The organism is Caldalkalibacillus salinus (assembly GCF_016745835.1).
GTDB classification, from domain to species: domain Bacteria; phylum Bacillota; class Bacilli; order Caldalkalibacillales; family JCM-10596; genus Caldalkalibacillus_A; species Caldalkalibacillus_A salinus.
Genome location: NZ_JAERVL010000012.1, coordinates 57,672 through 264,477 on the forward strand (window position 1 = coordinate 57,672; position 206,806 = coordinate 264,477).

Below are 206,806 nucleotides of genomic sequence, written 5' to 3' on the forward strand. Positions count from 1 at the left end.
AGTGTAACATCTACATCCATTTTTCTGGCTTCATTCGGAACGTAATCCAAATCACATTCTGGATCAGGGTTATCATAGTTAATCGTTGGTGGCACGATTTGATCCCGTATCGCTAGTGCACATGCCACAGTTTCTACCCCGCCAGCTGCACCTAATAAGTGACCGGTCATACTTTTAGTTGAGCTAATGGCTAACTTAGAAGCATGATCGCCAAACGCCTGCTTGATCGCTTGCGTTTCAAACTTATCGTTATATTCTGTAGATGTCCCATGAGCGTTAATGTAATCCACATCTTGTGGCTCAAGGTTGGCATCTCTAATCGCTTCATTCATTGACCTGGTGGCTCCTTCACCTTCAGGCGCTGGGCTTGTCAGGTGATACGCATCTCCACTCATGCCGTATCCGACCACTTCAGCGATAATATTAGCGCCTCGTGCTAGTGCATGGTCTAAAGACTCGAGCACAAGCACACCTGCCCCTTCTCCCATCACAAATCCGTCGCGTTCTGCGTCGAAAGGACGGCTCGCTTTTTCAGGCTCATCGTTTCTAGTGGACATTGCTCTTGCTGAGTTAAATCCTGCTAAAGCTGTGGGACGAATCGTGGCCTCAGTTCCACCAGCCAGCATAGCATCAGCGTGTCCACGCTTAATGATGTGAAACGCATCACCAATCGCGTGTGTCCCAGTCGCGCAGGCACTGATAGAAGCACTATTGGGCCCTTTTGCCCCTGTCATAATGGAGATTAAGCCAGAAGCCATATTCGCAATCATCATGGGTATAAAAAAGGGACTGACACGGCGAGGACCTTTTTCTAATAGGACCTTATGTTGTTCTTCCCACGTCTGAAGTCCACCGATACCAGAACCCACGTAGACACCAATGCGATGTTCATTTTCTTCGTTTATTGTTAAATTAGCATGTTTCAACGCATTTTTTGCGGCTGCCACACCAAACTGAGAGAAACGATCTGCTCTTCTTGCCTCTCGTTTGTCCATATAGTCTCCTGGGTTAAAATCCTTTACTTCAGCGGCGATCTGAGTCTGAAAATCACTTGCATCAAAAGATTCTATTTTCGAGACGCCAGATTGACCCTCAAGTAAGTGGTTCCAAAATGTTTCCGTTTCTTGACCTAGGGATGTTATAACCCCACATCCTGTGATCACCACTCTATTTTCCATTGCATCTCACCTCTATATCAAACAGATATGTATTCCTGTTTATTTCCTCTTACTCAATGTTGCTTAATCTATACAGGGAGCGTCCCTCAACAAATATTGATATTTCAGTTGGTGAAACAAAGGCGATACTTTGAAGGAAGTCCCGTTAAAGATAACGGGACTTTATCTGTAGATTAACCATTATTGTTGAGATTCTATGTAGGAGACAACCTCACCTACTTTTGAGATCTTCTCCGCCTCTTCATCAGAGATTTCTAGATCAAACTCGTCTTCTAACTCCATAACAAGCTCTACTACATCTAAAGAGTCAGCACCTAAGTCATCCTTGAAGGAAGCTTCTGGGGTTACATCTGCCTCGTCCACATCTAGTCGTTCAACAATAATCTTCTTTACGCGTTCTAATGTATCTGCCATTGCTTGCTCACCTCCTCTCACAGATTATAATAAATATTTAAGCCTAGTACAATCTTTCGTCTTTGATTTTTTGTCGACAGAAAGAATCGACAACGTCATGAATCTACGGCATGACCATTCCACCGTCAACATGAAGTGTTTGCCCTGTCATGTAGGCCGCATCGTCAGATACGAGGAAACGGACCACTTTAGCAACTTCTTCAGGCTGACCTAATCGATTTAACGGAATTTGTGACATTAAACCCTCTCGTACGTCGTCACCGAGCTCTGCTGTCATGTCTGTTTCGATAAACCCTGGTGCAACCGCATTAACGGTAATGTTGCGGGATGAGAATTCACGAGCCACCGTTTTGGTTAATCCGATCACGCCTGCTTTCGCCGCAACGTAGTTTGCTTGGCCAGGGTTTCCTAACACGCCGACAACGGATGAGATGTTGACAATTCGCCCTGAACGTTGTTTCATCATTTGTCTGGAAACACCTTTAATACAGTTGTAAACCCCTTTTAGATTCACGTCTAGGACATCGTCCCACTCGTCATCTTTCATTCTCATGAGTAGGTTATCCTTGGTAATACCCGCGTTATTAATGAGGATATCGAGTTGTCCAAAATGATCGACAACCTTCTTGACCATCGCTTTAACGGTGTCCCCATCTGCAACGTTAGCTTGTACGGTAATCGCTTTTTGCCCTAGTTTTTCTACTTCCGCAGCCAATTCCTGCGCTGCAGCTTCGCTTCCTGCGTAGTTAATGGCTACATCTGCTCCTGATTTTGCAAGTTCAAGTGTGATGGCACGTCCGATCCCTCTCGCTCCTCCTGTAATGAGAGCGACTTGTCCTTTAAGGTTCATTACAGATCCTCCTATGCTCCTTTTAGTTTTGCGCGCCTCGGTGGTAACACTCCTTCGCAACTCGAGCTTTGCTCAAAGGTTGCTGCGGAGGATACCACCATGCGCTTGAGTGTGATTCAGTGTAGGGTTATTTACCTTGATTGCTAGTGAGTGATAAGTGCTATAGCTCCATTATGGCTTTTTCTATTTATTTATTTTAGTTTTTCAAGGGTATGTACAAGGCTTTCTTGGTCAGATACGGTATGTATGGTCACGTCACGATCAATTTTTTTGATGAGACCAGATAGGACTTGTCCGGGTCCTATTTCAACAAATGTATCGACACCTTGTTCAATCATCCACTGTACAGAGTCTTCCCATAAAACGGGTGAGAAAACCTGCTCGACTAAGGCATGCTCTAGATCGTCACCTAACATGGCTGGTCTTGCGTCTACATTGGTCACGACTGGAACTTTGGCCGTGTTGATCGTGATTTTCTCAAGTTCATGCGCGAGTTTGCTGGCCGCTGGCTTCATTAAGTCTGAGTGGAAAGGACCACTGACAACTAGCGGAATGACACGACGAATGCCTGCTTCTTTTAGCTGTTTACTCGCTTGATCGACGCCTTCCTTTGTTCCAGAGATCACGATTTGTTTTGGCGAGTTCATATTGGCCATTTGAACGGCGTTGCCAGCGAGTGTGATTTCTTCACAGATGTTACCGATTGTTTCACGGTCTCCGCCCATCACAGCAGCCATAGCACCTTGACCTGCCGGGACGGCTTCGTCCATGAATGTTCCGCGTTTGTGAACAGTGGCTACACCGTCCGCAAATGACATGGCTTCTGCTGCGATGAGTGCAGAGTATTCTCCCAAGCTGTGCCCAGCGACAAAGTCTGGTCGTGGGGCTTGTTGTTTGAATACTTCGTAGTAGGCGATACTCGTTGTGAGTATGGCTGGCTGTGTATGGTATGTGAGTTTCAATTCTTCCTCTGGTCCTTCAAAGCATAAGCGTGATAAATCATAGCCCAAAGCCTCATCCGCTTCTTCAAAAACACGCTTCACCTCGGGAAAAGCGTCGGACATGGCTTTTCCCATGCCCACTTGTTGTGCGCCTTGGCCAGGAAAAACGTATGCGATCTTACCCATTCGTTACACCCTTTCATGCTATTTGATATCTATCTTTAGATGGCTACGATGAGTATGGATCTGTGGACTTTAGTCTAAGTTCCATCTCATCGCACTGCCACCCCAAGTGAGTCCGCCACCAAAACCGACAAAGACGAGGATATCTCCTTTTTTCACCCGCTTTTCTCGTACCGCTTCATCTAGTGCAACGGGGATAGAGGCGGAAGACATGTTACCGTACTTATCTAAGTTCACGACAACACGGTCCTCTGGTAGTTTTAATCTTTTTCTCGCTGCATCTATGATTCTGAGATTAGCTTGGTGCGGGACGAGCAAAGAGACTTCTTCTTTGTTTAATCCCGCTTTTTCTATGACGGCGTCAGACACCTGCTCCATGACACGAACCGCAAACTTAAAGACTTCATTGCCGTTCATTTTAATATACTGGAGTCGGTTATCCATGTTTTCAGGTGACATAGGATGTCTAGAACCGCCTCCTGGTTGGCAGAGTAAAGACCCGCCGCTACCATCAGCGCCTAATTCAAAGGATAGGAAGCCGTAGCCTTCTTCTGTTGGACCGACGACAACGGCACCAGCGCCATCACCAAAGAGGACACACGTGTTACGGTCTTCCCAGTCTACAATTTTTGATAGGCTCTCAACACCAACGACTAAAACATGCTTATAAAATCCGTTTTGAATGAATTGTGTGGCTGTTGTAACGCCGTATAAAAACCCAGAGCATGCTGCTGATAGATCGTAAGCTGCAGCAGAGTGAGCCCCTAATCTATCCTGTAAAATACAAGCGGTTGATGGAAAGAACATATCTGGTGTTACAGTGGCCACGATAATAAGGTCTAGGTCATCAGCCGTGATACCTGCCCGTTCCATCGCCTTAATACTGGCTTCGTACGCCATGTCTGAAGATGCGATTTCATCGGCAGCGATACGACGTTCTCTGATACCTGTACGAGTGACAATCCATTCATCATTAGTATCCACCATCTTTTCCAAGTCGAAGTTCGTTAACACTTTTTCAGGAAGATATGAACCCGTTCCCAATACCCCAACTGACGGCTTCGTCATTATTCATCACTCTCTTTCTGTACTTCACTACGAATAGATTCAAGTACATCTTCTTTTATAAACTTTCTAGCTTGGCCGACTGCATTTTTGATCGCGATCTCATTCGAAGATCCGTGTGCTTTGATACATCCACCGTTTAAGCCGAGAAGAGGTGCGCCCCCATACTCGGTATAATCCATGGTTTTCTTTATTCTTTTTAAACTTGGCTTGAGTACTAATGTTGCCAGTTTATTAGGCAAACTTGCCGTGAGTTCTTTTTTTAACATGGTAAATATAGCACTACCCGCGCCTTCTGCCGTTTTGAGCAAGACGTTACCAGAGAATCCGTCACAAACCACCACGTCTGCCACAGCAAAGGGCACATCACGCGCTTCAACGTTACCAATGAACTGAAGTTCGTTATCATCCTTCAGCAGAGAGAAGGTTTGTTTGGTCAACTCGTTGCCCTTCGCTTCTTCTGTGCCAACATTAAGCAGTGCTACAGACGGGTTGGTTAAACCCATCACATTTTCAGCGTAGATTTTACCCATCTTGGCGTATTGATGGAGATGAGAAGCTTTAGCTTCTACATTCGCCCCCACATCTAATACGAGACAATGATGACCGTGCACAGTTGGGAAATATGTCGCCAAAGCCGGTCTTTCGATGCCCTTTAGGCGACCAGTGACTAAAAGACCAGCCGTCATGTAAGCACCCGTATTTCCGGCTGAAATACAGGCGAGCGCTTCTTGGTCTTTGACCATTTTGGCCGCTTTCACTAGCGACGAATCTTTCTTTTTCCTCACGGCGCGTACAGGCTCTTCGTCCGTTTCAATGACTTCATCAGCGTTAACGATGCTTAAACGTTCATGTGCTTGAGGCAGATGCTGCTTAACTTTATCTTCTTGACCGACTAATAGTATCTCTATATCGTCAAATGCTTCTAAGGCTAAAAGCGCCCCTTCTACCATCGCTTTAGGTGCGTGATCTCCACCCATAGCATCAAGTGCAATTTTCAAGGTTGTCACTCCTTAACTCATGTAGTTTGCGAATCTTTACGGTAGATATTAAACCTACCCGAAAACACCAATTCATTTCCGATAAAGGAGTCGATCTTCACCTTCGTACGATCATCGCTACGTTCCATCACTTGGGCTTTAGCGACGACACGCTCACCTACTCTAACAGATCGCAAAAACTTAATTTCAGCGGAAGAGGTCAGGGCCAGTTCATCGTTGATGACAGCAACTGCAAGTGAGTTAGCCTGTGCAAACAAGTGATGGCCCCTTGCGATTTTATTCCTTGTAAAAACATGCTCATCACGTATATCTAAAATAGAAATAGCACTATCATCAAGTTGCAGGTCGATAATTTCTCCTATGACTTCGTCGGCCATCAGAGATTTTACTTCATCATAATTTTGTTCTGCAACATATTTGATCCTTTCACGTAATTCTGGAATCGACTTTTCTAAACGATCTAGTCGAATAGTTTGAACGCTCACATTAAACTGATGAGCAAGTTCTTCATCAGTCATAAAAGGATTTTGCTTTAACGTTTCAACCAGCTGGTTTTGCCTATCGCTTTTGGATAATTTTGCCAAGCGTTGTCACCTCTCCACCCTTAAAAACCCACCGTTCAGTTAGAACATATATTTTTAGCACCCACCTATAAGCTTAGCCTATGTAGAATGAGTAGCTTTTAGTACTTGGTACTAATAGTAGTATATAGTAGTCTCTCTATGTTGGCAATCCTTTTTTAGTCTAAATGCTCACTCTCAAGCGCGCCTTCCCTCTTGAGATACTGAATAAGTTGAGGATATTCCTTTTGTTCCCAGAATGCGTCGTGTTGTACAAGCTTAGCCGCATCATCCCTGGCCACCTCTAACGTACGGTAGTCATGGATCATATCTGCAACCTTGAATTCAGGTAGTCCGCTTTGTTTGGTCCCAAAGAAGTCACCTGGTCCCCTTAGTTCCAGGTCTTTCTGCGCTAATTCAAATCCATCAGACGTTTCTCTCATGATATTCATCCGTTCCATGCCAACCTCAGTTTTAGGATCAGCTACTAATATACAATAAGATTGGTGCTCACCACGTCCCACTCTTCCTCGTAGTTGGTGCAGCTGTGATAGACCAAAACGTTCAGCATCCTGTATGACCATCAGTGTAGCATTAGGCACATTCACACCTACCTCTACGACCGTAGTAGAAACTACGAGCTGTACTTCTTGGTTGGCGAACGCCTTCATCATTTCTTCTTTTTCATCTGATGTCATTTGTCCGTGCAGAAGGCCAATGTTGTATTGTGGTAGACATTCTTTCAACTTCGCATGCATGTCGATCGCATTTTGAACGTCAAGTTTATCCGATTCTTCTATGAGGGGGCAAATGACATACGCTTGTCTGCCTTGTCCTAATTCTTTATCTATAAATTGAACCACACGATCAAACATACTCTCTCTGACCCAATACGTTTCGATCTTTTTTCGACCGGCTGGAAGTTCGTCAATGACGGATACATCCATATCACCGAAGGCCGTGATTGCAAGTGTTCGGGGAATAGGTGTGGCCGTCATAAATAAAACATCCGGGGCAAATCCCTTCTGTCTTAGCTTCCTTCTCTGACCGACACCGAATCTATGTTGCTCGTCTATGACAACAAGACCCAGGCGGTTAAAATGAACGTTGTCTTGGATCAGGGCGTGGGTACCAATCACGAGATCGATGAGCCCCATTTGAAGGCCGGCGTAAATTTCTCGTTTTTCCTTGGTCTTCGTGCTGCCAGTTAAGAGCGCAATTTGGAGATCCGTCCCTTCGAAAAATGACTTTAGAGACATGTAGTGTTGCTCTGCTAAAATTTCTGTTGGAACCATCAAAGCCCCTTGATGGCCTGCGGTGATAGACCCGTATAAGGCTAAAGCTGCCACGGCGGTCTTTCCTGACCCTACATCACCTTGTAGCAAACGATTCATTGCTCGATCTGAACGCATATCGCTTAGAATATCCTCTAACGCGCTTTGTTGTGCACCCGTCAGCGTAAAAGGAAGGGTGTTGATATGAGCTTGTAATAGCTCGTCATTAATAACCTGAGTCATACCAGGCTGTTGATCCCTCTGAATTCTTTTGTATGTATGTAATTTCAATTGAAACAAGAAAAATTCTTCATAGACCATTCGGCGCTTCGCACTTTTAAACAAGTCTAGGGAGTCTGGAAAATGTAAATGCTCTATAGCTTCTGATCTCCCCATAAGTTTATAGCGTTGAATTAAAGGCTCAGGCAAAATTTCAGGTATGTTCCTCCCATATTCATCATAAGCACGCCGGATCATCTTTTGTAAAAATGAGGAACTGACTTGACTGTTAACAGAATAGACAGGGACTAGGCTCTCCTCTTTATTTTCAGGTAGGGACGGTTGCTTAAAAGAATAAGTCTGGACTGTTAATTGCATTCTGTTTTTATCTAGCTTCCCTGTTAGCGTCACACTTTTACCAACCGTAAACTGCTTTTTGGCAAAATGGCGATTAAACATAACGGCTGTGACGAGATAGCGTTCATCTACTAACACGCGCACGCTGAGCCTAGACTTTTTGCGACCATAAAAACGGAGGTGAGGCTCACTGTGGACCTTACCAACAATGGTCACCTTCTCGTCATGGGCGGCGTCTGCTAAATCCTTGACACTACGATCTTCATGCTTAAACGGAAAGTACATGAGTAGATCTTCAATTGTTTCAATACCTAATTGGGAGAGGTCGCTTGCGCGTTCCTCTCCCACTCCATTAATCTGTTGTACTGATACATTTAAATTGTTATGATTTTGACTCACTTTTTGTCGGCTGCCCACCAAAGACTTTTGCTTCTAATTCTTTGCCTGTTGGGGTTGCAGCCAGCCCTCCTAGTGCAGTTTCTTTTAACGTATGTGGCATGGTTTTACCGATACGATACATAGCATCAATGACTTCATCTGCCGGTATGGCAAATGTAATGTCTGCTAAAGCCATATCGGCTGCTACCATGGCAATCGAAGCCCCGATCGCGTTACGTTTCACACATGGGACCTCCACGAGACCTGCGACTGGGTCACAAACTAAACCTAGCATATTCTGTAATGCAATGGCAACAGCTTGAGCAGATTGAGAAGGCGTACCACCTGCTATCTCAACAATGGCTGCCGCAGCCATGGCTGATGCTGACCCGGTCTCAGCTTGGCAGCCCCCTGTCGCACCTGCGATGAAGGCATTGTTGGCCACGACGTAACCTATGGCACCTGAGGCGAATAAAAAGCGTATCTGATCTTCCTTGGAAGCGTTTAGTTTTTGAGCCACACTAAACAGTGTACCAGGTACGATACCTGCAGCCCCTGCTGTAGGTGTCGCGCAAATAGTCCCCATCGCTGCATTGACTTCGTTCGTTGACATGGCTTTGCTGACAGCATCCAAAACGGTCTCCCCAGATAGAAAGTCCCCTTTTTGGATATAAGCTTGAAGTTTTTTTCCTGCGCCCCCTGTTAAACCGCTGTGAGAGCGTATATCTTCGGTGATCCCTCTCTGAACGGCTTTTTCCATGACGTCGTACGCTTTCTCCATCTGCTCCCAAATCTCATCTATAGTCTTTCCACTGATCTCTACTTCCTGAGCTAACATGACGTCCGATATTTTCTTATTTTCTTGTTCTGCAATGGATATTAATTCTGCTACAGTTTTAAAATTAGCCACACTGGACCCCTCCCCTATGCTTGTAATCGTGTCACCGTCAGAATATAAGGGATCTGTTGTATTTCATCTAGTAATGCTTGTGGTATTTGCTGATCGGTTTCTATCGCCATCAGCGCTTCAGACCCTTTTGATTTTCTAGCCACCTCCATGTGACCGATGTTTAACTCGTACTTACTGAGCACATTAGACACACCGGCAATCATACCGTGACGATCTTCATGCAACACGAGCAAAGCTGGATGATGACCTGACAACCGTAGATGAAACCCGTTCATAGAGATAATTTCTATATTACCACCGCCAATGGAGATGCCAACAATCTCCACTTCACCAAACTCATCCGCTAGCTTTACTTTGGCCGTGTTGGGATGCTCTGTTTCCTCTTCACTAATTAATGTCGTCACATCCACGCCTTGTTCCTTGGCTAACGCTTTGGACTCGATGATCCCCTCGTCATGAGTATCAAGATCGAGTATTCCTCCGATAAGAGCAATTTCTGTCCCATGTCCTTTATACGTTTGAGCAAAGGAGCCATAAAACGTGATTTCAGCCGTTTCAGGATGTCGCCCAAATATATTACGGGCGATCTTTCCTATACGAGCTGCACCAGCCGTATGCGAACTTGATGGTCCAATCATAATTGGGCCAATAATATCAAAGACGGTACGATACTTCACTCTCCTCACCACCTGTTTTCTATTGTCTTTCCTGTATGAACACGATTATAAAAATGTCTGCTAAGAACATTTTAACATAACAAACATTCCTATTGCGCGATATAGGAATGTTTGTATCTGTCTATATTATGATATGCACGTGTTAGACGAAAAGACTTGTGGTAAATGTCTATCAAGCACGCGCATGATGTAGTGGTCGTAGGGTCTAAAATTGACCCTTGGTTGATCTACTCAACAGCGAGTATAAACGGATAAAGGGGTTGATCTCCCTTATGTATTTCGACCTCTATCTCTTCATAAGCCTGTTCTATGTCTTCCGCTAGGGTTTCCGCTTCCTCTTCTGTCACATCCTCACCGTAAATCAGGGTCAATATTTCGCTTTCTTCATCGCATAATTGAGCAATCAGCTTTCTCAATGTTTCGTCACGATCTTTGTCAGTGGCGACGATCTTGCCATTATATAGGCCCATAAAGTCGTCTTTGGATATATGTACACCATCGATTTCAGTATCCCTGACAGCATATGTGACCTGCCCCGCTTTGACGTGATCTTTGGCTTGGTTCATCGCTTCACGGTTTTCTTCTAATGATAATGTTGGATTATAAGATAATAAGGACGCCATACCTTGAGGCACATTTTTCGTAGGGATCACCACTACTGGGACATCAATAAGTTCGCCAGCTTGTTCTGCGGCCAAGATGATATTGCTATTGTTAGGTAATATCATGATTTTTTGGGCATTCATCTGTTTTGCTGCGTTCACAAAATCTTCAGTGCTCGGATTCATGGTTTGTCCACCCTGAATGACAACGTCAGCACCTAAGCTTGTAAAAATATCTTCAATACCTTGGCCCATCGCCACTGTGATGAGGCCATATTCCTTCTGCTCTGTCTCTTCATTTTCCACTGTCGTAGCTTGGCCTTGTTTAGAGCTACCCTCTTTATCTTTGATTGCTATAAATTGCTCTCTCATATTTTCGATCTTAATATTCGTTAAATCTCCGAATCGTTGGGCTAACTCCATTACTTTATATAGCTCTTCGGCATGAATATGTACTTTAACAAGCTCGTCATCAGAAATCACGAGTAATGAATCGCCAAATTGAGTCAACTGTTGACGAAATTGTTGCTCGTTAAACAGCGGGGCACGTTCAGGACTTAAGCGCACCATGAATTCTGTACAGTAGCCAAACTCAATATCTTCTACCGATAAGACACCAGACTGCATCATCTCCGCTACTTCATCGCGCACATGCTCTTCCTTGTTCTCGTTGATCGCTTCACGATCCTCAACATCATCTTCATGATGTTCAGGTAAACTTTCTCCCTTTAATACTGCAAGGAAGCCTTCATACACATACACTAAACCTTGCCCACCTGAGTCAACGACACCTACCTGCTTCAATACGGGTAATAAATCAGGCGTGCGCTGTAATGAAGCTTTGGCTTCTTCTAGTACTTGCGCCATGACTTCTGTGATATCATCCGTCTGTCTAGCCGCTTTGTCTGCTTTTTCGGCTGCATCTTTGGATACGGTTAGAATCGTTCCTTCAACTGGCTTCATCACGGCTTTATAAGCTGTTTCTACCCCGTGACGCAGCGCTTTGGCAAAAAGCTTTGAATCTATGGCATCTTCCTCTTCTATCGCCTTGCCAAACCCGCGAAAAAGCTGAGATAGGATGACACCTGAGTTACCTCTGGCACCCATAAGAAGCCCTCTTGATAGCGCTTTCGCAACTTGAGAAATGTCTTGGGCACTCACTTTATTCATCTCGTTCACCCCAGAAGTGAACGACAGGTTCATATTAGTCCCCGTATCCCCGTCTGGGACTGGGAAAACGTTAAGTGAGTCCACTGTTTTAACATGTTTTGTTAGGTTCTTTGCTCCCTCTTGAATCATGCGAGCAAATAAAATGCCGTCTATTTTGTCATGTTTCACCTATGATCCTCCTAACTCCTTCGACTACTCCGACACCAACCGCGTTATGGGTTGGTGATTCGTACCCCTTGTACAAATATATTCACAGTAGACACCTGCAAACCTAGCGTTTGCTCAAGTGTATATTTGACTTTAGATTGAACGTTATGAGCCACTTCAGATATCTTCGTGCCATAACTCACAATAATGTACATGTCTACATGAATACCTTCTTCATCCTCTCGAACGACGACGCCTTTACTTAAATTGTCGCGCCCAAGCAACTCCGTGATACCGTCCTTTAGCTGCTTACGTGAGGCCATTCCAACAAGACCATAGCAATCCAATGCAGCTCCTCCGGCCAACGTTTCAATGACTTCTACTGAAACATCTATCTGTCCCAGCTGTGTCGAAATCTCAACTGTCATGATTCCAGCCCCCTTACGAGAGAATTGAGTGATTCTGTTTCATTTTACTACAACATCCCTCTTTTTAAAAGTTTATCTCTCCGCTACGAATTCCATTCCGTTTCTTGACCAAAAAAATGGGGATGATAAAGGCCGTATACCGTTCTGTCTCATTGCATTTTAAAAATTGATATGCTAATATATACAAGTGTTTTCTTTAACAGCTGACGAAGGTTTGAATGGACTGATAGATGTCTATTCTGTAGAGGAGGTGTAACGATGGCGCGCAAATGTTACGTAACTGGAAAAACAGGTAAGACTGGAAATAAACGAAGTCACGCTCTTAACCAAACAAAGCGTAAATGGGGCGTAAACGTTCAGAAGGTTCGTATCCTAGTAGATGGAAAGCCAAAACGTGTTTATGTCAGTACTAGAGCACTTAAATCTGGTAAGGTACAACGCGTTTAATGTTTCGACATGCACTCATAAAAATGAGCGTATGGCTCTTTTCGCCATGACGCTCATTTTTTTATGTCCAGTCTTTACAAAACAATAGACTGTTAAGGAAATCTCAACAGTCTGATGAACAATAAAGTCTTATGTTGAAAGGACTACTTATCTTTACGAAATACACCCAAAACCATCCTGACCACATTTCCGATAAACCTCGGTAGTTTAATGGTGTAAAATTTCATACCATACCCCTCCTTTAGGCAAAGAAAGCCTCCTTCGGCCACTGACCTATGACCATTATATTCCGCCTTTACCTAACGGTTCATAAGTCGTGTTCACGACACTCTTTACCACTATAGATATGTCCTAATTTAAAAGTTAGAACATCATCTTATCCGCGAATGTCATGAATCGCTTGTGCACGATCGGGTTGGTTGAAGACGGCCGAACCAGCGACAAGGACATTGGCCCCTGCATTTCGGCATAACTCAGCCGTTTCAGGTGTCACCCCTCCATCGACTTCAATGTTGATGTGGTGTAAACCTTTTTCTTGTATCCATGCGTGGCAAGTTTTAATTTTTTCTAGTACGGAGGGGATAAAGCTTTGACCACCAAAACCAGGGTTCACAGTCATAAATAATATGAGATCTAGATCTGGTATGATATCCCTGATCATGTCGACCGGTGTGGCCGGGTTTAACACGACACCTGCTTTCGCACCGTGATCCTTAATTTGATGGATCGTCCGATGCAGATGAGGTGAAGCCTCCTGATGAACGGATATGATATCTGCACCACTCTGGGCAAAATCCGGTATATATCTTTCAGGTTGTTCAATCATTAAGTGCACATCAAGCGGAAGGGATGTGTGCGGACGTATCGCCTCTACGATTAACGGTCCTATGGTGATATTCGGGACAAAGTGACCGTCCATGACATCAACATGAATCCAATCTGCCCCTCCTCGTTCGACGTCTTTTATCTCGTTGCCTAGTTGTGCAAAGTCTGCTGATAGTATAGATGGCGCGATGATAGTCATGCGTTTAAAACCCCCTACGATATTTTTCATCTTGAATCTTTTCTAAAAACTGTATGTAATGCTGATACCGGTGTTGGGCGATATGACCGTCCTCCACTGCCTGCTTAACCGCACACTTAGGTTCTTTTTGGTGTAGGCATTCTCTAAATTTGCACTGCGGGCGATACGGCTCAAAATCGATAAAATACTCCGTGAGCGTCTCAGGTTCTATCCCCGTAAAATCTAACTGACTAAAACCCGGGGTATCTGCCACGAATCCACCTTTGGGCAATGGGATTAACTCCACGTGTCGGGTAGTGTGCTTCCCTCTTCCTAAACGATTCGATATTTCCCTCGTTTCTAGTTCTAATTGAGGATCAATCGCGTTTAACAGGGAAGATTTCCCCACACCGGATTGTCCAGCAAAAACGGTCGTTTTTCCAGATAGATATTCAGTCAGGTGCTCTATGCCGTTCTGTGTTGTCGCACTGGTCATGAAAAAGGGATAGCCCAGATCTTGATATGCTTTTATCTCTGGATATTGATGCTCAGGATGGTCTGCCAAATCCACTTTAGTTAAACAGATGACGGGCGTGATTCGGGCCTGCTCAATATGTACAAGAAACTTGTCTAGTAGTATGGCGCTGAAGGCTGGTTCGTTGACAGAGAAGACGAGTAACGCTTGATCCACATTAGCCACAGGCGGACGGTTGAGTTCATTTTTACGCGCATGAACCTCCGTTACAGTGCCTTCCTCATTTTGCCCGGGATCAAATTGGACATAATCCCCTACTAAAGGCGATATTTTTCTCTTCTTGAATACACCTCTGGCTCGGCACTGCCAAACACGCTTCGTTTCATCTTCTTGTACATAGTAGTATCCACTTAATGCTTTAATAATTTGGCCCTTTGGCATGGCTTACTCCTCCTGCTCGTACGTCACAGTCTTGGGTCCCTCGTGAATTTGACCATTTTTATATACGGTGATGGTCCCGTCCTGCATAGGTGAGACTTTTAAGTTCAGTGAGTATCTCTGACTTTCTTCGATTTGCTCATCGATCACTTTCTCTTCTTCTCTATTGGCATCTGAGACGTAAATTTCGATATTTGCCACTTCGTTCTCTTCCAACGTGATCTCAATGTCTTCCGTCACATTTCGCTGGGCATCCTTCTTCCCCTTACTAACCCAAATGGTAATAGGGGTACCCGGCTCAACCTCTTGTTGCGGATCAATAGGATGCTGACGGTAAACGACGCCTTTATTGTAATCCGAATAGTCTCTCTCTATAGCATCAAGTTCTAAATTATATCTTAAGAGTGTCGCTTCAGCCGCTTGCTCCGATAAGCCCACAAGGTTAGGCATATTCACAACGGATTTACCAGAACTGACAACTAACCTTACCGTGGTTTCTTCGGGGACGACCCACTCGTTTGCTTCTGGTTGTTGACTGATCACCATTCCTTCAGACAGTTCGGGATGTTTCTCATACTCAACTTCAATGGCTTTAAAATCTCTCAATAACCCTCTCACTGTTTGTTCGTGCATATATTGAAAGCTACCCATACGTTCCTTTTGCTGGCCTAAACTGATGGTTAGCCGTATATGACTGTTTTCCTTAGCAGTTCCTCCACCTACAGGGGACTGTGTAATCACGTGTCCTTCTTCAACCTCATCATGAAAGACCGTTCTTTTATCGATTTGAAATCCTTGTTTTTCTAATATTTCACGTGCTTCTTCCTCTGAAAGATGTGTGACATCCTCCACTTCTATCTCTTTGACATACAGTAACTCTAAAACATAGCCGGTGCCTTTTACCACTCCGAAACCTAGTAAGCTCACAACGACAAACGATATGAGCAGCTTAACCCATAGTGGGCGCTTTGTGTCTGACTCATCCTCTTCATCGTCCTCATGAAGGGACTCATGGTCATCATTTGATTGAAGAACATCTTGGTTTTCAGAGTCGTTCGAGCTTTTCCATCCATCTTCTTGTTGAACTGATGATGCATCGTCATGGCCCTGTTGGCCTTCGAGCATGTCTTCATGAATAACTGGCATCACTTTAGTGGCTTCCTCATCATCAGCATCATCCGTTAAGTCGATCTTCTGTTCATTTAGTCTCTCAGGGCTCAAAGCTGTCTCTAGCGTTTCAATCAATTCCCGAGCAGAGGCGTATCGTTTCAAGGGATCTCTAGCTAATGCACGTAAAATGATATTTTCTACACTTTGAGGGATACTAGGGTTAAGATGACGTGGATCCTGAAATTTATCCTGTAAATGCTTCAAAGCGACAGTTATTGGAGAATCACCGGAGAAAGGGAGCTCTCCTGTTACCATTTCGTATAACACAACACCTAGAGAGTAGATGTCTGATTTTTCCCCTGTAATGCCACCCTTGGCTTGTTCGGGTGAGAAATAATGAACGGACCCAACGACTGAACCTGTATGTGTAATCGTAGACGACGACACGGCTCTGGCAATCCCAAAATCTGTGACTTTAATTTTTTTATCTCTGTTAATCAAAATATTGTGAGGTTTAATATCACGGTGGATAATTTGATTGTGATGCGCATGCTCCAACGCTTCAGCAATCTGTTTTGTAATTGAAACAGCGTCTTCACTAGGCAAGGGGCCATGTTCTTTTATATACTCTTTTAATGTCCACCCTTCAACTAATTCCATGACAATGTAATGGACGTCCTCCTCCACCCCTACGTCATAGATACTCACGATGTTAGGATGAGAGAGACTAGCAGCTGCTTGAGCTTCTCGACGAAAGCGGTTCACAAAGTCATCATCAATGGCGTACTGTGGTCGTAATATTTTCAGAGCAACGATTCGATTGAGCAGTTCATCTTTCGCTTTGTAAACGATGGCCATCCCTCCACCACCGACGCGATCTAAAACTTCATAACGACCTACAATCTTTTTCCCTATCAACGAGATTCACCTCACTTTCGTCCGTCTTCATCAATCTTATGTAGCAAGATCAGCGTGATGTTATCATCGCCTCCAGCGTCTAGGGCATACTGAAGGAGTACAGCTGCCTTCTCATCTGCTGTAGGGTACTGATCTAGGATGTCTTTCATTTGTTCTTCTTCTATCATATTCGTGAGGCCATCGGAGCAAAGCAGGATATGTTCGTGATCGAGATAAAAAAGGGTGCGAATATCTGCTTTGACATCTTCATCCGTCCCTAACGCCCTTGTGATCACGTTACGTTGAGGATGAATTTCTGCTTGTTCTTCTGAAATCTGGCCTGTACGGACTAACTCATTGACGAGTGAATGATCCTCGGTTACTTTTTCTAATTGTTGATCATGATAGCGATAGACACGGCTATCCCCTACATGGGCCACGATGTAATACTCTTTAAAGCAAAGTGTGACAGCTAATGTTGTTCCCATACCGTAATGAGACTCATGTTGTTGGGCATAATCAAAGATGGATTGATTGGCCCCCCTTATTTGATGGAGGAGCCAATCCTCCCAATCTTGATTACTTTTGTCGAGATCGACTTCATCAAATGCTTTCCTCAGATGATCGACGGCCATTTGGCTGGCAACATCCCCCGCTTGATGACCTCCCATGCCATCTGCGACGATGGCCATTAAAGCGTCATCTCCACGCTTGATCACTTCTCCACTGTCTTCGTTCACTTGTCGATAGTGACCAACATGCGTCAAAACCGCTACTTCCACTCAGGTCACCTCGTCTCCTCTTTTCGTTCTTGTGCCCGTAGCTGTCCACATGCGGCTGCAATATCACTACCATGCTCACGTCTGATCGTACATGTCACGCCGCGCTTTTCTAAAGTGTCTCTAAACCTGAAGATATCGTCTTTCGGTGTGCGGACATAATCCCTTTCAGGCACGTAGTTCACCGGTATTAAGTTGACATAACAGTTAATATCTTTGATTAGTCGGGCCAACTCTTCGGCATGTTCGACTTGGTCATTCACGCCGCCAAACAGTCCGTATTCAAACGTAATACGTCTGCCTGTTTTATCAATATAATACTTCACAGCCTCCATTAATTCATCTAACGGGTAAGCACGATTAATCGGCATTAATCTCGAACGTATATCTGTATTTGGCGCATGTAAGGAAATGGCCAAGTTGATCTGTAAATTTTCATTGGCAAAGTCGTATATTTTTGGTATGATCCCGCTTGTCGATACGGTAATATGACGGGCACCAATATTAAGTCCTTTATCATGGTTAATGGTTTTGAGGAACCCTAACATAGGATCAAAGTTCTCAAACGGCTCCCCTATGCCCATGATGACCACGTGGGAAGCTCTTTCTCCTGTAGGGTCTAATGCTTTTTGTGCTTCTAACACTTGGGCGACAATCTCACCTGCTGTAAGGTTTCGTTTCAACCCCCCTAATGTAGACGCACAAAACGTACACCCGATGCGACATCCCACTTGGGTCGTCACACATACACTGTTGCCATACTGATGTCTCATAATGACAGTTTCGATGGAGTAACCATCACGTAAACCAAAGAGAAACTTGATGGTCCCGTCTTCTGATTCTTGCTTTAACGCTTCATCTAACGCGTGCATCGTAAAGGAACGCTCTAATTTCTCTCGTAACCCTTTGGATAAGTTGGACATGTCTTCAAAACGACTGACGCGCTTGACGTACAGCCAATCAAAGATTTGCGATGCTCTAAACTTAGGTTCGCCAACTGAGACCACCCAGTTTTGTAGCTCTTCAAATGTGAGATCGTAAATTAGGGGTGGGTCAAACTCGGGCTTTAAAGGATTTATTTTTTTCTGCTGTGTTTGATTTTCATGTGTCACTGTCTGTACTGTACTCATATTAATCACCAAAATTTCTTTGTAGTTTAATCATATAGAATCCGTCCGAACCAAAATGTTGCGGTAAAATTTGTCTCTCACTATCAGGCACGATATGAAAATCTGTATGATCCGCTAGAAAGTGACCAATCACAGACTGATTCTCTTCCTTCTCAATCGTACAAGTACTGTAAACAAGATGGCCCCCGGGCTTGAGTAATGGAGATACTTTTTTCAGCAGCTCGAGCTGCACCTTAGAAATCTGAGCAATATCCGATTCGGTTTTGCTCCACTTTAAGTCTGGCTTGCGACGTATCACACCAAAACCGGAGCAAGGTGCATCGAGAAGGATACGGTCAAACGATTCCTGAGTTTGGTCTTGAAGCAAACGTGCGTCTGCAGTCAGCGTGTCAACGATAGAGGTGCCCAAACGTTGGGCGTTCTCACGGACAAGCTTTTCCTTATGTGGATGAAGATCTACGGCTAAAATTTGGCCTTCATCCCTCATATACTCAGCCAGATGTGTCGTCTTCCCGCCTGGGGCGGCACAGGCGTCCAATACCCTCATGCCTGGTTGCGGATCCAGCAAATGAGGGATCAGCATCGAGCTTTCATCTTGGATCGTGAAATATCCTTCAGAGAATAAGGAAGACTGCGTCACATTCCCACCTTCTAACACAATGACACCCTCATCGACTATGGTGGATGGCTGTACTTTATACCCTTCTGTTTCTAGCTTGGTCATCACGTCTTCCCGCGTCGCTTTGAGTTGATTCACGCGCAGCGTCATGCGTGGGGGTCTATTGTTTGCCTCACATATGAGACGGGTATCCTCGTATCCATACTGTTCATCCCAGCGATCAACGAGCCAAGTAGGGTGTGAGGTCTGTATCGCTAAACGTTCCACCTTATTCGTCAGTGTATCTAATGAAGGGCGTTCAGATCGTAAATAAGCACGCAGAACCCCATTGACCATACCAGAAATCCCTCTATGTCCTTTTATTTTGGCAATCTCAACCGCTTCATGCACAATGGCACGATCCGGAACTCGATCGAGGAAGTGAATCTGATATACACTAAGTCGTAGTAATTGCTTAACCCAGGGGTCTAATTTATTTAATGGTTTTTTCAACAATGGCTGTAAATAAAAATCAATGATGCGTAGATGTTGTAATGTGCCATATACAATTTCAGTCATCAGATGCTTGTCACGCTTATCCATATCAGGCTGTCCCTGTAATAAGCGATTAAGCATTAAGTTGCTGTAAGCGCCGCCCTGTTCAATTTGCTCCAATGCTTTCAGCGCTAAGGTGCGCGTTAAGTGCTTTTTAGAAACCATAATTTCTCCTTACCCGCCAAAGGTCATGCCGACTCTCCAATGGTTACCCGAACCGTGTAGAAAGTCTGATACTGACATACGTTTTTTACCTGCTGGCTGAATCTCTTTTAATGTTAATCCTGTGCCATCACCACATACCACTTTAAGACTGTCAGCGTCTAGCTGATAAATGGTCCCCGGTGATGGGTCTAGGTGTTTGTCATTCGTTATCTCTGCCACCCATACCTTCACGACGTCGCCTTCCATTGTTGTGAAGGACCCTGGAAAGGGCCGCATCCCACGAATGTGGTTATAAATATCTTTCCCGCTTTTGGTCCAATCTATCTGTTCATCTTCCCGTTGGATATTAGGGGCATAGCTGACAAGATCAGGTTCTTGTGGGGTTGGTTGTATACGTCCTTCAATCAATGCTGGCAATGTGTCCACTAAAAGCTCGGCGCCCAAATGACTGAGCTTATTAAACATGGAAGCCACATCATCTTCATCTTCAATCGGGATTGATTTTTGACTGATGATATCCCCTGCGTCTAGTGCTTTGACCATATACATGATCGTTACACCTGTCTCGCGCTCACCATTAATAATGGCATGATGAATGGGCGCACCACCACGATATTTGGGTAATAACGAGGCATGTACATTCATACATCCAAGATGAGGTAAGCTCAATACCTCTTCAGGAAGTAATTGACCAAACGCCGCCGTGACAATAAGGTCAGGAGCCCATGACTGAAGCTTCTTTAATTCATCTGAACCCTTTAGCTTCTGGGGTTGGAGAACAGGGAGACCGTGCGCTAAGGCTGTTTCTTTGACTGGCGGAGGGGTTAAAACCTTTTTTCTCCCCTTCGGCCTGTCCGGCTGAGTAACGACACCGACAATGTCATATTCACTGTCTATCAACGCTTCTAATGATGGTACGGCAAAATCAGGTGTTCCCATAAACACTATTTTCATTCTAGAGCCCTCCTACCTTTACTCTTCCTTCTCGTAGTACTGCTCCACATGGTCTGTGAAAAGCACGCCGTTTAAATGATCAATTTCGTGCTGTAAGGCTCGCGCAAGGAGGTCTTCACCTTCAATCTCAAACGTTTCACCGTGACGGTTCAGTGCTCGTACTTTACATTTTTGCGCTCGGCGAACATCACCTAATAAGCCTGGAAAACTCAAACATCCCTCTGGACCTAACTGTTCACCTGACTTGGAGACGATGACAGGGTTAATCAGTTCAATCAGTCCGTTGTCATCTCCAACATCAATGACAGTCACTCTTTTGGGAATCCCCACTTGAGGTGCAGCTAATCCTACACCATCCGCGTCATACATCGTTTCAGCCATGTCATCTAACAGTTTAATGATGTTTTTATTAATGTTCTTGACTTCTATCGTTTTTTCACGAAGGATAGGGTCTGGGTGTTTAACAATCATACGAATACCCACTGTTATCACTCCTACATTAGAATTTGTGGATTACGATCCACTTGAAGTATGAGGTCATTTTTATTTATATGTATGTCATTACGTTCAATCAGTTGTGTTAACAAACCTCCCAATTGAGGTTCATCCCTATATTTTATCATGCATTGGTATCGATATCTATCTTTGATCCTTGGAATCGGCGAGGCTACAGGTCCCAAAACGATTGTATTTGGTGATACCTGCTGTTTCACCCATTGTACCGATTGTTCACACACTTTCACAAGGTATGGTAAGTCGGGATGTGAAAAGGTGATTAATGTGAGGAAGTAATAGGGTGGATAGCCCCTCTGTCTTCTGTTTTTCATTTCTAATTGGTAAAATGTGTTGTAATCATGCTTTGACGCTGTTTCGATACTGTAGTGATCAGGTGTATAAGATTGGACGACTACTTTTCCCGGAAGCTCATGGCGGCCCGCACGTCCACTCACTTGGGTTAAAAGTTGAAAGGTTTTCTCTGCGGCACGAAAATCGGGCAAATGCAGAAGAGCATCAGCTGCGATGACACCCACAAGCGTCACACGCTCAAAATCTAGGCCCTTGGCAATCATTTGCGTGCCCAGAAGACAATCCGCTTTCTGCTCTCTAAAAGCTTGAAGGTGTTGTTCATGGGCCCCTTTTTTCTGAGTTGTATCCACATCCATACGAATCACACGTATCCCCGGAAAATGCTTGTATAGTTCCTCCTCCACTTTTTGAGTACCCGTACCGAAGAAGCGAATATGCTCACTCTCACATTGTGGACAGACGCTCAATTGACGCTCTTCATAGCCGCAATAATGACAGCGGTGTGCCCCATCTCTTTTATGGAACGTCAAAGAAATATCACAATGGGGACATTCTGCTACATACCCACAGTCTCGACACATGACAAACGTGTTATAGCCTCTCCGATTGAGGAACAGCACCATCTGTTCCCTCCGCTCAAGGCACGCGTTAATTTTCTCATATAACGGACGGCTGAACATGGTACGATTGCCTGCTTTTAATTCTTGCCGCATGTCCACCACTTCAACTTCGGGCAGTTGACTGCCTTGAATTCTCTGGTGTAAGGAAATAAGTTGATAGACCCCTTTTTGAGCCCGGGCAAAGCTTTCCAAGGTTGGCGTCGCACTCCCTAAAACAACAGGGACTTGGTGATACTGTGCACGAAAGATCGCCACGTCCCTAGCATGGTACTTCGGTGATTCTTCCTGCTTGTAAGAACTTTCATGCTCTTCGTCGATAATGATGAGACCCAGGTTTTGAAAAGGGGCAAAGAGAGCAGACCTTGCTCCGATGGCCACCTTCACTTGCCCGTCTCTGATTCTTCTCCATTCATCGTAACGTTCACCTGAGGACAAGCGGCTATGCAAGACCGCGACTTGTTCGCCAAAACGCCCCTTAAAGCGCTCAACCATTTGCGGTGTTAAAGATATTTCGGGTACGAGCACGATGGCCTCTTTTCCCTGTTCTAAGATATAAGCTATAGATTGTAAATATAATTCCGTCTTACCACTCCCGGTTACCCCGTGAACCAAGAACGTTCGGGACTCCTGGCGATCGACCTGCGCTGTGATTTGTTGTAACGCTTGTTGCTGTTCTTCCGTTAGGGGTAAAGGGGATGAACGTTCAAAGTGATGGGCCGCATAAGGATCTCTCCGTTTCTCTTTTTTCACCCGTTGGACGAGCCCCTTCTCTTCTAAAGCCTTCACGGTGGAGAGTGTCGTATCACAAGCAGCAAGGAGGTCAGATAGTAACCATGCCTGTTGCCTTTCAGCCAAGGTTGTTAAGACTTTTCTTTGTTTAACCGCTTTAGCATGCAGCTTCTCAAGATGATGCCCGACTTCCTGTTCAGGGACACATAACTTAACAAACGTTTGAACACGTTGGGTGACCTTATCAGCCACTTCATATGTGGTTTGCCGCTTCCCGTTCTGATACGTCACTTTTCGTTTTGTTTTCGCTTTGAGGACAGCGGGAATCATGGCTTCCATAGCAGAAACGAGTAAACAAGTGTACTCCCTTTTCATCCAATGTCCTAGCTCAATCAATTCTTCTGTCAAAGGAGGTTTTTCGTCGAGAACTTGTTCAACGGATTTAAGACGGTGCTGAGGTTCCTCATGCACGTCCTTTATATTAAGCACATAGCCTTGGACTTTCCTCGGACCGAAGGGGACCACCACTCTGGCCCCTTTTTGAAGTTGGTCGCTAAGCGCAGGGGGAATCAAGTAATCGAAAGTGCGGTCAACGTCTTGTGCAGCCACATTGACTAGCACTTCCGCCATTGGGTAACGGCTATGATCTTCTGTTTTAATTGCACACATGTCTTTCAACCTCCCTTAGCGCCGAATGAAATCGAGCGCATCACAAATAAGCATACATTCAACGCTTGCCTTCTTGCTCAGCGATGTGACCGAGTATGTTATGCGCTAGAACTGCCTTGGACCTGAGTGACCACGTTTCCTTTGTCCCAGATCGGTGTAGAACCGCTGCGATATTCGTATCTGTGCCGAAGCCAGCTCCCTGTTGGGTGACATCATTGACGACGATGTAATCGAGGTTCTTTTTCTCTAATTTCTGTGAGGCGTGTTCTTCAATGTTTGTGGTTTCAGCAGCAAATCCGACTAAAATTTGGTCTGTTTTTCTTGCACCTAATGTTTTTAAAATGTCCTTCGTCTTGGTTAGCTGTAGGGTCATCGTCTCTCCAGCCTTTTTGATTTTTTGCTCTGCTACTTCAGCAGGTTGATAATCAACAACTGCCGCTGCTTTTATGACGACATCAACCTGTTCAAAACGCGAGGACACCGCCTCATACATCTCTTGCGTCGATGTCACATTGATGACTTCGACTTGAGGAGGTGGTGTTAACGATACAGGCCCGCTAACAAGCGTGACTTTTGCTCCGGCTTCGGCTGCTGCTTGGGCTAAGGCATAGCCCATTTTTCCTGAGGAGTAATTTGAAATATATCGAACAGGGTCAAGGTTTTCCCTTGTAGGCCCTGCGGTCACAAGAACCTTTTTTTCTCCCCACCATCGTCTTGTAGTCTCATGTCCTCTTGAAAAGTAAGCTTCCACCTCTTGGATGAGGTCATTTGGTTCAGGCAAACGTCCCTTACCCACATAGCCACAGGCGAGCAAGCCTTCGCCCGGGGCGATCAGTTTTACTCCTCTGTTACGGATGGTGTTCATATTGTCTTGGACAGCCGGATGATCATACATATGACCATTCATGGCGGGGGCCATCCATACTGGCGCCTGTGTTGCTAATAACGTTGTTGAGAGCATATCATCAGCTTGGCCGTTTGCTAGCTTAGCAATGACGTTAGCCGTTGCAGGTGCGACTAGGAATAGATCAGCATGGTCAGCAAGGTCTATATGGGATACAACAGAAGGATCTGCTTCTTCAAATGTATCGGTATACACATGATGCCGAGATAAAGCTTGGAACGTTAAGGGTTGTACGAATTTAGTTGCTGACTCCGTCATGATCACCCTGACATCTGCACCCTTTTGTTTGAGCTGACTACATACCGTCGCTGCCTTGTAAGCTGCAATCCCGCCTGATACACCTAACACGATCAGTTTTCCCTCTACACTCATGGTTCTTCCTTCCCTTCGTCCCGTTTCTGGCTTATGTAGCTGAAATGTTGAGTTAGTGACATTTTTCTTGTTTTCGACTTTCTTGGGCTTTATCATTGATAGACTAATGTATACACAGGATCAAGCATCTAGTGGCAGCGGATAACACTCAATTGTTAAAAAAATAACAACCTTTAGGAGGTTGTTATTCCGCTTCAGTTACTTCATCCACCTTTTTTTCAGTTACGTTGTCACCAACTTCAATAGCGCCCTCTAGTATTTCTTCCAATGATACACCGACCAATTTGTTCGATTGCGGGTCTTCTATATGTGTATCGTTTCTTTCTCTTAATTCACGCGCGCGTCTGGCCGCTAGTGCAACGAGCTTGTATTTTGAATCAACTCTTTGTAATAAATCATCAATAGATGGATATAGCATGTCATCATCCTCCTTCATGCGAGATACGCTTCATCTCCCGATTATTATATCATGTTTTTGTATTGATTGACCCTGGATTTGCAGTGTTCTGCCGTAATAATGGCCTTAATACGATCACAAGCTAAGTCAACTTCATCATTAACCACAGCATAATCGTAGTGTTCAATCATACCGATCTCTTCCTTGGCCACAGATAAACGGTTCTTTAGTGATTCGTCCGTTTCTGTCCCTCTCGTTGTAATTCGGTTCTTCAGCTCTTCCATACTTGGCGGTGCGAGGAAGATAAATACGCCTTCAGGGAATTTTTCTTTTACTTTTAGCGCACCCTGTACTTCAATTTCTAGGAAAACGTCATTCCCCTTGTCTAGTTGCTCTTCAACATAGGCTCTTGGTGTACCATAGTAATTATTCACATATTCTGCCCATTCTAAAAGCTCATTCTGTTCAATCATCCGTTCAAATTCTGCTTTCGTTTTGAAAAAATAATTAACCCCATCAACTTCTCCCTCTCTAGGTGCCCGGGTCGTAGCCGAAACAGAATACACGAAATTCTGCGATTGACTTCTTAAAGCCGAGCAGACTGTGCCTTTTCCTACGCCAGAAGGTCCAGAAAGTACAATGAGTAAACCTCTACCTTTGTCCACAATGATCCTCCTTATGATTCATCCGATAAATCATCTTTGGAATTTAAACGCTGAGCGACCGTTTCTGGTTGAACGGCGGATAAAATAACATGGTCACTATCAGTAATAATAACCGCTCTCGTTCTTCTACCATATGTCGCGTCAATCAACATATTACGGTCACGAGCCGTTTGTATCACTCTCTTAATGGGAGATGATTCTGGGCTTACGATCGATACGATGCGTTGTGCGCTCACGATATTCCCGAAACCGATATTGATAAGTTTCATAATATTTTCATTGACCTCCTGAATATAATTTAAACAAGTTTATTCCACATTCTGTACTTGTTCTCTCAGCTTTTCTAGTTCACTTTTTAATTCTACTACACTTTGACTGATGTCAATGTCATTCGCTTTTGAACCAATCGTGTTCATTTCTCTGTTCATTTCCTGTATGAGAAAATCAAGCTTCCGCCCAACAGGCTCCGTCTGCTCTAAGTTATGTAGAAATTGATCATAATGACTTTCCAGCCGTGTGATCTCTTCGGAGATGTCCGCTTTTTCTGCGAATAGAGCCACCTCTGTTAGCAGTCTCGATTGATCAGCGTCAATGGCGTCCGGCAACCATTCTTTTACACGACCTTCTAGTTTCTTGGCGTACTGATCCTTCACGTTAGGCGCTTGTACTTTTATCTGTTCTAAGAGCCCCTGCATTTTACTGATTCGCATTTGTAGATCCTTGGTTAACGCTTTACCCTCCAATGTTCGCATTTTGACAAGTTCATCGGTCGCTTGATCCACCGCTTGTAATAGCACGTTGCGATAAGTGTATTCATCATCGGAAAGCTCTTCTTCAATTTGAAAGAGATCTTGAATACCAAGCATATCCTGAACGGATACTTCCCCCTCAATGTCTAATCGATCCCTCATCTCTTTGACCGAAAGACAGTAGGCTTTTGCTAACTCCCAATCGACCTTTAATGACTTTTTAACGAGAGATTCGGTATTGAAGGTCATGTACACATCGATTCTTCCACGTTGCACTTTCTGTTGTATTCTTTTTTTAATGTTATCTTCTAAGAACATTAAATGACGTGGAAGACGAACAGCTATCTCACAAAAACGGTGGTTGACTGCACGAATTTCAACCGATAGCTTGATGTCATTCCACGACGATTCATATCTTCCGTATCCAGTCATACTTTTAAGCAATAAAAATCACATCCACTCGTCTATTTTAATCAATTTTTCTAGGTGATACAAGGGGAGAAAAGCGTACATGCAATATACAAGGTCTCTTTTACCCGTTTTCGCCAGTGCTTAAACCTATGTTTACAAAATAATGAAACCCATCCCTTTATAATCGGTTGCATTAGTCATTGTTTTGTCACCGTTAACATATCAAATAAAAAAACAAAGCACAACAGCGTCGCACTTTGTTTCTCTCTTTTTTATCTCTTTTTCTGAATATTTACGTCGCTTTTTTCACAAGGGGTTTCTTTTGTCGAAAGCGTCGGACTCTTCCGTTACCAAATCTGAAGAAATAGCCACCTTCTCTTGACTTGAGGATTTGAAACCCGAGTAGGTGCATGACCGTTACATAGTATGCCAAAGATTTTCACCTCCTCATTTCATACCTATGGGAGATGATGAATGTCCTATGACAATTTTAGTTAATTTATATTTATTACATATCGCCCTCACATTAGAACATACTAGGGAATGAAGTTTTGAATGTAAAGGGGTATTCTTATGAACAAAAAATACGTCAGCATTTTGACGCTGGTTTGTTTTGCTATATCGTCCTTGGTTCATCCTGTTGTTCATGCAGAAAACGAAGGACAACGGAAGCATGAAAGGATTGAGTTACCAGATTCGGTGAAAGATATTTCTCGATCGAATACGTATCCTAATCCTGATATTGATCCCGAATACGTTGAGCCTAGTCCGGCAACAGAAGAATTGCTGGAAACATGCCAATATCACATTGATAATCCTAACCTCATCCGTTTACTGAACGAATCAACGATCAAAAATTCTAGGTTTGCACTAGGTTTCCGGGCCAATATCTATTTAGGAAATTGGGCACTTAATTACGAGTCAAACGAGACGACTGTTAACTGGGAGTATAAGGAAGCCAATGTCAACATGTTAGACAACCGGGGCGGTAATTCAACAGCCGAATTAACTTATGCTCAAGAAGAAAACTTCATCGCTAACGGTGGACTCACAACAAATGTCCTTGCCGAAGACGACGTGAAAAAGTTAATGATCGGGGCTGCTAAGCGGAATACCGGCCTTAACTTAGCCTTCAAAAGTCAAATTGGTAAAGGGACTAAGCATGATATTCTCATGAAAGTTCCTGTGGGCAAAAAAGGCGCTCTACACGCCCATGTTCCCGCTGCGAGCGAACGAGGTGTGATTACTTATGGAGAAGTTTATCTCGACATTAAGGGTTCAGAAAAAAAGCTTATTATTAAAAATGTGACCCAAAAAGGGGTTGGGGCATGGATTCCCGTACAGGACAAACTTTCATTTAAATACATGCTGTCAAATTAAAATGCTTGCTGTACCCCTATATGAACAACAATACAAAGCACCCTCAGGCTACCCTTACGTTGCATCTTTTGTGAATGATGCGTGCAAGGTTATGCCTCTAAAGGGTGCTTTGGTTGTGTTTTTAAACGATGACTAACGACGCTCTTTTTTACTGTTGAATACGTGTGTAAAAGCGAGTGCGACAGAAGGCAGTGCGGCAAAGAAGAGAACAAAAATCCATTCTTGAACACTGAGTGATACTGTACGGAAGATCGGTTGCAACGCCTCGAGATACATAACCCCTAACAACATTAAAGTTGAGGTCAGCACGGCTAAGATGAGCCACTTATTTTCAAAGGGATTACGGTGAAAGATGGATTTCTCGCTTCGACAGTCAAATACGTGTATTAACTGCGACATGACAAGGGTGGCAAACGCAATCGTTTGAGCTCTAATGAGATCGTCAGGGTGGTTCTGTAGCGTCAACCAGAATGCTGCTAAAGTAGCTAAACCGATGAGCAAACCTCTTGAACAAATTTTCCACCCTAACCCTCTTGCAAATATACTTTCTTTTCGTTCTCGTGGCGGAATGGACATGACATTTTTTTCAGAAGGGTCCACCCCTAAAGCCATGGCTGGTAGCCCATCTGTGACAAGGTTAACCCACAGGATTTGGATAGGCACGAGCGGAAGGGGCATACCTGCGAGCATAGCGAAGAACATCACTAGAATCTCCCCAACGTTAGAGGCTAGCATGTAACGGATAAACTTACGGATGTTTTCATAGATGTTACGCCCTTCTTCAATCGCTGCTTTAATCGTTGAAAAGTTATCATCACTCAGAATAAGTGATGAAGCTTCTTTGGATACGTCTGTCCCTGTAATCCCCATTGCAATACCAATATCTGATGCTTTTATGGCAGGAGCATCATTCACTCCGTCACCCGTCATAGCCACAACATGTCCCTTCTTCTGTAGCGCTTTGACAATGCGTAATTTATGTTCAGGTGATACGCGCGCATAGACTGTGACGTCCTCTACAATATCCTCAAATGCCTGCTGTCCCATATTCTCCAGCTCAGTGCCATTGATAGACATACTGCCTTGTTGTCTGATCCCTAATTGCTGCGCAATGGCTTCCGCTGTTTTCTGATGGTCACCTGTAATCATCACTGTTTTTATCCCTGCTTGTTTACACTCTGATATGGCTTGTTTCACTTCTTCTCTCGGAGGATCGATCATACCGAACAATCCGACAAAGACTAAGTGTTGTTCGGCTTGAAATTCATTCTGTAACTCATGTGGGCCGGCATCTCTGTAAGCAATGGCCAAATTTCTCAAGGCCATTCCGGCTAATCGATCATTCGCTTTTATAATGTGTTGACGAATATGATCCGTTAGCGGTGTCTTCCTTCCGTTCCATATCACATGGGTACACCGCTCTAGTAGAACATCTGGGGCACCCTTTGTGACCACTTTTCTGTGACCGTCGGAAGTGGTTACGTATACTGTCATCATTTTTCTGGCCGAATCAAAAGGAAACTCTTCTAACCGTTGATACGTTTGATTTAGTTTATTTTTCCAAATACCCGCCTTAGCGCCAGCGACCATTAAGGCACCCTCTGTCGGATCACCTGTAATATCCCAGTATGTCTTTTTCTTTTTCAACAAGCCGCCATCCACTTCAGCCTCTTCAGATAATGTGGCATTGTTACATAGGACCCCAAATTCAAGCATTTGGGATACCAGGGACTGTTGAGCATGCGTCAATGTATGCCCGCCTTCTTTATAAAATTTTCCTTTCGGTTCATAGCCTGAACCTGTGACTTCGATGAGCTGATTATTGAGCCACATCGTCGTGACGGTCATTTTATTTTGGGTCAGCGTCCCCGTTTTATCGGAACAGATCACGGAGGCACACCCCAAGGTTTCAACAGAAGGCAGTTTTCGTACGATGGCTTTTCTCTTAATCATTCGCTGAACACCGAGTGCGAGGGCAATGGTCACGACGGCAGGTAATCCCTCTGGAATAGCTGCAACGGCCAAACTCACGCCGGCCAAAAACATTTTATACGCATCGTGCCCGTGCCATATACCTGTAAAAACCACGATCGCTGTTAATATAAGCGCGACGGTGATTAAGACTTTTCCCAGTTGCTCTAGACGGTGTTGAAGCGGTGTCTGTATAGACTCTGTTGTTTGAATCAACTCCGCAATCTGTCCCATTTGCGAGTCCATCCCTGTGGCGACAACAATGCCTTGTCCCGATCCCCGCGTCACCAATGTGCCCATAAAAGCCATATTATACTGATCGCCTAAACTGACATTCTCATCTCGAATGACTTGCACTGCCTCTTTGTACACGGGGACTGATTCTCCCGTCAGTGCAGACTCCTCAATGTTGACACCCTTTGTTTCAAAGAGGCGTAAATCTGCTGGGATGCGATCTCCCGCCTCAAAATAAATGATATCTCCTGGTACAAGCTCAGAAGCGGGAATCTCCTCAAGCTTACCTTCTCGTATGACATGGGCCGTGGGCGCAGTCAGCTCTTTGAGTGCGATGAGCGATTTTTCAGCTCTATATTCCTGAACAAAGCCTAATATCGCATTAAGAACAACAATAGCAATGATCGTAATGGCATCCGTATACTCGCCTAGTAAACCTGACACGAGCGTGGCTGCTAATAAGACCAGGACCATAAAATCTTTGAACTGATTTAATAAAATGGCAAATGCCGAGATTTGACTTTGGTCCTGTAGCTGATTTGGCCCAACACGACGCAGTCTTTGTTTTGCTTCCTTCCAATCTAATCCCTGCTGCATATTTGTCTGTAACGTGGCTTCAACCGCTTTTTCGTCTTGTGTGTACCATTTCACCTCATTCACCCCAATGCTTGTTTTCTTGTCCTACTTCACTTTATTCAGGGAATCGGACAAACATGAGTGAAACTTTTCCCTCTTACTTGTCATGATCATGACCGTGGTGATACGATAGATGTACTGTAAAGAGGTGAATGCTATGTCATTTGACGGAATGGTCGTTCATGCGATCACACAGGAAATTCAATCAGCTTGCTTACAAGGGCGTATTGCTAAAATATATCAACCGTATGAGAGAGACCTCATTATTCATATACGAGCTCACGGTCGAAACCACAGATTACTCATTTCAGCTAATCCTTCGTATCCTAGAATGCATCTCACAGAAGAAACATTCATTAACCCGAAGGAAGCCCCGATGTTTTGTATGCTTTTACGTAAGCATCTTGAAGGTGCTGTGATTGAAGATATCTCACAAGTCGATAATGAACGTATGATTGAAATAACGGTACGCGGGAAGGACGAATTAGGAGATACGGCCAAAAAACGCTTAGTGGTTGAACTTATGGGTCGACATAGTAACATTATTTTAGTAGACCCTGAACGAAACATGATTTTAGATAGTATTCATCATGTGACGCCTGCTATTAGCCAATACCGCGTTGTATTACCCGGGCAATCTTACGTCTATCCTCCAGAACAGAACAAGTTAAACCCGTTCTTAGCTAGCGAAGACACGCTTTTGAAGAAGATTAATTTTAACCAAGGTAAGATTGACCAGCAAATCGTCAACACATTTAGCGGTGTCAGTCCACTTTTCGGGCAAGAAGTGTTGCACCGTGCCGGGCTACCGAACAGAGAGTCCGTTGCTCACTCCTTTTTTCAACTGATTGATCTTATTAAACAACACGACCTTCAGCCTGCTATGATGACGGCGAAGAACAAAGAATATTTTTATCTTTTTCCACTTGAACATTTACCTTCAGCACAAGTGAAATCGTACGCATCAGTCAGCAAGCTGCTTGAGGCTTTTTATCACGGGAAAGCGGAACGTGACCAAGTGAAACAACGCGCTAATGATTTAATTAAATTTGTTCAAAATGAGCGTAAGAAGAACCAAAAAAAAATAAAAAAGTTTCAACAAACGCAAAAGGACAGTGAAAAGGCAGAACAACATCAGTTGTTTGGTGAACTCCTTACAGCCTACATGCACCAAGTGAAGCGTGGGGACACGTCTGTTGAAGTGGTCAACTATTACGCTGAAGATGGCGAGATGGTCAGTATCCCACTTGATCCTGAAAAGACGCCTAATGAGAACGCTCAGCGTTACTTTAAAGCTTATAACAAAGCGAAACGCTCTATAGAAATGACGGAACAACAAATTGTCGCGGCGGAAAAGGAAATAGCCTATTTCGATGTGCTCTTACAACAGTTAGAGCATGCTTCACCGCAAGATATCGAGGATATACGTGAGGAATTGATAGAGGGCGGCTATATTAAAAAACGCCAATGGCATAAAAAGAAAAAGAAAGATGACAAGCCCCTGATTGACCAGTATGTTTCATCTGAAGGTACGACTATATACGTTGGAAAAAATAACAAACAGAATGAGTATCTCACAAACCGATTGGCACGTTCTTCCGATACGTGGCTACACACGAAGGACATCCCCGGCTCTCACGTCGTAATCCGAGGAACAGATTTTTCAGAGGAAACGCTCCTGGAAGCGGCTGAAATTGCAGCGTACTTCAGTAAAGCACGTCGATCGAGTCAAGTTCCCGTCGATTATACTTTGATCAAGCACGTACGTAAACCGAGTGGAGCCAAGCCGGGATACGTCACTTACGACAACCAACAAACGGTGTATGTCACACCGAAGGATGAGACAGTTCAACAATTAAAGTTTAGAAAATAGCGTTTCCATGTCACACCAGAATACGTACGCTTCAATATGGTTAGCTCATCCGAGCAGATACAAATGAGAGCTAGGGTCACACCCTAGCTCTTCTTCATTCCTCCGCTTCATCTAGACGCCAAACGTGTATCTGCTTACTTCTTCCTAGTGCATACCACATCTCATTTCCGCATATTATTATGATTTCCTCTCGCATCAGGTCATGAACGGTCTTAAGTCTTAATCCGTCTTTATTCTAAACGAAGGACGATTTACGATCTATAATAAAAGGAAAAAGATAACACTTATGTATGATCAGCCGCATGTGAAAACTATACAAAAACTTATAAATTCTATGCTGTTATCAAAGGATGTGAGTGTATGCATACGATGTGGAAAGGGTCCATCAGTTTTGGGCTTGTGCACATTCCCATAAAGTTATACTCTGCAACAGAATCCAAAGATGTGAAGTTAAGATATCTCCATGCAGAATGCCATACCCCCGTGAAATATGAAAAGAAATGTCCTGTGTGTGAAGAGGAAGTGCAACAACAAGAAATCTCTCGGGGTTACGAGTATGAGAAAGGTAAATTCGTCGTACTCGAGAAAGATGATTTTGACCAAGTGACACCTGAAACAAACAAATCCATTGAGATCATTGACTTCGTTGATTTAAAGGACATAGACCCTATTTACTTTAACCGCTCATACTTTGTAGGACCCAGTGAAAACGGGGAAAAAGCCTACGCTTTGTTAAAGGAAGCGATGGAGCAGTCAGGTAAGATCGGTGTAGCAAAAATAACGATTCGTTCTAAACAGCATTTGGCCGTCGTCCGCATTTATGATAAAGGGATGGTTCTAGAGACGATCTTCTATCCGGATGAGGTTCGCAATGTCGATCATGTCCCTGATATCCCTGAGAACGTAGATCTTGATGATAAGGAACTCAACATGGCTAAACAGTTGGTTGAGCAATTAACTACTGACTTTGAACCGGACAAATATACAGATGATTACCGTGAAAATCTGATGGAGCTCATCCAAGCGAAAATTACAGGAGACGAAATCAAAGTGGCTAAAGAGGTGCCAGAAACGGATATCGTTAACCTTATGGATGCCCTACAAGCAAGTATTGATGAAACGGAACCGAAAAAGAAAGGGACAACAAAAAAAGGCGAAACTAAAAAAAGCGAAGCTAAAAAAGGCGGAACGAAGAAAGCGACGGGTAAAAAGACGGCGTCTAAAAAGAAGTCAGGATAGAAATAGCTCCGCCAGTCTCGTATATGACGCCTGTTTTTCTTTTTCATCGTAAATATTGGTCAAAACCATGAGCTCATCAACTTGATGTTCCTCTGCCAGCAGGAGCAGTGAATCTTTGACCTTCTCCGGTCCACCTATAATCATACGACCTCGGTTTTGTTTGATTTTCTGGTGATCGCGTGAAGACAGTGGTACGGCTCTAGCTTCTTCTAGACTGGGGATATGTGTGTTAAGCCCTTTTTCAGTTCGAAGTAACCAAACGTCTTGACTGAGTGCTAAAGTTTCGGCATGTTCATCATCCGCACCGCAAATCACAAACACAGCCGTCAAAGCTTTGGGCTCAGCCATATACATAGATCGAAATGACGCTCTATAGGTCCAATGAGCTGCTTTCCCCCGGTCGGGACTAATGAAGTGACCATATACGTACCCAACACCATGGTGTGCTGCGAGCTGGGCACTGTTTTCACCTAATCCCAGTGAAAATATTGACGGTGCCGTCACGGTTCGTGGTGTGGCATATACACCATCCACATCCTTACCTTGAACATATCGCGTTAAGGTGTCTAGTTTTTGAGGATACGTTTGTAATTGTGGCTCTTTGTCATTTGCTAAAGCTCGGCGGACACGTTCAACACCGCCAGGAGAACGACCCACACCACCATCAATACGACCTGGAAAAAGGGATTCAAGCTGTAACAGTTGGGTGGCGACCTTTAAAGGACTATACTGGGGTAAAAGAATTCCGCCGGACCCTACATGAATCGTTTCCGTAAGACTTGCGGACACAGCCATCATAACTTCCGGGGAACTTGAAGACAATCCACTTGTACCGTGATGTTCCGCAAACCAATAACGTTTGAAGCCTAATTGTTCAGCATATTTTACTTGCGCTATCGTATCCCTCGCCACATCCTCTGCCGACTTCCCCGTGGGGGTTGCCATTTGATCTAGAATACTGATTTGTATATCTTTCACTTCATGTTCACTCCTCTGACGCTCCCAATCACTCCTCTGTCCCTCCAGAGCCCGTGTCTCTTTAGATGTAGCTTAATATCAGTGGTAGAGCTAACAAACTCCCCCCGACCAACAGCATAATAAAGATACTAGCAAATTTTTTTCCATGATGCCACAGCATTCTGGCATAGCGGTACGTATAGTAAATGGCATACACTGCGAGCGCATAATTAAAAATAGGTAATGACGTCATCTCATTGACCTCCCTGACTCGGGCTAAGTTGTTTACCAAACCTCATCAGCTCAACATCAAAATTAACATTGACATCGTATTGAGGAAAATGATCCTCCCAACTGTAGTTCATATAACCTTCCCAAGTTTTAAATTTCTGTCTTACGATCCTCGTCCATTCAAATGCATCGGCTTGGAAATCCTCTTGTGTCTTCTTTACGATCTGCTTCGCACTTTCGTTCAATTGGTTTTCTATCGCTCTAATCAGAAGGTTTTTGTTCTCTATATTGTTGACATAATCGATCTGACTAGGAACCGCAAGCAATTCAATGTTAACCGGTACAGTGACATTGATCACTTCTTGATCCAATTGTATGTCAATGATTGTAGGCTCCTTCTTCATCAACCTCGTAACGATATGATATTTTTTATTCTTTGGGTCATTAAAATCTGATAGTAGGTTGTCCGCTTTTGTATCGGGCCTTAATAATAAGCTTAATCTTGTTTCAATGCCTGTCAGCTTGCTGACCATCTTGCCATTCTTAAAAACGGCTGAGCCTAATATCTGCACAGGGTTGCTCCCGTATTTTGATAACTCCCCTGCTGCCAGATCATCCGCTTGGTCTACGGGCTTAGGTTCAAACTGACTCGCTGTGGCATATACAGCAAGAAAAAGGGAGGGATTTTCACCTAAGCTATCAAAATAACGATATAAAGTCGCCTGGGGTAGTAATCCTGTATCCATATAACGGCTGACCATTAACTCATAGAATTTATGCGGACGACGCTCTAATTCAGGATTATTTTCGCGGATGAAAGTTGCCGCTCGTTCCCTAGAAACGATCATATTGATGTTGCGTCGGATTTGTCTGTCCCGTAATGTGGCTTGTACGATAGACGTAAACGCTTCCGAACGGGCCAGCTCTTCACTAATGACAATGGTCTTTAAGTGAGACAAGCGGACATCCTTCATAATCGCCGTGTTGACCAAATCTTTGGCCGAAAGTAAGTCTGGTGCGTTAAGGGTGATAATCTCACTCGGTTCATTAGGTTTTCCTTGCGTCAGCACTGAAGATACTTCACGCGGGTTGGCAATCTCATATGTGACATCAATACTGTCTCCTTCCCCTTTGTCCAGACCTACCGTGACCGGAAAGGCGTTTTGTTCAATTTCGGCTTTATCCCAGCACCCCGTTAAACTAAACAGCATGACAACGGTTAAGATAACACTCTTTTTCATACTGCATGTCTTCCTTTCATCTTAGAAAGTAGCCATAAACCAAAAGGTAATAAAAGGATCATCAACCAATTGAGCTGATATAATAGGCTATCACGTAATATATAAATTATCTCTAGCACAGATTCGGGGAGAATGCCTATGAATACGAAAATCACCGCCAGGGGAAACACCATCGGTCTCATATCATCCAACTTCAGTGTCTTAGCAAAAATGTAGACGGTGGTGTACAAGTAAATGGCTAATCGCACGATAAAAGCGATGGCCCAAAACCCGATAAAAAGCGCTTCCATATTAGTAAAGATAGGCCCCAAATCAACGACCCTTGTCAACTGCTGAAAGGGATAAGGGATCGTCTCTACAGAAGGATAATTGTACATGGCCACATATACAGCTAAGTAGAAGACAAGCTCTACGAGAACGACGCCTAAACCAATCAATGTGGCTTGCTTATATTGACCGACCTTTCGTACAAAAGGCAGAAAAATAGCTAAAATTAATACTTCACCAAACAAAAAACTATAACGAATCCCCCCTTCTGTTATCTCACCCACTCCCATCCCTTGCCAGGGAAAGAGATGATCCCAGCGTAGATCTTGCCATATAAATAAAATGAGCACCACAAACGCGAGTGTCATATACGGGACCACTAGCCATGCTGTCCGTGCCACACTTTCAAACCCACGAGTAGCGACAAACCATATACAAACAAAAACGATCAAAAAGACGACGTTAATGGGCGTAGTCGGAAAATACATTGAATTGAGGATATTAACGAAACTCCGACTATAGAGGACGGTGGTCACAAACATGAAAGTAAACAGAAGAAAACTAATGACAAACCCCATATACTGACCTGTTAGCTTGAAGACTAAATCAAAAACATCTACGCTTTCGGAAGCGATCAAAAGTCTAAATAAGCAGAGAAAAGATAAGAAGACCACAATAACTGATACGATTGGAATCAACCATGTCGCCGTAGCTCCTAAGGGAAACATTGCTACAGGCGTCATGTCTGCCACTTTAAGACCAATAGTGATAAGGATCAGTGCACAAAACTCACGTACCCCAACAATATCTTCTTGATGTCTCATCGTCTTGATCCTCCCTTCTGATGACGTACTGGATCTTGAGGGTGAATATTAAACGGTCTGAGCCACTGCTTCCACACTGGCGGTCTCAGTATCAGATCCTTTGAGGAGCGGTAGTGTGGCGCCATGGGAGACACAAATGGCACACCAAAAGATTGAGTAGATACGAGATAGGCCACACAAACAGTAATGCCAAGCGCCATACCTAATAAACCCATAAACCCTGCTAAAGCAATAAAGCCAAACCTTGCAATCCTTACCGCAAAATTAAAGCTGTTGGAAGGTATCGTGAACGAGGCTAAGCTAGCAAACCCAACAACTACAATCACAATCGGGCTGACCATCCCAGCTTCAATGGCGGCGAGACTAATAATGAGTGCCCCAATCAATGTCACGACTATACCCATCTTAGTTGGCATGCGGATACCCGCTTCTCTGATAATATCAAAAGTAACCTCTACTAAGAGCACTTCAAATAAAACTGGAAAAGGCACGTTTTCCCTCGTTCCCCCCATGGTTAGCAGGAGGTCTGTTGGCACCATCTCAACATGATAATTTAATACAGCTACAAACATGGCAGGGAGAAACAAAGCAGCAAAGAAAGCAATGAGTCTAATGATTCGCATCTGATTACCGAAGGCCCATCGCTGGTATTGATCTTCAGCCGTATGAAAGAAGGACCAAAATGTCACGGGAACAACCAGACATACTGGAGAACTGTCCATTAACAGGACGACATGACCTTCCTGAAGAAAGGAGGCCGCTCTGTCTGGGCGTTCCGTGTACAAAACAGTGGGTACAAGTGAATAAGGTTTATCTTCAATATATTGTTCTAACATTGATAAATTTTGTACGTGTTCAGCCGGAATGTCTTTTATTTTTTCTCTCACTTCTTTAAGGAGACCTGGCCTAACAAGTCCATCTATATACATCAATGATACTTCTGATTGAGTTTGACCTAAACGCATCGTATCTGTTACTAAATGTGAATGTTTTAATTGCTTTCTAATCAAAGAGCCATTCATTTCTCTTGACTCTACAAACGATTCACGTGGTCCTTTAATAACGATTTCCATTTCGGGCTCTGTCACACTTCTATGTTTAAAACCTACAGTGGGTACAGCGTAAGCTTTATTTTTACCTTCAAACAAGATGATCGTATGGCCTTGAAGTAATCGATGAATAACCTCTTCCAGTGTGTCATGGGACGTGTACTCTAATATTGTTGGTGTGGCTTCTATGCTCTCTTCACCCCACAGACCATCTTGAAGCTTTTGATCAGTGGATAAAGGTTTGATCACTTTGTCGTCAATGACGTTCTCATTGATTAGTCCTCTAATATAGATCACCACAAAAGTTTTTCCTTTATGAGGTACGCGGATTTTTCTTTCAATCAAATCTTGATTCGTAGGAGAGGAGAAAGCTTCCCTCAAGCCGATTATGTTTTGATCAAGTGTTGTGCCGATGTGTCTTGGCTGTCTTGACATGTTGTTTCACACTCCGTCTTTTTAAACCCTTGGTTCATTTATTACGGGTAGTTTTTCCTTTTTATTTCCAACTATTCGTTTTATTTACAATCAGTAGATTAAGTCAGGCTAACCACTTCCTTCAGTGTAATCACATGCGGTCAAAGAATAGGGTTGGGTTACCCACACATATATCACACCGTAAGAAACACATACTAGGAATGATTGTATATATTAGTTATCTGGAGGCGTCACAATGAAATTTTCCCCTATCACGCCATTTGAGCCTATCAGTACAGACGAATGGCCCTCAGGAGAACAATGGGTCAGTCAGGTCAAGTGGGATGGTGTCCGTATTCTCGTCTATTATGATGGTAAAGAGGTCAATATCTTTAACAGAAGACACAACAATCGTATCCTGCAATATCCTGAATTAGCCGATGTCCACGCCTATTGCAACGGGGGATCATTCATCTTAGACGGTGAGGTCATCGCATTAGATGAAGGTAAGCCCTCATTCCACAAGGTGATGAAAAGAGATCGTATACGTAAAAGTGACCGTGTCGCTTTAGCCCAAAAAGAAGTTCCGATCACCTATATGATATTCGACATCCTCTACTACAATGGTGAATGGATTACAAATAAGCCATTAGAGGAAAGACAACACATATTAACTGACATCATCACTGTGTCTGACACCGTGCAAGTGGTCAAGAACCATTCTCACCCCGAGGACCTATATCAAGTGGTGACAAAACATGATTTAGAAGGCATTGTGATGAAAGATATGCGAGGAACCTATACTATCGGAGGAAAAGATAAACGGTGGCAAAAAAGAAAGGTTTTTAAGGACCTTGTTGCTGTGGTTGGTGGTGTCACGTTCCGTTCAAAACAGGTTAACGCGTTACTTTTAGGTCTTTATGATGAACAAGAAAGATTACAGTATATTGGCCACGCCGGAACAGGGAAACTGACACAGCATGACTGGAAAAATATCACGAAAACAGCTGAAGCGTTACAGATAGAGACTCAACCGTTTGTAAATACACCAGAACGAAGCAAAGATGCCATGTGGGTTCAACCTGAACTCACAGTTAAAATTAATTTTATTGAATGGACAAAATCTCATACACTGAGACAACCAAGTATTCAATCGATCGTGAAAGCAGACCCCAAATCTTGCACCTTTGAACAAAATTAATCAAGTCCTCGTGTATAACCGCGTTTTATTTGACGAAACCTATACTTGAATGTGGGGGTTTTATATGACATTTAAAGAGTATTGGGAAGAGATTTACGATACAAACGATAAATTTAATCAGCTTATCGGTTTATTTTGGCAAGAGTATGCGCATATGGGAACTTGGCAATTTTGGGTTGTGGCTGGGTTATTTTTAGCCCCGCTGGTCCTGTTATATTTTACTGTAGACCGTAGACGAATATTTGAAATCTTTTTCTTTGGCTATACCGTTCATATATTTTGGGGCTATACAGATATTTTTCTCGGGAGATCAAACTACTTTATACACACCTACTTTTTAGCGCCTATGCTCCCCTTTGCCTTAAATATGACTGCATCGTTCCTTCCCGTTAGTTTTCTTCTTCTCTATCAATATTGTACCAATCATAACAAAAATTTTTACATATACGCCGCTATATTGAGTGCTGTGTTTTCTTTTCTTTTGGTCACCATTGAAGTCCAATTAGGATTAGCGGAGTTAAGAAAAGGAATCCGTATGTATCACATTTTCATCATCGACATTATTATTGTTTATTTCGCTTACGGGTTCACTCGATTGTGTGTCAAGTTAAGAAACCAAGCAATGGAATGACGTGTCATGGTACCCTATGTTAATCACTCATTCTAAATATGAATAACAGAGTTGAGAAATAACGAAGCTTACATAGGATGTGAAAGTATGGGGAGTCAGGCTCAAGATCAAAAAAAGGTTAAAATCGATGGACAGACAGTGTCTTTGACGAGTCTTTCCAAGCCTCTATGGCCCAAAGCAGACATAAAAAAAGCCCGCTATATTCAATACTTACATGATGTGGCCCCAGCCATGCTCCCTTTTTTGAGCAACAGACTATTGACCGTCATTCGTTATCCCCATGGTGTAGAAGATGAATCCTTTTACCAAAAAAACTGCCCTGATTATGCCCCTGATTTTGTGCAAACACAAGTGGCCGAAGATATTGAGTACATCGTTTGTTCTGATCTCCCTTCTCTTATTTGGTTAGGCAACCAATTGGCTTTTGAATTTCACATTCCTTTTCAAACCATCAAATCGAAAGGGCCGTCAGAAATCGTGTTTGACCTTGATCCACCTTCTAGAGACAAGTTCTCGCTTGCGATTGAAGCTGCACTGATGATTAAGGACATTATTGATCGTTTAAAACTGATTTCATATGTTAAAACATCAGGGAATAAAGGACTGCAAATCTATCTGCCCCTACCTGAAAATACATACTCATATGAAGATACACGTCGCTTCACACAATTCGTAGCTAAGTATCTGGTAAAAAAAGAGCCTGACTGGTTTACAACGGAGCGTCTAAAAGTGAACAGAGGCCAGAAACTGTACGTCGATTATCTGCAACATGCGGAAGGTAAAACCATTGTCGCCCCCTATTCTGCTAGAGGTAACGAAGAGGCCTTAGTGGCTACCCCCATTCATTGGCATGAAGTCACCAAAGACCTCTCACCAACAGATTACCCAATGACAGTGATAAAAGAACGATTAGCCAAAGGCTGTCCCTTTAAAAATTTCTTCAAGGATAAGGAGAAACAAAACTTTCAACCTGTTTTAGATTGGTTGACGGAGCAAGGATTATAAAATTTTAAAGTGACTGTAGGCTTTCATTTCTTCAACGGTTTCAACCTCAAACCCCAAATTCTGTAGCATCTTAAGGTTAAACATTTCAATCATAAAAAAGGTTAACCTATTTAGCCAATAGGTTAACCTCATGATTCATAGCTTCACTTTTTACTCATGACCCTAGTTTCATTTTGCGGAACGTATCATACAATGTATGAACACTCTCAAAAGCATATTTTCGAAAGACGATCTGGTTCTGACTCAATATTAATAGGCAAGGGACACTTTTGACCTTCCATTCCTTGGCTAATTGAGGTGCTTGGTTCAAATTAATTCGCAGAATTTCTAGGGAGGGCATGGTGTTCTCAACAATCTCTAGCATTTTGGTTGCTACTTTACACGTCCCGCACAAAGGCGTATACACATAGACCGCTTTTCGCTCGCGGTTAAACCGTAATAAGCCTTCAAGTTCTTCAGGACTCAGTTCCTTCATTTATATCACCTACTCTTTATCACCGTTGTATAAGAACCTGTTGATATCTAGTACTGTGTGTGATATCATTGTAAAAATTTATTAATAAACAGAAGTTGATGATATGACGTTCAACATGACAGACGTTCTATCGAGTAAGAATGAGCTAGAATCTTTCTTACAATTGTTAGCCGACTATGATATGAAATCTGTAAGGTGTTTATGATATTAATATCGAACAAAAAAGATGGAGGTGTCTTTTATGCAACGTCATGTGACACTCTTGGCATTATACAACCACCCTATTACAAGAAAATATGTGAGTCGTTCGGGCATGGCCCATGCCATATCAGTTGCTTATCACGCCTACCATTTAGCTATAGAAAAAGGCATTGACCCTGACCTAGCAACTAAAGCGGGGTTTCTACACGATATAGGTCACTATACTTGGTATAAAGTTGATGGTGATTGGGATTATCACGCGTACCAAAACCATGATATCCACCCTATCAAAGGGGCCGAACGTGCCCATAAACTACTCATTCGATTGGGCGAAGATCGCCAAAAGGCCAAGGAAGTATCTCTTGCTATTTTACTTCATACCGACTCCATTTTACCAGAGGGACAATTTAATTATACCCCTCTTCAAAGTATCGTTCATATGGCGGATGAAAAGGACAAGGAACCTCATCACCTCCACCATTATCGCCAAATAGAGGCACACAAGGAACGGCAGTTGATCAGCCGACTAGATGAGTGGGTTGGGGCAAAGATGACTGTGAATACAGTCGGGCGTTTGTCATCCGTGTAAACTGTGTGATTCAAAATAAAACCAAGCTCCTCATTTTATTGTGGAGCTTGGTTTTTTAAAGCTTTTAACCCAGACCGTTGTTCTCTTTTTTGGCTTGGGACAGTAGGTCTCTTTTTAATTCCCAGAGTGGTTCAGATAGATCAACATGGTACACATGAGGATTGACCAACCTTCTAATCTCTGGAGAAAATCTTTGTTTCTGCTCCTTGGTGTAAGCCTGAATATCGTCTAGGCTTGGTAAGTCGTAAACGAGCTTTCCTTCCTTGAAGATAGGGACGAGTAACTCCTGTGCCTCAAAGTTATGGACCTTTTTCTTCTTCCACGTGTTAACGGGGTCAAAGGCGATAAAATCTTTGTCTGGAATTTGTTCTTCTTCTAACATCACAAGGTCAACTAAAGCTTTCTTCGTATTCTTATCGTAGAACCTCACCACTTTCTTATAAGCGGGGGTCGTTACTTTCTCGGGATTTTCACTCACTTTTATTTTAGGTTGTAGGACGCCTTCCTCTTCTTCAGCTACGAGCTTGTAAACGCCACCTAAGGCAGGGCTATCCTTTGATGTAATTAAATTGGTTCCTACTCCCCAAGCATCAATTTTTGCCCCCTGACCTTTTAGTTCCCTAATGAGATACTCATCTAAGTCGCTTGAAGCCACAATGATCGCTTCAGGAAAACCTGCCTCATCTAACTGTTTGCGAGCCTCCTTAGACATGTATGCAAGGTCACCACTATCTAACCTGATACCGTAGTGGGTGAATTTATCTCCTAGTGTCTCCTTCATTTTACGAAATGTTTCAATCGCATGAGGAACACCCGATCCTAACGTATCATACGTATCGACCAATAGAATACAGTTATCTGGATACGTCTCAGCAAAAACATCGAACGCTTCTTTTTCAGTCGGATAACTTTGAACAAAGGCGTGGGAGTGAGTCCCCTTGACAGGAATACCGAATTTCTTCCCCGCTAATACATTAGATGTGGCCTGAACTCCGCCAATATAAGCGGCCCTAGAACCGTATAAACCTGCATCAGGTCCTTGGGCACGTCGAAGACCAAATTCCATGACCATGCCATCATCTGCAGACTCAACCACCCGTGAGGCTTTTGTCGCGATCAAAGTCTGATGATTGACGATATTGAGTAATGCCGTTTCTATCAGTTGAGCCTCGAAAATACTCGTTTTGACTCTTACTATAGGCTCATGGGGAAACACAACGGTCCCTTCAGGTACAGCATAGATTTCACCCGTGAACTTAAAGTCACGTAACAGATTTATAAACGCTTTTTCGTACCCACAGGAGTCATGTAAATATTGCAGATCTTCCTCAGTGAATGATAACGATTGTATGTATTCGACCACTTGCTCTAAACCGGCACTAATCGCATATCCGCTCTTACCAGGTGTCTTACGGAAAAATAAATCAAACACAACGTCCTGATGCATCTTTTCATTTCGGTAATAGGCATACATCATATTAATCTGATAGTAGTCCGTCAACATCGTTAAGTTCTGTTTCATTATCTGCACCTTCTTCTATTCATTATAAAAACCAAAATAATTATACAATATTACCAGTATACGACGAAAATGATTTACCTTCAAACCAAAGCACCTAATAGATTGAGTCGTATAACCACCTTTGATATACTTACAAGATATAAACGCTTGTTTTCATAATTGTCAACCTATTGATGAAAGGAGTTAACCGCAATGACATTAGACCCGCAGATAAAAGAAGCATTGGACTCATTTAAAACGCTTGATCAGAAAATTACATATTTTGAAGAGTTATTAGGTGTTGTCAGTTGGGACTTGCAAATAGACGCCCCAAAGAAAGGCAGACAACAACGCTCCAACGCTATAGGTGCTTTATCGACTGAAGTTTTTGAATTATCTATGTCCGATGAAATGGGCGCTTGTTTAGACACTTTATCCTCTCCAGAAGCACAAGATCAACTCGATGAAGTGACCCGAGCGACCGTTCGGGTACGTAAAAGAGAGTATGATAAATCTAAGCGTATCCCCGCTGACCTATACAAAGAGTTTGTCATACTGACTTCTAACGCACACGACATCTGGGAGGAAGCAAGAAAGACAAATAACTTTGAACACTATCGCCCTACACTAGAAAAAATAGTGGACATCACTCGCCAGTTCGCTGACATTTACGGCTATGATACGCACCCTTATAATGCTTTACTGGATAACTACGAGCCCGGTCTCACCGTTGAAACCCTTGATCCATTATTCAAAGACCTGCGTGAAAAAACGATTCAACTCTTAGATCGTATACAGCAGTCCCCTCACCAGCCACGAAAAGAAATATTTGAACAGTCCTTCGATATTGAAAAACAAAAAGCATTTAACCTTTTCGTGCTACCCCAACTGGGATATGACATGGATGCTGGGATGATGGCGGAGAGTGCTCATCCCTTCGCTACCGGATTAAATACGAATGATGTCCGTATTACCACACGTTACCTAGAGAACAATATGCGCAGTGCTATTTTCGGTACGATTCACGAGTGTGGACACGCACTATATGAACAAGGCATTGACTCAGAGTATGAAGGCACTGCTCTCCGTGAGGGTACATCTATGGGCATTCATGAATCACAATCACGCTTCTTAGAAAATATGGTAGGTAGAAGCCAGGCGTTCTGGTCATATTTTTATAACGACCTAAAAACATACTTCCCTCAACAGTTTGAAGACGTTTCCCTTGAGGACTTCAGTCGTGCGATCAACACCGTAGAACCTTCGCTCATCAGAGTTGAGGCTGATGAACTGACCTATAACCTACACATTATGATTCGCTACGAGATCGAAAAAGGACTCCTCAGCGGTGACATTGAGGTCAAAGACTTACCTCAAGTATGGAATGAGAAAATGGAAGAGTATCTCGGCGTCGTTCCTCCTAATGACGCAGATGGTGTCCTACAGGACGTACATTGGTCGTTCGGAGGATTCGGGTATTTTCCTTCTTATGCTTTAGGCAACCTGTATGCCGCACAGTTCATGAATCAAATGAAGCAAGATATCCCGAATCTAAATGATGTTATTGAAAAAGGGGCGTTCCACACCATTCGTGAATGGCTCAAAAAACACATTCATACTCATGGTAAATTATACACCCCTAACGAACTGGTCCAACGCGTGACAGGTGAGGAACTGAATGCCAAATATCTAACCGACTACTTTGAAGAAAAGTACGCGGATGTGTATCGTTTAAACCAGTGATGATATAAAGGATCGTAGATATCATTCATACCCTAACATCCCATCATGTCGCATGTCTGAGTTCATCTAGCTTTTATCATGGGTGGACACAGGTTCTAGTAGGATAAAGGAGTAGAAGAAAAAAGCACCTGTTTTCATATTAGGTGCTTTTTTTGATAGATTAAAATTCATGTCTTGTAAAGTAGCGGAGTAATGCGTCTCGTGTGGCGGTATAGATAAAAGGACGACGTGACGAGATGATGTCTGCTAATCGTTGTTCTTGTTTTGTCTGTGCTCGCTGTTGATACACGTCAATATACTCCCCTAAAGGAAGATTCTGTTGTAAAATGTTTTGAAAGAATTGAGGTAACAAAAAGGCGTGAGAGACACACGATACGATCCGTTGACGATGGTCCATGACGGTACTCCAGCATAATAATTCATATTTCTGGTGTTCATTATATCTATATCCCGCTTCAATTCCAATACTGAGTTGACTTGCGGGATTGAATACTAAAGCTTGTCTCGCACGTTCAACAGACCCCGTCTTCGTCTCTATAGAACTGAGGGGTTGCTCAGATACGCCACTGTCAACTGCCGTTGGGACGACGACAACATCTAGCTCTAGATCCTTAGCAACCTCTTGCACATATCCTTGCTTATCTGGCGATGATGATCCTAAAGCAATATGAACACTCATAACGGCTCCTCCTTTTTGCAGTGTTAAAACTATATACGAATAAACAATACGAGCGGTAATGAAACATTTGAACGTGTCTCCTGAACGTATTCGTCCTTAATACTTACTCTTATATATGTTAAAGCATTTTAGATCCGTTATAAATCTTTAAGCATAAAAAAGTTAGACTACCGAATGATGTAGTCTAACTTCTCTTGCTGTTCTTTTTTAGCACGATGAAATGTATTCAACTTGGGGTTGCTTACTAGATGCTTTTATGCACTGAAAGGGTTCCACGAGGACAACGCTTGCTTGTCCTCAGCCGATAAAGATCCTTCTTTCTCCGCTATAGCTAAAAGTGTGTGATAATCTGTCAATGTACGATAGGGTACATCCTCTCGTTCGAACGCTTCTAGTGCTTGATCAAAGTTGTAGCTAAAGATCGCCACTACTCCCTCAACAACGAGACCAGCATGCCGACATGCTTTGACCGCTTGGAGAGAACTTTTACCCGTTGAAATCAGATCCTCTATGACGATGACTCGTTGTCCCTCAACGACCTTCCCCTCGATTTGTGTCTGTTTGCCATGCCCTTTTGCACTTGAGCGGACATACAACATAGGCGATCCTAGTTGTTCGGATACCCATGCTGCGTGCGGGATGCCTGCCGTTGCTGTCCCTGCTACAACGTCTACTGGTCCAAAGTGATCGCGAATGGTCTTCGCTAATCCGTCTGCAATTCTTTTACGAACGTGAGGGTAGGACATCGTTAATCGATTATCACAATAAATAGGTGATCGGATGCCGGAGCTCCAGATGAACGGGTCTTGTGGTCTCAACTCAACGGCACCAATCGAAAGTAATACCTGTGCTATCTCTTCTCTCATATGAACGCCTCCTGACAGTCTTCTTTGTCGCTTTATTTATGACCTATTTTGATATGTCACTCGTCATGGTCACGATTATTTATACTATTTCAGCGTAGATATCCTCTAAAGCTTTGATAGGGTCTGTCGCTTGCGTCACTGCTCGACCTATCACCATAAAATCCGTCCCTAAAGTTTTCGCTTGACGAGGTGTTGTCACACGTACTTGGTCCCCTCTGCTCACAGAAGCCGGTCTGATACCTGGTGTCACTGTGATGAATGAAGGACCACATGCCGCTTTGATAGATTGGACCTCAAGTGGTGAACTGACAACACCGTCTAAGCCATGTTGGTGTGCCAATGTAGCATAATGAGTCACTGCCTCCTCTATTGTAAGAGGAATGCCAATCTCTTCTCTTAACACTACCTCACTCGTACTTGTCAGCTGTGTGACCCCGATGAGTAAGGGGGAATGTTGCGACGAATGCGCTGAAGTCGCCTCTGCAATACCTTCTCTCGCAGCCTCCAACATCGCCGAACCTCCACTACAGTGGACATTAAACATATCGACACCGAGTGAGGTGATACTCCGAGCAGCCCCTTTCACAGTGTTAGGGATATCGTGTAGTTTGAGATCAAGAAAGATAGGAAAACCCTTTTCTTTAATCTTCGCTATAATAGTGGGTCCTGCTGCGTAATACAGCTCCATTCCTACTTTAAACCATGGCTTACTAAATGTATGATTGTTATCGATGAAGTGAACAAAAGATATGGCTTGATCTGCATCTTGAAAGTCTAGCGCGATCATGATGCTGGGATCGTTCGTTGCATTCATGCTCATCTACAGCACCTCCATTCGCTCACTACGCCATGCTTGGCCCTGCAATTCTCCGATATGTGTCACACCATAAGCGTCTAGTTTCTTGGGCAGTTCTCTTATGAGCGTTGGACAGATAAGCGGATCGACAAAGTTGGCCGTACCGACCCCTACAGCGGATGCCCCTGCGAGGAAAAATTCGATCACATCATCTGCCGATTGAATCCCCCCCATGCCAACGATCGGAATGGAGACCCGTTGGCTCACTTCATAGATCATCCTCAAAGCCACAGGTTTAATAGCAGGTCCTGATAGGCCGCCTGATCGATTGGCCAGAATGGGTGCCTTTGTTTTGAGGTCAATGCGCATGCCAAGAAGCGTATTGATCATGCTTAATCCGTCTGCCCCCGCTTCCTCCACCGCTAAGGCCATCTCAACAATATCCGCTACGTTTGGCGAAAGCTTGACGTACAGAGGTTTCTGGGACACTGCCTTGACCTTTCGCACCAATTCAGAGGCAATCACTGGGTCTGTTCCAAACGTGATCCCGCCACACTTAACGTTAGGGCAAGAGATATTCAATTCGATGGCGGCAACATTGGGCGCTTGACTTAACCGAGCTGCGACGGTCACATAGTCTTCTTCAGTACTCCCCGCTACATTTGCAAAAATAGGGACATCGTACTGATCGAGCCAAGGCAGCTCTTCCAGTAGCACCTTATTTAGTCCCGGGTTTTGTAACCCAATGGCGTTTAGCATGCCTGCATGGGTCTCCGCTACCCTTGGCGTTGGATTTCCAAAGCGTGGTTCTAGTGTCGTCGCTTTGATCGCAATCGCCCCCAATTCGCTCAAAGCGTAAAATTGGCTGTACTCCCTACCAAAGCCAAAACAACCTGAGGCGGGTATGATCGGGTTTTTGAGCACCAAGTCACCAAGTGTCACTTGTAACCTTTCATGCTCAGCACCACGATATTGGGCTTTATCCTCCGTCGTGTCCTTGTTTATGTTCATGTCATTCCGACTCATAGTATAACCTCCCCCACACGAAACACAGGACCATCCGTACATACTTTACGGTAGTCATAAGGCTGTTCACTAGGCGTTTGACACACACAAGCGAAGCAGGCACCGATGCCGCATCCCATACGTTCCTCTAATGATAGAAAGGCGTTGCTGTGGTCTAGAAACCGTTCTTCCAATGCCTTTAACATGGGGGTGGGGCCACAAGCAAATAGGCTATCCCACTGCTCAAGTGGCCAACGATCGATCACATTAGTGACGAATCCTTGCGTCCCCAAGGAACCATCCACCGTCGTCACATGCGTTTCACCTAGTGTCTCAAAGGAATGGACTAGGAAACTATGGTTTTTGGTCTGGTAACCGAGGACGTGTGTCACCTTACACCCTTGTTGGACTAATGTCTGAGATAAATAATATAACGGTGGGACACCGACACCGCCTCCGACGATCAAGACGTTATCACCTGATGTAAGGTGACTCGTCTCAAAACCTTGGCCTAAAGGCCCTAATACATCCACTATCTCTCCCACTTTTTGCTTAGCCAGCCTACGCGTCCCTTCTCCTTCAACACGGTAGATGATGCTCATTGTCATCTGCTCTAAATCAATATCACTGATACTAATCGGTCGACGTAGTAAGGGCATAGCCATCCCTTTTTCTGAAACACGCACATGCACAAATTGACCTGGTGAAGCATGTGTAACAAGTTCGCCTTTGAGGACCAGGAGGCAGATATCATTCGCCAACTCCTCGTGACGAATAACGGTCATGTCCTCTTTAATCATCAACGGTGAACGCTCGGGTGTGAGCTGTTTAGCTTTAGACATATAAGGGGGCCTCCCTTTCTTTAAAAACAGGCATCGGTTGAGATGTAAACGTCATTGATTCTAAAACGTTAAGCATCGCTTCGGCCGTATCTAATGAAGTAAAAACAACGACACCGTTCTCGACCGCTTCACGCCGGATACGGAAGCCGTCTCTGGCGGGTTGTTTGCCTTTGGTCAGTGTGTTCAGAATGTAGCTCACTTTACCTGCTCTTATTTCGTCTAATAGGTTCGGCGTCCCTTCGCTCAGCTTCTTCACCTTTCTGGTGTGTACTTGATTCTCATTTAGGTAGGCGGCCGTCCCTGATGTGGACATGATGTCAAAGCCTAGCGCTTTAAAGCGTTGAGCCAGCGTTAACGCATCTTCTTTATCCTTGTCTGCAACGGTGACGAGTACAGAACCGTGCTGTGGCAGTTTCATTCCGGCCGCTACTAAACCTTTGTACAGCGCTTTTTCTAGGGAGACGTCCCGTCCCATCACTTCACCCGTAGACTTCATTTCTGGCCCTAGGGTTATGTCGACTCTCCTTAACTTGGCAAAAGAAAAGACCGGAACTTTGACTGAAACAGTATCAGGTTCGGGCGCGTAGCCTGCCTCGTAGCCGAGTGAAACGATCGTTTCACCTAATACAATCTTGGTGGCCACGTTGGCCATAGGGATGCCTGTAATCTTACTTAGGAAAGGCACCGTTCTCGACGCTCGAGGGTTCACTTCAATGACGTAGACTGTACCCTGATAGATTACGAATTGGATATTTAAAAGACCTTTTATTTCGAGTCCTAAGGCGATCTTAGTCGTTGTATCGATAATTTGACGCTTGATATCCTCACTCATGGTTTGAGGTGGGTAAACGGCGATGGAGTCACCCGAGTGGACGCCTGCTCGTTCAATATGCTCCATAATCCCAGGTATAAGGACGTCTTTACCATCACATATGGCGTCCACTTCAATCTCTTTGCCTAGCATGTAGCGATCGATAAGCACGGGGTGTTTGGGATTGACCTTCACCGCTTTTGCCATGTAGTTAAGTAATTCATCACGGTTATAGACAATTTCCATCGCACGTCCGCCTAACACGTAGGAGGGTCTGACGAGTACTGGGAACCCTAGTTCATCAGCCGTATGGACGGCCTCCTCAACAGAGGTAACCGTCTGTCCTGGTGGTTGTGGTATGGCGAGTTCATGCATTAAACGCTCAAACTTTTCCCTATCCTCCGCTGCATCAATGTGTTCTTTGTCTGTCCCGATGATACGTACCCCTGCTCGCTGGAGTCCTTCTGTCAGATTAATGGCCGTCTGTCCCCCAAATTGGACGATCACCCCTTCTGGTCTTTCCTGTTCAATGACATTAAGCACATCCTCTATATATAGCGGTTCAAAATACAGTTTGTCGGACGTATTAAAGTCCGTAGAAACCGTCTCAGGGTTATTATTAATGATAATGGCTTCATAGCCCGCTTCTTTTATGGCCCATACCGCATGCACCGTGGCGTAATCAAACTCCACGCCTTGGCCAATCCGAATTGGCCCTGAGCCGAGGACCATAATTTTCTCCTTAGATGTGGACGTCACCTCATTTTCGACTTCATAGCTTGAGTAGTAGTAAGGGGTGGCCGAATCAAACTCTGCTGCACACGTATCTACCATTTTATAAACAGGCGTTATGCCTCCTTGTTGACGAAACGCTCGTACCTCTTCCGTCTCTGTATCCCACAGCTCTGCAATTTTCTGGTCCGTGAATCCATACTTTTTGGCATCATGCAGGGAGTCTAGTTGGAAACGACGGTGTTGCAGATGCTGTTCAATGCTCACAATGTGTTCAAGCTTGTGTAAGAAAAAGCGGTCAATCCGGGTCCAGGACCAGATATCCTCAACAGAATGCCCTCTACGTAACGCTTCTGTGACGATGAAAATTCGCTCATCATCCGCTTCTACACTACGCTCACGTAACGTAACATCATCCGTTTGGCTTAATTCGTCTAACTCTAAATGGTATGCCCCCAGTTCGAGTGAACGAACCGCTTTTAATAGTGATTCTTCCAACGTTCGGCCGATGGACATGACTTCCCCCGTCGCTTTCATTTGTGTGCCTAACGTACGATTCGCCGATTGGAATTTATCAAAAGGCCAACGTGGAATCTTTGTCACGACATAATCGAGTGCAGGTTCAAAGCTGGCATACGTCTTTTGAGTCACAGGGTTGATTAACTCATCGAGATGATAACCCACGGCAATTTTGGCTGCGATTTTGGCAATTGGATAGCCTGTAGCCTTGGACGCCAAAGCAGAGGAGCGACTGACTCTCGGATTCACTTCGATGACGTAGTATTGGTACGTGTCAGGATCTAAAGCAAATTGAACGTTACAACCCCCTTCAATCCCAAGCGCTCGTATTATTCTTAAAGCTGAACTTCTCAGCATTTGAACTTCTCTATCCGATAGTGTTTGAGTGGGGGCAAAGACGATGCTGTCTCCCGTATGAACCCCTACTGGGTCAAAATTCTCCATGTTACACACCACGATACAAGTGTCATTGGCATCTCGCATAACTTCATATTCCACTTCTTTGAAGCCGGCGATACTTTTTTCGATGAGACACTGGTGTGCCGGTGATTGCTTCAAACCGTTACTGACAATGTCGATGAGCTTTTCTTCGTTTGACGCGATGCCACCCCCTGTGCCGCCAAGGGTGTACGCCGGGCGGACGATCACCGGATAACCGACTTGCTTTGCGAACGTTAGAGCTTCTTCCACCGTATGGATAATCTCACTGTCTGGGACAGGTTCGTTTAGGGCGTTCATCAGGGAACGGAACTGATCACGGTCTTCCGCTTTTTGTATGGCAGAGAGGTCCGTTCCTAACAGGCGCACATTCTCCTCTTCTAAAATTCCTGAATTGGCTAATTCTACAGCCATGTTCAGCCCTGTTTGTCCGCCTAACGTGGGTAGGACACCATCTGGCTTTTCTTGACGGATAATACGAGAAACAAACGAGAGCGTAATCGGTTCAATATAAACCTTGTCGGCCATATTCGTATCCGTCATGATCGTAGCAGGATTACTGTTGATGAGAATCACTTCGTATCCTTCTTCTTTCAATGCTTGACATGCCTGTGTTCCGGCGTAATCAAATTCTGCCGCCTGTCCAATGACAATCGGACCTGAACCGATGACTAATATTTTTTGTAACTCATGAGATCGTGGCATAATCTTTCTCTCCCTTCGACACTTGGAAGTTTGGTGTATAGTGACTTGTTTTTCTATTCTGATGCTCCTCTATCATCGCTAAAAACTGGTCAAAATGCGCTTGACTATCAAACGGACCTGGCGACGCTTCCGGATGGTATTGGACGGAAAAAGCGGGTGCTTCCTTATGCTTGAGTCCTTCTACAGTGCCATCGTTCACCGCTAACTGTGTCACTTCTAAAGGCGTTTGCTTCAGAGAGTCACGTGCAACAGCATAACCGTGATTTTGCGAGGTCATCATAATTTTATTCGTCTGTAAGTCCTTGACGGGATGATTGGCCCCGCGGTGACCGAAGGTGAGCTTGTGCGTATCTGCACCGCAAGCGAGCGCAAACAACTGATGGCCTAGGCATATACCGAACAGTGGGACCTGACCCACTAACGCTCGAACCGTTTCAACCGCCTGTGGGACATGTTTCGGGTTACCAGGACCATTTGATAACAACACGCCGTCCGGGCGTAGCTTAAGAATATCTTCAGCGTGTGTATCATAAGGCACGACACGTACGTCACAGTGACGATCAGTCAACTCCCGTAAAATACCAGCCTTACACCCATAATCAATAAGCACGATGCGATCTTTTGTCCCCGGACAATGAAACGCGTTTTTCGTAGATACCTGAGCGACTTGATCTGTTGTTAGAGAGGTGGATCTAATCTGCTCAAGGTATTGCGGTATATCCTTCCTCTCAATGCCTGTTGCCATCATACCTTTCATTGCTCCGTGCTTCCTGATAATCTTGGTCAGTTGTCGCGTATCGACATCATATAATCCAGGGATTCCTCGTGAAGCGAGCAATTCGGAAAGTGATCCCTCTGACCGCCAATTACTCGGCTGCTGTGCTTGTTCTTTGACGATAAGACCGTGGATGGCAGGGTCTAAAGATTCAAAGTCGTCACGATTGACACCGTAGTTCCCCATCAATGGATAGGTCATGGTCACGATTTGGCCACAGTATGAAGGATCGGATAGCACCTCCTGATAACCTGACATACTTGTGTTAAATACAACCTCACCAAACGCTTTTTTTTCTGCACCAAAGGACTTACCTTCAAGAATGTGACCGTCCTCTAAGATAACAAATCCGGTTTTAGTCATGGTTGACCACTCCCTCCTGACTTTGCTGTTCAATTCCTCTTTCAGTCGACCATACCACTTGCCCGTTAACGATGGTCATCGTTGGCCAGCCTTGACACGTCCAGTTCGTAAACGGTGTATTTTGACCCTTTGAAGCAAAGTCTCTCGGATTGATTGACTGTTCTAGCTCTAGGTCCACGATCGTGATATCGGCGATGGCCCCTTCTCGCAGTGTGCCCCTGGCTAGGTTGAAGCGCTCAGCCGGCACACGTGTTAACTTATCGATGAGTGCTTTTAAGGTTAATAGGCCTTTTTGAACGAGGTGCGTGTATAGTAATGGAAAGGCTGTCTCTAGGCCTACAATGCCAAATGGTGCGCGTTCCATGCCCATCTCTTTTTCCTCTTGTGCGTGGGGCGCATGATCTGTGGCGATAAAATCGATCGTACCGTCCAGTAGTCCCTCTATGAGGGCTTGGCGATCCTCCTCCGAGCGAAGGGGAGGGTTCATTTTGAAGTTGGGGTCTAAGCCAGGAATATCGTTCTCCGAAAGCAACAAGTGGTGTGGGGTCACTTCAGCTGTAACTGGGATGCCGTTATGCTTCGCTTCACGTACAAGTCGGACGGATTCTTTGGTGCTGATATGACAGACGTGGTAATGTACGCCCGTCTGTTCTGCTAGGAGGATATCTCGGGCGATATGCACGGCCTCACATTCAGAAGGTATCCCCCTTAGCCCGTGGGTTTGTGCATATGCGCCGTCATGAACGCACCCACCTTGGATCAGTGAGTTATCTTCACAATGCGCAACAACAGGCAGGCCTAGCTTGGCCGCTTGACTCATCGCTTCTTTCATTTTCCCTGCTGATTGTACGCCCACACCGTCATCCGATACGGCTACAATACCTACGCGTTGCATCGCTTCAAAGTCGCATAACGTTTCCCCGAGTTGGCGTTGAGTGATGGCTCCTATGGGGAGGACATTCACGGCTCCTACTCGTTTGGCTTGATCGTGAATAGACTGGATTTGTTCAGCGGCATCTAAGACTGGCTTTGTATTAGGCATACAAGCAATGGTGGTAAAGCCGCCCTTCGCTGCCGCTCTTGTTCCCGACTCTATGGTTTCTTTATGTTCAAAACCTGGTTCTCGAAGGTGTACATGCATGTCAATAAAACCTGGTAATACCCATTTACCTTCACAGTCAATGACCTGATGATGGTCTTCAGGAAATCCCTTTCCCAGCTTGTGTACCCTGTCACCTTTCAACAACACGTCTATTTGAATTCCTTTCCCCTGGTGGTTCATCACCCAACCATTCTTCAATAATAATCCCATGTGTATCCCCTCCACTGTGTATGTGTATTGTTTATATTTGATAGTCACCCTTGTCTCCTTTGCTTATAGGCAAAGTGATGATTTTTAAGATGCTCATTGTTCAATAAGCACCTTTCTTTAGAAGAGTAAACGGATAGTCAGCCTTATACCTTGACAATGCGTTTGCTGTGCTCTTCTGCTGACGGGGTTGAGGTGCACGCCCGCTCTAATACGGCCATCCTCACTGCTACACCGTTTGTGACTTGCTTAAAGATGCGCGAGCGAGGCGATTCGACTAGTGCTGAGGCAATCTCCACGTCCCGATTAAATGGGGCGGGATGCATAATGATCGCATGAGATTGCATACGATTCGCTCGTTGTACGGTCAGACCGTATTGCTGATGGTATTGTTCTTGACCTAATGACCACGTTTGGCTGTGGCGCTCAAACTGGATACGAAGCATCATGACGACATCCGCTGCTTGGATAGCTTCATCCACTGTCACACACTGGCATCGCGAGAGAATCTCCTCTTCAGGCTTAAGATTTGGTGGTCCAGCGAGCAGGACGTGCGCCCCCAGCTTCTGGAGTGCAAATACGTTAGAGCGCAAGACGCGACTATGTGTTAAGTCTCCGATAATGGCCACTTTAAGGCCTCGCAAATGGCCAAACTCCTGTTTCATCGTGAGTAAATCGAGTAACGCTTGTGTAGGGTGTTCTTCATGGCCCACCCCTGCGTTGATGAGTCGCATGTCCATGCCTTTGCTCACTTCTTGTAAAATGCCGTTTTGGGCGTGTCTTATTACAGCTGCCTGAACACCCATCGCTTCTAACGTTTTTAATGTGTCACGAAACGTCTCCCCTTTTTGGGTGCTAGAGACGTTTTCTTGAAAGTGAAGCACCTGAGCCCCTAAATTCTTGGTAGCAACTTCAAAGGAAAAGCGGGTTCTAGTGCTATTTTCAAAAAATAAATGAGCGACGTAGGTGTGACTGAGTAGATGTTGTACATCATCTGGATACTCCTGCATCTCTTGTGCTCTGGTTAATAACCTGTCAATGTCTCCTGCGTCTACATCCCTTAACCCCAATAAACTCCTCATCTGTTACGCCTCCTTTATAAAAAAATGCACCTTACGACTGTGCGTAAGGTGCATAAGTATCCACATTTATCAATGCGTGCTACAAAGTGGTATGAGGGTATACGAGTCCTGTATACCCCCAAGTAAGCCCATCCATCTGGCTAAGCTGTAGCAGGGCATGACAAATTTAGAATCACCTTACCAGTCTCTCTGTACTGTGTTTAAAGGTTCTTTTATATTTGGTACTTCTCTATGATGCTTGGTCCTGTATTGTTTCCTCAAACATGGGCTTATCTCCGTAAGCCAATTCATGTCCAGGAAGTACGAGATTAAGAAAGATACCGACAATGGTGGCCAGTGCCATACTCGGCACTTCAATATGCTCACCTATATTAATAAACGCGCCACCGATACCTAGTACAAGAATGACGGATGAGATCACCAGGTTACGTTTCTCACCGAAATCAATGTTATTTTCTATCATCATGCGTAATCCGGATGATGCAATGACACCGAATAACAGAATGGACACACCACCCATCACACTTGCCGGGATGGTACCTATTAAGGCACTGACCTTGGGGCTGAAGCCAAACAAGATTGCTAGTACGGCTGCGCCCCCCACAACAAAGATACTAAATATCCTCGTGATAGCGAGTACCCCAATATTCTCGCCATACGTCGTATTCGGAGGACCTCCAATGCAGGAGGCGATAATTGTGGCCACACCGTCACCCATAATGGAGCGGTGAAGACCCGGTTTTTCTAAAAGATTACGATCCATGACTTTACTTAGTACCATTTGGTCTCCTATATGCTCTGCTAAGGTCACAAAAGCCACAGGCACAATGACGAATAGGGCGAGAAGTGACACATTCGGGGTATACGTCACAAATGGGATGAGCATCTGCTCTGGCATGCCAACCCAATTCGCATCTAAGATCGGCTGGAAGTCGATAATACCCATTATTGTAGCGAAAACATAACCACCAACAATACCGATAAGAATAGGAATAAGGGCAAAAAATCCTTTAAAAAAGATCGCTGCAATAATGGTAACGGCAAGTGTGACAAGGGCCACAAGGGCATAAGTCGGTTCATATACAATTGGGTCAACCGTCTGGTCATACATGGCCATTTCAATTGCTACACTAGCTAAGCCTAAACCGATGACAATGATGACGGGGCCAACGACGACAGGTGGAAGAACACGTCTTAACCAACGGGTACCAAAAGCCATCACGAGTAAGGATACAATGCCGTAGACCAAACCCGCGACAAAGCTCCCGAACATAACGGCTTCCGGTCCTTCTGCTGTCATCACCGCCGTAATCGGGGCGATAAAAGCAAAGGAAGATCCCAAGTAGGCTGGAATTTTGCCTCCGGTGATAATCAAGTAGGCGAGTGTACCCAAACCGCTGGACATCAGGGCTACAGACGCATCTAAGCCTACTAAGAACGGCACTAAAATGGTGGCACCAAACATGGCAAATAAGTGTTGCATACTTAAAACTAGCCAGTTTGCAGGTTGAGGTACATCTCGAACGTCTAATACATTACGTTGTTTTTTCACTTCCCTCTCCCCCTCTTTGTTGTAATTTGACGGCGTCATCTCCGTCAACTTCTTGAAGTCCAACGGCAATAATCTCGTCTTTTGACGTCGGAACATTTTTACCGACATAGTCTGGTCTAATCGGAAGTTCCCGATGACCTCGGTCAACTAACACCGCAAGTTGAATTGACTGAGGACGCCCATGATCGATTAAAGCGTCTAAACCTGCCCTGACGGTACGTCCTGTATATAGGACGTCATCGACTAGGACAACTGTTTTACCATTGATATCAACGGGGAGCTGAGTCCCTTTCAAGACAGGATCTTCATTGTCATTCTTATATGACAAGTCATCTCTATAAAGGGTAATGTCTAACTCACCGACGGGAACTTCTACCGATTCAATATCTTTAATACGGGCCGCGAGTCGATCGGCCAAGTAAATGCCCCTCGTTTTTATCCCCACTAACACACAGTTTTGAACCCCTTTATTGCGTTCAATAATTTCATGTGCAATCCGCGTTAATGCTCTACGGATCGCGTCATGATCTAACAACGTTCGTGTCTTAACCATCCCCATCATCCTTTCTAAAAACTAAAATCAGACACAAAAAAACTTCTTGCCAGGAGGACAAGAAGTGAGCGTTTGCGTTTGGTACTCATTCATATAAAAGTGGTGTCGTCACGTCATCCTGATCGTCGTGTTGGACGATGAGTACTTAAGAGACTTGATCCTAGGGTTGTTTCCAACTCTAGATTCTAATCCTTAGTCAGACGATGCACGTGTTGTTGTATGAGAAAGGCAGTCTTGACCATAGCCACTCACAGGTAGCAAGATCATCTACATCTCATACACCACTTTTTCCGCTTCCCTTGTCAGCCTCTCTGGACTGCTTTTAAAAGGTTCCCTGTATTTTATTATCTGTTGTAGTATGACAGAGACCTATAGAAAAGTCAACCTCCATTTATGAGCTAAAGATTGACCAACGTGTTCTCAATCTATGCAACGCCTTTACCTTTACGATGCTAATTGAATTAATGTGATTGGCGTTGTTTTTCACTCAGATAAATTTGCCCGCCTTCATCAATGGTCATAAGAAACACATCTTCAACTTTTTGTAATCCTCTTTGTTGGATTTGCTCCTTTAACCAGTTTGTACCCCCATACTTTTTTAAATTATAATGCACGATTGCCCCATCCTGAATTAACACACTAGGATAGCCTTGTGGTGTTGCTTCCAGTTGCAGGTCATTAAACGATGGGGTTTGATATTTACTTTTCTTAATAAAGCTAATTTGCCCATTAGATTCTAGTACAGCATAATCCAGTTCGATCAAGTCCACCTGGTTTAATCGGAGATCCATCAGAAGTGATTCCACCGTAATTTTTGTTTTTCTCAGTTGGTTTTCGAGAATTCTACCCTTTTCAACCAGTATAATCGGTTCGTCTTCAATGACTCTGCGAAAGCGTGGGGTTTTCAAGGCCACGTATGATAAAACAAGGTGTAGGGTAGAGATGAGCGCTGCTGCACCGACAGGTCCAGCTAAGGGGAGGTCCCCACTCGATAATGGCTCCCCTAGTACATCCCCAATAATCACACCAAATAGAAAATCCAAAGGATGTAATGTCCCAATGGACCGTTGTCCCAATACTTTGAGGATGATAAACATGTATATATAAACAATAAACGCTCGAATAAGAAAGCCGTGCAGCGCGAGTTCTTCAGAGCCATACCAAAAATCCAACACTCATCTCCCCTTTCTGTTATCGCTTATAGCCCTTTCTGCACAGTCAGGACTAACCTTTAGGTCTAAAAATGAGTGCAGCGATAAAGGAGAATACAATGGCGGAAGAAATACCAGCACTCGTGACCTCAAAAATGCCTGTAATAATTCCTACAATGCCGTTCTGTTCCGCCTCTGCCATGGCGCCGTGCACCAATGAGTTACCGAAGCTTGTGATAGGGACTGTCGCCCCTGCCCCTGCAAAATCTATTAAGCGTTCATACAACCCAAATCCGTCAAGTAAAGCGCCACTAACGACTAAGGCGCTCATCGTATGAGCTGGCGTTAACTTAAGCACATCTAACATCACTTGACCGATCATACAAATGAATCCTCCGACGACAAATGCCCAGAAAAAACTTGCTAGCATACCATTCCATCCTTTTATGATTTAATCTTACTCCTCATCGAACTCATACTCATGTACAAATAGTGCCATGAGAAATTGTGAGCATACCTCTAATATTTGCTTGATAAAAGCCATGTTTTAGGCCTCCAATGATTATAGTTTTGGCTAAACTTCATCACGTATCAATATTAAATTGAACTTTAAATCATGTTTTTATGCACCTTCATGTACAAGACCATTTGCATTACAAAATTGCTATCGTGTATATTAAAAACATAATGATAACTAACAAAACATACCAATATAGGAAAGTAGTGATCTGTATGAATGCGATACAGTTTGATCTCAATCTTCCAAAGTATACCTTAGCAAAGGCACTGGGACGGTACTTCCCATCTCTGTTCTGGCATTCTCAATTATCCTGTGTGAAATTGAAGAAACAGGAAGATTTGCCACTCCGTCATCCAGACTGGGTCAAAATTGAAGTGACCTATAGTGGCATTTGTGGCAGCGATATGAACCTTATTTTCTTAAACGATAGTCCAACGACTTCTCCTTACGCCTCCTTTCCTTTTACCATTGGTCATGAAATTGTGGGAAAAGTCATAGAAATGGGAGAAAATGTGAAAGATATACATATAGGGGATCGAGTGGTGGTCGATCCTGTACTTTCATGTGAATCTAGAGGATTCCATGAATTGTGCCCTGCCTGTCAGCGTGGGGATTACAGTCTGTGTGAAAATATGACCAACGGTGACATAAGCCCCGGTCTTTTAATCGGAACGTGTAAAGATACCGGAGGAGGTTGGAGTTCGCACTTAAATACCCATAAAAGCCAAGTGTTTAAGTTACCCCAAGAGGTTGATGATCAGAATGGTGTCATGATTGAACCTTTTAGCTGTGCCTTACATGCTGTGATGAGAAATAAGCCTAAGAAAGATGATACGATTCTGATTATCGGTGCGGGGGTCATTGGCTTATGCACCGTCGCAGCCATCCGCGCCCTCGGTTATGACAACCACGTTATTATTTTGGCCAAACACGGATTTCAAGCTTCACTCGCCCGACATTATGGAGCAGATAACGTCATCATGTTAACTAAAGGGAATCACTATTATGAAGACGTATCTGAAGCGCTACAAGCGCAACTGTTAAAACCAGTGTTCGGCCCTCCTGTGGTCCAAGGTGGAGCGGATATCGTCATTGAATGTGTCGGCAGAAAAAGTAGTGTTAATGACGCCCTAAGATTAACTAAGAGTGGAGGAAAAGTTATTTTACTCGGCTTGGCCGGGATTTTAAAGGATATTGATTGGACAACCGTGTGGCTAAATGAATTAGAGGTAAAGGGTAGCTTCGCGTACAGTACAGAAATGTACGAAGGTCAACCCACACGGACACTCGCCGTGGCCATCGATCTTATCAAAAAAGGAAAAGTTAACTTGGCCCCTTTCATTACCCATCGTTTTCCTTTACATCAATATAAGGAAGCCTTTACTGTTGCTTCAACAAAAAGAAAAGGTGACGCTATTAAAATTGTATTTGAACCTAATGCCAAGTGAAGGAGGAAGTACTTTGAGGAACTTTAGCATTGTAGGGGATACCAAAACAGATTTCACTGCATTTTTTCGTCAAGGATTGGAGAAAACATTTACCACTCATGGATATGAGTATTATGAAACCCCAGTAGACGATATACGGGTGGTGTTTAACTTTATCGACCGTGACCGTGTTCGTCCTTTTAGACGACAAGCCCAGGCGACTTTCGTCGTCTCCGTTTTAGAAGAACATCTAAGAGGACCTATTGACCGTATTGATGTCCTCAAGCTCGCTTATCCTTATCTCGTCCGTTCATTATCTAACCATTTTATTCTGATCGTGCACGACGCAGAAAATGAACGCTCAACAGTGTCATTTATTACACCTGAACAGGGCTGCTACCAAGTTACATATCATGAGGATGAAGAGGAACAGTTCTTCCAAAAAGTTTATGAACGTCTAGAACCGCTAGCCACCTCAAGACTCGTGATTGATAACATTTTCAATACCGATATCCCTGAGGCGCTTTCTCATGGAGATGAAGTCACGGCCCAACTCAGTCGTTCTGGTCGTCGATTAGATGAAATGAACCTGCTTCCAGCACCATTTCCTCTAGAGGAATATGTGACACCGCGTGACTTGCGACATATCAAAAAGCTATACGGACTAGGTGGATTGAGCTACGGCAACCTTAGTGCGAGAAAAGACGAGGCGCGGTTTTGGATGAGTGCAAGTGGTGTGAATAAAGCTGATATGAAAGTCGTCGGACAAGACATGCTCCTCATCAATGGGTATGATCATGACAACAACGCCATGAAGATTAGCGTTCCTCAAGATGTACAACCTAAACGTGCTTCCGTTGATGCCATTGAACACTGGATGATCTACACAGAGCACCCTGATGTCGGTGCCATTGTACACATCCACGCCTGGATGGACGGCGTTCAAGCGACGCAAATCAACTATCCATGCGGGACCCTTGAATTAGCTGAAACTGTGGCTGAACTTGTAAGGCAGTCAGACGACCCGTCTAGAGCTGTGATCGGTCTAAAAAATCACGGCCTGACCATTACTGGTAGAAGCCTAGACGATATATTTGACCGTATTGAAGGTCGCATTTTACCACAGGTACCGATGTCTTAGTTTTTGCCTGACTTGTTTTTATGCAAACTAAAAGAAACGAATGCCTTCTCCACCGAGAAACATTGTTCTATAGTGGCTAGAAGGCATTCGTTCTGTTTTTATGGTTTATTTGTTGATACGTTTATAGATTTTAGGCACCGTTATCTAACAACCAAGCAAAAGATAAAAGTGAACTTAATGTCGGCTTGTTCTAGCTCAATGATCCTCAATGATCTGTTACTTCCAAAACAACAGCATGACAGATACTTGGAATGGATTCTTTTTGTTGGTAGGACAGAGGTGACAGCAACGCTCCTGTCGCCGCTACCAGCACCCTTCGTAGCTCTCCAGCTTGCATGCGTTTCAGGATGTGCCCGTACGTCACAGTAGCGGAACATGCACACCCACTTCCACCGGCCAGCACATTCGGGTCATCTCCATACATCAGTAATCCACAATCCTGATACACATGATCAGGCACTTTAAATCCCGCTTTAGAGAAGAGGTCATTTGCCAGATCGAATCCAACACGACCTAAATCACCCGTGACGATCAGGTCGTAATCGTCAAAGGAGCGTTTAAAGTCTCTAAAATGCCCTGTAATCGTATCCACAGCGGCTGGGGCCATCGCGCCGCCCATGTTGAACGGATCACTCACACCCATATCGACCACTTTCCCGATCGTTGCGCCTGTGACTCGTATATTAGACGTTTTAGAAGCTTTATTCGCTGGCTGTAGAATAGCCGAACCCGCACCCGTCACTGTCCACTGTGCTGTCGGTGGCTTCTGTCCGCCATACTCGGTGGGATAACGAAATTGTTTTTCTGCCGAAGAGTTGTGGCTCGCTGTTCCACACATAACAGTTTCAGCGGCCCCACTGTCCACTAACTGCGCGGCCAATGCTAACCCTTCCATTGAAGTGGAACACGCGCCAAATATACCTAGAAAAGGGATAGATAACGTCCTGGCAGCAAAACTACTGGTGATTAGTTGCGCCATCAGATCCCCGCCCAGGAAGAATTGTACATCCTCTTTTTGGACGCTCGCTTTCTCCATCGCTGTCTGGCAAGCATCCTCTAACAGACGTTTTTCTGCTTTTTCCCAACTATCCTCTCCTAGTCGAGGGTCATCATGTACGAAATCAAAGTCCTGTCCTAGAGGGCCTTTACCTTCATAAGGACCGACTACGGCAGCTGACGCTGTGATGGCGGGCTTTGTTGAGAAGGACCAACTTTGTTCTCCTTTTAACATGTTAAGAGCCCCCTAACCTCATGATTATTTCTCGTACTAATGCGACAACAAAAGCGGCAACCGTGCCATAAACGATAACAGGGCCCGCAATTCTAAACATGTTATTGCCAACCCCTAGCACAAAGCCTTCACTCTTATGCTCAATAGCGGCAGAGGACATACTATTAGCAAATCCAGTGACGGGGACCGCAGTTCCAGCACCGGCCCATTGCGCAATGTGATCATATACACCGAATCCTGTCAAAAGCACCCCGATAAAGATCATCGTTGCAACGGTAGGGTCGCCGGCCGATTTCTCTGTAAAGTCAAAGAAGGCCATGTAAAAAAAGGTAAATGCCTGCCCAATCGTACAGATGAACCCACCGACTAGAAAAGCTAATATTAAATTTCTAAGTAAAGGTTTCTTAGGTTCTTTGCCTTTCATAAACGTTTGATATTCTTGCTGAGGTTGAGTGAGCTTATTTTGCTTTTTTGACATGTTCCAACACTCCTATGTTCTGAGCAGCATTTCGTTGTTAGTGTATCCATTTCTGCTCAGAACATGAGCAACACTCACCGTTGCACAAATAAAACTACCGATCTAAGCCTTTGCGTGAACGACTGAAGCATTGATAGGAAACTAAACCATTAGCCAACCTGCGACAGCTCCCACTATGACGACAGACCAAGCAGGAAGCTTCCAAAAGCTGAGCATAGCAAATAGGATCACAGCCAACACAAAATCAATGGGGCGTAATATCGTACTCGTCCAGATCGGGTCGTAAAGTGCCGCCAGTAAAATGCCAACAACTGCTGCGTTAACCCCTTTTAATGCTGCTCTAACCCCTTTTATTTGTTGTAATTTCCCCCAAAAAGGGAGCGTTCCGATCAATAAAAGAAAGCCAGGTAAAAAAATTGCACTTGTGGCTAGTAATGCCAGAGGCCATCCCCCCATGACGGCACCTAAATAAGAAGCAAAAGTAAACAATGGACCCGGTACAGCTTGTGCGGCACCATAACCAGCAAGAAAGGCCTCACTACTTACCCACCCCAACGGCACCATCTCTCTTTCCAGTAATGGTAGAACGACATGTCCTCCCCCAAATACAAGCGCGCCCGCCCGATAAAAGCTGTCAAATATCCCAAGGATATCGGCGTTATCTCTTACGAGAGGTAGGAGTAATAACAAGGTCGTGAATATAAGTAAACAAATGGTACCCGTTGTTTTAGAAATAGGGATATTGACATCGGATGGCTCTCCCTCGGTCTGTTTTCTCCATAAGACAAAACCAACGATCCCGGCAAGGATAATCGCGACAACTTGCGACCAAACTTGAACAAATAGGAGCGTGAATGCCATCGCTAATATGGCGATCGTGGCACGTGATGCATCTGACGCTAGTTTTTTTCCCATTCCTAGCAAGGCGTGGGCCACAATGGCGACAGCCACTACCTTCAAGCCTTGTATATAGCCTTGGTCTAACAAGTCTGTCCCTTGTAAAAAGCCAACAAAAAGCACCAATAACAATATAGAAGGAAAAGTAAAACCGACAAAAGACACAAAGCCTCCGAGTAAGCCTCCACGTACAACACCGATACCAAATCCTACCTGACTACTCGCAGGACCTGGTAAAAACTGACACAAGGCCACTAAATTTGCGTATTGCTCCTCTGTTAACCATTTCCTTTTTTTTATGTATTCCTCGTAAAAATAACCTAGGTGTGCCACTGGCCCTCCAAAACTCGTTAAACCGAGACGAAGCGAGACTAAGAATATTTCCAACCACGTTTTCAGCATGTTCCCCCACTCCTTTACTGACAGTTCCAATACCATGGTTATTTTACTATGCAAAATGGCACATCGACAATAAAATTTACACCCATTGGACAAGTAAAGGTAGATGATCTGATGCCTCAGAACGTCGGTTAATAACCTCAGCGTGGGTGACTTCGACATGTTTACTGACAAAGATGTAATCAATGCGCATCCGAGGCTCATGGGATGGAAAAGTGCCAGAATGCGTGTCTTTACGAAAAAAAGACAACCACCCGCCCTGAGACTTGCCATGAGCCTGTATCCAAGCATCATTGAACTGATCGGTGACCATAGACCACAGTCTCGAGGACGGCTTCATATTAAAGTCGCCCATCAGGACAACCGTTTTACCATTATGCTCTGATTGCGTGGCTTTTTCTAATAAGAAAGACAGCTGCTTTTTCCTCAAGAGTGGGTTCAAACTGATATGGGTCACAAAGATATCAAGCGGTTTGTCCCCCTTTTGTATGGTTGCTTCAAGCACAGAACGTCCTTCTGCTCTAAAAAAATCAGGCGCGAGCACATGTGCTTCTGCCTTATTTATGGGATAACGAGAAAGTAACGCATTCCCGTATTCCCGTCGCTGATGATGTCCTTTTTGAGGTATCGATATTGAGGGGGCAAAAAAGTGATACATCCCTAATTTTTTGGCCAACCACGCTGCTTGGTCATCATGCATACTTCTTTCGGAATACATTCGGTCTACTTCATTTAAACCCACCACATCAGCCTCTACAGATGAAATAATAGACGCAATTCTTTCTAACTGATACTCTTGGTCTGTCCCACGTCCATGACGTATGTTATAAGTTAAAATTCTCATGTATCACATCACGATCCTCGCTTTTGCATATTCTTTTCCTCTTGTCTTTCATAATTTATTTATTTCTGTAAACCATAAAAAATATTTAACCTTACCGTGTAAAGGGAGGAGTTTCCTTGAAGAAGAAAGTGCTTTTTATATTAGTTGACTCACTTATGCCACAATTGCTTGAGCACGCACTTGACAAGCGACTCGTTCCTGGGTTTGAGTTTCTCACGCAGCATGGCACCTATTCAAATGATGTTGTTACCGTTTTTCCAACGATGACAGCGTCCATTGATACGTCTATGATTACAGGGGTTTACCCTCATGAGCACGGTGTACCTGGTTTGGTTTGGTATGACTCTGAAAAGAAAAAAATAATTAATTATATTAACGGGGCTAAGTGTGTCGCCAAAATCGGAATAAAGGATTGTGCTAAAAATGTGGTGTTTGATCTTAACGAGGATCATATGAGCAAAAATGTGGAGACCATATTTGAAGCGCTAGCGACCGAAGGGCTTTCTAGTGGTAGTATTAATTTAGTTGCTCACCGCGGGACATCGACCCATCAAGTCAAATTACCTACGCTCGTTAAATCGCTCGGCTGTCTTAAGGGGGATTCTACCGTACCTGGTCCGAATATCATGACTTTAGGACAACTCGTGTACCCTGAGACACTACAATCGTATGTCAAACAATCATCTTCTGCCAGTCCACTTCAACGGTACGGTGTGAATGACACTTTCGCCACAGAAGTCTGCAAAAAGCTGATTCAAGAAGATCAATTACCCGATTTTACCATGTTGTACCTTCCTGATCATGACCATCAAGTACATATCAAAGGCCCTCAGCATGCTGAACATTCTCTCGTGAAGGTCGATCAATATATTCAACAAATTTTATCTGCGTTCGGCTCTTGGGAAAAAGCACGAGAACAAGTGACTTTCATCATTACCAGCGATCACGGACAAACTTTCGTCGGCAAACAAAACGTTTACAATATAGATTTAGACAAGGTATTGAATCGGTTAAATATTCCCCCGCTAGGTTCGCCTGTTGATGAAACACATCAGCTCGTCGTTTGTAACAATGAAAGAATGGCTTATCTGTATCCTTTAAAGCAAGATGTAGAACAAAAGGTGATCGACACACTCAAAGAAGAGAGTCGAATTGATATCCTCGCATGGAAAGAGAAGGATACTGTTCATATACTACAACCCGGTAGTGAAAGACGATTACAATATAAGATGAACGGGCCTCAAACGGATACGTACGGTCAAAAATGGGAACTAAAAGGTGATCTAAAGATATTGGATTTGGACGTTACGGATGATGGGAAGATCAATTACGGAGATTATCCAGATGTTTGTTCAAGACTATATGGCGCTCTATTCTCTCAAGATTGCCCACTGATGGTCGTTACGTCTCGCCCGGGCTATGAATTTAAGTCAAGATATTTCCCTACACATAATGGCGGTGGAAGTCATGGTTCATTACATCTCAATGATTCCACTATACCGTTCATCGTCAGCGAAAAATTGGAAAAGAAACAGCTTCCTAAAAGACTAGTGGAGTTTAAGTCTTTTTTCCTTGATATGCTCCACCGAAAAGTACACCACAAATAGGTGTACTTTTTTTCGTGGTAACACTTGACAATTTATTTATTGTAAGTTATTATTAGTTGAACATAAAAAATTAAACCATTTCATACGATTGAAGATTTTGTTGATTCACACCTTATCAAGGCGTTATCATCACTCGATTCGTTGATGGTATCCCTTGATAATGTGTGAATTTTTATTTACGATGAGTAAATTGGATTAACGCGTTAAATATTAAATTTTTTTTGGAGGTTTGTAACATGCAAACAGGTACAGTTAAATGGTTTAATGCTGAAAAAGGCTTCGGTTTCATCGAACAAGAAGGTGGAAGTGACGTATTCGTACACTTTTCTGCTATCAACGGTGAAGGTTTCAAAACATTAGAAGAAGGACAACGCGTTGAATTCAGTATTGTTGAAGGTAACCGTGGACCACAAGCAGAAAACGTTGTTAAGCTATAAATAACATTTTTGCTAAGTTAAAAAAGCAGCCCTTAGTGGGTTGCTTTTTTTTGTGTGGTTGTTTTGTCCACACTTTCAAAAATTCCTCTTGTTCCTGATGCCTTGCCATGCCTAGGCTGGCCCATCTCAATTTTATCGAGGTCTTTAGGCATAATCCAACGTGAATAGGAAAAGATAAGCTTACACTGTTGGATAAAGGAGGTTAATCATGAAGCAGAAGTTAATTATCTTACTATGTGTGTCTCTTATAGCGGTTACTACGATGGGGGCATCTGGATTTGCGCAAACAAACACTAATACAAATACAAACACGAACACTGAAAATATGCGCATGAACGATACCACCACGAATCCGCATATGAGAGACAATGCACCCATGAATACTTATGATAATACGACCACAACCACTAGAGCTGATGATGATGATACAGACTGGGGTTGGTTAGGTTTAGTTGGGTTGGCTGGTCTGTTAGCATTTAGAAAACGTGACAACGACCAGAACAAATAACCCTGTTAAAGTAGAAACATCCCCCAATAGTTGGGGGATGTTTATGTTTTATGGGGCATTTAACCCTTAATATTAAAGCTCATGGGTCCACACGTTCCTATAACTCAATGTAAAAGGAATGCTCTGGGTGCTTATGGATCGTTTCAAAGTTGGGGTCCCTACTCAGTTCATCGTCTAAATTTTGTGGCGAAAACCAGAGACCTTTTACCTCAAACTCATAATCTGCCCCGTAGTAATAGCAGAGCCATATGAGTTTAGAACAATATATCGTATCCCACGTCTCAGTCATGTCTTTAGAAGGCGTAAAAGAAAATTTTGGTTTGTTAATCCCCTTCTCTAAATTTTCCTGATACGCTTTATGATACTCTAATCCCCATTGCACTGCTTGTTCCCCCATTTCTGGATCCACCGGCCTGAAGTGAGCATAGCGCTCACGCCCATCGAAAAATGTTGAGACAGGGTCTATGCTAATACTCTCAGTTCTGCTTACAGACTCGAGTATACGCTCCTGATTTATCACCAATGCGGAATGACCGATATAACCTGATGGTATACCACTCGCATTGTCACTCGCCACGAGAATATCACCCGCTCTAAAATCCTGTCTTCCTAGCTCAGAAGGCCTCGTATGACTAGTCACTCGTATCACGTAACGTTCTTGCACATATTGTGAACGTCCATAATCGTGAACTTCTCCTGAAAGCATTAAAAAATGAGACCCCTTAGGAAAATGTCGTTTATTAAGTATAAATGTCTGTCTATTCACAACTGTGGTTAAATATTGATTATCTAAGTAGATGTGAATATGCATGTGGGCCAAAGGCTGGTTAACCCTAAGCATGATACGATCCTGCCCATCAAAAACTGAGAAATAACGCGTCGTCTTCCGCATTTACCTCCCCTCCTCCGATATCACAGTATATGCGCTCAATCGGAAGAAGTGTGTTCACTTAAAGCATAGAGAAAAGGATCACATCAACACTACTTCATTAATTATGCTAAATGCACATAAAAACCAAGACCTTTAACGTAAGGGATCAAGTGATCCTATTGTTGAACCACTATATTTTAAATGCGCTCATTGTAGTTGTGACGCATGAATTGCTATTTTGTTATAATTGGTAAAACTAATGATGGGAAGATGGAAGGACGTGATCATTTGCAACCCAACCGAAAGCCGAACCTGCTGGTATCTGAAAAATCCCCGTATCTGCTCCAACATGCTTATAATCCCGTCAACTGGTTTCAATGGGGAAAAGAAGCTTTTACGAAAGCAAAAAATGAAGACAAACCCATATTCCTGTCTATCGGTTACTCCACTTGTCATTGGTGTCATGTCATGGAACGCGAGTCTTTCGAAGATGAAGAAGTAGCGAAAATGCTTAATGAGCACTTCATCTCAATTAAGGTTGACAAGGAAGAAAGACCTGATATTGACCATATTTATATGACGGTATGTCAAGCCCTTACGGGTCAAGGCGGGTGGCCGTTGACGGTGTTTCTCACACCTGAACAAAAGCCCTTCTATGCTGGGACCTATTTTCCCAGGCAAAGTATGTATGGACGCCCTGGCTTAGTCGAGCTTTTAGACCATATCCAGCAATTATGGGATACGGAGAGAGAGAAAATTAACGCGACGAGTGATAAAATTACACGAGCCATACAGGAGCCAAATACTCAATCGTTTCAACAGAAACTATCCACAGATGTACTAGAGGATGCCGCCGACCAATTGGAGGACATGTACGATGAAACACATGGTGGATTCGGTCAAGCGCCTAAATTCCCCTCACCTCATCAGTATTTATTCCTGCTACGAGAGTGGAAGAGAACAGGGAACGGTACGTATTTAAAAATGGTTGAACGATCTCTTATGTCCATGCATCGTGGCGGCATTTACGACCATATTGGCTACGGTTTTGCCCGTTACTCTGTTGATCGTTATTGGCTGGTCCCTCACTTTGAAAAAATGCTATACGATAACGCTTTGCTTGCTTATACTTATTTGGACACTTTTCAAGCGACAAAAGACTCTTATTTTGCTAGCATTGCCGAGGAAATATTTGATTATGTTCACCGTGAGATGACCTCGTCCGAGGGTGGATTTTATTCAGCACAAGACGCTGATTCAGAAGGTGAAGAAGGAAAGTTCTACGTTTGGAACCCTCTAGAGATTAATGACATTCTCGGTGACCAGCTAGGATCGCTATTTTGTGACTATTATGATGTGACAAACGAAGGGAACTTTGAAGGTAAAAATATCTTGAATCTGATTGAGAGCCCAAGTCACGCGTCTTTCGCTCAACGTAAGGGCATGTCACCGGAGGAGCTGACGCTTAAGCTGAAGGAAGCCAGAGAACATTTATTCACTTATCGCCAAGGGCGTGTCCCCCCACATAAAGATGATAAAATCCTCACTTCATGGAATGGATTGATGATTGCTGCTTTAGCTAAAGGTGGCGCCGTGCTCCAAAGTGAAGTATTTATTGATCGTGCCGAACAAGCCTTATCCTTCATTGAAGATCACTTAATTGATCATAATGGAAGACTATTAGCGAGATACCGTGACGGGGAAGGTAATCTGAAAGCGTACATTGACGATTTCGCTTTTTTAATCTTTGCTTTGCATGAGTTGTACTTTGCCACCGGTCAAGTCATCTATGTTGAAAAAGCACAACACTATCTCAAAAGTGCTGTTAAATTGTTCTGGGACGAAAAAGAGGGTGGGTTCTTCTTCTACGGCCGTGACGCGGAACAACTTTTAACCAAACCGAAAGAACAGTATGATGCAGCCATACCGTCAGGGAATTCTGTGATGGCACTGAACTTGGTGCGTCAATTCCATCTCACAGGGGACCCCGTAGTTAGAAAGTATATGGACGAACAATTGGCCCTATATACCGACAGCGTTTATCATTACCCTGCCGGTTATACATTCTACCTTTGCGCCTTACAAATGGTGCTCAGCGGACCTGAAGAAATAGTACTGGTGGAAGGAGAGAATAAGGAACATTATCAAGAGGCACTGACCTCTATCACTCAATCGTTTAGCCCCTTTTCTGTCTTGGTTCAAAAGACTAAAGCTAAAAAAGCTTCCTTAGACCAATTGACGGAGATGCACAAAGATAAATTGAGCATGGATAACAAAGTCACCCTTTATCTTTGTCAAAATTTCAGTTGTCAGACACCTATTGTATCGGTTGAAAATATACAGAAAAACTTTGATCACACTTAGTAGTGTGAATTATAACCAGAAATAATAAGCAGATATCAGTTCAAAACGCCTGGTTGGATCATAAACCAGGCGTTTCGTTTTTGAACTATGTGAAATTTGGATTCAAGTGGAGTAAATGAGTACGAGTGTGAGCTCCCCTTCCACCCATGATAAAAGCGAGATGAACTCAGAAATGCGATATGAAGAGATGTGCTGGAGAGTTTATCTACCGCTTTTATGAAGGTCTTCTTTCCCTAATAGGGGTTCTCTGGTTACTTGTATACCTTTGAACCTTCCTGGACAAACGCTTTTGCTTTCTCTTTCATGCCTTCCTCGATCACTTGCTCTTCGCTCATCCCTTTTTCACTTGCGAGTGCTCTAATATCATGAGAGATCCGCATTGAACAAAATTTGGGCCCACACATGGAACAGAAATGTGCTGTTTTAGCCCCTTCTGATGGCAGCGTTTCGTCATGATACTCCCGTGCTCGCTCAGGATCCAACGACAGATTAAACTGATCCTTCCACCTGAATTCAAAACGCGCCTTGGAAACAGCATCATCCCTTTTTTGAGCATGTGGGTGACCCTTCGCAAGATCTGCTGCATGCGCCGCAATTTTATAAGTGATGACCCCTTCACGTACATCATCTTTGTTCGGTAAACCTAGATGCTCTTTCGGTGTCACATAACATAGCATGGCTGTACCGTACCATCCGATCATTGCAGCCCCAATAGCTGAAGTGATATGATCATATCCCGGCGCAATATCCGTTGTAAGAGGACCTAAGGTATAGAAGGGCGCTTCTTTACAAATCTCTAACTGCTTATCCATATTCTCTTTAATCAAGTGCATGGGCACATGACCAGGCCCCTCAATCATCACTTGTACGTCATGTTTCCAAGCGATGTCCGTTAACTCACCTAGCACCTCCAGCTCTGCAAATTGGGCCTCATCATTCGCATCCGCGATTGATCCTGGACGAAGCCCATCTCCTAACGAGATCGAAATATCGTACTGCTTCAATATTTCGCAAATGTCTTCAAAATGCGTGTACAGAAAGCTCTCCTCATGGTGTGCCAAACACCATTGCGCCATGATGGACCCGCCACGGGATACTATTCCTGTCGTACGCTCGGCTGTTAGCGGTATATGGCGTAGTAAAACACCAGCATGAATGGTGAAATAATCGACACCTTGTTCGGCCTGCTCAATTAAAGTATCACGATAAACCGCCCACGTTAAATCTTCAGCGACGCCATTCACCTTTTCCAAAGCCTGATATATGGGCACTGTTCCTACTGGTACAGGAGAATTGCGTATAATCCATTCCCGTGTGGTGTGAATATGCTTACCTGTAGATAAGTCCATAATGGTGTCTGTCCCCCATCGAGTGGCCCATGTCATCTTTTCAACTTCTTCCTCTATTGAGGAATGAACAGCGGAAGTGCCAATATTGGCATTAATCTTAACATGAAAATGGCGACCGATAATCATGGGTTCACTTTCAGGATGATTGACATTAGCGGGGATAATGGCTCGGCCACGGGCCACCTCCTGACGGACAAAGTCGGGATCCATTCCTTCTCTTATAGCGATAAACTCCATCTCTGGGGTGATGATGCCCTTTTTAGCGTAGTGCATTTGAGTCACATTATGTCCTGGTTTTGCCCTCAAAGACTTTTGCTTCGTTATAGGGAACCTTTCTATGTTTGGGGATGCCATTTGGTGGGGGATTAATCCATCGTCTTCAGGTTTCAAGTTTCGACCTTCATAAAATTCAACATCTCCGCGTTCGATGATCCACGTGTGACGATGGGCTGGTAATCCTTGACGAATATCAAGGTCGACGTCGGGGTCTATATACACCCCACTCGTGTCGTAAACGCGTATAGGTTCATTCTCTACCACTTCACCTGTTGTTTCTCTCGTAGGCGTCAGTTGAATCTCTCTCATGGGCACTTTAATATCTGGTCTCGAACCCACTTTATAAACCTTTTTACTGTTTTCAAACTGTGACCTAAATGTCATGGTTAATGGATCTTGGCTTGTCAAAACAAACGCTCCTTCCCCACTCCAGTCTCTACTAGAACCACCTGAAATCCCAATACTTTGCGTAAGGTAAGGCTAAGCCTGTGTCACTTAAAAGCCTCATAAGACTAATTTAAAGCATTAAAAAACGGGTCCTAAGAATAGGAACCCGATCGGTTTTAATTGGAAACTGAAATTCACGCCAAGTCTTCATGCTGTTACATGTGTACGAATAGATGTTCATTAATGTATAACGATGATTGGCTTGTGAATGGCCCAACTACTTCCCTACGCTGGTACTAACCAGATCAGGTTCTAAGGGTCGAAGAATTTAGAACGCACTCTTCTCTCAGTCCAAGCTACAGGACTCCCCTAGTAGAGTATGAAGTTTTATATTTTAATGATGCTCATGGTTAATATTACCAAACATGACGAGATGGGTCAACCTTTATACGCAACCCCACCTATCAACATACATTTTAAATATAGAGTCACGTTTGGGTTTGATCTTCTTCAGGGCTTTGAGTGTCGTTTCCATTCTTGCTCTTCCAATGGACCTCAACCTCGGTTACACGATGAGGATTCGTTTTGAGTTCTTTGATCATTCTGGTTCCTCTACGTGCTCTTGTGTGTTGAGTCAGCTCATCAAGTTTTAATCTCTTAACGGTTTGTCTGTGAGTATGCATTTTGACAGTCTCAAAATCACGTATATCATGAAACAGTATACCGTCAACCACTTCATCATCTTTAAGGTTAATGCCCTTCACACCGCCTGCTTTAACCCCCATCACACTCACTTCTTCCTCTTCAAACCACAGGGCAAAGCTCTGTTGTGTGATCAGTAAGAGCTCATGATGCCCTTGGGTACGATACACTCGTACGACTTCATCCTCACCTTTTAGCTTTATACCCACAATAGGTTTGGAGTAACGTTGCACTTTATACTCTGATAGTTTGGAACGTTTGACCATGCCTTGCTTCGTTATGAAGAGGAGCATGTCATCCGTTTGATCAAAATCTTCTACACTGTAGGCGGACAATATACGATCATCTTTATCTATCGGGATTAAATTAGAGATATGTTGCCCCATTTCTTTCCACTTGATATCTGGTAGCTCGTGGACAGGTAGGTATAGATAATGCCCTTTTGACGTAAATAGTAATAACGTATGCGTCGTATTTGATGTGAGTAAATGGCATAATTCATCCTCATCCTTCATCCCGACCTCATCTTCATTGGAGGCGGCATACGACCTCATGCTCGTGCGCTTCACATAGCCGTCACGCGTGACGGTAACCATCACATCTTCGGATGGCACCATCACTTCTAGGCTAACCTTGAGCTCTTCTATTTCCGCCTGAACCTCCGTCATCCTAGCATCTCCGTACGTATCTCTTATCTCTTCTAATTCTTTTTTAATGACTTGTACCAACTTCTTCTCACTGGCAAGGATCGCTTCGAGCTTCTTAATCTTCTTCTCTAGCTCTTTAGCTTCCTTCTGCAACTGTGTCACATCTGTGTTCGTTAAGCGGTATAACTGTAAGCTCACAATGGCTTCCGCTTGAGGTTCTGTGAATCCAAAAGAGGAAATGAGATTACGCTTAGCATCCCCTTTATCCTTAGATGCACGAATTTTAGCTATCACATCATCTAATATGGAAAGGGCGTGTATTAGGCCTTCGACAATATGGGCGCGATCCTTTGCTTTACGTAATTCGTACTGACAACGATACGTCACCACTTCTTTTTGATGCGTCACATAAGCCTCCAATAAGCCTTTGAGGTTCATAAGTTGTGGCGTTTTATTGGATATAGCCACCATGTTAAAGTTATACGTGATTTGTAGGTCGGTATTTTTATATAAGTAATTGAGTATCCCTTCTGCATCAGCGTCCTTCTTCAAATCGATGACGATTCGTAAGCCAGTACGATCTGTTTCGTCCCTCACTTCAGCAATGCCTTCTACTTTTTTATCTATTCTAAGTTCGTCAATCTTACGCACGAGATTAGCTTTGACTACCTCATACGGGATTTCCGTGATGACGATCTGTTCCCGTCCCCCACGCATGACGTCAAAGCTCGATTTTGCTCTGACGACCACTTTTCCTTTACCCGTCTCGTAAGCTTGCTTGATTCCGTCAATCCCTTGAACAATCCCGCCTGTTGGGAAGTCTGGGCCTTTTAACACTGTCATTAACTCATCAACGGATACCTCGGACTGTTCGAGGTACATGATCACCGCATCAATGACTTCAATTAAGTTGTGTGGCGGTATATCAGTGGCATACCCAGACGATATACCGGTTGAACCGTTCACAAGTAAATGCGGAAATCTAGACGGCAATACGGTAGGTTCTTGATCGGAATCATCAAAGTTCGGTGCAAAAGTCACTGTTTGTTTGTCTATGTCTCTTAAGAGTTCAGATGCTAGGGGCGATAGACGCGCTTCTGTATATCTCATCGCCGCTTGTGGGTCCCCGTCAATGCTACCATTATTGCCGTGCATTTCTACGAGTCGTTTACGTACTTTCCACTCTTGTGACATACGCACGAGTGCATCGTACACTGACGTATCGCCGTGTGGATGGTAATTCCCGATCACAGTTCCGACCGTTTTAGCGGATTTACGAAACGGTTTGTCCGCTGTGTTCCCTTCCTGGTGCATGGCGTACAAGATGCGACGTTGTACCGGCTTTAATCCGTCTCTCGCATCAGGTAAAGCACGCTCCTGAATGATATATTTAGAGTATCGACCGAAGCGGTCCCCCATGACTTCTTCAAAGGGTAAATCTAAGATTTTATCGATCAGTGCCAATCTCATTATCCTCCTTTAGAAGAACGTCTTGACCTTCATTATCTTCTAATGTGAAGGCAACGTTACGTTCAATCCATTTCCTTCTTGGCTCAACCTTATCGCCCATAAGCACTGACACTCTTCGTTCAGCACGTGCAGCGTCATCCACCGTCACACGAATGAGTGCTCTGGATTCTGGATTCATGGTTGTCTCCCACAATTGGTCTGCGTTCATCTCACCTAGACCTTTATAGCGCTGTATGGTATACCCTTTTCCGACTTTCTTAATCGCCTTTTTCATTTCATCTTCATCCCACGCGTATTCCACTTTCGCCTTCTTACCTGTCCCTTTACTAATTTTATATAGAGGGGGTAAAGCGATGTAAACTTTATTCGCTTCAACGAGTGGTCGCATGTAACGATAGAAGAAGGTGAGCAGGAGTACTTGTATATGCGCACCGTCTGTATCCGCATCTGTCATAATGATGACCTTATCATAATTGCAATCTTCTAAATTAAAATCTGAACCAACACCAGCACCAATCGTGTAAATAATGGTCCGGATTTCTTCGTTTTTCATGATATCTTCTAGCTTCGCTTTTTCTGTGTTAACGACCTTGCCTCGTAGTGGGAGGATCGCTTGGAAGGTACGGTCTCGCCCTTGCTTGGCTGATCCCCCAGCGGAGTCCCCCTCTACCAAGAACAGTTCATTGCGGTCCGGATTTTTGGATTGTGCGGGGGTCAACTTCCCACTGAGCATCGCTTCTTTTCGTTTACTCTTCTTGCCCGTTCTTGCTTCTTCTCTCGCTTTTCGAGCAGCCTCTCTCGCTTGAGCCGATTTGATCGATTTTCGAACGAGCATGGTGGCGGTGTCCGGGTTTTCTTCTAGGAATGTGGCCAAACGTTCAGCCACAAACGTATCCACCGCAGATCTCGCTTCCGGCGTCCCGAGTTTCCCTTTTGTTTGCCCCTCGAATTGTAATTTTTCCTCTGGGATACGAACTGAGATAATCGCTGTTAACCCCTCGCGGACATCGGCGCCCTCTAAATTCTTGTCTTTTTCCTTAAGCAACCCGGTCTTTCGAGCATACTCGTTCATCACCCGAGTCATCGCCGTCTTGTAACCTGCTTCGTGTGTCCCTCCATCTTTTGTCCGAACGTGGTTTACGAAGGATAATATTTGCTCAGAATAGCCGTCATTAAACTGCATAGCGATCTCTATCGGAATGTCTTGCTGCTCTCCCATAAAAGTCATGACAGGGTGGAACGACGTCTTCTCTTCATTTAAGTACTCTACAAAAGCCTCTATACCACTCTCGTAGTGGAAGGTTTCCTGTTGTTCCTTTCCCTCTCTTAAATCTTGGACTTCGATCGTCAGTCCTCTCAATAGAAAGGCAGCCTCTCGAGCACGCTCAGCTAAAATATCATAGTTAAAGCCCGTTGTTGAAAATACTGTGCTGTCTGGTTTGAAATGAACAATGGTGCCAGTTTTACGTGTGTTACCTGTCTCTTCGAGGTCCGTTACCGGTTTTCCTCCGTTTTCAAATCTCTGGCGATACGTTTTCCCTTGTCTGTGAATCGTCACTTCTACCCATTCGGAAAGCGCATTAACCACGGAAGCCCCTACGCCATGCAGTCCACCCGAGGTTTTATAACCGCCTTGTCCAAACTTACCTCCCGCATGAAGCACGGTGAAAATGACCTCAGGTGTCGGTCGCCCGGAGGCGTGCATACCAGTCGGCATACCTCGTCCAACGTCTTTTACACTCACACTGCCATCCTTATGTATCGTTAAGGTAATGAGCTCACCATGTCCTGCTAACGCCTCATCTACAGCGTTGTCCATTATTTCAAAAACAAGATGGTGTAACCCTCTTGAATCAGTACTTCCTATGTACATTCCGGGTCTCTTTCGAACGGCGTCCAACCCTTCTAATACCTGAATCGATTCTTCATTGTATTCATAAGATAATTGATCGGTCAAGGACGTCTTCCCCCCTTCTTTTAGTACCGTTACGAACATACGTTTTTATATATTTTACACGCTCGTATGAAAATAAACAAGCGCTTGTCCATAACGGAACGAAAAGCCTTGAGAACACAACGTTTCAAGGCTTTTCGCTTCAGTCCTATGTTAGCTTTATTTCTGTTTCAGCGCAACACCCAGTACGTTCGGACCTGCATGTGTTCCGATTGTACTTCCTAACTTATAGTAGTGCACTTCTTCAAACGTGTCTAGGTCTAAAACGTTCGCTACTTCTTTTCTGGCGTCATCCTCATTTGTATAACCGTGAACGATAAAAGCGATATCAGTTTCATAGTCTGACAAGGAGCCAATATACTCCCCTAACTGACGCAAGCCTCGTTTTCTGCCTCTAGACTTGTCGAGCATGTTCACTTTTCCATTATCGACGGTGACAATCGGCTTAATATTGAGAATACCCCCGATCATGGCTTGAGCTGACGATATACGACCACCTTTTTTAAGGTTTTCTAATGTATCGAGTAAAGCCAAAATTTTGATTTGAGCTTTATGATCCTCTATCCATTGAACGACTTCTTTGGCCGTTTTGCCTTCTGATAACATCTTATCCGCTCTTTTTAGCATGTATAACACGACCACCGATACATTCGCGGAATCAACAAGGTGGATTTTTTCTTTTTCTTGCTCATCTTCAATCATATCTCTAGCGATGGTTGTACTTTGGTATGTACCACTTAGTTCGGATGAGATCGACAGACTGATGACTTCTTTATCCTCATCTATGTATTTCTTAAAAACATCGTGAAATGCTTGTGGAGACGGCTGACTTGTCTTGGGTAAGGCTTCTGACTCAGACATTCTTTCATAAAATTGTTCTTTGTTCAAGTCCACACCATCGAGGTATACGTCGTCCCCAAAATATATATTGAGTGGAACAACTTCTACGTGGTGCTGTAAATCAAGCCCGTTATCTACTTCAAAATCGCTTCCACTGTCTAAGACAAACACAACATTGCTCATAGTATGATGCCTCCTTCTTATTACGATTCATACCATCTTATCTAGAAACGATGGACAGCCCCTAAAAGACGATGCTCTCTTCCTGTATTATATCTTACTTTTATAAAAAAGGTAGTCCTTCTTTAAAGTCATATACGCTTTGTTAATAAGCGTGCACCATTTTATCTATAAGCATGCCTCTTTTACCACCTAGCATGTCACACAGAGATTCAATTTAAAGAATGACGCTACAAACGATATATTAAAATTCGCCAGTTAGGTCTAGACGCTATCGTATCAAGAAAAAAGCTACCCTTTACAGAGGACGATGTAAGGGTAGCTTGGATTTTCATCCAAATCTCACTTTATTTGCACGAGGCCATTTTCATACGACTAAACTAAAGAGACATTCTAAGGATTTCAGCAACGTCTTCTTTCTCTAATTTCTTAAAGCTGCCGATTGGACCAAAGTGAGTCGCTTTCTGAGCCATATCTTCTATATGCTGATCATCGATATCGTAATCAGCTAAGCGTACAGGGGCACCAATCTTGTTAAAGAATTCTCTCGTCGCTTGAATACCAGCCAGGGCCACTTCTTCATCTGATTGACCACTAGGGTCAACTCCCCAAACCTCAGTAGCAAAACGGATGAAGCGGTCGATATTTTCTTTATACACATATTTCATCCAGTTAGGGAAAATGATCGCTAATCCACCCGCATGGGGGATATCGTAAATAGCACTCACAGCATGCTCAATACCGTGGCTTGCCCAATCCGTTTCAACTCCCTGAGCTAATTGGCCATTCAACGCCATCGTACCACAGTACATAATATTGGCTCTCGCTTCGTAATTTTTAGGCTGCTCAAGCACGACTGGCGCATTGTCAATGACCGTTTTTAATATAGACTCAGCGTATCGAGATTGAAGGGGTATATTCTCCGTGTGTGAAAAATACTGCTCAAACACATGGGACATCATGTCTACCATCCCATACACCGTTTGGTCTTCCGGGACGGAGAATGTGTTTGTCGGATCTAAGATAGAAAAGGCTGGAAAAGTCGTACCTGCCCCTCGCTTCTCTTGCTTCTCCCAGTGTGTGACCACACTACCACGGTTCATTTCAGACCCAGTCGCCGCCAACGTGAGAATAACGCCGAGTGGTAACGCAGCTTCAGCAACAGCTTTACGATCGTAAAAGTCCCATACGTCTCCATCGTATTTGGCCCCTACAGCAACACCTTTAGCAGCATCAACCACACTGCCTCCGCCCACTGCGAGAACGAGGTCAATGGACTCTTGCTTACATAGATCGATCCCCTTCTGGACAGTCGTCAGTCTCGGATTAGGTTCTACCCCGGCTAGCTCAAACACCTGGCAGTCTGCCCCTTGTAATCGTTGTATAACATCATCGTACAAGCCAAAAGATTTAATACTGCCTCCGCCATAGACAAGGAGCACCTTTGTCCCGTATTCATGTACTTTATCTGCTAATTTTTCGATTTGGCCTTTTCCGAATAGAATCTCAGTAGGGTTCCTAAACTCAAAATTATTCACGTGTAGACCTCCTTATGGTAGTCAATATGTACTTAGCCCCATAAACCTAAAGTTCAAAGGTAACTTTATTGTATCAAAGCGACAACGTGTTTTAAAGTTTTGTGCACCTGAGGCAGGAGCAGCGTATGATTTCCAGGCATGTTTCTGCCTGATTAACACACCCTAAGCTTAAGCATATGTAAGCATACAAGAAAGCGAGGATTGCTGATGAAGATGCCAAAGGATGAAAAAGCGATCATTGCCGGGTTCAGAACGATGGAACAAGCTGAAAAAGCAAAGCAGGAGTTAAGTCAGCTTGGGGTTATTGACCAACGTGTTGACCGCATGAGTCTCTATACCGTCACCGAGTTTGAAAAAAGACCAGAGAATCCGATAACGGGAGATTATCCCGGATTAGCTAACGCCACATTTGATCAGGAGATGGGGCGTGATCAAAGTGTCTTAGCAAATGTACAACCTAGCGCTTCAGGATTAAGCGATGGTAACCCCTCAGATGTAGGTTTAGATGTTGTCTTATCGGCTGTTGTATCTGAGAAAAATTTTCACAGGGCGCAAGAAATTGTCAGAGAGTGTGGCGGACAATTCTAACAAAAAAACGATGCGCAATCTCCACTAAGGTGGGTTTGCCGCATCTTTTTTATATTCATGTCTTTCTATTAATGAACTGGGAAAAAGATCATTTGTAAGGCAAAGATAACACCAAAGGCGTACACGAGTGGATGCACCTGTCTCCATTTGCCGCTCGTGATTTTGAGAATGGGATAAATGATAAATCCTAGGGCAATCCCTGTTGCGATACTAGAGGTCAATGGCATCGCAATCATAATCGTAAAGGCAGGAAAGGCTTCATCAAATTGATCCCATGAAATTTTCGAAACACTTTCCATCATAAAGCTACCAACAATAATAAGCACGGGTGCTGTAATAGCGGGTAAAGCGGCAATCGCTTCAATCATCGGTGATAAAAACATAGCCAACAACAGCAAACCTGCCGTTGTCACTGCGGTCAATCCCGTGCGTCCTCCTACTGCGACCCCTGATGAAGACTCAATATACGCTGAGGTGGGGCTCGTTCCTAAACCAGCACCTACGGTGGTCCCTACCGCATCAGCCATGAGTGCATGCTTCGCTTTCGGAAATTCGCCCGTATCCTTAAGTAAACCTGCCTGCTCCGCCACCCCTATCATCGTCCCAGTAGTATCAAATAAAGTCACAAGTAAGAAGGCAAAGATGACCGCGTATAACCCATGTTGCCAGACCCCAGCAAAGTCTAGATCAAAGAAAACTGGAGCAGAAGGCATTGAAAAGAGGCCATTGAATGTCAATAATCCCTGGACATAACCAATAAGGGCAGTGACGAGCATCCCAATGAAAAGGGCCGCCTTTACTTTGAGCGTCATGAGTATCAATGTGATTATAAGGCCAATGATGGCTAACATCGTACCAGGGTCATGTATATCTCCTGGAGCCACAACCGTCGCCTCATCTGGTTGAATGAGGCCCGCTGTCCGTAATCCTATAAAGGCGATAAATAATCCGATACCTGATGTAATACCATACTTCAGTGCGCCCGGTATGGCTTTAATGAGATGTTCTCTAAATGATGTTAGACTGAGCAAAATGAAGAGTACGCCGGCGCAGAAGACAGCTGCGAAAACCGTCTGATATGTTAGCCCATAAGTACCAACCACACTAGCAAAATAGGCATTCAACCCCATACCTGGTGCGATGGCAATAGGATAATTAGCGAATAAGGCCATATAAAGTGTCCCCACCGCAGCAGAGATAATGGTGGCCATAAAGACTTGTTCAAAGGGTACGCCCGCTTGGGATAAGATGGCTGGGTTGACAATCACAATGTACACCATGGTTAAGAATGTTGTCATACCTGCGACTGTTTCAGTTTTGAGACTTGTTCCTCTTTCTTCTAAACGAAAGATCTTGTCTAGCATGTTTTATCCCCCTAAATATAATCATCAATTAACGAACATTAAACTCACAGTTTTATATATTATTCGTTTTTTATGCGTAGTGCAAGGGGGTGCCTGTAAAAAGCACCAACATATTAGAATTTATACGGCAAATGTTATATAATAGCAGATGAAATCCAGATAAGTTGTCCACCTATATTTTAGGCTAGGCACTCATTCTTTTATGCTTAAATAAATCATTTAGAGTGTAGATACAATATGTCGTGGACAAAAAAGGAGCGGAAGCCTATGTACCATCGAACCCAAACTAGACCAGTCCGAGTTGGGAATCTGACTATCGGTGGAAACGATCAAGTCGTGATTCAAAGCATGACAACAACCAAAACACACGATGTAGAAGCCACAGTGGCTGAAATCCATCGTTTAGAGGAAGCAGGCTGTCAGATTGTCCGTGTGGCCTGTCCTGACATGCGAGCTGCTGAAGCCATTCCAGAAATAAAGAAGCACATTAACCTGCCTTTAGTTGCTGATATTCATTTTGATTACAAGCTCGCCTTGAAGGCAATTGAAGGCGGTATTGATAAAATTAGAATTAATCCAGGTAACATTGGAAGGAAAGAAAAAGTAGAAGCTGTCGTTAAGGCAGCAAAGGAAAAAGGTATCCCGATTCGAATCGGTGTTAACGCAGGATCATTAGAAAAACGTATACTTGACAAATACGGTTACCCAACGGCAGACGGCATGGTTGAAAGTGCACTATACCATATTAGCATCCTTGAAGAACTAGACTTTCATGATATTATCGTTTCGCTGAAAGCGTCGGACGTTAACCTTGCGATAGAAGCGTACCGCAAAGCGGCTGAAGCGTTTAACTATCCCCTTCACCTCGGCATTACTGAATCGGGTACTTTATTTGCCGGTACGGTCAAAAGCTCTGCAGGGCTCGGTGCGATCTTGTCTATGGGCATCGGTTCAACGCTCCGTGTTTCGTTGAGTGCGGACCCCGTTGAAGAGGTCAAAGTGGGCAGAGAATTATTAAAATCTTTCGGGCTCGCTTCTAACGCAGCGACTTTAATCTCTTGTCCAACGTGTGGAAGAATCGAAATTGATTTAATTTCTATCGCCAACGATGTTGAGGAGTATATTTCTAAAATTAAAGCCCCAATCAAAGTGGCCGTTCTGGGCTGTGCTGTTAATGGTCCCGGTGAGGCAAGAGAGGCGGATATTGGAATTGCAGGTGCACGGGGAGAAGGACTTTTATTCCGTCATGGAGAAATTATTAGAAAGGTTCCTGAAGAAACCATGGTTGAGGAACTGAAAAAAGAAGTCGACAAATTAGCAGCAGAACATGAAGCTAAAATGCAGACAGAAAACTCGTAGGGGGAAAGCGAATGTTTTTTTCGAAAAAGGGGGGCTTTCACTGCCTCGTACTTTACCTTAATAGTGATGAACCACACCCATTACAGATTGTCATGCCTGATGAGGTAGCCAACGATGTGATTTCCACCATGAAAAAGCTTGAAAAGTCTTCACTTAACGACCACAAATTTATTGGCAACTTGGGCCCGTTCAGCATTATTCAAGACATACAGGGCTTTCAAAAAATTGAAATTCACAATGACACATTGACCTGGAGTGAACCCATGCTTTATACGGATTTTGCCAAAAAATTGGGTGATCGACTCCAAGCATTAGTTAATGACGATACGGACGAAGTTGAAGAGGATCTCATTTATTTTGTTGGTGAATTCACAATGATGCAAGATAACGGTTTTGTTGCCCCGTTTTAGGGGCCTACACTAGGACACCTTATGGTTTAGAATGAGGGTCCTAGTGTTTTCATTTTAGATTCTATGGCCTTTCTTGTTATTGGAGAGCATACCTTTCATTATAAAATCTTCCAATTATAAAATAGGATGTTGATACGTTTGTTGTAAATGGCGTAATTGTAAACACTTTAAGGCGGTTGTACCAAGTTCTTCTACGAGCGTGTAATTTGCCCATGCACCGACGATCGCGCCTAGCCCAGGGATCATTTGTAATAGCTTCCTAAACTCAATACTCTGCTTATACTCTAGATAAAACCCTTCCCAATCAAAGGTATCCCATGAATCCCATTCATTAAATTCGACCTGATTTTCCCATGTTTTTAACCTTTGCCAGACCTCTCTCTTGACCTCAATCCCTGAGAAAGGTAGTAAAAAAATGTTCAACGTGTACAGTCGTTCTTCAAAATTCTCTAAGCGGTAACCAAATAGGGTCATTAATTCCTGTAATAGTCTTAGCTTTATCGATATTAACGCTGGGAAATCAATACCGGAAGATATGATTCCGCCAAAACCCGTCCCGGCCCCTTCGATTGAGGCTAAACGCTGATATTTCTGTATAATCGGACGAGCCTTTTCTGTTCGCTCCCGAAGGTCTCTTTCATCTGAAATAAGCGGGGCTGATATGGCACGGGATGGTAAAAGATTAAGGCCCTGCAAAAAACTTTTAACAGCTTTCTCAAGCGCTTGAGCGAAGGCTCTGTGTATTTTTCTAGGAACAAGACCATCTAGCTTTTCCTGCAAAGATTTGGACATTTGTTGCCATTCCGTTGTGTCATATAATTCTCGTTCAAACTTCATCAACTGCATTTGTACGACTCGATCATACGTTTCCATACAGACGCTGTACTCCTTTTTTATTTATTATTGTGTTCCCTTGGACAAGTTCATTGGTTTGCTTTTTACTGTTTTCATGTATAATGTAATTTGGGTGATATGATGAATAAGAAAACGGTACGTCACATACTAGACACACTAGAGGATATGTATCCCGATGCGGATTGTGAACTAAATCATGATAACGCTTTTGAATTACTCATCAGTGTGGTCCTTTCTGCACAATCGACAGATAAAAAAGTAAACGAAGTGACCAAAAGTTTATTCCAAAAGTACAAAACGCCACAGGACTATCTTTTCGTCCCTTTAGAGGAACTTGAAAACGATATTCGCTATATTGGATTGTATAGGAGTAAGGCCAAGAACATTCAAAAGCTGTGTCGTTCCTTATTAGACAAGCATGACGGGGAAGTGCCTCCCTCCCATGAAGCGTTGACCGAGCTTGCTGGTGTGGGGCGTAAAACGGCCAATGTGGTTGTGTCTAATGCTTTTGATATACCGGCCATTGCTGTAGACACTCACGTGGAAAGAGTCTCTAAAAGGCTAGGGATTTGTCGTTGGAAAGACTCTGTCCTTGAAGTAGAAAAAACTTTAATGAAGAAAGTGCCACGTGAAGAATGGACACAAACCCACCATCGTTTAATCTTTTTCGGGCGATACCATTGTAAAGCTCAAAAACCTCAGTGCCCTGAATGTCCACTCCTGGACATTTGTCGGGAAGGTCAGAAACGAATGAAAAGGGAAGGCGGTTTTTAAAAAGGCGATCCCCTCTGGTCTCTGGGGAACGCCTTTATTTTTCACTATTTTTTATTTTACGATTTCGTTTACCCTCTTTTTTCCGCTGTTATCTTACTATTTTAGGACTAACCGTCCGTCCATTTTTTAATAACTTTTTATTTTTCAAGCCAATTATAGAAAGTAAACGCTTCTTCTGGTGTTGATTCGTTCATACGTGGTGTCAATTCTTGTTGTTGACGAAACTTCCGACTATGCTCTTTTACTTGTTCTGGGGTCTTAACCCCTTTTTTCCGCCATTCCATAAGGATGCGATCAATGTAACGAAAAGAAAGCTTATTCGCAATCACCGCTTCTCGTAGAGCTAAAAAAATGATTTGAGGTTCATGCTTATCATCATCAAGCCATAACCCAATCGTCTCACATTCTATCGGTGAAAGTGGACGTCCAAATTCCTGCTCAAATCGATGAAAAATCTCTCCCTCTAGCTTCTTTTGATCTTCAAGCGCCTCGTGATCCACCGGCCAATGCATGGTCTCTGACGTTGATGCCACTTCGTCCTCCATCACACTATCGGGTGTATCTGTCAGGACATTAATGAGCCTTTCCCACAATGGTTGTAATGAATAACTCTCGATTAAGTATCCTTGCTCGTCCACGCTTGATTCGATATTAATGATCTTATCCTTACGTAATCTGTTCAGCATGCTTGTCAATTGCTCCGTGGTACACGTCATTCTTTCCTCTAACTGGTCCAAGCTTGGGAAAGGAACCCCCTCAGTTCGGAAAGCGTGAATATGAATAAGCAGCAAGAGCTCAGCATCTGTAATAGATAGTTTCTTGTAGTGTTGTAAAAGGACATAAGGAATCGAGGCACTTCCCTTACTCATCCACGCAGCCCATTGTTGTATTGACATTGAGCCTCTCTCCTTTCTATCCGTATACATCACACTTTGACGTGTTATGCCTTTAACTTGTTATGGGTATAGGCGGTTTAACAGACGAGGGAACGGAATCGTCTCTCGAACGTGCTCTGTTCCTGTCATCCATGCCACTGTCCGTTCTAAACCTAAACCAAAGCCAGAATGAGGTACAGACCCATACTTTCTTAAGTCTAAATACCACTGATAGGCCTCTTCTGACAACTCATGCTCCTTGAAACGTTCTTCTAACAGGGCTGGATCATCTATACGCTGACTTCCGCCGATGATTTCGCCGTACCCTTCTGGCGCAATGAGGTCCGCACATAGTACAACATCTTCACGTTCAGGATCAGGCTTCATATAGAACGCCTTGATCTCAGTCGGGTAATGAGTGATGAACACAGGCTTGTCAAAGTGTTCCGCGATCGCTGTTTCATCTGGGGCACCAAAATCTTCTCCCCACTTAATCTCATGTCCCTTTTCCTGTAAAAGTTCAATGGCATCATCATAAGTGATACGGGGGAATGGTGCCTGCACATTTTCTAATTTTGTGAGGTCACGTTCAAGCACTTCTAACTCTTGGCGACAATTATTTAAAACGGCTTGGGTGACATAAGTGACGAAGTTTTCCTGTATCTCTAAGTTCTCCTCATGATCGACAAAGGCCATCTCAGGCTCAATCATCCAAAATTCGATAAGATGACGTCTCGTCTTTGACTTCTCCGCACGGAATGTGGGACCAAAAGAGAACACTTTACCGAGTGCCATAGCTGCCGCTTCCATATACAATTGACCACTTTGAGAAAGATACGCGTCTTCATCAAAGTATTTGGTATGGAATAAGTTCGTCGTGCCCTCTGCCGATGTTGGCGTGAGAATCGGTGGGTCCACTTTGACAAATCCATTTTGATGGAAGAACTCATACATCGCATTGATAATTTCTGATCTAATACGCAAAATGGCATGCTGCCTCTTAGACCGTATCCACAGATGACGATGGTCCATCAAAAATTCTGTCCCGTGTTCCTTTGGGGTGATCGGATAATCCTCAGCCGTATGTATCACAGAGACGTCCTCTACCGTTAGCTCATAACCACTCGGTGCACGGTCGTCTGCCTGTACCGTTCCTGTGACGTATAAGGAACTCTCCTGTGTGAGTTCTTTGGCTACATCCCAAACGTTCTCCTCCACTTCTTTTTTTAACATGACGCCTTGAATAAAGCCTGTCCCGTCACGTAATTGTAGAAATTGTATTTTACCGCTAGAACGTTTATTCGTTAACCAGACCCCAATCGTGACTTTTTCTCCAACGTGTTTGCCTACTTCAGAAATCGTTACCTTCAAGATATTCCCTCCAACTACAGTTTATAAGCTATATTGATTATCTTCTCGGGTTAGAATCACTTTGACTATTATACTACGTTCTTACCTCTGAATAAAGCACGGTGTTTATCCAGCATTTACAATAGCATCTCTCCATGTTCATTATATAAATAAATGAGGACAAATGCCAAGTGACATTAAAAAAAGAGCCACCACACAATCAGGTGTGGTGTGCTCTGCTCTCTCTGTTATTATTTTTATTTCTAAAATACGCTTAGGGTTCTTGGCATACTCATAGGTCTGTTTTTGGATGTTTTCGTACAGGCTTCAGTCGTTTGCTTCTTTTAGGATACGTGTGCGCGATATTTCGTGAGTAATTGACGGAAGCGGTCCCCATTCATTCGCTCCTCTTCGAGCAGAAGACCGTAACACTCTTGGAAAACGAGGTCATATGATTGCAGTAATTCCTTCGTCTGTTCTAATAAAGTGTCTAAGATACGGTTCGCTTCTTCATGCACCCATTCTTTCTTGAGGTGCTGCATCGATACGATCCCTAACGATGAAAGGCCTGCATCAATCATATGATGAACATAATTCATAGCCTGGTCAAAATCGTTTTTAGACCCTGTACTCCGCTCTCCGTAGTATATCTCCTCTGTCACAGCACCAGCCAGACAGATCATAATCTGCTCTTCCATATACGTTTTAGTATAGAGGAACTGTTCTTTGGGCGGAGATTGGCGCACATAACCTAAGGCGCCGCCACGAGGCACAAGCACCACTTGCGATACTGAATGTGGGCGTAGGACTTCAGAAACAATGGCGTGCCCTAGCTCATGGTAAGCCACTCGTTTCTTTTCTTCTGCCGTAGACTCTTTGTCCGTCTGTTCACCCATCATCACTTTTTCAATCGCTTTAGAGATATGCTCTCGTGTAATCTCATTGCCTCTATCTCTGAAGGCGTATATTGCGGCCTCATTAGCTACACTCTCTAGCTGTGCGCCAGAAAAACCGAAGGTCTCTAAGGCGATATCCGCTAGTGTAATGCCCTCTTCTAACGGTTTTTCGGTAAAGTGGATGGAGAGGATATGCTCCCTGGCTGTTTTATCCGGAAGATCTACAGTAATGTGTCGGTCAAAACGGCCCGGTCGAAGCAGGGCAGAATCGAGCATATCTTTACGGTTGGTTGCGGCCATAATGAGTATCCTCGGGTGCTCAGACGTACTCATGCCGTCCATCTCGGTTAGCAGCTGATTAAGAGTTTGGTCATACTCCTTTTGCTGTTTCCCTTCCCGCTTTCCACCGATGGCATCGATCTCATCAATGAAAATAATCCCTCGATCTAGATTTTTCTCTTCTGCCATCTGTTTGACTTCCTTAAATAAATCTCTAATCCGACTGGCGCCGACACCGACATACATTTCAACAAATTCACTACCCGATGCGGCTACGAACGCAGCTTCAGCATAATTGGCCGCTGCTTTTGCCATTAGTGTTTTCCCCGTCCCCGGCGGACCTGTTAAAAGAATACCTTTTAGTGGTCGAATCCCGTAACGACTTGCTTCATCATCCTTCTTAAGAAAATCAATCGTTTCCATCAACTCCGTCTTCGGTCTCTCTTGACCTCCGATATCTTCAAACGATACTTTGGGAGTAGCCACGGCGTGTGACACCTTTTTCTTATTGCCTCCACCAGCCATCATTTGCTGACGCTGGATCAAGAAGTACACGATACCTATGATAACGGCTAAAAATAAAAATGGACCAACGTTGTAACCCATGAACACTAAAAATATAAAAACGACAGGTACTGCACCTGCTAGCCATTCTTTTGCCATCATTTAATCACCTGCCTTCATTGCCCATTTCGGTTAGTGGATAAGCGATATAAACTTCTTCGCCATCGTGTAGCTCAAAATATAGAAAAATAAACGCTTCGTTCATATTTAAATCTGCCTCATGATAATCACCTGCAGATAATCCTTGCTTAATGGTGTCCTGTAACTCTGTATACCTTTGGTGTTGTATCGCTTCAATAAAAGAAGGTGAGTGCGTTAACCACCAAGGATGTTGGTTGCTCTGAGTGACATCAACCTTAACTTCGACTCCCTTACCTGGGTGTTGTTGCTGAAGATATGACTGTAAATCGAGATAAACGTGCCCGAAATCTGGTCTATCTTCAAACTGCACTGTGACAACCACTTGCTCTCCGCCTTGGTCAACATTCTGGATGGTAACCCCTTCTTTTTCATCAGCCCAATCCATTAGCGGTTTTTCCATTCCGTAAAACTGATATAAGTAAAAACCACCAAAAAGGATGAAAGTGGTGACCAGCATGGACAGTAAGACTGATTTTTTATTCCAGTTTTGCACTTCTTAATCACCCTCTATCTATAAACCATTATCACAACATTCGTATCCAGGTTAAAAATAATGTCATGTATATCGATAGTATATCATACCATCCATACTTCTGGCTTTAGAAGAGGTTTCCAGTATATATCTCAAAAGGTATGTGGATCATATAAAATAAACAAAAGAACACGCAGAAGGTGCGTGTTCATCCGTTCACAATAGTTAGCATGCTGAATGAGTCACAATTAATTAGAAAGGGTATAACTGTTCTGATACTCTCCATCTTGCATCGTGTAGTAAATATACTGCAGTTGACCGTCTGTGTTATAGGCCACAATCTCCCATAAGAAAGTATGTCTGTAAGCGGGCGAAACACGTAAAATTTCTGATAAACCACGTTCTACCTCAGCAAGGGCCATCACATCTTCTGAATCCCGAATATCATTGAAGGAGATGCGATGAACCTCAACATCTTCATTCAAGAATACGTATTCCTTTTCTCCATCTTTCTTTTCAACCGTGAGAACGTTATAGCTTTGGCTCCCGTGGAACCGATGTGTGTCGATCACGGTTAAGTCAGATTCATGCTCCTGGACCCATTGTTCTGCTGAGACAAGTGATTCGTTTTTATCTTTCTGAACTGTGACATAAAGCTGTACGGCCTGCCATAAAACAAAAAGCATACATAAACCTAAAATAATAACCCATTTTTTCATATTAAAAAGTGAATGTCACCTCTTCTAGTGCTTCGCCGTTTTTTTGTAATCCAAATGTCAATGACGCTAAATCGAGTTCATTAACCTGTTCTGTTATCTGTAGAACATATATAATATCATAATCCTTTAACTGTGCGGAAGCAAACGCTTGATTTTTTCCTTGTAAATGAGATGAGAAATAGGGCGCAATTTCCTCTTCAAGTAATGCCAATGTCCCAATGATATGTACGGCCCAACCGTTCTCAGTTAATTGCCACTCTGCGCGGTCATATCCTTGCTCCGTAATCATATCGTTCAATAAACGGATATGTTCAGAGGGGAGTGTAAATGTAAATACGGACTCATCCAATGATTCGGTGTGTTCATCGTATTTTAACATGACCCCGTCCGATACACGCTCGACTTCGAACGTATCTTCTTCATTTATTTTACCTGACATTTCCCACTTGTCTGGGTTAACATAGGCGCCCGTTAACTGAATGTTAGTCCCCTCAACACCATAAGTTGTTTCGAACGTCTTTGTTTGCTCTTGATCTTCATTCCAGTGTTGATCTAACTGCACCACAAGCTGTTGCAGGGCTGCATGCTCATCCGCAATATAACTCAAGTCCTCAAACACTGCGGACCATTGCTCGTATAAGTCTTCGTAGGCCTCGTGCTCTTGCTCTGATGTTTGTTGTTTGCAACCACTAAAGGCAAGTATAATCATGGTTGTACAGACCACTGACAGGATGACTTTGACGTATGTGTTCATTGTGCAATCCCTCCTTACTTATATATATCGGAGGGACAATGGTTACATGCCTTAATCCTCTATGTCCTGAAAAAAATGTTAGACATAGCGCCTGGCCTTTACGCTTATACTATGTTTACCGCTCGTAAAGGGGGGTTTATGATGCACTGGAAAGAAGAGCAACGTCAAGTGTCACCACTTGACCAACCGGAATATTGGTTAGATTTTCGCTCAACGCATTTATGGTTTGGACCACATTCCCCAGTCTATAAGGATGAAAAAAGGGAGTGTGAGTACCTGCACATCTTCTTTCCCACAAATTGATCTAAATCCCCTGCCTACCGCTCCTCAACCTGTATGTGTTTACTCATGCAGGTTGTTTTTCTTATCCATCCGCTTTTTCACTAAAAAGTTGGATTATTTTTTCTCTAAGAGGGCAAAGACACGGTTAGCTTCACTTATGATTTTTTCTTCATCAAGATACACACATTGACCATCCTTGACCACACGATTCCCCTGAACATAAACGTCCTTCACATCATGCCCACCGGCCGCGTAGACAATATGCGAGACAGGTTCATGAGCAGGTTGTAAATGAGCCTGTTGAGCGTTAATCACGATAAAGTCAGCTTCCATTCCTGACTCTAAAGACCCTATGCTGTCATTAAAAACGGCTTCAGCTCCCCATTTTGTGCCCATCTGTAACGCCGTATGAGCGGGAATGGCCGTAGGATCACGTTGAACACCCTTGTGAATGAGGGCAGCTAGGCGCGCCTCTTGGAACATGTCTAAATTATTATTAGACGCTGCACTGTCCGTACCCATGGACAATTTAAGTCCTTTATCCAATAAAGTCTGTGCCCGCGCGACACCTGAGCCTAATTTGAGATTGCTGGCAGGATTATGGGATATTTTTACGTCATAACGACTGAGCGTCTCGATTTCCTCTTTCTCAAGATGAACGGCATGAGCCACCAGTGTGGGGCGTTCAAAGACACCAATATCTTCTAAATGAGCCACCGGTCTTTTACCGTAGTCTTGGACGTTTTGTTCCACTTCTTTTTCCGTTTCTGACATATGGATATGAATAGGCAGGTCTAATTCAGTGGCCTTGTCAACTATACGGCTAATGAAGTCTGGCGGGCAGGTGTAAGGCGCATGAGGTGACATCATGGTTGTGATGCGTCCGTTTGCCTGGTGATGCCAGCGTTTAGCGAAAGATGATGCTTCCTCAAGTTTAGCGGTGCGCTCTTGCTCAGATCCTAGTCCGATCATACCTCTTGTGAGTACACCGCGTATGCCTGCACTTTCTACCATCTCTGCTACTGTATCCATATGGTCATACATATCGACAAAACAGGTCGTGCCAGACTTTAGCATCTCGACGATGGCGAGTCCCGTCCCCCAGCGAACCGTTTCAGACGTGAATTGCCCTTCTAATGGCCACATTTTCTGTTCTAACCATTCTTGTAGGGGGAGGTCATCCGCGTAGCCTCTAAGGATTGACATGGCAGCATGCCCATGTGTATTAACCCACCCTGGCATGACCCAATTGCCTTGTAGGTCGATGACGTCATCATAGTGGTCTTCACTCAGCGGTGTCTTTTCACCAATGTCGATAATGTTCTGGTCCTCGATAACCATATAGCCGTTCTCATACCAGTCATGAGTCTCATTCGCGGTGATGATCACACCATTTTTAAATAATGTTTTCATGTATCGTCCACCCTTTTACGTTTATTTATTTATATCAACATTTTACCCCTTTCTGTCATATGTGGAAAGTCCTTTACTCATCCTCAAGGATATATACTTTGTAATCATCTCGGTAAGTCACGACTAGTAAATGTCCGTGTTTTTTTAAGGGATAGACGTCCATCCATGATTCTTCAAGACGCTCAACAACGTCTTGATGCAGGTAGAACTTTGGCCGATGAAAAATAACGGCAATATGAGGATCAACCTCCGCTATAAAATCGGCGTGTGACGATTGATTACTGCCAAAATCACTTACCTTCAATATTTGTGAGTGCAGGTCAAATTGTTCGACCAGCTCCAGTTCCACCGCCTCAGATACGTCGCTGGTAAATAATAGATGCGTTGTCCCTACTTCGAGTTGAAAAACCAAGGAGTTGTCCTGAGGGGCCCCGGACAATTGTTCACTAGGATGCAAGACGTGCATGCTTGTATGTTCATTCCAGGTTACTTTATCATCTCGAGTTAACGGATGATGCTCAGTATGCTCAGCCCAGTCAAACGTATTGGTAAAAGACTCGAGTGCGTAGGGATAATAGACGTGATCAATCTGATACCGCTCTATCACCTCTTTTAAATTCCCAGCGTGTTCGTCTGAATCATTGGTGATAATGAGTTCATCTACAGTGAATATATCCTGTTTTTCTATATACTTAAACAGTTGGCGCTTAGAGGACGCACTGCCTGTATCAATCAGTATTGTTCGTTTATCTTCGAGCTGTACTAAGGTTGCTTCACCATTGGTAAGCTGAATAAAGTGGACCTGCGTCCCGTCCTTCGGGATTTTTTGCACATTGTTGGGAATATATGGGTTGTCACGTACGTGATCGATTTGTCCCGCTGTAAAAGCCCCAATGAATAGCACTAAGCATATAGACATGATGACTTTCAACGCCTTTAACCTCATGACACTCATCCCAATCGTTGTAAAATTTCAGTAGCGATACTGTCCTTAGATACCACTTTCAGATCAATATCGGGCAAGCTCCGTGTAAAGGCACGCCCATAATGGGTCTCGATCAATCGACGGTCAAAGACCACCACGACTCCTTCATCTGTCTCTTTACGGATTAACCGGCCAAACCCCTGTTTGAAACGCAGAACGGCCTGAGGTAATGCTAAATCTTTAAACGGACTATACCCGTCTGCTTTAAGTTGTTCACCTTTTGCTTCCTCATAAGGCGAGCCTGGGGGGGTGAATGGCAGCTTCACAATAACCAAACATGAAAGATCCTCCCCTGGAATGTCGATGCCCTCCCAGAAACTATACGTCCCAAACAATACGGCTTGTTGCTCTCTCTGGAAGTTCTTCGTTAGTTTCGTACGACTGCCTGAATCGACACCTTGAGCGTAAAGAAAAATCCCCAAATCCTGTAAGGGCTCTTTGGTCAGTCGGTGTGTTAACTGTAACAAGCGATAGGATGTAAATAGGACGAGCATTCTCCCCTTACTGACACTAGCCATCTCAATTAAGGATTGAGCGAGATCTTGTGCAAATGCCTTTTCCTCACCGTACACATGTTTACGAATGTCATTGGGCACCACGAGGTTTACTTGATCTCGGTATGAAAATGGTGATGGGATGACAGCCGTATCACACACCTCGTGTTGCAGTCCGAGCTGATGTATCATGTAGTCGAAGGACTGATTGACTTGTAATGTGGCGGACGTGAGTACAACGCTTTGTTTCTTAGAAAAAAACAGCTCCCAAAGCACTTGATCAACATGCAACGGACGCACATGACATTCTAAAAAATAACGATTGCCATGGCGATCATACTGTACCCAATGGACCTCTTCTGTTGGCGTTGCCTCTAAGAAAAAAGCATAGACCTGTCTGATGTCATGCTCAAGTTGTTCTGTAGTGGATTGCCACGTTCTCACGATTTGTTTCTGTTGGTGTGTCATATCTTGTTTTTCCAACGTATTTACCATACGGGCATGCCCTTGCAGGGCTTTATCCAAGATGTCGACACACTGGGTGATCTGCTGAAGGATCTGGACCCAAGCTTCTCCTTCTTCATTTTGGTGTTGGATACGTACGACTTTCTGGTGATGATCTTGCGTGACTTTACCTTTGTACGAGACAAAATGCTGGAGCTGATCAAAAAAGTAATCAATGTGCTCTTTGAGTTCATGAAGTGTAAACAGGATGTCATCCAACTGTTTAGATAGGGTGCTTCCGTCAAGCAAAAGCTGAAATATGTCATATAATTGGTCGCTTAAGCTTTTCTTCTCCTGAGCCGCCAAACGTTGAAAAATACTGTGAATGTTCGCATAAGCGATCCTTTGACCGAACTGCTCTGTGGCCACATGATGAAAATGGTGGGCCTCGTCAATAAGTGCATATCGGTAAGCGGGCAAGCCCTGACCATACACCTGGTCTGTCAGCAGCAAGGCATGGTTTGTGATAACTAAGTCTGCTTGCTGCGCCCGTTCTCTCGCCTTGTAATAGAAACATCGCTTATACCACGGGCAATCTTTTTGAAAACAATTGTGACCTTCACTTTTGACTGATTCCCAAAAATCCTTGCCCCCAGATGACAGATTTAATTCTTCAACATCACCCGTTTCCGTTTCAGTCAACCATACTAGCAGCTGCATTTTAGTCAGGTCATGGTCGTAATTTTTTTCAACCGGATACAACAACGCCTGCTCGAATTTATTCAAACATAAATAATGGTGCTTGCCCTTCATCACGGTTGCTTTAAATGAAAAGGGCAACGCTTTTTGTAAGACAGGCAGTTCCTTGTGCATGATCTGCTCCTGTAATGGAATCGTGTGGGTGCTGACGATCACTTTTTGATCCGTTTTTTTCGCTTGCAAAATACTGGCCCCAAGGTAACTCAAGGTTTTTCCTGTACCCGTACCTGCTTCAAACAATCCGTGCTTCCCTTCCCGAAAGCAGTCATAAATATCTTCATATAATCTTAATTGCCCTTCTCTAGGTCGATACCCTGGCACTTTAGGACCCACTAGAAGATCGAAACTCGTGGCATCAAGGTCTGGTATCGGCTCTTCTTCAAGTGTCTGTTCGTCCGCTATGGGTCTCAATGCGATTTGCCTATGTATATCGTAAGCGTCATCCTGAGCGTTAAGACGCGTTAATCTTTCACTTTCAATGTGACGTAGTAAGGACCCAATATCTGAATGTAGCGTTTGAGAAAGAGGCACCATTCTCTGTACAGTAACGAGTGGTAGCGCCCACATCTTCTCGCATAATGATAAAAAGAGCTGAGCTGTTGCTAATGCATCGCTGTCAGCTTGGTGTGGAGCCTCGTGGGCCATATCAAGTTGCGTTGATAATTGTGATAGTTTATAACCTTCTTGCTTGGGTAACAGGATCCGAGACAGCTCTACGGTATCGATAATGCCACCCTCGAACTTTAAGTATCCGTTTGCGTCTAAGATATGCTGCAGGACGGATAAGTCGAAATGCACGTTGTGTGCCACAAGTATAGCTTGGTCTAATCTCTTGAGAATGTCAGGTAACACTTCCTCTAAGGTCGGTGCTGACTGCACATCGTCATAGGAGATGCCTGTTAATTTTTTAATAAAAGGAGGAATCGGGATGGTGGGACGGATAAAGGATGAAAATTGATCGGTCATCCGCCCTTCTTCAATGGTTACCATACCGACCTGAATGACTTGGTCCCCTTCCTGAACGCGATTCCCTGTAGTTTCAAAATCAATTACGACGTATTTTTGCTGCAATAGAAATTCCAATGTACCTTCACCTCATATGCACTACAATACAGGAATTTCAATAAAAAATCACTAGTGTGATTGTAGGACACCGTCTGAAACTGTTTGTAATGCTTCCTCAAGATCCCCATCGGCTAGGCTTTTTAAAGACTGAACGAGGGGATGCCCTGGTTTGACCTGCACCAAACGGTCGATGTTACGATGGGCTGCCTCCCATTCTTTCCAGAACAACAACATCCACGTATAAGAGATCTGAAGTTCTATATAGTCTGGGAATAAGCTAAGGGCTTTTATAAAGGTTTCTCGGCTCTTATCTTGTTGTTGAGATAAACCGTAATTCCAAGCTAATCCGAACCATGCTTCTCGATCTTGCAGGTGTGCTTTATACTTCAATAACCGATCATAACATTGAGCTGCCATTTGATGTAGCGCTTTTTCTTCAAAGTATGCAGCCATATCCTTCAGCAGAGACGGATGTTCTTCCACTTGCAAAGCTTCAAACCAATAGGCGATCCCTGCTTCTTGATCTCCCTTTTTCATATAAACCTTTCCTAACATGTACGGCATTTTCCAGTCGTGTTGAAACGTTTGATATCCTTTGGTATAAAGATCAATACAGTCGTCATATTTGCCTAGCTGATAAAGTGTCGTACCATAATTATGGAAGTAGACGTAAATCCACTCCGGTTTTAATTGATTAACTTGCATTTTCTCAAAATAGCGGAGTGCTTTCTCATAATTTTCTTGACTCCCTTCAAGACAGGCTAAGGCGTGTACAGCCAGATGATAGAGCTCGACTTTTGACGTTGTATCTACAAGAAACTGAAGATAATACTTTGCTTTAGACGTTTCATTTATAGCCAAATAAGCATGCCCTAAGTACAGCTTAGCCATCTCAAAATCTGGTTGGGTCTGCACCGTTTTTTCTAAGTACGGGACTGCATGTTCAAACATTAAGAGGTCATATAGTGCTTTACCTTTTGTCCACTCTGCAGAATCATTCGTTTCGGTCAATGTATCTTTCGGTAAATAAAAGGATTGATAGGCGTGCTTAGCTTCCTCGACATCTATTGCGGGTTTAGGACTCATCGATGATGACTGTCCTTGTTTCTCATCCCCTGACTGTATTAGGTCTAAGTACTGTCCTAGCTTTTCCTCAAACTTCAACCACTCTTCTACAATTTCTTCACTGGTTTTCTTAAGTGCTTCTAACTCTTGTTGTCGTTCATCTTCACTGATAATCCCTTGATTCGTTTGTTTCTTCAGTTCTGAAAGCTTTTGATTTAACTGGTCGAATACTTGTTGCACACTCATGAAGACACCCTCTTCACTCATATTTATCCTGTTAGTATTGTTTACCCAAAAGGATAAAATCATGAAAAAAAGCCAACGCATGAAACGTTGACTTTAAAACGTACTCATATGAAGGTTGACCTTAAACGGTGGGTATGGTGCCATGAACTTCTTGATTCATTAATTGTGCAATCCGATTATCTTTATCCATGATGGCGACTTTTGAACGGAACTGATTCAATTCTTTTTCCTCTACCATCGCATAGGAAATAACAATTACCGTGTCACCAGGTTGAACCAGTCTTGCTGCAGCGCCATTGAGACATATCACACCTGATCCCCTTTCGCCAGGAATGACGTACGTTTCCAGGCGTGCACCATTATTATTGTTGACAACCTGCACTTTTTCCTGGGGCAAAATATCCACCTGGTCTAATAGGTCTTGATCAATGGTAATACTACCGACATAGTTCAGATTCGCTTCTGTCACAGTTGCTTTGTGTAGCTTTGCTTTCATCATGTGTCTAAACACGAAAAGAAACCTCCTTTCCTACGACCTCCACAATCATGTTGTCAATGAGTCGTGTTCCCCCTATACGAACGGCAAGTGCCACAATCACATCCGTGTCAATATAAGAGATATCTTCGAGGCTCGGATAGCGATAAATATGAATATAATCTATATCGGCGGATGGTGCCTGACTTACCACGTCCTGTGCCTCATCTAATAAAGTTTTAACGTCTCGTTCTCCCTCGAGCATCAATGTCTTAACCCGTTGAAGCGCTTCAAATAGCACAACCGCTTCTTGTCTGTCTTTTTCTTTTAAGTACACGTTTCTTGAACTCATAGCCAAGCCGTCGTCCTCTCGAAATGTGGGACATGTGACGATGTGTACTGGAAAATTGAGATCCTGGACCATTTGTTGGATGACCGCCACTTGTTGGGCGTCTTTTTGCCCAAAGTAAGCCGTATCCGGTTGGATAATATGAAAAAGCTTAGAAACAACGGTACCCACACCATCAAAATGTCCAGGTCTAGAAGCCCCGCATAATCGTTCTGTGATCTCTTGAATCTTCACTGTCGTTTTGGGTTTAGTGGGATACATCTCCTCTACAGAAGGTGCAAAAATATAGTCCACACCCACCCGATCTGCTTGCTCAACATCACGCTCTAAGTCACGGGGATACTGCTCGTAGTCCTCTTCGGGTCCAAATTGCAACGGATTAATAAAAATACTCATGACGACCACATCAGCGTTTTGCTTAGCTTCACATGCTAAACTAAGATGACCGTCGTGCAGGTAGCCCATGGTAGGAACAAATCCAATCCTGCTCCCCTTCAATTGCTTGATTTCTTCATATTTCGTTCGCCATTCTTCTATCGTATAAATGACTTGTGTCACTGTTCATTTGCTCCTTTTCCACCATATAACTGCGTGATCACATCTTTATTAATTGAAAAAGAGTGCTCGCTTGTGGGAAACTGTCTCGTTTTGACTTCTTGAATATATTCAGACACAGCGTCTTGGATTTGATTCCCGACCTGTGCGTATTGTTTAACAAATTTTGGGTTCACGCTGCTTTGGTACTGTACAATATCGTGAAACACGAGGACTTGACCGTCACAATGTAGGCCTGCACCAATCCCTATCGTTGGAATCGTCAATTGGGCTGATAGTTTTTCCGCTAAGTCAGCCGGTACACACTCCAACACGAGTGCGAACACGCCTGCTTCTTGTAAGGCTAAGGCATCTTCAATCATTTTTGCTGCGGTTTGCGTGTCCTTGCCTTGAACCTTATAACCGCCTAACTGATTCACGGACTGAGGCGTCAGGCCTAAATGCCCCATCACAGGTACGCCAGCAGAGACAAGCCGACGAATCGTCTCTTGATGTTCAGCTCCACCTTCCAATTTCACGGCGGTGGCCCCGCCTTCTTGCATCAGTCTTTGACAAGCGTCAAGCGTTCTGTCAAACGATCCATGATAGGTCAAAAACGGCAAGTCCGTGACGAGCAACGCCCGATCATTTCCTCTTGAAACCGCTTTCGTATGATGAAGCATGTCATTAATGGTGACCGGAATAGTAGACTCGTATCCTAAAACCACCATGCCTAAGGAATCGCCCACGAGAATTACGTCAATGCCTGCTTCATCCACTAATTTAGAAGTAGGATAATCGTAAGCCGTGATCATTGAAATCGGCTCACCATTACGTTTCATGTCTTCTAACACTTTCGTCGTTACTTTTTTCATCCATTTAACCTCCTTTTAACTGGAGGGGTCGCATAAAAAAACCTCCTGCTGAATGATGGCAGAAGGCGCCTTTAGACATACGTCTCGCAATATGTCCTCACGATCCCTCTGTCCCTGTCCAAAGTTTGGTTCAAGGCAGAATCACTGTTCGCAAGTGCAAATCATGACTTGATGAAATGATGACTTGCAATGTAAAAGTTTTTTAGATGCAGTCAGCATCATGTCAAGCATCAGATGTTCAAGTACAGTTCCAAACATGGATACCGCCTTTATGCTTCATATTATATCAGACCTCACAGGGTGGTGTCTCTATATCTGCTGAATAAATTCGATGGATCATCCCACTCGCATCCTCAAGTAATAAAACACCGTCTTCATTGATGCCACGAGCGATACCCGCCACTTGACCTTCCCTGGTGCGAGCGGTGATTTGCTTGCCTATTGTACTCGTATACGTCTCCCATAACGTTTTAATAGGAGAGAAACCATGCGCCATATAAAGATCAAGTAAAACTTCCCACTCTTTCAGTATGTTGAGTACCAGAGACTTACGGTTAATCTCTTCTCCAGTATCGACCTTAAGCGAGGTGGCAATATGCTGTAGCTCTTCTGGAAAGTCAGACGCGGATTGATTCACGTTCATTCCAACCCCGACAATGACGTAGTTTAAGCGATCCGTCTCTGCGTTCAACTCAGTCAATATGCCTGCTAGCTTTTTTCCTTGTAGGAGAAGATCGTTTGGCCACTTAATCTGACATTCCTTACCTGTCGTATTTTTAATCCCCTTCAGTACGGCTACTGAAGAAAGTAACGTCACCTGTGACACAGAAGAAAGAGGGATATCCAGCCTCAGGATCACGCTCATCCATACCCCGCTTTGGGCGGGGGAGTGCCATTTACGGTTCAAGCGCCCTTTGCCCTGCGTTTGGTGTTCGGCTAATACAACAGTTCCTGAAGGGGCGCCTTCACGTGCTTTTTCATGAGCCACTAGTTGCGTTGAAGTCACCTCGTCATAGTGATACAAGTGATGCCCCATTGTTTCTGTCTTAAGATAAGGCACAAGGTTAGAGGCTGTGAGCGAAGTTGGCGTTTGTAAAAGCTGATAGCCTTGCTTTCTTACAGCTTGAATGTGATATCCATCTTTACGAAGCTCTTCGATATGTTTCCAAATGGCTGTTCTCGATATCTCTAGCTGATGACTCAGCTCCTCTCCAGACACAAACGTGCCTTTTCGCTCCTGTAAAATTGACACTAGTTTTCTACGGCTCTCATTCATGTGCATCCCTCTTTTCTGTTCGCAGTTGACGTTTAATCTCGTCAAGTAAAGCATCTTTTTCGTTAGGCAAAACCCTGTTTAACACTTTTTCTAGTGCATCTTCCAACATGCACTGTATCCAAGGCCCGGCAGGTTTATTAATGGCTTGTACAACGTCATGACCATCAATCGCCAAATCCTTTTTTCTATGTATAGGAAGCGCTTTATGCCGATGCTTGACACGGTCCCCAAGACGGTGGTCCCACTCCCCTAATTCAAGTAATTGATTTAATTTTAACAAACGGACAATGGCAGGCACACCTAGCTCAAGCAACGCTTTATGAGGTATGTGGTTCACATCTTGTAAGCCCGGCTGATCACAGGCCAATTCATATTCCGTTGTTAAGATCTGCTTGGTGTGCTTGTCCATATTGCTCTTTTTCAGAAAATCCAAAATGATGGGCTTAGGTTGTGGTGTTAACCGAAAGAGCAGTAACCACCGCTCCGTTTCATCAAGATCCGTTAGAGGATAGTGAAAAAGCTGTTGATAGCCCGTTTCAAACGTTGAAAAAGGTGCGATGTCTTCAAATACACGTAAGTCTTGTAGATAGCTCAACCCCTTCGTAACGTGGGGCGAGCGGAAGCATTTCATCCACTCATTGACCTTACGCTCAAAGGAGACATACTGTAAACCTTGAACTGTCCCCTGCATCGCGAGTAACGTTTGCTCTTCTATATCAAACCCGAGCTGACAGCTAAATCTGACCGCTCGTAATATGCGTAAAGCATCCTCTTCAAACCGTTGAAGTGGGTTACCGACAGCACGAATAACACAGTTAGAGAGATCCTCTTGGCCCTGAAAATAATCCATGATGTTGTATTGCTCATCCATGGCCATAGCGTTTATAGTAAAATCCCTCCGCAGAAGATCCTCACGTAGATCGGAAACAAAGCGCACAGCATCAGGTCTGCGGTGGTCTTGATATCCCGATTCTGTCCGATAAGTCGTCACTTCGAACATCTCTTCCTCTAACAGGACGGTCACGGTACCATGCTGTAAGCCTGTAGGAATCGTACGTGAAAACAAGGTCATCACTAATTCCGGAGGGGCGGATGTGCATATATCAATGTCGTTGATCTTACGTTGTAGTAAAAAATCTCGAACACAGCCACCAACGAAAAAAGCTTCATACCCATTGTCTTTGATCGTTTGGAGTATCTTACCTCCAACGTTAAATAATGGTGCAGAGCTTGGCATAAACATCCCTCTCTTCTTCTTCAAACGCAACCGTGTCTATCCACCCATGCACATAAGAAAACCCTTTTGGCATATAATATGAACACCGGAAAGGAGGAGACAACGTGAGAGTGCTCATCGGCATGTTAGTGTTCATCTCGAGGCTCATGTACGCCAAAAAACGCAGTAACACGAACCGTACTTAATCAGTGCTTTCTTCTTCAGCTACCAATTGGTAGTACAAATCTTCATAAATACGTAACATGCGTTTAGCGCAAAACGTTTCGTTTGCCCGTCTCACACATTCGTCAGAGAATGTTTGGTACAAGTCCGGATTTTTCAGTAATGACATAGCTGACGATGCCATTTGTTCAACATCACCGATCGGGTGTACAAAACCTGAAGTACCATGGTCAACAACCTCTGGTAGCCCCCCTGCATTTGAGGCCACAACTGGGATCCCACAAGCCATGGCTTCCAATGCGACTAACCCAAAGCTTTCCTGCTCTGAAGGTAGGAGCATGACATCCATTTGTGACAGAATCTCTGAGGCATCCTCTTGTTTTCCAAGAAAGATGACCTTTTCCTGTAGACCATTGTCTTGTACCCATTGCATGACTTTTGGGAAGTCTGGACCTTCACCTATAAACACCATTTTTGACGGAATCTGCTCCACAATCTGTTTGAACACCTTGACAACATCTAGTGTTCTTTTTACGGGTCTGAAATTTGACATATGAACGATGAGCTTTTCGTCGTGTGGGGCATATTTATTTCTGAAGCGCTTGGAGGCCCGCTTATAGTACACCCTCTTGTCCACAAAGTTATATACTTTATGGATATGCCTATCTATATTTAATAACGTTTTGGTTTGCTCCACTAGACTGCCTGAAACCGCAGTCACGGCATCCGATTGTTCTATGCCAAAGCGAATCATTTCCTTCAACGATTCATCATAGCCCAACACCGTAATATCTGTTCCGTGTAAAGTTGTTACAACCTTGATCGGATGGTGAATCATCTGTTTCGCTAAATAAGCGCATATGGCATGCGGTATCGCATAATGCACGTGTAATATATCCAGTTTTTCTCGATTGGCCACCTGCGCCATTCTGTTCGCTAAGGTGAGGTCGTATGGTGGATACTTGAACACGGAATAATGATTCACATCCACCTCATGAAAAAAGAGGTTGGGATGATACTCCCCTAATCTGAACGGCATACTTGAGGTTATAAAGTGCACCTCATGCCCATGCTCTAGGAGTAACTTACCGAGTTCCGTTGCTATGACACCAGATCCCCCAAGAGTGGGATAGCAAGTGATTCCTACTTTTAATTGACGTTGCTGTGCTTGGTCATGCTTCATGACTAGTGCTCCTTTTCTCATTCAAACGATGGTAATAGTAGAGGTTCTTCGACCATAAATCCTTCCGCATAGGCCACATTTTTCATCTTGCCAAACCATTGATCGCGTCCTAGGACCACATCAATAAACCCTGTATTTAAACGGGTTTCAACCTGACCTTCTTGTGGTGAGAACTGTGTTTGATAAGCCATAAGAGACGCTCTCTTTTGATTCACGTGAGAAGATATGTCTATCAGTACGTCCGGCTTAACCGTGCCGTTAATGATATATTTAAAAACTTGTTTCACTTTATGAGCCTCGTCCTTCTCATCTCCGTATTGGTAGCGGCGAATCCCCGCATTAAAAACGGCCTCTTTTACGCGTCTAGCCGCTTCTCCATGATCGGGGTGACGATCCTCCTCATACGGTACATAAACATAAGTGGGCTTATACTGTCGTATGACTTGCGCAATCGTGCCGATGATATCTTCTTGGTTCATATGTAAACCTCGGTCCGAAAATTTGAGGTTGATTCTCTCTTGGACGCCCAATATCTGTGCGGCTTGTTGTGCTTCATGTTGCCGCTCTGTGACGGTTCCATTTGAGGACAGTTCAGCTAATGTAAGGTCGCAAATACCCACACGAAACCCTTGGCTTGTATGTTTCGCAATGCTCCCACTCATACCAATTTCAACATCGTCAGGGTGCGCACCAAAACATAGGAGGTCTAAAGTAGACATCTAACCCTCTCCCCTCTCATTTGTCATTAAGCTAATTTTCAATTGAGCCATTCGTTACTCTGAGCGATTCACCACACGTCTAAAATCGATGTCCCCCTGCTCTAGAGATTTGACTAATACCTCAGCAGTGGCCATATTGGTGGCTAGAGGGACCCCATAAACATCACACAAACGCAGTAATGCTATAATGTCAGGTTCATGAGGCTGGGCCGTTAACGGATCACGGAAAAAGAGCACCACATCCATCTTATTTTCAGCAATCAGGGAACCAATTTGCTGATCTCCCCCTAGAGGGCCAGACATTAACCGGTTGACATCTAAGTCTGTGTTTTCCATGATCCTTTTACCCGTCGTTCCTGTCGCAAACAGCTGATGGTCGTTAAGAATGGGCTCATACGCAATCGTAAACTGAATCATGTCCTCTTTTTTCTTATCATGTGCGATTAAAGCAATATTCATATTGAGCGCTCCTTATCTTAATCCATAATTTTATCTAATCCATAGACAAGGCCATGTAATGTCATCACTTTGTTGATGGCTAATTGGACACCCGGCATGAAGGAGGTACGATTTATAGAATCATGGCGAATGGTTAGGCTCTGTCCCTCTCCACCGAACATGACTTGCTGGTGAGCGACGAGGCCAGGAAGACGGACACTATGTATGGGAAATCCTTGATAGAACGCGCCGCGTGCTCCGTCCAGTTCTTCTTTTTCCTCTGGGTGACCCTGTTTGTGTTCCTCTCTTACTTCACCGATTAATTCTGCTGTTTTTATCGCTGTTCCCGAAGGGGCGTCCAGCTTTTGGTCATGATGCATTTCAATAATTTCAACGTCTGACATGTACTTAGCCGCTTGTTGGGCAAATTTCATCATCAAAATGGCGCCGATGGCAAAGTTAGGTGCGATAATGGCCCCAACGTTTCGCTCCTTACTAAGCTTGTCCAGCTCTTCAATATCCTCGGGAGACAACCCTGTGGTCCCCACCACAGGGCGAACACCGAGTTGGATCGCAGTGATCATATGCTCTTTCACAACGGCCGGCGTCGTAAGATCAACGAGTACGTCTACCTCATTCTCAGACAGTGCCTGCTCCAAATCATGATAAAATGGCGCACCGATTGGGCCAATACCAATCGTTTCTCCAACGTCACCGCCTGATAATTTAGAATCCACCCCAGCCACAAATGCTAGGTTCTCGTCTTGGTGAATCATCTTGACAGCTTCAGATCCCATTTTTCCTTTTGCGCCTGCTACGACTACTTTAATGGACATTGTTATTATTTTCACTCCTATTAATAAAGTATTCTTTTGCTTTCGGGTATTTAGGGTCTAATTCAAGAAGTTTCTTTATTTGTCTCTCTGCTTGGTCCACTTGATTCAAAAACATGTGTATCGAAGCAATGCCCCAACGTAAATCGAGGTTAGCAGGGTCCATATCTAGAATATTGTATAAATCGGTCAAATCTCTTTCTGACACAGTCCCCTGAGCTAATTTTTCTTTTGCTACTTGCACATGCTTCTGAATGTGCAGATTGATATATTGTAACTGATACGTTTCGCATGTATCAAACAATTTAATCGCTTTGTTAATCGCATCAATCGCTTGGTCTACTTGCTGATTACGAGCATAAGTGATCGATAATTTATAATATAACGAATGATTTTTTGGATTACAATGGATGGCCCTTTGAAAACATTCAATCGCACGCTTATAATCTTGCTGAAAAATAGCCGTGTATGCCTCATGTACATACTTATTCTCAATTCCCATCAGTTGGTCCACCCCCATAAAGGTTCACTACAATATATGAAGGGTTTGACCAAGATGAAACGACTGGTATACATTTATAAATGGTTCTGTTAGTATAAATTTTACCACTACTCAGGAACGGACGCTATCATCTTGCTTTTGCTCGGAGGTCGAATGATGAAAATCAAATTTAAAAATGTGCTTATGATTATCCTTGGAAGTGCGATATTCGCCTTCGGTATCAATTATTTTAACATTGCAAACCGTTTAGTTGATGGCGGCTTTACGGGTATCACCTTGGTATTAAAATACTTATTTCATTTTGATCCGGCCATCACCAACTTTGTTTTAAACGTCCCGTTGTTATTAATCGGGTGGAAAGTGCTCGGCCGGAACGTCTTTATCTATACCATCATTGGGATCGTTGCCGTTTCTGTCTTCTTGTGGGTCTTCAGGGACTTACAGTTATTCTTAGGGGAAGACCTACTCTTAGCGGCGCTGTACGCTGGTGTATCTGGCGGTATCGGTCTGGGGCTCGTCTTTCGCTACGGGGGCACTACGGGTGGGGTTGACATCATCGCCCGTCTTGCCCTAAAGTACTTCGGATGGAGTATCGGAAAGACAATGTTCGCCTTTGATGTGACCGTTATAACCGTTTCTCTTATCTATCTCGACCATAAGCTAGCGATGTATACCATCATTGCTGTATTTGTCGGTGCACGTGTCATCGACTTTATGTTGGAGGGCGCCTACGCCGCTAAAGCGATCATGATTGTATCAGATGCTGCACCAGAGATTTCAGCCAAGATTACCAAGGAAATGGATCGTGGCGCAACGTTATTAAAAGGCCGTGGAGGTTACACAGGAAACGACCGAGAGGTGTTATATTGCGTGGTTAGCCGTGGTGAATTGATGCGCTTAAAAAACTTAGTGGGGAGCGTCGACCCTTACGCGTTCGTTGCTGTTAGTGATGTCCATGACGTTCTCGGTGAAGGTTTTACACATGATGAACAGAAGAGACCTTTACGTGAAGAATGAAATATAAAGATGTTGGGACGTGCTTCCGGCCGCTCTTACTCAGGCCTTCTTTTTATATTGTAGAGCCAAAAAAAAAAGAGCTGTATGCCAGTGGCATCCACAGCTCTTTTTGCTTTGAAATTCGAGCTCGTTAATCGTTTTGTTGCATGTATATAAAGACGAGTCGCACAAGTTCTAGAACGGCCGCTGCTGCTGCTGCAACGTACGTAAGCGCTGCTGCGTCCAATACTTTTCGAGTCGATCTCTCTTCCTCGTTACGAATAAAGCCTTGTGATACAACTAAATCCATCGCTCGAGAACTTGCATTGAATTCAACAGGTAACGTGATCACCTGGAATAGTACAGCCGCTGTATACAATACAATGCCTACGAGAAGAAGTTGGCTGAAAAATCCTCCACCGTACCCGAGGAAGATTCCAGCTAAGATTAACGGGAAGGCTGCCTTTGATCCGAAATTGGCGACAGGAACTAAGGCGTGTCTAAAGCGTAAGAAGGCATACGCTTCCTTATCTTGAATCGCATGGCCTACCTCGTGCGCTGCAACTGCTGTTCCTGCTAGACTCGTCCCGCGATAAATTTCCGAGGATAGTCGAACAACTTTGCCAGAGGGATCGTAATGGTCTGTCAACTGACCCTTGACTTCTTCTACGCCAATATGTTGCAAGCCATTGGTATCTAATATTCTTCTAGCCACTTCTGCCCCAGTCATACCAGAGGATGAAGAGATTTGGGAGTATTTTTTGTAAGCTGAACGCACTTTGTACTGTGCGTACACCGCAAACAGGATTGCCGGCACCAATGTGAGTAGAAATATCATGCACATCTCTCCTTTAGTCTACATAAATGGAATGACACAATAGTTGGAAGTCTTGTTTTCATGACTCATACCCATTGGCTTCCTTAACTTTATTATAATGAAATTAGTCAAATTTAGTCAATATTTATCATGACTCCCATCACTTTGGAAAGTCTTTTTCTCTTCCATTTCACCTTTATATTTTCTCCAGGCAACGTAACTTAAAACAGAGCAAATAACAGATCCAATAAGCAACAATACAAGCACTAATGATTCAAGTCCACCTTCTTTGTTTTGAAAGAAAGCCTCTTTTACATGACTCATCATCCCCTCTAAGAAAGAAAGTGTATGATCTTTATTTTGCCACCGTTCTGATCTGTCACTCGTGAGAAACGTCACCTCAGAATCGAGTTGTTCTACAACACCGACATCATGGCTAATGACCAAAGCAGGACGAACGATTTCAAACTGGGTGGCTAAGGTATTCACTTTCTGATAAAAGGTGTCTCTGTTATCTTGGGCTAATGCGTCCTTCAACTCTTCAATTGTTTGCACGACCATGGGATAAAAAGAAAGCCACAGAGGTTGCTTCTGGTGAGAAACGGCATCAAACGTTAAACGCAATCTTAATAAGTTCTGATTAATTTCTTCCGTGCGTGGCTCAAGTCTCGTTAAGGCTTGTTTCGCTTGGATGATGGTATTAGTGAGGATATCAACCTGTTCCACTCTATTCACATATTGGCCCATATCAATGTTAATAAAGGCGCGCTCAAGCTGCTCCAATACTTGTTTCGCTGCTCCATACTCTTTCTTTTCTGCGAGTGCTTGCGCCTCTTTAATATATGTATTAAGTTGTTGCCATTCTTCGGCTAATTGAGCGCCTTCTGGGGATTCAGCTGACAGGTGACGCATGTTATTCGTATCATTGGTGATTTCATTTGCTCGCACTGATGCTGTTTCAAATGGCGTGAAAACGTCGGTTGAAGGCGTCATGATCAAGATGAGCATAACCAAAAACCCACAACCGATGGTTTGATTGAAAAAAGCTTTCATTTCCGTCCCCTCCTCCATTCTATATTATGGAGGACAGGACAAGTTTAGACCTAGAAATCTAAGTCTAGTCGTTTAACCCTTTTGTGTACCACGAACCTATACGCTAAGTATAAACTACACAAGCTCAAGGAAACCGTAAAGAAGGCAATGGTCGGTAAATACACGTGTAAGCGCTCATTAACGGTTGGGAATGTCCCCAGCGAGTAATCGACGAGATCATTAAGTAAAGTCCACGCACCCGTCCAGACAAGGTGCTTAAATTTGAATCTAAAGTAAGGTGTATACAGAACAGCTTGGATGGCCATTCCTATATGAGAAAAAATGAGCATGTAGTGTTGCCAATACATCGGTGCCCCTAATGCTGCTCCCCACACAATCATGACCGTGGCCCATATACCATATTTCACTAATGTGACAGTCGCAAGTGCTTCTAGCAAAGGCCACCGTTTTTTTAAAAGAAAAGCCAGTAAGACTAATGTAAAAAATAGACTTGCAGTGGGACTATCAGGTACAAAAGGGAGTAGGTGCAGATCAGTCTGTAAGAGCTGATTTTTATACCAGTAATATCCGTATATTGTGCCAAAGAGGTTAACGACAAATAATAGCCATAGTGTCCCTCTTTGGCCTAACCACCTTATGAACCATTGCCATATGGACATGTTCTTGCCCCCCTTATTTCTTTTGTCGAAAAGTTCATTCTCTGTTGTTTCTATGGTTGCTTTGTGATTCGGCGAAACCTACTTTCACCATCCGGGCTTTGACGCTATCGTTATCACTTTGTCGGAACGCACTTAAAAAAAGCTGACTTGTCTCCTAGAGCCCAAGTCAGCTTTTGTCAGACAATACTATTCTTCTTCAGCCAAGGAAGCCAGCCACTCCGCAAGTAATTCAAGTTCTTCGTCGGAACCTTCAAACATGCCAGCTGGCATCGTACCAATACCGTTTAAGGCGATATCTTGTATCTCCTCTACGGTATAATCTTCACCTGCGTTATATATCGCTGGCCCTGAAACACCAAGGCCATCAAGTTGTTCCCCGTGACAGTCGATACATGATTGCGAGGCGTATACTTGATAACCGTCTGATTGTGTATCAATCTCAACTTCTGGCTGATTCTTCGCAGCGTATTGCTCATTCTGAGACCAGTCATGGTCTTCCGCTGCCGCATACGTTAAGTAAAAAATAGAAAATATCGCAAGTAACATTAACCCTGTCGCCACCGGGCGGCGTGTCGGGCGTCTTTCTGGCCCGCGATCTAACCAAGGCGCAAGCATCAGTGCGCCAAATGCGAGACCCGGAACAACAACGGTCCCTAAGACAGTGTAAGGCCCTGATAAATAAGAATACTTCAATAATTGGAACAGGAACAAGAAGTACCAGTCCGGTACGGGATAGTAACCTGTATCCGTTGGGTCCGCCATAATTTCCAGCGGCGGCTCATGTGCCACGGTTAGAACTAAGAAAGCGACCAAAACAACAGCGCCAACCATCCATTCACGCAATAGGAAGTTTGGCCAGAACGCTTCCGTTTTCCCTGGAAACTCAGAATAGTCTTTCGGTATATTTGGGACACGACGGTCAGGTACCCTAGAGTCCCCTACATATTTCACATCTTTATTGTTGTGGTTTGCCATGATTTACCCCCCTTGCAGATGGAGAAGGACTCCATTTTATAGTGGTCCAGAAATCCCTTGTTTACGGATCATTACAAAGTGAGCGCCCATAAGCGCCAGTAACGCGCCAGGTAAAAAGAAAACGTGTATCGCAAAGAAACGTGTCAGCGTTTGTGCACCTATCACATCACCGCCGGATAAGAACGTAGCCGCATAGTCTCCAACAAATGGTACACTTGCTGCAATCTCCAAACCAACCTTAGTTGCAAAGTATGCCTTCTGGTCCCAAGGTAATAGATAACCTGTGAAACCTAGACCGAGCATCACCATAAAAATGAGAACCCCTACGACCCAGTTTAATTCACGCGGCTTTTTATAGGCACCTTGGAAAAAGACTCTTAAGGTATGTAAGAACATCATCACGATCACGAGACTGGCTCCCCAGTGATGCATTCCACGAACGATCTGCCCGTAAGCGACATCATTCTGGAGATATTTCACAGATTCCCAAGCATTCATGATATCGGGTACATAATACATCGTTAAGAACATACCAGATAAAATTTGAATCACAGTGATAAAGAAAGTCAGACCACCAAAACAGTACACGAACGCAGAGAAGTGATGAGCAGGGTTAACATGCTCTGGAACTTCATGGTCCGCAATATCTCGCCACATAGGGGTGATATCTAGTCTCTCGTCTACCCAATCATATATTTTTGTTAGCATGCCCTATACCCCCCCTCTTTGTACAGGTTGACCTAAATAAAGTTTTCCGTCGTCTCCCACTTCATACTCATAAGTGTCTAAAGGTCTTGTTGGTGGTGTACCTGGTACGTTGACACCATCTCTTTCATATAGACCATTGTGGCACGGGCAGAAGTAACGGTTTGGTTCGTTTTCATTACCTTCCCACATGACCGCACAGCCTAAATGAGTACAGATAGGAGATAGTGCCAATACTTCCCCATCTTCATTCACACTAATCCAAGCTGTTTGATCAACATCATACTCTGTCCACCCGTCGTTCACACGAAGCTGGAACTCACGTCGAGTAGGTTCAGAGCCGAATTCAGATATGTCACCCACTGCGACCATATCCTTTTCTTGGCCCACTTGTAATAGTGGATCGATGGCGAACCTCAACATAGGTGCGACCGTTCCAGCAACCAAGAATCCTCCAACACCCATTAGCGTGTAGTTAAGGAATTGTCTCCGAGATACACCTTGGTCCTTGTCGCTCATTATTCTCTAACCTCCCTACACATCTAAGATCAGTCCATCTAGGACAATTACATATACTATATACTAGGACAATTTACATAATAGCCTATGCCATATAACACGTCAAGAAATTGACAAAATCAGTTTTTTAATAGAATCTTCCTCTAGTCTAACCTTTTTGCCAAATTTCAATAAGCATAGTCACAGTTTTTTTGGTCATACGACTGACCTCTTGAGGAAACAAATCAAGACTCTCGGGTGCTGAGTCTAATACAAGTATAGCGCTATCAACCTCCGTTTGTCTTTCAATCCATTCAGTATTTTGTGTCAAAAAAACAACATTTTTGAACCCCTGTTGTTTAAGGTAGCTATGCCATGCATTTATCCTTTGGTAGAGAGTAGCGAAGGATTCGTCTGAAATCGTTGTCATCGCTGGTAGTAAGAGGACTCGCCCCTTCAGCTGTTCTTCCATCTTGTTCGCGACTCCTGTCACGAAAGCGGATGTCGTTACGGCACTTTCAATTTCATCCCCGAGTTCAATATCAACTAACGGTATGAGCGCTGTATCCACGAATGCCTTGGCTTGTACATATTGATCAATTGTGGCCACTTCCCATTTCAAGACTAGTCACCCTTTCATTTGGTATGATCTCTTATGAGACGCTATCATTTCATCCTATCACTCATCTGGGTTTAGCACGACAATCATAATAAAAAACCCGACCGTCAAGATCGGGCTTCATATTTTTTATTATAGAGAATTGGGGTACAAAACTCAATCACTGTCCTTCATCAGATTTGACCAGCGTGCACTCAATTCTAGGAATGTATCCTTATCTTTGTTTTCTAAGGCGCGATTAATATCGTTATATAATGTCTTTTTTTGGTAAGTTTCCAGGGCTTCGTCTAAGACCATTTCAGCGAGTAAGCTATACCAGCTATTCGTGCTAGTACTCCCCGTTTCTCCGGGAGGAACTTCACGCACAGCCGCATATTTAGGACAAGATTCTGAATTTTTAAATGAGAGCTTCATTAATATTTGTTCGTTCGGGTTGAGACGTATGTCGTGAAACGCACGCTCCACATCCGTTGTTGTAAAGGCATTTTTACTGAATTTAAATGAGACATCGTTTTGACATTTGGTCGACATGAATATCGAGCGCTTTGAGGTTATAAACTCATCAACAAAACGAACATGTTTGAGAAGCTGATCGTCCGACTTTAGATAGGTTAGAAGCCATGCGCACTCTCGCTTCTGAAGTTCAAAGGTATCTAAGAACCAATTGAGGAAAGCCCTCTTATCTTCTGTGGAGATCACGTGATTCATGCCACCCCTCCTTTACTAACTATCTTATTCTCTTTTCTCAAAAAATTCCCTTCTTTTCTTTCAACTCCTTTGTCATTTTAAAGATTTAGTCTTTTGACCCTATCGCTCAACCGTATGTATGTCTCACCTGTCCCTGACTTTGCTTGCTGAAACAAACCGAGATAAACGGCCATACCCAAAAAGCGTTGTTCAAATAATGTGTGGATATCATCGAAATAAAACGGCGTTAACCAAGCCTCGACAACCTTAAATAATGCGTGTGTATGAACCCATTGATGCTTTGACATTTCCCGCGACAATGTTAATAAAAACGGTATCGATGGTAAGGGACGCTTATATAACTTCAGCCAACTCTTGATTATGTCAGCTTGCGTTGTGGTGGACCATGCATCATTCGACAACACCTCTTCTCCCTTTGGTGTAAGGCCAATCCCTGTGTCCCATTCTGCAATCCACCCTTTTGCGAAGCAATAATCATAAATGAGGGCAAATCGGGCAGGGTAGGCAGGAAAACGTCGACCGTAACCAAAGCGCCACTTTCGATCCTTTAAGACAGCTTCCTGAACATGTAATGTCTTGAAGAGTTGTTGTTGTTCACGCTGATACATCACACCTTCAACCGTTGTGACAACCGTACGTTGCTTCTGTATATAATCTAAGAATATTTGCACGTCGTGTATCATCGCATCCCCTTCATCTATGATATGCCAATCATGAACAGGTGCATCCAGTAATAATGGGGTTTGATTAGTGGTATGCGCTTGTGTCGCCCAATATTCTATCATGCGCTTTCGCATATAACGTTGCAGATCTTCAGGTATCTCAAGCAGGGTTTGTCGTTGGGTAGTGACTGGAAAAAGCATGCCTCTCATCAGAAGCTTTGTCACCCATTTACGAGGGGATTCCTCTTGAGAAAATAGTGTCGCTATATACGCTCCCTTGGCTAGAGCATCATCGATATGAAAAGAGGGTGTTGGTTGAAACAGAAGGTACGTGTAAAACCTTAGAACCACTTCATCTATTCCTTCTGTAACCAACTGAAATCGGCTCTCATTTAAAATTTCATAATGTATCGATTGGACTAGTTCTAGCTTAGAATTATGATTACATTCACATTCATAAAACCGGGCTATTTTGTTCAATTCTTGTATATCTCGATAGAGCAAGTGTTCTGATAGATTCATAAATAAAACACCCCATCTATAGTTCTTGGCTATAGTATGAGGTGTTTTTCCCTGTTTTATACGTTCTGTCGGCATTTAAACACTCGTATCTCTTTGTATGAGCTCCTCAATCTCCCATTGATCGGGATCTAGTTTTAGAGATTGTCGCCATAAGCGGATGGCTTCCTCTAACTTGCCTTCGTCACGTAACAGATATCCGTACTGATTAAGGACTTCTATATTTTCTGGATCTAGCTCATAAGCTTGCTCATAGCTCTGTTGTGCTTCTTGGAAGGCTTCCATCTCTTCGTACACTTTCGCTAGGCGTAAATGCAATCCACTATTTCCTGGAGCATGTTCCATCATACGTTGTAAGTATGCCACGGCCGTTTCCCAATCTTCCTCGTTTTCAGCCATATCGATGAGTTGTTCTAGACTTGGCTGATGGACATCATCTAACGATAGTGCTTTTAGAAAGCTCTCTTTGGCCTCAGCCCAGTGTTGGTCCTTTAGTTGAGCTTGTCCTTTCAAGTAATATAGATATGGATTGGTTTGATCGTACTTGATCCCTTCTTGTATATAATTTAATGCATCTTGACTTTCCCCTGTTTTAACCAATGCTTCAACGAGCAGAGGGTACACAGACGTATAATGCGGATCGAGTTCTAATACCCGTTTGAATTTATCTATGGCCAAGCGCCACTCTTCCAAGTGATACGCCACAAAACCGTAGCCAAAGACCAGATCCACGTTTTCTTTTTCACTCGTCACGGCTTTTTTATAGTAATCTAACGCTCGTTCAAACTCCCCTATATGCGCGTAACAGTCCGCTAATTTAGAGTAGGTGGACATCACATGTCCTTTTTCATAGCTTGTAATGGCCAGGCCATACTTTTCTTGGGCATAGAAAACTTCTCCCATGGCCGTATGCAAAACAGGTTCGTCAGAATAGTGTTGTAATGCCCTTTTAATCTTATCTTCTGCCACCTCATCAAGGCCTTCCATCAGATATAATTCAGCCGATAAGAGCACAGCACGTATGTAATCCTCACCCTCTTCTGGACTCACCTCAGAGAGGAGTGCAATCGCATCATCTTCTTGTGCATTTTCCATATAGCACTCCGCTAGAAACAGCGTCAGTTCCGTTTCGTTAGGATAAAGATAAATGAGGTCCTGTGTCAATGATATCGCTTGGTCCACAAACCCCAACTGGAAGTACTGTTGAGCAACATTAAATTTGACATCATCCGTAATGCGAGGATCACGAAGCCCCTTTTCAATGAGTGCCAGCCCATCCTCGATATGCCCTGCTTGTATTTGATCAAATCCTTTTTCGATCTGTTCCATGTTTTGCTCTCCTAACAATGAAATGTGAAAAAGACTTCCTATATACTCTATCGCATAGAAAGTCTCTTTAGCTACTATTATATAATCTTATACCCGTGTAAGCCAACTCATACTTATCACAACGCAAAAAATACCAAAAACTGAGATGAAAATGTACAGAGACATTGAGTGTTGTGAACTTTCATGAGGTAAGGCGTACACAAGGGGGTTATTTAAGCTCGCCACCATGTCAAAATTCATACTCGTTCCCTCATGTGGATGACTCACTGTTTCTTCTAAAATAATGGTGTTCATGGCCCATTCCTCTTCAATTTGTTCCATTTCTACCGGTTGGTCAATGGCGACCTCCGTTTGAGGAATAAACATGGTTGCGATTAGGACCATTAATAACAACATCATAGTGAGACCCGCTAGGGACATGGCCTTCTTCGTTTTTCTTGAGTAAGTTGAGGTCACTTCTGTTGAAGGATTTGCCCATCGATTATCCTCTCTTATACGGGCCATGACTTGTTGATTCATTTTAGAGGCACTAGAAGTCATGGACACTTGCGATGCGTGAGAGGACGCTACATCGTCTTGTAGCCACTCCTCTCCTTTCATCCACATCCCATAATCCTCCATACAAGACTCACAAGATGCCAGATGATGATGAATCTTGATGCGTGTATACTCTTCTATTTGATTTTCATGGTAGCTTTTCACTAACGAGCGAACTTCTGTACACCTCATAAATTAAGTCACCCTTTTTTTCCCTCCAGCGCAGCAGGATCAGCAAAGTAGGACTCTAGTTCACTTTTAATATTGGCCCTTCCTCGAAACAAAAGTGATTTGACAGAGCTGACCGAGGCGCCAAGGATGTGAGAAATTTGTTTATAGTCCATTTGCTCATATTCTCTCAAAATTAAGGCAGAGCGTTGCTTTTCAGGTAAATTATTGATCGCTTGTCGAACAAGGTGTTCACGCTCATGGCGTAAAACCTCCTGTTCGGGTAATTTGTCAAGGGAAGCTTTTGGTGTTTGTAGGCTATCTTCTATGTATACTTCTTTATGTTTGCTTTTGCGTAACTCGCTTAAAACCGTATTACGTGCAATAGTATACAACCAGGTAGAAAACGTGGCCTCTACATCTCTAAAAGATTGTAAATTCTTATAGGCTTTAAAGAAAGTCTCCTGACACAAATCTTCGGCTAAAGATTCATAACGATACGGTTTAAGCATGTGCATGATGAAGGAGAATATCTTCCTCTCATAGCGTTCAATTAGAACAGTGTAAAGGTCTACTCTCCCATCTTTAATCTCACGAATAAGCTGAGAATCATTCATGATTTTAATTTCCCCCCTACAACACTGCACCCCTTCTGTCCAATATCTCTATCTTTTTAGACGCAGCGATGCAATAAAAGTTTCGATAAAAGTGTACAGATCGTTCCCCAGTAAGATTGTCGTCAACTGTAAATCGTTCGTCAATGTTGACATACTATTCGAATAACGCCATTCTTTTTTGTCCATCATTTCATAAAAAATGGATATTAAGGCTCTATGTAAAATCTATGCCCTTAACGTTAAGTAATCACACTTTTTTGGGACGCCGTTTCTATCATAACACACTGTTAATAGATTTGTTAGCAAAAAACAAGATAACATTGAAAGAATAATCATCATGTTAATGAACGAGGGACGATCAATCATCATTAAGCATTCTCACACAGCGTCTTTACAATCAAAAAAAAACCGCAGTTTGCTCGCCCTATGTAAGGGCTTACAAAGTGCGGCACGACATTCGTCGTTGATCCAGTTTATGGATAGGAGTGGAGAGAAACCATACTGTAACTCTATTATAACTTTTCGGGCTAAAATGTCAACGGATATTTTCAAAAAATTTTAAGTGTTGTGGCATATGTGAGGACAGAAGGACGGGAAGGTTATACTCCTTCCCCTTCTGCTGCTCATTTTGACCACAATTTTCATTCATAAATCCTAACTGTTCATCTACGGAAAAATTTTAATTAAAAAAATGTTCCATCGCTCATACTCTCAGCTCAGACTATACTGTAGACTTGGTTAAGGTGACGTCAATGCCTAACTTCTTCAGCTCTGAGAAAAAGGTCGGACAAGTTTTAGACACACAAGCTGGATCAAGGATTTGAATATCAGGCACTTTGAGGCCCAAAAGTGCAAATACCATGGCGTTGCGATGGTCGTCATGTGGATCGAGCTTCGCCCCATGTAGATCTCCAGGATACACTGTAAACCCGTCTGTATTTTCTTCAACATTTAATCCCATGTTCGCTAGCGCCTGACATATAACGGCAATACGATCGGACTCATGTTTGCGAATATGAGCAACGTTGGTTACCGTTATAGGCTTATCAGCAAACGGCGCTAAGGCTCCTACAGTCAAAGCTTGGTCAGACATGGGCTTCATATCCACTTCAAACCCACCTCTCAGTTGCTTTGGCCCTGTAACTTCTAGATAAGTGTCATGCTTAACCGTTTGACAGCCCATGCGTTGTAACACGTCAATAAACTTTGCGTCTGGTTGATGTGAATGGTAACCCACATTTTCTATTCTGACCGTCCCTTGGGTGAGCGCAGCAACACTCAAAAAGTAACAGGCTGTAGATGCATCCGCCTCTAATACGGTATCTCGTGCTTCGTACCCTGTCGGATGAACCGTAAAGGTCGTATAATCCTCATCGTGTTGGATATGTGCGCCAAAAGCGCGCATCAGCTGCAAAGTAATACCGATGTATGCCGGTTGTACCAAGCCACCGATCACGTTGATGGTTACCTTATCTCGGGCGCAAGCACTAGCGATGAGAAGGCCACTTAAAAACTGGCTGGACACATTCCCTGGTACTTGGACCGTTCCACCACTTAGCCCCGTTCCTTTTACGACTAAAGGCAGCCCCTCCGATTCGGACAGAGATGTGATATCCGCACCTAAGCTTTTCAAACCATCAATCAAGGGACGTAGAGGTCTTTTTCTTAATTGTTCAATCCCGTCTACTGTCCACTGCCCAGAGGATTTCACTGCTAAAGCGCCTGGGAGAAAACGTGCAATGGTACCTGCTGCACCGATAAATAATTCCCCCTTATCGGTGGGCCACTCTCCACCGGTCCCTTGTATGGTGACTTCATCCCCATCCACATCAATGCTGACGCCTAGACGACGCAGGGCATCAATGCACCAATAGGAGTCATCACTTCGTAGAATTCCTTTTAGTTTGGAAGTACCCGTTGCAAGGGCAGCGATAATAAGCGCGCGATTGGTATAGCTTTTAGAACCCGGTACAGTGATACGTCCCGAAATAGGATCTGCAACGGGTGTGACTTGGGCCATCGTATAAGAACGGTCGAGTGCCCATTCGGATCGTGAAGTTACGTGCATGGTATCCCCCCTTCTCCTATCGTCTTGTATCAATGATTAGTCTCGTTCGTATACAGCGTAACGGGCACGTTGAATAACCTGTTTCGCCGCCTGAAGGTCTTTCTCGTGTCTAAAGGCAAGACGAAGGACCCCCATAATATCCTCACGCGTTTCCAATATCTCTAAGTTTGTAATACTAATGTCTTCTTCTCCTAAAAGCGTTGTTATTTCCCCGATGACGCCAGGATGGTCCGGTATGTCCACATACAGATCATAAAAAGCAGGAATCGCCCCTCTTTTGCGTTCGGGTAGCCCATCTCTCACTGTTTTGGCATGCGCGTAAAAAGACTCGATGTCAGCCACATCATTCTGCTCTAACATATTAATAAGCTCGTCCATGTAATGTTGCCAATCTTTCATCTGTCTTAAGATGGGCTCACGATTACTTATCGTGATATCTCGCCACATACGTGGGTTACTAGACGCTATACGTGTAATATCTTTAAACCCACCCGCTGCCAGTCTGAAATACCATGGATTATGAGTGTTGTACTGTTGAACATGCTCCACCAGCGCCGAGGCGATCACATGAGGAAAATGGCTGATAGCGGCCACTACCTCATCGTGCTCCTGAGGACTCATTTGCACGAGTTTCGCCTTTGTAGCTGTAAGTAACGCCCGCAATTCATCCACTTTTGCTTGAGGGGAATCTTCACTTGGCGTGAGGACATAATAAGCGTTCTCGAACAAGCGGTCATGCGCCGCTTCAACACCCGACTTATGGGAGCCTGCCATCGGATGTCCGCCAATGAAATGACCTCTCGTTTGGGACGTATACTTCTCACTTCTTTGTACCACTTCTGTCTTGGTGCTCCCGACGTCCGTTATAATGGCCCCTTCTTTTAAGAGCGGTGAGGTCATGATCTCTTCAAGCAACTCACAAAGGACCTGAACGGGTGTACAGATTACAATGATGTCCGCTCCTGCTATACTTTCCTGTACACTTGTGGTTCCCTCATCGACAACGCCAAGTGTGGAGGCGAGACGTATTTGCGAATGATGATGATCATAGCCTTTGATATACAGCTCGTCACCATACTCTTTTTTGAGCGCAAGTGCGAGTGAGCCTCCTATTAACCCTGTACCTATTACCGTTACTTGTTTCTGTTTCATGATGCTCCTTCCGTGATTGTCTCTTTCAATACGTTGATAATTTTTTCATTTTGCTCTTGAGAACCTACCGTTATTCTAATAGACGTCGGAAACCCTAACGCTTCACCAGAACGAACGATAATGCCCTGTTTCAATAGTGCTTCAAATACCTCATTCCCGCTTCGTTTCGTATCCACAAGTACAAAGTTTCCTTGTGACGGATAATAGGATAATCCCATATCTTCAAAAGCGCGATAGAATTGCTGTAGTCCCTCTAAGTTTCTGTCATAGCATTCTTTAACATAATCCTGATCTTCAAGTCCTGCTAAGGCTGCTGCTTGAGCAAAGCGGTTGGCATTAAATGGGGCTCTGACTCTGTTTAAAAGGTCAACAACACTCGCCTGTCCAATCCCATAACCGATTCGTAAACTAGCTAAGCCGTAGATCTTAGAAAAAGTCCGCATGACAAATAGATTAGGAAAACGATCGATAAGCTTCGTAGAATCTGGGTAGTCTTCCGCGCTTGCATACTCGCAGTAAGCTTCATCTAGTACAACAAGAATATCACTGGAAATAGACTCTAAAAAGGCCACAATGCGATCTTCGCTCACGTAAGTCCCAGAAGGATTGTTAGGGTTACAAATCCATATTACCTTGGTTTGATCGTTCACTTTACCCTTCATCGTTTCGAGGTCATGGACGCCATCCTTCAACGGTACTTCAATCACTTCTGCCCCTTCAATTACAGCGTTCGTTTTATAGATAGGAAACGTCGGCGTCGCCATGATCGTATTCGCATTGGCATCTAAATAAACTCTCGTAATAAAAGAGATGATTTCATCAGAACCGTTACCAAACACAATTTGATCTTCGTTAACATCATAAAAGCGAGCCAGACCTTGTCTTAAGTTATAGCTTGCCCCATCTGGGTAAAGAGCCATATTTGCGGCCTCTTTTTGTAGAGCCTCTTTCACCTGTGGTGAAGCACCAAAAGGATTCTCATTAGAAGCGAGTTTGATAATTTCGTCTAGACCATACTCACGCTTCACTTCTTCAATTGGCTTTCCCGGTTTATACACCGGTAAATGAGGTATTTGTTCTTTTGCTTGCATCTTTTTCCACCATTCCTTCCCCTGAACAATATCTTGTAGACAAATGTGTACACTGTTGCTATTAAACCTAAGTTGTATGTTACAAACTATTTGTCTACTATATTACTCTGAAAAAAGATCTTGTACAAATGTTTTTATACCTTCTAATGCGACTTTCTTACGTTCAGGGTCAACGAGGTCTGCTTCTTTTTCTGTGATGGTCCGGATCAACGCACTTCCCATAATAATACCGGGTGCTAATGTACGCAGATATTGAACGTGTTCTTTCTTAGAGACACCAAAACCAACGGCCACAGGTGCCTTAGCATATTGCTGAACTTCTTTGATAAATGGTTCAATATCCTTATTAAAAGAGTCGCGTACGCCCGTGACACCTAGGGAAGAGATACAGTACACAAATCCATTCGCTTCTGAAACGATCTGCTGTAACCGTTGCTGTGACGTCGGTGCAACGAGTGAGATCAAAGGAAAGGTGTCATGTTGCGTCAATGATCGGAGTTGACCAGATTCTTCGTAGGGCAGGTCTGGCACGAGCACACCATTGGCACCTGACTCTTGTGCATCCCGAACAAACGCTTCTAATCCGTATTGGAGGATCGGATTATAGTAGCAAAAGACGACGATCGGAATCGAAACCCCTTGTTGACGCATATCTGCTATCAATTCAAGACCTTTACGGAAGGTCATGCCTGCTTGTATAGCCTTTTCTGAAGCATGCTGAATAACTGGACCATCCGCTAAGGGATCGGAGTAAGGAAAACCTAGCTCTAACACATCTGCTCCAGCCGATTGTAAAGTCAGAGCGATATCAATGCTTAACTGATAAGACGGGTACCCTGCTGTAATAAACGGAATGAACGCTGGATGCCCCTTTGACTCTTTTTCCTTTATGGCCTCACTGATGGTCAATTCTACGTCCGTCACCCTCATGCTGTTCCCTCCTCATCCAAGTAGGTTTGTAATGTATGCACGTCTTTATCCCCACGCCCAGATAGGTTAACGACGATGACGTCACCCTCATCCGCTTGTTGAGCTTGGTTTTTAGCCTCTGCCAGCGCATGGGCACTTTCTATCGCCGGTAAGATACCTTCTGTTAAACATAGATCCTGTAACGCATCTAGTGACGCTGCATCCGTGGCACACTGGTATTTTACTCTACCAGTATAAGCGAGATGGGCATGCTCTGGCCCCACACCAGGATAATCTAATCCTGCTGAAATTGAGTGTGCTTCTTGAATTTGACCTTCATCATCCTGCAAAACGTAGGTCATGGCACCGTGCATCACACCTGGTTTTCCTTTGGTTATCGTGGCGGCGTGCTGATCTGTCTCTGTTCCTTTACCCGCGGCTTCAACCCCAAATAACTGCACCTCTTCATCGTTTAAGAAAGGGTAAAACATGCCAATCGCATTACTTCCTCCACCGACGCAAGCGATGATCTTATCCGGGAGTTTGCCTTCTAAGGCCATCATTTGTTCTTTCGTTTCGTCACCGATAATGCGCTGGAAGTCTCTCACCATTCGTGGGTAGGGATGTGGCCCGACAACGGAGCCAATGAGATAGTAGCAATCGTTCACATGAGTCACCCAGTAACGTATCGCTTCATTCGTAGCATCCTTCAGTGTTCGTGAACCCGACTTGGCTGGGATGACTTCCGCACCTAACAACTTCATCCGAAATACATTCAGGGACTGACGCGCGATGTCTTCTTCACCCATGAAAACCTTACAATTTAAACCGAATTTAGCGGCCACTGTCGCAGCGGCCACACCGTGTTGGCCTGCACCCGTTTCTGCGATGATATTCTTTTTTCCCATTCGTTTGGCTAAGAGCGCTTGGCCAATGGCGTTGTTAATCTTATGTGCCCCTGTATGGTTGAGGTCTTCCCTTTTAAGATAGATCTTGGCTTTGCCACCCCATCTCTCACTTAGGTGAGGGGCTTTATACAAAGAGGTGGGGCGACCCGAGTAACTTTTGAGTAATGCACGATACTCTTCAAAAAAATGGGGGTCCTGCTTTATATTTTGATACGCTTGTTCTAATTCTGTGAGAGCTTGCATGAGTGTCTCTGGAACGAATTTACCTCCAAATTCCCCGAAACGTCCCTGCAAGTCTGGCTCGGTTTCAAAATGAATGGCCATGTTGGCTTCCTCCTTCAGCTCTGATGCTTGTAATCAGTGCACTTATTTTGTCTTTGTCCTTGTATCCGTTGGTTTCCGATCCGCTCGCCACATCGACTCCGTCTATGGTATAGCCCGCCACAAGGGTGTTGGCATTATGGCTCGTTACACCCCCAGCAATGAATAAGGGACATTTGCCGTTGACTTCCGCAGCCACGTCTGGGATTACGCCCCAGTCGAAGGTCTGCCCCGTTCCACCAACCTGGCCTTTTATTTTCGTATCTAATAGTATTGCGTTGACAACACTGAGATACGGTGACACTTCAGGACGACGCCCTTGCTCCATATGAACGACCTTCCATACTTGCATCCCCCGTCGCCGCAGCTTTTGACAATAGTCAGATGTCTCGTGACCGTGGAGTTGAACAATGTTAATCCCTGTGTCCTGTATCGTTTGAATCACATCATCTATCTCTTGATCCAGAAAAACACCAACGGCCTTTTCTCTTAAGCCAGGATACGTGTTCAACCACTCGGCGACCTGTTGTCCTTGTACATGACGCTGGCTTTGCGGTGTAAAGATAAAACCGACATAATCGATATCCTCTTTCATGTAGTGGACGAGTTTAACATCCTGCTCATGACAGTGACCACATACTTTCAACTTAGCCATAGAGTTGAGACACAGCCTCTTCTATTTTCTTCTGCCTCATCAAGTATTCACCAACTAGGAAACCATGCACACCCACACGCTCTAATGCCTGTATCATATCCGGGCCGTGTATCCCACTTTCGCTGATCATTGTGACCCCTTTTGGGATCATGTTGCTTAAACTTTTGGTGACATTGATGTCCGTCTCAAACGTATCTAGATTTCGGTTATTCACACCGATGATGCGTGGCGTAAAGACCTCTAGTAGCTGTTCTAACTCTTGCCTATTGTGCACCTCGACCAAGCAATCCAAGCCAGCATGGGTTGCTTCATCATAGAGGAATTTGAGATCTTGGGGCGGAAGGGCTTTGGCTATTAATAGAATAGCATCTGCCCCCATCTCCACACTTTCATTAATTTGTATAGGACTGATGATAAAATCTTTTCTCAGAACCGGAAGTTGTACCTGTTCCTTAATAGCAGAAATGTATTGGGGGTCCCCCTGGAAATAGTGTTGATCTGTTAGAACAGACAAGCAATCTGCTCCCGCTTTCTCATATGATTTGGCTATCATGACAGGATCAAAGTCTTCTCTAATGACGCCTTTTGATGGAGACGCCTTTTTCACCTCTGCAATCAATGCAGATGTTCGGTTGGGCTGCCGTAAACGCTCGATAAAAGATTCAGTACTGTTTCCGTCTGTCTTTTCCCCTTCAGTACTTAAGTTCTTGGGAACTAATAAATCCGGTCGTTCTGCCGTTAAGGTTAGCACCTCTTCCTTCTTCGTCTCTAGTATTTGTTCAAGCATGTTTGATTGCTCCTCTCTCTTGGACCATATGTTGAAGGTGCTCCTTTGCTTTACCTGACTCAATAAGGGACTGAGCAAGAGCCACTCCCTCTCTCATGTTTGTTGCCTTCCCTCCTACATAGAGCGCAGCGCCTGCGTTATAAGCTACGATATCCTTTGCGGCATCTGTACGTGAACCGTCCAACACTTCTCTAATCATCGTTGCGCTATGTTGGGGAGAATCGGCACGGATATCGGATATGGCGGATACCTCCAATCCTACATCTTCAGGTCTCAGTTCATACTCCTTGATCGACCCAGCTTTTAGCTCGGTAACCTTCGTTTCTCCGGACACAGTAAACTCATCGAGCCCATCCGTCCCGTGGACGATTAACACATGCTCTGAACCTAAGTGTTGTAAGGTTTCAGCCATTCGTTTCCCGTATGTCGGGTCAAATACACCGATCACCTGTCTCATCGCCCCAGCAGGATTCGTAAGAGGACCTAGCAAATTAAAAATGGAACGGAATCCAATTTCTTTGCGTGTTGTTGAGGCATGTTTCATTGCCTGATGGTAGATGGGAGCAAACATGAAACACATACTATGCTGTGCGAATGACGCTTGTATTTGCTCCGTTGTTTGCTCCACTGGAATCCCTAGCTCTTCTAGAACATCCGCACTTCCTGTTTGACTCGTAACCGAGCGATTACCATGTTTGGCTATTTTAAGTCCTGAGGAGGCAGCCACAATGGCACTTGCTGTTGAAACGTTAAACGTCTTAACGCCACTCGCCCCCGTCCCACACGTATCAACAACGGGCTCTCCTTCCTTAAGTGGTATCGTCCGTCCATAGTCACGCATCGCTTGAGTTAAACCCGTCAACTCGTGTGTTTTAATACCACGGAAACTGAGGATAGAGATAAAGCTACTCAGCTGAGAAGGCGTGGCTTTTCCCTCTAGTATAGTGGTCATGGCGAGATAAGCTTCTTCTTGTGTAAGGTATTCTTTTTCTATTAATACCTTTAAAAATGGTTTAAGCATGTGTCGTGACCTCCCTCTGATTATGTTCAAATAAATCCTCAGCCATTTGAATGGCAATCAACAGTGCGCGCGCCTTATTACGCGTTTCCTTCCATTCGAGCTCCGGCACTGAATCTGCTACTACGCCGGCACCCGCTTGGACGTACGCTTTACCTTTACTGACCACGATCGTCCGGATGGTGATACACGAGTCTAAATGCCCAGTAAAAGAAAAATAGCCGATCGCACCTGCGTACGCGTTCCTTGCTTCTTTTTCTAATTCTGCAATGACACTCATCGCCCTGATTTTTGGTGCACCTGTCACCGTGCCAGCTGGAAAACAGGAAAATAATCCGTCTACCGCATGAAAATCCTGGCGCTTTTTACCCGTGACCGTTGACACGATGTGCATCACGTGTGAGAAACGTTCAATCTCCATCATCTTACTGACTTCAACGGTGCCAAATTCAGCAATACGGCCGATATCGTTACGACCTAAATCTAGAAGCATATGATGTTCGGCCCGTTCTTTTTCATCCGTTAACAGTTCGTGAGCTAATCGATCATCTTGCTCCCGATCTCTGCCTCGTTTTCTCGTACCGGCAATGGGGTTTGTTTCTACCCGATCACGCTCGATCTGCACGAGTCGCTCAGGGGAGCTACCGATGAGTTGGTCCCCTTGACCCAAATCAAGATAATACAAGTATGGTGATGGATTAATGATTCGTAAGACCCGATAGATGTTGAAAGGATCAGTTTGTAATTCAACTTCAAACCGTTGAGACAGGACCGTTTGAAAAACGTCGCCCGCTCGTATATACGCTTTTACCTTATTCACAGCATCTTCAAATGTCTGCTTATCAACGTTTGACTTCACTTTACGCCAGTCTGCATCAGGCTTTTTCTCTGGTAGATGCAAGGGCGGCTCTAACGCGTGATTCATCTTGTAGAAAAGATCAGTTACTCGCTGTTGGAGATGCCGTTTCTTTTGCTCATACTCATCAAGTAGACCTTTTTCACTCGCTTGAGGGTCGACTTGCAAATACGTCATGAATGTGATTTCCTGCTTCAGGTGATCAAAGGCGATAATTTCATTACAGAACATCAATCGTAGCTGATCTTGATTGAGATCATTCACGCGATGTGTGGGGATATCTTCATATAATGTGATCGCATCATAACCGATGTAACCCACTGCCCCTCCCGAAAACCTCGGTAGGTCTAGATCTGGGGGTATATGATATTGATCCAGTTGATCTTTTAATATGGTTAGTGGGTCCCCTTCAACTTTGATCTCTTGTTGTGGGTGACCGTCATCGAATCTTTGAAGATAGGCCTGCTTTTCTCGCACCGTAAACAGTAGGTAGGGGTCATGCCCGATAAACGAATACCGCGCCCACTTTTCACCCCCCTCAACACTTTCTAACAAAAAGGAATAGGCTGATTTCACTTGCTGGAAAAGCCGTATTGGCGTGAGGTTATCGGACCACACTTTGTATCGTATAGGAATATAATTGTAGGTCTGACTTAACGTCAGAACATCATCAGTGGAAGGTTCAAACATATCACAAACACCCCTTCAATCATATTGAAGAGGAATTAAGCGAGGATATAAGAGGCAATGACGTTGATGTGTGGCATTTATGCGACGTACATTATATCTCATTTCGCCTTGTCATGGACATACATGGACGTAGCATCATTTCATCATTGAACTTTGGCCATATGATTATGAGACATACGACAGCATCAACGTTGTCTAACAGAAATAAAAAAACAGGGCATGGAAGCCCTGTTAATCGATACTATAGGCTCTCCTCAACTCAATTCTCTTCTCAACTAGTCTCAACTTACTCTTTCAAAACGCTCTAAAATAAACCATGCATCTATCATGTTCAAAAGCAATGCCTTCACTTCTCTAAACTCATTCTAAACTATTTAACAAAACATGACGCTCATTTTACATTCAAAACTCGTTTTACACTCTACAGCTAACCCGCGATTCAACATGACGATCACGGTTTGGATCTACTGAAACGACGTTAGTCTTTTCTCGTTAAAAGTTATAAGTATTGTATCGTGCTCCATCTACTACGTCAAGGATAAATCTGGACGGAGGCTAGTAGCTTTATTCTGATACACATGTCTAATTTCGTGCTGGGCTCTGTCTGTATGGTAGTGAATCATCACCCGAATACATTTTTCCAGTGACCCTGGTACAGCCACCTCCTGAGCACACATTACGGGGACGAATGTCCATCCAGACATGTGGCGTAAACAGCGTGCCGGGAATGTCGCCGTTAAGTCCTGCGTCATCGTCATCCACACGCTCGCGATGCTCTCGACTTCAATATTGTTTTGCTGAACCATATCGGATACTAACGTTTCGGTGGCCTGTAAGATTTCTTGTGTGTCGTCCTTTGTCACAGTTGTGGCCCCACGCACACCTCTTAACTTTGTACTCAAGCGCCACCCTCTCCCTTCAATACTTGTTTGACGAGTTTTGGAGCAACGCCCTGCTCCAATACGGCATGGCCAACTTTTGTAACTAAGATAAGGTTGAGCTGACCTCCGGTAGACTTTTTATCACGGTACATCAGAGAAAGAATGTCTTCCACTGTCCACTCCCGAGGTCGCTCATAAGGCAATCCGAACTTTTGAACAAGCGCAAGTACCCTCTCTTTAATGTTCGTGATCTGATAATGATGCTCGCTCACTTCTCCTGCGAGTACCATCCCAATGGCGATCGCTTCACCATGTGTTAAGCGTGTATATTGACCTAAATTCTCTAATGCATGACCAAAAGTATGTCCGAAATTTAATAGTGAACGGATACCCGTTTCTTTTTCATCCTGACTGACAATCTCAGCTTTTATTTCACAACCCTTATAGAGAGCTTCAGTCAGATACGGTTCCTGTAACTGAAGACACTCATTTGCGTGTTGGTCTAACCATGTGGCAAATGAGGCATCCCATATCATCCCGTATTTAATCAGTTCGGCGTATCCAGACTTTATTTCTCGTAGAGGAAGGGTTTTTAATATTGACGTATCATATAGCACAGCTAATGGTTGATGGAAGGCCCCTATCATATTTTTGCCCAGGGCGTGATTGATGCCAACCTTACCGCCGACACTACTATCATGGGCTTGAATGGTCGTCGGCAATTGTATAAAGTCTATTCCACGCATATAGCTACTGGCCACAAACCCCGCTAAATCACCAACGACACCTCCACCTAGTGCTAGGACCACACTTTTGCGATCAAATTGCTTGTCTATCATAAAAGTTATGACGTCCTCATAAGTATTCAGTGATTTGGATCGTTCTCCAGACGGGACAGCATAAACGTGATAGCGATAATTCGTTTCATCCAAACGCTGCGTCAATGCGTCTGCATGAAGGGCTTTAACTTGATCATCGGTGATAATGAGGATCTGCTGATGATCATGGATACCTAACTGCTCCAGATATTGTCCAATATCATGTAACACGTTTGGTCCAATCACAATCGGATAAGACCGTTCTCCCAATTCAACATGCAACGTCTTCACTTCTAATTGCTTATGCGTAGCCATTAAAACCGTCTTGCCTCCTCTAGATAGGCCTCGAGGTTCCGTTTCATTGACTCTACGTGATCATGACCAAACTTTTCGCAGAAAGCTTTTGCCAGTTCCCAGGACACCGCCGCTTCAGCTACCACACTCGCTGCAGGAACAGCGCAGCTGTCAGAACGTTCAATGCTCGCTTCAAACATCTCCTTCGTGTCGATATCCACACTTTGGAGCGGCTTATATAAAGTCGGGATCGGTTTCATGACACCTCTGACAACGACGGGCATTCCGTTTGTCATACCACCTTCAAAACCCCCGAGATTATTCGTCTTACGTGCGTAGCCTTTATCCTCTGCCCATGTGATTTCATCGTGCACTTGGCTACCGGGTCTTTCTGCTGCTTCAAAACCTATGCCAATCTCAACCCCTTTGAACGCTTGAATACTCATCACAGCCTGAGATATTTTGGCATCAAGTTTACGATCCCACTGCACGTGACTTCCTAAACCAACGGGCACCCCTTCAGCGATTACTTCCACGATACCCCCTATGGAGTCACCGTTTTCCTTGGCCTCATCAATGGCGCGCATCATGTTTTCTGCCGCTTTTTCATCGACACATCGAACAGGAGACGCTTCTGTGATTGACTTGATATCCTCAACGGTTAAATCATTGACCGTCGTGTTCTCGATCTCTACTGCACCAATGCGCCGGACATGTCCAGCCACCTCAATGCCAAAATGAGAAAGGACTTTTTTGGCCACTGTCCCGCAAGCCACGCGTATAGCGGTTTCTCTTGCGCTAGAACGTTCGAGTATATTTCTCATATCGCGGTGCTGATATTTGATCGCGCCGTTGAGATCTGCATGACCTGGTCTTGGACGAGATACTCTTTTACGGTTTCGATCTTCATCCTCAAGAGGCTCGGCTTTCATAATCTTTCTCCAATGTTGCCAATCTTTGTTTTCTACCACAAGTGTAATGGGAGCCCCTGTCGTTTTACCGTCTCGAACACCAGAGACGATCTGTACTCGGTCTTTCTCAATTTGCATTCTTCTTCCACGGCCGTACCCCTTCTGACGTCGTTCTAATTCATAATTGATGTCTTCTGCGCTTAAGCATAGATGGGCGGGTACACCCTCTATAATAGCGGTTAGCTGTGGTCCATGGGATTCCCCTGCAGTAAGGTATCTCATTCTCCATCTCCCTCCTCTATTCACTACTCTCTATTTCTATGATTCCGCCAGTATAACACTTTACTGCGTTTAAGTGTTAAACAAAATAATGTATGACTTGATTATAAACGAATATTGTTTGTAAAAAAAGCCCCTAATTTAGGAGCTCTTACCGATAGGTCTCCCCTTTTTATGGGGACCTCATTTTTAGTATCTTCTTATAAGACTTATTCACTATTCACTATGTTGATCTTCTTGGGGATCAACGGCTCTATGTACAAGGTGTCGGTTTCTATGATACATCCATTCGCCTAATAGAATAGAGGTCAAACTTGCAATGACAACCTTCCATAAGACCGCGATGTGTACCTCTATAAGATGTAAAATTGCCAGACTTGATAAGGTTCCTAGCATTAATCCTGCGAACATAAATAAAGCATAGGCTAAGTGGTCAGACTTTTGACTATCAAAAATTCTGCTCTTAAAGAGTTGACGTATACCTTGACGATAGAATAAATAAGTGAGAAACATAACACAAATAACCTCTATGATCATAATGACTCCTTTATCGATGAGTGAATAAACGTTGCGCCTCTATGTATAACTGAGCAAACTCTTCAATCGTATGACCGCTTTTCTTTCTTGTTTATTTTTTGATAAAAAAAGGTTTCTATAGATTCAAATTCATAGGTTTGGGGGTAAAAGATTTGCTCTGTACTCCCCACAAATAAAATCCCACCCGGTTTTAATGCTTCTGAAAATTTCCGATATAACAAGTCTTTAGCCTCATCTGTAAAATAAATGAGTACATTACGACAAACAATTAAATCGTATTGCTTGTCAAAAGAATCGGCGAGTAGGTTGTGCTGACTGAATTGAACGCGCTCCTTAATTTTAGATGATATCTTATAGCCATCTTCTACTTTAGTAAAATACTGACGCTTCAAATAGTCCGGGACGTGTTGAAGTGACCGTTCGAGATAGGTTCCTTCTTGCGCCTTAATAATAGCATTAGCATCTATATCTGTCGCTTTCACCGACACTTGACTGATTGGGTTAAATTTTTGTAGGAGCATGACGAGTGAGTAGGGTTCCTCCCCCGTGGAACAAGCTGCGCTCCATACTTTAAGGTTATTAGAATTTTTGTATAGGTCCGGTAAAATTTTTCTTTCTAATACGTCCCATCGATTTTTATTTCTAAAAAACTCTGAAACATTGATGGTCATTCGATCTAGAAACTCTGCGTACAATGCAGGATCTACCATTATAGCGTCAAAGTAAGCCCTAAATGTTGAAAATCCTCTTTTTTCTCGCAGTGACGTGAGTCTTCGTTTCATTTGAGCTTCTTTATACTGGCTAAGGTCAATTCTTGTTTTAGCTTTGACCTGTTGGATAAACTGCAAGAAATCACGATCTTCCAATCCTGCTCCTCCTTCCACCTTATCCTATAATATACCATGATTTATAGCTAAAAGATAGGTACAAAAAAGGCCCTTTTATTAGGGCCTTTAGTTGTGGTAGTAAGGATTTTGGATTGTTTTTAGTATGACTGTCTAGGACTCTATACCCATTTGTTCATCACTTTATCGTAGGAGATCAGTTCTTCTTCTTTGAAGAAGAGTCCGATTTCACGTTCAGCCGAAGCTGGTGAATCTGAGCCGTGAATCACATTCATACTGACTTGAACAGCGTAATCCCCACGGATGGTCCCGGCTGCTGCTTCTGCCGGGTTTGTTTTGCCCATCATGTCACGCGCGACTTGTATAACATTTTCACCTTCCCAAACCATAGCAAAAACTGGGCCGGATGTGATAAAGCCTACTAATTCTCCGAAGAAAGGTTTGTCTTTATGCTCTCCGTAATGCTCCTCTGCTAAATCCTTTGAGATTGTCATTAATTTAGCGCCAGCAAGCTGGAACCCTTTCTTCTCAAATCGTTGCACAATTTCCCCGATAAGATTACGTTGAACTCCATCTGGCTTGACCATTAGAAAAGTTTTTTCCACTTTGACGTCAACTCCTATTCCATCATTATGTATAGAAAAACATGAAAGCGTTTCAACACAAAATTAAGTGTATCAAAGATAAGAGAATGAATCAACGTTCAAGTGCATCAACTAGCCTTTTATATCACATGTTGTCAGGTAGGCAGAGTTTGTTAAAGGGAATATATGCTAGGATATGTTTGTTAAAAATGACGCTGTTCCACAAACTGTGTAATCTTGTAAAACATATCTTGGCTACGGCTGTTACTGAGTGTATGAATTGATTGTCTAGCTTTAGCTAGATATCGCTGGGCGATTTGATTCGCGTATTGGATTCCACCATTTAATTTGACGATTTGGATGACTCGTTCCATATCTGGCTGGTGCTTTGAAGCCTCTGTTATAATCTCTTGACGTACCTCGTGATCATGGAAGCAAGCGAGTACGGGTAACGTGATGTTCCCTTGCATCAAGTCACTTCCGGCTGGCTTCCCTAGTTGTTTCTCTGTCCCGGTAAAGTCAAGGATATCATCCGTAATCTGAAAGGCCATCCCCACGTAATAACCAAAACGATATAATGCCCTCGCCTCTTGTTCACTCACATGGCCTGCAAGCCCGCCTAATTGACAGCTGACAGCCATTAGTAGTGCAGTTTTTCGCTTAATCCGTAAAAAATACTGTCTCATGGTCTGGTTCCACTCATATTGGGCTTTGATTTGTTCAACTTCACCCATACACATGTCCACAATCGCTTTGGAGAGGATCTGATGAACCAAAGGATTATCAATGGCAGTCAAACGCTGCAGGGCTTTTGAAATGATATAGTCACCCGTGTACATGGCCATTTTATTATTCCATTTAGCTTTCACCGTCGGCTTCCCTCGGCGAGTGTCGGCATGATCGACAACATCGTCATGGACAAGCGTGGCCATATGAATAAGCTCTAAGGCAACCGCCACATGGGCCAGTCTGTCTATATCATATTGACCATTCTTTCCACCCAAGAGGACAAATACAGGGCGTATGCGCTTGCCACCTGCGTTGAGCAGATGAACGGAGGCTCGCTTCAGTTCTTTTTGCTGCGTGTCGAGAACACCATGGATTTCTTCCTCAATATGTTGGATGTCCTTCTTCAATTCTTTATAAATCTCTAATAAATTCATCATGCTCCACCTTACATTCTGAATTTCCGACTATCTTAGTAGGCTACAAACGGTTGTTCAGGGGTCCATGTCTCTACTTGACAAGGACGGTGAAGGAGGCCACATTCATACGCTAGTCGATAGAAATATTCTAGGCCTTCTATCTGCTTAGGACCAAAGTCGTATTTTAGACCGTTAAAATAATCAGTCCAGAAGGTTACCGTTCCACCAAAATCTTGGATTAGTGTTTGTATAATCGGGTCTAGATGTCGGCGTGCTTGTTGTTTACTTTGTGTAAATGCGTGATAAAGCTCATTTAGTGCCAATTGTTCCTGGTCAATCCATTCTTTTCTAATCGCCCAAACGGCGTACGTCATCGTGTAGTTTGTCCATTTTTTCCATAGCTCTCCTAAATCATACACGTAAGGCGTTGTTGACGTCCATTTGGTACGTATCGCATCGTCCCCAATCAATAAGGCGGCATCGTGCTCTTGTAGCATTGAGGGCAAATGCGGCGGCATCGTTTGATATACGGGCTGCAGTTGATAAAAATGATGCATGATGACTTTTAGCAGGGCGACAGATGTTGCCGAACTTGAAGTGAGCGCAATCCGTGAGCCGTCTAAATACTCCAAAGGTTTTTTGGAAAAGAGATAAATGGATCGGACCTTCCCATCACTACTGACAGATAGGTCAGGCATCAATTGGTACTTATCGTGATTCTCGGCGTACGAAAAGGAGGATATCGGCCCAACACCGATCTCTCCGGTGGCCATGGCATGATTTAAGGCAGCCGGGATCCTCGTGTCAAATTCTACATGCTCGAGCTGCTTTCCTTGGTCAGCGTAATAATAAATTGGCATTACGTTTTTATATTCTATCTTTCCTACTTTCATCAATGTCGTCACCCCCATCGACGGAAAAGTGAATGATCGATATCTAATGCGTCTAAAGCTTTACCGACGAGAAACCGTATCACATCATCCAAGGTTTCTGGCACATGATAAAACCCAGGCATCGCAGGCAGTATTTTCCCTCCAGCTTGAGTGATTTTTAACATGTTTTCTAGATGTATTTGGTTAAGCGGTGTTTCTCTGGGGACAAGCACCAGTTTTCTGCCCTCTTTTAGCATGACGTCGGCTGAACGCTCAAGTAAGTTCCCTGACGCACCGTGAGCGATACCGGACAAGGTCCCCATCGAACAAGGTATGACAATCATGCCGTCACAACGATAGGACCCACTTGCAATGGGTGCTCTAAAATCTCTTAATGTATGATAGGAAAAATGCGCTCCTTGGTCCCCGAATTGCTCCATAATGACACGCTCTCGATCACTCGTATCTAATCCTAATTCTTCATAGAATACTTGCCAACCTGCTTCAGTTACCATTAAATGCACGTGATGGCCAAGCTTAAGGAGTTCTTGTGTTAACCTCACACCATAAACGCCCCCGCTCGCCCCCGTTATGCCGACTGCAATCGTTTTCTTCTCGTTATGACCTATGTGTTGTTGGCTCATAAAATAATCAAATCTCCTAACGTAAAGACGAATATAACCACGCTCAATATGCCGTTCATTGTAAAGAATGCCAGATCAACCTTGGAAAGATCGTTCGCCTTCACTAAGGTATGTTCATATAGTAGGATACAGGCTGCAATAGCACAGCCTATCATATAAATCCAACTTAGCGGTGTCAGATAAGCTAAGGTGAATAATAATATAATCGTGCCCGTATGACATGACCGAGATATCCATAAGGCTTTGGAAATACCAAAATAGCTTGGTACAGAGTATAAGCCTAACTCTTTATCTACGTCCGTGTCCTGAGTGGCGTAAATGATATCAAACCCTGCGGTCCATAGCATCACCGCCAAAAACAAAACCAGCGCCTCCCAGTGAAGCGTTGCGGTTGTACCAACCCATCCTCCCATTGGTGCTAGCGCTATAGCAGCACCTAAAAAGAAGTGACAAGCCCAAGTAAAACGTTTGGTGTAGGAATAAAATGTTAATGCGAATACCGCAAGTGGCAACAGCTTCACAGCTAGAGGGTTGAGCATATAAGCTGCAAGGAACAATAATACCAATGAACTGATTATAAAGATGATGACTTCTTTTAGCTTCAGCTGTCCCGCTGGTATGGCCCGATTGCTTGTCCTTGGGTTTTTGGCATCAATGGTACGATCAATTAAACGATTTAATGCCATGGCTGCACTTCTAGCACCTACCATCGCCATCGTAATCCAAAATATTTGCCACCAGGTGGGCCACGTACTCACATTGACGATGTCCCCCAGGGCTTGTTGTTTACTATCATAGACCGTTTTTCCTAATAGAGCCCCCATGAAAGCAAAAGGTAATGCGAATATGGTATGTTCAAACTTAATCATTTCTAGTATGACTTTTAACTTTTTCACTGGTTACACCTCTGTTGTCCTTTTGTACCCGATATGGAGTGCTGCTATACCACCGGTCAATAAACGTGTTTCGACCTTGTGTAATCCGACTTCTTCGAATATCTTGGCAAGCTCCTGACTATCGGGAAAATGCTTAAGGGATTCAGGTAACCAACGATACTGTTCATACCGATTAGCAAATAATTGCCCAAGCGCGGGTAGAATACGGTTAAAGTATAGGAAGTAAAGCGCACGAAAAGGTGGCCAAACGGGCTTGGACAACTCTAAGGAGATCACCATACCACCGGGTTTGACCACACGTTTCATTTCAGATAACACTTGACGAATGTCAGGCACATTACGTAGTGCAAATCCAATTGTTGCATAATCAAAAGAATCTTCTTCATAAGGAAGCTTCATCGCATCACCATGAACCAACTTTACTTGAGAAAGACCCCTTTGGTCTCGTTTTTGCTCACCTATTTTGAGCATGTTTTCACTAAAGTCTAAACCGATTACCTTACCTTTTTCTCCTACTTGTTCTGCTATACTGAGTGCCCAATCCCCAGTTCCGCAACAGATATCGATGGCTGATTCCTGTGCTTGCACGTTCATTTTTCTCATCGCCACTTTTCGCCAGGCCTTATGTCGACGAAAGCTAAGGAGGGTATTCATAAGATCATACTTAGGAGCGATACTTTCGAAAACTTGATGTACATATTCTGCTTTAGATAACTTCTGTTTTTCCATGACTTTTCTCTCCCGACAAATCACCAGTTTTTCTTCTGTTGACTCGATATATGCGTGTCAATTCAGAAGAGCTCGTTCCAGGTACTCCTGGTATGACAAGCCTTATCATTTTTTAGTACACAAAGTAACGTTCAAGCCCCTTTTTACGGTTCAATTACAAGTGTGTTATTTTGCATATGGTCTAGCCAAGGACTCATCTCTTGTATGAGTAAAGGTTGTCCTTTCTCAATCAGTGTTTTCTTGATCTGCTTGATGAGCTGTTCTATCTGTTCCGGATGTCCATCAAACTGCTGATACACTAGACCGAGTTCAGCAAAGAGTGCGAAGATACCATACCAAAAAGATTCTGCACCATGTTCATCTAGAAGCGCGTCAACGATGGTACGTTTAAGTTTAAGTTCTTGCTGTAAACGCTCAGCCTTCGTCAGATGAGTTCCTGAATATAAAATGTCAGTCTTGCATTCATTGACCTTCTCAATGATTTGAGCCCACAAACGAATAGCATAAACCTCACCTTTATTGGCTAAATAATGATAATAATGACCACTAAACTGATCCCCAGCTAGTACAAGCAACTGCCGTTCCTTCATGCTCTCATCTGTCATATCCCCTGTCCCGTCTTCCGTGACCATTTCATGAGCGTCTAAACCCGTTTGTACAAACAACATGGGGATACATGTCTTTTCAATCTCCCATTCGTCCTGACCTTGCTCATGTAAAAATAGATACATAAAGTGCAGTTGAAACAAATCAACAGGGGGAAGCTGTGCGTGTTCACTAACATAATCATGTGATGTTTTATCATGTACTTCATCTAGCATTGATTGCATATGATCATAAAACTGTGAATGCGCCAAAACCATATTGGTATCCTCCATCTATGTACATGTAAAAATCAAATTCCTACTGCTTATATAAAGTTGCACGTACCATAAGTATAGCAAAAAAAGACTAGTTCCTCCATCCTGTCCCATGAACAAGATCCGTATTCGCTTTGATCCATGACTCACGTTCATTCTCACTCATTGTGCCCACTGACTGCACCTCTTGCAGTGCCTCTTCCGTCAGATCTTTTCGTTTACTATTAACCGCCACGATGAGTTGAGGTTGTAATTCGTGCTCTCTCACGACTCTCAAGTATAGTTTCTCGATATTATGCGTATGAACAAAGACATCAGACATGATCGCTATAGCATCCTTATAAATATAGTCTTGCTTGAGCGTTTCTTCAGGTTGAAGTTTTGTGACAACGAATAGTGACTCATTGTCTAGTTGTATATTCTGATACGGATAATGAACGGTTATTTGTTTAAAAAAAGGAACGATGACATCCTTACTGAGAGTGAGAGGTTTTTCAAGTTGAAAAACAGGCCGATTATCCTGAGGTTCTGAAGAAGCGCCTTCTTTGTCTTCAGGCCATATCGGTTCAACAGATTGGCCGTGGTCCCCTAAATCACCCGAAGACATCTCCACCGTAGGGAAAAAAGAAACAATACTGGCCAGCATGAGTGACACAAAGGTTGTAAAGAATAAAGCACGTAGATACCTCACTGCTTCTCCCCTCCATCCATTGTTCTCACTACATTGTATTCGCCCAACCCTACGATTTAGAATATTTGAAGCAAAAAAAGCAGGTAAAGCGCCTGCTTTTATCACTCCTCATCCGTATGAATGATCCCATGTCTCGTATGAATCTCAACTTTACCACGAATCTTGACGGCTGAAGTATGCTCCGTAAACTGTGCCATAAGCACTTCATTTTGATCAAGTTTCTCCGAATGATGGAAACGCGTATCTTTCCCTCTTGTAAGCCCAATAACATTAACGCCATTTTCCTTTGCCTTAATCACAAAAAACTCATTTAGATTATTCATGAGCATCCCCCTTACGACTGGTGATTAATGAGACCTAGTACTTCTGCTCTAGCAGGTGCGTCATCTATAAAGCATCCTCGTACGGCAGATGTTACCGTTTTGGCACCTGGTTTTCGAACGCCTCTCATTGTCATACACATATGTTCAGCTTCTACAACGACGATCACGCCATGTGGATCCAGCTTCTCGACAATCGCATCGGCCACTGTTGACGTAATGCGTTCTTGTAATTGTGGACGACGAGCGACCGCTTCAACCGCACGTGCGAGTTTACTCAATCCTGTTACACGTCCGCCTTTTGGTATGTAACCGACATGTGCCTTGCCGTAGAACGGAACGAAGTGATGTTCACACATGGAGTAGAAAGGAATATCCTTCACTAACACGAGCTCCTCGTGATCCTCGCCAAAAACCACATCAAAGTAGGCCTCAGGATCTTGATCTAATCCCTCAAACACTTCTGTGTACATTTTGGCCACACGCTTCGGCGTATCCTGTAACCCTTCTCTCTCAGGGTTCTCACCGACAGCTTCTATGATCATCTTGACTGCTTGTTCTATTTTATCCGTGTCAAAACGGCTCATTTGATGTCCTCCTCTGTGGATATTAGCTAAAGAAACTATAGCACAACTGGTACGCTTACGCAAAAAGAAGCATATGGCCCAATAGCCTATGTCACACAAGCAAAAAAAAAGAGCTGCCTAGGCAACTCTTTTAAAAACGATTTAATCGATATGTACAAAAATTACTTTACAGCGTCTTTTAAGGCTTTACCTGCTTTAAAGGCTGGTACCTTGCTAGCCGGAATGTCAATTTCAGCTCCTGTTTGAGGGTTACGCCCTTTACGAGCAGAACGTTCTCTCGTTTCAAAGTTTCCAAATCCGATAATTTGTACTTTATCCCCTTCTTGTAACGCCTCAGAAATGGCATCAAAAACTGCATCAACTGCTAGACCAGCATCTTTCTTTGTTAATTCCGTTTGTTCAGCTACTTTAGTGATAAGTTCAGTTTTATTCATGACCACGTCACCTCCTTCCAAATATTGCTTTACTCTCTTTTTTACCGATTTAAAGCCGTTTTATACTTGTGACTACGCAATTTTTCTTGTAGACATGCTTATATTAATATACGACTCTCATAATTTCAAGTGATTTAAGTAAAAAACACGTTTCAAACGGGGTAACATGAAAAAAAGCTTCCCTTTGGAAGCAGTGAAAAGAAAAATAGCCTCCTAATTGGAAGCTACGCATAGAGCCTGGGAAACTCATTGAATATATTATAGGATAATGGCAATGAGTCCTCCAGAACCCTCATTAATAATTCTCTCTAATGTATCTTTCAGCTTATAGCGCGCATTATCCGGCATCATTGTAATCTTAGCTTGAATGCCCTCTCTTACAATTGAGTTAAGCGAGCGACCGAATACATCGGAGTTCCAGATGGATAACGGGTCCTCCTCGAAGTCTTGCATAAGATATCTAATCAGTTCCTCACTTTGCTTTTCGGTCCCGATAATAGGCGCGAACTCGGAATCCACGTCTACCTTGATCATGTGGATCGATGGTGCGGTTGCTTTTAAACGGACACCGAAACGAGAACCCTGGCGAATAATCTCAGGCTCATCTAGGGTCATATCCTCCAAGCGTGGAGGTGCTATACCGTAGCCTGTATTTTTAACACTGTGTAAAGCTTCAGATATATGGTCATACTCCCGTTTGGCGATTGCAAAGTCTTGCATAAGCTGAAGGAGATGATCCTTCCCGCGAATCTCAACGCCAACCACTTCTTTTAATACCTGATCGTACAGATGATCGGGTGCCACCAAGTCAATTTCGGCTACGCCTGTTCCCATATCCATATCAGATAGAGAAGCCCGGTCAATAAAGTCATATTCTGTGAAATATCCGACCACTCGGTCTACGTCTCTTAATCGTCTAATATCGTTTACTGTGTTTCTAACGGATTCTTCGTAGTTCTCGCGTAACCAATGATCTTCTCTGAGCACCATGACCCAGCTAGGCAAATTAACATTGACTTCATGCACTGGAAATTCAAATAAGACTTCTCGCAGGACGTTGGTAATATCACGTTCCTCCATCTGTTCTACACTACATGCAATGCACGGGATGTCATATTTCTCAGCTAAATCATTTCTTAAGGCTTCCGTCTCCGGGCTATATGGCTGAGTAGAGTTGATGACAAGCACGAAAGGTTTGCCGACTTCTTTTAGCTCGTTTACAACCCTCTCTTCTGCCTCTTCATACTCGTGACGCGGAATTTCGGCAATGGTCCCATCCGTTGTCATCAGAACACCTAGCGTGGAGTGCTCTTGTATAACTTTACGTGTGCCGTATTCCGCTGCCTCTTGAAACGGAATGGGCTCTTCATACCAAGGCGTATTGATCATGCGTGGACCATTCTCATCTTCGTATCCCTTTGCACCAGGGACAACGTAACCGACGCAGTCAATTAAACGCACATTGATATCTAAACCTTCATCTACGTCAATCTGAACGGCCTGGTTAGGTACGAATTTAGGCTCCGTTGTCATAATTGTTTTCCCAGATGAACTCTGAGGTAGTTCGTCTTGTGCACGGATCCGATCAGAATCAGATCCAATGTTAGGGATAACTACCTTTTCCATAAAATTTTTAATAAATGTAGACTTTCCCGTACGGACGGCCCCGACGACTCCGATATAAATATCTCCGCCAGTCCGCTCGGCAATGTCTTTAAAGATGTCGACCTTTTCCACGCGATCCCCTCCTGATTAGTGGTAAACGTGATTTCTCATTAGGTGTCTCGTACATTGATTTGGACACTATAAATATATGACGGCTTACAGGAAATATGACTATGAATCTTTCTGGGGTGCAAGATGGATCCAGCACAAAGACAAGACCTCCTTTATCTTAAAGATATAGGAGGTCAGCTCAAAATATGCTATGAAATTTATTTTTTATCTATCTTTTTTTGATTTATTCTGCTAGTTTATGAGATCAAGAGGGCATCATTCCCGTTTAAACTTAATCTCTCCTTCTTCGTAAACATAGGGGTAAGAATGGGTCGGAACAAAATAAGAATCCTCTACTAAGAAGGTACGTAAGTCATCCGCTTCTTCCCACCCCTCATCTCCATACCTTTCAAGATATTGATAAAGGTCAGGACGGTAATCTATGCCTACCCTCCCATAAGCATCCACAACGAGAGGTAACTTTTGTTTGGTATAAGGACTTTCAACCAGTGGGGTTTCACGCAGCCCAAGCTCTTCATAATCTAAAGTAAAGTAACGGTTCTCAATCATTTCGTCTACAGGCAAATATGTATCCTCTTCATTCAAATACATATTGAGGCGCATTTGAACATCACGTACGGTTTGACTGAGTCTGACATCTCTTAATTTAACGGTGGGCTCCTCTTCAGGATTCGTAATGACATACTGAAATACACCACCCGCTTCAAAAGAATTCCCAGGAGGACGTTCAAGATACTGTGACACCAATTCTTGAAAGTTAATCACATAGCGGTCATATAAAGGTGTATCGGCATCAAAATCACGAATAGGTGGCACACCACGATCTGAAGTATATCGTTCTATGGCGGATGCTACAGCCTCTATTTGTGCCGTATGCGGGACTTGATTCTCAGCTTTTCGTTCCGCAGGATACATACATCCGCTGATGACTAGCAAAAGAAGTGACCATACCAACATGGCGTTTAACATTTTGTAGTTTATGAACATAAGTATTTCATTCCTTTATATTTTTAACATGATTTACACCGAAAAGACCACGATGACGATAAATATAAATGAAAGTATGAGCAAAGCAAAAGCAAAAGTCGTCGCCATTCCTCTCCAGATCCCTTTAAATCTATTCCTCGCTCCTAATATCAGTATGTTGGCTAGAAACATCGTCACCATTGACACTAACGCAATCATCATTTTAACTAACGGTTCCATCTGTTCTCCCTCCCTTTTGCCCCCCATATTATAGCACATCGCAAGGTACAAAGAACATTCTAATCACATAAGCTAATGTAGGCCAATGTATTCATCATGAAAAGGAGGAGTAACATGACCCAACCGTACCACAGAGGGCATGCGTATCACCGTTTCCCAGCTTATGTATACCCCAAACAATCTATTTACCATCCTGTCGTGCCATTTAGGGGATTTTCTCAGCAGGCCAAGCAAGATTATAACTCACCCGAGCAGACTACCCCCCCCGATGTGAACTCAAATCGTCAAGAAGATGGAACACATCCAACGATGCCGTCCTTCCCGCAGGCGGGGCAGCAGGAACAACATACAGAGCCACAACCGACCGGAGAGTACAACGTTTTAGATGATGTGACTTTCACATTGACAGAATTAAACAAAGCGATCGAAAATGTTCAAGTGATCTCCCATTCAGTTAAAGGCCTTGATTTAGCTTCTATGGTTAAAAACGTATCTGGCTCAAATGTTTTATCAGTGCTCAAAAATGTTGATCTTAACCAAATCTCTGCTTTATTAGAATCTCCGCTCGTCCGCCAGCTTTTAACGGATCCAGAGTTCTTAGCCCTTCTTTCACCCCATGACACTAATCAACAAAGGTAGGGTTTACTCGTGTTCGTTCATATCGTCAACGTCTCATTTGAGAGTCCAAAAAAATAAGAGCTAACCTCTTAGAGGTTAGCTCTTATTAACTGTACCTTGCCGTTTTCATGGGAGCCCTTTACTCGAGCCAATATATCATATGAATCATGATGCAACCATGTAATCCATTATCGCCTAACTTCTACTTTTTGGGCTTCATAAATTGCTGTATCATGGTCTGCATTTGCTGGGGGTTTAACTTTTGTTTGACGAGAAAGTTCACAATTTGGTCTTCTTTTTGCTTAGAAACAGGTACACCAGCTAAGGACCCAATTTTTGAAACAAGCTCACGTACCTTTTTTTCGTCTTTAAGATCCTGAGGTTTTATTGAATTCGCAACGTTTTTCAATTGATCTTGTGATACGTTGGTTTTGTTTTGCACTTTGTCAAAGAAATCTCTATTTGCCATCTCTATTTACCCTCCCTGCTATTCTTCTCTGTTTATACTATGAAGATCAGGGAAGCTTGGTGAAGCATGAACAAATTTTAGGAGACTAACTAAGATATCAATGACTGTAATGAGTTGTCCTCTTCTTTATCGCTTTCGTATTGTCGTTTATTTTAAGTAAGCATTTAAAAAATCTAGATTCTTGTGTTCCAGTTCATGTGTCGGCCCCCTACCCATGAGGTCCTCGGCCGCTTGCTGTGGAGACTTGTCTTCAAATAGTACTTTATACAGCTCTTGTGTTATAGGCATTTCGACGTTTTTTTCCTTACCGAGTTGATAGGCTGCTTTGGTCGTACGAATCCCTTCTACCACCATTCCCATGGACGAGAGCACATCATCAACTGTCTGACCTTGGCCTAAGGCGTATCCACAACGCCAATTTCTAGAATGTTGGCTTGTACACGTCACAATAAGGTCACCTACCCCCGCCAAACCGGCAAACGTTAGAGGGTGCGCCCCCATCTCAATACCTAGCCTAGCAATTTCGGCTAAACCACGGGTCATCAAAGCCGCTTTGGCATTATCTCCAAATTCTAACCCGTCCGTGAGCCCGGCGCCAAGGGCAATGATATTCTTAAGTGAACCCCCAATTTCCATTCCGGTGACATCATTATTAGTATAAACACGAAAATGTTGATTAATAAATAAGTCCTGAACTTTCTCCGCTAAATCTAAGGATTCAGACCCAACGACGACCGTCGTAGGAGAGCGGTGACTCACCTCTTCCGCATGGCTGGGACCTGATAAGACCACTATCCCTTTCCTTTTACGTTCGGGTATCTCCTCTTCAATGAGTTGTGAAACCCGTTTATACGTGTCTGGCTCAATACCTTTAGATGAATGTATAATGACATGTTCTGAGGTAAGGTAAGGTAACAGCTCTTTTGCCACTTGTCTGACGATTGCTGTAGGCAAAACCAATAATATGTATGTTGTGTCTTCTAAGACTTTCTCCACAGACAATTCCGCTTTGATCCGTGTCGGTAAAGTGACACCTGGCAGATATTTCTCATTCGTATGATGTTGGTTAATCTCTTCGGCTTGTTCCTTTCTACGAGACCACAAGCAAACGTCATATCCGTTATCTGCAAGTACAATGGATAATGCTGTTCCCCAACTTCCAGCACCCAATACCGCGATTTTTGACATTGCTTTTCCTCCTATGCTTTATTTTCTCCAACTTTGCTCCCTATTTTGTTCTCTTCCCCTTTGATGATGCGAACAATATTGGCGCGATGACGAATATAGGATAAAATCATAAGGACAATAGCGCCCCACATATATGGCGCTGGCGTACCGAGCAGTACCATCATCAAAGGCAAGAGTGTGACAAAAATTAAAGAGCCTAGTGATACGTAACGCCATATGACGATTGAAGTTATGGCTATCATACCAGATAGAAGCGAAGGAAGAAAAGCTAAGGTGGCAACGACGCCAATTGTTGTCGCTACCCCTTTTCCTCCTTTAAAGTTAAAAAATATAGGCCAATTATGCCCTAAGATGGCGAGTAATCCTGATAGAACGACGACCCATTCTATCCCATTCCACCACATGGCAAATAGCACAGCGACAATGCCTTTTAATGCATCTAGTAACAACACAAGTACGGCAGGTCCTGTTCCTAACAGTCTTAGGGTGTTTGTAGCACCTGCATTTTTTGAGCCGTGTTGTCTTATATCGATGCCAGCTACTTTTTTGGCGATAATGTAACTGAAGCTTACGGAACCGATGAGGTAAGCGACGATACACGTAAGAACAGCCTCCATTTCTTACCCCTCCCTAATGACGATTATCCGATTTTTTACGCGTAAAAATTCTGATGGGTGTTCCCTCAAAAGGAAATGCTTCTCTAATTTTATTTTCCATATACCGTAAATATGAGAAGTGCATAATCTCAGGATCATTGACAAAAAGGACAAACGTGGGTGGTTTGACCGATACTTGAGTTCCATAGTTTACTTTTAAACGTTTCCCCTTATCCGAAGGTGGCGGATTCATCGTCACAGCGTCTAAAATGATGTCATTCAACACGTGAGTTTGAACACGCAGGGCATGTTGTTCGGCCACATCTTTAACCTTAGGCAAGATTTGATGTATACGTTGCCTTGTTGAGGCTGATACAAACAAGATAGGTGCATAGTCTAAGAATTTAAAATGGTCACGGATATCCTTTTTGAATTCCTGATGAGTACGGTCATCTTTCTCTACTGCATCCCACTTATTAACGATGATAATGACCCCTCGTCCAGCTTCGTGGGCATATCCTGCAATCTTCTTGTCTTGTTCAATGATCCCTTCTTCACCATTAATCACAAGTAGAGCCACGTCAGATCTTTCAATCGCTTTTAAGGCACGCAATACACTGTATTTTTCTGTTTTTTCGTATACCTTACCACGCTTTCTCATTCCTGCTGTGTCTACGAGGACATACTCTTGATCGTCCTTAGTAATAGGCGTATCAATGGCGTCCCTTGTCGTACCCGCAACAGGACTGACAATGACGCGTTCTTGTCCAAGCAAGGCGTTCACCAAAGAAGACTTTCCGACATTAGGACGCCCGATAAAAGCGACACGAATCTTATCATCGTCCTCTTCCACCTCTTCATCCTGCGGAAAGTGTTTAACCACCTCGTCTAACAAATCACCAAGTCCTGTCCCATGAGCCCCTGATATGGGCAAAGGCTCGCCAAAACCAAGGGCATAGAATTCATAAATTTCATCCATTTTGTTAATGTTATCGACCTTATTGACGGCTAGGACGACTGGTTTGTTAGACCTGTATAAAATCTTGGTGACTTCTTGATCTGTCGACGTCACCCCTGTTTTGACATCAACCATAAAGATGATAACGTCAGCTTCTTCAATAGCAAGTTCAGCCTGCTCCCTCATTTGCTCTAGAATTTGATCCTCTCCATTGCCTATCTCTATACCACCTGTATCAATCAGGTTGAACTCATATTTAAGCCATTCTGCAGAGCTATAAATACGATCTCTCGTAACGCCGGGGACATCCTCTACTATGGATATTCTTTCCCCGACTAATCGGTTAAATATTGTAGACTTCCCTACATTGGGTCGTCCGACAATAGCGACTACCGGTTTTGACATGATTAAAAACACACCTTTCTGTAACCAAAAAAGAAAAAAGGGCAAATTAGTTCTCTATTATCATAATCCTAAATATGCGATGGTTCAACGACTTATTTTATTTTTTAACTTCTTTTTTGTATCTTTTACAAAAGATAAAAGGCTTTTGTAATCAAGATGAACGCCCTTGGCTGCGACATATCTTCCTATTTTGACACAGCCGTACCTTCTTGATAATGCCCCCCCTATCCTGGCCATGCGGTTGATATGGGGCAGTGCTTGGGCAAACAAGAACTGATCCGGTTCATCCGATAAATGGTCGATCATGGAAGCAATAGAACGTTGAACCAATTGTCTTTCTGGGCCTAAGCCAATCGTATATACGTTATGCCCATCATGATCGACTCCTTTAAAAAACAGATGGCCGAGGGAGTCGTTACGGGAAATATCAAAGTCTGGGAGTGAAAGTATATCCTCAACACTCGCGACGCGATCATCCGGAAGATGACCAAGGTGAATCGCAGCCGCAACAATAGAAGAGTGTGCACTTCCGTAGCAGTAATAGATGAGGTTCACGCTCTCCCACCCCTTTTTTTATGATAAATGAGTTCCCAAAAGAGAATATTGTCCCCCAGTAGTGCCCAGAATTCAGACCACGCTTGAATACAGATTCTGATAGATTGACTGACATTGATCCAATATACCCTTTGACCTGCTGTATTTTTCCCTAGATACACAAAGTTTCCCTTGGGATGGTTTTGTTTGAACCTTTTTGACTGCTCAGACGTTAATGTTTGACCGTAAACCTCCTGCCAGGCTTTATGTAATAATTGGTCCTCATCAAACTGGTCAATGTATAATTTCTTCTTCAACACGTTCACCTTTTAGTGTCTGACTAGGATATACGTTTCTTCGTCCAGTTCATGAGCCATCCCGTTAAGAATGTTCTCTAACAAGAAGATTCTTTGCTGAATTTCCTCTTTATCCTTAACGACAAATATGGGAGCACCTCCCCCACTCACCTTTTGTGGCGAGCTCGTTACAACGGCCAGGATACTTTTGACACTTAACGTTTCCATTGTCATTTACCCCTTTCTTTCTTCGTGCAGTGCATCTGATTCAGACGGTATGCGTACCGCGTTTTCAAGAATAGGGACTTTTGAGATCACATTTTTGGCCTGTGCTTCACTTTTAATCTGAGGCAAGAAAAACACGGCAACGCGACCATCGTTGATGTCTCGTCTAGTCAGCGGTGTGAGTGAAGGGTTACCGGCATCTCTATACACACCTAAACCGACAGACAGATCATGAAGAATCGCTTGGCGTTGGCCCAAGTTTGATAATGTGACAATGCTGTCCATAGATTTTGGATTAATAACAAACCCTAAGCCACGTTCAAGTATCAATTTCTGACTTTCTTTTACCCCTACATTCATGATGTGTATATCGTCCACAAAAAGGTTTGGGCCCTCAAAGCGAACTTGACCAAGATGAATATCTGCTATTTTTTTGAGGCTACTCCCTTGGTGATAAATATAGGCCAAGATGATGGATAAAAGCCCTACAACGATACCCACCCACCAATTGATGAGCATGACTGAAAGACTCGTCAAAAAGGCGGTCAGTATCACGAGGTAATTACGCCCTTCAAAAGCCATCGCGATCCCTTCAATGTACGCGGTTCCCCTAGAGACCATTTCCATTGAATCTAATTCTGATAACGTATTCCTTTCCATATTACGTACCTCTCTAAACTGTTGCGCCGCTAGAGAGAGAAACGTAATGGCTGTGAATTCTTTTTCATATAAAGCAGGGACCGCGATACTCCCCAAGGCAGCTGCAATAAAACCGAGTGCGAGATGAATGATGCTACCATGAGGGTAAGTAGGATACTGACGATAATCTGTTTTGAGCATGACCACTCTACCTAGAAAGCCGAGTGCGACACCAAGTGTCGTTGCCAGTGCGTAGTCTTCCATATTCAGTCCTCCTATTCTCCTTGAGGTTGCCGTGTGCGTATCAACTGATACAATCGGTACGATACCCTAAGCACAAGATGAAAAGCTGTGACGAGTGAAAAGGCGACGATAAACATATCCCTAAAATAAGCATCCCCTGCATATACAACGGGTACATAGTCTTGCAACAAGTACTGATGAAGAAGTTCACCACATAACATCCCCCCGCCCATCATCAGCCATTGATAGGCGATGTCGCTGGTCGCTAAAGCAACAAATAAAGTCATAAAAATGGGCAATAGGTAAAGAGGAGACCAAATCATTAGAACAGGGTCAATAAAAAATAGCTTGTACGACATGGCATAAAAAATACCCAGAAAAATCATCACGCACAATATTTGCAACCTATAATTCGCCCCCCTTGCCCAGAAGGCATAAAACAGTAATAGGCTCCCCCCTATATACACTCCCATATTAATGTGATAAGTGTCTGTTATAGGCAAATAAAGGCCCTGACCCATGATCATCAGTAATAACATCATGATGGTCAACCTTCTATTGCGTGTATGATTGTCTTTCCAAATCCCATCAAGCCATTGTGTGCTTGCTAAAATAAATAATAGCCACATGGCAATAAAGAATAAAACGCCTTCGTTCATATTCTGTTCCCTCCTACAAACAGTATGACCGCAACCCACAAAAAAAATCCTATGGATAGGAAGAGAGCATAGAATAAACGGTTCTACGTACATGTTAGGGCATACAAGCTCCAACCCCATGATACTGACAGCACATCCCTCATGGCTATCTTTGCGTTTATCTCGTTTTTTCTAGGGTGTAGGAACAAGCGCTTGCAAGTGTCTTTACGAAAAAGGGAACAAAATACAAAAAGCTGACGATGATCTCGTCAGCTTTAACATTAGAGTTTAAAATAAAAGATAGCGTGCCTTTAAAATCTTGTGATTACAACATATCCCTTGCAATTTATCTCTTATATTATTTTTTAAGTTTTTTCAGTTGATCCCCAATCATGTCACCGAGTGTGATGCCCATGCCTTGGTCATCCTGTTTGTACTCTTCAACGTTTGCGTTTTCTTCATCTTCTAGCAACTGGCGGATACTTAAACTGATTCTTTGTTCTTCAGGTTTCACATCAAGGACTTTAGCTTCTACTTCTTGCCCTTCTTCTAGGACTTCTCCAGGAGTACCAATGTGACGATTGGCAATTTCAGAGATATGAACAAGCCCCTCAACTCCTGGTTGAATCTCAACGAAAGCACCAAAAGAAACAAGTCTACGAACCGTTCCTTTAACGACGTCGTTCACTTTGATCTCTTTTGCTGCTTTCTCAAACGGGCTTTCTTCAGTTGCTTTTAGACTTAGGCTCACTTTCTCAGCGTCTGTATCTACTTTTAATACTTTGACCTTGACTTGGTCCCCTTCTTTCACAACCTCTGAAGGCTCTTCAACACGAGTCCATGAAAGCTCTGAGATATGGACAAGACCATCAACCCCACCAATATCGACAAAAGCGCCAAATGATGTCAGACGTTGCACTGTGCCTTCAAGCACTTGGCCCACTTCAAGACTTTCTAGACGTTGCTGCTTTTCTTGGTCCGCTTCAGCCTCTAGTACAGCTTTTTGAGATAAGATCACTTTGTTCTTTTCGCGGTCTAGCTCAACCACTTTCACACGTAACGTTCTGCCTTTGTAATCACTGAAATCTTCTACGTAATGGCGCTCTACGAGAGAAGCTGGAATAAACGCACGCATGCCCACGTCCGCTACAAGGCCACCTTTTACAACATCAGCAACTTCAACTTCAAAAACGTCTCCAGATTCTAATTTTTTCTCTAGGTCATCTAGTGCACGCTCATTGTCAACCCCACGCTTAGATAAAATGACATCCTCATCATCTTCTTTAATGATTTTAACTGTCACTTCATCTCCTTCAGATAGGGCATCAGAGACTTTCTCAATGTGCACATTGGAAATCTCTCCAATAGGTAAAATCCCATCTATTTTAGAACCAAAGTCGATAAGCGCTCTTTTATCCTCAACCTTGGCCACCTTACCTTCTACCACATCCCCTATATTGTATGTTTTAGCTTCTAGTTCATTTTGCATTTCCTCAGCCATCATGACATCCTCCTTAGTTACCTGTGTAAACTTATTATCTTTATTACTATACTATATTTGGCTCACTTGTGCCAACTAAAGGGTCACATTTTCCTATACTTTCACTTTTATAATTGATTTTTATGTTCATCGAGTAATTGCTGTATGCCTGTCATTATCCGATCAGTTGCTTCCTGTACTTTCTCAGAGTTCACCTTATCTTGTCTCAGGTCTTCTAGATCAATCGGTTGACCATACACAATTTTAACCCCTTTAAACAGTTTGTACGGACCGATCACGGCAGTAGGAATCACGTCGGCATTTTCTTTTAAGGCGAATAATCCCACGCCAGAAAAAGCTTTGCCTAATCGCCCTGTTTTGGATCGCGTGCCTTCAGGAAATATCCCTAATGTGCCACCCTCTTTTAATATGGATAAACTTTTTTTAAGGGCTTGTTTATCGGTGACGCCTCTTTTCACCGGAAAGGCACCAAAGGACCGGATTAAAAAAGACACAACCGGAATCTTAAAAAGTTCTTGCTTCGCCATAAAGGATACTTTTCTATCTGTTCCACAACCGAGGATGGGCGGATCGAGATTACTGATATGATTGCAACATAACATCACAGGGCCCGTACTAGGGATATGTTCGTTCCCTACAACTTCATAGCGATAGAACAGGCGAAAAAAAACTCTGAACAATCCTCTGAAAATGTGATATAACATGAGGACCTCTCCCCTTTCAAAAACACATCTCTTTCGTCACACTTTTTGATACTGTGTAATTAACTCTGATATACGCTGAGCCACTTCGTCAATTGAAAGACCTGTTGTATCAATTTCAGTCGCATCATCTGCCTTAGTTAAAGGGGCGACTTCTCGATTACTGTCCTTCTCATCCCGTACTCTTATTTCTTCTTTTAGTTTTTCGAGATCAAGATGTTCACCATTTTGCTGGTTTTCTATGTACCTTCGTTTAGCCCTCTCCTCTATTGAGGCAGAGAGATAAACCTTCACCTCCGCATGAGGCAGAACATGCGTACCAATGTCACGCCCGTCCATGACAACACCTTTGTTTTCGGCCATGTCTCTTTGTAAATCCAACATGGCCTGTCTCACTTTACCATGTTGGGCCACATAAGACACTTGATTCGTCACTTCCCTGTCGCGGATATCCTGTGTGACATCTGTACCGTTGACATAGACCTTTTGCCCATCTTGCCCTGCAGTTAACTCTAAATTCGTCTTATCTAGTAAGGTCACTAGGTCTGCTTCCTGATGAACATCTACGTTTCGTTTCAGCGCCTCTAGGGTCAGGGAGCGGTACATCGCACCTGTGTCTATGTAAATATACGAGAAACGGTCAGCAACCTTTTTAGCCACTGTACTTTTACCTGCCCCCGCTGGTCCATCAATCGCTACATTAATCTTCTTCATGCTCCTCACCCCTACCTCGTGATCAAGACATAAGAAAAACTTGGTATGAACCAAGCTCTCTCGGTCACATTTATTCAATAAGAAATGTTTGTGATCAGCCCTTACTAATCCTTTGTCGAAACATTAAATGATGTAAAAGCCTGTCGTCATACCAAGTTACAAAAGTAATAAAATCATACCATATTTAGTTGTGTTCTTTCAATACGATCTCTGCTTTAGTTTGATTCTGATGCCATACTCCTTCATATTGAAGCGCTTTATTGACATGATGTTGTGGTGATTCGTTTGGGAGTATAAAACCTTGAACGATGATAAGAACCATCACACAAAACAACAATGTTTTGAGGAGATAACTTTCCAAACGTGTCATTAAAAGCAGGACCATTTGTCTTGGTGACGTGCTAGACTGTGCATCTTCCATATGGCTACCCTCCTTATTCATCGCTTTTATTGTCACCAAGCAGGAGGAAAAATATCACAATCAGCACTTAAGATCTTAATCAGTCTAAATAAATCATTAGTGGTCAAACCCCGCTACAGCGACGCTTCTTTATAAAGTTGTGTGTCTGATTTTTCGTTGACGGTTGAAACAATACTGGACGATTGCTTCTTCATCTGCGGGCATGAGATTTTGAAATTCTATGGAGTGACGTAATAATGAAGGGTCTTTTGGGGATGGTTCTACACGTACGACACGGGCAGTCCCGCTAGGTTGTAATACTTGTCCCTCTGGCATCGGAAGCGTGAGGGACCAATTTAATATTGTTGCTTCAGGCAATGGATGGTTTGCATCGTAGGCGAGTCCACCAGCACTGAGGTCAATGGTATGAGTTTCAAATGGGGCGATTTGGGTCGTTTCATGAGGTTGAATTCTAACGACTAAATGACAAGGAACTCTAAAATTCTTTCTCCTTTGGATACGTACGATGTCGTCTTTCTTCGGGTAGGATAAAAGTGTCACCATCACATTGTTAGGGTCACGTTTATGACTGAGTACATCACAAGGAAAAGTATAGCGGGCGCCATCGTAAACATCATAAGTGGCACTCATTTTTTCTCCGACAGGAAAGTAAGTGACCTTCCCTTCTCGAGTGATGGGACACTCAATACAAATATGGTCCTCTTGGATGTCTACTAACCTCGATTTAAATGGCTCGTCTAACTGACTCATTTTGTCTTTACCCTGTTGTAAAGTCAAATGCTCTCCAATTTTAAACGGTATTTTCACTTCATGATCCCCCCTTCTATACTTGTATTATAGCAAAAATAAAAAAAGACCTACCACACAATGTGGTAGGTGGAAATGGGTTTTAAAGGGGTTGTGCTTGCTTCATCTTCTCTACTCTTTCTTCTTCGCCCGTTTCGGCATTAACGAAGACACGATAAGTTTCATTTTCAATCGTACCTAGAAGCTCATAACAAAGGGCGTATTCTTCTTCCTTCACCTCAATCATCGCAAGGTGATCTTCCATGACCTGAAGGTTTCCGTTTACATTTTGTTTCGCTTCATCAAGTGTCACTTTCGTCTCCGGAACTTCTAGATCTTTTTGATGATTGACAAGGTAATCTTCAGCATGATATCCGATCACATGGCCGTTATCGAGCGCGACCTTCACGGTTATATTTTCAGGATAGATACGGACATCCTCTTTTTGCCGGACAAATTCAAAGACGCCGACATTGTCATATTGATTGGTTTCTATGACCTCGAGTGAGGACAGGTCTCGTTTTTCTAAAAACGATAACGCTTTATTTTGGGCTTCGTGAAGCCCGATTTTAGCCTCTTTGACATTTCTGCTGTTAAGGAACCATACGACATGGCCACCTTTTTTGGACACATCGACGGAGATGGTATTCTTTCCATCTTTAATATGGACACTATAGATACTCACACCATCTTCATCATCATGTTCTTCGACTTCCATCTCAGCCTTTTTGATGCCAAGAAAATCGCGTACTCGCTGTTGCGCTTCTTTGGCAGAAATATCCTCTCCGGAAATTTTGCCTCGATCTGTCATATCGTTTACCGACTTGCTATCTGTGGCGTCATTTTCTGATTCAATGTAGCCTTGAACCTGTTCTTCTAATCCTTCAAAGCCTTGGACAATACCCTTGTCCATATCGGCATCTTCTGACGCTAATGCTACCTCAACATCCATCCAACGTAAGCCTTCATCTAACACTTGAGATTGAACTTTTCGAAGCTCCGATTTGATCTCCTTGGATTGGCTGTGTAAGGTCTTCAGACGTTGCCATTCTTTATCACTTAATGGTTCTTGTTCTAGGTCACGCATCCCAATGTCATAAGTGTAATCAGCGATGTCTGCCAAGAACTCTTTCGTTTTTGAGAAGGCCATGAGATTGAGTGGTAATTGACCAATGTTGCTTTGAGCAACGTAGGACAACCGCCATATATTTGTCATACATGGCGCCATGAGTTTGCGACTATTCATCGCAATTGACTTCCCTAGTTCATCCTCCAAGTTACCGATGTTATTGTTTAGCTCATGAAAGGCTCTTTGGTAATTGTTCTCTGCTTGAATTAAGACTGAGTTTTTGTCTTGATGTTCTTGGTAGCCCCAAAAACCAACAGCTGCTACAGCTACAACAAGGATGGCTGATATAGCAACATGTATTATTCGACCCATACTATTAATCCCCCATTCCTTTTACAAAGACATGTTTACCAATACGTTTGACCTGTTCACGTTCAAACATCCATTGGGATGTCGCCGTGGCAGGATTAAAGTAATACACTAATCCATTAGTAGGATCCCAACCATTGATAGCATCCTGTACCGCTCTCTCTGCAGTGTCATTTGGGTCAAGCCAAATTTGCCCGTCTGATACGGCTGTAAAGGCTCTCGGCTCAAAAATAACACCCGAGATCGTGTTAGGAAACCGCTCGTCGTTCACACGATTCAAAATGACAGCCGCAACCGCAACCTGACCTTCATAAGGTTCTCCGCGCGCTTCACCGTATACAGCGTTCGCTATTAGCCTTAGGTCATTATCTGTAAAACCATCCGGTATATTGACACCTTCTTCATATTCACCTACGGGTGTCTCGGCCTGTTCACCAGCTTGATCCCCACCATTAGGTTGAGCACCTTGATCACCACCGGGTGCTGCATGTCCTCCACCACCTGGTTGACCGGCTTGCCCCCCAGGCTTCGTCCCAGGATCCCGTTGCCCCGGTGGTGGCACCTCGCCCTGAGGTCCTTTTTGATCTCCGTATGTTTCAGGTGTTTTTCCTTTTTCTAGCTCACCAAAAACATAGGCACGATCATAACGCGTGACTTTCTCTAGCTTTTGCTTCAATTCATCACCGACATACCCGTCTACTTCAATACCAAAATCATTCTGAAAGTTCCGGACAGACCAATAAGTACCCCAACCGAATACGCCGTCTATTTTTCCTTTGTAATACCCTATATATTGTAGCCTTGCTTGTAGCTCGATCACGTCATCTCCTACAGCCCCTCTTTGAATGACTTGAGGACTAAATGCATGAGAAGGGGCAGGGAGAATAGACAAGATCAAACCTAATATACACACGAATATCGCACAACGTAACATTGCTTTTCCTAGACTGACTCTCATGTGAGTACCTCCTCATTTTTATCCTCTCGTAGTGGTATTTTTCTACTTACATTTAGGATTTATACAAAAAAGGAAAAAGAACGAGTTGTCCTTTTTCCTCTTAAACATGACGTTTGTTAAGTTTTTGCTATATAACGCACACTTAGTCACTAGGGTAATGGTGGTTGTTCAACTTCGGAACGAATGTTGAAATCATTTTCGTTGTTACATACACAACGCTTAAAACCGGTTCCATACGTCCCTTTACCTTCTTTTGTTCCTCTTAGAATAAAGTTTTCACCACATTGGTTACAGCGTATAAAAACTTTAAGTCTATCCTGTTTATTCATGGGAACCTCCTCACAAAAATCATACCTTCAGTATGCCCCAATATCATGATTTTTAGAAGGAGATGAACCGATGGAAACGACGGTATTATTGGCGATCTTCACTTTGCGCAGGCTAAACCACCATAACCCGATCATAAACGGAGCTATGACCCATTGCCACCAGTTTTGTCCTAAGATGAGAATGTAATTGTAAACGCCATGCAGGACAACAGGTAAAATGATGGAATAAAAAAAATACTTTCTCATCACTGTGGAAGGAACATTGAATTTTGCTTTGCCTATGTAGTAACCCATCACAACCCCGAATAATGCATGGCTTGATACAGGTAACAATGCTCGTAGCATAGCATGGTCCACCCCATGCACCCATAAATAGAGGATGTTTTCCATCGTGGCAAATCCCATACTGACAGCTACACTGTAGACAATCCCATCGTAGTGCTGATTAAAGACGACGTGATGAAAAACGAAAAACATAAGGATAAACCATTTAAAAAACTCTTCTAATAATGCCGTATTCATGAAAGCTTCAAGAAAAGGAGGTAGCTGCAGGGCTTCTTGAATTGTCAGTTGAATGACCATAACAGGAAACACGAGCAAGACACCTAGCACAAATAAACGTCCAACAATGGCCACTGGCTCTGTGTCAAATTTTTCATTTAAGTAAAAGAAACATAACAATGCTAAACCCGGAGCCACTGCCGCCATGATGAGACTCATCATCTTCTTTCCCCTTTTCTCCCTTTTTAACTTCATGTTAACATGAAACGAGAAAAAAAGAATAGCAGGAGGGTCGAGATGAAAAAGAACATTGTGATTATCCATACAGGTGGGACCATCGCCATGTCTGAGGACCAGACAGGAGCGGTACGGCCTAATGAGGCAAATCCACTAGACACAACATTATCTATACTCCAACCCTATGCCCACATCACAGTCGATGACTATACCAATATCCCTTCTCCGCACATGACGCCTCAGATTATGTTTAAGCTTGCCAAACGCGTAGAGCAATATGTTAACGATAGTCAGGTTGATGGTATTGTACTCACACATGGAACGGATACATTAGAAGAAACCGCTTATATGCTCGACCTATTAATCTTCTCGGAGAAACCGATTGTGGTTACGGGGGCGATGCGTAGTAGCAATGAGTTAGGTGCAGACGGCCCCATTAATTTACTTCAATCGGTTCGTGTAGCAGCCTCTAAAGAAGCTTTAAACAAAGGCGTATTGGTCGTCTTTAATGATGAAATTCACACTGCTAAAAATGTAACAAAAACGCATACGAGCAACGTCAGTACCTTCCAGTCACCACAATATGGTCCTATTGGCGTCACAACAAAGCAAGGCATCAACTTTCATCATGCTCCGATTAATAGAGACCATTATGATATACATCACTTACGTAAAAAAGTTGTTTTATTGAAAGCTTTTGCTGGCATGGAACAAGAGTGGCTAGAAGCACTTTTAAATCAGAAACCAGATGGCATCGTTATTGAAGCTTTTGGTCAGGGGAATTTACCCCCATCCCTACTTCCGGCGATCAAACAAGCTTGTAACATGAATATCCCTATTGTCCTTGTTTCTAGATGTTTTAACGGCATTGTTCAAAGTACCTATGGCTACGACGGTGGTGGTAAACAACTCAAGGATTTAGGCGTTATATTTTCAAACGGTTTAAATGGACCGAAAGCACGATTGAAGCTCATGGTATCACTAGAAATCACTCAAGACATTAACCTATTACAACAGTACTTTAACCGCTAAGTATTTCTGTATTTTTTAAAACAGTTTAAAGCGATAACGTAAAAGCTACATGAAAAAAACCTGCAAAATCATGACAGATTTTAACAGGTTTTTTTATTTAAGCTCTTAACATCACTGACATATATTCCATGATGACACACGCCCAGGTCTACAGCTTTATACCCAACCTCTGAATCTCGACGCTTCGGCTAGTTTTCGTACACCGACCATATAAGCCGATAGCCTCATATTCACTTGCCTTATCTTTGAAGCTTTATATACATTATCGAAAGCTTTGACCATAATATTTTCTAGTTTTGCTTCTACTTCTTCCTCCGTCCAGTAATACCCTTGGTTATTTTGGACCCATTCAAAATAGGACACCGTTACACCACCAGCGCTTGCAAGCACATCTGGCACAATTAATACGCCTTTATCCGAAAGAATACGAGTGGCCTCGATTGTTGTTGGCCCATTGGCGGCTTCTACAATGATTTCAGCTTTGATACGATCGGCATTTTCGGACGTAATTTGGTTTTCAATGGCGGCTGGAACGAGTATGTCACACTCAAGCTCTAAAAGTTCCTCATTGGTAATAGTATTTTTGAATAACTTGGTAACGGTTCCAAACGAATCCCTTCGATCTAGAAGATAATCAATATCAAGTCCTTCAGGGTCGTGTAGCGCGCCGTATGCGTCAGATATGCCAACGACGGTGGCCCCTGCGTCATGCATAAACTTAGCCAAGAAGCTCCCAGCATTACCAAAGCCCTGAATGACAACCTTTGCCCCAGTTAAGTCGATTTCCTTCTTCTTCGCGGCCTCGCGAATACAAATCGTAACACCTTTGGCCGTAGCGGATTCACGACCGTGTGAACCACCTAACACAAGCGGCTTACCGGTAATAAAGCCAGAAGAATCGAACTCTCGAATCCGACTGTATTCATCCATCATCCAGGCCATAATTTGAGAGTTTGTAAACACATCCGGTGCAGGAATATCCTTCGTCGGTCCCACAATTTGACTAATCGCTCGTACATAACCACGGCTAAGACGTTCTAGTTCACGGAAAGACATTTCACGCGGATCACAGATAATACCGCCTTTTCCTCCACCATAGGGTAAATCAACAATACCGGATTTGAGACTCATCCATATTGAAAGCGCTTTCACTTCATCTTCTGACACTTCTGGGTGAAATCTAATACCGCCTTTTGTTGGTCCGACTGAATCGTTATGTTGGGCTCTATATCCTGTAAAAATCTTGACAGACCCGTCGTCCATTCTAACAGGTATTCTCACAGTCAGCATTCGCATAGGCTCTTTCATCAGCTCATAAACTTGCTCAGGGTAACCTAGCTTAGACAGCGCGTCCTGAATAATAGACTGTGTTGAAGCCAATACATTTAAATTTTCCATTTCTTGCTTGGATTCTTCGGTCTTATCTCCCATTCTATGTTCACCTCTAAATCAATGTACATCGTTTAACATCATTCACATCATTACATCATTCACATCATAGTATACACCTATCCACACCCGCTGCAAAGATTTTTTATTAAAAATCCTAAACTTTAAAGCAGGGTTTTCACAATATCTGATACACTAGATAGGGAAAGGTGGTTAAAAAATGAAAAAGAAATTAATGTTCGCTTTCGCCCACCCGGATGATGAAACTTTTGCCACTGGGGGGACCATCGTTCATTATCAACAGCAAGGCCTTGAAATACACCTATATTGTGCAACAAAGGGTGAAGCTGGTAAAACGGGTCACCCACCATACTGTTCAAAAGAAGACTTACCACAAGTCCGTCAACAGGAGCTTGAGAAAGCCTGCGATATAATAGGGGTTGATCATCTGTACTTACGATCTTTTAAGGACGGTCAATTATCCCATACACCTGAACTTGAAGATGATCTTGAGGATGTTATTTCAGCCGTACAACCTGATATCCTTGTGACTTTTCCTCCACATGGCATTTCGGGTCACGCTGATCATATTCGTATGCAACAGCTCTGTTCTCGCTTAGCTCACGAAGAACGTATATCAGGGTTACAGTCCCTTTATTATGTGACCCGACAAAATGACAATCAAGATAACCAACCACCATACGGTGAAACACTCGACCAGCTTGATGTGATTATAAATGTTGAAAGCACAAGAAAAGTGGTATCTGAAGCACTTCAGGCGCATCGGACTCAAAATATATCTGTCGGTCGCGTTTTCCCAGGGATATTCGAGGGTAAACTGAGTGGCATTCCTGCAGAAAATGTGTATCAGGTAGCCTGGGATGCTCCGCAGTATGCTGAAAAAAGAAAAGCGCAAAAGCGCCCTTATCACAGTTTATTTATAACGTGACGGGGCGTGCTTACGACCGCTCTTACTCTGGTCTTTACTATTTATTGTCATGTCGTTGCTTAGTAACCTTCATATCCCCTAGGCTTAAATATTTTTCTCATACAAAAAAGCATGCCCGATGTTGATGCTTCTTAGCAATCCAGGGCATGCTTTTTTTATAAATGAAAGTGCTCGCAGACGGAAGCGACGGCCTGTTCCTTCATCACCGTTGTCGCATATTCATCTAATATAAACTTACTAATCATAGACGGCTCACCAAATTCAGACAAGATGGCAATCACAAGGTCATACACCGTTTCTTCTAAGGTTAAATCCTCAAACAAGAGGTAGTATCGTTGATGATATCGGAATAATTTCCCTTCCTTTTCAACAAACGGATGTAATTTATGACAAACAGAAATGACGTCTTCAAGATCCTTAAACGAGAATAGGACATCATCACATTCATCTAGTGTGACTTCTAATTCATAAAAGTCGTCTTCCAACGCATCTCTGTCCTCTTTATCTTCTGATGACTCAAAAGAACTTTTACCTTTTGTCACAATGACCACCATCCCTTGTGCTGGCAAATTAAACACTTCAACAGCTACAGGGCCGGTCACTTCAAAGTCTAGTTCTTGGTACGCTTGATCCATCATATCGTTAAACAGTTCATGTACCTTAGGAATGTCATGCCATATATCTTCCTTGTTAATCCCCCGCTCTACCAAATCGTCAAACGTTAGGAAGATTCTAATCTTGTCTTGGTTTAGGCGCTCAAGTCTCATAGTATGTGACCCTCCCTCGCCATCAACTAGTACTACACTATATGTGTAGACCTGTTGTTTGGTTCTAAAATTGTGTATCTTACTTGATTCATCTACACACAGAAACACAGAATGAGATAGATATGTTTTTACTTTATCACAATCCCGGAATGATGAAAATATAAAAGATTTGTTAAATCCACATATTATTTCTGTTTAAAGTTATACAAAAATGATACATTAAAGAATATATCATTCTGAGGAGTGTAGGTAAATCAACATGATGTATTCAAGACGTCATTGCCTTATTTTCATTATATTAGGCCTTATCTTTATCATGACTGGTTGTACGACGGCCCCATTACAATCCGCCGATCAAGATGAGGAGATTCTCCCCGTACGTGTAGGAAAAGTGGAACAAGGGACTTTTCAACAAACAATTGAAATTTCGGGACAAACAAGAGCACGACAAACTTTCCCTGTTGTGAGTCCAAGCGCACTTGAAGTCAAAGACGTGTATGTTCAAATTGGTGATCAAGTGGCAGAGGGTGATCCTTTACTTACCTTCGATAATCAGGAAGCACGCGCGCAGTTGCAGGAAGCTAAAGAACAAGTCCGTATACTAGAGGAAACTTACCAAGACGCACAATCACTGAGTAGACAAGCCTCAGAAGAAGCGAGTGAACGATTAAAAGAACAGGAAGAAGCCGTTGCGCGGGCCCAAGCCGTTGTTGAAGGAGCACAAACAGGCGCTGTCACCATTTTAGACTTGTTGCAAGCCTCAACGGAACTCATGTTATTTCAGAGTCAAATGGCCCAAGGGCCTGACACTTCCTCTTTTTCAAACATTACGCAGTTAGAGCTTCAGTTAGAACAAGCACGTACACAGGTAAGGTTGGCGGAGGAATCTTTAAAAAGATTAACGGTTACAGCGCCTTTTCCAGGTTTAGTGACGGCTCGATACATCGATCCGAACGACATGGCCATGCCTAACACGCCTGTCCTACAGGTGTCTAACTTAGATCAGATCATGATTGATCTACAGGTCGGGAGCAGTCAAATTAACCAACTTCGCCAAGGCATGGATGTTATGGTGCATTTAGAAGAGGAACAAAAAGCGATTGAAACGTCATTGCATACCTTATCCCCTGCGCCGGGTCCAGAAGGTACCTTCCAAGCCCAAATACGCTTAGATAATGAAGACCGTGCTATATTTCCTGGGAAACTTGCTCGTATCCAAGCGGAAGTCGCATCAATGGAAAACAAGATCTTGGTCCCTGTGGAAGCTATCTTTATACAAGATGAATCTTCGTATGTGTATACCATTGATGAAGAGCAAGTGGCCCACCTTCAACCTGTTGACATTGAAGAGCGCAATCAGCATGTCGCCGTTATTAATGCTGGCTTAACGCCTGGTCAAGCGGTTGTGACAAGCGGCAAAAACCGCCTAACGGACGGACGACGTGTGTATATACAAAATTAATGTACAAGATTATTCAATCTAGAAGTGAGTGAACGTCATGAAACTATCTACTCTTGCAGTTAAAAGACCCGTTGCCATGTCTATGGTGATCATTCTCATCATCATCATTGGTCTCGTATCCTTACAAGGTCTTACCGTTGATTTATTCCCTGAACTGGAGTTTCCTATCGCAGCCATTACGGTGAATTATGATGGGGTTGGTCCTGAGGAGATGGAACAGTTAGTCGTCTCACCACTAGAGAATATGATGGGAACCATATCTAACGTTGAAAGTATAAACTCCACATCAAGAATGGGTGGTGCCCTCATTATTGTCCAGTTTACGTGGGGAACCGATATGAATGATGCGACCCTACAAATGAGAGAACGCATTGACATGGTTCGTGAAAATTTACCAGCCGACGTTCAAACACCGACGGTATTAAAATTCGACCCGCGGGTGCTCCCAATCATACAACTGGCGGTATCTAGTTCTGAATATGACATTACTGAAACAAAACGTATGGTCGAAAACCGCATTAAACCAAAACTGGAACCAATCGAGGGAATTGCGGCTGTCAATGTAGAAGGTGGACGTGAAGAAGAAATCGTTATTCAATTGGATGCCCAACAGCTACAAGCATACGACCTCTCTCTGCAAAAGGTCCAACAGCTTTTACAAGCCGAAAATCTCAGTTTACCAGGGGGCATTGTGAAAGATCGAGACCTCGATATCCCTGTTCGAATCGTAGGACATTTTGAATCGGTTGAGGATATACGACGGCTTCCTGTCCCCACCAACCAAGGGGTGATCCCTCTTTCAGCGTTCGCTACCGTTGAAGAAACTTACAAACAGGATAGTGTTCTAAGCTTTTTAAACGGTGAGTCTAGTGTCGGTATTAGTGTTCAAAAACAAACAGACGCTAACACAGTCGCAGTCGCCCGTGAGGTAAACGAAGCGGTCGCTGAATTACAAGAGACAGTCCCGAATATGACGATCGAGCCTATTTTCGACCAATCCTTGTATATTAACCAGTCCATACGCACGGTCGCTATTAACATGTTCATTGGGAGTATTTTAGCCGGATTAGTGCTCTATCTCTTTTTAAGACACTTCCGTTCAACACTCGTTGTGGTTTTGTCTATTCCCCTTTCCATCGTTGGCACCTTCATTTTAATGTATTTTACCGACCAGACACTTAATCTACTTACCTTAGGTGGATTAGCTCTAGGCATCGGGATGATGGTCGATAATGCGATCGTCATCATTGAAAATATATATCGCTATCGACAGTTGGGCTATAGTATGAGGCGAGCCGCTATGAAAGGGACCAGTGAGGTTGGTCCAGCCGTTATAGCCGCAACATTAACAACCGTTATCGTCTTTTTACCCATCGTGTTTGTAGAAGGACTGGCTGCGCAGTTATTTAAACCACTTGCACTCAGCGTGACTTATGCTTTGCTTGCGTCACTTTTTACCTCTTTAATTGTTGTCCCCCTACTCTCATCTCGTCTGCTTGATATTAATGATGAGGATACGCTATTTCAGCGCGGTTTTGTAACGTTAAAAGATCGTTACCAATCCGTATTAAAATGGGCATTAGAACGACCCAAAAAAGTGGTGCTGGCTGTTTTTTTACTGTTATTAATCAGTTGCGCTGGCATTCCGTTTATTGGCACAGAATTTCTACCACACCAGGATCAAAGTATGATCTATCTAGACGCCCGTTTATCGGTCGGGAGTTCACTAGAGAGCACCGTCGATGTGACCAAAGACATTGAGAAAGAGCTCGAACATATACCGGAAATCAGTCATGTTTTCGTTACAGTTGGGGGCGCAGGGCAATTTCAATTAGCATCAGGAAGTTTGACCCATCGTGCTAACTATCATTTACAGTTGGTCCCTCTCTCACAACGTTCCCGCTCGGATCTTGAGATTGCAGATGATATTCGAGAACGGCTTGATCATATACCAGATTTGAGTGTTAGGATACAAACGGGTGACTCTGGTTTTTCGGGACAGCCGGTATCGTTACGCATTCAGGGGCAGGACGTTCAAGTTTTAGAAACGCTAGGACAGCAAGTTGTCGACCTCATTACGGATATTGACGGGGTACGTGAACCTGAAAGTGATTTTACACAAGGACAGGAAGAAATGCGAATCGTTGTGGATCGTCACCGTGCGGCACAATACGGCTTGACTAGCGGACAAATCGCATCTGTTGTCCATGAAGCGACAGAAGGCGCCTTAGGGACACGTTTAAGTCGTACGGGTGATGAAGTTGACGTTCGACTCTCTTTGAATCATGACGATCTCTCTGTTCAAGAGCTTGAACAACTGCAAATAGACACGCCTGTAGGTCAACGTGTTCCTCTCCACCTCGTTGCTGAGATCATAGAGGATCGTAGTCCTCATACGATACGTCGAGTGGATCGTATTCGAGAAGTGACCGTGAATGCTCAACTCATCGATCGTGATTTGGGAAGCGTGACCAAAGAAATACGGGAAACATTAGCTGATGAACTCGCGCTCCCCGCTGGTTATAATATTCATTTTGGCGGCCAGAATGAACAGATGATTGACGCCTTTCAAAAGCTAGCGGCGGCTCTTGCCTTGGCTGTTGTCCTCGTGTATATGATAATGGCAGCCCAGTTTGAATCTTACTTCTACCCTTTTATTATTATGACGGCTGTACCTCTGACCATTATTGGGGTGATTTTTGGCTTACTCGTGACCTTCCGCCCATTGAACGTAGGGTCTCTTGTAGGCATACTCGTCTTAACCGGCATCGTTGTTAATAATGCTATCGTCTTTATTGATTACGTCAACACGTTACGTAAAAATGGCATGGCAAGAGATGAAGCCTTGTATACCGCTGGTCCTATTCGTCTGAGACCGATTTTAATGACGGCACTCACAACGGTGATTGGACTCATCCCACTCATGCTTGGCTTCGGAGAAGGGACTGAGATACAAGCACCGATGGCCACTGTCATTGTATTTGGTTTATCATTTGCCACGCTGATTACACTCGTTTTCGTCCCTGTTATGTATAAAATCTTTGATGAATGGAGCGAAAAACGCCGTGCTCGAACGAAAGAAACTTAACAACCACCTATCAACGATCAATAAAAAAACAATTTGGACTTTGATGATCTGTTTGTGTCTTTCTGTGACCATTTCAAGAGCCGAGACTGCTCTTAGTTATAGTCATGATGAACGATCAAACCCTAGGGAGGAACTTACAGCGACCACAGAAGACAGTGAATCCGATATCGTGCTAGACGATACAAATCCTTCTGATCTGTTCTACATTGCTTTGGGTGACTCCTTAACAGCTGGCATCGGGTCCTCTGTTGAAGATTATTTACGACTAAATGCCTTTGTTCCCCAGCTTGTCGAACAACTTCGATCAGAGCAAGGTGTTTATGTTGAGAACCACGGGATTCCTGGTATCACCAGTGGACAGTTGCTTACTTATCTCCAAGAGGGGCCCGGTATGACACAAAAATTAAATCAAGCGAATCTTATTACGATAACGATCGGTGGTAATGATTTACTCAGCGCTCTCAACACGGAAGATATTGATGAGAACCATCTCCAAACGCGTTTACAGCAGTACCGTAAAAATTTATCTACTATCATCGAGCATATTGTCTTGTTCAATGACACGGCTGCCATTTACGTCATGGATTTATACTTACCCTTTCCAGAAGAACACGCGCTGCATGAGACCGGGACTGAGGTCATTCCCACTTTTAACGCCATCGTACAAGACGTTGTTGAAGCATATACCAATGTACATAGGGTGTCCGTTTATGACACCTTTTACGGTCACGCGCAGGACTACACTCACATAAACGAACAGGACGTCCATCCCAATGATGAGGGATACCGACTCATAGCAGATGCCTTTTATGAAACGATCAGTGATTAATACTGGTCGTTTTTTCCTTTTAAAAAAAGTGCCATATTTTACGTTGTCCATTGTACAATAGTAAAAAGGGAATAGCTTGATAAAGGGGGAAGAATAGGCATGAGCTTTGCATTCCGACGTGTGGTTTACGCCATCATCTTGATGAGTATTTTAGTGATGGTTTACGGTTGTCAAAGTGAAAATGTATCCCAACCGCAAGATGAAGATGGTAGCCACAAGGCAAAAGAAGTACAGCCTGAGGGCGAGGAGAAAAAAGACACAGAGGAACATGAGAAAGACGGTGATGAGGAGATGAATCATAATCAGGACACCGATACGAATGAACATAACACCCATAGTGAAGAAACGATCTCTACTGAAGAAGGTGAACAAAAGCGGTACGCGGTAAATCCCCAAAATTACATGATTGCACCCGTTGAGGATGATGAACAACGTAAAGAGACCCAAGACGAGAAAGTGGCGTTGTTAACTTTTGACGATACACCGACGGGTGATGCGACAATGGATATTCTTGATATATTGGATGATTTTAATGCGAAGGCCATCTTTTTTGTGAACGGGCATTACGCTGAACAAAACGTGGCACTTTTACAAGAGATCTCCGCTCGTGGCCATCTTATCGGTAACCATACTTGGTGGCATATCTATATCCGGCAAGAAGAGCCTGAAACGGTACGCGATGAAATTGTCGGACTTAATGATTTTCTTGAAGCACAGCTAGGAGAGCGTCCGCTCTATTTCCGCCCCCCTTTCGGTCAAAATTCAGATATTTCCTTAGATATCATTCAAGAAGAAGGCATGCAAACCATGAACTGGTCTAACGGCTCATTGGATTGGGAGTTTAACACACCTGAGGAGATTACAGATCAAGTGCTGTCGAGTATGAAGAACGGCGACAACATTCTTTTTCATGATAAACCTGTTACGGCGCAGGCTTTAAAACCAATATTAGAAGCCCTAACAGAAGAAGGGTATACGTTTGTTCTTCCTACAGAGGTTCACACTCCTCATAGCAAAGATTAAATACTCATCTAGAGCGCCTATGGCGATGCAATATAAGCTCACGATAACAGAACGTTAAACATTGGCATGGTCTTACCATAGTAAAATCCCCCTTCAAAAGTTAGAGTGTGTACGACCCACAATGTGCATTGTGGGTTTTTTACACTGTTTTAAAAGGGGATCTATAAGAGTCACGTGTGTAAGGTGTTTTATCTCCCACTCCTACAAGTAAGAAGATGAATTTCAGCTTCTGCTTTCAGACGTAAAGGCAGTCTAGACGTACCTACTCCGTTACTGATCAATAGAAGTCCTTTACCCTTAAACACTGGGTATTGCCCCGACAGATACCGGCGATAAAATGAACGGAAGGAAAATGGGGGTCCTAGAATAGGTAAATTGATTTGCCCTCCGTGCGTGTGCCCGCTTAATATCGCTTGGATACCTTGATCAACTTCGAGCTTACGCATGATAATGGGGTTGTGTACCAATAGCAAACGATAACCAGGGGATGTAACATCAGCTAAAGCATGTTCGATGTCATCCCGTTTTATCGTGCAATCATCCAGTCCGATCAACCATAGACGATCTTGACCAGATTCTAAAGACACCGCACGGTTATCTAGCACATGCACGCCCAGTTCCCGCAACATAATATCTAAAGCACGATAATCATTCTGGTAGTCGTTGTTCCCCCACACAAAGTATGTAGGTGCGAGAGATACAAGCTTTCCCACCTGCCTTTGTACAGCTTGTAAATCATGCCCCTTCTCCGTGAGATCTCCACCAATCAAAATCAGATCAATAGATTCCCCTGCTAGTAACTCGAACATGTTCTCTGAAATGTCTTCTCGATGTAAATCAGACAAGTAAAGGATCTGCACACCGTCAAACCCTGTTGGCCAATCAGGAAAATAGATATCCGTTTTTCTCAGCTGTATGTTTTTTGCATTCCTGTACATGACACTCAATATGACCATGAGCAGCACTAGACAGGACATTAATATTATCACTGTGATCATGATTTTACCCCTCTCGAACGAATACCCGTCTTGTTTTACGCTGGGGCAAAAACGAGATGAGCTCGAATATAGCCACCATTAATGTCAAGGTTACAGTTAAGGTTGGGAATTGTGCCAAAACACGCACGTATAACAAACACATCCCTAGAAAAAGAAAAGAGGTTTCAAAAGGGAAAGATTTAAATAAATAAGCAACCTTGCATTCGTATACTATTTTTCTCAGAATAGATGTTGCAATTAACAAAAAAAAGATGAGAAAGGCAATACTCAATATGTAATGGAACGGTTTGTACAAGATAATAGAGAAGAGGTCTTCCTTATGCTCTAAGTCCATCTGATTTAAAGAATTCGCCTCTAAATCATTTTCTTCGATTCGACTATTGATATCATTGATGCTTGGCCAGATGTGAACGGAGAGCGTACTCAGGACCCAAGCGACAATGAACAACACCCAATGGAGCCATAAACGCATATCAATCTCCTCCATCAACCTTCTTACTCGTACAATATGTCCCATTGAATAGATTTAGCACCCAAATATAGCATCTCTTATTCGTTTGAAAACCCCATCAGATACAATCGGTGAGTACCCCTTCGTTTCATCGGGTAACGTATCCATGGGCAGTAAGATAGCCCCATTCGTATCGTCACCTGTAGCGTCACCCATGGTTGACACTTGAGCGACATACACATTTTTTATGAACGCGTCGTGCTGGCCTCTCACCGAGTATTGTCCTATAAGCCAAACGGATTGTGCTTTGGCACCCGTTTCCTCTTCTAACTCTCGTAAGGCTGCTTCAAGTGGCTGTTCTCCAGTCTCTATCTTTCCCCCGGGCCATTCAATGCCTCTCGATTTGTGCCTTGTAAAAACAAATTTTTCGTCATAAATGGGGAGCACGACCACGTGTCCTGCAGACGCTATTTGCCTAGGGTATATCACAAGTTCAACGTAATTGTCATATGCTCCCCTGAACGCAAAGCGTTGTTCCTCACCAGATAGCTTCCAACTCATCCTTTATTCCCTCTCTGTCGTCTTATTTATGGCATTAGATCTTTTTTTTAAAACGTTCATACCACCATTCACTTCAATGACACTGCCTGTAATAAAATCTGATTTTTCAGAGCTTAAGAATGTCACGACCCGAGCGATATCTTCACCTGATCCCGGGCGTCCAATGGGTGCGATAGGCGTTTCCTCCTGCGACTCGTTCTGTTGTTGTACGCCTTCAATGGTTTTCTCTTTATTCTCACCAACGATATCCCCCGGACAAATCATATTAACAGTGATACCATGCTCAGATTCTTCCTCCGCTGTACTCTTCGTCAACGACACGAGCCCTACTTTGGCCGCAGCAAAAACAGAACGGTATTTCCACCCTGATGCTTGTCCTGCATGATTAAAGCCAAATGTGATAATCCTTCCCCACTTTTGTTCTCTCATGAGGGGAATGATATACCTTGTTAAATAAAAAAACGAGCTTAAATTCCCACTCATCAATAGATCCCACTCTTCACTCGTATAATCCACTAACCTTTTACGTTCAAATACGTACGGTCCTGCATTAAGCACAAGAATGTCAATACGACCAAAACGCTGTACCACTTTTTGAACCATTCTGTGACAATCCTCTTGTTGTGACACATCTCCTTGTACGAGCATGCCCTTCACTTCATATACGTCTTGTATTTTATGTAATAGTGCCTTTGCTTGTTCTTCACTATTTCGGTAGTTGATGGCGACGTGGTGCCCATCCTTGGCCAAAGCTTCTACTGCTTGTACCCCTAATCCAGTTGCACTTCCAGTTATGAGAGCTACCCGTTTTGTCAATGGTCTCACCTCTTTGTATTGGCTGGTCTGTGGTCATAATCCTACAGTATCTATGTCTATGCCGATTGTACCACATGAAGACATAATTCTCATTTTGTACACATACGAATGCAATAAAAGCTTGTCTGTAACGGAGGAGACGCTATGCGCGGGGAACTATTATTAGTTTTGCTTATGGTGATCGGATTAATTGGACAATCACATATTATCGCCACCGCAGCCAGCCTATTACTCATATTAAAGCTCACCGCGCTAGATCGCTTTTTTCCTACAGTTGAAAGAAGGGGGCTAGAGCTCGGACTCCTTTTTCTGACGATTGCCGTCTTGGTCCCTTTTGCCACGAACCAAATTGGGTTGCAAGATATCGTTTCCCTTGTGACAAGCTGGTACGGGATCCTTGCCTTACTTGGAGGTGCCATTGCCACTTATATGAATCGTAAGGGACTGCAACTGCTACAACTGGAACCCGAAATGATCGTTGGTCTTATCGTGGGTAGTATCTTTGGTATCATCTTCTTAAAAGGCGTACCCGTTGGTCCACTCATGGCGGCTGGAATTGCCAGTGTTCTCGTTAAAAGTTTTGTTGTATTCCGAAAACTAAATTAAGGTGGACGTTAAGAAATAGGCACATGATTCTTCCTTTTTGCATTTAATAGCTTAGGCACACACCAGGAGGGATCAACATGTTAGTGGCTACTGCCATATTCTTTGCTTGTTTTTTTGCTATGAATATCGGAGCGAGTGGTACGGCTGCATCCATAGGTCCAGCATACGGCGGTGGGGCCATACGTAAAAAGTGGGTGGCTGTGTGTTTGGTCGGTATTGTTGCCCTCTTCGGAGCCATTTTCGGTGGTGGTGAAGTCACAAAAACAATGAGCGAAGGGGTCATTCCACAAGATATAGTGACCCACACGATTAGTGTCCTCATCATCGCTTCATCAGCAGCTGTTTTATTTTTTTCTAATAAAATGGGGATACCATTATCGACAAGTGAAGTGACAGTCGGTTCAATTATAGGCGTGGGCATCGCTTTTGGAAAAGTTTATATCCTACAAGTGATTGGCATTGTCTCTGTCTGGTTTGTACTCCCCATCACCGCTTATTGGTTTGCTAAGGGGTTGGACCGTCTAGTGCATTACTGTGAAAACCGTTGGTTAAAAGCCTACACAAAGCGAAAATGGTACCAACGATTACTCATTATATTTTTGATTTTTTTCGGATGCTACGAGGGGTTTGCAGCAGGGATGAACAACGTGGCAAACGCTATAGGTCCTCTTATTGCATCAGATATTTTATCCGCTCAGCAGGGAATTTTGTTGGGGGCTATTTTTATGTGTTTAGGTGCGATGCTATTAGGGGGGCCTGTACTAGAGACGAATGGAAAAAAAATCACCAAACTAAGTCTTGTACAAGGCAGTGTCGTATCCTTTACGAGTGGATCCCTGGTGATCATCGCCTCATTGTTCGGCATACCGGTTCCCCTTACTCAGGCAACCACCATGTCTATTATAGGCATCGGCTCAAATAACGAAGAGAAACATACCATATGGCAACACCCTGTGGTCAAAAGAATTCTTTTAGTATGGGTGCTATCACCTCTTATTGCTATGGCCGTCTCCTATAGTCTTGTTCAACTGTTTGTTTTCGGTTTCTATGCTCCCTTTATCGTTTGCATTTCCTCCTTTATCTTACTTTTTTTCTATAAAACGCTGAAACATGGGAACATTATTAACGATACAAATAAACTATAGTGCTAGGAGGATTAAACATGCAACAACAAAATACTTCGGGACAACAACCGCCCGTGATGAATGAGCCGCCTAGAGTGATTACCACAAAAGATGCGCTTTATCTGAAGGATCACATGTCTTGGCATCTCATGACCATGAAGAAATGTGCACACTATGCACAAGAGTGCACAGACCCTGAGATTAGACAAGCGCTAGATCAGGCAGGACGTATGCATCAAAAACATTATCAAATGCTCTTAAAGCATTGTCAAAATAACAACACAGCTGAAATGGCTAAGGTGCCTCAACCAAAACCAGGTCAGCAGCAACAACAAGGGCAACAACAAAACCAACAAAACCAGCAGCAAATGCAGTAAGGAGGAGCAACATGAACCAAAATCAACAGAACATGGGACAACAAGGTCAAGGGCAACAGAGCCAACAGAGCCAACAAAGTCAGCAGGGCCAAAATCCGAATCAGATCAAAAATGCTCAGTCGAGTATGTTACCCAAAGTGAAGGGGCCAGAAATGAACGACCGTGACCGTGTGAATGATGTACTCGCTACAGAGAAATATCTGATAACAGTAGCGAATATAGCCGCTTGGGAATCTAGTCACTCAGAGCTACACCAGGATGCTGTCTCTATCTGCCAAGAGCTCCAAGAGTGTCACCGTGACCTGTTTAACTTGATGTTCAAAAAGGGATGGTACAAGCTAGAAGCTGAAGAGCAACAGAAGCTTGATCAAGCCTATAAGCAATTCTCAAACTACTCAACGCAGTTTCCGTACACGACCCAGGCACATTAGTAACATATTCTCCTAACGTTTAAAAAGCGGATTCCGTCATGAGTGACAGAATCCGCTCTAAATTTATGATATTTTTATGTCGTCCTTTAGTCTTCGGTATGTGGCGTCATCACATATGACATATAATTGGGCGTCATCTGGAATAGGTTCATCTAAGCGCTGGATAATCGTAAAGTCATGATGGTCGGAAATGAGGTTAGCGCCCATATTCTTCAGTGCTTCAAAGGCGTCGTGATACGTGTACCATTCCGGGTCTCTTCTAATCTCCCACAGGTTAACCCCGTGCTTGTGACTTAACAGCTGCATAAACAGTCTCGTTGACCCTTTATGTAGGGCTGATTTGGCCATAAGGTCGGAGAATGCTTCATTGGATAATACAAATTCATCCACATTGGCATGTTTGAAATTTGGGATGTGCTTTTCTCTAATAATTTCGACGATGGTGTAGATTTGTCTCCCTTCTTTTCGGGCATAGCTTTCTATACTCGACACAATGAGCAGTGAGCGTCCATCCGCTGAGACCTCGTCTGTGACAGGATCAGAAGCAAAAACGAGGACTGCTTCGGCATCAAGTACACTTGCTTTTTCTAATGTCTTGACTTCAGTCGCATCTCCTTGGATGTAATGGATACGGGGATGTGATACAGGTGACCGGTTTTTCGTATCAATGAGGACAATATGTGCCTCCTCCTTAGATATGAGGATTTCATATATGGTTGTTTTCGCTTTTTTTGACCACCCAACGACAACGAACTGTGATTTCCCTCTGAATTGCAACCTTCCCTCTTCCTTCCATTTTCTACGTAATTCGAAAAACTCTACTATTTTCCCTAAGATAATCCCAATTAAGCCTATCCCCACTAAATAAAGAATCAGTGTATAAATCTTACCGATCGTGGTTTCTGGAACAAAGTCCCCGTAACCGGTTGTGGTCACCGTTGTCATGACATACCAAAAAGCAATAAAAGGGGTATTGAACATCTCAGGTTCTAAATAGTGTAAAAAGTAGGCACTAAAAACGAAAAACACGATAGCCATAAGGATAAGTCTCCGATTTTTTACTTTGACTGCCTGTTTCATTAGCTCAAACATGTTTTTCCTGTCCTCCGAACTAGTCTCTCCACTTAGTATGGGCCAATACCGTTCAATCTCAAACCTATACAACGCTAATATTTAAAACATCCTGTAGAGCAACCCAAGTATTCCCTTCATCGTTGGATAGCTTCAATTGTCCTTTGTGCACATCCACTTTGGCTATTGCGCCTGTCAGCGTCTGCGTCTCGAATGGATCGTAAAGCTCAACCACAACGGTATGATTTGCACACATGGCTGCATGGATCACCTGTGATAACGTCTCAAGGTGTTGCGCGTCTAGGAGTGGCTTTTCTTTCTTCGTATGCTGTTGACGGTACTTCACCATTTTTCCCTTATGTTCGGGCAGCATCATACGACTCGATTCCCAAAGTAAATTGTGTCCAGGTGTGAGCTTGTTGATTTTCAATGATCTCTCTCCTTTGCTGTACTGCTAATACTTTATCTAGCTGAAAGGTTCTATGTTTGTGACGTAGCAGACAAAAGGCTTCCACGTGTTCTTCTCCTACTGTTTTGACGAAAATTGTCCGTTGGGTTATATTTTGACGTTGATCCATATACATGATATCGACGGGGACGTGTTTCTCATGGGCCTTTTCTAACAAATGGCGAATATCCGTCTTCACTGCCTATCCCTCCGATTTTCTAGTCACTTCGTCGTTACGAACCGACAATAAGAACGTTCGTTCTTTCTTTTCTCATTATATGCGAACGAACGTTCTTTATTCAATCAGAAAAAAATTCCACATATGTCGTGGAAAGGTTAGAACGTTCAATTTTTTTCCCTCGTTTGTTTAATCAGTTGATGAACCAGTACAGCTCCCCCTGTAACCAATACCCCTTGTAAAAAAGCTTGGATGGTCAGCCCTAATATAACAGTAGAAAAGATGATGGCGATTGAAAGTAATATCCAAGGGATGGTCCAATTTTTAATGACCGGTGTAATTTTGAGAAAGTTACCGATAATCCACAATACTGGTATGAGGGCGTACAGTTCGTCTTTGATATATAGTAGCAAGTCCACTTTCTCTACACCTCCTTCGCTACTCTTAATTTAATATATGAACATGCTTGTCTCTTCGTGAATACAAAAGGATCGTCTTATGATTTAGGCTATCACCTAGTGTCGCTTCATTGAATAGGCTAAATAATGAATGACATGATTTTAAGCGATAAGGAGGAGAAAGACGTTGCAAATTCACGTGGTTCAACCTGGAGATAGCCTATGGCAAATCTCTCAAACATATAGCACGCCATTGGAGCGCATTGTCCAAACGAACCAGATTCCAAACCCTAGCCAACTGGTCGTAGGTCAAACCATCGTTATCCCTATCTGGGGAAGCTACCATTGGGTACAGCCTGGTGAAAGCTTGTTCCAAATTGCCCAACAATATGGCACCACAGTCGATGCACTGCTTCAGATCAATCGGATACCAAACCCTGATCAAATATGGCCTGGACTACGCCTGTATATTCCCCAGCAAGAAAGAGAGGTCAAGGACGTCAGCGCATACATTGAGATTATGGAGGATGGGACGGATGAGCCTCCGATACTCCAATCGGTTGCTCCACATTTAACTTACGTCACTATTTTCAGTTATGAGTTGAACCCCGATGGGACACTAAATCCGATTCCAGACCAACCCACCATTAACACGGCTTATCAAAACCGCGTTGTCCCTATTATGGTCATTACCAATATTGAGGAAGGCGGCTTTAATACCGAGCTTGCCACAACGATTCTTAGTGATGAAGATCTACAAGATCGTGTATTAAACGAAGCGATGCAAATCATGAACCAAAAAGGGTACTTAGGCCTTGACTTTGATTTAGAGTTTCTAGGGGAGGAGAACCGAGAAAGATATAATCAATTCCTAAGAAAAGCACAGCAACGACTGGATGAACAAAATTATCTCTTGTCCACCGCGATTCCACCAAAAGTAAGCGGAGAACAAGAAGGCGTGCTTTACGAAGGGCATGATTACGCCGCTCACGGTGAAATCGCGGACAAAGTGTTCGTCATGACGTATGAGTGGGGATGGTCAGGTGGGCCCCCGATGGCGGTGGCACCATTGGACCAAGTACGACGCGTCATTGAATACGCAGCTTCACAGATCCCAAACGAGAAGGTGATGATGGGGATCCCCCTCTATGGCTACGATTGGACATTGCCGTACGAAGAGGGTGGGGAGTTCGCCCGTGCCATTAGCCCACAAGAAGCTATTGAATTGGCTGCTCAGTATAACGCCGCCATTGAATATGACGAAACGGCCCAATCGCCATTTTTTAATTATGTCGATGAGGAGGGGAACCAACATGAGGTTTGGTTTGAGGATGCCCGCAGTATTCAGGCCAAATTTGATTTGATCAAAGCATTCAACCTTGGTGGATTTTTCTACTGGGTGCTGAGGTTTGAATTTCCACAGAATTGGCTGTTGATTCAGGATAATTTTCTAGTCCGTAAACGTGTCTAATCAGGGTCAAACAAATAAGAAGGCCCATTTGGCCTTCTTACTCGGCATGAGCTACTGCTGCCGCTAAGGATCAGTAGCTCAATGTATGCGGGGTTATTCATTTAATCATTATTTTTTAGCAGGTATCCGAATCTGAGAACCGGCATTGATCTGTCGGATATCATCAATCTGATTAAACGCTGCTAGCGGCTCTAGATAACGTTTATCATCATAGTAAAGCATCGTTATGGAATAGAAGGTTTCTCCCGCTTGAACGGTATGGACAGCGACGACTTCCTCACTTAACTCAACAGGTGGTAAATGCTCTTCTTCCTCACTTTCAGCGTTCGGTTCCGTTTGGTGAGCTGTATCCGTTTCTGAAGTATCCTCAACCTCCCCTACATACTCGGAGGATTCATCATTTGTAGACCCGTTCTGTGATGGCGATGCCTCTCCCTCGGGACCATCATGAGTTGGGGCACCAGGTTGCTCCGAAGGGGTTGCATTGGAATCTTCCGTGCCATCTGCACGTGCATCCTCTTCATCAGACCCTGGTATATTTTCATTCGCTCTATCAGGACCAGATTCTTCTTGTATGTCTTCTAAAAGGTTGACCGGTGTTGGAAGCTGTACCTGCTGTTGCTTAAACTCCCAAGCCCAAAACAATAGAAACGCAACAATCATGGCCAAAAACGTATAAAGAATAATCTGTATTAATGGAAAGCCACCTGATAATGTCGAATGGCTTTCTTCCTGTTTATCTAAATCCTGATCTTCAACTGGTGCATCTGTGTCATGAGTGAGAGCGTCAGTATGTTCGGCACGTTTACGCTTGCGTAATTTCCGCTTGCCATGTTTAACCGCTCTTGGAGGTAAAGAACTCGTATGTGAATATGAATCATCGCTATGGCGATGATTCATTGAATTTTTTCCCTGATCGTTATCTGAATTCACCATGGTGTCTCCCCCTATAACCTGCTATGCTTATACCCTTGTCTCAACGAGGCGGTACCGAATCAAACATCCTAAAATAAAATCTATCAAGAAATGCGCCCATATGACACTCCATAAATTGCCTGTCCACTGATATAGTGTACCAAAACCAAAACTAATCGCAAGTACAAGCATGCCGTAAAACCACTTGTTTAAGTAACGATAATGCAATAATGCAAAGAGGATGCTCGTCCAGAATAAACCGATTAAATTTTGTAGCACACCTCTAAATAGCCACTCCTCTACGAAGGCGACGAACAAAGCAATGACAGCAATTTGGAACACGTTGACGTCACGAAAGATACGTTCGTTAATCCCCCCATCATCAAAATATCCTTTAGGTAGTCGTTTCATCAGCCATACGTCTAATGTTATGATCACGACCGCAAACACTGTGCCGTATAGCATAGCCGTGCCGAAATCATTAAAGTGATACAGTTCAGTGATGGTCATTTTTTTTCTAAGAAAAACGTAATATAGGATTAAGCCGACTACAAAAAGGACCCCTTGTGTGAGGGCTAAGTTCAAGAACAACACACGATTTGGCATACTGTCTAATTTATCTCTCAGGTCGTTCATAGGCTCCCCCTTATACTCATAAGTGGCTAGGTGGTAGCAACTGATCAAGCGCTTCTGACCAGTGCAGTCTATCCCCATGTGGGGTCTCGAACGGCCGTATTGAATGACATGTGTCGACGTCTATCTCCAACCATTCAGGGCGATAGCCACACAAATCACAACACCACTCTGACTGGTCGTGCTTAAGGCGTTCAGAGAAATAATGTAAAATAAAAGATCGCCTGCATTCAGCTTCCCCCAACTGTAACCAGTGATACATCGTGGCAATTTTTTTGGACCGTTTGAGACGCAACTGATCCATTCGCGCTTGCACTTCTATTTCTAACTCATCTATGTTTCCCGCCGTTAATCGTGAATCGGCCAAAACTTGCTTTAACTGAAAGAGGACAGTGTCCAACGCTTGTAATGGAAAATCCAGTGAGTAAGCCACCTTCTGCATCTCCTCTTCATTAGACGGCGTTTTATAACCCATTTGTTTCAGGTACCTAAATAATAACTGTACTTTGCTAGGTGACGTATATTCCTGTTCTAGAAAGTGATAAGGGATTTGTTCATCACCTGCTTGCGCGAGCACAATGGATACACCGGATTTCCCGTCCCGACTACATCTCCCCATCTCCTGCACGTATGCCTCAAGCTGACTAGGAAAATGATAGTGAATGACATAGCGAATATCCGGCTTATTAATGCCCATGCCAAAAGCGTTCGTGGCAAAAATGACTTTCAACTCTCCTTGTTGAAACTGTTCTTGGATCATACGTCTTTCTTCTGGGTTGACCCCACCGTGATAGTAAGCTATGGACGTTATCCCCTGGGCTTGAAAATATTGTGTTAACTCCTCCGTCTTCGCTCTAGAGGAGCAATAGACTAATCCAGCATCCTGACGTCTGTTTAATAGATCGTAGATGAATGTGATCTTTTGTTGTTCGTTCTCAACCCTTTGAACATAGTGATAAAGGTTTTCTCTATTTACGGAGGAAATGAACGACTTCGGGTTCACCATGTCCAAGTAGAACAGGATATCGTTTTTTACCTCCGTTGTCGCTGTTGCAGTCAAAGCCATACATGTGGGTTGCCCCAGTTTTTTTCTAATATGGGCTAGGCGTAAATAGTCCTGTCGAAAATCATGTCCCCATTGAGAAATGCAATGTGCTTCATCAACAACGAATAGCGAAACCCTACGTCGGCTTAAGGCACGCATGATCGTGTCGTTTTGTATGCCTTCAGGAGAAACGTATATAAGATTATACTGGTGGATATGAGCCAGAATGGCACCTTTCTCTGCCCCCGATAAATGCCCGTGTATGGCTACTGTATCCTTACGTCCATGTAAATGCGCGTCCCGTACTTGGTCTTCCATCAAAGACACGAGCGGTGATATGACAACCGTTGCAGCTGGCAATAGGAGAGACGGGATTTGGTAGCATAAAGACTTTCCACCACCCGTTGTTTTAATCACTAGGGTATCCCTTCCCGATATCACACACCGTATAATTGAAGCCTGATCTTCTCTAAAATCATGATAGCCGTAGACTTTTTGCAGCGTTTGTTGCATAAGCTCATCCGACACTTGATGTCCGTGATTGTATTCAAGATATTGGTTTGTGGACATGACGTATGGCCTCCTTTACTAAAGCCAAACGAATTTGTAAGTAGGTCACTTGAGACCCTAACTCCGTTTTTATGACACTTAACTTCTTGGTTTTCAGCTTCTGACTGACATTGAGAATCCGCTCTAACACTTCTGATGGCAGAAACGGTTGGACAGAAAAACTAGGATTTTTAGAGGCAATTTCGACGACGTGATCCTCAATTGTGCTGACCTTCAATCCTCTTTTATAGGCAATAGCTTGGAGATCAAATCCTTGGTCTAGATATTTTAAAGTTTCAAAGGCTGAAAGAGTGAGCCCAACATGCTTGTCCTTTAAGACGCCATCTCCTTCTTCAACCTTAGCAAATGGCTGCAGATCAGGGTGAGACTTAGCGTGTTGCATGCACTCTCTAGCCCCTTGGAGCCAAAATAAGCGTAAAACTGCTTCAGGCAGGTCATAAAGCTGCTCAAGTTGTTGAAAGGTTCGCCCCGCAACGCCGTATCCTGTTAAACGTGACACACACAACGACGGGAATAAGGGATCGGTACACTGCTCGAACACGTCACGCAAAGCCCCTTTAAAACGACGAATGCCTTCTACTTTGTCCTGCGTGCGCCTCCACTTCTCCTTGACCCACATCTTGCTCTCTAAATCCGACACGATCGGTTGAAATGATGCATGTTCATTTATATGATGAGAACACACCTGCATCCATAATTGCAAACGTCTCCAGAAAGTGAAAACTTGGGTGGCCGGTAAGGAAGTGGATTGTAGTCCAGAACGTTGAGCCAAATCTAAGCTTTTCCATTGCTGTATCACATCAGCGTAATAAGCTGGCTGTATCGTAACATAAGAAGCCTTAGAAGCATCAACGGAAACAACCTTGTTCTCCTGTTTAAGCTGTTGGACACAAGAATCAAACGACGAACGTTCTAGGTGTGGTAAAGCTCCGTACCAGTTTTGAAATCCAAATAGAGTGGTGTCCTGAATCGCCTGCCCACTTTTCTTGCCTGTGAGTATGTAATAGCAACCCTGCACACTTCTTTCCCCGTTTAGTTTGTCAATCATATATAAGATAATGAAATCGAGTCCATTTAACATGTTTCTTCACACTTTTACGTTTTTCTATTATTTTAACATGCCTCTTCCACTCTCACGCGATTTTTTTTATACTAGTTTAATAGATTGGGGGTCATCACGTGTCATCTCGATTAACAAAAACAGACTTTATGGTGGTCTATGCCATTTTAATCTCTCTTTCTCTATTTATCGGAGGGTTTTTCTTGGGTGCGAAGGTGGGTCATGACCGAGCAGAAGAGACATTCACCACCTTACTGACGTCAATGGAAGGCGAAGAGCATGAAGAAACGATGCAATACTCACACACTGACTTCATGTCATACTATTATGACGCTTATCAGCCATTTAAAGAGTTTAGGAGAGATTACTTGGCTTTTTTCGACCAATTTGAATCCGTTCCAACAGATCAGCAAATGGAGCTCATCACTCAGCTCAAAGGACGGACGCAACAGATTAAGGCTACATTACAAGGGGCACCTTATCCACAATCGTCACCCTTACTAAAAGAGAGCATGTTACAGTACATTGAAGCGTTATCAGCTTTTGAAAAAGGACTAAAAGAAGCGGAAAATAAAACTGACTTAACAACTGATCAGATCAAGCTGTTAGACGATCCACAGTTTCAGGCAGGACAAGCCGCCTGGCTCAGAGGTCAAACCCTGTTTTATGAGGCGCTTGTCCTATGGGAAAGCATCTATGAGACGAATGAAGCACCAGATTTCGTCGAAGCCCCACTGGACATTCGCATTGATCATTGGGTGGCGTATGGTTTCCATCGTAAGAATGAAGTTATAGCTAAAGCCCTGGAAGAAAAAGAGATTCTCACTTACTTCAACCCTGAGGATGCGCAAATTTATTTAGCGTCCTATGCCAACCAACAGGGAGAAAACGCCCCTATCAATACAGTGGCTGATGCATTAGACGTTTTAATTGCGAGTAATTCAATACAAGAAGGCGCTTTCCTAGAGCAAACCACACCGCAAGAGCAAGAGGACCTACCGTCACCGATTATTCCTCTCTTTAACCCTTGATCCGTAATGTCATGATACATGGGTGTATATAAAAAGCCCGAAACATCAGGAGATCATATGTTTAGGGGTTGTTTCGGCTTTCTTTTCCTCTAGCTTCTTGCTATAATGTTAAGTGTTAGAATACATAGTGATAGAGAAAAGGAGCTGTATGTATGGCATTTGAGAACCGTGTCGTAGATGCTTTCATCGAAATTCCAACAGGTAGTCAGAATAAATACGAGTATGATAAAGAGACGGGGACGTTCAAATTAGACCGTGTCTTGTACTCCCCTATGCACTATCCAACTGAGTACGGTTATTTGGAGAATACACTAGCGTTAGATGGTGACCCACTCGATATCTTGGTCCTCACCACATTCCCTACATTCCCTGGATGTGTGATTTCTTCACGTGTGATTGGCGTTCTCAATATGTCCGATGATAAAGGGCAAGATGAGAAGCTCCTCGCTGTACCAGTGGATGACCCGCGTTGGGATGCCGTGAACACTTTAGAAGATGTGCCAGAACATAATCTAAAGGAAATTGAACATTTCTTTAAGGTGTACAAAGACCTTGAGAACAAAGAAACAAAAATTGAAGGATGGGAAGGTCCTGAAAAGGCTGCACAATTAATAGATGAGTGCATTGACCGCTTTCCTGGGTAAGAAACCTTTAAACCAAAAGCCAATATGATCATAAAGTAGGTAGTTCAGTTTTGGAGTACAAACATTAAATTGTACTCCAAAATGGACTACTTTTTTAATGATAACTACATAACAAATACTTCAATTTACTTCTTATTAGAAAAGGACATGGTTTACCAAAGAGGTGGAAAAATGAAAAATCATTACAGCTCATAAATGTCGCTGCTTTAACGCACGAATCCCATCTTTACATACCCCGTATGATAACCACGAACACCCTTGACACAAGTGGTCTAAATCTTCTGGATCGACTTTGTCGGCTACTCGTTGCACCAATTCACTTTTAGCATATTTGTCTCCCGGTTGGAGATCGAGATGATGGATGACATGATGGTCTAAGGACAAGACATGGTCGTTAGAACTCGGACTTTTCTCACACGTTGTTTGCCCCTGATGAGGACAAGCCTGACAGGTGTCATCGAGGTCTGCCACCACTTCTATATCAAAATCCTTATTGTCATCTCTTATATCGCCCACGACCTGACTCATTTTGTCCACGAACTGTGGACTATATCCCATGCCTTTAAAACCATGAACACAAAGCAAATGATGACCTCTTAGACGGTACATTTTCAATTAACCTCCTTTGGACATGAACAAAACACGAACATTAATTTCAAAAACTTTATACATTGTACGTTTTTTCGAGCAAAAAGCGTTGACGATTTACTCAAAGCGTGATAGATTTATTTACAAATCATCACAGACATACACGCTAGACAGTGGCCATGGATAAGAGGTAAAAGCTTACCCTTCATCTTTGTCACTGTAAATATCTACACAACCCCTCACCCTATGTATATCAAAGATTTGTTATACATATAGTATCATGAACAGAAAATAAAGACGTGGATAAAGATAACTTTATTGAAGCATAGATCTACAGAGAGCTGGTGGTTGCTGCGAACCAGTGGTCTACTCAATAAAGAGCACTTTGGAGTCGTTAGATTGAACACAGAGCGTTTAGTAGGTCTAAACGGGTCAGCACCGTTATATGCTTTGGTCACGAACCAATGAAGACTAAGATTGCGAAGTCTTAGAAAAATAAGGGTGGTACCGCGTAATGTTCATCACAACCTTTCGCCCCTTACCAATGTGTAGGGGTTGGAAGGTTTTTTATATATCTAAAAAAAACTTAGCAAGAGTGAGGAGGAGAGAAACATGCTGCAAGACCATAGTATTTTACGAATTCCTGGGCCTACTCCCATTCCGCCCAGTGTGAACCAGGCTATGTCTCAAGCCATGGTGGGCCACAGAAGTGAGGCGTTCAAACATTTGCTCAGTCGTGTCGCCCCTCGGTTAAAACCTATCTTCGGAACTAATCAGGATGTGCTCATTCTAACTTCTAGCGGTACTTCAGCTTTAGAAGCGGCCGTTGTCAACGCCGTTAAAGAGGATGACGAGGTGCTTGTTCTCGTCACTGGATCATTTGGTGATCGCTTCGTCAAAATATGTGAAGCATACGGTATTAAAGTTCACCGGTACGATACAACTTGGGGAAACGCCGTACAACCTGAGGAGCTAAAAGAGGTACTGCAACAGCACCCTCAGGTCAGTGCCGTCTTTGCCACTTACTGTGAGACATCAACAGGGGTCCTTAACCCTATTGAAGACCTCTCTAAAGTGATCAAACAAGAGAGTGACGCTCTGTTTATTGTCGATGGCGTCTCTTGTGTCGGGGCTGTTGAGGCTCAGATGGACGACTGGGAGATCGATATTCTCGTCACAGGTTCTCAAAAGGCTTTCATGCTCCCTACAGGACTATCTTTCGTAGGTGTGAGTCCTCGTGCATGGGAAGCGATCGAAAACAATCCCCGTCCCCGTTTCTATTTAGATCTGAGAAAGTACCAATCACAGCTAGAACAAAACGCAACCCCGTTTACACCTGGTGTGTCTCTGATTTTTGGTTTAGAGAAGGTCTTGGATCTACTAGAAGCGGAGGGGTTGGATCAGGTGTACCGTCGTCATCAGACGATGAAAAATATGACCCGCGCAGCGTGCCAAGCGCTTGGTCTTCCACTTCTAACGGATGACAAAGCCGCTTCTCCTACCGTTACAGCCATTAAACCGGAGACGTTCGCTGCAGATGATTTACGAAACGTCATGCGTCAATCCTTTTCCATCACACTCGCAGGCGGACAGAACCATATGAAAGGGCACATTTTTAGAATTGGACATATGGGCTACTGCTCACCGTTAGACGTCCTACAATGTATCAGTGCCCTCGAATGTGCGCTCGTTGAACTCGGTGACGATATTACGTTAGGCCAAGGTGTAGCAGCAGCTCAGGAGGTGTATATCCATGACTTACAAAATACTCGTTAGTGATCCATTAAGTGATGATGGCATTCAAAGTTTATTACAAGCAGACGATGTTGAGGTTGTTAAAAAAGTGGGACTCTCAGAAGAAGAACTTATCGCCCTGATTCCAGATTTCGATGCGCTCCTCGTCCGGAGTCAAACACAAGTGACAGTTGACGTGATCCGCAAAGCCACGAATCTGAAAGTCGTAGGAAGAGCCGGTGTGGGTGTCGATAACATTGATCTCACAGCCGCCACAGAGCAAGGGGTCATCGTCATTAATGCCCCGGACGGGAATACGATTTCAACGGCTGAGCATACCATGTCAATGCTACTGTCTCTCGCACGTCGTATCCCGCAAGCGTATCATAGGCTGAAGCAACACGTGTGGGACCGAAAAGCGTTCGTAGGCGTGGAACTTAGCAGCAAAACACTCGGTATCGTCGGTTTGGGTCGGATCGGAAGTGAAGTCGCTAAGCGCGCCAAAGCGTTTAACCTTTCCATCGTGGCTTACGACCCTTACCTTACGCCCGAAAAGGCAGATAAACTCGGTATACAGTGTGGGACCTTAGATGAGGTGCTTCGTGCAGCTGATTTTATCACCGTGCATACACCACTCATCAAAGAGACCAAACATATCATTAACCGAGAGGCGTTTGCCAAAATGAAAGATGGCGTCCATATCTTAAACTGTGCCCGTGGTGGCATTATTGACGAGGAAGCCCTTTACGAGGCTATTATTGATAAAAAGGTAGCGGGAGCAGGACTAGACGTCTTTGAAGAAGAACCCGCCACGCATCACAAGCTATTAGAACTACCGGAAGTGATCGCGACACCTCACCTAGGGGCCAGCACAAAGGAAGCCCAGCAGAACGTGGCGATTGATGTGAGTCGAGAGGTATTGCACATTCTTAGAGATGAACCGTTTAAAAATGCCGTCAATCTCCCATCCGTTCCGGCTCATATAATAAACAAGGTGCAACCATACTTTTCCTTAAGTGAACAGCTCGGTTCCTTTCTCGCTCAGTTAGCTGTAGGTGCCCATGAGGAGATTGACATTAAATATACGGGAGAGCTCACCGATTTTGATGTGGCCCCCTTAACGCGCAATGTCGTTAAAGGGATACTCTCCTATCACCTAGGCCATCAAGTCAATTACGTTAACGCCCCGCACCTGGCGAAACAAAGAGACTTGACCGTCAACGAGCAAAAGACGTCCTCTAGCAAAGGCTTTACCAACCTTATAACGGTCGAGCTTCGTACAAACCAAGAAACAAGGAAGATTTCTGGTACGCTGCTCAATGGCTATGGTGCTCGTATTGTCAAAGTGGATGAGTATTCAGTTGATGTTACACCTTCAGGACATACACTCTATATCCATCATCAGGATAAACCGGGTGTCATCGGACGTGTAGGCACGTTACTAGCCGAACACGGAGTGAATATCGCTACGATGCAGGTAGGAAGAAAGGATATCGGCGGGGACGCCATTATGATGTTGACCATTGATAAACCAGTATTGCCAAAAGTTCTGGAACATCTTGGAGAATTGAACGAAATTATGACCGTTACAGAAATTGACCTATAGGTAACGCCCCACAGCAAGGGGAAACAGATTGGATAACTTAATATATTTCTTAATAAAGCCTTCAGGAAACATTATCCTGAAGGCTTTTGTTTTTCTCTATTCTCATTTACGACATGGTTTTTCACACTGACCCCAAATATCCTATTAGACTGTACCTCACTTATCATTAGCCTAGTGGATGGGCCTGTCTTTCACGTTTTGTAAACGTCTGAATCTCTTGGTAACCGACCGATTTTGCCAATGATATCGCTTGGTCATAAGCATAGCCAATATGGTCAGGGTGATGGGCATCTGAACATATCACGATCCCAACACCCGCATCCTTACATTTTTGAAGTAATGCAGGTTCGGGGTAAATCTCCTCTACTGGCTTGCGTAAACCTGCTGTACTGATTTCAATACACGTCCCTGAATCGGCTAACGCTTGGACGACACGGTCGAATTGAGCGTGTAAGAACGCTTGATCCGTGGGACGATAGTTAAAGATTTTAACAAGGTCTATATGACCTACAAAATCAAATAGCTTAGATTGAGCCAAAGTGACCACCTGATCAAAATAAGCGGTGTAAACGTCGTGTATGTCTCGCTTCTCGTACTCATCTCTAAAATCCATGAGGTCAATGCCCCAATCTCCAATCCAATGTACAGAACCGATGACATAATCAAAAGGGTACTGTTTAATAAAGGCTTCCATTTCTTTTTCTTTACCAGGTGTATAATCCATTTCAATCCCCATCTTGACTTTGTAACCGGCTGAACGAGCCTGCTCAAATAGGTCCAAGTATGTTTTCATTTGCAGTCCTCGCCGTCCATTAACCCAGTCGTTAGATAGGATGTTTCTTGTTTCTTCAAAGAAATAGGCGTGTTCTGATATACCTAACTCTTCTATACCCTTAGCTTGGGCTTGTTCTATGTATTTTTCAAGCCAAGTTAAGGAAAAGTCCCCGGTTTCGTGCATGTGAACATGGTAATCTGTTAACATGCTACTCCCCTCCTCCACTTTTTTTACATCATACCATGAACGCTTATCTGAAGAAACGGCCTAATGAAAATAGTAAAGAAAGGACAATACTAAGGATAATCATTGTGACAAACGGAAAGTAAACACGTACGTTTTCTTTTTCATACACGAAATCACCTGGTAAACGTCCCAGTGGGATATGTCTGCCAAGCAGTTGCCACAACAGACCGACCACAATCAGAACGCCCCCTGTGATCATAATCCATTTTGCAATGGGGTTCATGGGATACCTCCTTTTCAAAAATGATATATGGGCTAGTGATTGGCTAGTGATTTAAACATTTCGTGATGTAGTCAAGTAGAATATAGGGAGTGATTATGTTGACCCATCTCAAAAAACAGAGCCGTGTCATCCTCAGTAGTTTTCTACTCATCTTGCTGTTTGTAAGTGTCCCGCCGAATAGCCAGGCGCAAATACCGGAAGAGTACGAAGGGGTACACCTAGAGATTGACCTAGCCACCAATAAGCTCAAGGTGTTCTTAAACACTCACGAAGTCTTTTCCTATTCAGTTGCCACGGGCAGAAATAAAACTAAAACACCACTTGGTGAATTTAAAATTGTGACCAAAGTGAAAGAACCATGGTATTTACCCAAACAAATTGCGGGCGGAGACCCTAAAAATCCGCTAGGAACAAGGTGGATCGGGTTAAGCGTCCCTTATACGAACGGCTATAAATACGGCATTCATGGGACAAATAAACCTCAATCGATTGGTCACTATGTTACGGACGGGTGCATCCGATTGCAGAATGAAAACGTTGAGTGGCTGTATGACCAACTCCAAAAAGGGACGCCCGTCATCATCACAGACTCTTCCCTTACAAATCTTGAATTAAGTGAGAAGAAACAATCCATTGAGGCGCAATTAAAGCAAAAGTACGATGATGACGAAGGGGATAAATCTTAGTCACCTATGCTTCATATAGACAAACAAAAATCGTTACAAAAAAAGCAAAGGTGAATGTCCCTTTGCTTTTATCTTACCCAATTGTGTATGATTTGTTAATATGGTGTCCAACGTACTTGCTTTGCCACTCTCAAACGATTATTGACGGCGTCCCAATTCACAATGTTCCACCAGTTCTCAATATACTTTTTACGATCCGTTTTGTATTGTAGATAATAGGCATGTTCCCAAACATCCAAGACTAAGAGAGGGATAACATCCCATTGGGCAAAATGCTGGTGTTTTTCCGCTTGTAAGATCTCTAAACGCTGGGCTCTAGGTGCCCAAACCAGTATCGCCCACCCGACTCCCTCCACTTTGTCTGCCGCTTCTGTGAAATGTTGCTTAAAACGTTGAAAACTACCGAAGGTTTTGTTGATTTCATTAGCGAGATCACCACTGGGTTGCCCTCCACCTTCTGGCGACATAATATCCCAGAATATGGTGTGTAAGTAATGACCTGAACCATGAAAAGCCGCTTCACGTTCCCAATGTTTTAACAAATCAAAGTTGCCAGTTCGTCTGGCTTCACGCATTTTTCTCTCCGCTTCATTAAGCCCATCCACATAGCTTTGGTGGTGGACATCATGATGTAATCTCATAATTTCCTCTTCAATATACGGCTCTAAGGCATCATATGGATAGGGCAAAGGGGGTAACGTATGTTGTCCGATCGGTACCGTTTGCCTTGGCACAGTATCGCTTTTCTCCTGCTTGGTAGCACCTGACGGTTGTGCGGTTGTTTGAACTGTATCACTTTTTGTCTGTGCTCCTTTTTTGAATTGAGGTTGGAAAAGCTTCTGCAATTGTTGATACAGCTTCTCCGTTTTACCCCGAATATCGGCCTGTTCATGTTCATATCTCCAAGAAGACCCGTTGTTTTCCGATGCATTTGTTTTTGCGATTTTTATCAGCTCTTGCATTTGAAAAAGCCATTTTTGATATTGGTCGATTTCTTTATCTGTGATCTTATGCCTATGTTGCTCAGCATAAGCCATCGCTTGATGAGCCCAATTAATCACATCATCAGACAGTTGGCGTTGAGACATAACGACGCTAGAACCTCCTCTTATAGCGAACGAATCATGAGTGTCCGTAATACTATATGTTCGCCTAGAGAAAAAGGTATCTCGTCTATGCCTCCCACCTAAAAAACTTTGACGCCAATGCAAAACTGACCACAAACCATGCTATTAATATCAATGTTGGTACCCATAAATCTATAATACCGGCGCCCGTGTTCATGACCTGTCTTAACACATCACTCAGGTGAGATATGGGAATTGCATAAACAACCGGTTGAAGAAAGCCAGGCATATCAGAAATAGGAAAGAATATCCCCCCTAAGAAAAACATAGGGAACGATATAAAACCTGCGACAGGAGCTGCATGCTCTGGTGTTTTAGCCAAACTTGCGATAATAAAACCTAAAGACATAAACACTAATGTTCCTAATATGAGATAGAAGAGGAGTACAAGCCAATGGCCATTCATCTGAGCCCCTAAAACGAATATCCCTACAGAAAGAACTAATATGGCTTGCGTCAGATTAAGTGCTGTTCTTGCCGTGATCTGTGCTGCAATAAACGTGCTCGCTTTGAGGCCTGTGGATTGTAAGCGTCTAAGAATGCCACGCTCTCGCCAAGATGCAATTTGGGCTGCCACCCCATTTAAATTACTGGAAAGTATCATCAACGCCGCAATACCTGGGACCAGAAAGTCTAAATAGGTTAATTGAAGAGATTGAAGTCCCTTTCTCTCCGTCAGCACGATTTCCTCAAAATCACCCCATTCTTTATTGATCTCATCCACGACTTGATCGACAAGTGCGAACCCAACCTCAGATACGGATTGATTCACCTCATCATAATAAACATCAAAAGTGGGTTGCTTTCCATGCTCTAACTGATGGCCAAAACCTGCAGGTATCCCAACCATTAAACTCAGGTCACCGTCTTGGACAGCTTGCTTTCCTTCTTCTAATGTGGACAAAACATGAACATCTATAACTTCAGTCTCGACAAAGGCGCTTTTTATGCGGTCAGAAGAAGCACTCTGATCTTCATCATACCAACCGATGGTCACGCTGGTTTCTCCGCCGTTACCTAAAAATAGGCCTAGCATAACCATGAGAACCAGAGGAAAGAATGTTGTCCACAATATCACGGTCTTATTACGTAAGAATAATTTTAACTGAGCTAATGTGAGTTGTTTGAAGGATTGCATTAATCTCGAAGGCTCCTTCCTGTAAGATGTAAGAAGACATCCTCTAGGGTCGCTTTACGGGTCTGTAATTCTAATAGGTGTTTTTGGTTCTTTTCAGACCATTTAATCAGTGATATCAATGTTTGCTGCAAGTCTTTTGTATATAATACAACTTTACCGTCCTTATATGTAGCATTGACGACTCCCGCTATTTCGTCACTAGGGTAACGCTCCTCTGACCATGTAAAGGCCACGGCACTGTCCATATTTAGTTCCTCTATCAGTTGATCTGGTGTATCTAGTGCTTTTAATTGCCCTTGATCCATAATCGCTAGACGGTCACAAAGCTCATGTGCCTCCTCCATATAATGAGTGGAAAGAAGTATGGTTTTACCCCTGTTTTGTAAGTCTTGTATAATATCCCACAATGCCCGTCTTGCCTGGGGGTCAAGACCTGTTGTAGGTTCATCCAAGAAAATCACGTCAGGATCATGAATAAGTGCTAAACCGATTGCTAGCCTTTGCTTTTGACCTCCAGAAAGTGATTTAACAAGGCTGGCCTTTTTCTCTACTAGGTTCATCTGTGATAGAACGTCGCCGACCCCTAAAGTCGCTTGATAGAAGCTCGCATAGAGGTGTAACGTTTCTTCTACGGTGAGCAAATCAAATAGTGACGTTGATTGTAATTGAATTCCGATCATGGTGCGAATCTTTTGCCTGTATTGTTCTACAGAGTATCCCGAAATATAGACTTCTCCTTCATCAATCTTTCTTAACCCTTCCATCATTTCTAAGGTTGTTGTTTTTCCTGCACCATTAGGCCCTAATAGACCAAATATCTCGCCTTTTTTCACTTCAAAACTGACGCCATTGACCGCTTGCAAATCTTCGTATTTTTTGCGCACATCATGGACACGTATGATTGAGCTCAACGCCTCAACCTCCTAATTTCTGCGTTCGTTTTTGTTATTATCATTTGGTTCCTGTCATTCGTATCAAATTAATCGTACAACAACTTTTGATTCCATTCTAATATTATAGACAAGATATCACCTTTTCGCGATGATCAATCATTATTTTTCGGTGCTCAAACACTTGAAAATTAGCGAAAATGTTCGTTTTGTTCTCAAAAAACAAGAAACCTGTAGATTATATTTCTACAGGTTTCTTGTTGATTTTTCTTCCCGTTAAGCTATAATAAATGAGAATGTAGCTAACCAGAATATGCTATTCCTTCCCAGTATAGTATATTCTGGGTCTATCCAACGTCAGGAAAACCTGCATAACTCAATAGCTGATCTTCACCAACGGCTGGGTGTCCTGGACTTTGCGGCGTGACATCTCCTTCACCAACGGCTGGGTGACCTGGATTAGCCCAAGCACCAATACTAAACACACAAATGAACACAAATGTCAGCGCTCCTGTTGCAAAAAACTTCTGCCACTTACTCATACACGTGTCCTCCCTTCAAATTTTAAAAAATATTTAATTATATGCTGCTTCAATAGCTGTTGGGCGTTCCCCTCGTTCATAGAGTTCAACGCGAGCCATATTAGCAGCAAACTTATAATTAATTTTCTTAAATGCCTCGATTGATCTATATAAGTAATCGACATTATCGGTTGCGAGGCCCATGTAAAAGTAGTGATAACCCATCTCTAAATAACCAAATTGGTCTATCTCCAAAGCGTTTAGCAATTGAATCGCTTTTTTCTTGTTTTCCTTTCTCACTTCCGCATGTGCTCTCTCATGTATATCTCTGGTTTGATTACTATAAATCATAAGATCGCCAATGACGGACCAATAATTATTAAAGAAGACGATACTCCTCTTAACGTTATTTATCTTGGTCAGTTCTCCTAATTCTTCATAGATATCCAGAGCCATCTGGAGCGCGTGTATTCCTTTGTCGTAGTCTTCAAACAGGTAGGAAATGCCAAGTGTATGGTATGCGGATGCAATGTACGCTTGAGTAGAACAGTAGTTAATAATGACATAAGCATGTTCGCGAACCTTGTCCACTTCATTCTGACTAAGATAATAGTTAGATAAGAGCTGACATAGCCGAAAATGATAAAAAGGTTCAACACATGAATCCTTTATTTTTTCAAGCTCATCTCTAATTTGAACGAGCACGTGTTTCAGAACACCAAGTTCACGATTGTCATAACAACTGTAGGCGTGGAGTAATCGGTAGGCACAGAACATGAGAGGTTGGTCAGAAGTTTTGTATTGAACAGATTTTAGCAAATCATGTGGTGTGATCTCGCCTCTAAGACGTTGTAAAAAAAGTTGGTATATGCTTGTCCATTCTTGTATTTGAGGATCTTTCGTATGTTGATTAAGGTCTATTATATCCTGCAGTTCATCAAGGTTAGCGTTAAAGCAAGCTTCTTCCATTTGAAAGACGTAAAGGACAGTGTCTTCAAAATAATCTTTTATCATTGTGGTATTCACGGGTGGCATGCGGTTTAATCCTTTCAACAGAATCTCCCCCAATCACCAATATAGCGACAAGCCATAACAAAATAAGATCTTATTTATCTACATTATACAATATATGGCAAACATTTAAATAGGCCTTTTTTACCATCTATCAGGTCCATGTCATTATTAAATTTGAAAATATTGGTTTGTGGTCATACTTAAGATCTAGATTAATATTTGCGTCAGTTAATAAAATGCTGCCTCTATTGCTGAAGATCTCTCATTAAGCTTGTATAGTTCTAAACGTCCAAGATTGGCATAGAATTTATCGTCCATATTTTTGAAAGAGATTATAGATTGATAAAAGTCATCTATTGAGTTGTAAGTCAGTCCTTTAAAATAGTAGTAAAATCCTTTACTTGTTGCACTTAATGCAGGGACATCAATACGCTCTAATATGTTTTTAGCTTTAGATATGTTACCTAGGCGTACTTCGCCGTGAACGTGTTCTAACATGTCGTCCTGTTGATTGCTAAATAACATATACTGATTAGACTGGGACCAATAGTGATTAAAAAAAATAATGGTTCTTCGTATACCTATATTATGACTTCGCTGCCCAAAGAGCTGATACATTCTCAGTGACCTCTTCAGATTTCGCATGCCGGAAGTATAGTCATCGTAGAGATAGCTAATACCTAGGGTGTGATAGGCGGAAGCGATATAAGTGGGATTATTACTGTTGTCAATAATATACTGACAACCTTCTTGTGCTTCTTGGATATAAAACGTTCGGAGGTGATAGTTGGTCTGTAGCTGCACCAGCCTGAGTTGATACATCTCCTGGAGCTTCCTATCATCCATTAGAGGAATTGACTCTTTAATTTCTCTTAATACACTAGAGATCAATCCAAATTCGTGGCTATCATAATAGGCATACCCCTGAATTAAACGATATAAAACAAATAAATTAGGATCATCCGATGTTTGATATTGAATTTTTTGAATAAGATCTTGTGGTTCAATCTTTTTCTGTGAACGGAGCGCGAGAAGGTGATAAGCCGATCGCCATTCTGCTAAGTTATCCAAGCCGTCGTCTCCACGAAGTGAGTGGTCCAGTTCTTCAATCCTGCCAAGATAACTTAGGATTTCCCACTTAAGCTTGAGATTACCATGTTCGTACTGCAACATTTTAGAAGCTAGTCCTCTATCATGTCTCATGACCGTCTCCTTTATTTGCATTTAAATTGCACTTTTAGTGCGTTACCTTTATTTTACTATATTAATAGCAAAATTTCTGCACGGTTCTACAATTCATGTCCAATATATGGCATGTATGGGTGATATGAATTCATGTCAAGAGCTGGATTTTTTATTATAACGGCTTATATAACGGCTATGAAAGGTATCATGAGCCCACCTAGGCCAATGGCTCGGTAGGGCTCAATTTTTATTAAGCTTCTGTTTTGAGACCACGGATCAAGACTTTTGCCACTTCAGGCCTAGAGATTTGTTCGGGTAATAGTTTCCCCTCTCTTAACAATGCACGTACTTTTGTACCGGATAATTTAAAGTGATCCTTCTCGCTATGTGGGCAGGTTTTGTATGAAGCCATACTGTTACAAGCATGGCAGTAAAAACTATGCTCAAAGAATAAAGGTTTAATGCCCAACTCTTCTTCAGAGAAGTGGACAAAAATTTTCTGAGCATCATAGGTACCATAGTAATCTCCCACACCAGCGTGATCACGGCCAATGATGAAATGCGTACAGCCATAATTTTTTCTGACTAAAGCGTGATATACTGCTTCCCTAGGTCCTGCATAACGCATAGCGGCTGGGAACACACCTAGCAGCACTCTTTTTTTCGGGTAGTAACGCTCTAATAGAACTTCATAACTTTCCATTCTCACAGATGCAGGGATATCGTCACGCTTCGTTTCTCCTATTAGAGGATGTATAAATAGGCCATCTACACTTTCTAAGGCAGACTTTTGAATGTATTCATGAGCCCGGTGAATTGGATTACGGGTTTGGAAGCCAACGATAGTCTGCCAGTTTCGTTCAGAGAAAATCTGCCTTGTCATTTCAGGTGTATAAAAATGCGCTTCAAACTGTTGCGGCTCAGGTCTTTGAATCACTTCGATCGGTCCACCCAGGTATACAGCCGGTCTGTTCATGAGTTTTTGTACCCCTGGATGCTTTTTCTCTAGGGTGCGAAACACACATTGGGCTTCCTTTTCTTTATCTGGCTTAAACTTATCCGAAACGGTTAAAACCGCATACACCTCACCCTCTTTGGCAAGAGCGACTTTCTCTCCAATATACAATTGTTTGGAGAACATTTCATCAACGGCTAGCGTAATTGGAATGCTCCAAACGAGACCATTGGCAAGGCGCATCTCTTGAATCACAGTATCATAATCTTCCTGGCACATAAAACCTGTCAGAGGTGAAAACACGCCTGTGGCAATACATTCTATATCAGATAGTACCCATTGATCGATCTCAATGTGTTTTATGTGAGGTAACTCCGCTACGAGGTCAGCCTTTTGTTCTTCGCAGACCATGCGATTAATTAATTGACCACCATGAGGGGAGATCAATTTTGTCATATCTCGACTCCTCCCATATCAGTGTTATTTCATTTATGCAATCCACATTCAGTTTTTTGATAGCCGCCCCAACGTCCAGAACGAGGATCTTGCCCGTCTTGCACAGGTCGCGTACACACGCTACAACCGATGCTCGGGTAATTTTGGTCATGTAATGGATTGTAAGGGACGTCATGCTGCTCTATATACGTCCAGATATCCTCTTCAGACCAATCAGCCAATGGATTTAGCTTGAGGAGTCCAAACTTTTCATCCCATTCAACTTTCTTACTGTGTCTTCTCGTCCATGACTGTTCCCTACGTATACCAGTGACCCAAGCATCATATTTGTTTAAGGTTTCTTTTAGTGGCTCGACTTTACGAATTTGACAGCACAGATCAGGATTCGTTTCCCATAATTTATCTCCATGCCTCAAACGTTGTTCCTTTAGGGTGAGTGCCGGCTTCACTTGAATAAAAGAAACGCCATACTTTTCTGATAATTTATCTCTCGTCTGATATGTCTCTGGGAAATGTTTATCCGTATCTAAGTAGAAGACCGGGGCTTCAGAGTTTATATTCATTAACATATCTAGAAGGACCACATCTTCTGCACCAAAGCTACAAGCTAAGGTACACCGGTTGCCAAGTGTCTTAACCGCCCAGCTGAGTATGGCTTCCGGTGATTGACTCTCATACTCCTGGGCTAAAGCCGTTATCTCTTGCTCAGTCCATTGACTCTTCAAGGTTTTCATTGCTATCTCCCCCTCCTCCGTCATTCCTTTATCAGCTTATGCCTAATCCCCTCACACTGACACCAAAAATCCTAACTTGGTCCTTACTTTGGTAAAAACTGTAGCTTGATACAGGGCTCATAAATACTTGCTAAGGTGGAATCCTATGCAATAGTTCTGATGAAAAGGAAGAGTGCGATGGCTAAAAATAAAAAAACCCTCGACTTAATTGCATTAGCGAGTGTCCCATTTATCATGGTTCTAGGTAATTCTATGCTTATACCGATTCTTCCCCAAATGAAGAACGAATTGCAAATATCACAACTTGAAGTCAGCTTAGTCATCACGTTGTTTAGCATCTCTGCAGCGATCATGATTCCATTTTCAGGTTTTCTCTCTGATCGCTTTGGACGAAAAAAAGTGATTATACCGTCTTTGATGTTATTTGCCCTTGGAGGTGTCGTCGCAGGTTTAGCCTCCTGGTTTCTAGTGGAGAAGACAGCGTATTGGACCATGCTCGCCGGGAGAACCATCCAAGGCATTGGTGCAGCGGGAACAGCGCCTATTACGATGGCACTGGCAGGCGACATGTTTAAAGGAGGCGCCCAGAGTAAAGCGCTTGGTGTGATTGAGGCGACAAACGGTCTAGGTAAAGTGGCCAGCCCCATTCTAGGGACTCTGATCGCATTTATTGTGTGGTTCGCACCTTTCTTCGCCTTTTCAATCTTATGTGTGTTTTCAATATTAGCCATGATTTTTATGGCTAAGGAACCCCCTTTAAAATCTGAGCCACCGAAATTAAAGGCCTATATTTCTTCCGTTGTAGATATCTTTAAGACGGACGGACGTTGGCTTATTGCCACCTTTTTTATTGGAACGATAGGGCTATTTGTTCTTTTCGGTGTTCTCTTTTACCTATCTGACATATTAGAGACACGTTATCAGATAGATGGGTTATACAAGGGGTATATCCTGGCTGTACCCTTATTGGCCATGGCAACAACCTCTTATATTACGGGGCGGTTAATTAAAAAGAAATTTCCTTTAATGAAAAAATTGATTGTCATCGGTCTACTCCTCATGGCCTCAGCTTTAATACCCTTAATGTTCTTAGAACAACTGGTGGTGCTTATCCTTTTACTTGCTGTGAACGGCATTGGAACAGGTTTAGCCCTTCCGTGTATAAACAGCTTTATAACTGGGTCCGTTAATAAAGCAAAAAGGGGGATGATCACCTCCCTATACGGAAGCGTTCGTTTCGGTGGTGTTGCGCTCGGTCCTCCTGTGTTTGGATGGTTAATGACCATGGAGTCATGGATATTGTTTGGATCTAACGTTGTCCTCATTTTGTTAGCCGCATTTTGGGCCATTTTTGCTATTCGTGTGGAAAACAAAGGGAAAGGTGACAGTAGTGACAGCAGTGACAGTGAAGATGAACATAATGCAGCTTGGGAACGTCTGGCCCTATCGAATAGTACCCCATAAACAACTATTAGCACGTAAAAAGCCTTTGACTCAGGTGATGTCAAAGGCTTTTTTCAAAATCGTGTTCATTCATGCTTGTAAAATCTTTTTTGCTTTTACTTCTTTTTTACGATCTCACGGGACCTTAACTTAAGATTCGTTGTCCTCGTTTTCTTCTTCATCTTTTAGTTTAATCTGTTCTCCACCACAGTATATTTTAACGAACGGATCTTTTTTTACTCCGACGACATCTTTTAAACCAGAGATAAAATGGCTGACGATGTCGATATAATTTTGCCTTTCTCCTACATCATCCAGATGCCCCAAAACATAAAGATCATTATCTTCTTTAAAGATATACAACAGATAACCTAACATTTTTCCTTTATTGGAAACAACGTTGAATATTTCACCTGATGGCGTACGATATTGTGGTTGTAAATAGAGCATATCTATTTCCTCCTTCTCTTCTCTCTTAACTAAAATAAGCTAAATCCCGTCACTTTATACATAGACGCGCATACATTGGGCATATATCCACTTTTCTATTCTAATGAACAAGGGGAGATTATATGTCTCAGCGTACACATCCTTGGCCAGCTGGATTAGTTGATCCGACATCTCAGCGAGATCCAAAGCCTCGTCGCACCGGATTAACGATGGTGATTGACAAGGGATTAGGCCTTACACAATTTCAAGATGTCTTAGCCTTGGCTAACGAATATATTGATTTTATAAAATTAGGGTTTGGCACATCAGTTCTATATCCCGAGATTATACTAAAAGAGAAGTTAGCTTTAGCAAAAGAGTATGGGGTAACTTTATACCCTGGAGGTACGTTTTTTGAAGTGGCCTTCGTTCAAGATCGAGTCTCTTCATATTTGGAGCATATCGTCAAACGCGGGTTTAAAACAGTGGAAATCTCCGATGGTTCGACTGACATCCCACTTAAAGACCGTTATAATGCTATCAAGCTGGCTAGGTCCATGGGCCTAAAAGTGATAACGGAATGTGGAAAAAAGACAACAGGAAGTGTTTTACAGTTTCAGGACATGCGTAAAACTGTCCTTTCTGATCTAGAACATGGTGCAGAATATGTCATTGTGGAAGGAAGAGAATCAGGCGAAAACGTCGGCATCTATGATGAGAAGGGTGAGACTGATCCCTATTTACTTCAGAATACCGTTCACGATGTGGCGGGTTATCGTGATGCATTAATTTGGGAAGCACCCAAAAAGGCCCAACAGGTCACGCTCATAGAAGAGCTAGGTCCTCAAGTCAATGTAGGAAATATTCAACCACAAGACATATTGGCGTTAGAGACCCTTCGACGGGGCCTAAGATCGGACACCTTTTTTCTTCATGAGTTTAAAACCTCCATCTTAGAGGAAAAAGCATAAGCAAAAGCATAAATCTTGTCCAAAACTCATAGTGTTTAGTATGAACTGTGGACAGGGGTTTTGGACATGAAAGCTGAATTCATTTTACTTGCGCTCGTCATTATCGGGCTTATTGGCCGGTCGCCTATCATTGCAACGGCCGCAAGCTGCTTATTAGTCATCAGGCTAGCATCACTTCATAACGTGCTTGTCCATCTGGATGAGAGAAGCTTAGAGCTTGGATTATTATGTTTAACAATGGCTGTTCTCGTTCCATTCGCTACCGAACGAATCAGATGGAAAGACATGAAAGTACTTATTACGACACCCTATGGTTTAATTGCACTGATTGGTGGTGCCACTGCCACGTACTTAAACGGCAAAGGATTGGATCTCCTACAGGCGGACCCGGAAATGATTATTGGTCTCGTCGTTGGGAGTATCGCAGGCATTGTACTTTTACGGGGCGTGCCCGTTGGACCTTTAATGGCTGCTGGCATCACCGTTTTGCTTCTACAGATTTTTAAATGGTTTACCTAGCATATTGTTAAGGAGGAGGACCTATGTTACGTAGAAGACAACCTTGGATGCTAACCCTTTTCATTTGTTTGACGTTAACCGGTTTGTTTACTTATCTCATGGATGGGGACACACGCCTAATCTATGCCAACGAAAGTCAAACAGACAAGCCTGACGCTGAATTAAATCAATCGGCTATAGTGGAAACCGTAAAGTCCTATAGTGATCAGTTACATCCTGACGATCAGTTGGTTGAAATAGAGGAGAACATACAGGTGAAAGCGAGCCACCTAGAAGGCGTCGTGATTGATGGGGAAACTTACTATTATCACATCTCCCCTCACATGTCTTATGACCCTGTGGCCACGGGTGAGGTCAGTGTAGAGGATGTTGAGGTGATCCATGATGAAGAATATGATGATTCACTCTTTGTCATTTATACCATACCTAATGATCTAACGCGTTAACCTATTATGGTGTGTGTGGTCAAGGTCCCCTTCAACACCAGAAAAACACCTCTCGTCTGTGTCCAAAAAGTATAGAATATAGCCTTAGAGAGAAACTAAGGTAAACACCGATGACGAGGAGGCTATTTCATGGACTTTGTTTGGGAATCCATTGTATTGGTGTTGACAGGCTTTATTTTGTTAAGATTTGCTGGGCGAAAGTCAATTTCACAGATGACTGTCGCGACCACTGTCATCATGATTTCAATCGGATCTATCATCATTCAACCTATCATTGAAAAAAGTGTCTTAAGGACGATGGGGGCAACCGCTATTTTTATTCTCATCCTCATACTGGTTGAATACTTTGAAATGAAATTTAACGGGTTAGAAAAAATGCTGACAGGAAAATCTAAAGTTGTCATTGAGAATGGTCAATTGAATGTCGATACATTGCGACAACTGCGATTGACCGTTGACAAGCTCGAGATGCAACTTAGGTCAAAAGGCATCACAAACTTGTCCCAAGTGAAGACGGTCACGATAGAAGCGAACGGTCAGATTGGATATGAACTTAACGACGACGAAAAACCGTTAACAGTCGGTGAGTTTAAGAAAATGTTAGGAGCAATCCAGCCTATGAATGCCAGTGCTGGAAACGCTGGACAAGCTATCCCTACAACTCAACTGAATCAAGCACAACAACAGAACCCGACGCAACAGAACCAACAGCAACAAACCCAGTCCCAGCAGAACCAGACTCAACAGGATCAGTCCTCATCTTCACAACAAAACGATGTCCAGGAAGAAAAACAGACCGTTGATGGCAAAAATATATTTTCCGAAGTCAAACAGGTACAAAACAATACTGGCGACAATTCAAAATCGAATAACTCATCCGCCCACCCTAAGACATTAAAATAGTTATATTGAGTGAAACATTGCGTACATGGGTTCGATGTCTATTGATTTAGATTTGATTATATATTGGAGAAGTTGCATTATTCTCTTTGATCTAGCCAGTCTAAAAATTGATCCTGTGACCAAACGACTTGCCGAGGCTTACTACCTTGAGCTTCACTAATCATCCCCTGCTCCTCCATCCAGTCAATCATTCTAGCTGCACGGTTATAGCCTATTCTGAATTTCCTTTGAAGACTTGATGTTGAGGCAGCCCCCTGTTCCATAACGAAAAATCCGGCCTCTTCAATGAGTTCATCCTCTGCCTCACTGTCTCCTGTTGGCTGGTGCAGGTCATTCTCTTTTAATAGAAAATGTTGTGTCTCTTCCTGTGCAACCTTGTTCACCACTGCCTCAATTTCATCATCAGAAACAAAACATCCCTGTACTCGTACAGGCTTTGGAGAGCCATTGGCTAAGAAAAGCATGTCCCCTTTACCTAGTAGCCTCTCTGCTCCTGACGAATCTAATATCGTTCTAGAATCCACTTGAGAGGATACCGCAAACGCTAAACGTGACGGTATATTAGACTTGATCAACCCTGTAATAACATCAACTGAAGGCCTCTGGGTAGCCACAAGTAAATGAATGCCGCATGCGCGTGCTTTCTGTGTAATTCGGCAGATGGATTCCTCTACTTCTGATGGGGCCACCATCATAAGGTCAGCCAATTCATCAATGATGATTAATAAATGTGGTAAGGTCACAGACTCCCCTGTCTTCGTTTTCATGACTTGATTGTATCTGGCGAGGTCTCGGACGCCTTCTTGGGCAAATAGTTGATATCTTCTCTCCATTTCTTCGACGGCCCACTTCAAAGCGGCTGTTGCTTTTTTTGGATCTGTCACAACGGGTGTGACCAGATGCGGGATTTTCTGATAAGGGACAAGCTCCACCACTTTTGGGTCTATTAGCAACACACGTAACATTTCAGGAGACGCATTATAGAGTAAGCTGACGAGTATCGTATTGACGCAAACTGATTTCCCTGATCCTGTCGCCCCAGCGATTAACCCATGAGGCATCTTCTGTATGTCCGTTACAATCGGCTTCCCGTCTATTCCAGATCCTAAGCAAATGCTAAGAGGGGAATCATTTGACTGAAACGCTTCAGAATGTATAAGGTCGCCAAGTAAAACAGGGCTCGGATTTTCATTGGGTACCTCTATCCCGATCGCTTGTTTCCCTGGGATAGGGGCTTCGATTCTAATGGCTTTTGCTGCTAAAGCGAGTTTAATATCATCCTGCAAATTAGTGAACTTGCTAATTTTGATTCCAGGAGCAGGTTGAATTTCAAACCGTGTGACTGTAGGACCTCTGGTTACATCTATTAATTCTGCCTTCAAATTAAAGTGACTGAAAGTGTTGAGAAGTCTCTCTCCCTGTTTCTTTTCCCAATCTGTATCCTGTTGGCGGTTCTGGACAGTTTGTTTAAGTAAATCGGATTGCGGGTAAGAATACGGCTCTCGTTCTAGCGTTTCTGCCTGAGTATCCCGTGTGGGACTGTCACCTGCAGACTGGATTGTCGTCTGCTGCATTCTGGCTTCTCGTCTCCGTTGTTGAGCCTGCCTTATATTCTGTACTGTGGGCTGTTGATCCTGATTGGTGTTGTGGCGTGTCTTCGATTCCAATTCCGATGAGGACGCCTGAGGTAATGCCTGTGATATCTGCGATGACTGTTCATCCGCCTTGCCCATCGTCACTTGTTGTGTAGGTGTAGAGAATAAAGACGTTGTGGGCCTCGTTGGTTCAGCCTGTTTTGTGTCAACGGACGCTTTAGTTTCACTCAGCTGCTGTTGATTTTGATGTTGTTTTTGCTGTTGCTGTTGGTGTTGATTTTGATGTTGTTTTTGCTGTTGCTGTTGGTGTTGATTTTGATGTTGCTGTAGCTCTGGTTGAACATCACCATTAACAAGCCTTTCTTCTGTATCACCACTCTCGTATTGCGGCATTGTTTCATC

General features: G+C 43.4%; 209 protein-coding genes, 1 riboswitch and 1 other annotated feature (1 of these 211 running past the window's edge). Of the genes, 43 read left to right on the forward strand and 166 right to left on the reverse strand.

Features of this window, described 5'->3' with window-relative positions; genetic code table 11:
• From fabF to JKM87_RS08405, 12 genes are all read right to left on the reverse strand, one after another.
• Positions 1 to 1,178: the 5' portion of a beta-ketoacyl-ACP synthase II gene (gene fabF, locus JKM87_RS08350; protein ID WP_202079886.1), read on the reverse strand. It extends 67 nt beyond the left edge of the window; the window shows 1,178 of its 1,245 coding nt (coding positions 1-1,178); it begins with the start codon at positions 1,176 to 1,178; its stop codon lies beyond the left edge, outside the window.
• Positions 1,179 to 1,358: 180 nt separating this feature from the next.
• Positions 1,359 to 1,592: an acyl carrier protein gene (gene acpP / locus JKM87_RS08355; RefSeq protein ID WP_202079887.1), complete on the reverse strand. Its 234-nt coding sequence runs from the start codon at positions 1,590 to 1,592 to the stop codon at positions 1,359 to 1,361.
• A 103-nt stretch (positions 1,593 to 1,695) separates the two neighbouring features.
• Entirely contained in the window at positions 1,696 to 2,442 is a 747-nt protein-coding gene (gene fabG / locus JKM87_RS08360; protein ID WP_202079888.1) for a 3-oxoacyl-[acyl-carrier-protein] reductase, read from the reverse strand.
• A 191-nt stretch (positions 2,443 to 2,633) separates the two neighbouring features.
• Complete coding sequence (gene fabD / locus JKM87_RS08365; protein ID WP_202079889.1) at positions 2,634 to 3,569, reverse strand: ACP S-malonyltransferase; 936 nt, start codon at positions 3,567 to 3,569, stop codon at positions 2,634 to 2,636.
• 69 nt (positions 3,570 to 3,638) lie between these two features.
• The gene (locus JKM87_RS08370) at positions 3,639 to 4,634 is read right to left on the reverse strand and encodes a beta-ketoacyl-ACP synthase III (RefSeq protein ID WP_202079890.1); all 996 of its coding nucleotides are present in this window, start codon (positions 4,632 to 4,634) and stop codon (positions 3,639 to 3,641) included.
• Complete coding sequence (gene plsX, locus JKM87_RS08375; RefSeq protein ID WP_202079891.1) at positions 4,634 to 5,632, reverse strand: phosphate acyltransferase PlsX; 999 nt, start codon at positions 5,630 to 5,632, stop codon at positions 4,634 to 4,636. Before plsX ends, JKM87_RS08370 begins: the two co-directional genes overlap by 1 nt.
• Positions 5,633 to 5,649: 17 nt before the next feature.
• The gene (gene fapR / locus JKM87_RS08380; protein ID WP_202079892.1) at positions 5,650 to 6,216 is read right to left on the reverse strand and encodes a transcription factor FapR; all 567 of its coding nucleotides are present in this window, start codon (positions 6,214 to 6,216) and stop codon (positions 5,650 to 5,652) included.
• A gap of 155 nt (positions 6,217 to 6,371) precedes the next feature.
• Entirely contained in the window at positions 6,372 to 8,441 is a 2,070-nt protein-coding gene (gene recG, locus JKM87_RS08385) for an ATP-dependent DNA helicase RecG (RefSeq protein ID WP_202079893.1), read from the reverse strand.
• The gene (gene sdaAA, locus JKM87_RS08390) at positions 8,425 to 9,330 is read right to left on the reverse strand and encodes an L-serine ammonia-lyase, iron-sulfur-dependent, subunit alpha (RefSeq protein ID WP_202079894.1); all 906 of its coding nucleotides are present in this window, start codon (positions 9,328 to 9,330) and stop codon (positions 8,425 to 8,427) included. The genes recG and sdaAA overlap by 17 nt, the downstream gene beginning before the upstream one ends.
• Positions 9,331 to 9,344: 14 nt before the next feature.
• A complete protein-coding gene (gene sdaAB, locus JKM87_RS08395) occupies positions 9,345 to 10,007 on the reverse strand; it encodes an L-serine ammonia-lyase, iron-sulfur-dependent subunit beta (protein WP_202079895.1) in 663 nt (220 codons plus the stop codon).
• A gap of 227 nt (positions 10,008 to 10,234) precedes the next feature.
• Positions 10,235 to 11,908: a DAK2 domain-containing protein gene (locus tag JKM87_RS08400; protein ID WP_202080089.1), complete on the reverse strand. Its 1,674-nt coding sequence runs from the start codon at positions 11,906 to 11,908 to the stop codon at positions 10,235 to 10,237.
• 83 nt (positions 11,909 to 11,991) lie between these two features.
• Positions 11,992 to 12,354, reverse strand: a complete 363-nt coding sequence (locus tag JKM87_RS08405; protein ID WP_202079896.1) for an Asp23/Gls24 family envelope stress response protein — start codon at positions 12,352 to 12,354, stop codon at positions 11,992 to 11,994.
• Between the two features lie 258 nt (positions 12,355 to 12,612).
• Between JKM87_RS08405 and rpmB the strand changes: the two genes are divergently transcribed.
• Positions 12,613 to 12,801, forward strand: coding sequence for a 50S ribosomal protein L28 (gene rpmB / locus JKM87_RS08410; protein ID WP_202079897.1), 189 nt, complete (start codon positions 12,613 to 12,615; stop codon positions 12,799 to 12,801).
• Between the two features lie 143 nt (positions 12,802 to 12,944).
• Here rpmB and spoVM read toward each other — a convergent pair whose 3' ends face one another.
• From spoVM to JKM87_RS08490, 16 genes are all read right to left on the reverse strand, one after another.
• The gene (gene spoVM / locus JKM87_RS18255) at positions 12,945 to 13,028 is read right to left on the reverse strand and encodes a stage V sporulation protein SpoVM (protein WP_419761849.1); all 84 of its coding nucleotides are present in this window, start codon (positions 13,026 to 13,028) and stop codon (positions 12,945 to 12,947) included.
• Positions 13,029 to 13,177: 149 nt separating this feature from the next.
• Positions 13,178 to 13,825, reverse strand: a complete 648-nt coding sequence (gene rpe, locus JKM87_RS08420) for a ribulose-phosphate 3-epimerase (protein WP_202079899.1) — start codon at positions 13,823 to 13,825, stop codon at positions 13,178 to 13,180.
• A gap of 4 nt (positions 13,826 to 13,829) precedes the next feature.
• Positions 13,830 to 14,720, reverse strand: a complete 891-nt coding sequence (gene rsgA, locus JKM87_RS08425; RefSeq protein WP_202079900.1) for a ribosome small subunit-dependent GTPase A — start codon at positions 14,718 to 14,720, stop codon at positions 13,830 to 13,832.
• A gap of 3 nt (positions 14,721 to 14,723) precedes the next feature.
• Complete coding sequence (pknB, locus tag JKM87_RS08430; protein ID WP_202079901.1) at positions 14,724 to 16,745, reverse strand: Stk1 family PASTA domain-containing Ser/Thr kinase; 2,022 nt, start codon at positions 16,743 to 16,745, stop codon at positions 14,724 to 14,726.
• 11 nt (positions 16,746 to 16,756) lie between these two features.
• Positions 16,757 to 17,506, reverse strand: coding sequence for a Stp1/IreP family PP2C-type Ser/Thr phosphatase (locus tag JKM87_RS08435; RefSeq protein ID WP_202079902.1), 750 nt, complete (start codon positions 17,504 to 17,506; stop codon positions 16,757 to 16,759).
• Between the two features lie 5 nt (positions 17,507 to 17,511).
• Positions 17,512 to 18,582 carry a dual-specificity RNA methyltransferase RlmN gene (gene rlmN / locus JKM87_RS08440; protein WP_419761850.1) on the reverse strand — a complete coding sequence of 357 codons (1,071 nt, stop codon included), beginning with the start codon at positions 18,580 to 18,582 and terminating at the stop codon, positions 17,512 to 17,514.
• A 52-nt stretch (positions 18,583 to 18,634) separates the two neighbouring features.
• Positions 18,635 to 19,951, reverse strand: a complete 1,317-nt coding sequence (gene rsmB, locus JKM87_RS08445) for a 16S rRNA (cytosine(967)-C(5))-methyltransferase RsmB (RefSeq protein ID WP_202079904.1) — start codon at positions 19,949 to 19,951, stop codon at positions 18,635 to 18,637.
• A gap of 9 nt (positions 19,952 to 19,960) precedes the next feature.
• Positions 19,961 to 20,905, reverse strand: coding sequence for a methionyl-tRNA formyltransferase (fmt, locus tag JKM87_RS08450; RefSeq protein WP_202079905.1), 945 nt, complete (start codon positions 20,903 to 20,905; stop codon positions 19,961 to 19,963).
• A gap of 18 nt (positions 20,906 to 20,923) precedes the next feature.
• Positions 20,924 to 21,388: a peptide deformylase gene (gene def / locus JKM87_RS08455; protein WP_202079906.1), complete on the reverse strand. Its 465-nt coding sequence runs from the start codon at positions 21,386 to 21,388 to the stop codon at positions 20,924 to 20,926.
• 11 nt (positions 21,389 to 21,399) lie between these two features.
• Entirely contained in the window at positions 21,400 to 23,730 is a 2,331-nt protein-coding gene (gene priA, locus JKM87_RS08460) for a primosomal protein N' (protein ID WP_202079907.1), read from the reverse strand.
• 58 nt (positions 23,731 to 23,788) lie between these two features.
• Positions 23,789 to 25,006, reverse strand: coding sequence for a bifunctional phosphopantothenoylcysteine decarboxylase/phosphopantothenate--cysteine ligase CoaBC (gene coaBC / locus JKM87_RS08465; RefSeq protein WP_202079908.1), 1,218 nt, complete (start codon positions 25,004 to 25,006; stop codon positions 23,789 to 23,791).
• A 184-nt stretch (positions 25,007 to 25,190) separates the two neighbouring features.
• Positions 25,191 to 25,424, reverse strand: a complete 234-nt coding sequence (rpoZ, locus tag JKM87_RS08470) for a DNA-directed RNA polymerase subunit omega (RefSeq protein ID WP_202079909.1) — start codon at positions 25,422 to 25,424, stop codon at positions 25,191 to 25,193.
• A gap of 44 nt (positions 25,425 to 25,468) precedes the next feature.
• Positions 25,469 to 26,068 (reverse strand): guanylate kinase, encoded by a 600-nt coding sequence (gene gmk, locus JKM87_RS08475; protein ID WP_202079910.1) that lies wholly within the window; start codon positions 26,066 to 26,068, stop codon positions 25,469 to 25,471.
• Between the two features lie 11 nt (positions 26,069 to 26,079).
• Positions 26,080 to 26,337, reverse strand: a complete 258-nt coding sequence (gene remA / locus JKM87_RS08480; RefSeq protein WP_202079911.1) for an extracellular matrix/biofilm regulator RemA — start codon at positions 26,335 to 26,337, stop codon at positions 26,080 to 26,082.
• A gap of 39 nt (positions 26,338 to 26,376) precedes the next feature.
• A complete protein-coding gene (locus JKM87_RS08485) occupies positions 26,377 to 27,249 on the reverse strand; it encodes a YicC/YloC family endoribonuclease (RefSeq protein ID WP_202079912.1) in 873 nt (290 codons plus the stop codon).
• A gap of 271 nt (positions 27,250 to 27,520) precedes the next feature.
• Entirely contained in the window at positions 27,521 to 27,661 is a 141-nt protein-coding gene (locus JKM87_RS08490) for a hypothetical protein (RefSeq protein ID WP_202079913.1), read from the reverse strand.
• A 140-nt stretch (positions 27,662 to 27,801) separates the two neighbouring features.
• Here JKM87_RS08490 and JKM87_RS08495 point away from each other — a divergent pair, with 140 nt between their 5' ends.
• Positions 27,802 to 28,608 (forward strand): YfkD family protein, encoded by an 807-nt coding sequence (locus JKM87_RS08495; RefSeq protein ID WP_202079914.1) that lies wholly within the window; start codon positions 27,802 to 27,804, stop codon positions 28,606 to 28,608.
• Positions 28,609 to 28,740: 132 nt separating this feature from the next.
• Here JKM87_RS08495 and JKM87_RS08500 read toward each other — a convergent pair whose 3' ends face one another.
• Positions 28,741 to 31,473, reverse strand: a complete 2,733-nt coding sequence (locus JKM87_RS08500) for a calcium-transporting P-type ATPase, PMR1-type (RefSeq protein WP_202079915.1) — start codon at positions 31,471 to 31,473, stop codon at positions 28,741 to 28,743.
• A 133-nt stretch (positions 31,474 to 31,606) separates the two neighbouring features.
• On the opposite strand from JKM87_RS08500, the gene JKM87_RS08505 reads away from it, so the two are divergent.
• Both JKM87_RS08505 and ku read left to right on the forward strand, forming a co-directional pair.
• Positions 31,607 to 33,322: an Rqc2 family fibronectin-binding protein gene (locus JKM87_RS08505; protein ID WP_202079916.1), complete on the forward strand. Its 1,716-nt coding sequence runs from the start codon at positions 31,607 to 31,609 to the stop codon at positions 33,320 to 33,322.
• A 360-nt stretch (positions 33,323 to 33,682) separates the two neighbouring features.
• A complete protein-coding gene (gene ku / locus JKM87_RS08510) occupies positions 33,683 to 34,561 on the forward strand; it encodes a non-homologous end joining protein Ku (protein ID WP_202079917.1) in 879 nt (292 codons plus the stop codon).
• Here ku and JKM87_RS08515 read toward each other — a convergent pair.
• From JKM87_RS08515 to JKM87_RS08535, 5 genes are all read right to left on the reverse strand, one after another.
• Positions 34,553 to 35,539, reverse strand: coding sequence for an LLM class flavin-dependent oxidoreductase (locus tag JKM87_RS08515; RefSeq protein ID WP_336885152.1), 987 nt, complete (start codon positions 35,537 to 35,539; stop codon positions 34,553 to 34,555). The two genes, ku and JKM87_RS08515, sit on opposite strands and share 9 nt — an antisense overlap.
• A 61-nt stretch (positions 35,540 to 35,600) precedes the next feature.
• Positions 35,601 to 35,771: a hypothetical protein gene (locus JKM87_RS08520; protein ID WP_202079918.1), complete on the reverse strand. Its 171-nt coding sequence runs from the start codon at positions 35,769 to 35,771 to the stop codon at positions 35,601 to 35,603.
• 1 nt (position 35,772) lies between these two features.
• The gene (locus JKM87_RS08525; protein WP_202079919.1) at positions 35,773 to 36,990 is read right to left on the reverse strand and encodes a Ger(x)C family spore germination protein; all 1,218 of its coding nucleotides are present in this window, start codon (positions 36,988 to 36,990) and stop codon (positions 35,773 to 35,775) included.
• A complete protein-coding gene (locus JKM87_RS08530) occupies positions 36,987 to 38,081 on the reverse strand; it encodes a GerAB/ArcD/ProY family transporter (protein ID WP_202079920.1) in 1,095 nt (364 codons plus the stop codon). The genes JKM87_RS08525 and JKM87_RS08530 overlap by 4 nt, the downstream gene beginning before the upstream one ends.
• Complete coding sequence (locus tag JKM87_RS08535) at positions 38,078 to 39,565, reverse strand: spore germination protein (RefSeq protein WP_202079921.1); 1,488 nt, start codon at positions 39,563 to 39,565, stop codon at positions 38,078 to 38,080. Before JKM87_RS08535 ends, JKM87_RS08530 begins: the two co-directional genes overlap by 4 nt.
• A gap of 235 nt (positions 39,566 to 39,800) precedes the next feature.
• On the opposite strand from JKM87_RS08535, the gene JKM87_RS08540 reads away from it, so the two are divergent.
• The 3 genes from JKM87_RS08540 (at position 39,801) to ligD (ending at position 42,381) form a co-directional block, all read left to right on the forward strand.
• Positions 39,801 to 40,745 (forward strand): ATP-dependent DNA ligase, encoded by a 945-nt coding sequence (locus tag JKM87_RS08540; RefSeq protein WP_202079922.1) that lies wholly within the window; start codon positions 39,801 to 39,803, stop codon positions 40,743 to 40,745.
• 64 nt (positions 40,746 to 40,809) lie between these two features.
• Complete coding sequence (locus JKM87_RS08545) at positions 40,810 to 41,376, forward strand: hypothetical protein (protein WP_202079923.1); 567 nt, start codon at positions 40,810 to 40,812, stop codon at positions 41,374 to 41,376.
• A gap of 87 nt (positions 41,377 to 41,463) precedes the next feature.
• Positions 41,464 to 42,381 carry a non-homologous end-joining DNA ligase gene (gene ligD / locus JKM87_RS08550; RefSeq protein WP_202079924.1) on the forward strand — a complete coding sequence of 306 codons (918 nt, stop codon included), beginning with the start codon at positions 41,464 to 41,466 and terminating at the stop codon, positions 42,379 to 42,381.
• Between the two features lie 154 nt (positions 42,382 to 42,535).
• Here ligD and JKM87_RS08555 read toward each other — a convergent pair whose 3' ends face one another.
• A complete protein-coding gene (locus tag JKM87_RS08555; protein ID WP_202079925.1) occupies positions 42,536 to 42,856 on the reverse strand; it encodes a thioredoxin family protein in 321 nt (106 codons plus the stop codon).
• Positions 42,857 to 43,097: 241 nt separating this feature from the next.
• Between JKM87_RS08555 and JKM87_RS08560 the strand changes: the two genes are divergently transcribed.
• The gene (locus JKM87_RS08560) at positions 43,098 to 43,646 is read left to right on the forward strand and encodes an HD domain-containing protein (RefSeq protein WP_202079926.1); all 549 of its coding nucleotides are present in this window, start codon (positions 43,098 to 43,100) and stop codon (positions 43,644 to 43,646) included.
• Positions 43,647 to 43,710: 64 nt separating this feature from the next.
• Here the strand turns inward: JKM87_RS08560 and JKM87_RS08565 are convergent, their stop codons facing one another.
• Positions 43,711 to 45,168 carry a nicotinate phosphoribosyltransferase gene (locus JKM87_RS08565; protein ID WP_202079927.1) on the reverse strand — a complete coding sequence of 486 codons (1,458 nt, stop codon included), beginning with the start codon at positions 45,166 to 45,168 and terminating at the stop codon, positions 43,711 to 43,713.
• 192 nt (positions 45,169 to 45,360) lie between these two features.
• On the opposite strand from JKM87_RS08565, the gene JKM87_RS08570 reads away from it, so the two are divergent.
• Complete coding sequence (locus JKM87_RS08570; protein WP_202079928.1) at positions 45,361 to 46,890, forward strand: carboxypeptidase M32; 1,530 nt, start codon at positions 45,361 to 45,363, stop codon at positions 46,888 to 46,890.
• A 160-nt stretch (positions 46,891 to 47,050) separates the two neighbouring features.
• Here the strand turns inward: JKM87_RS08570 and JKM87_RS08575 are convergent, their stop codons facing one another.
• The 13 genes from JKM87_RS08575 to spoVAE form a co-directional block, all read right to left on the reverse strand.
• Positions 47,051 to 47,569: a DUF84 family protein gene (locus JKM87_RS08575; protein WP_202079929.1), complete on the reverse strand. Its 519-nt coding sequence runs from the start codon at positions 47,567 to 47,569 to the stop codon at positions 47,051 to 47,053.
• A 254-nt stretch (positions 47,570 to 47,823) separates the two neighbouring features.
• A complete protein-coding gene (gene pyrE, locus JKM87_RS08580) occupies positions 47,824 to 48,435 on the reverse strand; it encodes an orotate phosphoribosyltransferase (protein WP_202079930.1) in 612 nt (203 codons plus the stop codon).
• Between the two features lie 79 nt (positions 48,436 to 48,514).
• On the reverse strand, positions 48,515 to 49,255 hold the full coding sequence (pyrF, locus tag JKM87_RS08585) for an orotidine-5'-phosphate decarboxylase (protein ID WP_419761844.1): 741 nt from the start codon (positions 49,253 to 49,255) through the stop codon (positions 48,515 to 48,517).
• Positions 49,256 to 50,242 carry a dihydroorotate dehydrogenase gene (locus JKM87_RS08590; RefSeq protein WP_202080092.1) on the reverse strand — a complete coding sequence of 329 codons (987 nt, stop codon included), beginning with the start codon at positions 50,240 to 50,242 and terminating at the stop codon, positions 49,256 to 49,258.
• Between the two features lie 11 nt (positions 50,243 to 50,253).
• A complete protein-coding gene (locus JKM87_RS08595; protein WP_202080093.1) occupies positions 50,254 to 51,039 on the reverse strand; it encodes a dihydroorotate dehydrogenase electron transfer subunit in 786 nt (261 codons plus the stop codon).
• 31 nt (positions 51,040 to 51,070) lie between these two features.
• Positions 51,071 to 54,283 (reverse strand): carbamoyl-phosphate synthase large subunit, encoded by a 3,213-nt coding sequence (carB, locus tag JKM87_RS08600; RefSeq protein ID WP_202079931.1) that lies wholly within the window; start codon positions 54,281 to 54,283, stop codon positions 51,071 to 51,073.
• Positions 54,267 to 55,421, reverse strand: coding sequence for a carbamoyl phosphate synthase small subunit (locus JKM87_RS08605; RefSeq protein WP_202079932.1), 1,155 nt, complete (start codon positions 55,419 to 55,421; stop codon positions 54,267 to 54,269). The genes carB and JKM87_RS08605 overlap by 17 nt, the downstream gene beginning before the upstream one ends.
• Complete coding sequence (locus JKM87_RS08610) at positions 55,414 to 56,733, reverse strand: dihydroorotase (RefSeq protein WP_202079933.1); 1,320 nt, start codon at positions 56,731 to 56,733, stop codon at positions 55,414 to 55,416. The genes JKM87_RS08605 and JKM87_RS08610 overlap by 8 nt, the downstream gene beginning before the upstream one ends.
• Before the next feature lie 143 nt (positions 56,734 to 56,876).
• Positions 56,877 to 57,812, reverse strand: a complete 936-nt coding sequence (locus JKM87_RS08615; RefSeq protein ID WP_202079934.1) for an aspartate carbamoyltransferase catalytic subunit — start codon at positions 57,810 to 57,812, stop codon at positions 56,877 to 56,879.
• A 229-nt stretch (positions 57,813 to 58,041) separates the two neighbouring features.
• The gene (locus JKM87_RS08620; protein WP_202079935.1) at positions 58,042 to 59,364 is read right to left on the reverse strand and encodes a solute carrier family 23 protein; all 1,323 of its coding nucleotides are present in this window, start codon (positions 59,362 to 59,364) and stop codon (positions 58,042 to 58,044) included.
• Positions 59,348 to 59,917 carry a bifunctional pyr operon transcriptional regulator/uracil phosphoribosyltransferase PyrR gene (pyrR, locus tag JKM87_RS08625; protein ID WP_202079936.1) on the reverse strand — a complete coding sequence of 190 codons (570 nt, stop codon included), beginning with the start codon at positions 59,915 to 59,917 and terminating at the stop codon, positions 59,348 to 59,350. Before pyrR ends, JKM87_RS08620 begins: the two co-directional genes overlap by 17 nt.
• 461 nt (positions 59,918 to 60,378) lie before the next feature.
• The gene (locus JKM87_RS08630) at positions 60,379 to 61,092 is read right to left on the reverse strand and encodes a YetF domain-containing protein (protein ID WP_202079937.1); all 714 of its coding nucleotides are present in this window, start codon (positions 61,090 to 61,092) and stop codon (positions 60,379 to 60,381) included.
• Between the two features lie 49 nt (positions 61,093 to 61,141).
• Positions 61,142 to 61,498 carry a stage V sporulation protein AE gene (spoVAE, locus tag JKM87_RS08635; protein WP_202079938.1) on the reverse strand — a complete coding sequence of 119 codons (357 nt, stop codon included), beginning with the start codon at positions 61,496 to 61,498 and terminating at the stop codon, positions 61,142 to 61,144.
• Positions 61,499 to 61,800: 302 nt separating this feature from the next.
• Here spoVAE and JKM87_RS08640 point away from each other — a divergent pair, with 302 nt between their 5' ends.
• Positions 61,801 to 63,036 (forward strand): zinc-dependent alcohol dehydrogenase, encoded by a 1,236-nt coding sequence (locus JKM87_RS08640; protein WP_202079939.1) that lies wholly within the window; start codon positions 61,801 to 61,803, stop codon positions 63,034 to 63,036.
• Between the two features lie 13 nt (positions 63,037 to 63,049).
• Positions 63,050 to 64,156 carry a class II aldolase/adducin family protein gene (locus JKM87_RS08645; RefSeq protein ID WP_202079940.1) on the forward strand — a complete coding sequence of 369 codons (1,107 nt, stop codon included), beginning with the start codon at positions 63,050 to 63,052 and terminating at the stop codon, positions 64,154 to 64,156.
• Positions 64,157 to 64,361: 205 nt separating this feature from the next.
• On the opposite strand, the gene spoVAD is transcribed toward JKM87_RS08645, so the two are convergent.
• From spoVAD to JKM87_RS08665, 4 genes are all read right to left on the reverse strand, one after another.
• The gene (gene spoVAD / locus JKM87_RS08650; RefSeq protein WP_202079941.1) at positions 64,362 to 65,387 is read right to left on the reverse strand and encodes a stage V sporulation protein AD; all 1,026 of its coding nucleotides are present in this window, start codon (positions 65,385 to 65,387) and stop codon (positions 64,362 to 64,364) included.
• A 1-nt stretch (position 65,388) separates the two neighbouring features.
• A complete protein-coding gene (gene spoVAC / locus JKM87_RS08655; protein ID WP_202079942.1) occupies positions 65,389 to 65,865 on the reverse strand; it encodes a stage V sporulation protein AC in 477 nt (158 codons plus the stop codon).
• A gap of 141 nt (positions 65,866 to 66,006) precedes the next feature.
• Positions 66,007 to 67,164 carry a chromate efflux transporter gene (gene chrA, locus JKM87_RS08660; protein ID WP_202079943.1) on the reverse strand — a complete coding sequence of 386 codons (1,158 nt, stop codon included), beginning with the start codon at positions 67,162 to 67,164 and terminating at the stop codon, positions 66,007 to 66,009.
• 76 nt (positions 67,165 to 67,240) lie between these two features.
• Entirely contained in the window at positions 67,241 to 68,005 is a 765-nt protein-coding gene (locus JKM87_RS08665; RefSeq protein ID WP_202079944.1) for an endonuclease/exonuclease/phosphatase family protein, read from the reverse strand.
• Between the two features lie 116 nt (positions 68,006 to 68,121).
• Between JKM87_RS08665 and JKM87_RS08670 the strand changes: the two genes are divergently transcribed.
• From JKM87_RS08670 to JKM87_RS08680, 3 genes are all read left to right on the forward strand, one after another.
• Positions 68,122 to 69,612, forward strand: a complete 1,491-nt coding sequence (locus JKM87_RS08670) for an alkaline phosphatase family protein (protein ID WP_236838702.1) — start codon at positions 68,122 to 68,124, stop codon at positions 69,610 to 69,612.
• A gap of 236 nt (positions 69,613 to 69,848) precedes the next feature.
• Positions 69,849 to 70,049: a cold-shock protein gene (locus tag JKM87_RS08675; RefSeq protein WP_202079945.1), complete on the forward strand. Its 201-nt coding sequence runs from the start codon at positions 69,849 to 69,851 to the stop codon at positions 70,047 to 70,049.
• A 208-nt stretch (positions 70,050 to 70,257) separates the two neighbouring features.
• On the forward strand, positions 70,258 to 70,557 hold the full coding sequence (locus JKM87_RS08680; protein WP_236838703.1) for a WGxxGxxG family protein: 300 nt from the start codon (positions 70,258 to 70,260) through the stop codon (positions 70,555 to 70,557).
• 97 nt (positions 70,558 to 70,654) lie between these two features.
• Here the strand turns inward: JKM87_RS08680 and JKM87_RS08685 are convergent, their stop codons facing one another.
• On the reverse strand, positions 70,655 to 71,449 hold the full coding sequence (locus JKM87_RS08685) for a C40 family peptidase (RefSeq protein ID WP_202079946.1): 795 nt from the start codon (positions 71,447 to 71,449) through the stop codon (positions 70,655 to 70,657).
• Positions 71,450 to 71,716: 267 nt separating this feature from the next.
• On the opposite strand from JKM87_RS08685, the gene JKM87_RS08690 reads away from it, so the two are divergent.
• Positions 71,717 to 73,792: a thioredoxin domain-containing protein gene (locus tag JKM87_RS08690; protein ID WP_236838704.1), complete on the forward strand. Its 2,076-nt coding sequence runs from the start codon at positions 71,717 to 71,719 to the stop codon at positions 73,790 to 73,792.
• Positions 73,793 to 74,043: 251 nt separating this feature from the next.
• Here the strand turns inward: JKM87_RS08690 and thiC are convergent, their stop codons facing one another.
• The 5 genes from thiC to JKM87_RS08715 form a co-directional block, all read right to left on the reverse strand.
• Positions 74,044 to 75,801: a phosphomethylpyrimidine synthase ThiC gene (thiC, locus tag JKM87_RS08695; RefSeq protein WP_202079948.1), complete on the reverse strand. Its 1,758-nt coding sequence runs from the start codon at positions 75,799 to 75,801 to the stop codon at positions 74,044 to 74,046.
• Between the two features lie 268 nt (positions 75,802 to 76,069).
• Positions 76,070 to 76,185, reverse strand: a riboswitch (TPP riboswitch).
• 107 nt (positions 76,186 to 76,292) lie between these two features.
• On the reverse strand, positions 76,293 to 78,617 hold the full coding sequence (gene parC, locus JKM87_RS08700; RefSeq protein ID WP_202079949.1) for a DNA topoisomerase IV subunit A: 2,325 nt from the start codon (positions 78,615 to 78,617) through the stop codon (positions 76,293 to 76,295).
• On the reverse strand, positions 78,601 to 80,580 hold the full coding sequence (parE, locus tag JKM87_RS08705) for a DNA topoisomerase IV subunit B (protein WP_236838705.1): 1,980 nt from the start codon (positions 80,578 to 80,580) through the stop codon (positions 78,601 to 78,603). The genes parC and parE overlap by 17 nt, the downstream gene beginning before the upstream one ends.
• A 156-nt stretch (positions 80,581 to 80,736) precedes the next feature.
• The gene (locus tag JKM87_RS08710) at positions 80,737 to 81,600 is read right to left on the reverse strand and encodes a DegV family protein (RefSeq protein WP_202079951.1); all 864 of its coding nucleotides are present in this window, start codon (positions 81,598 to 81,600) and stop codon (positions 80,737 to 80,739) included.
• A 377-nt stretch (positions 81,601 to 81,977) separates the two neighbouring features.
• Positions 81,978 to 83,135 (reverse strand): iron-containing alcohol dehydrogenase, encoded by a 1,158-nt coding sequence (locus tag JKM87_RS08715; RefSeq protein ID WP_202079952.1) that lies wholly within the window; start codon positions 83,133 to 83,135, stop codon positions 81,978 to 81,980.
• Between the two features lie 207 nt (positions 83,136 to 83,342).
• Here JKM87_RS08715 and JKM87_RS08720 point away from each other — a divergent pair, with 207 nt between their 5' ends.
• Positions 83,343 to 83,723, forward strand: a complete 381-nt coding sequence (locus JKM87_RS08720) for a hypothetical protein (RefSeq protein WP_202079953.1) — start codon at positions 83,343 to 83,345, stop codon at positions 83,721 to 83,723.
• A 68-nt stretch (positions 83,724 to 83,791) separates the two neighbouring features.
• On the opposite strand, the gene JKM87_RS08725 is transcribed toward JKM87_RS08720, so the two are convergent.
• The gene (locus JKM87_RS08725; protein WP_236838706.1) at positions 83,792 to 85,087 is read right to left on the reverse strand and encodes an NCS2 family permease; all 1,296 of its coding nucleotides are present in this window, start codon (positions 85,085 to 85,087) and stop codon (positions 83,792 to 83,794) included.
• A gap of 237 nt (positions 85,088 to 85,324) precedes the next feature.
• Here JKM87_RS08725 and ispG point away from each other — a divergent pair, with 237 nt between their 5' ends.
• Both ispG and JKM87_RS08735 read left to right on the forward strand, forming a co-directional pair.
• Positions 85,325 to 86,446 (forward strand): flavodoxin-dependent (E)-4-hydroxy-3-methylbut-2-enyl-diphosphate synthase, encoded by a 1,122-nt coding sequence (gene ispG, locus JKM87_RS08730; RefSeq protein ID WP_272899191.1) that lies wholly within the window; start codon positions 85,325 to 85,327, stop codon positions 86,444 to 86,446.
• 11 nt (positions 86,447 to 86,457) lie between these two features.
• Positions 86,458 to 86,856, forward strand: coding sequence for a hypothetical protein (locus tag JKM87_RS08735; RefSeq protein WP_202079955.1), 399 nt, complete (start codon positions 86,458 to 86,460; stop codon positions 86,854 to 86,856).
• 114 nt (positions 86,857 to 86,970) lie between these two features.
• Here the strand turns inward: JKM87_RS08735 and JKM87_RS08740 are convergent, their stop codons facing one another.
• Positions 86,971 to 87,729, reverse strand: a complete 759-nt coding sequence (locus tag JKM87_RS08740) for an EcsC family protein (RefSeq protein ID WP_202079956.1) — start codon at positions 87,727 to 87,729, stop codon at positions 86,971 to 86,973.
• Positions 87,730 to 87,831: 102 nt separating this feature from the next.
• On the opposite strand from JKM87_RS08740, the gene nth reads away from it, so the two are divergent.
• Positions 87,832 to 88,485, forward strand: a complete 654-nt coding sequence (gene nth, locus JKM87_RS08745) for an endonuclease III (protein ID WP_419761845.1) — start codon at positions 87,832 to 87,834, stop codon at positions 88,483 to 88,485.
• A gap of 137 nt (positions 88,486 to 88,622) precedes the next feature.
• On the opposite strand, the gene JKM87_RS08750 is transcribed toward nth, so the two are convergent.
• The 6 genes from JKM87_RS08750 to JKM87_RS08775 all read right to left on the reverse strand — a co-directional run bounded on the left by JKM87_RS08750 (position 88,623) and on the right by JKM87_RS08775 (position 94,535).
• Positions 88,623 to 89,381, reverse strand: a complete 759-nt coding sequence (locus tag JKM87_RS08750) for a DnaD domain-containing protein (RefSeq protein WP_202079958.1) — start codon at positions 89,379 to 89,381, stop codon at positions 88,623 to 88,625.
• Between the two features lie 60 nt (positions 89,382 to 89,441).
• The gene (asnS, locus tag JKM87_RS08755; protein ID WP_202079959.1) at positions 89,442 to 90,731 is read right to left on the reverse strand and encodes an asparagine--tRNA ligase; all 1,290 of its coding nucleotides are present in this window, start codon (positions 90,729 to 90,731) and stop codon (positions 89,442 to 89,444) included.
• Positions 90,732 to 91,054: 323 nt separating this feature from the next.
• On the reverse strand, positions 91,055 to 92,548 hold the full coding sequence (locus JKM87_RS08760) for an AAA family ATPase (protein WP_202079960.1): 1,494 nt from the start codon (positions 92,546 to 92,548) through the stop codon (positions 91,055 to 91,057).
• A gap of 7 nt (positions 92,549 to 92,555) precedes the next feature.
• Entirely contained in the window at positions 92,556 to 93,083 is a 528-nt protein-coding gene (locus JKM87_RS08765; protein ID WP_202079961.1) for a hypothetical protein, read from the reverse strand.
• A 227-nt stretch (positions 93,084 to 93,310) separates the two neighbouring features.
• Entirely contained in the window at positions 93,311 to 93,781 is a 471-nt protein-coding gene (locus JKM87_RS08770) for a hypothetical protein (protein WP_202079962.1), read from the reverse strand.
• Position 93,782: 1 nt separating this feature from the next.
• On the reverse strand, positions 93,783 to 94,535 hold the full coding sequence (locus tag JKM87_RS08775; RefSeq protein ID WP_202079963.1) for a hypothetical protein: 753 nt from the start codon (positions 94,533 to 94,535) through the stop codon (positions 93,783 to 93,785).
• A 141-nt stretch (positions 94,536 to 94,676) separates the two neighbouring features.
• On the opposite strand from JKM87_RS08775, the gene JKM87_RS08780 reads away from it, so the two are divergent.
• On the forward strand, positions 94,677 to 94,838 hold the full coding sequence (locus tag JKM87_RS08780; protein ID WP_202079964.1) for a hypothetical protein: 162 nt from the start codon (positions 94,677 to 94,679) through the stop codon (positions 94,836 to 94,838).
• Between the two features lie 93 nt (positions 94,839 to 94,931).
• Here the strand turns inward: JKM87_RS08780 and JKM87_RS08785 are convergent, their stop codons facing one another.
• The 14 genes from JKM87_RS08785 to JKM87_RS08850 all read right to left on the reverse strand — a co-directional run bounded on the left by JKM87_RS08785 (position 94,932) and on the right by JKM87_RS08850 (position 109,871).
• The gene (locus tag JKM87_RS08785; RefSeq protein WP_202079965.1) at positions 94,932 to 96,230 is read right to left on the reverse strand and encodes an amidohydrolase; all 1,299 of its coding nucleotides are present in this window, start codon (positions 96,228 to 96,230) and stop codon (positions 94,932 to 94,934) included.
• 73 nt (positions 96,231 to 96,303) lie between these two features.
• Entirely contained in the window at positions 96,304 to 97,149 is an 846-nt protein-coding gene (locus tag JKM87_RS08790) for a ComEC/Rec2 family competence protein (RefSeq protein WP_202079966.1), read from the reverse strand.
• A 32-nt stretch (positions 97,150 to 97,181) separates the two neighbouring features.
• Complete coding sequence (dinG, locus tag JKM87_RS08795) at positions 97,182 to 99,995, reverse strand: ATP-dependent DNA helicase DinG (RefSeq protein WP_202079967.1); 2,814 nt, start codon at positions 99,993 to 99,995, stop codon at positions 97,182 to 97,184.
• Between the two features lie 51 nt (positions 99,996 to 100,046).
• The gene (locus tag JKM87_RS08800) at positions 100,047 to 101,288 is read right to left on the reverse strand and encodes a tetratricopeptide repeat protein (RefSeq protein WP_202079968.1); all 1,242 of its coding nucleotides are present in this window, start codon (positions 101,286 to 101,288) and stop codon (positions 100,047 to 100,049) included.
• Between the two features lie 121 nt (positions 101,289 to 101,409).
• Entirely contained in the window at positions 101,410 to 101,799 is a 390-nt protein-coding gene (gene panD / locus JKM87_RS08805) for an aspartate 1-decarboxylase (RefSeq protein WP_202079969.1), read from the reverse strand.
• Positions 101,792 to 102,670, reverse strand: coding sequence for a pantoate--beta-alanine ligase (panC, locus tag JKM87_RS08810; protein ID WP_202079970.1), 879 nt, complete (start codon positions 102,668 to 102,670; stop codon positions 101,792 to 101,794). The genes panD and panC overlap by 8 nt, the downstream gene beginning before the upstream one ends.
• Positions 102,667 to 103,521 carry a 3-methyl-2-oxobutanoate hydroxymethyltransferase gene (gene panB, locus JKM87_RS08815; protein ID WP_202079971.1) on the reverse strand — a complete coding sequence of 285 codons (855 nt, stop codon included), beginning with the start codon at positions 103,519 to 103,521 and terminating at the stop codon, positions 102,667 to 102,669. The genes panC and panB overlap by 4 nt, the downstream gene beginning before the upstream one ends.
• A 286-nt stretch (positions 103,522 to 103,807) precedes the next feature.
• Positions 103,808 to 104,797, reverse strand: coding sequence for a biotin--[acetyl-CoA-carboxylase] ligase (locus tag JKM87_RS08820; protein WP_202079972.1), 990 nt, complete (start codon positions 104,795 to 104,797; stop codon positions 103,808 to 103,810).
• Positions 104,790 to 106,064 carry a CCA tRNA nucleotidyltransferase gene (locus JKM87_RS08825; protein ID WP_202079973.1) on the reverse strand — a complete coding sequence of 425 codons (1,275 nt, stop codon included), beginning with the start codon at positions 106,062 to 106,064 and terminating at the stop codon, positions 104,790 to 104,792. Before JKM87_RS08825 ends, JKM87_RS08820 begins: the two co-directional genes overlap by 8 nt.
• 151 nt (positions 106,065 to 106,215) lie before the next feature.
• Positions 106,216 to 107,379, reverse strand: coding sequence for an N-acetyl-alpha-D-glucosaminyl L-malate synthase BshA (bshA, locus tag JKM87_RS08830; RefSeq protein ID WP_202079974.1), 1,164 nt, complete (start codon positions 107,377 to 107,379; stop codon positions 106,216 to 106,218).
• 17 nt (positions 107,380 to 107,396) lie between these two features.
• A complete protein-coding gene (gene bshB1 / locus JKM87_RS08835) occupies positions 107,397 to 108,098 on the reverse strand; it encodes a bacillithiol biosynthesis deacetylase BshB1 (RefSeq protein WP_202079975.1) in 702 nt (233 codons plus the stop codon).
• Positions 108,099 to 108,152: 54 nt separating this feature from the next.
• On the reverse strand, positions 108,153 to 108,557 hold the full coding sequence (gene mgsA, locus JKM87_RS08840; protein ID WP_202079976.1) for a methylglyoxal synthase: 405 nt from the start codon (positions 108,555 to 108,557) through the stop codon (positions 108,153 to 108,155).
• Between the two features lie 17 nt (positions 108,558 to 108,574).
• On the reverse strand, positions 108,575 to 109,372 hold the full coding sequence (dapB, locus tag JKM87_RS08845) for a 4-hydroxy-tetrahydrodipicolinate reductase (protein WP_202079977.1): 798 nt from the start codon (positions 109,370 to 109,372) through the stop codon (positions 108,575 to 108,577).
• Entirely contained in the window at positions 109,362 to 109,871 is a 510-nt protein-coding gene (locus JKM87_RS08850) for a tetratricopeptide repeat protein (protein WP_202079978.1), read from the reverse strand. The genes dapB and JKM87_RS08850 overlap by 11 nt, the downstream gene beginning before the upstream one ends.
• 156 nt (positions 109,872 to 110,027) lie before the next feature.
• Between JKM87_RS08850 and JKM87_RS08855 the strand changes: the two genes are divergently transcribed.
• Positions 110,028 to 110,888 carry a YitT family protein gene (locus tag JKM87_RS08855; RefSeq protein ID WP_202079979.1) on the forward strand — a complete coding sequence of 287 codons (861 nt, stop codon included), beginning with the start codon at positions 110,028 to 110,030 and terminating at the stop codon, positions 110,886 to 110,888.
• Between the two features lie 130 nt (positions 110,889 to 111,018).
• Here JKM87_RS08855 and JKM87_RS08860 read toward each other — a convergent pair whose 3' ends face one another.
• The 40 genes from JKM87_RS08860 to JKM87_RS09055 all read right to left on the reverse strand — a co-directional run bounded on the left by JKM87_RS08860 (position 111,019) and on the right by JKM87_RS09055 (position 146,458).
• Entirely contained in the window at positions 111,019 to 111,705 is a 687-nt protein-coding gene (locus JKM87_RS08860; protein WP_202079980.1) for a zinc metallopeptidase, read from the reverse strand.
• Between the two features lie 117 nt (positions 111,706 to 111,822).
• Positions 111,823 to 112,737 carry a sporulation protein YpjB gene (locus tag JKM87_RS08865; protein ID WP_202079981.1) on the reverse strand — a complete coding sequence of 305 codons (915 nt, stop codon included), beginning with the start codon at positions 112,735 to 112,737 and terminating at the stop codon, positions 111,823 to 111,825.
• 50 nt (positions 112,738 to 112,787) lie between these two features.
• A complete protein-coding gene (locus tag JKM87_RS08870; RefSeq protein ID WP_202079982.1) occupies positions 112,788 to 113,396 on the reverse strand; it encodes a DUF1405 domain-containing protein in 609 nt (202 codons plus the stop codon).
• Between the two features lie 186 nt (positions 113,397 to 113,582).
• A complete protein-coding gene (locus tag JKM87_RS08875; protein ID WP_202079983.1) occupies positions 113,583 to 114,371 on the reverse strand; it encodes a menaquinol-cytochrome c reductase cytochrome b/c subunit in 789 nt (262 codons plus the stop codon).
• Between the two features lie 36 nt (positions 114,372 to 114,407).
• On the reverse strand, positions 114,408 to 115,079 hold the full coding sequence (gene qcrB, locus JKM87_RS08880; protein WP_202079984.1) for a menaquinol-cytochrome c reductase cytochrome b subunit: 672 nt from the start codon (positions 115,077 to 115,079) through the stop codon (positions 114,408 to 114,410).
• Between the two features lie 3 nt (positions 115,080 to 115,082).
• Positions 115,083 to 115,595: a Rieske (2Fe-2S) protein gene (locus JKM87_RS08885; protein WP_202079985.1), complete on the reverse strand. Its 513-nt coding sequence runs from the start codon at positions 115,593 to 115,595 to the stop codon at positions 115,083 to 115,085.
• A 148-nt stretch (positions 115,596 to 115,743) separates the two neighbouring features.
• On the reverse strand, positions 115,744 to 116,196 hold the full coding sequence (locus JKM87_RS08890) for a DUF2487 family protein (protein ID WP_202079986.1): 453 nt from the start codon (positions 116,194 to 116,196) through the stop codon (positions 115,744 to 115,746).
• Positions 116,197 to 116,349: 153 nt separating this feature from the next.
• On the reverse strand, positions 116,350 to 116,901 hold the full coding sequence (locus JKM87_RS08895) for a YpiB family protein (RefSeq protein ID WP_202079987.1): 552 nt from the start codon (positions 116,899 to 116,901) through the stop codon (positions 116,350 to 116,352).
• Between the two features lie 77 nt (positions 116,902 to 116,978).
• Entirely contained in the window at positions 116,979 to 118,085 is a 1,107-nt protein-coding gene (locus JKM87_RS08900; RefSeq protein ID WP_202079988.1) for a hypothetical protein, read from the reverse strand.
• A 75-nt stretch (positions 118,086 to 118,160) separates the two neighbouring features.
• Positions 118,161 to 119,411 (reverse strand): tetratricopeptide repeat protein, encoded by a 1,251-nt coding sequence (locus tag JKM87_RS08905; protein ID WP_202079989.1) that lies wholly within the window; start codon positions 119,409 to 119,411, stop codon positions 118,161 to 118,163.
• Positions 119,412 to 119,498: 87 nt separating this feature from the next.
• Entirely contained in the window at positions 119,499 to 120,140 is a 642-nt protein-coding gene (locus JKM87_RS08910; protein WP_202079990.1) for a zf-HC2 domain-containing protein, read from the reverse strand.
• An 8-nt stretch (positions 120,141 to 120,148) separates the two neighbouring features.
• A complete protein-coding gene (locus JKM87_RS08915) occupies positions 120,149 to 120,733 on the reverse strand; it encodes an RNA polymerase sigma factor (protein ID WP_202079991.1) in 585 nt (194 codons plus the stop codon).
• 721 nt (positions 120,734 to 121,454) lie between these two features.
• Positions 121,455 to 122,801 carry a 3-phosphoshikimate 1-carboxyvinyltransferase gene (gene aroA / locus JKM87_RS08920; protein ID WP_202079992.1) on the reverse strand — a complete coding sequence of 449 codons (1,347 nt, stop codon included), beginning with the start codon at positions 122,799 to 122,801 and terminating at the stop codon, positions 121,455 to 121,457.
• Positions 122,802 to 122,837: 36 nt separating this feature from the next.
• Entirely contained in the window at positions 122,838 to 123,953 is a 1,116-nt protein-coding gene (locus JKM87_RS08925; protein WP_202079993.1) for a prephenate dehydrogenase, read from the reverse strand.
• Positions 123,950 to 125,044: a histidinol-phosphate transaminase gene (gene hisC, locus JKM87_RS08930; protein ID WP_202079994.1), complete on the reverse strand. Its 1,095-nt coding sequence runs from the start codon at positions 125,042 to 125,044 to the stop codon at positions 123,950 to 123,952. The genes JKM87_RS08925 and hisC overlap by 4 nt, the downstream gene beginning before the upstream one ends.
• Positions 125,045 to 125,146: 102 nt before the next feature.
• Positions 125,147 to 125,974 (reverse strand): tryptophan synthase subunit alpha, encoded by an 828-nt coding sequence (trpA, locus tag JKM87_RS08935; protein WP_202079995.1) that lies wholly within the window; start codon positions 125,972 to 125,974, stop codon positions 125,147 to 125,149.
• Complete coding sequence (gene trpB, locus JKM87_RS08940) at positions 125,971 to 127,185, reverse strand: tryptophan synthase subunit beta (protein WP_202079996.1); 1,215 nt, start codon at positions 127,183 to 127,185, stop codon at positions 125,971 to 125,973. The genes trpA and trpB overlap by 4 nt, the downstream gene beginning before the upstream one ends.
• The gene (locus JKM87_RS08945; protein WP_202079997.1) at positions 127,169 to 127,837 is read right to left on the reverse strand and encodes a phosphoribosylanthranilate isomerase; all 669 of its coding nucleotides are present in this window, start codon (positions 127,835 to 127,837) and stop codon (positions 127,169 to 127,171) included. The genes trpB and JKM87_RS08945 overlap by 17 nt, the downstream gene beginning before the upstream one ends.
• Entirely contained in the window at positions 127,830 to 128,624 is a 795-nt protein-coding gene (gene trpC / locus JKM87_RS08950; RefSeq protein ID WP_202079998.1) for an indole-3-glycerol phosphate synthase TrpC, read from the reverse strand. Before trpC ends, JKM87_RS08945 begins: the two co-directional genes overlap by 8 nt.
• The gene (gene trpD / locus JKM87_RS08955) at positions 128,617 to 129,645 is read right to left on the reverse strand and encodes an anthranilate phosphoribosyltransferase (RefSeq protein ID WP_202079999.1); all 1,029 of its coding nucleotides are present in this window, start codon (positions 129,643 to 129,645) and stop codon (positions 128,617 to 128,619) included. Before trpD ends, trpC begins: the two co-directional genes overlap by 8 nt.
• The gene (trpE, locus tag JKM87_RS08960) at positions 129,638 to 131,188 is read right to left on the reverse strand and encodes an anthranilate synthase component I (RefSeq protein ID WP_202080000.1); all 1,551 of its coding nucleotides are present in this window, start codon (positions 131,186 to 131,188) and stop codon (positions 129,638 to 129,640) included. The genes trpD and trpE overlap by 8 nt, the downstream gene beginning before the upstream one ends.
• A gap of 527 nt (positions 131,189 to 131,715) precedes the next feature.
• Positions 131,716 to 132,090 (reverse strand): chorismate mutase, encoded by a 375-nt coding sequence (gene aroH / locus JKM87_RS08965; protein ID WP_202080001.1) that lies wholly within the window; start codon positions 132,088 to 132,090, stop codon positions 131,716 to 131,718.
• Complete coding sequence (gene aroB / locus JKM87_RS08970; RefSeq protein ID WP_202080002.1) at positions 132,087 to 133,202, reverse strand: 3-dehydroquinate synthase; 1,116 nt, start codon at positions 133,200 to 133,202, stop codon at positions 132,087 to 132,089. Before aroB ends, aroH begins: the two co-directional genes overlap by 4 nt.
• Positions 133,202 to 134,374: a chorismate synthase gene (gene aroC / locus JKM87_RS08975; protein ID WP_202080003.1), complete on the reverse strand. Its 1,173-nt coding sequence runs from the start codon at positions 134,372 to 134,374 to the stop codon at positions 133,202 to 133,204. The genes aroB and aroC overlap by 1 nt, the downstream gene beginning before the upstream one ends.
• Positions 134,375 to 134,587: 213 nt before the next feature.
• A complete protein-coding gene (locus tag JKM87_RS08980) occupies positions 134,588 to 134,884 on the reverse strand; it encodes a hypothetical protein (RefSeq protein ID WP_202080004.1) in 297 nt (98 codons plus the stop codon).
• Positions 134,885 to 134,970: 86 nt separating this feature from the next.
• Positions 134,971 to 135,774, reverse strand: a complete 804-nt coding sequence (locus tag JKM87_RS08985; RefSeq protein WP_202080005.1) for a CheR family methyltransferase — start codon at positions 135,772 to 135,774, stop codon at positions 134,971 to 134,973.
• A 140-nt stretch (positions 135,775 to 135,914) separates the two neighbouring features.
• On the reverse strand, positions 135,915 to 136,358 hold the full coding sequence (ndk, locus tag JKM87_RS08990; RefSeq protein WP_202080006.1) for a nucleoside-diphosphate kinase: 444 nt from the start codon (positions 136,356 to 136,358) through the stop codon (positions 135,915 to 135,917).
• A gap of 182 nt (positions 136,359 to 136,540) precedes the next feature.
• Positions 136,541 to 137,500, reverse strand: a complete 960-nt coding sequence (locus JKM87_RS08995) for a polyprenyl synthetase family protein (RefSeq protein ID WP_202080007.1) — start codon at positions 137,498 to 137,500, stop codon at positions 136,541 to 136,543.
• Positions 137,501 to 137,535: 35 nt separating this feature from the next.
• On the reverse strand, positions 137,536 to 138,375 hold the full coding sequence (locus tag JKM87_RS09000; RefSeq protein ID WP_202080008.1) for a menaquinone biosynthetic enzyme MqnA/MqnD family protein: 840 nt from the start codon (positions 138,373 to 138,375) through the stop codon (positions 137,536 to 137,538).
• Positions 138,376 to 138,383: 8 nt separating this feature from the next.
• A complete protein-coding gene (locus JKM87_RS09005) occupies positions 138,384 to 138,998 on the reverse strand; it encodes a UbiX family flavin prenyltransferase (RefSeq protein WP_202080009.1) in 615 nt (204 codons plus the stop codon).
• Entirely contained in the window at positions 138,995 to 139,894 is a 900-nt protein-coding gene (locus tag JKM87_RS09010) for a UbiA-like polyprenyltransferase (RefSeq protein ID WP_202080010.1), read from the reverse strand. Before JKM87_RS09010 ends, JKM87_RS09005 begins: the two co-directional genes overlap by 4 nt.
• A gap of 3 nt (positions 139,895 to 139,897) precedes the next feature.
• Positions 139,898 to 140,623 carry a demethylmenaquinone methyltransferase gene (locus tag JKM87_RS09015; protein WP_202080011.1) on the reverse strand — a complete coding sequence of 242 codons (726 nt, stop codon included), beginning with the start codon at positions 140,621 to 140,623 and terminating at the stop codon, positions 139,898 to 139,900.
• A gap of 143 nt (positions 140,624 to 140,766) precedes the next feature.
• Positions 140,767 to 141,486, reverse strand: coding sequence for a heptaprenyl diphosphate synthase component 1 (locus tag JKM87_RS09020; protein WP_202080012.1), 720 nt, complete (start codon positions 141,484 to 141,486; stop codon positions 140,767 to 140,769).
• An 88-nt stretch (positions 141,487 to 141,574) separates the two neighbouring features.
• Positions 141,575 to 142,174, reverse strand: a complete 600-nt coding sequence (locus JKM87_RS09025; protein WP_202080013.1) for a hypothetical protein — start codon at positions 142,172 to 142,174, stop codon at positions 141,575 to 141,577.
• 101 nt (positions 142,175 to 142,275) lie between these two features.
• Positions 142,276 to 142,497, reverse strand: coding sequence for a trp RNA-binding attenuation protein MtrB (gene mtrB, locus JKM87_RS09030; protein ID WP_202080014.1), 222 nt, complete (start codon positions 142,495 to 142,497; stop codon positions 142,276 to 142,278).
• An 11-nt stretch (positions 142,498 to 142,508) separates the two neighbouring features.
• On the reverse strand, positions 142,509 to 143,081 hold the full coding sequence (folE, locus tag JKM87_RS09035) for a GTP cyclohydrolase I FolE (protein WP_202080015.1): 573 nt from the start codon (positions 143,079 to 143,081) through the stop codon (positions 142,509 to 142,511).
• Positions 143,082 to 143,242: 161 nt separating this feature from the next.
• Entirely contained in the window at positions 143,243 to 143,515 is a 273-nt protein-coding gene (locus JKM87_RS09040; RefSeq protein WP_202080016.1) for an HU family DNA-binding protein, read from the reverse strand.
• 258 nt (positions 143,516 to 143,773) lie between these two features.
• Positions 143,774 to 145,252 carry a stage IV sporulation protein A gene (gene spoIVA, locus JKM87_RS09045; protein WP_202080017.1) on the reverse strand — a complete coding sequence of 493 codons (1,479 nt, stop codon included), beginning with the start codon at positions 145,250 to 145,252 and terminating at the stop codon, positions 143,774 to 143,776.
• Positions 145,253 to 145,507: 255 nt separating this feature from the next.
• The gene (locus JKM87_RS09050) at positions 145,508 to 146,209 is read right to left on the reverse strand and encodes a hypothetical protein (protein WP_236838707.1); all 702 of its coding nucleotides are present in this window, start codon (positions 146,207 to 146,209) and stop codon (positions 145,508 to 145,510) included.
• 63 nt (positions 146,210 to 146,272) lie between these two features.
• The gene (locus JKM87_RS09055) at positions 146,273 to 146,458 is read right to left on the reverse strand and encodes a DUF2768 family protein (RefSeq protein WP_202080018.1); all 186 of its coding nucleotides are present in this window, start codon (positions 146,456 to 146,458) and stop codon (positions 146,273 to 146,275) included.
• A gap of 114 nt (positions 146,459 to 146,572) precedes the next feature.
• Between JKM87_RS09055 and JKM87_RS09060 the strand changes: the two genes are divergently transcribed.
• Complete coding sequence (locus tag JKM87_RS09060; RefSeq protein ID WP_202080019.1) at positions 146,573 to 147,097, forward strand: hypothetical protein; 525 nt, start codon at positions 146,573 to 146,575, stop codon at positions 147,095 to 147,097.
• 181 nt (positions 147,098 to 147,278) lie between these two features.
• On the opposite strand, the gene JKM87_RS09065 is transcribed toward JKM87_RS09060, so the two are convergent.
• The 18 genes from JKM87_RS09065 to prsW all read right to left on the reverse strand — a co-directional run bounded on the left by JKM87_RS09065 (position 147,279) and on the right by prsW (position 160,838).
• Positions 147,279 to 147,545: a stage VI sporulation protein F gene (locus JKM87_RS09065; protein WP_202080020.1), complete on the reverse strand. Its 267-nt coding sequence runs from the start codon at positions 147,543 to 147,545 to the stop codon at positions 147,279 to 147,281.
• A gap of 147 nt (positions 147,546 to 147,692) precedes the next feature.
• A complete protein-coding gene (locus JKM87_RS09070; protein WP_202080021.1) occupies positions 147,693 to 148,733 on the reverse strand; it encodes an NAD(P)H-dependent glycerol-3-phosphate dehydrogenase in 1,041 nt (346 codons plus the stop codon).
• Positions 148,734 to 148,744: 11 nt separating this feature from the next.
• Complete coding sequence (gene plsY, locus JKM87_RS09075) at positions 148,745 to 149,350, reverse strand: glycerol-3-phosphate 1-O-acyltransferase PlsY (RefSeq protein WP_202080022.1); 606 nt, start codon at positions 149,348 to 149,350, stop codon at positions 148,745 to 148,747.
• A 13-nt stretch (positions 149,351 to 149,363) separates the two neighbouring features.
• Positions 149,364 to 150,692, reverse strand: coding sequence for a ribosome biogenesis GTPase Der (gene der / locus JKM87_RS09080; RefSeq protein ID WP_202080023.1), 1,329 nt, complete (start codon positions 150,690 to 150,692; stop codon positions 149,364 to 149,366).
• A gap of 84 nt (positions 150,693 to 150,776) precedes the next feature.
• Positions 150,777 to 151,247, reverse strand: a complete 471-nt coding sequence (locus tag JKM87_RS09085) for a DUF3189 family protein (protein WP_202080024.1) — start codon at positions 151,245 to 151,247, stop codon at positions 150,777 to 150,779.
• The gene (locus JKM87_RS09090) at positions 151,244 to 151,543 is read right to left on the reverse strand and encodes a hypothetical protein (RefSeq protein ID WP_202080025.1); all 300 of its coding nucleotides are present in this window, start codon (positions 151,541 to 151,543) and stop codon (positions 151,244 to 151,246) included. Before JKM87_RS09090 ends, JKM87_RS09085 begins: the two co-directional genes overlap by 4 nt.
• A 12-nt stretch (positions 151,544 to 151,555) precedes the next feature.
• Complete coding sequence (locus JKM87_RS09095; protein ID WP_336885153.1) at positions 151,556 to 151,750, reverse strand: capping complex subunit for YIEGIA; 195 nt, start codon at positions 151,748 to 151,750, stop codon at positions 151,556 to 151,558.
• Between the two features lie 6 nt (positions 151,751 to 151,756).
• On the reverse strand, positions 151,757 to 152,650 hold the full coding sequence (locus tag JKM87_RS09100) for a YIEGIA family protein (protein ID WP_202080027.1): 894 nt from the start codon (positions 152,648 to 152,650) through the stop codon (positions 151,757 to 151,759).
• Positions 152,651 to 152,661: 11 nt separating this feature from the next.
• Positions 152,662 to 153,288 carry a YphA family membrane protein gene (locus JKM87_RS09105; RefSeq protein WP_202080028.1) on the reverse strand — a complete coding sequence of 209 codons (627 nt, stop codon included), beginning with the start codon at positions 153,286 to 153,288 and terminating at the stop codon, positions 152,662 to 152,664.
• Positions 153,289 to 153,625: 337 nt separating this feature from the next.
• Positions 153,626 to 154,768 carry a 30S ribosomal protein S1 gene (gene rpsA, locus JKM87_RS09110; RefSeq protein ID WP_202080029.1) on the reverse strand — a complete coding sequence of 381 codons (1,143 nt, stop codon included), beginning with the start codon at positions 154,766 to 154,768 and terminating at the stop codon, positions 153,626 to 153,628.
• 107 nt (positions 154,769 to 154,875) lie between these two features.
• Entirely contained in the window at positions 154,876 to 155,472 is a 597-nt protein-coding gene (locus JKM87_RS09115) for a lysophospholipid acyltransferase family protein (RefSeq protein WP_202080030.1), read from the reverse strand.
• A 36-nt stretch (positions 155,473 to 155,508) separates the two neighbouring features.
• Positions 155,509 to 156,183 (reverse strand): (d)CMP kinase, encoded by a 675-nt coding sequence (gene cmk / locus JKM87_RS09120; RefSeq protein WP_202080031.1) that lies wholly within the window; start codon positions 156,181 to 156,183, stop codon positions 155,509 to 155,511.
• Between the two features lie 184 nt (positions 156,184 to 156,367).
• Complete coding sequence (locus JKM87_RS09125; protein WP_202080032.1) at positions 156,368 to 156,604, reverse strand: DUF5359 family protein; 237 nt, start codon at positions 156,602 to 156,604, stop codon at positions 156,368 to 156,370.
• 129 nt (positions 156,605 to 156,733) lie between these two features.
• Positions 156,734 to 157,411, reverse strand: a complete 678-nt coding sequence (locus tag JKM87_RS18205; protein ID WP_202080033.1) for a PilZ domain-containing protein — start codon at positions 157,409 to 157,411, stop codon at positions 156,734 to 156,736.
• Between the two features lie 82 nt (positions 157,412 to 157,493).
• A complete protein-coding gene (ypeB, locus tag JKM87_RS09135; RefSeq protein WP_202080034.1) occupies positions 157,494 to 158,831 on the reverse strand; it encodes a germination protein YpeB in 1,338 nt (445 codons plus the stop codon).
• Positions 158,832 to 158,835: 4 nt separating this feature from the next.
• Positions 158,836 to 159,786, reverse strand: coding sequence for a spore cortex-lytic enzyme (gene sleB, locus JKM87_RS09140; RefSeq protein WP_202080035.1), 951 nt, complete (start codon positions 159,784 to 159,786; stop codon positions 158,836 to 158,838).
• A 149-nt stretch (positions 159,787 to 159,935) separates the two neighbouring features.
• Positions 159,936 to 160,115, reverse strand: coding sequence for a hypothetical protein (locus JKM87_RS09145; protein WP_202080036.1), 180 nt, complete (start codon positions 160,113 to 160,115; stop codon positions 159,936 to 159,938).
• A gap of 27 nt (positions 160,116 to 160,142) precedes the next feature.
• Entirely contained in the window at positions 160,143 to 160,838 is a 696-nt protein-coding gene (prsW, locus tag JKM87_RS09150; protein ID WP_202080037.1) for a glutamic-type intramembrane protease PrsW, read from the reverse strand.
• A gap of 75 nt (positions 160,839 to 160,913) precedes the next feature.
• On the opposite strand from prsW, the gene JKM87_RS09155 reads away from it, so the two are divergent.
• Complete coding sequence (locus JKM87_RS09155) at positions 160,914 to 161,885, forward strand: asparaginase (RefSeq protein WP_202080038.1); 972 nt, start codon at positions 160,914 to 160,916, stop codon at positions 161,883 to 161,885.
• A gap of 156 nt (positions 161,886 to 162,041) precedes the next feature.
• Here the strand turns inward: JKM87_RS09155 and JKM87_RS09160 are convergent, their stop codons facing one another.
• On the reverse strand, positions 162,042 to 163,316 hold the full coding sequence (locus tag JKM87_RS09160) for a Glu/Leu/Phe/Val family dehydrogenase (RefSeq protein ID WP_202080039.1): 1,275 nt from the start codon (positions 163,314 to 163,316) through the stop codon (positions 162,042 to 162,044).
• Positions 163,317 to 163,494: 178 nt separating this feature from the next.
• Between JKM87_RS09160 and JKM87_RS09165 the strand changes: the two genes are divergently transcribed.
• Positions 163,495 to 164,223: a PIG-L deacetylase family protein gene (locus JKM87_RS09165; RefSeq protein ID WP_202080040.1), complete on the forward strand. Its 729-nt coding sequence runs from the start codon at positions 163,495 to 163,497 to the stop codon at positions 164,221 to 164,223.
• 155 nt (positions 164,224 to 164,378) lie between these two features.
• Here the strand turns inward: JKM87_RS09165 and JKM87_RS09170 are convergent, their stop codons facing one another.
• Positions 164,379 to 164,990, reverse strand: a complete 612-nt coding sequence (locus JKM87_RS09170) for a genetic competence negative regulator (RefSeq protein WP_202080041.1) — start codon at positions 164,988 to 164,990, stop codon at positions 164,379 to 164,381.
• Positions 164,991 to 165,249: 259 nt separating this feature from the next.
• Here JKM87_RS09170 and JKM87_RS09175 point away from each other — a divergent pair, with 259 nt between their 5' ends.
• The 4 genes from JKM87_RS09175 (at position 165,250) to JKM87_RS09190 (ending at position 171,392) form a co-directional block, all read left to right on the forward strand.
• Positions 165,250 to 166,452, forward strand: coding sequence for an efflux RND transporter periplasmic adaptor subunit (locus JKM87_RS09175; RefSeq protein ID WP_202080042.1), 1,203 nt, complete (start codon positions 165,250 to 165,252; stop codon positions 166,450 to 166,452).
• 37 nt (positions 166,453 to 166,489) lie between these two features.
• On the forward strand, positions 166,490 to 169,540 hold the full coding sequence (locus JKM87_RS09180) for an efflux RND transporter permease subunit (protein WP_202080043.1): 3,051 nt from the start codon (positions 166,490 to 166,492) through the stop codon (positions 169,538 to 169,540).
• A 64-nt stretch (positions 169,541 to 169,604) separates the two neighbouring features.
• On the forward strand, positions 169,605 to 170,369 hold the full coding sequence (locus tag JKM87_RS09185; protein ID WP_202080044.1) for a GDSL-type esterase/lipase family protein: 765 nt from the start codon (positions 169,605 to 169,607) through the stop codon (positions 170,367 to 170,369).
• A 99-nt stretch (positions 170,370 to 170,468) separates the two neighbouring features.
• On the forward strand, positions 170,469 to 171,392 hold the full coding sequence (locus JKM87_RS09190) for a polysaccharide deacetylase family protein (protein WP_202080045.1): 924 nt from the start codon (positions 170,469 to 170,471) through the stop codon (positions 171,390 to 171,392).
• 188 nt (positions 171,393 to 171,580) lie between these two features.
• Here JKM87_RS09190 and JKM87_RS09195 read toward each other — a convergent pair whose 3' ends face one another.
• Genes JKM87_RS09195 through JKM87_RS09210 form a run of 4 tightly spaced genes read right to left on the reverse strand, consistent with a single transcriptional unit; the run spans position 171,581 to position 174,218 of the window.
• A complete protein-coding gene (locus JKM87_RS09195) occupies positions 171,581 to 172,390 on the reverse strand; it encodes a metallophosphoesterase (protein ID WP_202080046.1) in 810 nt (269 codons plus the stop codon).
• A gap of 4 nt (positions 172,391 to 172,394) precedes the next feature.
• Positions 172,395 to 172,862 (reverse strand): hypothetical protein, encoded by a 468-nt coding sequence (locus tag JKM87_RS09200; RefSeq protein ID WP_202080047.1) that lies wholly within the window; start codon positions 172,860 to 172,862, stop codon positions 172,395 to 172,397.
• A gap of 54 nt (positions 172,863 to 172,916) precedes the next feature.
• On the reverse strand, positions 172,917 to 173,402 hold the full coding sequence (locus JKM87_RS09205) for an NUDIX domain-containing protein (RefSeq protein ID WP_202080048.1): 486 nt from the start codon (positions 173,400 to 173,402) through the stop codon (positions 172,917 to 172,919).
• 3 nt (positions 173,403 to 173,405) lie between these two features.
• On the reverse strand, positions 173,406 to 174,218 hold the full coding sequence (locus JKM87_RS09210; protein WP_202080049.1) for an SDR family oxidoreductase: 813 nt from the start codon (positions 174,216 to 174,218) through the stop codon (positions 173,406 to 173,408).
• 144 nt (positions 174,219 to 174,362) lie between these two features.
• Between JKM87_RS09210 and JKM87_RS09215 the strand changes: the two genes are divergently transcribed.
• The 4 genes from JKM87_RS09215 to JKM87_RS09230 all read left to right on the forward strand — a co-directional run bounded on the left by JKM87_RS09215 (position 174,363) and on the right by JKM87_RS09230 (position 176,756).
• Positions 174,363 to 174,824 (forward strand): DUF441 domain-containing protein, encoded by a 462-nt coding sequence (locus JKM87_RS09215; protein ID WP_202080050.1) that lies wholly within the window; start codon positions 174,363 to 174,365, stop codon positions 174,822 to 174,824.
• Between the two features lie 77 nt (positions 174,825 to 174,901).
• Entirely contained in the window at positions 174,902 to 175,969 is a 1,068-nt protein-coding gene (locus JKM87_RS09220) for an inorganic phosphate transporter (RefSeq protein ID WP_202080051.1), read from the forward strand.
• A 17-nt stretch (positions 175,970 to 175,986) separates the two neighbouring features.
• Positions 175,987 to 176,325 carry a hypothetical protein gene (locus JKM87_RS09225; RefSeq protein WP_202080052.1) on the forward strand — a complete coding sequence of 113 codons (339 nt, stop codon included), beginning with the start codon at positions 175,987 to 175,989 and terminating at the stop codon, positions 176,323 to 176,325.
• A 125-nt stretch (positions 176,326 to 176,450) separates the two neighbouring features.
• The gene (locus JKM87_RS09230) at positions 176,451 to 176,756 is read left to right on the forward strand and encodes a spore coat protein (protein WP_236838725.1); all 306 of its coding nucleotides are present in this window, start codon (positions 176,451 to 176,453) and stop codon (positions 176,754 to 176,756) included.
• Between the two features lie 63 nt (positions 176,757 to 176,819).
• Here the strand turns inward: JKM87_RS09230 and JKM87_RS09235 are convergent, their stop codons facing one another.
• The 4 genes from JKM87_RS09235 to JKM87_RS09250 form a co-directional block, all read right to left on the reverse strand.
• Entirely contained in the window at positions 176,820 to 177,848 is a 1,029-nt protein-coding gene (locus JKM87_RS09235) for an ion channel (RefSeq protein WP_202080053.1), read from the reverse strand.
• 64 nt (positions 177,849 to 177,912) lie between these two features.
• Positions 177,913 to 178,257, reverse strand: a complete 345-nt coding sequence (locus JKM87_RS09240) for a YolD-like family protein (RefSeq protein WP_202080054.1) — start codon at positions 178,255 to 178,257, stop codon at positions 177,913 to 177,915.
• Positions 178,184 to 178,474 (reverse strand): hypothetical protein, encoded by a 291-nt coding sequence (locus JKM87_RS09245; RefSeq protein ID WP_202080055.1) that lies wholly within the window; start codon positions 178,472 to 178,474, stop codon positions 178,184 to 178,186. Before JKM87_RS09245 ends, JKM87_RS09240 begins: the two co-directional genes overlap by 74 nt.
• 146 nt (positions 178,475 to 178,620) lie before the next feature.
• A complete protein-coding gene (locus tag JKM87_RS09250) occupies positions 178,621 to 178,872 on the reverse strand; it encodes a phage holin family protein (RefSeq protein ID WP_202080056.1) in 252 nt (83 codons plus the stop codon).
• 166 nt (positions 178,873 to 179,038) lie between these two features.
• On the opposite strand from JKM87_RS09250, the gene JKM87_RS09255 reads away from it, so the two are divergent.
• Complete coding sequence (locus JKM87_RS09255) at positions 179,039 to 180,322, forward strand: glycoside hydrolase family 18 protein (RefSeq protein ID WP_202080057.1); 1,284 nt, start codon at positions 179,039 to 179,041, stop codon at positions 180,320 to 180,322.
• A 108-nt stretch (positions 180,323 to 180,430) separates the two neighbouring features.
• Here the strand turns inward: JKM87_RS09255 and JKM87_RS09260 are convergent, their stop codons facing one another.
• From JKM87_RS09260 to JKM87_RS09275, 4 genes are read right to left on the reverse strand one after another with little or no spacing between them, the layout of a single operon-like run.
• Positions 180,431 to 181,258: a LysM peptidoglycan-binding domain-containing protein gene (locus JKM87_RS09260; protein WP_202080058.1), complete on the reverse strand. Its 828-nt coding sequence runs from the start codon at positions 181,256 to 181,258 to the stop codon at positions 180,431 to 180,433.
• Between the two features lie 27 nt (positions 181,259 to 181,285).
• Positions 181,286 to 181,873, reverse strand: coding sequence for a CPBP family intramembrane glutamic endopeptidase (locus JKM87_RS09265; RefSeq protein WP_202080059.1), 588 nt, complete (start codon positions 181,871 to 181,873; stop codon positions 181,286 to 181,288).
• Between the two features lie 16 nt (positions 181,874 to 181,889).
• On the reverse strand, positions 181,890 to 183,485 hold the full coding sequence (locus tag JKM87_RS09270) for a RecQ family ATP-dependent DNA helicase (protein WP_202080060.1): 1,596 nt from the start codon (positions 183,483 to 183,485) through the stop codon (positions 181,890 to 181,892).
• Positions 183,463 to 184,533 carry a YpbB family protein gene (locus tag JKM87_RS09275; RefSeq protein WP_202080061.1) on the reverse strand — a complete coding sequence of 357 codons (1,071 nt, stop codon included), beginning with the start codon at positions 184,531 to 184,533 and terminating at the stop codon, positions 183,463 to 183,465. The genes JKM87_RS09270 and JKM87_RS09275 overlap by 23 nt, the downstream gene beginning before the upstream one ends.
• A gap of 131 nt (positions 184,534 to 184,664) precedes the next feature.
• Between JKM87_RS09275 and JKM87_RS09280 the strand changes: the two genes are divergently transcribed.
• Both JKM87_RS09280 and JKM87_RS09285 read left to right on the forward strand, forming a co-directional pair.
• Complete coding sequence (locus tag JKM87_RS09280) at positions 184,665 to 185,576, forward strand: hypothetical protein (protein WP_202080062.1); 912 nt, start codon at positions 184,665 to 184,667, stop codon at positions 185,574 to 185,576.
• Between the two features lie 152 nt (positions 185,577 to 185,728).
• Entirely contained in the window at positions 185,729 to 186,220 is a 492-nt protein-coding gene (locus JKM87_RS09285; protein ID WP_202080063.1) for an inorganic diphosphatase, read from the forward strand.
• 189 nt (positions 186,221 to 186,409) lie between these two features.
• On the opposite strand, the gene JKM87_RS09290 is transcribed toward JKM87_RS09285, so the two are convergent.
• Positions 186,410 to 186,835, reverse strand: coding sequence for a DUF1284 domain-containing protein (locus JKM87_RS09290; RefSeq protein WP_202080064.1), 426 nt, complete (start codon positions 186,833 to 186,835; stop codon positions 186,410 to 186,412).
• Positions 186,836 to 187,099: 264 nt separating this feature from the next.
• Positions 187,100 to 187,350 (forward strand) — a binding site (T-box leader).
• 70 nt (positions 187,351 to 187,420) lie between these two features.
• Between JKM87_RS09290 and JKM87_RS09295 the strand changes: the two genes are divergently transcribed.
• Both JKM87_RS09295 and serA read left to right on the forward strand, forming a co-directional pair.
• Positions 187,421 to 188,584 carry a pyridoxal-phosphate-dependent aminotransferase family protein gene (locus JKM87_RS09295; RefSeq protein WP_202080065.1) on the forward strand — a complete coding sequence of 388 codons (1,164 nt, stop codon included), beginning with the start codon at positions 187,421 to 187,423 and terminating at the stop codon, positions 188,582 to 188,584.
• Entirely contained in the window at positions 188,562 to 190,148 is a 1,587-nt protein-coding gene (gene serA, locus JKM87_RS09300; RefSeq protein WP_202080066.1) for a phosphoglycerate dehydrogenase, read from the forward strand. Before JKM87_RS09295 ends, serA begins: the two co-directional genes overlap by 23 nt.
• Positions 190,149 to 190,314: 166 nt before the next feature.
• On the opposite strand, the gene JKM87_RS09305 is transcribed toward serA, so the two are convergent.
• On the reverse strand, positions 190,315 to 191,130 hold the full coding sequence (locus tag JKM87_RS09305; RefSeq protein WP_202080067.1) for a histidinol-phosphatase HisJ family protein: 816 nt from the start codon (positions 191,128 to 191,130) through the stop codon (positions 190,315 to 190,317).
• Between the two features lie 43 nt (positions 191,131 to 191,173).
• Positions 191,174 to 191,392, reverse strand: coding sequence for a DUF2905 domain-containing protein (locus JKM87_RS09310; protein WP_202080068.1), 219 nt, complete (start codon positions 191,390 to 191,392; stop codon positions 191,174 to 191,176).
• Positions 191,393 to 191,490: 98 nt separating this feature from the next.
• Here JKM87_RS09310 and JKM87_RS09315 point away from each other — a divergent pair, with 98 nt between their 5' ends.
• Positions 191,491 to 192,078: a L,D-transpeptidase gene (locus JKM87_RS09315; protein ID WP_236838709.1), complete on the forward strand. Its 588-nt coding sequence runs from the start codon at positions 191,491 to 191,493 to the stop codon at positions 192,076 to 192,078.
• A 95-nt stretch (positions 192,079 to 192,173) separates the two neighbouring features.
• On the opposite strand, the gene JKM87_RS09320 is transcribed toward JKM87_RS09315, so the two are convergent.
• From JKM87_RS09320 to JKM87_RS09355, 8 genes are all read right to left on the reverse strand, one after another.
• Positions 192,174 to 193,166 (reverse strand): superoxide dismutase, encoded by a 993-nt coding sequence (locus JKM87_RS09320; RefSeq protein WP_236838710.1) that lies wholly within the window; start codon positions 193,164 to 193,166, stop codon positions 192,174 to 192,176.
• An 85-nt stretch (positions 193,167 to 193,251) separates the two neighbouring features.
• Positions 193,252 to 194,343 (reverse strand): ABC transporter permease, encoded by a 1,092-nt coding sequence (locus tag JKM87_RS09325; RefSeq protein WP_202080070.1) that lies wholly within the window; start codon positions 194,341 to 194,343, stop codon positions 193,252 to 193,254.
• Entirely contained in the window at positions 194,343 to 195,254 is a 912-nt protein-coding gene (locus JKM87_RS09330) for an ABC transporter ATP-binding protein (RefSeq protein WP_202080071.1), read from the reverse strand. Before JKM87_RS09330 ends, JKM87_RS09325 begins: the two co-directional genes overlap by 1 nt.
• A gap of 326 nt (positions 195,255 to 195,580) precedes the next feature.
• The gene (locus JKM87_RS09335; RefSeq protein ID WP_202080072.1) at positions 195,581 to 195,775 is read right to left on the reverse strand and encodes a hypothetical protein; all 195 of its coding nucleotides are present in this window, start codon (positions 195,773 to 195,775) and stop codon (positions 195,581 to 195,583) included.
• A 33-nt stretch (positions 195,776 to 195,808) separates the two neighbouring features.
• Complete coding sequence (locus JKM87_RS09340) at positions 195,809 to 196,807, reverse strand: AimR family lysis-lysogeny pheromone receptor (RefSeq protein WP_202080073.1); 999 nt, start codon at positions 196,805 to 196,807, stop codon at positions 195,809 to 195,811.
• 189 nt (positions 196,808 to 196,996) lie between these two features.
• Positions 196,997 to 197,971, reverse strand: a complete 975-nt coding sequence (locus tag JKM87_RS09345; protein WP_202080074.1) for an AimR family lysis-lysogeny pheromone receptor — start codon at positions 197,969 to 197,971, stop codon at positions 196,997 to 196,999.
• 232 nt (positions 197,972 to 198,203) lie between these two features.
• Positions 198,204 to 199,364 carry a sulfate adenylyltransferase gene (sat, locus tag JKM87_RS09350; RefSeq protein ID WP_202080075.1) on the reverse strand — a complete coding sequence of 387 codons (1,161 nt, stop codon included), beginning with the start codon at positions 199,362 to 199,364 and terminating at the stop codon, positions 198,204 to 198,206.
• Between the two features lie 29 nt (positions 199,365 to 199,393).
• Positions 199,394 to 200,098, reverse strand: a complete 705-nt coding sequence (locus JKM87_RS09355; RefSeq protein WP_202080076.1) for a phosphoadenylyl-sulfate reductase — start codon at positions 200,096 to 200,098, stop codon at positions 199,394 to 199,396.
• Positions 200,099 to 200,275: 177 nt separating this feature from the next.
• Here JKM87_RS09355 and JKM87_RS09360 point away from each other — a divergent pair, with 177 nt between their 5' ends.
• The gene (locus JKM87_RS09360) at positions 200,276 to 201,562 is read left to right on the forward strand and encodes an MFS transporter (protein WP_202080077.1); all 1,287 of its coding nucleotides are present in this window, start codon (positions 200,276 to 200,278) and stop codon (positions 201,560 to 201,562) included.
• 129 nt (positions 201,563 to 201,691) lie between these two features.
• On the opposite strand, the gene JKM87_RS09365 is transcribed toward JKM87_RS09360, so the two are convergent.
• Positions 201,692 to 201,991, reverse strand: a complete 300-nt coding sequence (locus JKM87_RS09365; protein ID WP_202080078.1) for a hypothetical protein — start codon at positions 201,989 to 201,991, stop codon at positions 201,692 to 201,694.
• Positions 201,992 to 202,113: 122 nt separating this feature from the next.
• Here JKM87_RS09365 and comA point away from each other — a divergent pair, with 122 nt between their 5' ends.
• From comA to JKM87_RS09385, 4 genes are all read left to right on the forward strand, one after another.
• Complete coding sequence (gene comA / locus JKM87_RS09370) at positions 202,114 to 202,941, forward strand: phosphosulfolactate synthase (RefSeq protein ID WP_202080079.1); 828 nt, start codon at positions 202,114 to 202,116, stop codon at positions 202,939 to 202,941.
• A gap of 66 nt (positions 202,942 to 203,007) precedes the next feature.
• Positions 203,008 to 203,460 carry a DUF441 domain-containing protein gene (locus JKM87_RS09375; protein WP_202080080.1) on the forward strand — a complete coding sequence of 151 codons (453 nt, stop codon included), beginning with the start codon at positions 203,008 to 203,010 and terminating at the stop codon, positions 203,458 to 203,460.
• Positions 203,461 to 203,483: 23 nt separating this feature from the next.
• Positions 203,484 to 203,906 carry a hypothetical protein gene (locus JKM87_RS09380; protein ID WP_202080081.1) on the forward strand — a complete coding sequence of 141 codons (423 nt, stop codon included), beginning with the start codon at positions 203,484 to 203,486 and terminating at the stop codon, positions 203,904 to 203,906.
• 129 nt (positions 203,907 to 204,035) lie between these two features.
• A complete protein-coding gene (locus tag JKM87_RS09385; protein ID WP_202080082.1) occupies positions 204,036 to 204,809 on the forward strand; it encodes a DUF421 domain-containing protein in 774 nt (257 codons plus the stop codon).
• Between the two features lie 77 nt (positions 204,810 to 204,886).
• On the opposite strand, the gene JKM87_RS09390 is transcribed toward JKM87_RS09385, so the two are convergent.
• On the reverse strand, positions 204,887 to 206,806 hold a 1,920-nt coding region (locus JKM87_RS09390), incomplete at its 5' end, for a DNA translocase FtsK (protein WP_202080083.1).

Bases quoted from the DNA above. Each gene is read 5' to 3' on its own strand.
- JKM87_RS08820 (WP_202079972.1), bottom strand. From the start codon at position 104,797: ATGAATGAGAGCCGTAGAAAACTAGTGTCAATTTTACAGGAGCGAAAA.
- JKM87_RS08865 (WP_202079981.1), bottom strand. From the start codon at position 112,737: ATGAAAGCTTTTTTCAATCAAACCATCGGTTGTGGGTTTTTGGTTATG.
- JKM87_RS08545 (WP_202079923.1), top strand. From the start codon at position 40,810: ATGACATTTAAAGAGTATTGGGAAGAGATTTACGATACAAACGATAAA.
- ypeB (WP_202080034.1), bottom strand. From the start codon at position 158,831: ATGGGTCGAATAATACATGTTGCTATATCAGCCATCCTTGTTGTAGCT.
- JKM87_RS08530 (WP_202079920.1), bottom strand. From the start codon at position 38,081: ATGAGACATCAAGAAGATATTGTTGGGGTACGTGAGTTTTGTGCACTG.
- JKM87_RS09155 (WP_202080038.1), top strand. From the start codon at position 160,914: ATGAAAAAGAACATTGTGATTATCCATACAGGTGGGACCATCGCCATG.
- JKM87_RS08870 (WP_202079982.1), bottom strand. From the start codon at position 113,396: ATGTCCATATGGCAATGGTTCATAAGGTGGTTAGGCCAAAGAGGGACA.
- JKM87_RS08540 (WP_202079922.1), top strand. From the start codon at position 39,801: ATGAAATTTTCCCCTATCACGCCATTTGAGCCTATCAGTACAGACGAA.
- mgsA (WP_202079976.1), bottom strand. From the start codon at position 108,557: ATGAATATTGCTTTAATCGCACATGATAAGAAAAAAGAGGACATGATT.
- JKM87_RS08995 (WP_202080007.1), bottom strand. From the start codon at position 137,500: ATGAATTTATTAGAGATTTATAAAGAATTGAAGAAGGACATCCAACAT.
- fmt (WP_202079905.1), bottom strand. From the start codon at position 20,905: ATGAAAATAGTGTTTATGGGAACACCTGATTTTGCCGTACCATCATTA.
- JKM87_RS09145 (WP_202080036.1), bottom strand. From the start codon at position 160,115: ATGAATAAACAGGATAGACTTAAAGTTTTTATACGCTGTAACCAATGT.
- JKM87_RS08685 (WP_202079946.1), bottom strand. From the start codon at position 71,449: ATGCGGAAGACGACGCGTTATTTCTCAGTTTTTGATGGGCAGGATCGT.
- JKM87_RS09190 (WP_202080045.1), top strand. From the start codon at position 170,469: ATGAGCTTTGCATTCCGACGTGTGGTTTACGCCATCATCTTGATGAGT.
- JKM87_RS08775 (WP_202079963.1), bottom strand. From the start codon at position 94,535: ATGAACACATACGTCAAAGTCATCCTGTCAGTGGTCTGTACAACCATG.
- JKM87_RS09055 (WP_202080018.1), bottom strand. From the start codon at position 146,458: ATGGAACCGTTAGTTAAAATGATGATTGCGTTAGTGTCAATGGTGACG.
- JKM87_RS09220 (WP_202080051.1), top strand. From the start codon at position 174,902: ATGTTAGTGGCTACTGCCATATTCTTTGCTTGTTTTTTTGCTATGAAT.
- JKM87_RS09205 (WP_202080048.1), bottom strand. From the start codon at position 173,402: ATGAGTTGGAAGCTATCTGGTGAGGAACAACGCTTTGCGTTCAGGGGA.
- JKM87_RS08610 (WP_202079933.1), bottom strand. From the start codon at position 56,733: ATGGGATTATTATTGAAGAATGGTTGGGTGATGAACCACCAGGGGAAA.
- JKM87_RS09095 (WP_336885153.1), bottom strand. From the start codon at position 151,750: ATGGAAACGTTAAGTGTCAAAAGTATCCTGGCCGTTGTAACGAGCTCG.
- JKM87_RS09180 (WP_202080043.1), top strand. From the start codon at position 166,490: ATGAAACTATCTACTCTTGCAGTTAAAAGACCCGTTGCCATGTCTATG.
- comA (WP_202080079.1), top strand. From the start codon at position 202,114: ATGTCTCAGCGTACACATCCTTGGCCAGCTGGATTAGTTGATCCGACA.
- JKM87_RS08860 (WP_202079980.1), bottom strand. From the start codon at position 111,705: ATGATATTTCTACTCACATTGGTGCCGGCAATCCTGTTTGCGGTGTAC.
- JKM87_RS08615 (WP_202079934.1), bottom strand. From the start codon at position 57,812: ATGAGGAGTTTATTGGGGTTAAGGGATGTAGACGCAGGAGACATTGAC.
- carB (WP_202079931.1), bottom strand. From the start codon at position 54,283: ATGCCACGATCTCATGAGTTACAAAAAATATTAGTCATCGGTTCAGGT.
- JKM87_RS08590 (WP_202080092.1), bottom strand. From the start codon at position 50,242: ATGAACATAAACAAGGACACGACGGAGGATAAAGCCCAATATCGTGGT.
- JKM87_RS08565 (WP_202079927.1), bottom strand. From the start codon at position 45,168: ATGAAACAGAACTTAACGATGTTGACGGACTACTATCAGATTAATATG.
- der (WP_202080023.1), bottom strand. From the start codon at position 150,692: ATGTCAAAACCGGTAGTCGCTATTGTCGGACGACCCAATGTAGGGAAG.
- JKM87_RS08485 (WP_202079912.1), bottom strand. From the start codon at position 27,249: ATGACTGGATACGGAAGATATGAATCGTCGTGGAATGACATCAAGCTA.
- cmk (WP_202080031.1), bottom strand. From the start codon at position 156,183: ATGAAGAAGATTAATGTAGCGATTGATGGACCAGCGGGGGCAGGTAAA.
- JKM87_RS08520 (WP_202079918.1), bottom strand. From the start codon at position 35,771: ATGACGTCATTACCTATTTTTAATTATGCGCTCGCAGTGTATGCCATT.
- panB (WP_202079971.1), bottom strand. From the start codon at position 103,521: ATGAAAAAAGTAACGACGAAAGTGTTAGAAGACATGAAACGTAATGGT.
- rsmB (WP_202079904.1), bottom strand. From the start codon at position 19,951: ATGGTTTCTAAAAAGCACTTAACGCGCACCTTAGCGCTGAAAGCATTG.
- JKM87_RS09225 (WP_202080052.1), top strand. From the start codon at position 175,987: ATGCAACAACAAAATACTTCGGGACAACAACCGCCCGTGATGAATGAG.
- priA (WP_202079907.1), bottom strand. From the start codon at position 23,730: ATGTGTGCAATTAAAACAGAAGATCATAGCCGTTACCCAATGGCGGAA.
- JKM87_RS09235 (WP_202080053.1), bottom strand. From the start codon at position 177,848: ATGTTTGAGCTAATGAAACAGGCAGTCAAAGTAAAAAATCGGAGACTT.
- prsW (WP_202080037.1), bottom strand. From the start codon at position 160,838: ATGATGAGTCTCATCATGGCGGCAGTGGCTCCGGGTTTAGCATTGTTA.
- JKM87_RS09335 (WP_202080072.1), bottom strand. From the start codon at position 195,775: ATGAGTAAGTGGCAGAAGTTTTTTGCAACAGGAGCGCTGACATTTGTG.
- JKM87_RS09260 (WP_202080058.1), bottom strand. From the start codon at position 181,258: ATGGTGAATTCAGATAACGATCAGGGAAAAAATTCAATGAATCATCGC.
- hisC (WP_202079994.1), bottom strand. From the start codon at position 125,044: ATGCAAGCAAAAGAACAAATACCTCATTTACCGGTGTATAAACCGGGA.
- remA (WP_202079911.1), bottom strand. From the start codon at position 26,337: ATGAAACTTATCAATATCGGTTTCGGGAATATCGTGAGCGCACAACGC.
- JKM87_RS08915 (WP_202079991.1), bottom strand. From the start codon at position 120,733: ATGAATGATTCTCAGCTTATTCGTGAGATTAAAGATGGGAGAGTAGAC.
- JKM87_RS09100 (WP_202080027.1), bottom strand. From the start codon at position 152,650: ATGGAAGACTACGCACTGGCAACGACACTTGGTGTCGCACTCGGCTTT.
- JKM87_RS08555 (WP_202079925.1), bottom strand. From the start codon at position 42,856: ATGAAGGAACTGAGTCCTGAAGAACTTGAAGGCTTATTACGGTTTAAC.
- JKM87_RS09345 (WP_202080074.1), bottom strand. From the start codon at position 197,971: ATGAGACATGATAGAGGACTAGCTTCTAAAATGTTGCAGTACGAACAT.
- JKM87_RS08525 (WP_202079919.1), bottom strand. From the start codon at position 36,990: ATGAAAAAGAGTGTTATCTTAACCGTTGTCATGCTGTTTAGTTTAACG.
- JKM87_RS09020 (WP_202080012.1), bottom strand. From the start codon at position 141,486: ATGGTTTTGGCGCATTCACAGTTTTATGATCATATGCAATCAATGCTA.
- ku (WP_202079917.1), top strand. From the start codon at position 33,683: ATGCATACGATGTGGAAAGGGTCCATCAGTTTTGGGCTTGTGCACATT.
- JKM87_RS09365 (WP_202080078.1), bottom strand. From the start codon at position 201,991: ATGCTCTATTTACAACCACAATATCGTACGCCATCAGGTGAAATATTC.
- serA (WP_202080066.1), top strand. From the start codon at position 188,562: ATGACTTACAAAATACTCGTTAGTGATCCATTAAGTGATGATGGCATT.
- JKM87_RS08785 (WP_202079965.1), bottom strand. From the start codon at position 96,230: ATGAAAACATTATTTAAAAATGGTGTGATCATCACCGCGAATGAGACT.
- dapB (WP_202079977.1), bottom strand. From the start codon at position 109,372: ATGTCCATTAAAGTAGTCGTAGCAGGCGCAAAAGGAAAAATGGGATCT.
- JKM87_RS08680 (WP_236838703.1), top strand. From the start codon at position 70,258: ATGAAGCAGAAGTTAATTATCTTACTATGTGTGTCTCTTATAGCGGTT.
- JKM87_RS08675 (WP_202079945.1), top strand. From the start codon at position 69,849: ATGCAAACAGGTACAGTTAAATGGTTTAATGCTGAAAAAGGCTTCGGT.
- JKM87_RS09160 (WP_202080039.1), bottom strand. From the start codon at position 163,316: ATGGGAGATAAGACCGAAGAATCCAAGCAAGAAATGGAAAATTTAAAT.
- JKM87_RS09115 (WP_202080030.1), bottom strand. From the start codon at position 155,472: ATGTTATATCACATTTTCAGAGGATTGTTCAGAGTTTTTTTTCGCCTG.
- folE (WP_202080015.1), bottom strand. From the start codon at position 143,081: ATGAGCCGTTTTGACACGGATAAAATAGAACAAGCAGTCAAGATGATC.
- JKM87_RS08875 (WP_202079983.1), bottom strand. From the start codon at position 114,371: ATGGCAAACCACAACAATAAAGATGTGAAATATGTAGGGGACTCTAGG.
- qcrB (WP_202079984.1), bottom strand. From the start codon at position 115,079: ATGCTAACAAAAATATATGATTGGGTAGACGAGAGACTAGATATCACC.
- JKM87_RS09070 (WP_202080021.1), bottom strand. From the start codon at position 148,733: ATGTCAAAAATCGCGGTATTGGGTGCTGGAAGTTGGGGAACAGCATTA.
- JKM87_RS08885 (WP_202079985.1), bottom strand. From the start codon at position 115,595: ATGAGCGACAAGGACCAAGGTGTATCTCGGAGACAATTCCTTAACTAC.
- JKM87_RS08665 (WP_202079944.1), bottom strand. From the start codon at position 68,005: ATGAGAATTTTAACTTATAACATACGTCATGGACGTGGGACAGACCAA.
- spoVAE (WP_202079938.1), bottom strand. From the start codon at position 61,498: ATGCTAGCAAGTTTTTTCTGGGCATTTGTCGTCGGAGGATTCATTTGT.
- spoVAD (WP_202079941.1), bottom strand. From the start codon at position 65,387: ATGTTAAAAGGAGAACAAAGTTGGTCCTTCTCAACAAAGCCCGCCATC.
- JKM87_RS08570 (WP_202079928.1), top strand. From the start codon at position 45,361: ATGACATTAGACCCGCAGATAAAAGAAGCATTGGACTCATTTAAAACG.
- JKM87_RS08710 (WP_202079951.1), bottom strand. From the start codon at position 81,600: ATGAGCAATGTTGTGTTTGTCTTAGACAGTGGAAGCGATTTTGAAGTA.
- JKM87_RS09065 (WP_202080020.1), bottom strand. From the start codon at position 147,545: ATGGCAAATAGAGATTTCTTTGACAAAGTGCAAAACAAAACCAACGTA.
- trpC (WP_202079998.1), bottom strand. From the start codon at position 128,624: ATGCTTGAACAAATACTAGAGACGAAGAAGGAAGAGGTGCTAACCTTA.
- JKM87_RS08505 (WP_202079916.1), top strand. From the start codon at position 31,607: ATGTCATTTGACGGAATGGTCGTTCATGCGATCACACAGGAAATTCAA.
- JKM87_RS09265 (WP_202080059.1), bottom strand. From the start codon at position 181,873: ATGAACGACCTGAGAGATAAATTAGACAGTATGCCAAATCGTGTGTTG.
- JKM87_RS08980 (WP_202080004.1), bottom strand. From the start codon at position 134,884: ATGTTTCTCACTTATTTATTCTATCGTCAAGGTATACGTCAACTCTTT.
- trpA (WP_202079995.1), bottom strand. From the start codon at position 125,974: ATGAGGGTGACGGACGTAGAATTGACCATCAGTGAGGCCATAAAGGAA.
- aroA (WP_202079992.1), bottom strand. From the start codon at position 122,801: ATGCACGTAACTTCACGATCCGAATGGGCACTCGACCGTTCTTATACG.
- JKM87_RS08605 (WP_202079932.1), bottom strand. From the start codon at position 55,421: ATGACTAAAACCGGATTTGTTATCTTAGAGGACGGTCACATTCTTGAA.
- fabG (WP_202079888.1), bottom strand. From the start codon at position 2,442: ATGAACCTTAAAGGACAAGTCGCTCTCATTACAGGAGGAGCGAGAGGG.
- ispG (WP_272899191.1), top strand. From the start codon at position 85,325: ATGTCGTGGACAAAAAAGGAGCGGAAGCCTATGTACCATCGAACCCAA.
- JKM87_RS08495 (WP_202079914.1), top strand. From the start codon at position 27,802: ATGAACAAAAAATACGTCAGCATTTTGACGCTGGTTTGTTTTGCTATA.
- JKM87_RS09215 (WP_202080050.1), top strand. From the start codon at position 174,363: ATGCGCGGGGAACTATTATTAGTTTTGCTTATGGTGATCGGATTAATT.
- fabD (WP_202079889.1), bottom strand. From the start codon at position 3,569: ATGGGTAAGATCGCATACGTTTTTCCTGGCCAAGGCGCACAACAAGTG.
- JKM87_RS08770 (WP_202079962.1), bottom strand. From the start codon at position 93,781: ATGAAAAAATGGGTTATTATTTTAGGTTTATGTATGCTTTTTGTTTTA.
- JKM87_RS09060 (WP_202080019.1), top strand. From the start codon at position 146,573: ATGACCCAACCGTACCACAGAGGGCATGCGTATCACCGTTTCCCAGCT.
- trpE (WP_202080000.1), bottom strand. From the start codon at position 131,188: ATGTTTGAACCTTCCACTGATGATGTTCTGACGTTAAGTCAGACCTAC.
- sleB (WP_202080035.1), bottom strand. From the start codon at position 159,786: ATGAGAGTCAGTCTAGGAAAAGCAATGTTACGTTGTGCGATATTCGTG.
- nth (WP_419761845.1), top strand. From the start codon at position 87,832: ATGAATAAGAAAACGGTACGTCACATACTAGACACACTAGAGGATATG.
- plsY (WP_202080022.1), bottom strand. From the start codon at position 149,350: ATGGAGGCTGTTCTTACGTGTATCGTCGCTTACCTCATCGGTTCCGTA.
- JKM87_RS08900 (WP_202079988.1), bottom strand. From the start codon at position 118,085: ATGAATCTATCAGAACACTTGCTCTATCGAGATATACAAGAATTGAAC.
- sat (WP_202080075.1), bottom strand. From the start codon at position 199,364: ATGACAAAATTGATCTCCCCTCATGGTGGTCAATTAATTAATCGCATG.
- JKM87_RS08405 (WP_202079896.1), bottom strand. From the start codon at position 12,354: ATGACAGTTGAGATTTCGACACAGCTGGGACAGATAGATGTTTCAGTA.
- mtrB (WP_202080014.1), bottom strand. From the start codon at position 142,497: ATGAATAATCTAAATGAGTTTTTTGTGATTAAGGCAAAGGAAAATGGC.
- JKM87_RS08750 (WP_202079958.1), bottom strand. From the start codon at position 89,381: ATGTCAATACAACAATGGGCTGCGTGGATGAGTAAGGGAAGTGCCTCG.
- JKM87_RS09385 (WP_202080082.1), top strand. From the start codon at position 204,036: ATGGACTTTGTTTGGGAATCCATTGTATTGGTGTTGACAGGCTTTATT.
- JKM87_RS09125 (WP_202080032.1), bottom strand. From the start codon at position 156,604: ATGGAAGATGCACAGTCTAGCACGTCACCAAGACAAATGGTCCTGCTT.
- JKM87_RS09105 (WP_202080028.1), bottom strand. From the start codon at position 153,288: ATGAACGAAGGCGTTTTATTCTTTATTGCCATGTGGCTATTATTTATT.
- coaBC (WP_202079908.1), bottom strand. From the start codon at position 25,006: ATGAGTGTAGAGGGAAAACTGATCGTGTTAGGTGTATCAGGCGGGATT.
- rsgA (WP_202079900.1), bottom strand. From the start codon at position 14,720: ATGCCAAAGGGCCAAATTATTAAAGCATTAAGTGGATACTACTATGTA.
- JKM87_RS09050 (WP_236838707.1), bottom strand. From the start codon at position 146,209: ATGTTGGTATGGTCACTTCTTTTGCTAGTCATCAGCGGATGTATGTAT.
- JKM87_RS08780 (WP_202079964.1), top strand. From the start codon at position 94,677: ATGCACTGGAAAGAAGAGCAACGTCAAGTGTCACCACTTGACCAACCG.
- JKM87_RS09040 (WP_202080016.1), bottom strand. From the start codon at position 143,515: ATGAATAAAACTGAACTTATCACTAAAGTAGCTGAACAAACGGAATTA.
- JKM87_RS09375 (WP_202080080.1), top strand. From the start codon at position 203,008: ATGAAAGCTGAATTCATTTTACTTGCGCTCGTCATTATCGGGCTTATT.
- JKM87_RS09230 (WP_236838725.1), top strand. From the start codon at position 176,451: ATGTTACCCAAAGTGAAGGGGCCAGAAATGAACGACCGTGACCGTGTG.
- JKM87_RS09170 (WP_202080041.1), bottom strand. From the start codon at position 164,990: ATGAGACTTGAGCGCCTAAACCAAGACAAGATTAGAATCTTCCTAACG.
- JKM87_RS09305 (WP_202080067.1), bottom strand. From the start codon at position 191,130: ATGTTAACAGATTACCATGTTCACATGCACGAAACCGGGGACTTTTCC.
- trpD (WP_202079999.1), bottom strand. From the start codon at position 129,645: ATGCTTAAACCATTTTTAAAGGTATTAATAGAAAAAGAATACCTTACA.
- JKM87_RS09200 (WP_202080047.1), bottom strand. From the start codon at position 172,862: ATGCGTTTATGGCTCCATTGGGTGTTGTTCATTGTCGCTTGGGTCCTG.
- JKM87_RS09270 (WP_202080060.1), bottom strand. From the start codon at position 183,485: ATGTCCACAAACCAATATCTTGAATACAATCACGGACATCAAGTGTCG.
- JKM87_RS09165 (WP_202080040.1), top strand. From the start codon at position 163,495: ATGAAAAAGAAATTAATGTTCGCTTTCGCCCACCCGGATGATGAAACT.
- JKM87_RS08640 (WP_202079939.1), top strand. From the start codon at position 61,801: ATGAATGCGATACAGTTTGATCTCAATCTTCCAAAGTATACCTTAGCA.
- JKM87_RS09380 (WP_202080081.1), top strand. From the start codon at position 203,484: ATGTTACGTAGAAGACAACCTTGGATGCTAACCCTTTTCATTTGTTTG.
- JKM87_RS09295 (WP_202080065.1), top strand. From the start codon at position 187,421: ATGCTGCAAGACCATAGTATTTTACGAATTCCTGGGCCTACTCCCATT.
- JKM87_RS09000 (WP_202080008.1), bottom strand. From the start codon at position 138,375: ATGAAAGTAGGAAAGATAGAATATAAAAACGTAATGCCAATTTATTAT.
- JKM87_RS08735 (WP_202079955.1), top strand. From the start codon at position 86,458: ATGTTTTTTTCGAAAAAGGGGGGCTTTCACTGCCTCGTACTTTACCTT.
- JKM87_RS08725 (WP_236838706.1), bottom strand. From the start codon at position 85,087: ATGCTAGACAAGATCTTTCGTTTAGAAGAAAGAGGAACAAGTCTCAAA.
- JKM87_RS09005 (WP_202080009.1), bottom strand. From the start codon at position 138,998: ATGAGCCAACAACACATAGGTCATAACGAGAAGAAAACGATTGCAGTC.
- spoVAC (WP_202079942.1), bottom strand. From the start codon at position 65,865: ATGTCAAAAAAGCAAAATAAGCTCACTCAACCTCAGCAAGAATATCAA.
- pyrE (WP_202079930.1), bottom strand. From the start codon at position 48,435: ATGAGAGAAGAGATAGCACAGGTATTACTTTCGATTGGTGCCGTTGAG.
- JKM87_RS08740 (WP_202079956.1), bottom strand. From the start codon at position 87,729: ATGGAAACGTATGATCGAGTCGTACAAATGCAGTTGATGAAGTTTGAA.
- JKM87_RS08535 (WP_202079921.1), bottom strand. From the start codon at position 39,565: ATGTCAAGACAGCCAAGACACATCGGCACAACACTTGATCAAAACATA.
- rpmB (WP_202079897.1), top strand. From the start codon at position 12,613: ATGGCGCGCAAATGTTACGTAACTGGAAAAACAGGTAAGACTGGAAAT.
- JKM87_RS08790 (WP_202079966.1), bottom strand. From the start codon at position 97,149: ATGTCTATATGCTTAGTGCTATTCATTGGGGCTTTTACAGCGGGACAA.
- JKM87_RS09355 (WP_202080076.1), bottom strand. From the start codon at position 200,098: ATGAAAACCTTGAAGAGTCAATGGACTGAGCAAGAGATAACGGCTTTA.
- rpoZ (WP_202079909.1), bottom strand. From the start codon at position 25,424: ATGCTATATCCATCTATTGATGATTTATTACAAAGAGTTGATTCAAAA.
- JKM87_RS09320 (WP_236838710.1), bottom strand. From the start codon at position 193,166: ATGTCTCAACGCCAACTGTCTGATGATGTGATTAATTGGGCTCATCAA.
- trpB (WP_202079996.1), bottom strand. From the start codon at position 127,185: ATGGCCATTCATTTTGAAACCGAGCCAGACTTGCAGGGACGTTTCGGG.
- JKM87_RS08905 (WP_202079989.1), bottom strand. From the start codon at position 119,411: ATGGAACAGATCGAAAAAGGATTTGATCAAATACAAGCAGGGCATATC.
- ligD (WP_202079924.1), top strand. From the start codon at position 41,464: ATGGGGAGTCAGGCTCAAGATCAAAAAAAGGTTAAAATCGATGGACAG.
- pyrR (WP_202079936.1), bottom strand. From the start codon at position 59,917: ATGGTTAAGACACGAACGTTGTTAGATCATGACGCGATCCGTAGAGCA.
- JKM87_RS08925 (WP_202079993.1), bottom strand. From the start codon at position 123,953: ATGAAACAGAAACAAGTAACGGTAATAGGTACAGGGTTAATAGGAGGC.
- JKM87_RS09325 (WP_202080070.1), bottom strand. From the start codon at position 194,343: ATGCAATCCTTCAAACAACTCACATTAGCTCAGTTAAAATTATTCTTA.
- JKM87_RS08910 (WP_202079990.1), bottom strand. From the start codon at position 120,140: ATGAGGTGTACAGAAGTTCGCTCGTTAGTGAAAAGCTACCATGAAAAT.
- JKM87_RS08720 (WP_202079953.1), top strand. From the start codon at position 83,343: ATGAAGATGCCAAAGGATGAAAAAGCGATCATTGCCGGGTTCAGAACG.
- rpe (WP_202079899.1), bottom strand. From the start codon at position 13,825: ATGACTATCATCGCGCCATCTATACTATCAGCAGACTTTGCACAACTA.
- JKM87_RS09195 (WP_202080046.1), bottom strand. From the start codon at position 172,390: ATGATCACAGTGATAATATTAATGTCCTGTCTAGTGCTGCTCATGGTC.
- spoVM (WP_419761849.1), bottom strand. From the start codon at position 13,028: ATGAAATTTTACACCATTAAACTACCGAGGTTTATCGGAAATGTGGTC.
- aroB (WP_202080002.1), bottom strand. From the start codon at position 133,202: ATGGCTACGCATAAGCAATTAGAAGTGAAGACGTTGCATGTTGAATTG.
- pyrF (WP_419761844.1), bottom strand. From the start codon at position 49,255: ATGAGCATGAATGCAACGAACGATCCCAGCATCATGATCGCGCTAGAC.
- JKM87_RS08855 (WP_202079979.1), top strand. From the start codon at position 110,028: ATGAAAATCAAATTTAAAAATGTGCTTATGATTATCCTTGGAAGTGCG.
- JKM87_RS08575 (WP_202079929.1), bottom strand. From the start codon at position 47,569: ATGAGTGTTCATATTGCTTTAGGATCATCATCGCCAGATAAGCAAGGA.
- JKM87_RS08800 (WP_202079968.1), bottom strand. From the start codon at position 101,288: ATGAGTGTGCAACAAGTATTCGACCAGTTAAATCAAAAGCTTTCAGAA.
- JKM87_RS09175 (WP_202080042.1), top strand. From the start codon at position 165,250: ATGATGTATTCAAGACGTCATTGCCTTATTTTCATTATATTAGGCCTT.
- acpP (WP_202079887.1), bottom strand. From the start codon at position 1,592: ATGGCAGATACATTAGAACGCGTAAAGAAGATTATTGTTGAACGACTA.
- JKM87_RS08560 (WP_202079926.1), top strand. From the start codon at position 43,098: ATGCAACGTCATGTGACACTCTTGGCATTATACAACCACCCTATTACA.
- JKM87_RS09310 (WP_202080068.1), bottom strand. From the start codon at position 191,392: ATGAACCCCATTGCAAAATGGATTATGATCACAGGGGGCGTTCTGATT.
- JKM87_RS08850 (WP_202079978.1), bottom strand. From the start codon at position 109,871: ATGGGAATTGAGAATAAGTATGTACATGAGGCATACACGGCTATTTTT.
- JKM87_RS08400 (WP_202080089.1), bottom strand. From the start codon at position 11,908: ATGATTCAAGAGGGAGCAAAGAACCTAACAAAACATGTTAAAACAGTG.
- JKM87_RS08760 (WP_202079960.1), bottom strand. From the start codon at position 92,548: ATGGCAAAAGAATGGCTAGCAGGTGCAGTACCTGTCGTTTTTATATTT.
- JKM87_RS09285 (WP_202080063.1), top strand. From the start codon at position 185,729: ATGGCATTTGAGAACCGTGTCGTAGATGCTTTCATCGAAATTCCAACA.
- aroC (WP_202080003.1), bottom strand. From the start codon at position 134,374: ATGAGATACCTTACTGCAGGGGAATCCCATGGACCACAGCTAACCGCT.
- chrA (WP_202079943.1), bottom strand. From the start codon at position 67,164: ATGCTGAAAACGTGGTTGGAAATATTCTTAGTCTCGCTTCGTCTCGGT.
- JKM87_RS09275 (WP_202080061.1), bottom strand. From the start codon at position 184,533: ATGATTGACAAACTAAACGGGGAAAGAAGTGTGCAGGGTTGCTATTAC.
- rpsA (WP_202080029.1), bottom strand. From the start codon at position 154,768: ATGGCTGAGGAAATGCAAAATGAACTAGAAGCTAAAACATACAATATA.
- JKM87_RS08895 (WP_202079987.1), bottom strand. From the start codon at position 116,901: ATGAATCACGTGATCTCCACAGAAGATAAGAGGGCTTTCCTCAATTGG.
- JKM87_RS08370 (WP_202079890.1), bottom strand. From the start codon at position 4,634: ATGACGAAGCCGTCAGTTGGGGTATTGGGAACGGGTTCATATCTTCCT.
- JKM87_RS09015 (WP_202080011.1), bottom strand. From the start codon at position 140,623: ATGGAAAAACAGAAGTTATCTAAAGCAGAATATGTACATCAAGTTTTC.
- JKM87_RS09360 (WP_202080077.1), top strand. From the start codon at position 200,276: ATGGCTAAAAATAAAAAAACCCTCGACTTAATTGCATTAGCGAGTGTC.
- thiC (WP_202079948.1), bottom strand. From the start codon at position 75,801: ATGACATTTAGGTCACAGTTTGAAAACAGTAAAAAGGTTTATAAAGTG.
- JKM87_RS08945 (WP_202079997.1), bottom strand. From the start codon at position 127,837: ATGGCTAAGTTGAAAGTATGTGGTCACTGTCATGAGCAGGATGTTAAA.
- bshB1 (WP_202079975.1), bottom strand. From the start codon at position 108,098: ATGTCTACTTTAGACCTCCTATGTTTTGGTGCGCACCCTGACGATGTT.
- bshA (WP_202079974.1), bottom strand. From the start codon at position 107,379: ATGAAGCATGACCAAGCACAGCAACGTCAATTAAAAGTAGGAATCACT.